We start from the raw sequence: 230,686 nt of genomic DNA on the forward strand, positions 1-230,686 counted from the left end.
AATCAGCTTTGCCAGTTACGTACTTTTCTAGAGCTTCTAGTACTACTTCCCTTTGACCTATAACGATACCTGTTGAATCAGTTAGTGTTATTATTGCTTGATATATCTCATCCCTAGAGCATCCTTTTACTTTCAAAACCCATGCAAATTCTAAAATAGCATAAGAAGAAATAAACAATGAGTTTTCCTGAGTAAATTTTAAAAGAAACTCTTGAGCTTCTTTTGCCTGCTCCTGATCATCCTGTAAGTAAGCTCTAACTAGTACATTGGTGTCAACTCCTATCATTTTCAGCTATCGCTTTACTAATTGCATCATCTATGTCTTCAATAGACATCGGTTTCTCTTGAGATTTACTTTTACCCATACCAAAAAAGCTGGTAATATTTTTCTTTACAGAAAAAATTTCTAAGCTATCATTGTTTTTTATATTAATTAGTAGTTCTGAGCCAGAATGTAACCCTAACTTTGTTCTTAATGTCTTAGGAATTACTAATTGACCTTTTGAAGATAAAATTGCCCTCGCACTCATAAATATAAACACTTAAATAAATAAAATGTATCTAAAGTAAGTTAACATAACTTACTTTAGATTGTCAATATATAAAAAATCTTAAAAAACTATAGAAATAATTTTTTGAATCATCCTGAAAGAAAAGTAAATTTTTCAATTTGGCTCACCGTAACCTTACTATGGTTTTGTCGCATCTATAAATCATACTACATCAAGATTGTTAAAACTAAGGTTTTGGACATTATGATGCCATTAACATAGCAAAATTCTCAAAAGTAGAAAGATTATCATTAGCTCCAATTATTTGTCTTTTTTGCATCATACGAATATTTTCTATACCGGTAATAGTCATTTCTGCAGAATGAAAACTCTTAAAACCAAGCATTGGCTTTGTACGTTTTTTGATAAACCTATGATCTTGTTCTACAAGATTATTCAGGTATTTGGTCTGAATAACCTTAATTTTATAATCTTTAGGAACTTCTGTATTCAAATCATTAAGAGCAGCCGTATTACTACCGCTTTTATCAATTACTACTTTCTCAGGAAAATTATTCTCTCTAAAGGCTTTACGAAAAAATGCAAGTGCTGCAGGCTTGTCTCTATGCTTACGTAGCAGAAAGTCTACAGTATTACCAAGACTATCTAGTGCTCTATATAAATAAACCCATTTACCGTTTAATTTAATATAACTCTCATCCATTCTCCAACTACTACCAACTGGCTTCTTTCTTTTTCTAACCACCTGATCTATCAATGGTACAAATTTTATAACCCATCTTTGTAATGTAGAGTGATCAATTTTTGCTCCCCTTATACTCATCATTTCTTCCAAATCTCGATAACTTAAACAGGAGTTTCGCACTTAGCAAAAAATATGTTAATCTAGCAAGAAAGAGTTTTAGTTAAGCATGGCAAGATCAAAATGTAGCAAAGACTTATATAAATCATTTTTACAAGCAAGTAGCGTAAGATATAGTGGTAAAGCATTATCTGAAGTAAGTCCAATAAACCTATCTCATGATAGTGCAAGTCGATGGTTAAATAGTAAGGATTTCCGCCCTAGCGGGATCTACAGAGAAGTGTCAAAATATATTGATAGGGAAGCTTCTTGTTTATTAGTGGGAGATGACACGTTATTGTCAAAGCAATACAGTAAGAAAATTGAGCTTGTACATTATCAATATTCTGGAGCTGTACATGATGTTATACCTGGTATAGGGATGGTCAACTTACTGCATTACAATGCTAAAACTGATCAATCTACCCCTGTAGATTATAGAATATATGATAAAGAAACTGATGGAAAAACAAAGAATGAGCATTTTTGTGATATGCTTACTTTAGCTAAGGAAAGAGGGATCAATCCTGATGCAGTAGTAATGGATGCGTGGTATAGCGGTTTGGAGAATTTGAAACATATACGTAATTTAGGTTGGACATGGGTTAGTAACCTAAGAAAAAATAGAAAAGTTAATCATAATGTTAGCTTAGAAAGTTTAGAGATTCCTGATGAGGGACTAAAAATTCACCTACGTGGATACGGTTGGGTTACGGTATTTAACCTCAGTTTGATGCAAGATGAAGGTTGAGATTGTTTAATTTTCCAAAAGCTACAGAAATTTTATTAGGTTTGAAAACATAGGCAAGTAGCCCAGCTAATACATTAGTTTGAAAATTCATAACAGATCTATGCCTTGTATGGTCTATATGAAAAAGGTTTTTCAATTGATCATTAATGGTTTCAATAATGTGCCTTTTATTTAAAAACTGCTTTTTAATAGGATCTATTATTCTTTCTTTCATATTACTTTTAATTTTTGTTATTAGTTCTAAACCTTGATTAGCAAGGGATTGAGTGAGTTTTTTACTGATATACCCACGATCACCAAAAAGCCAGCCTTGTAATTTATCTACTAAATTTTCCACCACTGCTCTATCATCGACATTTCCAGGAGTTAAAGAAAAACTCATAATCTCTCCGCAACTGTTAATGACAATATGTAGCTTACAGCCAAAGAACCACCCAGTGGAAGTCTTACCTCTTTTTGCTATGTCTTTGAATACTTTATGTCTATTAATTCTTAAATTATGGCAAGCAGGAAGTTTAGTAGAGTCGATATAATATTGACCAGTTTGTTTTCCTGTTAGGCTTTTTAGCAGTAACACCATGGGCATGAAGCTCATTGGCATTAACTGAACAAAACGACTATAGCTCACAAGTTTTGGAAATTCCTTTCTATAACTTTGGCATAGGCAGCATAAATAAAAATCTTTAAAGGTACGGTAGTGACTCAAGTGAAACATTACTATAATAGTAATAATCTCTGAGAGTCCTATACTGCAGCCCACTTTACGCTTACGGTTAGGATTTGGTAATATATATTTATTTCGCTCCGTATCAAAATGCTTGCAAAAATCATCAATTAAGCAGAAAATCTCCGTAAGAGGGATCATAATATATTCTCCAATTTTGTCATTATTATTAGAGAACGAAACTGGACTGATTTTTCAAGACAAATTTTTCACTAATTTTGTTTCCCATTTTACATAATTTTTAAGCTGCATTTTGTAAGTAATCAAGATACACGTTCATCGGTTTTTTATAACCAATACTTGAATGGAATCTTTGATTGTTATATTTATCCATGTATTTATCAATACCATCTTTAAGTTCTGCGATATTTTTAAAATCATTTATAAATATACAATTATATTTTAAAGTTCTAAAAAATCTTTCAATCACAATATTATCAATGCTTCTACCCTTACCGTTCATTGAGATTTGTATATTATTCTCTTTTAGAATTCCCGTATGCTCATGTCCAGTATATTGACTACCCTGATCACTATTGAATATTTGTGGTGCAGGGTATTTATTCAGTGCATCTTTTAATACATCGGTTACAAGTGATGCATCCATAGAATTAGATACTTTATAACTTAGTATTGCCTTACTATGCCAATCTATAATCGCCACAAGATACATAAATCCTCCGTTAGTTCTAATATAAGTAATGTCACCACTCCACACTTGATTAACATAAGGTACATGAATAGTTCTATTCGTTCCTGATTTGTGCCAGTACGGCTCAAGCAAATAGCTATAAATTTTATGTTGACCATCCTTCACAGAAGTAGATTGCTTTTTATGAGGATGAATAGCTTCTATACCCATTATTCCCATATATTTAAGCACCCTATCTCTGCCCACATTAAAGCCGTCTTCCAATAATTGTTTGTATATATAACGATAACCATACTCAGGGTTATCCGTATATATTTCATCTATTCTATTTAAAATATCAAGATTATATAAGCTCATTACTTTAGCTTTATAATATACTCCAGATCTGCTTATCTTTAATAGTTCACATTGCCTTGTCTTTGCTAACGTACTCAGCTTGGGGTCGACAAGACTTTTCTTATTTGATAAGTCCAAGCTGTTTAGCTTTCCCACCGCCCAGTCCCTCTCGACTGTAGCCTTACCTAATGCTTTTGCAAGTTCATCGTTTTGATTCTTAAGTTCACTAATCTGCCCTTTGTACTCACTAACAGCTTTTGCTGACTCAAATGCCAATGACGCATTATCTAAAAATTGTCGTTTCCAGTTTTGCATAGTTTTAGCCGTTACTTCATATTTGACCGATAACTGACCTATTGTTGATTCTTCTTTTAACATCTCTAATACTATTTTAGTTTTTGCTTCTGCACTAAAATTTTTAATTTGTTTTTTACCCATTTGTTTCTCTTTAATTTTATCAGGAGTTTCGCACTTAGCAAAAAATATGTTAATCTAGCAAGAAAGAGTTTTAGTTAAGCATGGCAAGATCAAAATGTAGCAAAGACTTATATAAATCATTTTTACAAGCAAGTAGCGTAAGATATAGTGGTAAAGCATTATCTGAAGTAAGTCCAATAAACCTATCTCATGATAGTGCAAGTCGATGGTTAAATAGTAAGGATTTCCGCCCTAGCGGGATCTACAGAGAAGTGTCAAAATATATTGATAGGGAAGCTTCTTGTTTATTAGTGGGAGATGACACGTTATTGTCAAAGCAATACAGTAAGAAAATTGAGCTTGTACATTATCAATATTCTGGAGCTGTACATGATGTTATACCTGGTATAGGGATGGTCAACTTACTGCATTACAATGCTAAAACTGATCAATCTACCCCTGTAGATTATAGAATATATGATAAAGAAACTGATGGAAAAACAAAGAATGAGCATTTTTGTGATATGCTTACTTTAGCTAAGGAAAGAGGGATCAATCCTGATGCAGTAGTAATGGATGCGTGGTATAGCGGTTTGGAGAATTTGAAACATATACGTAATTTAGGTTGGACATGGGTTAGTAACCTAAGAAAAAATAGAAAAGTTAATCATAATGTTAGCTTAGAAAGTTTAGAGATTCCTGATGAGGGACTAAAAATTCACCTACGTGGATACGGTTGGGTTACGGTATTTAAGTTTGTGGCAAAAAATGGTCGCATTGATTACATAACAACTAACTTAGAAAATCCAACACGTGAACAAATAGAGAAAATTGTTAAGGCACGGTGGTCTATAGAAGTTTATCATCGAGAATTAAAACAAACTTGTGGTATTGAACGCTGTCAGGCACGCACGGGTCGAGCTCAGAGAAATCATATTTGCCTTGCTGTATTTGCTTGGCTCGATATGAACAAAAGGAGGATAAATGAAAAAATTACTTTATATCAACAAACTTGGGAAGTTATAAAAACATCAATTCAGAACAACATTAGATGCCTTTTAGCTGATTCGCAATTTTGCTAACTGCGAAACTCCTGTTTATTTATTATTCTATACTTATTGAGAAACAAAAATACCTGCTTCTTTGTCTAATTTTTTCAGTCCATTATAAACTTTATAATCCCTCCCTTCTTAATTTTCAAATGTTCTTTCTTACGTCAAACTCAGGTTATTTAAGTTTGTGGCAAAAAATGGTCGCATTGATTACATAACAACTAACTTAGAAAATCCAACACGTGAACAAATAGAGAAAATTGTTAAGGCACGGTGGTCTATAGAAGTTTATCATCGAGAATTAAAACAAACTTGTGGTATTGAACGCTGTCAGGCACGCACGGGTCGAGCTCAGAGAAATCATATTTGCCTTGCCGTATTTGCTTGGCTCGATATGAACAAAAGGAGGATAAATGAAAAAATTACTTTATATCAACAAACTTGGGAAGTTATAAAAACATCAATTCAGAACAACATTAGATGCCTTTTAGCTGATTCGCAATTTTGCTAACTGCGAAACTCCTGTTAAAGAAAATCAGCATTTCATATAGACAAATAACATTATTATTTCTGGTGAAGAACAAAATCCTTTGAAATATGATAATAATCTTGCAGTAATACGAAACATCTTAACATCTTTTTTAGATCATTATATCAATCTTTTTTCTATTGTCCAACATATGCGACAGAACCTCTGTATCATTATTTATTAATAAATCTATCGCTTGATTCATTGCTTCATTTTGTTTTTGGTGCATTATAATTTCTCCTTTTGTTATATTATATTTTTATATAACCTTTGAAAAATTTACACACTTATTTGTACAGAGCCGATTTTTTTGATTCAGTAACTTATGCATTGTCAATAGCTTAAGGGATTATGCTGTACTAGCTAACCTTTCTTTGGAAGCTACTGTATAAATGGAAGTAGTATCAAGCGATTCATGCCCAAGCAGAGTGCTTAGTTCTACTAAACACTTTGAGTTTGACCTTAAGTAATTAATGGCAAAGGTATGTCTTAAAGTGTGGGGACTCAGGTTTTCTATACCAGCTTTATTAGCTAATTTACTAACTATCTTTTGCACAGCTCTGACAGTCATTTTCTTGTTTTGTTTGCTTAAAAATACGGCTCTTCTTTTATCTAATGCTTCATTAAACTTTTCATCTGATTTTTTTTCTCCAAGATAATTACGTAAAGCTTTTCTTGCATAATTATTTAAAGGTATTGTTCTTTCTTTCCCACCTTTAGCATTAACAATTCTTATTTCCCCTGATCTATCGTATAGCGTTAAATCTCTTATTTCCAGATTAACTATCTCACCGACTCTAATCCCTGTTTGCAGCAGCAATTGTATAATAGCATAATTACGCTTTTGTGTTCCATGCGAGAAGTGTGAAGTTACTGATAATAGTTTATGAATATCCTTCTTGGTTAGTGCCTGTGGTTGTATTCTTCTAATCCGTCTCAAAAATTTTATTTTTTCAGATGGATTTTTCTTAAGATGTTCCTGACTGCTCATGAATTGAAAGAAATTTCTTAAGCTTTGAATGTTTCTGTTAATGGAAGAGACTTTCCTACGCTGATTATGGACTAAATAATCTTTGTAGGCATTCAAGTGATAATAAGTTACTTGCTCTATATTCTCTGTGAAATCTATTTCTCTATACCATTTATAGAATCTTTTTATATCTGAAACATAGTTTCTTATGGTATTATCACTGATATCCTCCGAAATCATTTTTTCTTTGAAAGAATTCAAAAATGTATCAAACATGGTAGGTTTGTATTATACGAATAATAGGGTATAGGGTTAGTATATGGGTTTATTTCGTATAATACAAGTAATTTTTTTATTATAGTACATATAATATGACTTATACGTACTAATGATACGAATAATTGCAAAAAATATGCGAAAATAATTCACTTAAAAGTTGAGAATTGATAGTTAACCACTCTGCACTGCAAGTGCAGAGCTTAATATTACGGCATGAATGCCTCATGTATGTACTAACTTAAAAGTTAGAAACTATTTGTGTATGGCTCATTTAGAAAGTGTCACAACACAAAAAGAATATATCTGTGAAGTGTAAGATTTTGTTAAAAAATATCTTATCTTTTCTTTTCTTGATAAGATATTTAAAATTTATGTTGAAACGACGCACTGCAAGTGCGGGGTTTTTCTCCCAAAGTGGGACAATAAAATATCTGAAAACTAGAAAAAATTGCTTAATAATGTGTGACTAATTATGAACTCAAATCCGGCAAAATGCTATAAGTAAGCCGTTCACAGAATTTCAAAGTTCGTATAATACGCTATAGGTCTTTTTAGCAGCTATGTTGCTGATAGACCTATAGGGTTAAATAATGACATCGATCAAAAAACTATCTCTTCCAATTTAAAAAATGGCATCTTAACAATCATATTACCTCGTATTGAAACACAAGAAGCTGATGTTAAGGAAATACCTATTAATTAGCCTCATGATAAATCGAATTGTACTAGGCATTGTTCGGAAGGGTAGGAATTGTCTTACTGTAGACAGAATTATCCCATTTTCACAGAAACACATCTACCAAATGAATTCCACTGATTAATAATATTTGCGATAGTTACTACTTATAGCTTAGATTTATGAGTAGCTTTAGAATTGGTAAGAGAGAGGATAAAATCTTCATCAAGACCGGTGATAGTAGAAATAAAAGCAGGGTCTGAACCTTTGGCTAGCATTTTTTTTGCTACTGCAATATTTTGTTCAGCTTTACCTTCAGCTTTACCTATTTGGATACCTCTAGTTTCGCCTATTTGGATGCCCCTAGTTTCACCTATTTGGATGCCTTCAGCTTTAGCAGTTTCTATCAAGTAGGCTTCTGACGCTTTATTATCCATAATACGTTTAGTCTCTTGTTCATAAGTCAGCAATTCTTCTTCTGTCCAATTAAACTGGTTTAATTCTTCATATGCCCGCTCTATAACCTCGTCAGAACCTATTAGTTTACGTAAGTCTTCTTCACTTGTCTCATCTGCATGTTTGAAAAAATAACACCATTTCTCGATTATGTTAGTTAGTAAATTTATATCTGTGATTTTAAACTTTGGTAACTCTATAAAAGTAAAAGAAAAATCCTTTAAATCATGAGAATAGCTATCTTTATCCAAAATAATATGATCAGATTTATAGAACACCTTATCTTTAAAAATAATATTATCACTGATAGCAATAAATATTACCGACTTTAAATCTATATACCTAGCTCCCTCCTTCTTGCCTTTATTTAACTGCCTTGAATAGGCTTTAGCAGCATAATACTGTGCTCTCTTCTCAAAGCCTTCTTGTGGAGATACCTGCATTTCAATAATTAGCTGCACTCCATTTTCATCTTTACACAAAACATCAACTATACTCTGCTTCTTAGCAGCAATCTCTGGTTCTTGAATAGTAGGTAAAAATGTTACTTCTTTGATTTTATCACTGCCTTTAAGCTCCAATACATCATTAATAAAATGAATCAGAATGTCTTTATTCTTCTCCGAACCGAATATACGGCGAAAGGCAACATCATTCTTAGGGTCTAGAAATTTACTAATGGTCATAAATAGTAATGTATTGAACTCGTTAATTATTATAACATAAAGCTAGACAAACTACTAAATATTATGTTTAACACAAGCGTATCCTGTTTTAATAGTAATTCTGGTACAATCTTCTCTAAGAAAAACAGATGTACTATATTAGTATATACAAGTCTAATATTTCTTATTAATACTACTATATTACAAGGTTCTGTCGCATATGTTGGACAATAGAAAAAAGATTGATATAATGATCTAAAAAAGATGTTAAGATGTTTCGTATTACTGCAAGATTATTATCATATTTCAAAGGATTTTGTTCTTCACCAGAAATAATAATGTTATTTGTCTATATGAAATGCCGATTTTCTTTAAGTTATCGAGATTTGGAAGAAATGATGAGTATAAGGGGAGCAAAAATTGATCACTCTACATTACAAAGATGGGTTATAAAATTTGTACCATTGATAGATCAGGTGGTTAGAAAAAGAAAGAAGCCAGTTGGTAGTAGTTGGAGAATGGATGAGACTTATATTAAATTAAACGGTAAATGGGTTTATTTATATAACCTGAGTTTGACGTAAGAAAGAACATTTAAAAATTAAGAAGGGAGGGATTATAAAGTTCTCTAATAATAATGACAAAATTGGAGAATATATTATGATCCCTCTTACGGAGATTTTCTCCTTAATTGATGATTTTTGCAAGCATTTTGATACGGAGCGAAATAAATATATATTACCAAATCCTAACCGTAAGCGTAAAGTGGGCTGCAGTATAGGACTCTCAGAGATTATTACTATTATAGTAATGTTTCACTTGAGTCACTACCGTACCTTTAAAGATTTTTATTTATGCTGCCTATGCCAAAGTTATAGAAAGGAATTTGAGCCTTTCTAATTAAGTGTGTAAATTTTTCATAGGGCTTAAATTCTACCTTCAAATTTTATCAAAAAGTGAGCCATAGCTGCGTTCCAGTTTGGAATCGGCATAACCCATTTCTTGGTCATATAATCAATTGCCAAATATAAGGTCTTAAAAACAGCATTATCATTTGGAAAAACCCGTTTATTCTTAGTAACCTTACGTAATTGGCTATTGACAGATTCTACACTATTAGTTGTGTATATTACTTTCCTTATCGCCTCAGGGTATCCTAGAAAAACCATTAAATTTTCCCAATGAACATACCAAGATTTAGCAATTTGTGGATACTGTTTACTCCATTTAGCTTCAAAAGATTCTAAAGCAAGATGTGCTTCTTCCTCCGTGCTAGCAGTATATATAGGCTTTAAATCAGACGCTAATTCTTTTCGGTCTTTATATGATACATATTTTAAACTATTTCTAATCTGATGTACAATACATAATTGATGTTCGGTTTTCGGAAAAACTGCTTCTATTGCCTCAGACATACCGGTTAAATTATCACTGCAAGCAATAAGCATGTCTTGCATACCTCTGTTCTTCATCTCAGTAAAATTACCAAGCCAAAATTTCGCTCCTTCATTTTCACTGATCCACAATCCTAAAATATCCTTCCTTCCAGATAAATCAATACCTAATGCTACATATACAGACTTATTGATAATTCGTTTATCTTGACGTACTTTTACTACTAAACAGTCAAAAAATACTATAGCATATACTCGATCCAATGGTCGGCTTTGCCATATCTTGACATCCTCAATTACATCATCAGTAATTTGACTTATCAAACTTTCGCTAACGTCAGCTCCATACAATTCTTGCATTTGAATCTTAATATCAGATAAGCTCATTCCTTTAGCGTATAATGATATTATTTTATCATCAAATCCTTCAATACGTCTTTGACGCTTCGGAATTAATGCAGGTTCAAATGTACTACTTCTATCCCTTGGAACCTCAATCTCTACAACTCCATTATTTGTTACTAGATTCTTTACATTCCTACCATTACGAACATTATCACTATCAGTATGACAATATTTATCATATCCTAAATGATTATTCATCTCTGACTGCAATGCCTTCTCTACAAGCCGTTTGGTTAATTGTTTTAATAAACCATCCTCTTTAAGTAATGTTGATATATCTGTATCATTATTTATTGTCCCACTTTGGGAGAAAAACCCCGCACTTGCAGTGCGTCGTTTCAACATAAATTTTAAATATCTTATCAAGAAAAGATAAGAATGAATCATACAGATATTTTTTAACAAAATCTTACACTTCACAGATATATTCTTTTTGTGTTGTGACACTTTCTAAATGAGCCATATACAAATAGTTTCTAACTTTTAAGTTAGTACATACATTAGGCATTCATGCCGTAATATTAAGCTCTGCACTTGCAGTGCAGAGTGGTTAACTAATAAATCTATCGCTTGATTCATTGCTTCATTTTGTTTTTGGTGCATTATAATTTCTCCTTTTGTTATATTATATTTTTATATAACCTTTGAAAAATTTACACACTTATTTGTACAGAGCCAGGAATTTCCAAAACTTGTGAGCTATAGTCGTTTTGTTCAGTTAATGCCAATGAGCTTCATGCCCATGGTGTTACTGCTAAAAAGCCTAACAGGAAAACAAACTGGTCAATATTATATCGACTCTACTAAACTTCCTGCTTGCCATAATTTAAGAATTAATAGACATAAAGTATTCAAAGACATAGCAAAAAGAGGTAAGACTTCCACTGGGTGGTTCTTTGGCTGTAAGCTACATATTGTCATTAACAGTTGCGGAGAGATTATGAGTTTTTCTTTAACTCCTGGAAATGTCGATGATAGAGCAGTGGTGGAAAATTTAGTAGATAAATTACAAGGCTGGCTTTTTGGTGATCGTGGGTATATCAGTAAAAAACTCACTCAATCCCTTGCTAATCAAGGTTTAGAATTAATAACAAAAATTAAAAGTAATATGAAAAAAAGAATAATAGATCCTATTAAAAAGCAGTTTTTAAATAAAAGGCACATTATTGAAACCATTAATGATCAATTGAAAAACCTTTTTCATATAGACCATACAAGGCATAGATCTGTTATGAATTTTCAAACTAATGTATTAGCTGGGCTACTTGCCTATGTTTTCAAACCTAATAAAATTTCTGTAGCTTTTGGAAAATTAAACAATCTCAACCTTCATCTTGCATCAAACTGAGGTTACTTTAGCAAATTCTTTCCTTTCTAGTTTATGAAGCTTTAATTTGTTCTTTAAAAATTTTTGTACTTGAGTAGCATATTTCATATTTTTAATTAAAAATACCAAATTTGGTATTTTTTTCTTGACACCCTAAAAAGATTCTAGTTAACCACTCTGCACTGCAAGTGCAGAGCTGGCACCGTCAAGTTAAGTAAATTAGTTTTAAAAAGTGTTATGTTTTTAGATTTTAGGCATCAAGAAGTCTTTGAGTAGCTTCGTCCCAAATGGATTTAGCGGATGCAAATGCAATTCTTTGCTCAGGTGATGTTTTAGTATATCTTCCAACATTTACGGCAAATATATTTCTGACTTTCCCCATCAGTGATAATGTACATTGGGCTGAATTAGGATGCTTAAATTTAATCAATATCTTCTCTTTTCGCCGAGTTGGTTGATGAGCATTCTCAATACGATTATTTAGTCTTTTATGAGTGCGATGCTCAGTCTTAGTACACATCAGCTTAACTGGTTTAATGTAACTCCTGAGCTTATCAGTAACAATTACTCTTGGGGCTCATAATTACACAATAATCTTGATAAAAAGCGAATAGCTGATTTCTTGTTACGACGTTTCTGCAGTAATACTTCTAATTCATGCCCCTCAGAGTCAACAGCTCTCCATAATATAACCTCAGTTTGATGCAAGATGAAGGTTGAGATTGTTTAATTTCTATAACTTTGGCATAGGCAGCATAAATAAAAATCTTTAAAGGTACGGTAGTGACTCAAGTGAAACATTACTATAATAGTAAGTATACCTGCAGCAAAACTGCATAACTTTATCTAATGTTTTTGCTAGTATGAATTTTTTATACATTTGGGTTTCATACTATGCAAATACCATCAATTACTATTGAGCAAGTAGCTCAGCAATTTAAAGCCTGGCGTCAAACTAAAACTAATAAGTTTGATCCTATACCAAACCATCTAAAGGAATTAGTTTACCAATTACTCCATCATTATTCTTACCAAGAGATAGCTAAACATCTTAATATTAATAAAGCAACAATCAGTTCAATTAAAAAAGCCCATGAGCCTACCCTCAAAACTTCTCCTGTCTCAACTTCAAATCAAGCTCTACAACAAAATATTAATTTTCTCCCATTTCAACTATTAAATTCTATAGATACCGATCCTGTAGCTGCCCCCAAACAAAATCACTATACTTGTCACATTATTAAACCAAATGGTACCAAACTTATTATCCAAACACTAGAACCAAAAACCATAATTCAGACATTTTTATGCTGCAACTAACCCCGGCGTCAGTTATTTTTGTTGCCACTATTGCCATCGATTTTCGCAAGGGTATCGATGGCTTAATCGCTGTTTGTAGACAAAAACTTTCTTCTGACCCTCTTAATGGTTCCTTGTTTTTATTCTATCAGGAGTTTCGCAGTTAGCAAAATTGCGAATCAGCTAAAAGGCATCTAATGTTGTTCTGAATTGATGTTTTTATAACTTCCCAAGTTTGTTGATATAAAGTAATTTTTTCATTTATCCTCCTTTTGTTCATATCGAGCCAAGCAAATACAGCAAGGCAAATATGATTTCTCTGAGCTCGACCCGTGCGTGCCTGACAGCGTTCAATACCACAAGTTTGTTTTAATTCTCGATGATAAACTTCTATAGACCACCGTGCCTTAACAATTTTCTCTATTTGTTCACGTGTTGGATTTTCTAAGTTAGTTGTTATGTAATCAATGCGACCATTTTTTGCCACAAACTTAAATACCGTAACCCAACCGTATCCACGTAGGTGAATTTTTAGTCCCTCATCAGGAATCTCTAAACTTTCTAAGCTAACATTATGATTAACTTTTCTATTTTTTCTTAGGTTACTAACCCATGTCCAACCTAAATTACGTATATGTTTCAAATTCTCCAAACCGCTATACCACGCATCCATTACTACTGCATCAGGATTGATCCCTCTTTCCTTAGCTAAAGTAAGCATATCACAAAAATGCTCATTCTTTGTTTTTCCATCAGTTTCTTTATCATATATTCTATAATCTACAGGGGTAGATTGATCAGTTTTAGCATTGTAATGCAGTAAGTTGACCATCCCTATACCAGGTATAACATCATGTACAGCTCCAGAATATTGATAATGTACAAGCTCAATTTTCTTACTGTATTGCTTTGACAATAACGTGTCATCTCCCACTAATAAACAAGAAGCTTCCCTATCAATATATTTTGACACTTCTCTGTAGATCCCGCTAGGGCGGAAATCCTTACTATTTAACCATCGACTTGCACTATCATGAGATAGGTTTATTGGACTTACTTCAGATAATGCTTTACCACTATATCTTACGCTACTTGCTTGTAAAAATGATTTATATAAGTCTTTGCTACATTTTGATCTTGCCATGCTTAACTAAAACTCTTTCTTGCTAGATTAACATATTTTTTGCTAAGTGCGAAACTCCTGTCTATAATAAAAACAGAACTGCCATTAAAATTTTGTCCTTTGACGGTCAAGGCTTTTGGCTATGCTCTAAACGCCTATCCAAAGGTAAATTTACCGCAAAACTTTTCCCATCTGATAATTCATCTTATCAAATTTGTTATAGAACCTTACACATTCTTATTCATAATGGTGATCCTAGTTCTGCCAAATTCTCTAATGATTGGCTTACTGTCGTTTAAGCTGCTGTCTCGATTAATTCCGTATTATTCATATATCTTGCATAGGCAAAAGGCGTATAATTCGCAGGACGCTTCTTTGCTTTGCTACTCTGCTCTTGTAGCCAATTTAAATATTTAAAGGCATTGATCTCGTTCTCACTACAAGTCTTTACTATACTATACAGACCACTATGTATCTCAGCACTATTGATTGTTTTAAAGAATAATGAATTCTTCCTTTGTAAAATAATGGTACGCAGTGATCTCTCAGCCCAATTATTATCAAGATTGCTAACTGGGATTTTTAAAAATTGGGTCAAACCTTCTTTATTATTTATCCAATATTTCATAGCTTGTCCAAGCCTACTATTAGGCTCAACTTTCTTGTCGTTAAATAATTCGTCTATTTTGTTATATATGTTTTCTATATATTTACTGCTATGTTCCTGATGATACCCAAGTTTTTCTTCAGGACTCATCTCTTTACATTGATGTTCATTGTGGTAAATCCCTCGTGTTTGTTTGAGAAAATATCCGCATTCTTCAGGGTAATATAGTTCATTCTCTGTAAATTTTCTCTGACCATGTGACAAACAATTGATCATCACTATTATTGCCAGTAATTCTTGATCTGCTTCTGATAATACCGGGTTATTATTGTTACTTGCGTCAGTCATTAATTGGATAGAATCTGTTCTATTCTTACGATTCTTTAGTACGTTACCTATATTTTCTCCACCATGCCTATTACCGGTAAAATATAAAACTATCACCTCATTATTTGCAGTCTTAGCACATATTGTAGTAGTATAACAGCTGCGTCCTTTCTTATTTTGAGTACGTAATTTCTAAAATCCTAGCTCTAGTATCATCAAGGTTCAGTGAACTACATTCGGCAGCCATTTCCAATAATACCCCGTAAATTTCAGCTCCACCACCTTCTTGCCAAACGAAACTGGACTGATTTTTCAAGACAAATTTTTCACTAATTTTGTTTCCCATTTTACATAATTTTTAAGCTGCATTTTGTAAGTAATCAAGATACACGTTCATCGGTTTTTTATAACCAATACTTGAATGGAATCTTTGATTGTTATATTTATCCATGTATTTATCAATACCATCTTTAAGTTCTGCGATATTTTTAAAATCATTTATAAATATACAATTATATTTTAAAGTTCTAAAAAATCTTTCAATCACAATATTATCAATGCTTCTACCCTTACCGTTCATTGAGATTTGTATATTATTCTCTTTTAGAATTCCCGTATGCTCATGTCCAGTATATTGACTACCCTGATCACTATTGAATATTTGTGGTGCAGGGTATTTATTCAGTGCATCTTTTAATACATCGGTTACAAGTGATGCATCCATAGAATTAGATACTTTATAACTTAGTATTGCCTTACTATGCCAATCTATAATCGCCACAAGATACATAAATCCTCCGTTAGTTCTAATATAAGTAATGTCACCACTCCACACTTGATTAACATAAGGTACATGAATAGTTCTATTCGTTCCTGATTTGTGCCAGTACGGCTCAAGCAAATAGCTATAAATTTTATGTTGACCATCCTTCACAGAAGTAGATTGCTTTTTATGAGGATGAATAGCTTCTATACCCATTATTCCCATATATTTAAGCACCCTATCTCTGCCCACATTAAAGCCGTCTTCCAATAATTGTTTGTATATATAACGATAACCATACTCAGGGTTATCCGTATATATTTCATCTATTCTATTTAAAATATCAAGATTATATAAGCTCATTACTTTAGCTTTATAATATACTCCAGATCTGCTTATCTTTAATAGTTCACATTGCCTTGTCTTTGCTAACGTACTCAGCTTGGGGTCGACAAGACTTTTCTTATTTGATAAGTCCAAGCTGTTTAGCTTTCCCACCGCCCAGTCCCTCTCGACTGTAGCCTTACCTAATGCTTTTGCAAGTTCATCGTTTTGATTCTTAAGTTCACTAATCTGCCCTTTGTACTCACTAACAGCTTTTGCTGGCTCAAATGCCAATGACGCATTATCTAAAAATTGTCGTTTCCAGTTTTGCATAGTTTTAGCCGTTACTTCATATTTGACCGATAACTGACCTATTGTTGATTCTTCTTTTAACATCTCTAATACTATTTTAGTTTTTGCTTCTGCACTAAAATTTTTAATTTGTTTTTTACCCATTTGTTTCTCTTTAATTTTATTTATTATTCTATACTTATTGAGAAACAAAAATACCTGCTTCTTTGTCTAATTTTTTCAGTCCATTATAAACATCTAAATATTGTTGCCAGAGCGAGCTATATGCCACAGGAACACCACTTAAACTTTGCAGCCTAGATAAACGGTAGAAAGGAGTACCATAGGTCTTTTGTAACACTATTGCACTTCTGCTACTATTTGTCCATTTGTTGATATTTTTATTGTTCATAACTATATAATCACAAGCATTACAACGTAGCGTTTTCTTTACATATCTGTTGACTGTAATTGGAGCATTACCTGTAAATTGTAGCAATTTTCTAGCTTCACTATTATATAGTTTGCCATTACAACAGTGAGGACAGCTATCACCACTACAAAAATTCTCAGGAGTTAAATAGCTGGTATTCGCATCCTTATAATCATCAAACCCATATTTACCTTGCCAATTACTACGATCTATCTTTTTGGGCTTATCGCACTCTTCTTCATTACCACCATTCCCGTTATCAGATTCACTTGGCGGTTCTTTTAATGAATCTGAACTATCTTTTTTTTGTTATCTGCCTTAAAACCAATCAGCATTTCCTTAAGCTTATTTATACTGATATTTGATGATGCTAGCTTGTCTATTAGCTCATTACAAAATTTCACAAGTTCTACTATCGTTTGCTGTTCATCTCCCGTTAATGAACTTTCCTTGACATGTTGTATTAGTTCTTCTCGTTCTTCAGCACTTAAGGTCGCTACTTTTGGTTTTTTCATTTGATTAATTATCATTATTATTAATATTTCAAATGTTATAATATAACTGGTACTTTTTCAACTAGTTTTTATTGTCCCACTTTGGGAGAAAAACCCCGCACTTGCAGTGCGTCGTTTCAACATAAATTTTAAATATCTTATCAAGAAAAGATAAGAATGAATCATACAGATATTTTTTAACAAAATCTTACACTTCACAGATATATTCTTTTTGTGTTGTGACACTTTCTAAATGAGCCATACACAAATAGTTTCTAACTTTTAAGTTAGTACATACATGAGGCATTCATGCCGTAATATTAAGCTCTGCACTTGCAGTGCAGAGTGGTTAACTACAAAACTTACGCTATGTTATCTCAAGTATGACTAAAAACCTTGGCTGAAAGCCATTTTTTCATAGTAAAGAATTTTAATAATATCTCAGTACAAAGCCACTTATCATAAAACATAGCGTAAGTTTTGATTAATCGGTGATATTTGCATAGTAGAAACCCAAATTTATACAATAAATTCATACTAGCAAAAAAATTAGATAGTGTTACGCAGTTTTGCTGCAAGTATACAATAGTAATAATCTCTGAGAGTCCTATACTGCAGCCCACTTTACGCTTACGGTTAGGATTTGGTAATATATATTTATTTCGCTCCGTATCAAAATGCTTGCAAAAATCATCAATTAAGCAGAAAATCTCCGTAAGAGGGATCATAATATATTCTCCAATTTTGTCATTATTATTAGAGAACTTTATAATCCCTCCCTTCTTAATTTTTAAATGTTCTTTCTTACGTCAAACTCAGGTTATATATAAGTAGAATATTATATGAGATTATTTGGTTATGCTAGAGTATCCACTTCCGATCAATCATTAGAAATACAAAAGCAAGCTCTTAAGAAAGCAGGAGTGCAAGAATCAAGAATATTTTTTGACAAACTAACTGGTAGTAATCTTGATAGGGAGGGACTAAACTTATTAATGGTTAAAGTTGAGGAAGGTGATTCAGTGTTAATTACTAAACTGGATAGATTAGGTAAGGATACTGCAGATATGATCAGCCTGATTAATTACTTTGATAAAATCAAAGTAGGAGTACGTTTCTTAGATGATGGTATTAGCACCGAAGGAGCAACTGGTAAATGGTAGTAACCATTTTATCGGCGGTAGCAGAAGCAGAACGTCACCGGATTTTAGAGCATACCAATGAGGGGCTACTTGAAGCAAAAATTAAGGGCGTAAAATTTGAAGCTAAACGCAGGGTTGATAGAAAGCAATTATTACAATATCATGATCAAGGTATTCGCGGCACGGTTTTAGCTAAGAAAATGAGTATTAGTCGTGCTGCTGTCTATAAAATACTTAAAGAAGAGCGAACAAATGTTGGTTAAATGATAGATTAACAAGTAAGTAGCAAGATGACAAAAAAACTTAAGCATGACAAGCTGTTTAAGCGGATCATGAGCAATGAAATAGCTGCCAAAGAATTCTTAGAGTATTATTTACCAAGTGATTTTAAAGAAAAGGTAGATTTATCAAAGATCACTATAGAAAAGGAAAGTTATATTGAAGAAACGTTGCAAGAGAAATTTAGTGATATAGTGTACTCTGTGAAAACTAAAAGTGACGATAGTGCCTTCATCTACATTTTGTTAGACCATCAATCAACAGTTGATTATTGGATGGCACTGCGTTTATGGAGATATGCCCTACTACTGTGTGAACGACATAAGAAGAATAAAGATAAGCTACCATTAATCTACAGTATGATAATGTATAATGGCAGAGAAGTGTATAATGCTCCGATGAATTTATGGGATTTGTTTGTTGATCCTGTACGAGCTAAAGAATTAATGACCTCAAATTATCAGTTAGTAGATTTACAGAGGATGTCGGATGATGAGATAGTACAGAAGAAACATTTAGGGATGATGGAATATGTGATGAAGCACATTCATCAGCGTGATATGGTTGCATTATGGGAGAAGTTTTTAGAAACATTTAAGTTAGAGATTGTAATAGATAAGGACAAGGGGTATATTTACATAAAATCGTTTTTATGGTACACTGATGCAAAGCTTCCTGAGGAAAGGCAGGTAGAACTAGAACAAGTACTAGCCAAATATTTATCAGAAGAAGAGACAGGTAATATCATGAGAACTATCGCACAGAAATATATAGAAGAAGGTGAGTTTAAAGGTATCAAAATAGGTAAAGCTGAAGGGAAAGCTGAGCGAAATATTGAAGTAGCAAAAAACCTTAAGAAAGCTGGAATATCTACTGAAATAATCTCTCAGTCTACTGGACTCTCCAATGAGCAAATTGAATCTTTAAAATCTTAAATAAGTTCGGAAGTGTAATATAGTGAGTTGACATTGTTATAAAAGGCGATACTATAATGTCATTATTAGCAACTATGAGTAATAGGATGACAACAAGAAGATATAGAATAATATATGAATAGTATGATCAGAAGAAACCCACTAAAACAATTTCAAGAGTAGAAGTACTTAATGGCGAGCTTAACGAACCAAGTAATTGTCTAGATTTTTCCATAGGTTTGGATAATCAAATTGCTTTAGTTCAAGGAGTACAGGATATAGTTTTGCAGGAAAATATTCAATTAATCCATAAACTAACAAAAGTTACTTGCCCTAAGTGTAAAATTAAAATGCATAAGACTGGTGTAAATAAATCTACTTTTCACGATGTTTTCACTGATCATTACATTGTAATATAGAGATTTAAATGCCATAATTGCGGATATGAAACGCACTCTACCGTCCGCACGTTATTGCAGGGCGTAATTTCTGGTGATTTAAAAAAATACAAGCTACACTAGGTGCTACACATAGTTTTAGAGAAGGAGAAAAAGTATTTGAATTATTTTCTGGTAAAGAACGGCAAATTAATAATCATAATCGTATTAAACAAGTTACAGAATCAGTTGGCAATGCTATTGAAGATATCAATGCTGATGAGAAGGAAATGCTCATTACTGAAGATGTTGTTGAACTAATATTAAATGTAGATGGAGGACATATAAAGACAACAGAGGATCAACGTAGTATGGAGGCTATGGTCGCTGTAGTTTACAAACCAGAATCTATAAAATCAAATAGTCAAGATACTAGGAATTATATTATAAGTAAGAATTATGCAGCGTCAATTAAGGATGATCGTCAAAAACAAATTATAAGTTCCACTATTATTGCAGCATTGAAACAAGGTTTAAGCCCAAAAACACATATTACCGCATTATGTGATGGGGCGGCAAATTGCTGGAATATAGCAAAGGCACTGGAGCCTTTGTGTGCTAAAATAACTTATATTTTAGATTGGTTTCATTTGAGTATGAAATTTGAGAATATATCGTTACCATTTTAGCAAAAGATGATATGGAGCTGGCTATAGAATTGTTAACAGGGAAATTACCGTTTCCTAAAAAATAAGTTTTATAAATAAAACGTTTAGTAATATGCCAATATTATGCTAAGTTTAAAGCAGTTGTAGAAATTTTTACTCAAGTTAAAAAATGCTAGCAGATAATTTAGATAAAGATATTGCTGATCAAGTTGAAACAGAAGAAGAAAGAGAAAATTGACTGGATCGGGAAGAATCTGCTAGAAAACTTAAGGCAATGATTTTTGTGGTTATACCAATTTTGATAGGTTTTTTTAACTTTATACTTTTAATACTTTGTCTTGACTTCTATAGTAAATTAAATAAGATACCAACACCGTGAAATATGTTAAAGGAATAGGTTGTGATAAATGAATACTCTTGTAATTAAGACTCCGATAGAAGATAAGAATAGAGTTTATTATTCATATTCTCCTGATAATAATATTGTGATTACTGGGAGTGCTGGAGAGGAATATTTATCGGGGGTGGAAGCGGACAAATTATGTGAATTGTTTATAGTAAAAAGTCTAAAAATACTAGGTAATGAAAATCAGCCTAATATCTTAAGCAATACACTAGTAGGTATTTTAAATGACATTAATACAAGACCCATGATTTTTAATCAGATAGAAGAAATAAGTATTGTCTTAGATAATTTTGGTACTGCCTGTATGAATGTATTACAACTGATATTATGTAATAATAAAACGTTAAATAAATTTCATTTAAAGAAAATAACTCCTGCATCTCAATACAAATTCCATGATATAAAATCATTAAGTGAAATTTTAAAAATACCGTCATTAAAGGATATAAAAATTAATTATTTTTTAAGTGATGACGCATTAGATCTTTTTCCAGGTAATACATACCCTAATATTACTATACTTGATTTGCATGAAGCATTTAATAGTAATGCTTATCAGTATCTGCATACAAATTTTTTAAAGATTACAGACAGTATCGAAAAAATGCCAAATCTGTCTAAACTCATACTCGGACATGCAAATTGTGGGCAGGACTGTCAAGAGCATAGAGATAGCTTAGTAGAATTTTTAGCACAATATCCTCTTGTGCCAGGAGTGGATAAACTAACTGCACTACTCAGATATGCACCTAATAGTAATATCCTACTTTCAGATTTTGAAGGAACTGCTATTATAGCCTATGATAATGATGGTAGGTCACTTTCAAATTTTTCAGTAACTGGTAGTCAGTTAGAAGCAATGGAGCGATCTGTAGGGCTAAGAGAGGGGATACTTTGGGATAATAATGGTAGAGCTTCATCAGTATCAAGTTCAGATTCTACTGTTATATACTATAATAATGGTAGAGCTTCATTAGCAAGTTCAACTTTTTCAAGTAGTCAGTTAGAAGCAATGGAGCGATCTGTGGAGCTAAGAGAGGAGATACTTTGGGATAATAATGGTAGAAGTTCAGTAATATCACTAGATTCAAATATCTCAGGTAGTTTTATGGCAGCAATATTGAATGAAGAAGTAATAAATCCCAATCGTTATTCAGATATGTTAGGTGAACTCTATCCAGAAAACTTAGCGATGTAGAGTCTGTCAGATTCTTTTTTTGAGTCTGTCAGGAAGTTTGTGTAAGTTGTGAAGTCAGTTAAGACTCAATAACAACCAGCTGAAGCTGGTGGGTTGATATCTAGACTGGAAGTCGCTATTACTCTAAAGAGATATTACTAATGCCTGTGCTGTCTCTCTGATCCTAATTCTTATAAGTTACCCTGCAATACTTTTGTAGCGATATTTAGTGATCCAAACAACATGAAAGCGATGGTAAAATACAGTGTGGCTAGTCTTGTTATAATCTGTCATATATGATATTTTAATATACATAAGAGCAAGCTCTTATGTATATTAAAATATCATATATTCAAGTTATAGTGAATTGAAATATTAGAACAAGGACTGAAGTCTTTCCCAGCTGAAGCTGGGGGTTTTAACCAAAAAGGTGACTATAAAATTAATTAAAACAACTTACATGGGGCTAATATGAAAAATAAGAGCAAGGTATCAAATAGGGATTAGAGAACTACAAAACTTTAGTAAAAAATGGGACGAAAAATATCCAGTAATTTCTGACATGTGGCAACGTCTTTGGTCAGGTATAGCCCCGCTTTTTAGCTTTCCTGAAGGGATTAGAAAGGCAATATATACTACTAATACTATTGAATCAGCCAATCGGCAAATCAGGAAGATTATTAAAAATAAAGGGGTATTTCCAGATGATAAATCAATTCAGAAAATAATATTTTTGGCATTGACAAACGCTCAAAAGAAGTGGACAATGCCAATTAAAGATTGGTCAGTTGCCTTGAATCAATTTGCCATACTTTGTGGTACTGATGACCAAAAATGGGCAAATGTCGATCAAAGATGGACTAACTCTGACATCATACTTACACAATCTTTATGATAGACCCAATCGTAATGCACTATTGACGGTAGCTACTTTTTACACATTTTGTATCTTAATTAAAATTGTCAATTACCTACAATCCCTTATATCCATTGGTTTTACAACTAATATTTAAACTTAGTCACCTTTTAAAAATTCCCCTCTCTTTTTATAGCTAAAAGTATCCTTTTTTATTTTGTGTTTTCTACTATCATATTGGAAAGTCATTTATAACCTTATTGTACGTCTTTTGAGCATCAGTTATCGATAGCTTAGAATATATCTCTAAAGATTGCCTAGATTCATGACCAGAATAAGGTTGTATCAAAGCATCATCAATACCTTGCTTTTTCATCCAGGTAAATAGAAAATGTCTTAATTTATGAGGAGTTATAGTATGATTCATATTGGCTTGTTGAGTATAAGTCATTAGAATCTTCCGAATACCACGCTCAGAATAAGGTTTATTGTCCCACTTTGGGAGAAAAACCCCGCACTTGCAGTGCGTCGTTTCAACATAAATTTTAAATATCTTATCAAGAAAAGATAGGATATTTTTTAACAAAATCTTACACTTCACAGATATATTTTTTTGTGTTGTGACACTTTCTAAATGAGCCATACACAAATAGTTTCTAACTTTTAAGTTAGTACATACATGAGGCATTCATGCCGTAATATTAAGCTCTGCACTTGCAGTGCAGAGTGGTTAACTCCAATTTGACTCAAATAAGTATTCTACTTTCTTCTTGTTCTTTATACTTTTAATATAAAGAGCTAACACTTCTCTAAAACCTGTTGGAAAAGGTACTATCCTGTCTTTTTTACCTTTGCCATCATTAATGCGTATCTGACACTTATTAAGCTCGACATCATCTGCTTTAATTTTTACCAACTCACCTACTCTAACTCCAGTATATAGCATTGTTTTTATTGTCCCACTTTGGGAGAAAAACCCCGCACTTGCAGTGCGTCGTTTCAACATAAATTTTAAATATCTTATCAAGAAAAGATAAGATAAGATAAGATATTTTTTAACAAAATCTTACACTTCACAGATATATTCTTTTTGTGTTGTGACACTTTCTAAATGAGCCATACACAAATAGTTTCTAACTTTTAAGTTAGTACATACATGAGGCATTCATGCCGTAATATTAAGCTCTGCACTTGCAGTGCAGAGTGGTTAACTATTATCATGTGCTTTATATTTTGGGTATCCCACACTACATCGTAATATTTTTTTATCTCTTCATCTGAAATACTAGAGTGGCTACTTTTTATCAAATAAAACCTAGATAATACTTAGCAATCAATTGACAAACTAGGCTAAAATGCATAGTGTGTCAATCACCACAATAAAAACGTTACTTTTTGCTGTGAAAAATATTAAATTTAGAGCTAGCTTTTTGCTAAATAAAATAAGGATATCAATTTATGTAACGTTGAAGATTATTAGGGTTACAGAGAAATAAGGCTTTAAATTAGAGAAGGGCTATACAAAAAATACCTTCTTCTGAAAAGCCTATCGGTATTATGGATATAAGGTATGCATTTCGCTTTTCGCATGTTCTGTTACGGTGGGCCTAATAGGTATGGAGCAAATCTTGAGAGGCAAGAGCTAGCAGTAGGGTTAGTAGGAAAAAGTTATGAGGAGATGGAGCAAATCCTGACAAGTGTGAGAGATAAATATTATACATTTGCTCAGGTTGGAGAATTAGTAAAAGCTAAGCAAAGAGCTAAAACGCCGGAGCAAGCGTTCAAAGCCTTAGAAAATGAGCAGAAATATCTAGCTAGTTTACGCGTTAATTGTAAAGAGTATGAGCATGATTATAAGGAGTATGATTATAATGGTGGTAGTCTGTTAAAGTCTATAAAGCATGCTTATCGTAATGAAAAAACAATGTATTTGAACAGTTGCATAAATTAGGATCGTATATTGATAGAACTGCAATGCAGCCTAGACAGATAACTAATACAATTAAGCATTCTACACATAGTGCTAGTGCGTTACAAAGTTTAATGCATGAATATCATAATCATGTAATTGATAGGCTAAAGCAACATTTAAATGATATTCACTCAGGCAAAGAGATGATAATAGAGGTTTTGTCGCATCTATAAATCATACTACATCAAGATTGTTAAAACTAAGGTTTTGGACATTATGATGCCATTAACATAGCAAAATTCTCAAAAGTAGAAAGATTATCATTAGCTCCAATTATTTGTCTTTTTTGCATCATACGAATATTTTCTATACCGGTAATAGTCATTTCTGCAGAATGAAAACTCTTAAAACCAAGCATTGGCTTTGTACGTTTTTTGATAAACCTAGAGTCTGTCCTATAGTTTGTGTAAGTTGCAAAGAAAGCAGTAAGAGATTACTGTAAAAAAAGTAACTTAAGCAAGCAAGGAGGAATTATGGCTAAAAAATTAGATACAGATAAAGATACATTAGACATCAGTAATCAGCTAGTAGAAGAATTATTATCAAAAGCAGATCCATCGGAGTTATTTGGTCGAGATGGTTTATTTCAACAGCTAAAGAAGCAAATAGTTGAGAAAATATTAGCAAGTGAGTTGGATCATGAATTAGGATATTCAAAACATAGCAAGATGCCAAAAGTAGATAATAATCGTCGTAATGGTAGCTATGAGAAGACAGTAATTGATGGGGATGGTCGTAAGCTGACAGTAGAAGTACCAAGAGATCGGGAAGGAGAGTATAATCCTCAATTAATACAAAAGGGCTGAGGAGATTTAATGGATTTGATGAGAAAGTGATATCCCTTTATGGTCGCGGTATGACAGTCAGCGAGATCCGAGGGCATTTAGAAGAAATATATCAAACTGATGTATCTGGTGACTTGATATCCACCATAACAGATGGGGTGATAGAAGAAGTAACTAGGTGGCAAAATCGTTGTTTAGATAGGGTGTATCCAATATTATACTTGGACTGTATCTATGTAAAATCTAGAGACAATCACATAGTAATAAATAAAGCAGTATATTTAGCACTTGCTGTAAATATAGAAGGGAAAAAGGAGTTACTTGGCATTTGGATAGGCAAAAATGAAGGTGCTAAATTTTGGATGCAAGTAGTTACTGAGTTAAAGAATCGAGGAATTGAACAAATTTATGTTGCTTGTGTGGATGGTTTAAAGGGCTTTCCAGAAGCTATAAGCAGTGTATTCCCGAGTACTATAGTACAATTATGTATTGTACATATGGTTCGCAATTCAGTAAAGTATGTGTCATATAAAGATTTAAAAGAGGTCACATCAGATCTAAAACAAATTTATACAGCTAATAATGACGAAATGGCACGTTTAAAACTTCAGCAATTTGGTGTAAAATGGGATAAAAAATATCCGGTAATTTCTGATATTTGGCAACGTAATTGGTCTGGGATAATACCGTTTTTTGCCTTTCCTGAAGAGATCAGAAAGGTAATTTATACTACTAACACTATAGAATCTGTAAATCGTCAAATTAGAAAAATTATCAAAAATAAGGGGGTGTTTCCAGATGATAAGTCAATTCAAAAAATAATATTTTTATCCCTACAAAATGCAGCCAAAAAATGGACCATGCCTATTAAAGATTGGTCTTTAGCTTTAAATCAATTTGAAATACTTTGTGGAGATTTTAAATATGATTTATTGGAAAATAAAAAATGAACTTACACAAATTAAATGATTGACTCTAAACCTATGATCTTGTTCTACAAGATTATTCAGGTATTTGGTCTGAATAACCTTAATTTTATAATCTTTAGGAACTTCTGTATTCAAATCATTAAGAGCAGCCGTATTACTACCGCTTTTATCAATTACTACTTTCTCAGGAAAATTATTCTCTCTAAAGGCTTTACGAAAAAATGCAAGTGCTGCAGGCTTGTCTCTATGCTTACGTAGCAGAAAGTCTACAGTATTACCAAGACTATCTAGTGCTCTATATAAATAAACCCATTTACCGTTTAATTTAATATAAGTCTCATCCATTCTCCAACTACTACCAACTGGCTTCTTTCTTTTTCTAACCACCTGATCTATCAATGGTACAAATTTTATAACCCATCTTTGTAATGTAGAGTGATCAATTTTTGCTCCCCTTATACTCATCATTTCTTCCAAATCTCGATAACTTAAAGAAAATCGGCATTTCATATAGACAAATAACATTATTATTTCTGGTGAAGAACAAAATCCTTTGAAATATGATAATAATCTTGCAGTAATACGAAACATCTTAACATCTTTTTTAGATCATTATATCAATCTTTTTTCTATTGTCCAACATATGCGACAGAACCATAATCTTCTATATGCTGTTCAAGGGTTTTGTTTTTACTAACTATAACTGTTCTATTCGCTTCGTTAGCAAGATTCTCTCTTATTGCTTTGCCGCTCTGAGCATTTTTAACAAAGCGTGGGGATAACTTTAATATGTCACATGTGCCGTGTTCTTTTGCTCGTATAGATTCTATGGAGTTTAGAGATTGGTTTAGATTTTTGGCTCCGAGATTTGTCATACTATTTAAATCCTGAATACTAAAAGTAGAGCAGCTAAAAATATCTTTTTGTATAGCATTATTATAATATAATTTGCTATCGATTTTCACTGTGTTAGCAACTTACGTCAATTCGGGATAAGGATATTGTGAACATGTAGATTAAAATCAAATTTTGTTGAAGGTTTATTTTTCTTTAATGAGTAAGCAACAAGAGTAGATAATATATGGACAAAGGCATTTATTGGTGATCTATGTCTAGTATGTTCAAGGTTCATTTTATTTTTTAGATAATCAAAAACTGTTTCAATTAAGTTACGTTTTCGAAGTAAGATTTTTTCTTTCAAATCCATTAATTTATTTTCCATATTCTTCTTAATTCCATGAATCATTTTTAAGCCTCTTTCATATAAATTTAAGAACAAATTTTGCTTAATATAACCTTTATCAGCTGCTATAATTCCAGTTAATCTTTTTGTTAACTCCGGTACTGGAACCCTATCATCTACATTGCCTTTGGTCACTTTTAATGCCATAAACTCCCCTTTATTATTGATTATTACATGTAATTTAAAACCATAAAAATACCCCATAGAGGATTTACTATGTTTGGCTAATCCTTTAAAAACTTTATTGCTATAACGCCTTTTATTGTGACAAGCTTTAATCGTTGTAGAGTCAATAAAATAAATACCTGTTTCCTCACCAAACAACAAATGAATCAACATATTTAGCGGTATGAATAATCGTGCCATTAATTCAACAAATCTATTATAACTCAAGGCTTTGGGAAAATCATCCTTATGCATGCACTCTATATAACTTTTATAGAAAAATTTAAAATTCTTAGCATAGGATGTATGAAACATAATTATTATTGTTAACATTTCACTTAGACTCATGCTACAACAGCGATTTCTTTGCTTATTTGATGGTAATAACTTTCTCTGTTCATACTCCAAATAAATTTTACAAAAATCATCTATAAAACTATATAATTCTGTGATATCTTTTTTCATGCCTGTAGTTTGTTTTTTTGTTTAAAAATATAAATACTGCAGGCACTCCTTTTTGACAATCCTTTTATCTATTACTATTTCATCTATATCTTATCCCGAACTGACGTAACTTGTAAAATAAAAGGGAGATTTGTTATAACTCCTGCTGCATCAATGTGAAAAATCTCCATATTATCACCATTATAATGTATCTGAAGAGGTGTACAATGAGCGTGTCCTCTTTCTGGATCAGGCATTTGTATGATAAGATCGTAGTGAAAAGGCTGTTTAGAGTCAGATTTTTGTTTTATTAGGTCTTTAAGTTTGTCTAAGCTCTCGTGATCCTTAATTATTACAGGTTGGTAATTTATGCCATGTTCTGCCCGGGCATTGGATTTTGCTTAAAGTGTTAAAGCAATTTCTTCTGGATATATTTGAACTCCAGTCTTTAACAGTTCCGTTTGCTCTGTAGTTGCTTGTTTATTCTTGTTGATTCTCAAATCATCTATAATAGCAATTTTTTTCTAGTAATACTATCTTTTGATCTATATACTTTTTTAATCCCTCGTAGTAACTTAGCATATATAATTCCCCCATAGTGTTGTTAAACATAGAAAATAACGGGCAGTCCCATAAAATCTTAACAGTTAGCTCATTTCTCTCTTATAGCTATTATTTTTAATTAATCGTCTTATTTCATTTCTCATAAAATACATGATAACTAAAAATATACTAGAGGTAGTCATAATATAAAAAGCGGGAGCATAAAATAAGCCTGTTTCTTCAACAAGCCAACGCGAAATAATAATAGAAGTGCCCCCAAACATGGCAATACCTAAATTATAACTAAAAGATACCCCTGAAAATTTTTGTTCAGGAGAAAATAATACTATAATGACACTATAGGCCGTTCCAGCTATTGCCCCGCCAAGAATACTTAAGATAGTTAGAGCAAAAATTTGTTGCCACATGAACGGTAATGATATGGAGAATAGAGTAGGTAAGGTTAGTATTAAGATCGCGATACTTACTAAAATTAGTACTTTAAATTTTCCTATAATGTCAGTTAATCCACCAAATAATGGCATAGATATCATCATTATAAAATTGGTATATAATAGATAAATAAGGGAAGTTGTATTATCAAGATGCATGACATCCTGGTAATACACATTAAAGGTTTTTATTAAATATACGAGACTACTAGCAAATGCACCAGCACAAAATGTTAAAAACATTGGTTTCCAAGCTGTTTTGACTACGTTGATAAACGGGGCTTTTAAAGTTTTCTTCTGTTCGGTTAACATTTTAAAAATGGGGGTTTCTGATACACGAAGACGCAAATAAAAGCCAACCAACCCCAAGAAACCACCTAATAGAAATGCGAAACGCCAAGCAAAATTAAGATGATGAAAATATTTCTCAATAATAATTCCTACAATAGTAGCAATCAACGTACCAGCAATATTTGAGCCATGCACTAAACCAGCGATAAAACCTGGACGTAAATTTTGATGATGCTCTAGAATGAAAATAGCCGCTCCAGCTCCTTCGCCACTAATACACAGACCTTGTAAGAGACGCATTATGATCAATATTATTGGTGCACAAATTCCTATACTAGAATAAGAAGGGATTAACCCCATAGTGAATGTTGGTATAGTCATACCAAGCATAGAAATAATTAATGATATCCGCCTACCATATTTATCTGCAACATAGCCAAAAAATATACCGCCTATTGGTCTAGTAACAAACCCTACCGCGAATACACAAAGACTTAATATTATTTGTATAAATTCTGACTTTCCAGGAAAAAACGTGCGACCAATCGTTAGTGAAAATACTGAGTATACTGTGAAATCATAGTATTCTAGTATATTTCCTGAGATGGCTGATAAAAAAACGGACTTAGGTTTGCTCATCTATATCTTATCAATCAAATTTAATTAAATCGGATTATAGACTACTTAACCAACTTATAAAGTGTAAAATAATTTTATTTTCTGTAATCATTTCTTTTAAAAAAATCAACACAACCAATTATATCATATAATTAATTTATCAGATTATTTTAATTTTGCCAACTTTTAGTTACATAGTAACATAATTATTACTATATAATTAATTTTTATCTAATAATTAGCAATTTATATTATCTATTACTTGATTCTTTTGAGCGAGACATTCATTATGCTATAATGACCTGATATGATATTGTGTTATTAAACTTAATTCAGAATTATGGAGTTATTGTCATGACAACACCAAAGACAGTTCTCTCTCTCTCAGGAGGTGGAGTCAAAGGGATCGCTCAATTGGTTGTGCTTGCAGAAATTGAAAGAATTACAGGGAAATATATAGTCGAATTATTTGACGTTATTGTTGGTACTAGCGTCGGTGGATTACTTGCCGTTTTATTCGGCATTCCCAAACCAGGTTCAACAAAACCTCTTCTCTCAGCGCAAGAAGCTTTAAAACTATTCGAAGATAGTGTTGCTGATATTTTCCCACAACATTGGTATCATCAAGGAAAAATTGGTCAAATATTTAGTCATAAATATAGCCAGAAACCTCTTAAAGCACTGTTAGACAAATATCTTGGTGATATGAAATTTGATGATCTGCTGGGTCATGTTCTTGTAACAGCTTTTGAGTTAAACAAAGAAAGTTCTATTAAGATGTTTGATAGTCATAAACATAAGGTTAAGGCAAAAGATGTAGTCCGTGCTACTACGGCAGCTCCTAGCTATTTAAAAAGCGTGAAAATTGAGGATGAGGAAGGTGAGCATATTCTGATTGATGGAGGCATAGGTTATAATCGCCCAGCGGCAGAAGCTATAAAATATCTTAAAGAGGGATTAAATCGTGAACAACAAGGAGAAATGTTAGATAACATGACGCTTGTTGCCCTTAATTTTCAATCGCCTCTTGAAAAACAAGATGTACTACCACCTCACCTTGATGGTCTTATACCTCAGCTAGCTAATGGGCTAGTGAACAATATGATGAAAGCTTCTCAAGATGCTGCCACGAAGGAAGTTGAAAGAGACCTACCGGAAAAGCAATTTTTCAACTTATTACTTCCTGTGCCGAAAGGATCTACGAAATTAGATAATTCTAGTCCAAAGAATATGGCTAAATTAAAAGCAGCTAGTACAAAATATATAGAAGATAATAAAGAGTTTATTGAGAATCTATGTAAGGATTTGGTCAAGAATGCCAAAGCTATGGAAGAGAGTTTAAAAGCAACAAATATTGACGAATCTAATGTTTCTAGTGCGTTAGTAGCGAGTGATAATACTAATGAAGAGCAAGATAATAATGCTTCCAGTACTGTTAGTAATCGTGTAATATCGAAAGAATGTGATAAACAACAATTATTGATTAAAGATTTAAATGATAGTCAATATGAAACTTTACAAAAAAGCTTGAGTACTTTAACTCCTAGGGAATCTCAGCTTCTAGAAATGTTCTTACAAGTATTAGATAATGCACAAATTGAAGCTCTATCCGGTCGGATTAGCTCAATCATCAACGGTAATCATATGGATGAAATACCTGAGTTAACTAATTCTCAAAATATGCTTCTTAACTCTTTTAGTAAGATGTTTATACCTGATAATGATTATAATACTTGTGGTCAAGAAGCTTTAGCTCAAGAAGTACCGTGTGATGGAAGAGGCTCAGATTTTTCACACGCTCCTCCTGAAGTGTATTAATTGTAATTACCCCAGTTCAGGATAAGAATTAACTAATTCTTATCCCGAATTCGCGTCTGTTGAGTATATTCTTGATATTTACAGAAGATAGCATAAAATAACCAAGCAGTGAATTGCTTATGAGTTTGTTATGTTACATAGATATATTAAAAACAATGATGTTGTTTCTTTAGAAGAAAAACAACATCTATTTCATCTCGTTGATCCGAGTCCTTGGCCAATCCTGACTTCATTTGCCTTATTGCTTTTAGCTAGCGGTAGCATAATGTTTATGCATGCATATAGATTTGGTGAATATGTTTTTGGAGCTGGTATTCTTTCAGTGATTTTTTGTTTATATTCATGGTGGAGTGATGTAATTAAAGAGGGATTAATTGGAAAACATCATACGCAGCCAGTAAGAATCGGCTTAAGGATAGGTATGGCACTATTTATTTTGTCAGAAATAATGTTTTTTGCTGTATTTTTTGGGTCATTTTTTAAAGCAAACCTTTTCCCTGTAGGACTGCTAGATGGTGTATGGGTGGTAAAGCCTGGTGTATGGCCTCCTGCTGGTATTCAAACATTTGATCCTTTTGACATTCCTTTTATTAACACATTGATTCTTTTGTTGTCCGGTACAACAGTAACTTGGGCACATTATGCTCTTGAGGAAAATAACCAAAAGGATTGTATGACCGCTCTTAGCTTTACCATAATACTTGGGGTATTATTTAGTTTAATGCAAGCTTACGAATATCATCATGCAGCTTTTGGTTTTAAAGATGGAATCTATCCTTCTAATTTTTACTTAGCAACAGGTTTTCACGGAGTTCACGTAATAATTGGCACTATATTTCTAAGTGTTTGTTATTATAGAGTGCGGCGAGGTGACTTTGTGAAAGGTAATGGTCATTTGGGTTTTGAATTTGCAGCTTGGTACTGGCATTTTGTTGATGTAGTATGGTTGTTTTTGTTCACTTTTGTATATGTTCTTGGAAGATAGACTGTTAAAATATAGATATTTTTATATTATTTTCCGTACCTGATTTAATACATCTTCAGCATGTCCAACTACTTGTACTTTTGACCAAATGTAAGCTATCTTGCCTTTTTTATCTATTAAGAAAGTAGCTCTATTAACTCCCATATATTTTTTACCAAACATTGATTTTTCTACCCAAACTCACGTCAGTTCGGGATAAGATATAGATGAAATAGTAATAGATAAAAGGATTGTCAAAAAGGAGTGCCTGCAGTATTTATATTTTTAAACAAAAAAACAAACTACAGGCATGAGAAAAGATATCACAGAATTATATAGTTTTATAGATGATTTTTGTAAAATGTATTTGGAGTATGAACAGAGAAAGTTATTACCATCAAATAAGCAAAGAAATCGCTGTTGTAGCATGAGTCTAAGTGAAATGTTAACAATAATAATTATGTTTCATACATCCTATGCTAAGAATTTTAAATTTTTCTATAAAAGTTATATAGAGTGCATGCATAAGGATGATTTTCCCAAAGCCTTGAGTTATAATAGATTTGTTGAATTAATGGCACGATTATTCATACTGCTAAATATGTTGATTCATTTGTTGTTTGGTGAGGAAACAGGTATTTATTTTATTGACTCTACAACGATTAAAGCTTGTCACAATAAAAGGCGTTATAGCAATAAAGTTTTTAAAGGATTAGCCAAACATAGTAAATCCTCTATGGGGTATTTTTATGGTTTTAAATTACATGTAATAATCAATAATAAAGGGGAGTTTATGGCATTAAAAGTGACCAAAGGCAATGTAGATGATAGGGTTCCAGTACCGGAGTTAACAAAAAGATTAACTGGAATTATAGCAGCTGATAAAGGTTATATTAAGCAAAATTTGTTCTTAAATTTATATGAAAGAGGCTTAAAAATGATTCATGGAATTAAGAAGAATATGGAAAATAAATTAATGGATTTGAAAGAAAAAATCTTACTTCGAAAGCGTAACTTAATTGAAACAGTTTTTGATTATCTAAAAAATAAAATGAACCTTGAACATACTAGACATAGATCACCAATAAATGCCTTTGTCCATATATTATCTACTCTTGTTGCTTACTCATTAAAGAAAAATAAACCTTCAACAAAATTTGATTTTAATCTACATGTTCACAATATCCTTATCCCGAATTGACGTAAACTCCATATTTTTCACAAGTATCGGAATTAGAATCTGATGCAAGATCAAAGGGTTCTGTCGCATATGTTGGACAATAGAAAAAAGATTGATATAATGATCTAAAAAAGATGTTAAGATGTTTCGTATTACTGCAAGATTATTATCATATTTCAAAGGATTTTGTTCTTCACCAGAAATAATAATATTATTTGTCTATATGAAATGCCGATTTTCTTTAAGTTATCGAGATTTGGAAGAAATGATGAGTATAAGGGGAGCAAAAATTGATCACTCTACATTACAAAGATGGGTTATAAAATTTGTACCATTGATAGATCAGGTGGTTAGAAAAAGAAAGAAGCCAGTTGGTAGTAGTTGGAGAATGGATGAGACTTATATTAAATTAAACGGTAAATGGGTTTATTTATATAGAGCACTAGATAGTCTTGGTAATACTGTAGACTTTCTGCTACGTAAGCATAGAGACAAGCCTGCAGCACTTGCATTTTTTCGTAAAGCCTTTAGAGAGAATAATTTTCCTGAGAAAGTAGTAATTGATAAAAGCGGTAGGGTTTTGTCGCATCTATAAATCATACTACATCAAGATTGTTAAAACTAAGGTTTTGGACATTATGATGCCATTAACATAGCAAAATTCTCAAAAGTAGAAAGATTATCATTAGCTCCAATTATTTGTCTTTTTTGCATCATACGAATATTTTCTATACCGGTAATAGTCATTTCTGCAGAATGAAAACTCTTAAAACCAAGCATTGGCTTTGTACGTTTTTTGATAAACCTATGATCTTGTTCTACAAGATTATTCAGGTATTTGGTCTGAATAACCTTAATTTTATAATCTTTAGGAACTTCTGTATTCAAATCATTAAGAGCAGGCGTATTACTACCGCTTTTATCAATTACTACTTTCTCAGGAAAATTATTCTCTCTAAAGGCTTTACGAAAAAATGCAAGTGCTGCAGGCTTGTCTCTATGCTTACGTAGCAGAAAGTCTACAGTATTACCAAGACTATCTAGTGCTCTATATAAATAAACCCATTTACCGTTTAATTTAATATAAGTCTCATCCATTCTCCAACTACTACCAACTGGCTTCTTTCTTTTTCTAACCACCTGATCTATCAATGGTACAAATTTTATAACCCATCTTTGTAATGTAGAGTGATCAATTTTTGCTCCCCTTATACTCATCATTTCTTCCAAATCTCGATAACTTAAAGAAAATCGGCATTTCATATAGACAAATAACATTATTATTTCTGGTGAAGAACAAAATCCTTTGAAATATGATAATAATCTTGCAGTAATACGAAACATCTTAACATCTTTTTTAGATCATTATATCAATCTTTTTTCTATTGTCCAACATATGCGACAGAACCGGTCTAATGTCAGCCCTGCGTAGCTTACTATTACCCACATCTTTTTTTCGTTCGCTAGCAAATAGCTCACACTAGACTCATTGGTTATTTTGTAGTACAATATAAATGTTTTGGTATATTCGAATGATCCTACGAATTTCAAAGCAGAAAAATATAAATAATCTATGGTTTTAAAGTACTATGTCTCTGTTACCTATTGTGACTGCTCCAGATTCAAGATTAAAACAAAAATCTTTGCCAGTAAGGATAATCAATGATAATATAAGAAAGTTAATGGATGACATGGTTGAAACTATGTATCATGATCATGGTGTAGGGTTAGCTGCCATTCAGATTGGAATAGCTCAGCGTATATTGGTAGTTGATTTGCAGAATAATGATGATACAGAAAGACCCGCTGGGTTTTATCCATTATTTATCGCTGACCCGAAGATAATAGACAAATCTAAAGAATTAGTTGTGGCAATAGAAGGCTGTTTATCTCTACCGGAACAACGGGTCGAAGTAGCAAGGTCTGAGTCTATAACTATAAGATTCTTAGATTATCATAATAGCCAGCAAGAATTAAAAGCTGATGGTTGGCTTGCTAGGGTTATTCAGCATGAAATGGATCATTTAGATGGTAGACTACTAATTGATTATTTAAGTGATATAAAAAAGGACATAGCATTACGTAAATTAAAAAAACTGAAAAATAATATTTTGTGCAAGTAATTTTCATGGGTACGCCTGAATTTGCTGTACCTACTCTTAAGAGTTTAATTAACAGTAAAGATCACCAAGTGGTTGCTGTATTCACTCAATCTCCAAAATCTAAAGGAAGGGGGCTAAATGAGATAGCATCACCTATTCACAGCTTGGCATCAAAATATGATATTCCGACTTATACCCCTAAAACCTTGAAAACCGAAGAAATAACCAATTTAATTAATTCAATTAATGCGGATATAATAATAGTAGTTGCTTATGGATTCTTGATACCACAAGTTATCCTACAAGCCAAGAAATATGGATGTCTTAATATCCATCCCTCAAGTTTACCACGTCATAGGGGAGCTGCTCCATTGCAGCGTACTATTATAGAGGGAGACTCTGAAACTTCCGTATGCATAATGCAGATGGATGAGGGGTGGGATACTGGTGATATTATATTGCAGCATTCGTTTTCACTCTCTCCTAGAATAACTTTACCAGTTTTGCATGACCAATGTGCAGAAATAGGGGCTGATTTATTGGTTAAAACTTTAGATAATATTGATAACCTACCAAGGATTGTCCAAGATAAAGATGGAGTAATTTATGCTCATAAACTCAAGAAAGAAGAAGGGAAGATAAATTGGTATGAGACTGCTTACAAAATAGATTGTAGAATTCGAGGTATGAATCCATGGCCTGGAATATATTTTGAATATAGAGGTAAAGTTATAAAGATCCTAGAAGCGTATTATAATGATTTGGATGTTAAATTACAGCCTGGTACTGTGGTTAATAATAATATCTTAGAAATAGCTTGTGGTAAGGGTACTTTGATCATCAGAAAATTACAGCAAGAAGGAAGAAAAGCTTTAAACGTTGAAGAATTTATACGTGGGGTACAAATTCCCCTAGGTACTTTATTGGATTGATGTGGGAGAATTAGTATATACTAACTCCAGCCACTCATCTTCATCAATAATTTTAATTCCAAGCTCCTTAGCTTTTTTGAGTTTACTACCGGCATCGCTACCCGCCACCACTACAGCAGTAGCAGACGAAACACTACTACTTACTTTAGCTCCTAATTTCTCTGCCTGAGATTTTGCTTCTGCTCTTGAAAGAGTAAGTAAAGAACCGGTAAATACTACAACTTTACCAGTTAATGCGGTTTTGGTGGTTTGATCACTATAGTCTTGAATTTCTAAAATTTTACTTAACTGATGAATAATTTGTAGATTTTCTTTAATATCAAAGAAGTCTATAATATCCAGCAAAATTTTATCTCCTATTCCTTCTAGATCATTTAACCTTTGGTACATAGGCTGATCACCTTTTAATAAAGATTCCATAGCTTCTATAAAATTACCATAATTCTGAAATTCTCGAGCAAGTAATTTGGCATTTTGTTCGCCAATATGCCTAATTCCTAAGGAATAAATGAATTTATTTAGGGGGACGGTTTTGGATTTTTCAATGTTTGCGAATAAGTTTTTTACAGAAATTCGCCCCCATCCTACCATATTTTCAAGCTTGACTAAGCTTTTTTCATTATTATTTTGCAAATAAAAAATATCCTCTGGATTTTTTATTAAAGACTCTTTCAATAGAAATTCTATTTGATTCTTTCCTAAACCGTCTATATCTAAAGCATTTTTAGAAGTAAAATGACAAATTCGTTCGTAATTCTGAGCAGGACAATTTAACCCATTATCACAACGAATTATTATTGTCTCTTGATTATAATGTAAATTAGAATCACAAGACGGACAGAGTTTTGGCATATCAATTTTTTGTGATTCACTAGAGCGTCTAGTAAAATCTACCGCAGTAATTTGCGGTATGACGTCCCCTGCCCTCTGCAAAAACACATAATCATTAATCCTGATATCTTTTCTTATGATTTCCTGATAATTATGTAATGTAGCTCTTGATACCCTAACTCCCCCAATAGAAAGAGGTTCTAACTCAGCAACAGGCGTTAATACACCTGTCCTACCTACTTGTAGAGTAATATTAATTAGTTTCGTTTGACCAACTATTGCAGGAAATTTATGAGCAATAGCAAATCTTGGGCTTCTTGCGATAAAACCCATCCTTTGCTGCAAATCAAAATCATTTAGCTTATAGACAATACCATCAATTTCATAAGGCAGCTCTTCTCTAGACAAATTCAAATATTCATAGAAAGATTTCATATCATTTTCAGAATATGCTAATTTTCCTATATTATTAACGATAAACCCTAGCTCTTTTAACTTATCTAATAAAGCATCCTGAGAATCAGCTATTTTGTTACTACTACTTCCCACAGCATAAACAAAATACCTTAGAGGTCTACTTGCTGTAACGTTTGGGTCTAACTGCCTTAACGACCCAGCAGCCGCGTTACGCGGGTTTGCAAATTTATCTTTTTTTGATAATTCTTGTGCTTGATTTAATAATAGAAAATCTTGTTTATTGATATAAACCTCACCTCTTACTTCCAAAATTGCTGTATCCAAGACTATTGAATGAGGGAAATGCTTGATAGTCTTAATATTTTCAGTTATATCTTCTCCAATAAAACCATCACCTCTTGTCGCAGCAGCGGTGAGTATGCCATTCTTATAGGTAGCAGAAAAAGATAAACCATCTATTTTAGGTTCGCAAAAGATAGGTTGAAAACTATCAAGACGTAAGAAATTCTTTATTCTATTTATAAATTCTGATACATCCTCATTATCAAATGCATTACTAAGAGAAAACATTGGATTTATATGTTTTACTTTAGAAAATTTCTCTGCAGCTAGACTACCAATTTGTTTAGTTGGACTATTTGCCAGCACAAGATGAGGAAATTTTTTTGCAAGTTCAAGATTTAAATTAAATAATTGATCATATTCAGCATCAGAAATCAGAGGAGTATCTTCTTGGTGATATGCTTTATTATATTTTTCTATCTCACTTGCCAATTGTTTTAGTAAATCTTTTGCCTCTAATTCAGAAAGCTGTTCAATATCAGTTGGAATATTTTGCATATTAATCGTAAAAGTTTGAGGATCAGATTTAATTGTAACTAGGTATGAGGTACGGTAATGTTGTATTGAACTCAGGTAAATTATTATTATCGCATAAACCTTGGCAACATAACCTAATAAGACCTATTTAACGTAAACTCAAGTAAAGAAGCTAAATGATCTTTATAAATATTCTGTATAGGGATTTGCTCTAATAAATTACTAGCCTCATTCTTAATGTTTGCTAGATGGTCGATAATTTGTTGCTTAATACCATGTTGTATCATCAAACTTCGTATTATCTCAAATTCACTCTCAGATCTATTATCCGCCTTAATCATTTTCTGAACTGTTAATTGCCCGGTATCATCAAGCTTCTTATATAAAAAGATTAGGGGTAGAGTTATTTTTCCTTCTAAAAAATCATCACCTATATTCTTGCCAATATCATGACTATTTCCTAAATAATCAAATAAATCATCAATAATTTGGAAAATATTTCCTAAATATCTACCAAAATTTTGTAAACTTTCACAGATCTCGTTAGATTGACTAGAAATAATTGCTCCTACTTCACAAGATACTCCAAATAACTCTGCAGTTTTAGCCATAATTATTTCATTATATTCTGTTTCGTCAATAATTCTCCGCTGATTCAATTTCACAAGCTGAGAAACTTCACCTTCTGATATAATTGCTGAAGCTCTTGATAAAGATTTCATAGCTTTAACAGATTTGGTATCTACCATTAACTGAAATGATTGACTAAATAAAAAATCTCCAACTAGAATACTAGCCTTACTTCCCCAAACAACATTAGCAGTAGGTTTGGATCTTCTCATTGTACTTTCATCTACTACATCGTCATGAAGTAAAGTTGCTGCATGAATAAATTCTACAGCTCCAGCAAGTTTGATATTATCTTCACCGACATAACCAAACATTTTACTAGTTAGAATTGTTAGTAATGGCCGGATTCTCTTTCCACCAAATTCTAGTAAATATTTACCTATTACGCCAACTAGTTGTTCTTTGGCAGCTAAGTGGGTCAGAATAAGTTTATTTAAGCTAGACAGTTCTACTGCTAAATCTTTATGTATTATTTTTATAGTATCCAATTTACATCTCTAATGCTATTTTAACCTCAAGTATCGATATAAGAATTAATAATTCTTATATCGATACTTGCTTTGTTATAAGGAAAAATGCACTCTTGAAGCGGGTGCATTTTAACTTTTTTCATCATTCAATATGTGATTTTAATTATTAAAATCACATATTGAATGGAGTATTATATTTTAACAATCAGGTGGGCAGCCGCTTCAAACCTGATTGTTTCTATATATAATACTGAATTCGATGTAACTTGTTACATCGAATTCAGGTTATTTTATGACTTCCTGCCAAACATCACTATCAACCTCCAAAAAAGGCTGGATCATTAATTGTTTTAACAATGAATGATGCTCATTAAAATCAGGTACTAGTTCTTGTATCCTTTTTGTTACATTATCACCAATATGTATTTTTTTCGAGGCTTTTTTGTATAATGCTAGATAATATAATGGCAAAAATTTATTAAAGTCTACGGAACCTATTTTGCCTTTTTCTATATTACTTGAATCTAAATTATACTCAAAACTTATGTCACCTGAGTTAGAATCAGGATGATCTGATATGGTTCTTAAAAAATACCTCGTACCTTCTTTGTATACAATACGACTATCTTCTGAGAATGTTTTAAACCTACCCAAGTTAAAGAAATAATTGGTTATAAGATCCGTTGCCTTTAAATAATTATTGAAGACAATAAGTCCCTTAATATCAAATTTTCTAAATGCATCTAGCCTGCATTCGCTTGATAAGCGAAATCCGGTATTATTAGAAAACAAACTAAGATTATTTATTTGAGCTCTCATTATATCTTTTTTTCTAGCAAAAAAATTTATATCTAAATCAAAAATATATTGATGGTTCTCTAATTCAGTCAAGTTGAATTTATCTTTATTACTGTTAATATACTGTAATTCTTCTATTAAAGATGAACTATTAGGGAGTAGCGATATATATGACAATAAATACTGTATAGAATTCAATATATTATCGGAAAATCCTGACTTCAAATCAATTTTTGATTCAACCTTAAGATGACTATCATTGCTACCTTCTTCTACTTTACTTTGATACAATAAAGTAGTCAAGGATTCTTGGATACTACTTGAAAACTTGCTGAATATCATTTTTATTTCCAAATCTTTAGCAAATTCACTATATAAAGATTTATTAGTTTTTATATAAAACTTACCTTCAAAACTAAAAGGTATCGGCCAAGCAAATCTATATAATAAAAGACCAGCTGGTATTCTTCTGTTTATAATATTACTTTCTAAGATGTTTGTTGAATAAGTAACATTTAATTTTTGTGGCACATTATTTTTAAAATCTTCTAGATCAGTATAATATTTATTCCTTTCTAGTGAAAATGAAATAATTGTATGATCTTCATCATATAATTTCTGCCCGTCAACTAAATCAAAAATTTTTGTTTTCTCAGATGTTAATTCCAACTTTTTTATAAAATTTATAATTTCAAACGGATCTTTTTTTTGTATAAAAATCTTAAATAATTTAAAGCTTAAAGGCATTTTGGCTATAAAAGAATAATTACCACTTTCGAATTTTGTACCAAATCCCAACTCAATAGGTTTATAGCGACCTGTTGCGTCACCAAAATAACTAACAAAGCAAGCCTGTTTCAGTAAATCATAACCTATATAAATCGGGGAATTAAATTCAATTATACTATTCTCTCCCTCTTCATGCCAACCAATTACTTGCAAGGCAATTTTAAACGGAAAACCATAGCTAACAACTTTATTAAATTTAATGAAATATTTTTGTTCACTATCTATCGAATTAGCAGCGATATAGCGGTTACTATATTGCCCATTAATCTTACTAGCTACAGAAGTAACAATTACCAACCATGAAATAGTATAAATCAATAGGATTACAGCAATTATAACTGATATATATATTAACTTTTTTCGCATGCTAATTACATAATTTCACATATTCCCGGTTTAGTTGTACTATATTCCAAAACCACAAAATAACTATAATAATAAAAATTGTTAGTAAATAAACTACTATTGAATCACATGTGGCAGTAGGCACTATAATAAATATAAAAGACTGGATAAAAGCTCCTAAGGACTTACCAAATTTAATACCAATAACCTCAACAGCAGCTTTACCTTTTGTTCGAAGTTCTAATGATAAAGGAATATATGCCATTTCCTTTGTTGAATCAAATAACGAATATTTAGTTGATTTACTTAAAATATTTTGTACTCCTCCGATAATTACAGCCACATAAATTGGATTAAAGTCTTTTATACCAAAACTTATATATTCTGAAAAAATAACAAAGATAAAAAACATTAAACCAGTTATCAAAAGCATTAAGGGTGTTAATAATGCTGAAATTAACCAAGTAAATTTCCTAATCACATTACTACCAACTATCATAAAAGTAACGCTGGAAATTCCCATCCAAATATTAAACCTACCCATAAAATGTATATAATCTAACATATTGGGATTAAGCTCCCTTACCTTAGCTTTCCACGGACCTTCCACTATATTAATTAGTAGTGCATAACAAATTATCAATAAAGCAATGCGTCCAATATATTTTGAGTTAATAACCAACCTTATACTATCCATAAGTGATAAGGAAGTTTTTGCCTGTATTTGAACTATTTGGAAATCAGCCTTTAGCACCTCGTCATTCAAAATAAGATAATTAATTAACCTAAATAACAGCATGGAAATTATACCAACAAACACTATTATAGAAATAACAGGTTGTAGCATTAGTTCTGATTTATATTGCAAATCTTCATTTATTATAACTTGAGCATCGACTACCCCTCGTACATTTGAGAAAGCTACTAATACATTGCCAGCTAAAATCAGACCAACATTACCTACCATTCCTAAAATTGGATAGAAACGTTTCGCTTTACTGGTATCAAAAATATTATTAGCAAATTGCCAAAACATTAGATTAATAATTACTGCACTCCATAATTCTGAACAAATATACATGAGAGCATAACTCCATTTACCCATTATCTTGATAAACCATCGAAAATTAGGATACAATGATACTAAATGTTCTACCTGCTCAGCATTTGGATGATAAAACTCCTGATTAGGGTAAATGATATAAGCAAATATCAGGAAAAAAAGCAAAAAACTCGAAATTACTATATAAAAAATATATTCAAAACGTACGTGATTACTAAGTTTTACATATATTATAGTAAATAATATAGAGGAAGGAAGAACAAACCAAAGTTTTAGGAAACTAATGACTTCTGCTCCTATTGATGGTATGACCAATCCGTCTTTAACGGATCTAAGTGTTCCAAAATTAAAAAGAATACACAGCATCATTAATGCCATAGGCAAAAAAAGTTTCAATTCCTCTCTTTCTATAGGCCAAATGATTTCCTGAATTTTAGTAAAAATACTTTTGAATGGTAACATTATTTTATACAAAAAATTACCTAAAGACTAACACTATTTAACATAGATAATGTAATGAAGCCGAACTAAACCTTTTAAAGCTCTATGTTAATAAAGTCAATGAAAATAAGCATATTTTTCTATTAACAAAATATTTATGTGACAAAATTATAGGATAACGAGACATAACTTGCCTTGTAGGAAAATTTTTAATATGCTACAAAAGATAAAGTAAAATGATAATAATTATGTCCATTAGGTCAATATTAGCCCTATATTTATTGTTTCTTTTTCCATTATATTTATATGTTAATGTAGCATATGCTAATATAGACGTAGAAATTGCTGAATCACATAAATGCTCAAGGATGTTTCCTTACTTTGAAAAGGTACATAAAATTCCTCCTAATACCTTACACTCGATAGCTTTAAAAGAATCGGGCAAAAAACATACTGAATATAAAATTAAAGTGGTTTGGCCTTGGACTGTCAATGTTGAAGGTAAAGGCTATTATTTTAATACTAAAAAAGAGGCAATATCATTTGTAAAAAAACAAATTATTCAAGGCAAAGAAAATATTGATGTAGGATGTATGCAAATCAACTTAAAACATCATTTAAATGCATTTAACTCTTTAAATCAAGCTTTTGATCCTAAGAAAAACGTCGCCTATGCTGCTAAATTCCTAAAAGCTAAATATGATCAGTTAGGTAGTTGGCACAAAGCAATTGCTCATTACCATTCAGCCACCCATGAGTTTGGCTCTAAATATAAACAAGATGTTATCAAAATTGCTAACAATATGGACTTGTATAAAAACTCTATTAACATGTATAGTGGGTACAATTATTATAATAATACACCTCCTCTGCCAACAAACATGCTTTTGAGGAATAAACAGAGAGCTTCATTTGAAAGTAATATTAGGAAATATAAGAGTAATATTATGGTAGTATTACCAAGAGCTAGCTAGAGGTAACAATTATATTTGATCGTGAGAAGTTAAAATCTAATCGTGACAAAGTGGTGGATAATATCGCTGAGTGTTCGTTTTTTAAATATGCAGCATTCGATATTATTGAACGTCTAAATATTATTGATAAAGAATTTCCTGATATTTTAGATTTAGAATGTCGTACTGGTATACTAACTAAACTATTAGCGCAGAACTATAACTATGCTATAATTGTAGCGGCTAGTGCATCAAATGTTATGTTACAATCGTTTGACCATACTCCCAAATTACTAGTTGATGAAGAAAACTTACCATTTAAAGCAGCTAGTTTTGACCTAATAACTTTTTCCTTGGGTCTACACTGGATCAATGATGTACAAAATTTTCTGTTACAGATAAAACGTATTTTAAAACCAAATGGTCTATTTATTGGTAATTTTATCGGCGGTAACAGCCTAAAAGAACTACGAATGAAATTTATTGAAGCTGAAATAGCATTAAGTCGCCCTCACTTTCAACATGTTTCCCCTTTTATCCATTTTGATCACGTAACACCTTTACTAGGACAGGCAGGATTCACAGAAATTATCGTTGATTATGAAAATATTCAGCTGAGCTATAAAAGCCCTTTAGATTTCATTAGAGAATTAAAGAATATTGGAGAATCCGGAGCATTATTAAAAAACTCTCATAATATAATATCGAAGCAAATGCTTTCTATTTTAAGCAATGATACTAACACTTTTACCGAACAAATTAATATAATTAGCTTCATTGCCTCTCCGAGTAAGAATAGTATAAAAATAACTCATAATTTAAAATAGTAGGAAAAAATAAGCATTTATAGCTTGCTCTTACTTTCTCCTTACATTATTATAATAATCATAGCAAATATATACTGCTCGTAAATGAAGAGTTGGTAGACGAAGGTGAACTTCAAGAAGAGCTAGGAGTGTCAAAGTCGAGCAGCGGAGCGTACATTAGTACGTGAGCAGCGGAGATCTTTAGACACGACAACGCCAATTCTTGAAGTTCACCGAGTATACATAATATGGTATCTTATGAAATCACAGTGCTCAACAGTTACAAGTAAGGGACAAGTTACTATCCCATCATATATTAGAAACAAGCTACACTTATCTTCTGGCAGTAAATTAGAGTTCATTATACAAGATGGCTCTTTTATAGTAGTGCCAATTAATAAGCCAGTTAAAAATTTAAAAGGAATACTTCCCAAACCGAAAACACCATTAAGTATCGAAGATATGAATGAATCCATTAAGAGTCGATATGATCGGAATTGATACTAATGTTTTAATTCGTTATTTGATTCAAGATGACGAAGTACAGAGTAGCAAAGCTACAAAATTAATTGAGCAATATTCAGGTATTAGTGGTTCTATATTTATTAATAACATAGTAGTTTATGAAATAATTTGGGTTTTAGGACGAGGTTATAAATATTCAAAAAACCAAATAATAAATGTACTAAAAGAAATATTTGCTACTATAGAATTCCGGTTTGAGGATCACAAAACTTTATCGCTAACTGTTAGAGAATATGAGAACTGTAATACAGATTTTGCTGATATTTTAATAGGTAAACTAAATGGTTGTAGTACTAGTTTCACTTTTGACCATAAAGCATCAACTCTGCCAATATTTACTACAATAAAATAATCAAAAAATAATTGAATTAAATTCAAATTAGCTATTAGTGTTCGTATATTTATGGTTTATAATGCCATTAATTATTATATGTAAGGAAAAATATATGCAAGAATTTGATTTAATAGTAATTGGTGGTGGTCCTGCTGGTTATACAGGAGCAATAAGAGCAGCCCAGTTGGGTATGAAGGTTGCCTGTATAGAGAAAAGGGTGACGCTTGGTGGTACTTGCCTAAATGTTGGCTGTATTCCTTCCAAGGTATTGCTAAATTTCTCTGAGAAATATCATGAAGTATTGAACCATTGTGCCGATATTGGCATTATGACCTCAGCCAAACTTGATTTACAAAAAATGATGACTAAAAAAAGTCAGATAGTGTCAGACTTATGCAAAGGCATAGAAAGCTTGTTTGCAAAAAATAAAATCACTAAATTTACAGGAAGTGCCAAATTTATTTCAGCCAATCTTGTGGAAATTACTAACGGTACATCAATTGAGCAGATATCGGCTAAGAATATTTTAATTGCTACTGGCTCTGATATTATTGAAATGCCTAATATTGTTGTTGATGAGGAATATATAGTTTCATCAACGGGAGCTTTGAATCTTGCTAAAGTCCCAGAAACTATGGTAGTGATTGGTGGTGGTTATATCGGTTTAGAGCTTGGTTCGGTATGGAATAGGCTTGGTTCTAAAGTAACGGTTATTGAATATGCTGAAAGTATTGTGCCAGCTTTAGATAAAGAGATTATCAGTCAATTTACCAAAATCCTGCAAAAGCAATCTATTGAATTGCGATTAAATACTAAGGTGCTGTCTGCTGAGAAAAAAGCAGGAAAAGTTATTTTGAATATACAACAAACAGCCGATAACTCAGTGCAACAAATAACTACTGATATAGTGTTATTGGCTGTTGGTAGAAAAGCCCATACAACAGATTTAGGTTTAGATAAATTAGCTATTGAAACGGACAAACAAAATAGAATTACGGTAAATAGCCAGTTCCAAACAATAATTCCGAATATTTATGCTGTCGGTGATGTAATTGCCGGACCTATGCTCGCTCATAAAGCAGAAGAGGAAGCTGTTGCTGCCGCTGAAATTATGGCAGGCTTAGCAGGTCATGTTAATTATAATCTTATTCCAAGTGTTATCTACACTTATCCAGAAGTGGCAAGTGTTGGTTTAACAGAAGAACAATTGAAAGAAGCTAAGATTGATTACAAAGTTGGTAAATTTCCGTTTTTGGCAAATAGTCGAGCGAGAAGCACAGGCTTTACTGATGGGATGGTAAAAATATTAGCTGATAGCGTAACGGATAAAGTACTTGGAGCACATATAATAGGCTGTTCAGCTGGAACTATGATTGCAGAGCTTGTAGCATTTATGGAATTTGGGGCTTCTTCAGAAGATATAGCAAGAACTTGCCACGCCCACCCTACCTTGAGTGAAGGCATAAAGGAAGCGGCTCTAGCTGTAGATAAGAGGGCTATTAATTTTTAGGAAGCTGTTTAAATAGTAATTAGTTTTTTTACACAACAAAACCAAATAATTTTTTGATTTCAGTAAGAGTTTTAGCAGCAGTAATTCTAGCTTTATCCGCTCCTTCATGTAGTGTGCTTACTAGATCATCTTGGTTTTTCATTAACTCTGCATATTTGGTATTAATGGGAGTTAGAGTTGTGATGATAATATCAGCTAGATCATCCTTAAATTTAGCAAAACCGGTATTTTGGTATTGATTAACTATTGTGTCAACATTACTACCAGATAAACTGCAATAAATATTAATTAAATTGCTGATTTCCGGTCTATTCTGAGGATCATAACTAATCTCAGCTAAATGATCGGTTTTAGCTTTTTTAATTTTTTGATAAATTTGATCTCGACTATCATTTAAATTAATACGAGATAAATCAGATGGATCAGACTTACTCATTTTTTTACGACCATCTTTTAAGCTCATTATTCTTGATGAGCCTTGAATTAATGGTTCTGGTAATTTTAGGATGTCTTGATTGAATTTTCTGTTGATAATAGCCGCAATATCTCTAGTAAGTTCTAAATGTTGTTTTTGATCATCGCCAACGGGTACTATATCAGCATTATATAATAATATATCAGCTGCCATCAATACTGGGTAAGACAATAATCCTAAACCAGCACTCTCTTGGTCTTTTCCTGCTTTGTCTTTAAACTGAGTCATCCGTTTAAGCCAACCAAGCGGAGTAACGCAATTTAATATCCAAGCAAGTTCAGTATGCTCCTTCACCATACTTTGGGCAAATATAGTGGTTTTCTCCGGCAAAAGTCCTGTTGCTATATATGTAGCAACAGTTTGCAATATAGAAGAATTTAGCTCTATAGGTGAACGCTCTATAGTAATAGCATGCAAATCGGCCAAAAAGAATAAGCAGTTATACTCATCTTGGAGCTTAGACCAATTGACAATTGCCCCGAGATAGTTTCCTAAATGCAGAGTTCCAGTCACTTGACATCCGGATAGAGCTGTTTTTTTCATTTAATTTCCCCGAATAATTACTAATTATATCTATATGTAGACGCAATTTTATGCTATTGTACCCATTAATTATTAACAACTAAGATTAACCAACTATGTTTTGGCGTTTAAGAGTATTAACATTTTATGCATTACTTGCTATATTTACCATTACATTCTTCCTTATATGTTACATACCCGTAACATTTTTTAATGTCAACTATTATATACGTTACAGGATTGGAGTTATTTTCTCCTATGTATTTATTTGGCTGGCTAGAATCTTTTGTGGTTTAAAATACCAAGTTTCTGGTCTAGATAAATTGCCTTCATTTCCTTCTATAGTATTGTCTAATCACCAATCATGCTGGGAACAAATATTTGTACAATTAATTATACCTGAACATTCTTGGGTATTAAAAAAAGAGTTATTTAATATCCCATTATTCGGTTGGGGATTGGAAATGGTTAAGCCAATTGCCGTAGATCGTAATGCCAATATTTCAGTTGGTCAAATTTTAAGAGAAGGACAAGAAAAGATAAAAAGTGGTTTATGGTTGGTTATTTTCCCTGAATCTACTAGATTCAAACCAGAACAAAATGCCAAATTTAAACCCAGTGCAGCAAAATTAGCCTCACTAGCAAAAGTACCGATCGTGATGATGGCTCACAATGCAGGAGTATACTGGCCAAAGGGTTTTTGGATTAAGAAACCAGGGGTAATCCAAGTAAAGATTATTGATGTTATCCCGATAGAGGAAATAGAGCAATCTGATGTTCGAGAATTGACAAGTAAGATAGAACAGGTAATCAATACTGAAAAGCAAGTATTATTTGAACAAGCTGGTACATTCAAATGATTTAAAGAATTGGATTTGAAAATGAGGGGCGAGCAAGCAGAAGAATATACTTCCGAAGGAACAGGGATGACACCCACAACTGTTGAAAGTTAAAAAACCGTCATTGCGAGGAGACCGTAGGTCGACGAGAAGCAATCCATATGACAAGCTTCATAGATTGCCCCACGCTCAGGTACGTTCGCTCGCAATGACGCATAGGCGGAAATCTAAAAACACCTTAGACTTAAAGGTTTTTGAAATCCCAGCTTTCGCTGGGATGACATAATGGCGGTGACATCACCCCTAAGAACATTTTTTATTACAGCAATTCTGATTAAGCAACATGTTCAAGATCAACAACACCTGCTAAAGTTACATTAGGGTGAAGTTCATCTAAAACAAATTGACTTGCCTCACTCCACTCATTTGGAGGGGATTGTTCAGGAACATAACGTGTATTAAATTTCTCAAACCAACTGGCGGTTTTATCACCACATTTTCCATCAACTTCAATACCATAACCATGGTCTTTTAACTGTTCTTGAACATGAGAGACTTTTTTAGAGACTTCTGTATCTTTATCACCTTTTCGTATTAATATCTGTTCTGCTTGTTCTTTCGTAGTAGGTATAAATTTACCAAAGCCAGCATCTGCAAGTTGTTTCCAAGGGAAGAATTTTCCGGGTGCTACATGCCTTTCAGCAACTTCACCAAGCCCTACAAGATTCTCCTCAAGATTCAAGTTTGGGTATCTAACTTTAATATCTTTAAGTAATTCTATTACTTTACTTATTTGAGATTCTGTAAAAGCACTTTCTGCATCATTAATAAACATAATGCTTATGCCAAAATCATTAACTTTCTCTTGCCCTTTCCAACTACTCTTACCAGCAAAAAAGGTTTTTGACTCTAAGTCATTATGGTATTGGTATTGCTGCTCTTTTTTGTTGTTTGGTTCTTTATCTATTATGTAATGTACGCTTGTTCCATTATATTGCAAAGTGTCTATTGCAGAATTTAATGTATTACCAACGGAATAGGTTAGTACTACACAACTTGGCTCTACCCCCAGTTCTCTAGGTGCAAAAAATTTACTATCATTAGTAGTGCTAACACCCTTATTTTTACTCATTACAACCTCCATTAAATAATTTTAACCTAATTATATTTACGCTGAACAATAATATACAGCCAAATTGTTTAGCGTAACTCACTAGATTGTTATATCTAGATATAACAATCTAGTACTTAATATTTGTAGCATTGTATTTTTATTGAGTCAATACCTTAATCAGTTAAAATACTTACGCTCCTTAGTTACAACTTCATCTTCATTAGAGGAGGCTGTTTTATTATTTTGCCATTTCTTTGCATATTCGCGTTTATTACCATTATTATCACTGTTATCTTTATAAGACTCAGATTTTTGATTAGTTGTAACGTCCCGAGTAATTTCAGCATCGATATTTTTTATGGTTAATTTAGCTTTGCCTTTATTGTCGAAACCAATAAGTTTAACTTTTACTATATCCCCATGTTTTAAAACACTAGATACAGACTCAATACGTTCCTTCGAGATTTCACTAATATGGATGAATCCATCACGATTACTTAAATAATTGATAAATGCTCCAGAGTCTAATATTTTAACAACAGTTCCATTGAATATGCCGCCTATTTCAGGATCAAAAGCAATTGACTTAATTTTTTCGACAGCCATATCTAGCTTCTCTTTGCCTATAGCCGAAACAGTTACATTGCCATCGTCGCTTATGTCAATTTTAGCCGATGTCATATCACAAATTTCGCGTATTACTTTACCACCCGGTCCTATGACGTCTCTAATTTTATCTTTATCAATTTTAAAACTTTGAATACAAGGTGCATACTGGCTAATATGGTTATTGGTTTTATTAATAGTCTTATCCATTTCTTGTAAAATATGAACAAGACCAAGCTTTGCTTGAACTAAAACATGCTTCATTATTTCAAACGTTACTCCAGATATTTTTATATCCATTTGTAATGCGGTTATGCCGTGTGTGCCACCAGCTACTTTAAAATCCATATCTCCAAGATGATCTTCATCCCCCATAATATCTGATAATACTACAAACTTATCACCTTCTTTTATCAAACCCATAGCAATACCTGCTATAGGAGTTTTGATCGGTACTCCAGCATCCATAAGAGCCATGGAACTACCACAAACAGTAGCCATGGATGATGAGCCATTACAAGAGGTAATTTCTGACACTACTCTAATAGAATAAGGGAATTGTTCTTTAGTTGGCAGCATGCGGTTAATGGCTCTCCATGCTAGTTTGCCATGACCTATCTCTCTGCGACCAGGAGCTCTTACTGGGGTTGCTTCGCCTACTGAATAAGGAGGGAAAATATAGTTAAGCATAAAACGCTCTTTATATTCCCCGTCTAAACTATCAACAATTTGTTCATCTTGACCAGTACCTAGTGTTGTAACTACTAAACTTTGTGTTTCTCCTCTAGTAAACAAGCTTGAACCATGTGTTTTTGGCAACAAAGCCACTTCACAAGCTATGTTTCTTATATCTTCCGGTTTTCTACCATCGATACGAATATTACTCTTTAATACGTTTTGCCGTAATATTTCTGATTCTACTTCTTTAAGAGCGAACTCAATCTGAGCATTAGTAAGATTATTATTAGCAATATCTTCGGCAAAATGTCGCTTAATTATATCAGAAACATGCTTTACCGCTAAGACCCTTTCTTGTTTTGATTTGATAGAAAAAGCATGCTGAATATCTTCTGATGCGATGCTTCTAATTTGTTCCTTTAAGCTAGTAGGGAATAAATCGGTAAGCTGTAATTTAGGTTTCCCAGCAATATTTACTAAGTCATTAATCAATTCAATTACAGGCTGTAATGCCTTGTGACCAAACTCAATAGCTTCCAACATTTTTTCTTCGGACAATAGATCGGCTTCAGACTCAACCATCATAACTGACGTCTTAGTGCCTGCCACTACTAAGTCTAATTTACTATCCTTTAATTGGCTAAATGAAGGGTTTAATATGAATTGATCATTTATCAAACCAACTCTGCTAGCTGCTACTATATCTTGATAGGGTGCATTAGACAAAGCCAATGCAGCCGATGCTCCAATAATTGCTAATATATCCGTATTACATTCAGGATCGTATGAAAGAACAGTACATATTACTTGTGTTTCATTAAGAAATGCTGGGTGGAATAATGGTCTAATCGGTCTGTCGATCAAGCGTGAGAGTAATACTTCTTTTTCTGACCCTTTACCTTCTCTTTTAAAAAATCCTCCAGGTATTTTACCAGCAGCAAATGCCATTTCTTTGTAGTGTACAGTAAGAGGAAAGAATCCTATCCCTTCTTTTACTTCTTTGCTACTCACGGCAGTACATAATAAAACACTTCCTCCCATTTTTACCATAACTGCTCCATCAGCTTGACGAGCAATTTTACCAGTAGTTAATTCTAGTCGTTTTCCACCTAATTCTATCGTTTTTGTTATTTCTTCAAACATTCTTATTCCTTATTTAATGAACAAAAAACCCGGCTAAAATTTTGATTTTTTAACCGGGCTTTATTTTACTTTCTTATTCCTAGTTTATTAATCAACGACAAATATCTGCTTAGACTTTGCTTCTTGATATAATCCAACAATCGACGCCTACGACCAACTAACATCAATAATCCTCTTCTCGAAGAATAATCTTTGTGATTAGTTTTAAAATGCCCTGTTAAGTTATTGATTCTTTCAGTTAGAATTGCACATTGCACTTCACTAGAACCAGTATCGTTTTCTTTAGTAGCATATTCTGTAATTAATTGCTGCTTACGCTGTGCTGTAATCGACATCATTAATCTCCACGTTTATTTTTATTAGGTTAAATACTCGGAAAGAATTAAAGCAATTTTCACTCAAGCTACCAATTGCTAAGAGAGAGTCATGATACCGAATCCAAATTAATTCAATATTTTCAGGATAATCAAAATAGCATTTCTGACCATGAATGATTTTCTTAGCTTGGTCAGTAGTAGCATCAAGCACCAGGATGTCGTCCAGTACTGCTTCAATCTTTATAGCTTTTTCTGCAAGAAACTGTTTCATTTCTTGCTTTTGTATATCAAGTTCTGTTAATTTAATAGCATTGCATGCTGCAAATATTCCAACTTTAGTACGCTGTAATTCTACCACAAATCCTAAACTTTGCAAGGATAAAGTAATATCTTCTGCTAGAGTCCTTACATAAGTCCCTTTAGAGCATTCTACCCTATAGGTAGCTTGATTATTTTGATGGTCAAAATTAACACATTCTAGATTATATATTTCAATATTCCGAGGGGTTAATTCGACTGTCAAATTTTCTCGTGCTAATTTATAGGATCTAATACCGTTAACTTTTATAGCAGAAAAGGCAGGAGGACGTTGTTTTATTGTACCTATGAATTTTTTACATATATTATGGCAATCAATTGAAGTAGGAATATTATCAGTAACCTTTATTATTTTTCCTGAAGCATCTGCTGTATCAGTTTGCCTACCAAACTGCACCGTAAAAATGTAAGTTTTCTTTGCATCTACTAGAACTCGTACTAGTTTTGTTGCTTCACCAATTGCCAAAGGTAATACACCTTCAGCTTCAACATCCAAAGTCCCACAATGACCAACTTTAGCCCCTGCAAGGTTTTTTTTAACTATAGAAACAAGCCTTGCTGAACTGATGCCTTTAGGTTTATAGATATTAAGCCAGCAATTATTAAGGTAAAACGTCATTTGTTCGGTTATTTACGAATATTGTTAGCATAAGAGTAGTTTAAATCTTAGCATAATCCTATCCTATGAAAAAAACACTATTTTTCTTACAAAATACGCTTTAAACATTACAGATAATATTATACTCAAATTTCGGATTAAGAGGAGATAAAAAATTGAGAGAAAGGAGCTTTACTAGACAAATTGATATTTAAGAAATTATAATAATTGTATTATTGTAAAAAACCCGTTGCAAACGGTTTAACATTATGTTATATTACTCCTTCGTTACATACAAGGAGGTAAATAATATGGCGAAACAAAATACAATAGAAACTGAAACCACTAGTTTATTGGTGAATAGAGAGTTTTCTTAAGACACCCTTATCGAGAATATAGCAAAATTTTTAGCACACCAATTAAATGAGGAATTGGGCAAAAATTTTTTAACAGAAGACCAGCTAGAATATCCCCAAAGTATTCGGTCTAGTCGTATTAATACTACAAACTTGTTAAAACAAGAACAAGATTATATAAACTATAAAATAAAATTTATTCATTATTTTAATGTGGCAAAAGGTATATGTTATGGCTTATCATCTATGTGGCTCTTTGGTAAAGGAATATCTAAAGACATAAACAACGAAACATTAACTCATGATGATACAACTCAATAACAACCAGCTGAAGCTGGTGGGTTGATATCTAGACTGGAAGTCGCTATTACTCTAAAGAGATATTACTAATGCCTGTGCTATCTCTCTGATCCTAATTCTTATAAGTTACCCTGCAATACTTTTGTAGCGATATTTAGTCTCCCCGTCAAAAGTGCTAAAAATTAAGAAAAATTCAAAATTTAATACCTTAGCCAAAAATTCTTGTATAAAATTTGAGAGTTTAATTTTTTTGATTTAAATTTTTGGTACAAAAAGATGATTTTTAGAGAATTTTTGCATGATGATTTATTAACGATTTTGTAATTATTTGATTATTTTTTTACTGACTAATTTCTATATAGAAAAATTTGTTTTGAGTAAATGATTCGCAATACACCGTAAGTTCAATCCTACAGCGGAAATTAACGGATTAATGACATCTCCTATTACCCCTTTCAGGTAGTTTCTGCCAACTCTACCATAACTTTTAAGATGCCCTATTATCGGTTCTATGGCACTCCGTCTCTTGAGCATTGCCTTATCATCTGACGATAGTTTCTTCTTGCAATATGGGCTATACACTTTGCCCTTCTCCTTAAAATTATTCCCCTTGTAACCTGAGTCAACAAAGGTTCTTGCTACTTCAACTCCTGTTAATTCTTTTACAATCTCTACAGTCTCCGATAATGTATGCCCATCATATGGATTGCCATGAAAAGATTTTGTCCCTAATACAAAGTTACCCCGACCACTTACTGCTATCGAAACCTTATTACCAAACTCGTATGGCTTGTTTAATTTCCCTTTACCAATGCACTCTACCTCCGGTGCATGAAAACTATATAATATTTTATTCTCTTCTTTATAGTCACCTTTTTGGTTAAAACCCCCAGCTTCAGCTGGGAAAGACTTCAGTCCTTGTTCTAATATTTCAATTCACTATAACTTGAATATATGATATTTTAATATACATGAAGAGCTTGCTCTTATGTATATTAAAATATCATATATGACAGATTATAACAAGACTAGCCACACTGTATTTTACCATCGCTTTCATGTTGTTTGGATCACTAAATATCGCTACAAAAGTATTGCAAGGTAACTTATAAGAATTAGGATCAGAGAGATAGCACAGGCATTAGTAATATCTCTTTAGAGTAATAGCGACTTCCAGTCTAGATATCAACCCACCAGCTTCAGCTGGTTGTTATTGAGATTGTTCTTTTTCTGCTTTACTCAATATAGATTGTACTTGTATCTTTTTTATCTTATTCAGTATTTCTTGTTGTCTTGCCGATAAACTTAACTTTGCTTTAGCTATTTCTCGCTGACATATCCTAACTAAACGACCCAGTAATACTTTTACATGCCTCATTATTTTCTTACGCTTCTTGGCTTTACTATTATCCTTATATTTCCATAATTTTAATATATCTCTTTTATATTGCTTGGCATATGTTTCATTTAACTTGATGCCTAAGGCATGACATAGCTTTACTAGCTCTATTCTTGCCTTATCCATCAAGTACACATCATGGGGATACTTAATATTCTTAATTTGTACAGTAGTATCAACTATTATCGATGCTAAGTCTTTTTTTTTACTACACCTGCTTTGCATCCGATTCTTATCAGCTCCTTTAATATCTCATTGTAGCCATCTTCTCCTAATATAGTACGAAACCGACGGATACTAGCTTCTGATATTTCAGCATCTTTCTGCAAATATTCCCAACCACAAAAATACTGCCAATATACGTTCTCTCTTAACTCTTCCTCAGTCGCTGCATCTGACAGGTTATACATCGCTTGCAGCATAGTCACACCAAGTAACAGGCGGTGACATCTGCGATTCCTACCAAATTTCTTAATATCAACATTTGCTGACAACCATTCCTCTAAACTAGACCAATTTATTAATGATCTTAATTTATATAATTTATTATTGTGGTTTAATTCTTCGGTCAGTTTGTAACCAAAAAGTTGTCCTTGTCTTTGCAACTTTGTTATATTTTCTATCGGCATTAATCAGATAATCCTTAAGTTTTTTGCCAATATTATAGCTTTTTCTTATGGATTCTCTATATATTTTTATCTGCTAAGCATATTATATATTATTCTTCTAGACTTTTGACGGGGAGACTATTTAGTGATCCAAACAACATGAAAGCGATGGTAAAATACAGTGTGGCTAGTCTTGTTATAATCTGTCATATATGATATTTTAATATACATGAAGAGCTTGCTCTTATGTATATTAAAATATCATATATTCAAGTTATAGTGAATTGAAATATTAGAACAAGGACTGAAGTCTTTCCCAGCTGAAGCTGGGGGTTTTAACCAAAAAGGTGACTATAAAATATGGATTAATGATGATAAATATATTTATAATATAAACGAATTATTAAAAAAGCCATACTTAACACTAGATGATCAACAAAAATGGTTCTGTCGCATATGTTGGACAATAGAAAAAAGATTGATATAATGATCTAAAAAAGATGTTAAGATGTTTCGTATTACTGCAAGATTATTATCATATTTCAAAGGATTTTGTTCTTCACCAGAAATAATAATGTTATTTGTCTATATGAAATGCCGATTTTCTTTAAGTTATCGAGATTTGGAAGAAATGATGAGTATAAGGGGAGCAAAAATTGATCACTCTAAATTACAAAGATGGGTTATAAAATTTGTACCATTGATAGATCAGGTGGTTAGAAAAAGAAAGAAGCCAGTTGGTAGTAGTTGGAGAATGGATGAGACTTATATTAAATTAAACGCTAAATGGGTTTATTTATATAGAGCACTAGATAGTCTTGGTAATACTGTAGACTTTCTGCTACGTAAGCATAGAGACAAGCCTGCAGCACTTGCATTTTTTCGTAAAGCCTTTAGAGAGAATAATTTTCCTGAGAAAGTAGTAATTGATAAAAGCGGTAGTAATACGGCTGCTCTTAATGATTTGAATACAGAAGTTCCTAAAGATTATAAAATTAAGGTTATTCAGACCAAATACCTAAATAATCTTGTAGAACAAGATCATAGGTTTATCAAAAAACGTACAAAGCCAATGCTTGGTTTTAAGAGTTTTCATTCTGCAGAAATGACTATTACCGGTATAGAAAATATTCGTATGATGCAAAAAAGACAAATAATTGGAGCTAATGATAATCTTTCTACTTTTGAGAATTTTGCTATGTTAATGGCATCATAATGTCCAAAACCTTAGTTTTAACAATCTTGATGTAGTATGATTTATAGATGCGACAAAACCATAGCCAATTACGTAAGGTTACTAAGAATAAACGGGTTTTTCCAAATGATAATGCTGTTTTTAAGACCTTATATTTGGCAATTGATTATATGACCAAGAAATGGGTTATGCCGATTCCAAACTGGAACGCAGCTATGGCTCACTTTTTGATAAAATTTGAAGGTAGAATTTAAGCCCTATGAAAAATTTACACACTTAATTAGAAAGTCTGTCCGGCAAAACTCTATAAGTCTTATAGATAATAGGGTTTAATGGCAGAAAATAATAAAGAAATCCATAAGAAAATGTTAAAATATGCTAATAAACCTTATGGATTTCAGTCAATATGCCAATAGAAAATATTATCAAATCACAAAAACAAGGAAAACTTTTTGGTTATAAATTAAAAGAAGAATTAAACTCAAATAATAAGCTATATAAATTAAGAGAATTAATAAATTGGTCTGGTCTAGAAGAATGGTTATCAAAAAATGTTTCTATTAAGAGATTTGGTAGAAATAGAAAATGTCATAGAGTGATGCTTGGTGTAACGATGCTACAAGCAATGTATAATTTTTCAGATTCATTAGCAGAGGAAGAACTAAAAGAAAACATGTATTGGCAATATTTCTGTGGGTGGGAATATATAGAAACAGATATAGCGATGTCGGAAACTAGCATAAGAAGATTTCGTAATTTATTAGGTGAATCTGGATATAACGAGATATTAGCAGAGTTGATAAGAGTTGGAATAAGAACTAACACAATTAAAAAAAAAGATTTGGAATTGATAATTGCTGATACAACGGTACAAATTAAGAATATCAAGCACCCACATGATGTTTATTTAATGGATAAAGCTAGGCTTAGTATTGTGAAGCTTTGCCAAAGTTTGGGTATAAGTTTAAACGAAACCTACGCTAGAACCTATAAGCGAGATATAATAAAGCTCTGGAAGTATAAAGAGCATAGCAAAGGCAAGAAGCGTTGGAAAATAATGAAGCATTTAAAAACGTTACTTGGTCGTTTGGTTAGAATATGTGAGCGTGAGATAAAAAATCAGAAATTAAACTTATCTATCAGAGATCAAGAAGTATTGAAAAAAGTAAAACAAATACATAGCCAATCTGTTTTAAAAAGAGAAGAGAAAAAGCAATACAAAGAACAGAATAAAATATTGTATAGTTTTCATGCCCCTGAGGTAGAGTGTATAGTGAAGGGAAAACGAAACAAGCCATATGAGTTTGGCAATAAAGTTGCGGTAGTAGTCAGTGGTCGTAGAAATTTTGTACTGTCAGCAAAATCGTTTCATAATAATCCTTATGATGGTCATACATTGTAGCAGAGTTTTGAAGCGGTAGAAAATGTAACTGGAATAAAGATAAAAAAATCGTTTGTTGATCTTGGTTATACTGGCAGCAATGTTAAAGAGAAGAGTAAGGTATATACCCCAAAAACTCGGAAAAAGTTATTGAAAGAAGACAAGTGTATGATCAGGAGACGCAGTGCTATAGAACCAATAATAGGGCATTTGAAACAATATGGCAGGATGGGCAGAAACTTCTTGAAGGGTGTGATAGGAGATGTGATCAATCCAATAATCTCTGCTATAGGTTTGAATTTACGATGTATTGCCAATCATTTACACATCATGCCTAACTCTACATAAAAAAATTATCATTAAAAAACTTGCTAAACGATTAAAAAAAATCGTTAACAATAAGCTCATGTAAAAATTTTACTAAAACAGAAATTTTTCAATAAAATTGAAAACAATTTTTAATTTTAGTGCAAATATTAGATTTTTTTTTGTAAAAATTTTATTCAATCATAGATTATGGGGGGCTTTAAATATTTTTGGCGGACGGACTAGAAAGACTCAAAAAAAATGGATTGCTTCGTCGGCTTATGCCTCCTTGCAATGACGCTAGGCTGTTTTTCCTATAACTTTTAAATCGCCATGGGGATTATACGTAAGGTAAGTGATTAAGAAAGTTCAATTTATCAAATGTACTTCTTAATGTGGGAATGTAAGATCTAATATTATTATAAATTTTATCCGCTAGCTGCTCATCATAAGTGTGAGAGGTAATATTTCTATCTAGCAGCATTTTTAACCACTCTTGTTCATGATCAATCAGATGTCCTTTAAATGCTTCTCTTAAAACATCTTTAGGATATTGCACTTCTACTCCTTTGCTTTCAAGAATTACCCTTAATAATTTCCAAAATAGTTCTATTGTAAACTCAAATCTTTGAATGGTAGCATCTATATTACTTCGATCTTCTAGCACGGGCTTAAATACAATATCTTCTAAAGATATTAAAGCTCTACTTAGCTTTGAGAAACCTAACTCTATTTTAGGATCTTTCATACAATTTCACCCCTTCTCGTATTATAGATAATTTTAAGTCTGATGAATCCTCTAATTCGTCAAGCCTTATACAATCTATTTTTAAGAGTGTATCAGCATTATCAACAATTTCTTGTAATTTCAACCAATCCTTAGTAGTAGCATTATGACATACTATAGCTAAATCAATATCTGCTCTATCCTGATTATCGTTCCTTGCCCTAGAACCAAATAACCAAACTTCCTCAACCACAATCTGTGATATTAAATCATTATAAAATTTATAATCCTGAACTTTCATTTATTAATCCCATACTTCTTGTTTTTTTATTATCTAGATTAATGAAATTAATCCAAAATTGAGGTTTTTACCCCCACACAACTACTCAATGTTAAAAAATAAGGTACATGATCAGAGGGCATAAGCCAATTCCTAGCTTCTGATAAGGAGCTAACAGATAGCATCTTATCTTGTAAGTTAGAACTAGTCCAAATATGATCTAATCTACGTCCCCGATTAGATTTTTGCCAGTCTATATTTCTATAACTCCACCAAGTATAACATTTTTCATTATACGGTATGAAATAGCGGCTACTATCGATAAAACCTAAGGAAGCCTGTAATTCCGACAGAGTTGAACGCTCTATGTCTGTATGGCTGACAACATTACGCAATTGACGGCTAGACCATACATCATGCTCATGAGGGGCAATATTTAGGTCTCCCGTTATGATAATCTTACTATCTTTACTCCGATTATTGGTTAACCATTCTTGTATTAATTTTACGTATGCCAATTTATGTTTAAATTTTTCATTAACATTCACATCAGCTATATCACCACCAGCCGGTACATAAAAATTATGTATCTCAATACCTAAAACTTCTACTGCTACATGCCTTTTATCGCTATTATACAATTCAAGAATGAATTTATTGGTAAAAGGCAATTTTGATAAAATTGCTACTCCATTATAAGACTTCTCTCCTGAACAATATATATGCTGGTAGCCCATATCATTAATAGCTTGGTAAGGAAATAGTTCATTAATTGTTTTAATCTCCTGCAGAGATATAATATCAGGCTGATGTTCATCAATTAGCTTTTTGAGCAAACTCAGTCGCAAGCGTACAGAATTAATATTCCAGGTTACTATTTTCATTTATTAAATCTCTCCAATATTTCCACTACAACATGCTTTAGAATTCTAAGAATTTTTGCCTCTGGGCTAAGATTCTTAGCCGCCCATTTCTTGATCCATGGTTCTATAAGCTGCCATACGTTAATTTCCGGATCAAGCTGCTGCCCTACCCCTTCAACTACTACTATAGTTTTTTGTAATAATAGCAATTGTGGTTGTACCTCCATACCAAAATCTTCGGTGATTTTAAATAATTGTGCAAGTAACCTACCTATGGAAATATTTTTAACGGCATATCCTATAATCGGTTCGCTTACTGCTCTACACGCCTGAGCAAAAAGATCAATATCAGTATTCTGAGGAATATAACCAGCCCTAAGATGGACAAGTGCTACTAACTTATAGTTCCTATTTAAAAAACCAAATAGGCTTTCAGCAATTGCCATTCTGTCTTTATCAGATAACCTACCCATAATACCAAAATCTAGTAATACTATGCTACCATCCGACCTAACTAAAATATTGCCGGGGTGTAAATCTGCATGAAAGAAACCATCTCTATATACTTGGTTAAAAAATATTGTAGCAAATCTTTGGGCTATTTTAGTTAGATCTAAGCCCTGCTCTATAAGCTTATCTCGAGCATAAATTGATATTCCATCTACCCATTCTGTGGTTATTATATACTCATGAGTCAGTTGCCAGTAAACTTTAGGAATATATATATCAACATCATCTTGCAGATTATCAGATAGTTCTGAAGCTGCTGCTGCTTCTAAACGTAGGTCAAGCTCAAATTTCATAGTAGTATTAAATACATCTATTACCGCTACTGGTCGCAATCTTTTAAATTTTATAAATATTCTTGCTACTAGTTTAGCAAAAATATATAAAAGTTTAATATCTTTATTATATGTATGATGAATTCTCGGACGTAATATTTTTACTGCAACGAATTCACCAGACTTCAACTTAGCTCTGTGTACTTGAGAAATCGAAGCTGCTGCAATTGGTATATCCTCAAAGACGGAGAATAACTCATCGGCACTTTGACCAAAAGACTCATCAATAATCTTTCGCGCTATACTACTACTAAAAGGTGGCAACTTATCTTGAAGAGACTGCAAATAATTGGCAATCTTAACTCCTATAAGATCCGGTCTTGTGGAAAGAGTTTGACCAAATTTTATATAAACAGGACCTAATTTTTTAAAACAATCGGTTAACCTTATACCAAAATCATCTTTTGGTGTTTTAAATAAACCAATTGGATAAAATACTACGGTTATCATCCAGCCAAGCATTTTTAACCTAGATGGTAATCTTATTGTACCAGGATAAGTCAGTATTTGCTGCTTGCTTACTACTCTTAATATATATAAAAAATTCAATAATAAGCTAATCATATATACTGCTCGTAAATGAAGAGTTGGTAGACGATAGTATAACTTCAAGAAGAGCTAGGCAGTAGCAAAGTCGAGCTGCTAGGCGTACATAGTAACGGAGCAGCGGAGATCTTTGGTCGCGAGAACGCCAATTCTTGAAGTTCTACCTGAGTATACTCAAATGATTTGAAGTTTTAAGCTACTTACCTAAGAGTAAAACATCTGCTAAACTCCTTGGGATTAAGTACTTAAAAAAACGTCGTATTACAATTTACTGTGCTTTAGTATTTATAAACTTGACGGCAAATTGTAGTCCCCTATCATCAATAGAATGCATAAGATTTGGTATCTTGTAATTACTATGATCAATATTATATTTCTGTAAATATTCTATTATCTCGTCCATGCTACTTACATCCACCACATCATCTAATTCGCCATGTATTACGCAAACTGGCGTAGTTTTATTGATACATTCTAATGGGGCGATTAATTTACCAGAAAAGCCTACCACACAAGCAAAAGGCTCTTTTTGTACCAAATTTAAATATAGTCCCATCATAGTGCCTTGTGAAAAACCAATTATGATAGTATCTTTATTAGTTAAATTTAGTTCTGCTTGTTTTTTTTGAATTATCTTTGTAACTAAACCACTATTTTTAGCAACTAATTCCCCTATTACATGAGGAGTACGATCATTTAGACTAAACCATTGTCTACCATACGGTGCATTATCAAATTCTTCAACTCCATGCGGCGAAATAAAATGACAATCTAGCAATTCCTTAGATATAAAGGGAACTAAGCTTATTAAGTCATGCCCATCTGAACCAAGCCCATGTAACAACACAACAAGCTTTTTACATTGGCCATTCAAACTTTTTACTTCTGGGTAAGATAATATTTCATTTTTAATCATTTTTTTTAAGCTCTTAAAAAGTTTCCACAGGGGTAACACCCCGTTAACCTAGGCAATGCACACAAAATTAGTAAGATGTATACAACTTTTAGTCAAACGTCATTGCAAGAAGCCACTTTAGTGGCGACACTGCAATCCAAATTACTTATTATATTTTTTGTGGATTGCTTCGTTGCCACCAAAGTGCCTCCTCGCAATGACGTATTTTTTAATAATTCTAAAAAACTTGATTATCGAGTAGAACCGCTTCAAACCTGATTGTTTCTATATACAATACTGAATTCGATGTAACAAGTTACATCGAATTCAGGTTATAACATATAAATAAGCTAGCACTAATAGTTATTATCTTAAATATCTACTAATTCTTGATAGGACACTTCTAAAACCTCATAAGATTTTGAACCTTTAGGAGTGGTTACTTCTACTATATCTCCGACCCCTTTACCGATGAGAGCCTTAGCAATTGGCGATACTATGGATACCCTCTTTTTGGTTATATCTGCTTCATACTCTCCAACAATATGATATATAACTATTTCCTCTGTTTCATCATCGATCAACTTAACTAATGCCCCAAATTTTATGGTATCACCGGAGAGTTTTGAGGTATCAATAATTTTAGCTCTTGCTATTTTATCTTCAAGATCCACAATACGACCTTCAATAAAACTTTGTTTTTCCCGTGCTGCATGGTATTCTGCATTCTCAGATAAATCTCCAAAATCTCTAGCTGTTGCTATAGCTTCAATTACTTTTGGTCGTTCTATGTGTTTAAGATGTTTAATTTCTTTTTCTAAACTATCAAACCCTTTATGTGTAATAGGAAAATCTGCCATAATAATATGTCTTGTCTAAGTTAAGTTTTCTAGTATATTTGTTGTGTCAAACTTTGTCAAATAGGCCTTTTAGGTTATTATGCAAACTAAATTCTTTAATTTTGAAATACAACGTAAAACTTTCCACTTATACAGCTTGATTATACCACTTTTTTATTTATTTTCATCTAAATTAGTTGTTACTACACTATTATTTCTACTTATAATATGTGTATTATATATAGATATTACAAGGCATTATAATTTATATGTTAAGAAATTTACAGATAAATTTCTTGGAAAATTTATGAGACCTGAAGAACAGAGTGGTTTATTCAGACTAAGTGGTAGCAGTTTTATGGTAGTTGGATTTTTCTTAACTGCTCTTTTATTTTCAAAAGGTTTAGCGATTTCATCTTGGCTTATATTGATAATAGCTGATTGTCTTGCTGCACTAGTGGGCACAAAAATAGGTACGCCTCTAAAAAATGGCAAGTCATTGGAAGGTTCTATTGCCTTTCTAATTTCTGCAATTTTTATTAGCATATTAGTGTATTTTTTCATCGGCTATCACACTAGTTTTACTGTTATTATAATTAGTTCTATAGTTGCTACTATTAGTGAATTCTACTCAAAAGAGTTATCAATAAACGATAATTTATTAATACCTCTTAGCTACTGCTTCTCTACAATCATATTCACCTTTATTTTAAGTTTATGAGAATTCCATTAGAATTTTATGAACTTCTTAGAACTCGGATTAATTTATCAGATGTTGTTAGACAAAAAGTAGTCTTAACTAAGAAATCTGGAAATTACTTGGGACTATGTCCTTTCCATGTTGAAAAATCTCCATCATTCACTGTAAATGATGCCAAGAAGTTTTATTATTGCTTTGGCTGTGCTGTTCACGGGGATGTTATAAAGTTTGTTTCCAACTTTAGCGGTTTATCTTATAAGGAAGCAGCCATTAAACTTGCTAATGATTATGGCATTGAATTGCCTAAATTAACAGCAGCACAACAAAAACTCTATGAAGAATCGGATGAACTATTTGATATCTTAGAGATGGCTGAAAGATTTTTTACATCACAATTGTCACAAGAAGTATGTAGCTACTTACATGACCGCGGTATTAGTAAAGAAGCAATTAAGGAATTCTCCATTGGTTTTGCTCCTCCAGCTAAAGCATTACAGAAATTTTTTGAAAAAAAATCAATATCTTTGACAAAAATTCAAAAAGCAGGCTTAGTGGGCAAGCGAGATGATGGTACAATATATGAGATATTTTATAATCGGATAATCTTTCCGATTAAAAATGTTTATAATAAAGTAGTTGGTTTTGGAGGGCGAGTGCTTGGTGATGGGTTACCTAAATATTTAAATTCTCCGGAAACCATATTATTTCAAAAAAATGAAACATTATATGGGGAGAATAATGCAATTAGTGTTGCCTATAAAAAAAATCATTCAATCTTAGTTGAAGGGTACTTGGATGTTATTGCCTTGCACCAAGCTGGTTTTAAAGAGGCAATGGCAAGTCTTGGTACTTCGGTTACAGAGAATCACCTACAAAAATTATGGCGTGCCGGAGATGAAATAGTACTCTGTTTAGATGGTGATATAGCAGGAATAAAAGCCACCCATCGGGTAATTAATCTAGTACTACCTCGGATAAATGGCAATAAGAAAATTTCCTTTGTGATGTTACCTAGCGGAAGTGACCCTGATGATATTATAAATAAAAATGGAGCGGGAAGTTTCACACAAATTTTTGATAAAAGAATTAATCTATCTGAAATGATTTGGCGTTCCGAATATGAAGGTAAGACTTTTTCAACTCCAGAAGACAAAGCTATTTTGGAAAGAAATCTTGGAGATTATTGTAAACAAATAAAGGATAAACTACTTAGCAATAATTATTATCGATATTTTAAAGATCAAATATGGCAAAATTTAATTAAACGGCAAAATAAACTAACTATAACAAGTTCAAATATTACATCTACCACTCCTAACTATTCAGAAATCGAAATATTAGAACAAGCTGTTTGTATAATATTGGTTAAATTTCCTGAAATGACCAAAAAGCAAGAAATAAAGGATTTCTTGTTAACGTTAAATTTCCAAAATAAAATGCTTGAAGCTTTTCGTGATTGGTATTTTGCAGAAATTATTAGCAACGATATATTAGATCAGGAAAATATTATTGCTTTGGCAGAAAAAACTGGATTTTATGACACTTTTTCAGTATTGTCAAAATCCAATAATCTATTTCTAGATTTGTCATTTAATCAGGACGATATCGATTCTGACTTACTTTGGCAATGGTTGCATAAAAAACATCACCTAGTACTATTAAAACAAGAATATAGCTCAATTATTCAAAATGGCTCAGACGAAGAGCTAAAAAAAGCTATATTATATCGAGAAGAAATTTTGAAAATCTCCAAAGAGATTTATAATCTAAACGAATCTTTTACTAATTGACCCAAGGTTTATAAATTATGACAGAAGCAAAAGAGAAAATAGATGTAAAAAGTACTGCAGTTGATAACCTAGTTAAAACAGCTAAAGAAAAAGGCACTGCAGTCACTTATTATGATCTAAATAAAGTCATTCCAATGACTAATAATATATCAGTAAAAGATCTAGAAAAGGTAATATCAAAGTTTTCTGAGGCTGGAGTTGATATTATAGAAGGTGATGATGATGAGATCAAACTTGATATTAATGTAGATGATGAATTTAAACTGTCTAATAATGTTGATCGTGAGCCTGAAGACGAAAGTGAAGAAGAAAACTTAGGTACAACCGATGATCCAGTAAGGTTATATTTACGAGATATGGGAGGAGTTGGGCTTTTTTCTCGTGAGGCTGAAATAGAAGTAGCCCAAGATATTGAAGAAGGCAAAGAGATAATGGTTAAGTCACTTTGTGAAAATCCAATATCGATGAAATTCTTTATAAAATGGCATGAAGATTTAGTTAATGAAAAAATACTACTCCGAGATTTGATTGATCTAGAAGCTAATATGGTTAACGAGGATGATAGTAATTCTGAAGAGAATCAAAATAATTATATAGAATCAGATCATGAAGAACATGAAGAAGCTAGTAATTTATCAATAGCTACTATTGAGTTACAGTTATTACCTAGTGTTGTCAAGCGTATGGAAAGAGTTTCTAGACTTTCTGAAGAGTTGTTAATTGAAGCAAAAAAACATTACACACGTTATCCTCAACCTAAGGGATTGCATGATAACAAAAAATATGCCAAAAATCTACAATTACTAATTATTGAAATTTCTAGTATCCATTTTCACTCTAAAAGGACAGAAAAAATTCTTAATAGAATATATAGTCTAAATAGAGAATTAGTAACTAAAGAAGGGAACTTCCTTAAATTAGCTGAAAAATATGGCATAAGTCGTCAGAACTTCCTAAATGAATATATGGGAGCAGTAATTGATGAAAACTGGAAAAGGCAAATGCAAAAAAATAAGCAATCTAATTGGAAGAATTTCCTTGCTAAAGAATCTGATGCTATTGATCAAATGATTAGTGAATTAAAAACCATGGAAATGACTATTGGTTTGCCAATTATTGAATTTAAAAAGTTAGTGCATACAATACAAAAGGGTGAAAGACAAGTCCTTAGGGCAAAAAAAGCTATGATAGAGGCTAATTTGCGTCTAGTTATCTCAATTGCTAAAAAATATGCAAATCGTGGATTACAGTTTTTAGATTTAATTCAGGAAGGAAATATTGGGTTAATGAAGGCTGTTGATAAATTTGACTATCGTAGGGGATATAAATTTTCCACTTATGCTACTTGGTGGATTAGGCAAGCTATTACTAGAGCTATAGCTGATCAAGCTAGAACCATACGTATTCCCGTGCATATGATTGAAACGATCAATAAAATTATTCGTACCTCTAGGCAAATGCTTAACGAGCTAGGTTATGAACCGACTCCGGCAGAAATTGCTGCTCGCCTTTCTATGCCAGTTGATAAAGTACGAAAAGTAATGAAAATAGCTAAAGAACCAATTAGCTTAGAAAATCCAATAGGCGATGATGATGGTAGTTATCTTGGAGACTTTATTGAAGACAAAAATGCTATATTACCGCTTGACGCAGCAATTCAATCGAACTTACGAGAGGTCACAACTAGAGTTTTAGCAACTCTTACTCCTCGTGAAGAAAGAGTTTTAAGAATGAGATTTGGTATAGGAATGAGTACCGATCATACACTAGAAGAAGTTGGACAACAATTCAACGTTACTAGGGAACGTATTAGGCAAATAGAGTCCAAAGCACTACGCAAATTGAAGCATCCGACTAGATCTAAAAAACTTAGTAGTTTTCGGGGTGGTTCTAGAAAGCAAAACAATTCTTCAGAATCTGCTTTTGGAGGCTGATTTTCTATAGGTTTTATTTTATGTGAATGTTGCAAATCGAATAATATATTCTATGCAATTCTCTCGTACATGTAGTTGTTGTTGGTTGTGAAAGAAATACCGGTTAAAAAAATATGTAGTTAAATTAAAAGCTTGTTTTTTATCATTATTAGTAATTTGGCTATTAGTGGAGGTTAAGAATTGTGGTAAGATTAGAAGCCTGTCTTGATATGGTAATCCCTCTGATAAGCATACAGCTCTTCCAGATTTTGGCGAGACGTAAGATAGATTTTCCCTAGTACCTGTTACTGCACATTTATGCAAATCAAGACCATAACCTGATTCTTGAAGTATGGCTAATTCAAATTTAATATATTCCTCAAAAATAAAATTATTTGCTAGACTACTTAAATATTTTACAAAAATTGGAAAAAATTTATTGTGATTCAGGAGTTTCGCAGTTAGCAAAATTGCGAATCAGCTAAAAGGAGTCAATCATTTAATTTGTGTAAGTTCATTTTTTATTTTCCAATAAATCATATTTAAAATCTCCACAAAGTATTTCAAATTGATTTAAAGCTAAAGACCAATCTTTAATAGGCATGGTCCATTTTTTGGCTGCATTTTGTAGGGATAAAAATATTATTTTTTGAATTGACTTATCATCTGGAAACACCCCCTTATTTTTGATAATTTTTCTAATTTGACGATTTACAGATTCTATAGTGTTAGTAGTATAAATTACCTTTCTGATCTCTTCAGGAAAGGCAAAAAACGGTATTATCCCAGACCAATTACGTTGCCAAATATCAGAAATTACCGGATATTTTTTATCCCATTTTACACCAAATTGCTGAAGTTTTAAACGTGCCATTTCGTCATTATTAGCTGTATAAATTTGTTTTAGATCTGATGTGACCTCTTTTAAATCTTTATATGACACATACTTTACTGAATTGCGAACCATATGTACAATACATAATTGTACTATAGTACTCGGGAATACACTGCTTATAGCTTCTGGAAAGCCCTTTAAACCATCCACACAAGCAACATAAATTTGTTCAATTCCTCGATTCTTTAACTCAGTAACTACTTGCATCCAAAATTTAGCACCTTCATTTTTGCCTATCCAAATGCCAAGTAACTCCTTTTTCCCTTCTATATTTACAGCAAGTGCTAAATATACTGCTTTATTTATTACTATGTGATTGTCTCTAGATTTTACATAGATACAGTCCAAGTATAATATTGGATACACCCTATCTAAACAACGATTTTGCCACCTAGTTACTTCTTCTATCACCCCATCTGTTATGGTGGATATCAAGTCACCAGATACATCAGTTTGATATATTTCTTCTAAATGCCCTCGGATCTCGCTGACTGTCATACCGCGACCATAAAGGGATATCACTTTCTCATCAAATCCATTAAATCTCCTCAGCCCTTTTGGTATTAATTGAGGATTATACTCTCCTTCCCGATCTCTTGGTACTTCTACTGTCAGCTTACGACCATCCCCATCAATTACTGTCTTCTCATAGCTACCATTACGACGATTATTATCTACTTTTGGCATCTTGCTATGTTTTGAATATCCTAATTCATGATCCAACTCACTTGCTAATATTTTCTCAACTATTTGCTTCTTTAGCTGTTGAAATAAACCATCTCGACCAAATAACTCCGATGGATCTGCTTTTGATAATAATTCTTCTACTAGCTGATTACTGATGTCTAATGTATCTTTATCTGTATCTAATTTTTTAGCCATAATTCCTCCTTGCTTGCTTAAGTTACTTTTTTTACAGTAATCTCTTACTGCTTTCTTTGCAACTTACACAAACTATAGGACAGACTCGCTAAAAGGCATCTAATGTTGTTCTGAATTGATGTTTTTATAACTTCCCAAGTTTGTTGATATAAAGTAATTTTTTCATTTATCCTCCTTTTGTTCATATCGAGCCAAGCAAATACAGCAAGGCAAATATGATTTCTCTGAGCTCGACCCGTGCGTGCCTGACAGCGTTCAATACCACAAGTTTGTTTTAATTCTCGATGATAAACTTCTATAGACCACCGTGCCTTAACAATTTTCTCTATTTGTTCACGTGTTGGATTTTCTAAGTTAGTTGTTATGTAATCAATGCGACCATTTTTTGCCACAAACTTAAATACCGTAACCCAACCGTATCCACGTAGGTGAATTTTTAGTCCCTCATCAGGAATCTCTAAACTTTCTAAGCTAACATTATGATTAACTTTTCTATTTTTTCTTAGGTTACTAACCCATGTCCAACCTAAATTACGTATATGTTTCAAATTCTCCAAACCGCTATACCACGCATCCATTACTACTGCATCAGGATTGATCCCTCTTTCCTTAGCTAAAGTAAGCATATCACAAAAATGCTCATTCTTTGTTTTTCCATCAGTTTCTTTATCATATATTCTATAATCTACAGGGGTAGATTGATCAGTTTTAGCATTGTAATGCAGTAAGTTGACCATCCCTATACCAGGTATAACATCATGTACAGCTCCAGAATATTGATAATGTACAAGCTCAATTTTCTTACTGTATTGCTTTGACAATAACGTGTCATCTCCCACTAATAAACAAGAAGCTTCCCTATCAATATATTTTGACACTTCTCTGTAGATCCCGCTAGGGCGGAAATCCTTACTATTTAACCATCGACTTGCACTATCATGAGATAGGTTTATTGGACTTACTTCAGATAATGCTTTACCACTATATCTTACGCTACTTGCTTGTAAAAATGATTTATATAAGTCTTTGCTACATTTTGATCTTGCCATGCTTAACTAAAACTCTTTCTTGCTAGATTAACATATTTTTTGCTAAGTGCGAAACTCCTGTGATTTTCTCTTTCATGAAATGCCATCTTAATAAGGCTAATAATTGAATTAAAAGCGTAAAGCTTAATTTTATTAGTTATTAAAAGACCAGCGTAAGATTTTATAGTCACCTTTTTGGTTAAAACCCCCAGCTTCAGCTGGGAAAGACTTCAGTCCTTGTTCTAATATTTCAATTCACTATAACTTGAATATATGATATTTTAATATACATAAGAGCAAGCTCTTCATGTATATTAAAATATCATATATGACAGATTATAACAAGACTAGCCACACTGTATTTTACCATCGCTTTCATGTTGTTTGGATCACTAAATATCGCTACAAAGTATTGCAGGGTAACTTATAAGAATTAGGATCAGAGAGATAGCACAGGCATTAGTAATATCTCTTTAGAGTAATAGCGACTTCCAGTCTAGATATCAACCCACCAGCTTCAGCTGGTTGTTATTGAGTAATTCGCATTTAGCCATTCCTAGATGCTCGTGTAATCTAGCTTGCCAAAAAAAATCAACAATATTACCTTGTTGATTTACAGAACCAAATTTTTTAGATGTTTCTCGTATTACACCAAAATATAAGCCATGATTCTCAGTAAAAACTGTAATAATAGCCGTATTTTCTTTTAGTGGTTTTTTGGCAATTATTATACCTATATCTTTAAAATTCATATTTAAACTTGTTTCAATCTCATATGGCTATATGAGTGCGGATCATTTTCCCAAAGCTCACGTACTTTCACAAAAAGGAAAAGATGAATTTTACAATCAAAAGCTAGCTGCATCTCTATTCTTGCCTTAGATCCTATTTCTTTAATTTTACAACCATTGTTTCCTAAAATAATAGTCTTATAAGAATTCTTTGAAACCACTATGACCTGATGAATTTTAATAGACTTATCATTATTCTCCTGCCACATTTCAGTTTGAACAGTTAAATTATAAGGTAATTCTTGGTGGAGATTCAAGAATAATTGTTCCCTAGTTATCTCAGCTGCTAAAAACCGCATAGGTAGGTTAGTAACATCATCTTCTTCGTATAGCCAAGGCGACAACTCTGCTTGGCTTTGTATGTAATTTAGTAGGTTATTGATATTTTCTCCGTTTAAAACGGATATTTTAAATATATTAGCATCTATGAACTGAGAGCTTATAATATTTTCTATTTCTCCTGTATATTGAGAAGAAATATCTATCTTATTCAACAGAAATATTAAATTTATTTTAAGAGTTTGCAACTTTTTAAGTATTTGTAACGTAAATTGATCAATAGGTTTCGTACTATCTATTATCAATAAAACTAAATCTACGCCATGTAAGCTTGACCATGCACATCGTACCATTGCTTTTTCCAGCTGTTTCTTTGGCTCGAATATACCTGGCGTATCTAATATTATCAGCTGCGTATCTTTTATGGTAACTATTCCGGTTATAATAGAGCGGGTTGTCTGAACTTTATTCGTTACTATCGATATTTTCTGCCCAATAAGCTTGTTTAATAATGATGATTTACCAGCATTTGGTTTGCCGATTATACATAGAGAAATTGTCTTTTGAGATATTTTCACGGATTAAACTTTACAACTTTACAACTTTACAAATTGTTGAGGTAGTTCATTAATTTACGGGCAGCAACTTTTTCTGCTTCTTTAACTGAATGACCAGTACCAGTTTGTTGGTAGGCTTCCATTTTTACTAATACAGTGAAGATAGATGCGTGTGGTGATCCTTCTCTTTTTATCACTTCATACACGGGTCTTTCAATTCCCTTTCTTTGTGCTAATTCCTGAAGAGTAGTTTTAGGGTCATAATCAGCTAAATCAGTAATAGATATAAACTCATACCACAAATTATATACTATTTTCTGGGTCGTATCAATGTTACTATCAAGATAAATGGCAGCAATTAATGCTTCCATAGTATTCTCAATATTATTAGGATTTTGTCTTCCCCCTAATACTTCCTCGCCATGGGTCATAATAATATAGTCTGACAAATTGATTTTTGCAGCTACTTTGCAAAGTGATTCTTTACAGACTAGATATGCTCTAATTTTTGCTAATTTCCCCTCATCATAAGTAGAGAAATTTTTAAATAAAATTTCAGTAATGATAAAATTAATTATTGCATCACCAAGTAATTCTAAACGTTCATAGTTTTTTTGAATTCCATGCTTTAGTACATGTTGCTTAAGAGAAGGATGACTTAACGCTTCAAGTAAAATATCTTTATTATTAAAATTATATCCTATATCTTGTTCAAGCTTTTCCGGAGCAGAAAGAGCTGATTCTTTACTTGTTATCATTTTGTATTTTATCTGTATAAAGGGACGTAAATATTCTGTTAAATCTAATAGATGCCAGCCAAGTACCAACACGGAGTATTTGATTAATTATCCCAATATCACTTTGCCATAATTCTTCTTTTGTAGAAAAAATAATAAATTGTCCTTTGGCAATAAAATTTTTAAACGGTACAAATCCTAGATCTATCCTACTATCATTCGATTCATCTCTGTTATCTCCAAGAAAGAAATACTTACCTTCAGGTACATAAAAGATTTCCGTATTACCATATTTATTTACTAATGAATGATTATTTTGTTTTAATTTATAAGAAAAATAACTTACACCATTAGGTAACATTTCCTTATATTTTATATAATTTTTTCCTTCTTCACTTGTATATGTACCAATTTCAGTGCGTTCTATGGCTTTATCATTTATATACACTACATCATTGATTAATTGTACTTTATCTCCAGGTAGCCCTATTAATCTTTTTATAAATCGAATATCCATATTATTTGGTGGGCGAAAAACTATTATATCTCCTCTTTGTGGCTGTGACGCCCATATTCTCCCATTAAAAATATTGGGACTAAAAGGAAAAGAGTAATTACTATATCCATAAGAATATTTTGTTGAAAAAATATAATCATTCTCTAGCACTGTTGCTTTCATTGAACCTGTTGGCACAAAAAAAAGTTCCATGACAAAAAATCTTATCATCAGTGCCAAAAATATTGTAAAGATAAAAGAAGTATATTCTTTAATTTGTGTTTTTTTGTTGGTAACCACAGTTGTTGTTTGCATAATTATTATTTAATAACGAACTAAATTCAGCCTACAATACCTTATTACTATGTTTAAATCCAGCAATTTTTGAATCGCCCCTAGTTCATGTATGGATCTACCCTATAATGCAAGAAAAAAAATAACGTCAATAGCAAAAAAGCAAATGCAGCCATGTATCCGGCTTATAGCAAAGTGAATTTTATTAATATTTTCAATAATACAGATAAAATTTACTCTACAACCCTGATGGAATTCGCTGGCTTACAAACTATACTTATCAACTAGTCGCCTTCAAAGAGCCATTGGATAAATCAGTTTTTTTGTAAGCTAAGGTTGTCTTATTTACCATCATTATCATTTTCTTTCGCATATTCTAGGTTGGAATCTCTTAATATTCTGTTTACCTCTACAATGACCTCTTTTGAAACTCGCTTGTGCTGAGGGATTTGAAGGAGACGCGGAACGCAGAACCCCAGCGTACTCTAATGTACGTGAGGATTCGAGTACCGCATCGACGTACAAATCAGCAGCAAAAGTAGAGTTTCGAAAGAAGTCTAATGTTATTTCATTACATCAGTTGATTAGTTAACCTGAGTTCGATATAAGTGTAGAAGGATTATATAAAGATATACGGGTTGCAGTGTAGTGGGAAGTGAATTAAAGTTACTAATTTTAACTGACAATTAAAGAGGTAACTATGTTGGCTTCCCTAGAGGAAATATTCTATTCAATTGATGATTTTTGTAAGTATTTTGATAAAAATAATCAAAATTATTTTTTAGCAAATTCAGGCAAGAAAAGAAATAAGCCCTGTAGCATGAGTTTAAGGCAAGAGCATAATAAAAAAGTATTAGGGGAATTGCACAGTTGCCAATATAATTAGATTTACGCTAATAATTTATACAAGGATCAATGACTATTTTTTTGACAATCATTATTGTTCTAATGATAGGATGTGCCGCACTGCTTTCAGCTACTGAAACGGCCATCACCGCGTCTTCTCCGGGGAAAATACAAAAGTTTAAGGGAAAAGCTATTAAACGTAACACTGTATTACAAGTTCTCAAGAATAAAGAAAAAGTAATTGGCACATTATTGATTGGTAATACTCTGCTTAATACTGTTTGCACTACCATTGCTACAAGTATATTTATCGATTGGCTAGGTGATAGTGGCACTGTCGTAGCTTCAGCAGTGATGGCTTTCGTGATAATTGTTTTCGGCGAGATAATACCTAAAGCTATTGCTGTAGCAAAAGCAGAACAGTTAGCATTATTCACTTCTCCAGCAATTATATTTTTCCTAAAGCTTTTGAAACCAATTAATTCTATTTTTGAAGTTATAGTTAAGCTGTTCTGTTTTATTTTCCGTATTAATCTACAACAAAATATCTCGGGAGCAGAAGAAGTCAGAGGAGTTATTGAACATTATCATCAAGAAGGTAATGTTTATAAATCTGACCGTGACATGTTAGGGGGTATATTAGATATTAGAAAAATGACAGTATCTGAAATTATGATACATAGAAGTAACATAGTAGCCATTAATGTAGATTTGCCTAAAGAGGAGATAGTGAGGCGAGCATTATTATCTAGCCCCCATACAAGAATACCATTATGGAAGGACACTCAGGACAACATAATTGGCGTACTTCACATGAGAGATCTACTCCGGGCTCTTTATGAAAAAAATAACGATGCAAAAAAAATTAATATCAAAGAATTAGTAAATCAGCCTTGGTTTATACCTGATAATGCTTTGGTAACTCATCAACTTCATGCTTTTAGAGAAAGAAAGAGCCATTTTGCCTGTGTTGTTGACGAATATGGTGATCTACAAGGTATTATTACTCTAGAAGATATTCTAGAAGAGATTGTTGGTCCTATTATCGATGAGCATGATTATCCTATTAACACAATTGTAAAAAAATCTGATGAGGAGTTTATTATTGATGGATCTGTAACCATAAGAGATGTAAATAGAGAATTAAATTGGAGTCTACCTGATGATGACGCAAATACCATAGCTGGCTTAATTATCCATAAACTTGAGCGTATTCCCAATCAAGGAGAATCTATCAAGATATTTAATTTAAGTATCACTATTAACAAAAAAATAGGTAACAGACTTGATAGCATAAAAGTCATTATTCTGCCAAATAAAGAATCTGAAAGTGATAAGTAGTCTTGGCAATTATTTACAAATATCTGCAATTTTATTCAGCATACTAACAGTTGTTAGTTCTTTATATTTATATCGTTCTGCTACTTTTTTTTTCTACCTTAGTTTCCTGTCAACATTATTATCTTTCTTGCTATTAGTATATGGATTTATCATATCAGATTTTTCTATACAGAATGTTTTTTTTAATTCTAGTACATTAAAGCCTCTAGGATTTAAGATTGCTGCTAGTTGGGCAAGTCATGAAGGGTCTATCCTATTATGGCTATGTTTATTACAAACTATAGCTGTTATTTATATTGCACTATTCAATAGCCGTCCAATTCAATTCTATCACATAATTGTACTAGCACTAATACAAATCTTGTTCGGTAGTTTCATTTATTTTACCTCTAACCCATTTGATAGCCTATCCTTCCGTCCCGCCCAGGGACTCGGCTTAAACCCCATGCTGCAAGATATTGCCCTAATAATACATCCCCCTATATTATATTTAGGCTATGTCTGTTACGTCGTACCTTTCACATCTGCTTGCGTAATCTTGCTTACGTCTAGTTTAGACTTTGTTAATCTCAGAGCAATTAAAATATTTACCAATTTAGGAATGCTATTTTCAACCTTAGGAATAGCACTAGGATCATGGTGGGCTTATAGAGAGCTTGGCTGGGGTGGTTTTTGGTTTTTTGATCCAGTAGAAAATATTTCCCTGCTACCATGGCTGTCGGCTATCGTTCTACATCACTCCATCTTGGTAACGATAAAATCTGGGCAAATGAAAAATTGGACGATAACCTTATCAATCATCACTTTTTTATTGGTAGTATTTAGTACGTTTTTGGTACGCTCAGGGCTAATCACCTCAATTCATTCTTTTGCCTCATCACCTGAGCGAGCAATCTACATGTTGGTAATATTTGCTATTATTGCTATATCAAGCTTAGTGTTACTGTTAGTAAAAGGACAAAATATCACTCAACCTGATTCTACAGGATTAGACAAGCATAAATTTAAGTACAAACTTATTATTTGGGGTAGTATATTTTTCTTAACAGCCCTAGTAATATTACTATGTGCCACCATTTACCCAGTAGTTTATTCTTTATTATACCAAGAATCTATTACCATTAGTGAAATATTCTTTATTAATAATTTTATAATCTTCCTTATTCCAACAGTTCTACTAGTTGGCATTGCTTATAATACCAGAAAAAAACAGCTACTAATTTTAGCTAGTTCTTTTGCAATAACTGTTATTAGCTCATACCAAATTCAGTATGGTTTTATTTCAGCATGTGCCGTGACATTTTCTCTTTTTCTAATAATACAAAATTGTTATTATATATTAGCAAAAAGCAATTTTTTTAGAACCAAACTAAAAGCTAATATTGCTATGATCTTAGGGCATTTAGGCTTTGGCTTACTTGTTTTAACTATTACTCTTAATTCATTATTACAAAGTGAAGTAGATTTTATAGGAAAAGTTGGAGACAAGGTAACAGCCGGTGGGTTTGAAGTTACCTTAAAAGATATGAGAGTATCCTCAGCCCAAAATTATTATCGGCAAATTGCTGAATTTTGGATTGAGGATCAACAAAATAATATCACCATCTTAAAGCCTGAGAATAGATTATATATAATAGAAAAACAACTATCCCAAGAAAGTAATATATATTCTTATTTAACTTATGATCTTTACGCAGTATTAAGTAAAATTGACGATGATGTAATTCATGCAAAAATATATTACAAACCGATGATGAGTCTTATTTGGCTATCTATTATGCTTACAGCTGGAGGATTGTTAATCGGATTATTGAAAAAATGACAGTTTTTTCTTAATTACTAATATTACCAACACTCATTGATAGGCTAGCTGAAACGAATTTCTCTAAATCCCCGTCAAGTACACCCTTAGTGTCAGAAGTTTCATGATTGGTACGTAAATCCTTAACCATCTGATAAGGTTGCAATACATAAGATCTTATTTGATGTCCCCAGCCATTTTCAGTTTTGGATGCATTCTGTTCATTAATATCATCAGTACGTTTCTTTAACTCTACTTCATAAAGCCTTGCTTTAAGCATTTTCATAGCCTGGGCTTTGTTCTTATGCTGTGACCTATCATTTTGACATTGTGTTACGATATTAGTAGGTAAGTGGGTAATCCTTACTGCAGAATCAGTAGTATTTACGTGTTGTCCCCCAGCGCCAGAAGAGCGGTAAGTATCTATTCTAAGATCTTTTTCGTCTATTACAATTGCAATACTATCATCAATCTCTGGGTATACCCAACTACTAGCAAAACTAGTCATCCTTTTGCCCGCAGCATTAAAAGGTGATATCCTAACTAATCTATGCACACCAGATTCTGTTCTAAACCAACCATATGCTTGGTAGCCATTAATTTTAATAGTACATGATTTGATTCCTGCTTCTTCACCGTTAATAAGATGAATAATCTCGCTTTTAAATCCCTGTCTTTCAGCGAAGCGTAAATACATACGCATCATAATTGATGCCCAGTCGTGGCTCTCTGTCCCCCCAGCTCCAGCATTGATTTCTAGAAAACAATTATTACTGTCAAAATCTCCAGAAAATAAGCATTCAGTCTCAAATTTTCCGGCAATAATAGATAGTTTCCCTAAATCTTCTTGAACTTGCTGCAAAACTTGTTGATCATTTTCAGTAAATGCCAAATCCTCAAGTTCTAAACATTCCGTAAAATTAGACTGAAGTTGTTTAAACGAGTTAAGCTTAGTTTCTAGAAGCCTTTTTTCTCTCAGAATATTTTGGGCCTTCTCCTGATTATTCCACAAAGCTGGATCTTCTGATATATTTTCTAGCTCTACAAGCCTTTTGGTTGCATTATCAAAATCAAAGTGACCTCCTGAGCAGTTCTAAAGACTGTTCAATGTTTTTTACATAATGTTCAATTTCAGCACGCACTATTAAATTTCCTACTATAAAATGGAATTTTATTATATAAAGATAAAACTTCTTTCTAATTTTAACATTATATCGCATATACAATGAATAATCAAAAGTTTATCAGAAATTTTTCAATCATCGCTCATATTGATCATGGTAAGTCTACTTTAGCAGATAGGTTAATTGAATATTGTGGAGGATTGGCAGCTCGGGAAATGAGTCATCAGGTACTTGACTCAATGGACATAGAAAAAGAACGTGGTATCACTATCAAAGCACAGACTGTTAGATTAACTTACAAAGCAAGAAATGGTAATACCTACTATCTAAACCTAATGGATACTCCTGGTCATGTGGATTTCTCTTATGAGGTGAGTAGATCGTTAGCTGCTTGTGAAGGTTCTTTGTTAGTAGTGGATAGTAGCCAAGGTGTTGAGGCACAAACTCTAGCAAATGTTTATCAAGCGATCGATAATAATCATGAAATTATTCCAGTCCTAAATAAAATTGATCTACCAGCTGCTGATCCTGATAAAGTTAAGCAACAGATAGAGGACGTAATTGGCATAGATGCAAGCGATGCATTATTGATTTCTGCAAAAAGTGGTATAGGAATAGAGGAGGTACTGGAAGCAATTGTTAATAGGCTGCCATGTCCAAAAACTAATCAAACAGATATTCTAAAGGCATTATTGGTTGATAGCTGGTACGATTCTTACCTAGGGGTAGTAATTTTAGTTAGAGTTATCGATGGAGTTTTACGCAAGAATATGCGTATTAAAATGATGGCTACCAATTCTACTTATAATGTTGACAATGTTGGGTATTTTATTCCTAGAAAACATATATCAGATATTTTATACCCAGGAGAAATAGGCTTCTTTACTGCTTCAATAAAACAAGTTGCTGATTGTAAAGTTGGGGACACAATAACTGACGAGAAAAGACCTTGTCAGGAATCTCTGCCTGGTTTTAAGCCGCATTTACCGGTAGTGTTTTGTGGTTTATATCCTTCAGATGCTTCGCAATTTGAGCATTTAAAAGATTCTTTAGCTAAATTAAAACTTAACGATGCTAGCTTTGAATTTGAAGCAGAGAGTTCAACAGCCTTAGGTTTTGGCTTTCGTTGTGGGTTTTTAGGGTTACTACATCTTGAAATAGTACAAGAAAGATTGGAACGCGAATTTGACCTTGATATGATCACCACCGCTCCTAGTGTGATTTATAAGATTAATATGCGTGATGGAAATCAATTAGAAATACATAATCCAGCTGATTTGCCACCTGTGCAAAATATCGACTCAATGTTAGAGCCTTGGGTTAAGGCAACAATATTAGTACCAGATGAGTTTTTAGGTAATGTGTTATCTTTATGTACCGATAAAAGAGGGGTGCAGATTGAATTAACTTATGTAGCCGGTAGAGCTATGGTAATTTACCGATTACCGTTAAATGAGATAGTATTTGATTTTTATGATAAGTTAAAAAGTTACACAAAAGGTTATGCTAGCTTTGATTGGGAAATAGATGTTTATCAGGAAAGTGATTTGGTAAAATTATCTATTTTGGTTAATAGTGAGCCAGTTGATGCTTTATCTACTATAGTCCATCGTTCAAGATCAGAATATCGGGGGCGGGAGTTGTGTAAACGTCTTAGCGATTTAATTCCAAGGCAATTATTTCAGATCGCTATTCAAGCTGCTATTGGTAGTAGAATAATTGCTAGAGAAACTGTCAAAGCAATGCGTAAAGATGTCTTATCTAAATGCTACGGCGGTGATATAACTCGTAAGCGTAAATTACTGGAAAAACAAAAAGCTGGCAAAAAACGTATGCGTAATATTGGTAATGTTGAGATACCTCAATCTGCTTTTATAGCTGCTCTTAAAATAGGAGATGAGTGATATCACGCGACTTATCTTCGAGATGGATAGGATCAAAATTGTGCCATAAAATGAGGTTAGTATGCGGTGTATGGGATAGAAAATTAAATTTTTTTACTGACTACATTTTATCATTTTGCAGATTTTGTCATTTGGGGCATTGTTAGATCAAATAAATTGAATAAATGTTGCTGAAGAGACATTAATTTTGATAATCTTGCTACTTTACAACATTTGATAGTGTAATATAAAAATTTTCTCAACTCTCTTAATGCTTCATAACACATTTTTAAGATATAAGGTCTAATATAAATCTCAGGGTTTGTGGCTTATTGCTTCAAGCCACGCAAACCAGCAATAAAGCCTAATAAATTAAAAGCACAAAAATTGCTCCTTACACGTCAATTCGGGATAAGGATATTGTGAACATGTAGATTAAAATCAAATTTTGTTGAAGGTTTATTTTTCTTTAATGAGTAAGCAACAAGAGTAGATAATATATGGACAAAGGCATTTATTGGTGATCTATGTCTAGTATGTTCAAGGTTCATTTTATTTTTTAGATAATCAAAAACTGTTTCAATTAAGTTACGTTTTCGAAGTAAGATTTTTTCTTTCAAATCCATTAATTTATTTTCCATATTCTTCTTAATTCCATGAATCATTTTTAAGCCTCTTTCATATAAATTTAAGAACAAATTTTGCTTAATATAACCTTTATCAGCTGCTATAATTCCAGTTAATCTTTTTGTTAACTCCGGTACTGGAACCCTATCATCTACATTGCCTTTGGTCACTTTTAATGCCATAAACTCCCCTTTATTATTGATTATTACATGTAATTTAAAACCATAAAAATACCCCATAGAGGATTTACTATGTTTGGCTAATCCTTTAAAAACTTTATTGCTATAACGCCTTTTATTGTGACAAGCTTTAATCGTTGTAGAGTCAATAAAATAAATACCTGTTTCCTCACCAAACAACAAATGAATCAACATATTTAGCGGTATGAATAATCGTGCCATTAATTCAACAAATCTATTATAACTCAAGGCTTTGGGAAAATCATCCTTATGCATGCACTCTATATAACTTTTATAGAAAAATTTAAAATTCTTAGCATAGGATGTATGAAACATAATTATTATTGTTAACATTTCACTTAGACTCATGCTACAACAGCGATTTCTTTGCTTATTTGATGGTAATAACTTTCTCTGTTCATACTCCAAATAAATTTTACAAAAATCATCTATAAAACTATATAATTCTGTGATATCTTTTTTCATGCCTGTAGTTTGTTTTTTTGTTTAAAAATATAAATACTGCAGGCACTCCTTTTTGACAATCCTTTTATCTATTACTATTTCATCTATATCTTATCCCGAACTGACGTCTTACGTTAAACTGAGGTTACTATACCAGTTTCTAATTATACCAAATATGTTTTTAAACAAATGATAGATGGTGGTAAAAGTTTGCAGGAAATCTTTGATTTAATTAGAGAAGAATTGCAACAAGAAGTTAGTAATGAAGCATTGTTGCATGAAGTAAAGGCTATATTCGCTCCATTTTTTATTACAGGAATTATGTTGCTTCATAACAAATCAGTGAAACTTTTTTAAAATATTAGTCAGAACGCCCTCGCAAAGCGAGGGGCTTGACGGTTATGAGCAGCCCAAAGGGCTGCCATTGTTAATTAAAATTCTCCTGATTCGTCAGAGCCTAAACTATCAAGTTGCTCTTGATTCTTAATGTAGTGTTTGATCTGATTCTCTTCAAATCCTACAGTTGAGACCGCATAACCTCTAGCCCACAACTTTTCTCCATTAAAATTACGTTTTCGTCCACCAAACTGCCTAGCAACGGCTATAGCACTTTTCCCCTTGATATAGCCTATTACTTCAGCTACAGAATATTTAGGAGGAATCTTGATGAGCATATGCACATGATCTTGTACCATATGCCCCTCTATGATCTTGCTCCCACGTTGAAAAGCTAACTCATGGAATACGTTCCCAAGATATTTTCTAACCTTCCCGTACAATTCTTTTTTACGACACTTTGGAGTTAACCACTCTGCACTTGCAGTGCAGAGTGGTTAACTTTATACTAAATCTAAAGGCCAAGCCTTGATGGTCTCACTAGTCAAACTAGTGGCTTACCTATCATTGAGTTATTAGTTAGTTGTTAATATCATTATAGGTATGATACTAACAAGGAGTCTATTATTTTCTACATAAATTTCATATATTTGGTATAATAGCTAAGTTGCTTTGTAGCAACCTAAACTCAAACAACTAAAGATATTCTCGTGTTAAAAAAAATCAATTTTGCTAAAATGCATGGTTTAGGTAATGATTTTGTGATTATCAATCAGCGTGATTTACCTAAAAATTGCGATTTACAACAACTATCGCTAAATATCTCCAATCGTCATACTGGTATTGGTTGTGATCAGTTTATTATTTATGATAAAAAACCAAATTACTATGAGATGATTATATATAATCAAGATGGATCAAGTGGCAAATTATGTGGTAATGCTTCAAGGTGTCTTACCAAGCTGATATATCTTGATTTAGGTATAAAGGAAATCACTTTGAGGGTATATGGAAAAGAATTATCTTGCAAGATACTGAATGAGAACGAGATTGAAGTAGATAGTGGGATAGTTAGTTTCGAGGAAGATTGGATGCCTTCATCCGAAAAAATTTGGCCGGTTGTAGAACGTTATATGATCGACATCAAGGAAGTTATCTGTGCCGATATTGGTAATCCACATTTTGTTATTTTTAGTGATCTCGCTATTGAAGATAAAGAAATAATAGGAGAAAAATTACAGGGAAAAGAATTATTTGCTGATGGTGTTAACGTTAATTTTGCTTCAATCAAGGATAATAAAATTTATTTATCGGTTTGGGAAAGAGGTACAGGCTTAACTCTTGCTTGTGGTAGTGGAGCATGTGCTAGTTTTGCTTCTGGGGTCAAGCTAGGATTTATTAGCTCTCCTTGTCAAGTAGTATTTCAATTGGGTAGTCTACAAATGTCAAAACAAGGTGAGAATATAATGATGGTTGGTGCTGCTGCTTTAGTTTCGCGCGGGGAGTTTTTTTATGACTAAATTACAAGAAGTTGTAACCCAAGAAGTTATAACTTTTGGTTGCAGGTTAAATATTTATGAAAGTGAAGTGATCAGAACTAACCTAGCTCTTTCTGGTTTAGAAAATGTCATAGTATTTAATACTTGTGCTGTCACTAAGGAAGCTGAGAAACAATCACGTCAAGCAATTCGTAAAGCTAAGAAAAATAATCCTGATGTAAAAATTATTGTTACTGGTTGTGCTGCTCAGAATAACCCAGCTATTTTTGCTAATATGGTTGAGGTTGATAAAGTACTTGGTAATGAAGAAAAATTGATTGCTAGCAATTATCAATTTACCGAAGAAAAAGTGGCAGTAAATGATATAATGTCTGTTACTGAAACTGCTAATCATTTGGTGGCTAGTTTCGATGGCAAATCTCGTGCTTTTATTCAGGTGCAAAATGGTTGTAATCATCGTTGTACGTTCTGTATGATACCTTATGGTAGAGGTAATAGTAGGTCAGTACCGATGGGTGCTATAGTACAGCAGTTAAGGACATTAGTAGCCAATGGTTATAATGAAGTAGTATTTACTGGAGTTGACGTTACGGCGTATGGATCAGATTTGCCAGGAACTCCAACTTTTGCTCAGATGATTAGAAGGATTATCGGGCTGGTTCCAGAACTAAAGAGGCTTAGATTATCGTCCATTGATGTAGCCGAGATCGATGATGATTTGTTCGATCTGATGGCTTATGCTCCGCAAATTATGCCACATTTCCATATTAGTCTACAAGCTGGTGATGACATGATTCTTAAGCGTATGAAACGTCGCCATAATCGTCAAAATATTATTGATTTTTGTCATAAATTGCGTAATTTAAGGCCAAATGTATCATTCGGTGCAGACATTATAGCTGGTTTTCCGACGGAAACTGATGTAATGTTTGACAATACCAAAAGACTTATCTCTGAGGCGGATTTACAGTATTTACACGTTTTTCCATATTCTGAACGTGATGAAACTCCGGCTGCAAGAATGCCGCAAATAGCAAAATCGATTAGAAAAGCAAGAGCAGAAATTTTAAGAACTGCCGGAGAACAACAATTACAAAAATTTTTCCAAAGGAATATAGGGCAGGAAGTAGAGCTACTTGTAGAACAAAATAACATGGCTCATACAGAAAATTTTATTCCGGTAAAGCTTGAAGGTAATTTTGACGTAGGACAAATTGTTAGGGCTCGGTTAGTTGCTATAGAGGGTAATCACATGATTTCAGAAATATTATGAAAAAATTTAAAAATATTGCTATCTATGGTGGTGGTAGTTGGGGAACTGCACTAGCTTGCCAGGTGGCAAGATGTTATGAGGATGTCTCGATATTGGTGCGTGAGAATAATATTATTGAGGAAATATTAAATAATCGAACTAATAGCAAATATCTTGGTTCTGATATTATCCTTCCTAGTAATATAACTCCTTGTAGTAATTTATCAGACATCTTAGATAAAGAAGTAATAATTACTGCAGTACCATCTTTTGTTTTCCAGGAAACTTTGAAGATATTAAAAGATGCTGGGATATCTGACAACGTGGTGTTATTAGTTGCAACTAAGGGATTTGGTAGAGACCCTACGGAGTTATTATCTGATAAAGTAAAAGCCATATTGCCAGCTAATCCTTTAGCCTTTATAGCTGGACCTAACCTAGCTAAAGAAGTTGCTCAAGATTTATTGTCCCACTTTGGGAGAAAAACCCCGCACTTGCAGTGCGTCGTTTTAACATATAATATGTAGAAATGCAGTATTATAAGAAAACAAGTCATACAATATACGACTGTACCTATCATATAGTTTGGGTAACGAAGTATAGATATAAAGTATTAATAGGAGATATTGGGAGACGCACCAAAGATCTAGTACAGGAGATATGTAAAGATAATGGAGTTGAAATAATAAGAGGCAAGGTTGCCGCTAATCACGTGCATATATATGTATCAATACCTCCATATCAAAGTGTCAGCAAGCTGGTACAATATTTGAAAGGTAAGAGTTCTAGAAAGATTCAGCAAGAATTTCCGGAATTAAAAAAGAGATATTGGGGTAAGCATTTATGGGCTACAGGATATTTTGTAAGAACTACAGGTAATGTCACAGATCAGATGATCAAAGCCTACATAGAAAAGCATGAAGGTAAAGATGATGCTGTGGGAGACTTTCAAGTTGAAAATTAGCTGAGGCTAAAGGCATTTATGCCGTAATATTAAGCTCTGCACTTGCAGTGCAGAGTGGTTAACTAACTTCAGTTACCATTGCCTCTTTAGATGTTGATCTTGCCAAACGACTAGCAATTAGTTTAGCATCGCAACAATTTAAGGTTACCATAACTGACTATGTGGTAGTGATGCAAGTGGCATCGGCTGTTAAGAATATTATAGCGATAAAGAGTGGTTGGTATGATGCAAAAGGTTATGGACAGAATGCTAAAGCTGGTCTGATAACGGGGGGGCTTCAAGAAATAAAAATTTTATCTGAGGCAATTGATGGAGAGTTTGGGGATGCTTCTATTTTATATGCTCCAGGCGTATTAGGGGATTTGGTGCTAACTTGTTACTCTAAAGAATCACGAAATACTAGATTTGGTTATGAATTAGGGAAGCACTTAGATGTTAATAAATTTTTAAATGAAAATTTATACTTAGTGGAGGGTCGAGAATCTGCTAAACTGGTATTGGATCTCATAAGAAAATATGATCTAACATTACCGATTATTTCATCAGTAATTAAAGAACTGAAATTAGTATGAAGTTTTTTGGCAATTTATCACAAATGTTATCAGCAATATTTGGTAAAATAATATTATTAGAATTCTGTTTGTTATTATTAATTTTTCCGTTAGAAAATTTTAGAATTAATGGAGAATCTATTATTTTCCCAGCTTTTGAAGTTAGTTTACTCTACTATTTTTCCACATTTTATCATATTGGTTTTTGGCTAATATTTTTAGCAGGAATAATTTTTGACCAGTTATATTCCATGCCAATTGGTACAAATTCTTTGGTTCTGATAATTGCTCACATAATTTTAGAATTCACAGGAAAATTTTTTGTACTTAGAAGTTATTTAACAAATTTTATCGTCTTTTGTTTCTATTATTTCTTTATATTACATTTTAGATATTTGCTGATTTTAAGCAAAGGCTTATCTTCGGAGGGGTATTTTATGATATTAATGCAGTATCTAACTACTATATTCTCATATAATTTGCTACGAATTCCACTTGATAAAGCATTAGAATATTTTAGAAAACATGCTAAATAGTAAAATATTATATAGCCAGTTAATATCAAGAAGGGCTTTTCTCATAGGTTCAGGAAAACTGACATTGCTTTCGTTATTGGCTGGAAGAATGTTTTTTATGGAGTTGCTTGAAAATGATAAATATCGTACTTTATCTGATAAAAATCGTATAAGTTTTATTCTAATTCCACCTTTTAGAGGACAAATTTATGATATCAACGGTAACATTATGGCTACAAACCAAACTTGTTTTAGGTTGTTACTTGACATACATAATGGCAATGATTACAAAAACGAATTAGCTCTAGTTGCCAATATCCTAGAATTATCCGAAGAAGAACAAAATTACATTAAGCAAAAAATAAAAAAAGCCAATAAACATATTCCTTTGGTTATACTAGATAATCTTAGCTGGCAACAAATGTCACTTATTGAAGAACAAAAGTTAAATTTAAGTTCTATTTTTGTAGATGCTAGTTATTCAAGATTTTACCATTTTTCAGAAGCGACTTGTCATGTGATAGGGTACACTGGACAGATTAATGAGCAAGAAAAACAAGATTTACAAATTAACAATTTAGGGGATTTTAATATTGGAAAATTTGGTGTAGAAAAATATTATGAAGACAAGTTACGTGGAAAATTTGGTTATAAGCAGATAGAAGTAAATGCTTTGGGCAAACAAGTAAGAGAAATCACCAATATTCAAAGCCAGCAAGGTGAGGACTTACATCTAAATATTGATGTGGAACTACAACAAAGAGTGCAGCCATACTTAAATAAACAAGGTTGCTCTGCAATAGTTATCGATACCAATAATGGTAATGTGCTAGTGCTGGCTATGTCACCAGTATTTGAGGCTAATAATTTTATAAAATTATCCCAAGATTACTGGCAAAGTTTAGTCAATGATCCCTATAAGCCGTTGATTAATAAGACCATACAAAGTACTTACCCACCTGGATCTATTTTTAAAATTATTACAATTTTAGCTGGATTAGAGAATGGCATTAAACCGACTAAAACTGTTAATTGTACTGGTGCTTCAGTATTAGGTAATAATAGTGCTAGATGTTGGAATCGTCATGGTCATGGCATCGTTGATATGTATAATGCTATCAAATATTCTTGTAATTCTTATATGTATGAAATAGCTCGCTTGATAGGTCATAAAAGAATATTAGATATGGCAAGAAATTTTGGTTTTGGTACAAAAACTGGCATTGATTTAACCGGAGAAGCATCAGGTTTTGTTCCTTCAGAAGAGTGGAAAATGAAAAAATTTAACTCTAAATGGACGATTGGTGATACTCTTAATTTATCGATAGGGCAAGGGTTCTTATCAGCTACTCCAATCCAGCTAGCTAGATTTGTAACAGCAATTGCCAGTAATGGGAAATTGTATAATCCTAAAATTGCTAAAGATATATCAGTAAAAGATGGGTCAGTATTCGATCAGATTAATATAAATCAACAATATCTAGATATTTTAAAAGAAGGCATGTATAGAGCAGTTAATACGCAAGGTGGGACTGCCTATTATAGTAGAATTTTGACAGAAGGGTATCAATTAGCTGGTAAAACAGGTACGGCACAAGTACAATCAAAGGCTAATATCAATGATGATTTAAATAGAGAGTCAATTGCTTGGGAAAGGCGTAACCACGCTATATTCGCTGGGTTTGCTCCTTACCTACAACCTCGTTACTCTGTTTTAGTGTTTGTAGATCATGGTGGAGGTGGAGGCAGGGCAGCAGCCCCTATAGCTAGTAAGATTATGGCTATGGTACTTGATAAATATAATTGAATATTTTTTACTATTCGTACTTAGTGCTAGCGATTTTATAGTATATATTAGCATTTATATAAAAACTTAGAAACTTGCAATATGACAGACCCAATTTTTAAACAATTTGTAATTATTTTACCTGAGATAATGCTGACCTTACTAGCTTTGTTTACTCAGACATATGCAGTGTTATTTAGTACAAAAACTAAAACCATTAGCAATACTCAGATATTACTATCGGCAATATTACTTATTGTCGCTTTTCAACAGTTGCAGTATCTTGCTTTACAAGGTTCAGGTAATGGTATAATAGCTTTTCGTAATTCTTTTGTCGTTAATCATTTTACTGTTGGTTTTAAATTCTTTGTTTTATTATTTTCAATAATGACTATGATGATTTATCAGGCATATTGTAAAATCACTAAGGAGGAGTTTAAAACAGAATTTATAACCTTAGTGCTACTTTCTACTGTTGGTGTTTTTATTACTATATCAGCCCGTAATTTTTTACTTTTATTTGTTGCTATGGAGTTACAGGCACTGGTAGCCTATGTATTAGCTGGCTTTAATCTGAATAATATTAAAGCATCAGAAGGAGCGTTAAAATATTTTATTCTTGGGTCTTTGATTAGCTGCCTAACGTTATTTGGCATTTCCTTTATTTATGGATTTGGCGGTAGTTTAGATTATAGTAATATTTTTCAGAAATTGAATCATTCACCGCAGCCAAATATTGGTTTAATAGTGGGTTTAGTGCTTTTTTTAAGTGCTATCTTATTTAAATTATCAGCTGCTCCTTTGCATAGTTGGACGTTAGATGTATATGAAGGGTCTCCCATTCCTTCAATTACCTATTTCTCTGCTGCCACAAAAATTGGTAATGTGGTGGTATTATTAAATATAATGACTATGGTAATTGGAGATTATAAGCAAATTTCAGTTGATCTAATAAAAATCACTGCGATTTTGTCCATGCTTATTGGGGCAGCTGGTGCTATTAGACAAACCTCCCTCAAAAGGCTAATGGGTTACAGCACTATTCTAAATATAGGCTATGTTTTAATGGCTATTTCTTTTCATACTCCTTACGGTGATAGAGTAGCATTACTATATATGGTTATTTATGCTGCTTCTGTCACTGGCTTTTTTGCTTGCCTAATTACTCTGCTAGGTAAAAAATCAGATTCAGCAACTTTTGATGATATTAAAGGTCTTGCTTCTACCCGTAAAGCGTTAGCTGCTGGGATTGCGATTATCATGTTCTCTATGATAGGCATTCCACCACTGGCAGGATTTCTTGCGAAATACAGCGTTTTCTATCAGGCTATTATAGAGAAACAATTTACTCTAGCATTTATAGCTATTGGCACAAGTGTTGTAGCGGCTTATTATTACCTGAAAATAGTTAGGTCTATGTATTTTTTTGAGGTGGATAAAAGTTTGAAACTAGTTTTAGTACCAACACCTAAGAGCTTAAAATTTATATGCTATTTGATTATTGGAGTTTTATTGCTTCTGTGTGTTTTTATCTAACCACTTTTTGATACTATGGATGGTTTATAGCTATGTCATGGCAGAAAAAATATAATCTACTAATTTTTGATGAAATAGATAGCACCAGCTGTGAAGCTGTTAGAATGGCTAAGACTTGTCCTGATGGTAGTTATGTAATATTGGCAAAAAATCAGACAAAATCGCGTGGAAGAAATAGTAAAATTTGGCATTCTAGTTTAGGGAATTTGCATGTTAGTATATTATTAAATCATAAGATTAATCTTAGCTATATTCCGCAATTATCTTTTGTTATGGCTATTGTTGTTTATAAAACTATCAATTCTTTGTCCGTTAGATCAGAAAATTCTATTAAATTAAAATGGCCCAATGATGTTTTGATAAATGACAAGAAAGTATCAGGTATATTGCTTGAGTCTATTAGTATAAATGATAATAATTATCTCATTATAGGTGTTGGCATCAACGTTAAGGGAAGCCCTTTAAATATTGATCAATTGGCAACCAATTTATCCGATGAGAATATAGAAGTAAAAGATCTAGAATATTTATTAGAGCTTCTCATGATTAACTTTGAAAAATATTTTAGTAGATGGAAACAAGAAGGGTTTAGTAAAATAAGACAATATTGGCTTAAAAGAGCTTATAAGTTAGGTAAGATGGTTACTGTAAATGATGGAAACACAAAAATTTCAGGAATTTTTAAAGACATAGATGAGAACGGGAGTATAAGGATTCAGCTTGCCTCAGGGCAGGATTATTGCGTTAATTATGCTACGGAAATAATTTATTAATCCCTAATTCGCGTTGATAGACGAAGATTAAAATTATGAAGTGCTAGGAGTCGAAGGGTCGAGGAGCGGAGCGTACATTTAGTACGTAAGCACCGAATATCCCTGAAGACGACAACGCAATTCTTGATTTTAATCGAGTATATTAACTGATATTTTTTTGATAAAACTCTATAGCCTTGTTTAAATCCTCTATTGTATCAACAGAGATAGGAATATTGTTAACATAACATACCCCTATGGACATGTTATTTTGTAATGCTCTTAGTTGTTCAAGTTTTTCGCTTAATTCTAAAGTTGAAACAGGTAAGTTTATGAATTTAGTTAATGCTTCTTTGCGAAACCCATACATTCCTACATGATATAGAAATTCTTCTGCACCGTGTGGAATGAGATTACGAGAGAAATACAAAGCCTTATCATTATGGTCAGTAATAACTTTGACATTACTATGACCATTTACGGCGTCTATACCGACTTTTACTACTGGGGTCATAATATCATGGCTACTAGATTTTAGGTTTTCAATAACTTTGATAATTGATTCCGGCTCAATAAAAGGCATATCACCCTGTACATTCAGGATATAATTAATATGGTGATTGTTAGGGATTAGCTGAAACGCTTGGTATACACGTTCGGTACCAGTTTGACATTCTTGGCTTGTCATAATGAATTGTCCATCACAATCAGTAACTTTTTTAGCTATAATTTCTGAATCAGTTGCCACATAAATATTTTTTAGTTTGGTTGAATATACTTGCCTAATAACATGCTCAATTATGGATATTCCTCCTATAAGTTGCAGAGGTTTCTTGAGAAGTCTTACGGAATCAAGTCTTGAAGGGATAATAATTGCAACATCAGAATGCATAAGCTACCATATTAAAGATATTTATCAAAATAATTGTTGACATGATAGGCTTTTTAAACGATAAAGTAAAGCTTATTAGACAGGTTCTTGAGAGACAATTTGTCTTTAAGTACTATTGTTTAGGGCTCGTAGCTCAGCAGGTAGAGCACTTGACTTTTAATCAGGTTGTCCCGGGTTCGAATCCCGGCGAGCCCACCACTTTAGGGTACTTAAAACCATAAACATATTTGCGTATGTTGGGTTTATAATCCTAAGTGAAGCCAGCTAAAAAAGTATATCTGATGCATGACACTGCTAACACTTGAAATGCTAAGGGTATTAATGGGTTTGTAGCTCAGCTGGTTAGAGCACACGCCTGATAAGCGTGAGGTCGGAAGTTCAAGTCTTCTCAAACCCACCATTCGTAAGTATTCTTTATGAATCTTGAGAATATAATTCCACAATTAAGCCGTAATAAGTTAGCTATTTACTGGCTTGGAAATGGTATATTTTCGCTTGCTCTTGCTGGGGTGTATTCAATAATATTGGTAATGCTCCGCACTCCAATGTTAGTTAACTTATTTTCAAATACAGAAATTTTTCGATCAGCTTTGGTTATTCATGTTAATTTATCAATCCTAGTTTGGTTGATGTCAGTTACAGCATGTGTTTGGAGCTATAATCTAGAGGCAACGACTCCCAGCATAACATGTGTAATAATAGCATTTATTTCTACTGCACTAATAGCTTTATCACCATTTTGTGGTCAAAATTTTCCTGTAATGAACAATTACATACCAATGCTGGAGAATATAATATTTATTCTCGGAATTAGTTTGTTTGGTGTATCTGTATTGTTATTTGCCTTATATACATTATGGAACTGTTGCAAAATATCTTACTTTAACTCCCTCATTAATTTTACTATTCTTTCTACCGTAATAATGTGGGTGTTAGTATGGGTATGTTTTATTTGGTCTTATTGCCAGTTACAAGAAATTATTAAACTTGTACCAGTCGATATAGAATTTTACTATGAATTGCTTTTTTGGAGTGGCGGGCATTTATTACAGTTTATTTACACGCAAATTTTGATATTAGTAATGATAGTGTTATTCCATGTTTGGATAGGTAAGGAATTAAGATTAAAAAAGCTGTACCTTGCACTATTATATTTAAATTTTGTTATAAGTGTTGCAGCTATTAGTGGACATTTATTATATGATATTATAGATGCTGAATTCAAAGAATACTATACTAAACAAATGAAATATGGTGGTGGGATAGCAGCAACTTTGTCTTTGATAATAATGTTTTATGAGGTGAAGTGGTATCATTCCCGCATAGGAGGGAATGACATTAACCCTAGTAAGGACATCAGGGAGGTTCAAATGCGTTTGGTGAAGACAACCATAATTTGTTCCAATATATTATTTCTGTTTGGAGGATTTATTGGTATATTAATTATAGGTATGAATGTTACTATTCCTGCCCACTACCATGGTTCAATTGTTGGGATTAGTGTAGCTTGTATGGGTTTCTGCTTTTTTCTATGTGACGATAAACAGCAGAAGAACTCATATTTTACAACAGCAATTATAACGATAACTACAGGGCAGATGTTACATATTATAGCTCTTCTTTTTGCTGGTGGGTACGGGGTGATGCGAAAAACACCAGGGGTAGAAATGACTATTGGCAGTAAATTATTAATGGGTGTAATGGGTGGTGGTGGGCTGATTGCTATTGTTGGTGGCTTGATGTTTGTTATTATTTGTGGTAGAAGAATCTTGTTTAAGTAATTGGAATAAAAATAATGGACTTGAAAAAACCTACTACAGAAGAAGCCAAAGAGGCAGTTAAAACTTTATTACGATTTATTGGTGAAGATCCAAATAGGGAAGGGCTACTAAAAACTCCTGATAGAGTAATAAAAACTTACCAAGAAGTGTTTTCTGGGTATGATAGAGATGTGGAAGAAATATTAACGACTAAATTTTACGATACTTGTAATTTTCAGGATTTCATAGTGTTAAAAGACATACATTTTAATTCATTTTGTGAACATCATATGTTACCGATAACTGGTACGGTAAATATAGCTTATATACCTGATAATTGTATAATAGGTATCAGCAAGCTCGCTAGGATAGTTGATGTTTTTGCTAGGAGACTACAGATTCAAGAAAAGATGACTGTACAAATTGCTGAAACATTACAGAAATATATTAAGCCCCTAGGTGTTGCGGTTAAGATTTCTGCATTACATAGCTGTATGACTCTTAGAGGAGTTATGCAAAATGATAGTATTATGAATACTATGCATTATACAGGTATATATATAGAGCAGCAGAAATATCGCCACGAATTCCTAAATATTATTTCCAAAAAATAATCCAAGGTAAACTTTATGTTACTATCAAAATATTTTTTACCTGTGCTGAAGGAAGAACCAGTGGAGGCACAAGTGGTTTCTCATCGGTTGATGCTTAGAAGCGGTATGATAAGACAGCAATCTGCTGGGATTTATAGCTGGTTGCCGATAGGCTTAAAAGCCCTTAAAAATGTTGAAAATATCGTTCGACTTAATATGAACAAGGTAGGGGCTATTGAAATATTAATGCCTTGTATTCAACCAGCATCTTTATGGGTGGAATCTGGAAGATTTGAGAATTATGGCAAAGAAATGCTAAAATTCCAAGATCGCCATGATAATACGTTATTGTTTGGACCTACTAATGAAGACATGGTGACTGATATTTTTAGAAATAATATTCAGTCCTATAAGGATTTGCCAAAAAACTTATATCATATTCAATGGAAATTTAGGGATGAAATTAGACCTCGCTTTGGGGTTATGCGTGGTAGAGAATTCTTAATGAAAGATGCATATACTTTTGATATAGATCAAATAAGTGCTGTAAAAACCTATAATCAGATGTATCTAGCCTATATGCAAACATTTCGTGATATGGGTTTAACTGTAATTCCAGTACTTGCTGATAATGGTCCAATTGGTGGCAATTTAAGCCACGAGTTCCATATTCTTGCTGATAATGGTGAGAGTACAATTTTTTATGATAAAAAATTCCTATCTTTAACAGATCAGGAAAGTTTAGATATTGAAAAATTACAAACCTTATATGCAGCAGCAGAAGAAAAACATGATCCTGATAAATGCCTGTTATCAGAACATGACCTTGCCAGTAGTAAGGGTATTGAAGTTGGGCATATTTTTTATATTGGCATAAAATATGCCGAAGCCATGAATGCTTTAGTAAATAGTAATAAGGGTAATCTTGTGCCAGTGGAAATGAGTTCTTACGGTATTGGTATTTCAAGACTTTTAGCTGCCATAATCGAATCAAGTCATGATGATAAAGGGATTATATGGCCTACAAATATTGCTCCTTTTATGGTATCAATATTAAATTTGAACATACTTGATAGCAAATGCAATGAACTATCACAAAATCTATATGATAAACTTGTGGCAAGTAAAATAGAAGTATTATACGATGATACCAATGAAAGAGCCGGTAGCAAATTTGCCACGCATGATCTTATAGGATCACCATACCAAATAATCATTGGTCCTAAAAAAGCTGAAAATAATGTGGTCGAACTAAAAGATCGTAGGACTGGAAAAATGGAAGAATTAGATGTGGGTGCTGTTATTGATAGAATATTTAGGTAAAAATATCATATACTGCTCGTAAATGAAGAGTTGGTAGACGATAGTATAACTTCAAGAAGAGCTAGGCAGTAGCAAAGTCGAGCTGCTAGGCGTACATTAGTACGTGAGCAGCGGAGATATTTAGACACGACAACGCCAATTCTTGAAGTTCTACCTGAGTATACATGAGGTTCATAATGAAAAAGAGTATTAGTGGACAATAAAAATTTGTTATATTTTATATTATAGATATTAAAGGTAGCGGGTCTAATGTCACACATATTAGTAAAGCGTTGGTTGGTGGTATGCTGCTGCATGGTAATATTTATGATTTTTTTAGGAGGTCTCACTAGGCTTACTGATGCTGGTTTATCAATTGTTGAATGGAAACCGGTTTCAGGTATCGTTCCCCCGCTGGGTAATGCTGACTGGCAGGATGAATTTGCTAAATATCAACAATCTGTCGAATATAAGCAAAAAAATACTAATATGACTCTTTCAGAGTTTAAATTTATTTTTTGGCTTGAATTTATTCACCGTTTTGCTGGCAGAGTAACAGGTTTGTTGTATCTAGTACCATTACTATATTTTTTTGTACGTGGACGGATTGATACAAGGTTACTGCCTGTATATTTGGCGATATCGTTATTATTTGCAGTCCAAGGATTTATGGGCTGGTATATGGTGAAAAGTGGTCTAATTTTGCAACCATATGTCAGTCATTTCCGTTTAGCTTGTCATTTGGTTATTGCAGTTATTATCTATAATTTACTGTTCTATCAGCTGATGAAAAATAGTTTTGATATTTTACTAGTTGAACGGTCAATAAGTTTAAATTTAGCAAAATTCTTTTGTATATTCACTATTATTATAGTTTATATACAGATTTTTTTAGGTGGTCTAGTTGCAGGTCTTGATGCAGGGCTTGTATATAATAGCTTTCCGTTAATGGGGAATAGTTTTATACCTCAAGAAATAGCTTTTAAACTATTGAGTAGAGATAGTTTAAGTGATGCTGTTTTTGTTCAGTTTATCCATAGAATTGGAGCGTATATTGTTTGTACTAGTGTTGGTTTGTTAGTGTTGAGTCTAATAAAAACCAAGCATCCTAAATTAAACAAAGTTGCTTATTATATTGTTGGTGTGCTGATATTACAAATGTTAGCTGGCATAATTACTATTTTATATTCAGTACCTATATTAATGGCCTTAGTGCATCAGATTTTTGCTATTATACTATTATCATGTATATTATGGGGGTATTTTTTGTTAAAGAGTAGCTAGTGGCAATATTAAATGTAGATATAGAACTACCTTGTAGGTTGGATCGTTACTTGAAGAAATTATATCCTAGCTTTACCCAAGGGATGGTTGAGCGTGCCTTAAGGTTTAAACAGATAATGGTTAATTCTTGTAAGGTAGCGGCAAATTTGCGAATAAAGGCTGGGGATCAAATTTTTATAGAGGATAGTTTAAATTTAGAACCTAAAAAAGTTTCTGATAAGATTTTTTCTAGTTCTGCAGTTATACTAGCCGGTAAGTTAATGAAGGATTACCTAGTTTATCAGGATGAGTGGCTTATAGGAATTAATAAGCCAGTAGGTCTTGCAACCCAAGGTGGTAGTAAAATAAGCCTATCTATAGATGATGCACTACAATATTTAAATAGCCAAGGGGCAGATTTAAAACTAGTACATAGGTTAGATAAAGATACTTCAGGTATATTACTAATCGCTAAAAATTATGCGAGTAGTATAAAATTAGTGAAAGCCTTTAAGGAAAAGAATATTCAGAAAACCTATATTGCAGTAGTTTTAGGTAACCTTCCGCAACATGAAGGAGAAATTAGTGGTATGATAGGGAAGAATAGGGGAGGGGCGTATGAGACTGTACAAAATGATGAAGAACATGGCAAATTAGCCATAACTTGCTATAAATTGCTGAAAAACTTAAATAATGGTTTGACTCTAGTTGAGTTCACTCCTCTTACTGGCAGAATGCATCAACTCCGATTTCATGCGAAAATGCTGGGTTGTCCCATAATAGGTGACACAAAATATGGTACTCAAGAAGCCATGGCTTTATCCAAGGAAATGTTATTACATGCCAAAAGAATAATCTTACCGGAGAAAATATTTGCTAAAGAAATAATAATTAATATAGATTTACCGGGATATTTTTACCCACATCTCTTTATTTCCGCTTGAGCTGCGGCAATCCTGGCTATAGGAATGCGGTATGGTGAACAGGATATATAATGCAAACCAATTTTATGAAAAAACTCTATAGAATCAGGATTGCCCGCATGTTCTCCGCATACGCCAAGTTTTAATGTAGGATTGTTTTTTAACCCACGTTTTATAGCAATTTCTATTAACTCCCCTACCCCTTCCTCATCTAATTTACTAAAAGGATCAAATGCAAAGATTTTTTTCTCCAAATAATCCGGGAAAAATGATGCTACATCATCTCGAGAAATTCCATAAGTTGTTTGCGTTAAATCATTGGTACCAAAGCTAAAGTAATCTACCTGCTTGGCAATTTCTCCAGCTTTTAAAGCAGCTCTTGGTAGTTCGATCATAGTACCAAGAGTAAAATCAAACTTACATTGGTTAGTATTCTCCATGTCAATGATCACATCTTGTATATGTATCTTTAAAGCTTTTAGCTCATTAACGTCACTGATTAAAGGAATCATTAACTCTAGAACAATATTTATATTCTCTTCAATCTGCAATTCTCTGATAGCAGTAAGAATTGCCATTATTTGCATTTGATAAATTTCAGGATAAGAAATACCAAGGCGACATCCTCTATGTCCAAGCATAGGATTCACTTCATATAGTGCGTGCAAACGTTGTTCCACAACAGCTAAAGGTAGATTCATAACATCTGCTAAGTTTCTTTTATCAATCTCTGTTGTTGGCAAAAATTCATGTAAAGGAGGGTCAAGCAGTCTTATATTTACGGCTTTACTATGCATAATTCGAAATAATGCCTTAAAATCTCGAATTTGCAAGGGCAATAATTTATTTATTGCATGTTTTCTCCGTTCTATATCAGGAGCAATTATCATTTCTCGTACTAATGGAATTTTATCAGGGTCAAAAAACATATGTTCTGTTCTACATAGTCCAATTCCACACGCCCCAAATTTCATGGAAACACCAGCGTCTAAAATAGTTTCAGCATTGGCTCTAACTTTTAAAGTAGCAAATTCATCTGCCCAATCTAAAATTGTTTGAAATTCCTTAGTAAAACTAGGTTGAATAAGTGGTACTTCCCCTAAAAAAATTTTTCCTGTTCCACCATCTATAGTTATTAAGTCACCATAATTAATGATAGTTTCCCCTATTTTAAAGAGCTGTTTTTTTTCATCTATTACCACATCACTTGCCCCGCAAACACATGGTTTTCCTAATCCTCTAGCGACTACAGCCGCATGTGATGTCATTCCGCCTCTAGCTGTAAGAATACCGGCTGAAACATACATACCATTTATATCTTCAGGACTAGTATCATGGCGTACCAAAATTACTTTATGGTGATGCGACATTTTCTCGGCATCATATGGAGAAAAAACTACTATACCAGTGGCAGCCCCAGGAGATGCTGGCAGTCCTTTAGCAATGGGGCTTAGAGTATTGCTATAATCAATAGCCGTGTGCAAAAGCTGAGTTAGAGATTCCGGATCTAGACACATTATTGCTTGTTGTTTAGTAATCAGTCCTTCTTGTACCATATCCGTGGCAATTTTAATACTGGCTAAAGCTGTTCTTTTAGCAGTACGTGTTTGCAAGACATAGAACTTACCGTTTTCCACGGTGAATTCTATATCTTGTATATCCAAGTAATGTAGTTCTAACTTCTTACAAATTTTTTGTAATTGATCAAATATTTGTGGCATAACTGTTTGCATTGAGCAATCAGGAATATGATCGTTTGACATAATAGGGCTTGGGGTTCTTGTCCCTGACACTACATCTTCACCTTGGGCGTTTACTAGATATTCACCAAAAAGCTTATTTTCACCAGTTGCAGGGCAACGTGAAAATACTACTCCTGTTGCAGAATTATTGTTTTGATTACCAAAAACCATTGACTGTACATTAATCGCTGTACCCCAATCATTGGGTATATTATGTAGCTTTCTATAAGTTATTGCTCTATCACTTGTCCAAGATTTTAATACGGCTTTTATTGATTCTTCTAGTTGTGTATATGGATCAAAAAACGATTCACCACAATGATTAAAGATTATCTTTTTAAACTCTTCAACTATTATTCTTAGGAAACCCCCAGTAATTTCGTTCTCTTGATAAATATTACATTTGCTCTTATGCATTTCAAATGCATTCTTAAATAATCCGTTTGAAACGGATAATACTGTTGATCCGTACATTTCTAAGAATCTTCGGTAGCTGTCAAGAGCAAAAATTTCATTTCCAGTACTGGATAGCACATCGCAAACTTGATCATTATACCCAAGATTAAGTATAGTATCCATCATGCCGGGCATAGAAGCTCTTGAGCCTGAACGGACGGATAGTAGTAGTGGATTTTTATGATCCCCAAAAATCTTACCAGTAGTATTTTCTAAATTTTTAACAGCTACCGCTAAGTCCTTATTAAAATTTTCAGGCAAATTGTAATTATTTTTATAAAAATAATTACAAAGTTCTGTAGTAATAGTAAAACCATCGGGAATAGGTAAATTTAAGTTAGACATCTCAGCAAGACCAGCTCCTTTACTACCAAGTATGTCTTTCATTTGGGCATTGCCTTCCCCGCCGTTAGTACCAAAATAATAGATCCATTTGTTCATAAATACCGAAACAATTTTTAAGATAATTATTATATAATATGGCTAGATAAGCTGCAATGTTTAAATGCCCTGTACTAGAATATATCTCATAACTCAAGTCTCCCAAGTTTCTTCCCTCACTCTCTTGATTTCTAGTTGATCAAATTTTGTGCCGCTTAATAAGGATTCATTAAAATAAATTTTCTTTCTCTTAACTTCTTATTTTCTCTTAATCCGAAATTTGGATTTTCAGATTATATCAGGAGTATCACCAATAACGTTGCTTAATACTTTTTCTTCTTCATAGCCTTTTAAATCTAAAGCATGAATAATCCCTTGAGCTTGCTCAGGTTTTAAGAATTTTAGATTTAATGCTGTATCAATATTTATATCAAGAAAAGTATTCATATACTCATTAGCATCATTAATAATAGAGTTTATACTCTCATCATTGTTATTCTGCATTTCTGTTTTTAATTTTAATAAAACATTTTTTACGTTTTCATTCAGTGCAGGATCATTTATTAATTTCTCAATATTACTAGTGCTAATGTTGTGCTTTAAGAACTGGTTGACAAAATAATCATTGTTGCATTTTTCACAAATTATTTTGGATAACTGTTCGGAACTAAAATGAAATTGTTGTTTATCTTTATAATATCCCCAATCTTCCTCATTAGGATTTAAGCTAAATATTTCTATGTTTAGATTTGCTGTAGTAAATACACATAATTGCTTCCAAAAGTTATCTACAAATGAATCAAAGCTTTGATAAGATATTTCACCTGAATTTGGATCAAAAAAATGCAATATTTTATTTGCATCTAAATATAAAGCAGTTGCATGTTGATCACTAAAAGTGTTAAGAGAAATTAGTTTTTGAGGTTGTATTAACTCTTCAATCTTTTGTCTAAAAGCTTCTTTTGTAAGCTTTTTATAACTATGTGAAAATATTTTTTTATGTCATTTATTTTCTTTTGTCCCCCCTCCCCTGTAGTATAATACTCAAGTAAAGCCATATTTTGTAAATGTGGTTCTTTACTATGGAGAGAAGATGCCTTAGTCTTTATTGTACTTATATCTTCCAGTTGATTAAAATCCCATGAATAGTTGTTGTTTTCTCTCTTTTCGACAGTATGATGACTAGCAAGTAAATTTTGAATAAATACATCAATATTTAATTTTTGTGGTTTTGTCGCATCTATAAATCATACTACATCAAGATTGTTAAAACTAAGGTTTTGGACATTATGATGCCATTAACATAGCAAAATTCTCAAAAGTAGAAAGATTATCATTAGCTCCAATTATTTGTCTTTTTTGCATCATACGAATATTTTCTATACCGGTAATAGTCATTTCTGCAGAATGAAAACTCTTAAAACCAAGCATTGGCTTTGTACGTTTTTTGATAAACCTATGATCTTGTTCTACAAGATTATTTAGGTATTTGGTCTGAATAACCTTAATTTTATAATCTTTAGGAACTTCTGTATTCAAATCATTAAGAGCAGCCGTATTACTACCGCTTTTATCAATTACTACTTTCTCAGGAAAATTATTCTCTCTAAAGGCTTTACAAAAAAATGCAAGTGCTGCAGGCTTGTCTCTATGCTTACGTAGCAGAAAGTCTACAGTATTACCAAGACTATCTAGTGCTCTATATAAATAAACCCATTTACCGTTTAATTTAATATAAGTCTCATCCATTCTCCAACTACTACCAACTGGCTTCTTTCTTTTTCTAACCACCTGATCTATCAATGGTACAAATTTTATAACCCATCTTTGTAATGTAGAGTGATCAATTTTTGCTCCCCTTATACTCATCATTTCTTCCAAATCTCGATAACTTAAAGAAAATCGGCATTTCATATAGACAAATAACATTATTATTTCTGGTGAAGAACAAAATCCTTTGAAATATGATAATAATCTTGCAGTAATACGAAACATCTTAACATCTTTTTTAGATCATTATATCAATCTTTTTTCTATTGTCCAACATATGCGACAGAACCCAATAAATAACCTAGTGAATTTATTATCAAAAATTACAATAGAAATTTGATACCTAGTGTAAGCAATTGTATATAAAACTAAATACCAAAATAATATGCCTACTATCATTTTTCTAAAAAAAATTACTTTTGGGTTAGAAAAAAAGCTCATAAAACTTACCAAAAATATAAAACAAAATTTGCATTACGTGCTTGTTCGATAGCTTTTTGCTGCTGTTTCTGCAAATCCTGCGAGAAACCATACAAAAAATTCAGTAACTTCTCGTCCTGTTTTTTAAATAGATCGCTTTGGTAAAATATTTCCAGCGAGCTAGATATTTTTCATCTTCTTTACTTCGTTTATCACTAGCTAGCCATGAATTATTGCCATGGCTGCTGCCTTCATGGTTAATAATATTTGCTTCTTCGCTCATATTTTACTCATTGATAATTTCATACATAAATTTTTAAGAAATTCTATTTTCCCAATACAGCAATTCAATACTCTTCCTATTTAATTTTCGTCAAGTACAGTAGTTGTGTCTTCAGCCAAATTCTTACGTAGCAATTCTATTTCTTCTATGGATAGTTTTGTTAATTTACTTATAGTTTCTATAGGATAGCCTTCTTTTAGCATTTCTTTTGCTATTTCTATAGCTTTTTTTTCTTCACCTTCAGCTTTACCGTTATTAAAATTTTCTGCTAGAGCAAGTTCTTCTGCATCTTCCTGCAATTTGGTTCTAACATATAAGTCGTATTCTGCTGGGGTAAGCTTATACCGTTCAATCATATGGTAAGCATCTAATACCTTACTGCTCTTAATATCTTTAGGTGGTTCTGTCTCTTGTGTTGCACATTTGAATAGATGTAACCATTCATCAGCAACACTCATTAATTTCGTTTTTTTAAATTTTCCAAGCTCTATAAATACATAAGAGAGGTCAAATAAATATTGTTTATTAGTAGTAGTCTCAATATTTTTATGAATACTTATATAAGGCACTCTTTTATCAAATATTCTAGTTTTTATCAATGAAATCACCATTACTGGCAATAAATCCAAGTGAGTTAAACCTTCCGTAAGTTGTTGAACATATGAATGCGCAGAATAATATTGTACTCTTTTTAAATAATCGGTTTCATTTTTTTTCTGCATTTCGATAATGTACCAGTTTCCTGATTCATCTTTAACTTTTAAATCAAATACACTTCTCCTACCCTTATGAATCCCTGCTAATTCTTCTACTGGAATAAATTCAATTTCCTTAATTCTGTACATTTCAGATAAATCAAGAACACTATTAAGAAATTCTTTTAAATTCTCTTTATCACGGAAGATTTTCTTAAACAAACTATCATTTGTTGGGTCTAAATATTTTTCCATATCAACTACTCCTTTTTCCTTCAATATTATCAACTCCATCATCTCTTGACGCTTGCGAGCATATGTACAAAAACAAAGCTCGCATGCCTTCATTGAAAGCGGTGTAGTTGCTTTCTTGCCGCATGAAGTTGCTGCGATACACACTACTCATGTGGGCTAAATCTCCTAATACTATTCTACCATCTTCTCCACTAAAAATCTTCAAATAAATTGATTTTAATTGCTCTTTTGTGAGTATTGTGGGGTGGAGATTGGGTTACTGAAGAATTCATCACAAGAGCTAGCAATGTTTTCCGAGGATTATAACTTTTGAAAATGATTTATATCTAACATACACCCTATCATTATACAATATACGTCAGTTCGGGATAAGATATAGATGAAATAGTAATAGATAAAAGGATTGTCAAAAAGGAGTGCCTGCAGTATTTATATTTTTAAACAAAAAAACAAACTACAGGCATGAAAAAAGATATCACAGAATTATATAGTTTTATAGATGATTTTTGTAAAATTTATTTGGAGTATGAACAGAGAAAGTTATTACCATCAAATAAGCAAAGAAATCGCTGTTGTAGCATGAGTCTAAGTGAAATGTTAACAATAATAATTATGTTTCATACATCCTATGCTAAGAATTTTAAATTTTTCTATAAAAGTTATATAGAGTGCATGCATAAGGATGATTTTCCCAAAGCCTTGAGTTATAATAGATTTGTTGAATTAATGGCACGATTATTCATACCGCTAAATATGTTGATTCATTTGTTGTTTGGTGAGGAAACAGGTATTTATTGTCCCACTTTGGGAGAAAAACCCCGCACTTGCAGTGCGTCGTTTCAACATAAATTTTAAATATCTTATCAAGAAAAGATAAGATATTTTTTTAACAAAATCTTACACTTCACAGATATATTCTTTTTGTGTTGTGACACTTTTTAAATGAACCATACACAAATAGTTTCTAACTTTTAAGTTAGTACATACATGAGGCATTCATGCCGTAATATTAAGCTCTGCACTTGCAGTGCAGAGTGGTTAACTTTATTGACTCTACAACGATTAAAGCTTGTCACAATAAAAGGCGTTATAGCAATAAAGTTTTTAAAGGATTAGCCAAACATAGTAAATCCTCTATGGGGTATTTTTATGGTTTTAAATTACATGTAATAATCAATAATAAAGGGGAGTTTATGGCATTAAAAGTGACCAAAGGCAATGTAGATGATAGGGTTCCAGTACCGGAGTTAACAAAAAGATTAACTGGAATTATAGCAGCTGATAAAGGTTATATTAAGCAAAATTTGTTCTTAAATTTATATGAAAGAGGCTTAAAAATGATTCATGGAATTAAGAAGAATATGGAAAATAAATTAATGGATTTGAAAGAAAAAATCTTACTTCGAAAGCGTAACTTAATTGAAACAGTTTTTGATTATCTAAAAAATAAAATGAACCTTGAACATACTAGACATAGATCACCAATAAATGCCTTTGTCCATATATTATCTACTCTTGTTGCTTACTCATTAAAGAAAAATAAACCTTCAACAAAATTTGATTTTAATCTACATGTTCACAATATCCTTATCCCGAATTGACGTTATACATAAAATTTTACCTCGTTTATGAATTAAATTTGCTTCTTCGCTCATATTTTACTCATTGATAATTTCATACATAAATTTTTTAGAAATTCTATTTTCCCAATACAGCAATTCAATACCCTTCCTAACCCGAGTTGCCAATTAATTTATAAGAACAGAGCTAGGTTTTATAAACGTTTGAGGTTAATTTGTAACATTAAAACACTCAATAAAAACTATATTTTTTAGAAATATGTTTGTATGGAAAATGTTTTAGTATCAAATCTCACATGGAATCAGCTTTAAATATAGCTTTTGCCAGTATAATTAATTGGCAACTCGGGTTATGTTAGTAAATAACTAACGATTATAGACTTTTTCAACAGCTCGACATGTTTTACGGATATTTTTTTACCAACAAAGTTACCATACTTGTTTAAATCATCATTTAAAGATGTCACTATGTGTTCCCGTATGCTTAAATACCACAATTGTCGAAATCTCGAAGGTATAGCGGGTTTTCATAAGTAAAAAAGTAGATATAATCAAGTATAAAGAAAAGGAAGACAACGAAAATAACAATTAGCGGTAAAAAAACTGTTATTGACTTTAGGGTAGTATAGTTTAAAATTAAAAATGAAGTAACTGCAAAGTGACTTTGGGGTGTAGAAACCTGTAATCCAACAGTGGTGAATAGCAGCCATTAAATGATGTATCCTCGACTTTCATGGTCGGGGAGATGTTGGCTATGTTCAGGGCTTAAGGTTTTTTCTTTAAGCCTAAAGGTTAACATAGCTGTCTGTTGGCAGTTTTTCTAACTCCCCGATCGCCAAAGTAATCTCTCAAGGTTCTTTGGTGGTTAAAACTTGATAACTTTAAGTTTAATCATAAAGGAGATACTGCTATGACATACACAACAACTTTAGTTTCTGAAGCAATCATCTTTTTTGATTCGGCTTATGACTATCCTATGATATTAGTGGCATCTTAGCATCAGACCAATTCTAGTTTAGAGTTGAAAATATTAAGGTATTTGTAAAGATGAAAGATATTAATAACTGGCAATCAAAATTGGTTTTGTCGCATCTATAAATCATACTACATCAAGATTGTTAAAACTAAGGTTTTGGACATTATGATGCCATTAACATAGCAAAATTCTCAAAAGTAGAAAGATTATCATTAGCTCCAATTATTTGTCTTTTTTGCATCATACGAATATTTTCTATACCGGTAATAGTCATTTCTGCAGAATGAAAACTCTTAAAACCAAGCATTGGCTTTGTACGTTTTTTGATAAACCTATGATCTTGTTCTACAAGATTATTCAGGTATTTGGTCTGAATAACCTTAATTTTATAATCTTTAGGAACTTCTGTATTCAAATCATTAAGAGCAGCCGTATTACTACCGCTTTTATCAATTACTACTTTCTCAGGAAAATTATTCTCTCTAAAGGCTTTACGAAAAAATGCAAGTGCTGCAGGCTTGTCTCTATGCTTACGTAGCAGAAAGTCTACAGTATTACCAAGACTATCTAGTGCTCTATATAAATAAACCCATTTACCGTTTAATTTAATATAAGTCTCATCCATTCTCCAACTACTACCAACTGGCTTCTTTCTTTTTCTAACCACCTGATCTATCAATGGTACAAATTTTATAACCCATCTATTGTAATGTAGAGTGATCAATTTTTGCTCCCCTTATACTCATCATTTCTTCCAAATCTCGATAACTTAAAGAAAATCGGCATTTCATATAGACAAATAACATTATTATTTCTGGTGAAGAACAAAATCCTTTGAAATATGATAATAATCTTGCAGTAATACGAAACATCTTAACATCTTTTTTAGATCATTATATCAATCTTTTTTATATTGTCCAACATATGCGACAGAACCTACTTTGAGTTGTCCCAATAATTAATATCTTCTTCCATAAAAACCATAAATATTTTTTATATTCAATTTATAGATTAAACTAAAATATAAATTATTACCAAGGATTTTTTATCTATTTTTAAAAAAGATGAATGTTTTTGCATTTTGTTGTTGTATAAATAGACAATTACTCCCTTTATGTTCACTTATCCCCCTCCTCTAATTCCTTATGATATAATTTATAATATTCGGCTTTATTATCTATAAGCTGCGAATGAGTTCCTTGTTCAAATATCATACCAGATTTCATAACAACTATGTGATCAACGTCCTTAATACTCGATAAACGATGGGTTATAATTAAGGTAGTCTTACCTTTGCGAAGATTTACTAAAGAATTTAAAATTAATCGCTCAGAATTTTGATCTAACGAACTTGTTGCCTCATCCCAAACTAAAATTGCTGCCGGCTTCAAAAATGCTCTGGCTATCGCTAAACGTTGACGCTGCCCACCTGAAAGTGTTGTACCTTGATTGCCAATCATCGTATCATAGCCAAATGGAAGGTGCGAAATAAATTCATCAGCATCAGCATATTTTGCCGCGGTAATAATTTCACTTTGAGTAGCATTTGGATTACCATAAGCAATATTTTCTGCAACGCTAGTGTCAAATAATGTAGTATCTTGCGTTACTAAAGAGATTTGCCGTCTTAAAGAGTCAATTTTTATGTCTTTAATATCGTAATCATCAATTACAATTTGTCCACTAGTTGGATTATAAAATCTTACTAATAAATTAGATAATGAAGTTTTGCCGCTACCAGAACGCCCAACAAAAGCTGTAGTTTTTCCTGGCATTATTTTTAGACTAACGAGCTTTAAAGCTACTTTATCATTAAATTTTAGCTCGACATTGTGAAAAATTATTTGCGGATTAACTAATTGAACATTTTGAGCATTTACACTATCTTTAATAATAGGCTCAGTATCTAGAACATTAAAAACTCTTTTTGTTGCAGCAATACCCTCTTGTAAATTTACATTTAAAGAAACCAAGCTTTTAAAAGGTCTATAAGCTGCAAGAAAGGCAGTAATAAAAGCAAAAAATGCTCCTGGTGTAGTTTCTCCTTTTATGACTAACAATCCACCGTACCAAATAAGCCCTCCAACTGTAATACCACTTAACACTTCCATGATTGGTGAGACCAATGCATCCAATTTTGCAGTTTTCTTTAAAAAATGTAAAATATTACTAGAGAACAATAAAGCTCGATTGCTTTCAATTTTCTCTCCTAAGAAAGACTTAACAATTTTAATTGACTGAAAAGTTTCATCTAACCTAGAAGTATAATTAGCTAATTCCTCTTGAGCTTGTCCTGATATTCTACGAATTTTTCTCCCTAATTTCTGTATTGGATAAATTGCTAGGGGAAATGCTAGAAATACTATACAAGATAACCTAGGTTCTAACTTAAACATCACTATGATAAGGCCTACTACTGTCAAAAAATATTTCGCACATCCTACTAGTAAATTTGACACAGCACCACGCATCATGGCAATATCGTTAGTAAAGCGTGATATTAAACGCCCTGATGATTGAGATTGAATAAAGAGAGTATCGGCAAATAATAGATGTTCATACATTTTAATTTGTAAATCAGTTAGAATTCTCTGACCGATAAATTTAACTAAATAACTTGAATAATATTCAGCTATCCCTTTAATAGTAAATGTGATCACTACCATTAACGGCAAAAATAATAACATTTGACGATTGCCGATTAAAAATATTTGATCAATAGTTGGTCGCACTAAATCAACGATACAAGCAGTACACACAGCCGTAATTACCATACAAAATACTGCCATGCCGATCTGTTTTAGATAAGGTCTTACATGTTCAGCTATTAACCTTCTTAAAGTATTATAGGCACTATAGTCATAATTTATTAGATTATGTTTTTTTTGCAAAATTCTCTCCTTAGATATAGTGGTTTGTTATAACGTTTGTACTATACAGAAAAATTACTGTACTGAACAATATTAGTAATAATAGCATAAAAAATCCTAGCACTAAGAATATTGAATTAAAATATTGCCACAACAACATACAAAAAAATGGTGTTGTCGATGAAAGTATCATACCGCCAAGTGAATGGGATAGACTACACATTCTTGCCCTAATATTAGTTATAAACATAGATTGAACAATAATTTGTAATGGCACTACGTAAAATGGGGCAAGTCCGATAAGCATTACTGGAAAGTAAATTACCGAGATTTTTTTATATAGTAAAAATTGTACAATAATTATCACTAACAAACTTAATGATAATGCGATGATGATTTGTTTTTTAGGGTAAAATCTATCAGCTAAAAAACCAGACAATACTGACATAATAGCGTAAATGCTTATTAAAGCTATATTGATAATTTGTGATTGATTGCTATCCATAATTAATGCACTTTTTACAGCAAATACTCCCCAAAAATAAATTAGAAAATGGTAAATACCTCCTATGCAACCACTTATTAATATTGCTATAATAAATTTTTTAAATGAATCTTTGATAATCTTTGTTAAATAAAAAAAGTTATAATCTGGAGATTTATGATCCTTTTTAGAATTTAAGAACTCCTCACTTTCATGAAAATAGTGCCTCAGGAATATGATAAATAAGCCAAAAACCCCACCAATAATAAAATTTGCCCGCCATAAATAAGCTGCTGAGTCAAATTCTGTAGAAAAATGATAAATTGTTGCAGCAAGCAATGCCCCAACCTGACTACAAAATGACACGATACCACTAGCACAATTCTTGCTAGTCTTACCTACTTTTTCTACAACGTAAATTTTTATAGCATCACTTTCTCCTGCTAAGCTCATTAAAAATGTCATACGACAAAATATTAAGATTATTGTAGCCACTATGCCAATTCTATCAAAATTAGGAGTTAATCCTATAAGAATTGTCGAGATAGTAGCTAAAAATACCGAGATTCTAACTGATACAATTCTACCATATTTATCACTGATAAAACCAAAAATGATCGAGCCTATGGGACGAGCTATTACAGCTATGCTGAATATAGCAAAAAATAATAATATCTGCCTATCATTTGATCCTAGAGGTAAAAAATTCTTGGATAGAACTGTTGCTGATAAACCAAAAAGAGCATAATCATAATAACGAACAATTGTTGTAAAAAAAGCAATTAGGAATGCCGGTCTTGTCATACATCTATATCTATTATGTTTTTCATGGTATACTCCTCACTGCCCATATAGTAGCTAAAGTAATCATTGCAATGTAAATTCCTATAGATATAGAAGAACCAGTAAAATGCCAGAGAGCTATACATATTGAGGGAGTAAATCTTCCAAATATTGAAGTACCTATAGCATCACCAATACTAACCAGCATATATTTATCTGAACCATGGAATAGACTATTAAGCCAATAATTTAGTGGGCATAAGAAAGTTACCCCTAACGTAATAATCCATAAACGAACAAAATTAATATACCATAAGGAAGCGTCAGACATATATAACCACAATGGTACTATGCTAACAAATAAAATGTTAGTACTGATGATCATTACATTTGCAGGACGATATTTCTTAACCAAAGACCCTATTATTGGAATCATTGCTGCATCCATAATTAATAAGATTGTATTAAACGTCATCATCCTCTCCAAAGATATAGAGGTAATAAGAGGTATAAAACTATTCATCACGACAAAAGGTATCACATATGTCATATAGGAAAAGCCACTAACTATAGACACACGCAGAATATTGCACTTATTATTCAATATCACATTTGATATATAGCTAACAAAGTCATTGCAAGCAATAGTAAGCCCATGAAGCAATCCATTCCTCATTTTTCTAGATTTTTTCATTGCTACTAAAGTAGCTTCTTGCAATGACGTTTGTGAATTTGACATAATGTTAGTCAAGTTAGCTATATAGGATTCTTGTTCTATTGCTCTTTGAGATATATTGGAATAACGTCTAAGATAAACCCCTACAATCCCTGTACTCCCTCCTAATATACAACATAAACGCCAATATTCATGATGATTAGAACTAATCAGAATTGTACTAACAAAAGAGGCAATAATAAGTCCAAACATTGTTGATAACTCGTATAGATAGGATGCTTTCACTCCTTGAGTTTGCGTCTTATTTTCTACAATATACAATTTGGCAATACAATGTTCTCCTTCACCAAAAATTGCTAACATCATTCGAATAATGAGCAGCATCAATGGTGAGAACCAGCCAATCATTTGATAAGTTGGTATAACTCCTATTAACATAGTAGTAACAGCAACGCCTATTAATGAATAGGATAGAGCCAAAGCTGCTCCTCGTTTTTTTACAATTATACTAAAAATTATTGCTCCAATTGGTCTAGTAATTATTGAAGTTGCTAGTACGCTATAAGTTAAGATCAAAGCAACTATAGGATCGTCTTTGGGGAAAAAGATTATTGATAAAATTGGGGCAAGAAAACTATAAATAGCCGTATCAAAATGATCTAGACTATTACCTATTAAAATTGATAAATCTTTCTTTTTCATGAGAAATCCTCAATTTCTTGTTAACAAATTATCTACTAGCTTTACATGGGCTACTATATACTGCTATGATTTCAAGAATTGGTATACTCAAATGATTTAAGTATATACGTGGTAAACATACACATAAAAACTAATTAGGCTATATTTAAATTGCAAAAATTATTTGACTATTTAAAAATTACCTCTCAGCTGAACTCTCAAAGTTTGTGTTTTGACTCTAGATTAGCTAAAGCTGGTGACATATTCTTCGCCATTAAAGGAGCAAGTTCGGATGGTAATAAGTTTATTGATGATGTAATAAACAAAGGAGTAAAATTCATTATTACCGATGATGCTGAAAGTTTAAAGAGCCCTAACATTATCGCTAATGGTGTACATATAACGCTTGTGAGTGATGCACGGTTGGCACTAAGCCAAGCTGCTAATATTCTCTACCCTTTATTACCACAATATATGGTAGCTGCTACTGGTACTAACGGTAAAACCTCGGTAGTATCCTATTGTAGGCAACTATACACATTACTAGGAGTACCCAGCTGTTCTATCGGAACCATTGGCGTAGAATGTTCGGGTGGTTTGGATTTAACAAGCATCCAAGAAATTTTAGACGAATCCCCGGCTCTTACTACTCCTGATCCTGTAACTTTCAGGCATATTCTACATAAGCTAGCTGAGAATGGCACAAAATATCTAGCTTTTGAGGCTTCTAGCCATGGTCTAGAACAACAAAGATTATGTGGTATAAAAGTAGATGCTGCCTGCTTTACTAGTTTTAGTCAAGATCATCTTGACTATCATAAGAATATGGATAGCTATCTTTTAGCCAAGCTAAAATTATTTACAAATAATTTATCGCAGACAGGAGTTGCTGTACTAAACTCGGAAATAGAACAATTAGATTATATCAAAAGTTATTTACAGGAACGTAATATAAAATTCTTAACCGTTGGTATGAATGGTGATCTGAAAATTATCGACAGGACAATTTGTACTTATAACGGGCAGAAATATAATTTTACTACCGATATAGTTGGTAGTTTTCAAGCAACCAACTTGCTGATTGCCGTTATGATGGTGCATTTGACTGGCTTTCCTTTTGAACAAGTCATATCGAAATTACCGCAAATTAAAGCAGTTAAAGGGCGTTTAGAGAGAATAGCTAATAGCAATATTTTTATAGACTATGCTCACACTCCAGATGCCTTAGAAAAAAGCTTGCTAGAACTAAAAAAAATAAAATCAAATAAGGGGTTATTGAAAGTAATTTTTGGCTGTGGGGGTAATAGAGATAGTGGTAAAAGAGCATTAATGGGGCAAGTTGCTGCACAAATTGCCAATGAGGTTATTATCACTGACGATAATCCGAGGAATGAAGACCCAAAATCAATACGGCAGCAAATTATACAAGGTATTATAGCTATCACTAATAGTTTTATAGAAATAAAAAATAGAAAAATTGCAATTATTGAAACAATAAATAATCTACAAGAAGATGATATTTTGCTGATTGCCGGCAAAGGTCACGAAAATTATCAGATAATCGGTAATGAGAAACTACCATTTAGTGATTTCGATATAGCCAAGGAAGCTCTACAAAGCAGAAAAAGTTTGAATTAAAAAATATCAACTAATAATAAAATTATATGCAAATTTTTAGAATATTCTTAGTCTCCTTCTATATAATTCTACCATCCTTATTAACTATACATTCTGTATATGCCACTCCATTTAACCATCCAGAAACATGGAAAAAAGTTGATATCTCAAAATTACTTAAAACATCTACAATAGCTTCTGTCGCATATGTTGGACAATAGAAAAAAGATTGATATAATGATCTAAAAAAGATGTTAAGATGTTTCGTATTACTGCAAGATTATTATCATATTTCAAAGGATTTTGTTCTTCACCAGAAATAATAATGTTATTTGTCTATATGAAATGCCGATTTTCTTTAAGTTATCGAGATTTGGAAGAAATGATGAGTATAAGGGGAGCAAAAATTGATCACTCTACATTACAAAGATGGGTTATAAAATTTGTACCATTGATAGATCAGGTGGTTAGAAAAAGAAAGAAGCCAGTTGGTAGTAGTTGGAGAATGGATGAGACTTATATTAAATTAAACGGTAAATGGGTTTATTGTCCCACTTTGGGAGAAAAACCCCGCACTTGCAGTGCGTCGTTTCAACATAAATTTTAAATATCTTATCAAGAAAAGATAAGATAAGATAAGATATTTTTTAACAAAATCTTACACTTCACAGATATATTCTTTTTGTGTTGTGACACTTTCTAAATGAGCCATACACAAATAGTTTCTAACTTTTAAGTTAGTACATACATGAGGCATTCATGCCGTAATATTAAGCTCTGCACTTGCAGTGCAGAGTGGTTAACTTATATAGAGCACTAGATAGTCTTGGTAATACTGTAGACTTTCTGCTACGTAAGCATAGAGACAAGCCTGCAGCACTTGCATTTTTTCGTAAAGCCTTTAGAGAGAATAATTTTCCTGAGAAAGTAGTAATTGATAAAAGCGGTAGTAATACGGCTGCTCTTAATGATTTGAATACAGAAGTTCCTAAAGATTATAAAATTAAGGTTATTCAGACCAAATACCTGAATAATCTTGTAGAACAAGATCATAGGTTTATCAAAAAACGTACAATGCCAATGCTTGGTTTTAAGAGTTTTCATTCTGCAGAAATGACTATTACCGGTATAGAAAATATTCGTATGATGCAAAAAAGACAAATAATTGGAGCTAATGATAATCTTTCTACTTTTGAGAATTTTGCTATGTTAATGGCATCATAATGTCCAAAACCTTAGTTTTAACAATCTTGATGTAGTATGATTTATAGATGCGACAAAACCATTAATACAACATGGCTTTTTGAAGAAAGTGAAAAATAAAAAGAAAGGCGATTCTTTGATTTTAACTTGTCCTGATAAAAAATTATCTAAAGAAGTTGAGAGTCAAAATATGAAATTTATTATTAAGTAGACTGATCGACTACAAATTTATCTGCATATGCAGTAGTTGAGATTTAACTTACATTTGATAAAATAAATAAATGTTAAATGGAGGTTCAAATGAATTTGAATCAAAAAATAATAAAACCAAAACTAGGATTATTAGAATTTGTGATTTATCAAATAAAAAATTTACCTATAAACTAGATTATTTAATATTTAGTAGTTTGTGAGTTTTATGGTATAATGAGTAACATGTAAAACTATAACACCTCTTCAATAAATTACTATTTATGGCTATTACTAAGTTTCTCGATCCTAAAAATGATGTTGCCTTTCGCCGTATATTTGGCTCGGAGAAGAATAAAGATATTCTTATTCATTTCATTAATGATGTGCTAGAGCTTAAAGGTAGCGATAGAATCAAAGAAGTAACATTTTTACCTACTATTCAAGAACCAGAGATTGCTTCAAAGAAGCAAAGCATAGTAGATGTGTTATGTAAAGATGAAAATGGAGTGCAGCTAATTATTGAGATGCAGGTATCTCCGCAAGAAGGATTTGAGAAGCGAGCACAATATTATGCAGCAAAAGCCTATTCACGGCAGTTAAATAAAGGTAAGAAAGAAGGAGCTAGATATATAGATTTAAAGGCTGTAATATTTATTGCTATTAGCGATAATATTATATTTAAAGACAAAGTATTCTATAAGTCTGATCATATTATTTTGGATAAAGATAGCTATGCCCATGATTTAAAGGATTTTTCTTTTACTTTTATAGAGCTACCGAAGTTTAAAATCACAGATATAAATTTACTGACCAACATAATAGAGAAGTGGTGTTATTTTTTTAAGCACGCAGACGAAACAAGTGAATCGGACTTACGTAAGATCATAGGATCAGATCAAGTAATAGAGAGAGCTTATGAAGAATTAAACCAGTTTAACTGGACGGAAGAAGAATTGTTAACTTACGAGCAAGAAACTAAACGTATCATGGATAATAAAGCAGCAGAAGATTACCTAATAGAAACTGCTAAAGCTGAAGGTATCGAAATAGGTGAAACTAGAGGTATCCAAATAGGTAAAGCTGAATTGGTAAAGATACTGTTACAGAATGGCAATTCTGTGGAGTCAATTGCTAAGATGACAGGTATGTCTATTAAGGAAATCAAGGAATTATTAAATATACAGATACAATAAGAAAGGGAAGCATCAGCAATTCCAAATATGAGCTAGTCTCCCCGTCAAAAGTGCTAAAAATTAAGAAAAATTCAAAATTTAATACCTTAGCCAAAAATTCTTGTATAAAATTTGAGAGTTTAATTTTTTTGATTTAAATTTTTGGTACAAAAAGATGATTTTTAGAGAATTTTTGCATGATGATTTATTAACGATTTTGTAATTATTTGATTATTTTTTTACTGACTAATTTCTATGTAGAAAAATTTGTTTTGAGTAAATGATTCGCAATACACCGTAAGTTGGTTTTGTCGCATCTATAAATCATACTACATCAAGATTGTTAAAACTAAGGTTTTGGACATTATGATGCCATTAACATAGCAAAATTCTCAAAAGTAGAAAGATTATCATTAGCTCCAATTATTTGTCTTTTTTGCATCATACGAATATTTTCTATACCGGTAATAGTCATTTCTGCAGAATGAAAACTCTTAAAACCAAGCATTGGCTTTGTACGTTTTTTGATAAACCTATGATCTTGTTCTACAAGATTATTCAGGTATTTGGTCTGAATAACCTTAATTTTATAATCTTTAGGAACTTCTGTATTCAAATCATTAAGAGCAGCCGTATTACTACCGCTTTTATCAATTACTACTTTCTCAGGAAAATTATTCTCTCTAAAGGCTTTACGAAAAAATGCAAGTGCTGCAGGCTTGTCTCTATGCTTACGTAGCAGAAAGTCTACAGTATTACCAAGACTATCTAGTGCTCTATATAAATAAACCCATTTACCGTTTAATTTAATATAAGTCTCATCCATTCTCCAACTACTACCAACTGGCTTCTTTCTTTTTCTAACCACCTGATCTATCAATGGTACAAATTTTATAACCCATCTTTGTAATGTAGAGTGATCAATTTTTGCTCCCCTTATACTCATCATTTCTTCCAAATCTCGATAACTTAAAGAAAATCGGCATTTCATATAGACAAATAACATTATTATTTCTGGTGAAGAACAAAATCCTTTGAAATATGATAATAATCTTGCAGTAATACGAAACATCTTAACATCTTTTTTAGATCATTATATCAATCTTTTTTCTATTGTCCAACATATGCGACAGAACCTGCATAAGCTAAGCAATGATCTTCTCCCCTTTGACAAATATCATCTAATTTAGCTGATCTCAAACCCTTACCAGGTGAAAATAGTGATATTGATTCTAAAATGTTAGTTTTTCCACTACCATTCCCCCCTATTAGTATAACAGGATTATTACCAGCACTAATATCTAAATTCTGAAAATTACGATAATTTAGTAATTTTAATTTTTGTAGATAAATATTATGCATAACTTATTTGAAATAGTGAGAAAAAAACCTAATCAATTAAAATCAAAAGCTCTTTTGAATCTAAACATATACTGCTATACTCAAATGATTTGAAGAATTGGATTTGAAAATGAATGGTGAGCATGCTAGGTGTACATATAGTATAATTACGCATGCGAATCCATGATATTTTCAAAAAACAATTCTTCAAAGATTAAGAGTATATAATTTCAAGAGTGGGTAGACGATAATAACTTCAAGAAGAGCTAGCTGTGCGTTGTGATATTTAGGGTACGATGACCTTAATTCTTGAAGTTCTATACCCTTCGCCTTTCAAGTGTTGGCGTTGTGGTACGATAGGACTTCGCGTAGGAATTGACTACGCCTAGCCAACTCTTGAAATTCATCGGGTATACCTGAGTATATACTCAAATCTAATTCAAACAACTAAAATATATCCATGACTTTATCCATGTCTTTAGAAGAATTTCGCCATAAATATAATTATGATCAATCAACCAAGATGATGCAACAATATTTAGACATCAAATTTGCCAATCTTGATTGTCTTCTATTGTTTAGAATGGGTGATTTTTATGAAATGTTTTTTGATGATGCAGTTCTTGCCAGCCAAGTTTTAGGTATTGCTCTTACCAAAAGAGGGTCTAATGGAGACTCTGAGATTGCTATGTGCGGAGTACCCCATCATGCTCTTGAGACATATTTAAATAAATTAATTGAAGAAAATTACAAAGTTGCTATTTGTGAACAACTAGAAACACCGGAAGAGGCAAAGAAACGCGGTGGCTATAAAGCTGTAGTAAATAGGGATGTAACGCGTATCATCACTCCAGGTACTGTTACTGAGGAATCTTTAATTGATGTTTGTGAACCTAATTATTTGGCAAGTTTAGTTTTACTAAAAAACGGAGCATCAATTTGTTACGTTGACATCTCTACTTCAGAAATTTCAGTTATAGAGATTCCGCAGAATGAGATTATTAACGAACTATCACGTCTTAAGCCTAAAGAGATTTTACTTAGCGAAAATTTGCAAGGAGGACAATTAGCTAATAGTATTCAGCACCAATTACATTTTCGTGTCTCGTATCAAGTTGATAGTTTTTTTGCTCCTAAAAAATGCCATAAAATTATTTTAGATTTTTACAAAATCAATGATCTAAAAGCCATAGGGGAAATATCTGAATGTCAAACAAGTAGTATTGGTAGTATCTTAGAATATTTATCACTAACGCAAAAGCAAAATATACCTTCGCTACCTTTGCCTCGGTTGGTCAATTACCATAATTTTATGATTATTGATTCGGCGACTCGGCGGAATTTGGAAATTACTAATAATTTATTAGGAAAAACCAAGGGTAGTTTACTGGCCACTATTGATCACACAGTTACTAAGGCTGGTAGTCGTTTACTATATCACTTTTTATCTACACCACTAATAGATATTGATGAAATAAATTATCGACAAAATATCACAGAATTTTTTTATTCAAATATTGAACTAGTAGGGAATATTAAAAAGTTACTCAAGAAAACTGGGGATTTAGAACGTTGCTTGGCTAGAATTACCATGAATCGTGGCTGCGGGCGGGATCTGCTAAATATTAAATATACGTTAAATGCTGCACTGGAAATAAAAGGAGAGTTTATTTCCCATTATGGGCTAAATTTGCTAGATTATATAGAGAAGTTAATTAAACCTCTATCTGGAGATGAACAGTTATATTCATTAATAGATCAAGCAATTAGAGAGGATGCACCTAATACTATCAATGAAGGTGGGATAATAAATCATCATTATCATCCTAAAATACAAGAATTATATGACTTAATTAACAATGGCAAAGCCCATGTAGAAAAATTAAAGAATGTATATCGTCTTGATACTGGCATCGACACCCTAAAAATATCTCATAATAATGTACTTGGGTTATTTATTGTCCCACTTTGGGAGAAAAACCCCGCACTTGCAGTGCGTCGTTTCAACATAAATTTTAAATATCTTATCAAGAAAAGATAAGAATGAATCATACAGATATTTTTTAACAAAATCTTACACTTCACAGATATATTCTTTTTGTGTTGTGACACTTTCTAAATGAGCCATATACAAATAGTTTCTAACTTTTAAGTTAGTACATACATTAGGCATTCATGCCGTAATATTAAGCTCTGCACTTGCAGTGCAGAGTGGTTAACTGAAGTTACCCTAAGACATAGTGATAAAATGTACGCATCAAAATTTATTCACCGACAAACAACTTCTAATGCTAGTCGCTATACTACTATTGAATTACAAAAGTTAGAAAGCGATATGGTCAACGCTAGGAGTTTAGCGGTTAGTCTTGAACTAGAATTATATAATAAAATATGCCAGCAAGTTATTGATAAAGCTATATTTTTACGATTACTTAGCTGTTCCTTGAGTCAGCTTGATGTATTTTGTAATTTTGCTTATATTGCTGATGAATATAATTATGTCAAGCCTAGATTAAGCAATGATTTGAGTTTTGAGATTATTGAAGGGCGGCATCCAGTCGTTGAGCAAAGTTTATCAAATGATAAAAAAAGCTTTATTCACAATAACTGTACTTTATCGGAAGCTAATAGAATTTGGTTAATTACTGGACCTAATATGTCAGGTAAAAGTACTTTTTTACGGCAAAATGCCCTAATAGCCATATTAGCTCAAATTGGCAGTTTTGTGCCGGCTAAAAGTGCCAAAATAGGTATTGTAGACAAGATATTTAGTAGGATAGGTGCAGGGGATGATTTACAAGCAGGTCAATCAACTTTTATGGTAGAAATGCTTGAAACATCAGCTATTTTAGCACAATCTACTAAAAATTCTTTAGTGATATTAGATGAGGTTGGTCGCGGAACTTCTACCTATGATGGTGTATCAATTGCTTTCGCGGTGTTGGAATATATTCATGATAATCTCAAATGTCGATGTTTATTTGCCACGCATTATCATGAATTAACCAGCATGAGTAATTTTTTGCCAGCCTTGCAAAATTATACAGTGGCTATTGAGGAATTAGGGAAAGAAATATTATTTTTGCATAATATTATAGCAGGGATGGCTGATAAATCTTATGGAATTCATGTAGCCTACTTAGCGGGCCTACCAAAATCTGTTATAATTAGGGCGAATGACATTTTAACAAAATTAGAAAAAACCGCTACCAGCAAAAATAAAAATATCTTAAATACCGAATCAAACAATTTAAGTTTATTTGACTTACCAGTAGAGAGTAAAAAAGAAATAAAATTTAATAAGTTAGAAGAAGAAATTAATAAAATCGATCCCGAACAACTCTCCCCTAAACAAGCCTTAGAGTTGGTATATAAATTAAAGAAACTAATTTTTTAAAATAGGGTTGTCTTACATGATAGTACCACTAGAACCCAAACGTTCAGTAAATGGAAAAATTTGGCAACAGCGATCAGTAAACGAGGATGATGTTTCAGAACTTTGTCGTTCTGTAGGAATCAGTGATTTTCTAGCACGGGTTCTATCTCCTCGCTTAGAGAATTTGGTACAAGCTACTGATTTTCTATCACCTAAGCTTAAGAACTTATTACCATATCCTTTTCATTTACTTGATATGCAAAAGGCAGTAGATAGAACCATAGAAGCTATTGTAAATAAACAAAAAATCTGCATATTTGCTGATTATGACGTTGATGGAGCTACTTCTTCATCACTACTTAAGAATATATTTAGAGATTTGGGGCAAGAAGCTGATATTTATGTTCCAAACCGAATTGCTGAAGGGTATGGACCGACCCCAGCTGCTATGCAGAAAATTAAGGATAATGCTACTGAGCTACTTATTACTGTTGATTGTGGAGCAATGGCACATGAGGCTCTAAAATATGCAGCGCAAGTAAAGCTTGATGTAATAGTTATCGATCATCACATTAGTAGTGATATATTGCCTGACGCTGTTGCTGTTGTTAACCCGAATCGTATCGATGAGACCAGTAGATATAAGTACCTAGCAGCTGTAGGAGTATCATTTTTATTTGCTACCGCCTTATTATCCGAGTTAAAAAAACAAAATTTCTTTACCGATATAGCTTCGTGTTCGATACAAAATAGTGTATATTCAAAATGCCATACTCTACCAAATTTAATGCAATATTTAGACTTAGTCGCACTTGGAACAGTATGCGATGTAATGAAGCTTATTCACTTAAATCGTGCTTTTGTTGCTCAAGGATTAAAAATCCTTGGTCAAAGAAAAAATTTAGGTATGAAGACTTTATGTGATGTTGTTGGTTTAAATGAAAAACCAAACTGTTATCATTTGGGATTTGTGTTGGGACCTAGGATCAATGCCGGTGGAAGAGTTGGTAAATCATCCTTGGGTGCTAGTCTTTTATCTACCGAATGTGCAATAGAAGCAAATTTACTTGCACAGGAGTTGGAGAAACATAATAATGAGCGAAAAGTAATAGAGCTGATAATGATAGAGGAAGCTACTCAAATAGCTTTAACCCAAGAAAATGATAGTTCATTATTTATAGTTGGTAAAGGGTGGCATCCGGGTGTTATCGGCATTGTCGCTGGCAGATTAAAAGAAAAATTTAATAAACCAGTTGCAGTTATAGCTTTAAATGATGGAATAGGTAAGGCTTCTTGCCGTTCTGTCAAAAATGTTGATTTTGGTAGTAAAATTATCAATGCCAAGGCTAAAGATTTAATCATAGCTGGCGGGGGACATGCAATGGCAGCTGGATTTACAGTATTAGAAGAGAAATTACAAGAGTTACAAGAATTCTTAAATCACGCCTTTAAGATTGATATTAGTAATCAAAATGATATTGCCTATGAAGAATATGATGCGGAACTTACTACAAGTAGTGTAAATTTACCGCTAATGGATGAGCTAAGTAAACTCGAACCATTTGGTCAAGGAAATCATGAGCCAATATTTAAATTCTCTAATCTTTTTGTATTAAAAGCTGACATAGTCGGTGGTAAACATATAAGATGTTTGCTTGCTCCTTCTAAGGAAGCTTTTGGTTCTAAACCGCTGCATGCTATTGCGTTTAATAGTGTATCTAGTCCTATAGAAAATATTTTACTTAATATTAAGTCATATAATATTTCTGTAATTGGTTCATTAAAAATGAACAGTTGGAAAGAGTCTAATACTATTCAATTACAAATAAAGGACTTGATAATATGATATTTGTTAGCTATAGAAAATTAAGAGGATGGATATACTCTTCTGCTTTAAAAAAATGTCATCCCTGCTTCGGTGTGGGATATCATAGTACATTTTTTATATAACCACTATTAAAATGGCTGCTGATCGTCATTGCCAGGAGTCGCGAGAAAGCGGCGAAGCGGCAATCTTTATGCAGTATTACACCTCACTTCACTAGATCGCCACGGCATCTAACGCACAACTGTTGAAAGTTTACAAATACCTATACCATTTCTATCCCATACACCGCATACTAACCTCGTTTTATGGCACAATTTTGATCCTATCCATCTCGAAGATAAGTCGCGTTAGCCGCTTTAAGAATACATTTTTCCTTATATTAAAACCGCTTCCTCTTCTAACTTTCAACAGTTGATGACATCGGAGCTATTAAACCGATGTCTTACATCAATAGTTGAGGTTAACTATACTGAAAAACTTAAAGTATTTGCAAAAATATCATAAGTTACAAAAAAGTTACTATTTATTAGAGTTATTAATATAATTTTCGTGATGTTATTTGATATTACTTGATTACTAGCTATAAACCTGTCTTAATCTACTGCAAGACGTCTTGTATCGCTAAATTATGAAAGAGGAAGTTTTGGAAAAAAATTAAGTAAGGAGTATAAGTGGAACAAGATATGTATAATTCCTTACTTAATTTTGACAATAAGATTACCTTACAAGAATGAAGTTATGCAAGAGCCTATTTCTACATACTAAAATGTAATACTGGAGTACCAGTATTACAAACGCTGTCATTCCTACCGTAACTCGGATGACAGCTCTGTATGTAGTATTACACAACTAAAGTTTAGCAGCAGGTTTAGATAATATAAAATCTAACTGCTACTAATTAAATAATGAAAACAATAACTATACCAGGAGGATATTATGTCTAAAATAGCTCAGATATTTCAGAAGAGATCTAGTCCAAATAAGAGTGCTAGTCCAAATAAGAGTGCTAGTCCAGATAATAGTGCTAGTCTAGATAGGAGTACTGTTAACGATACTGGTACTGGTACTGATCCTGTTTTAGCACTCAAATTTAAATATTTCCAAGACGCACTTGGAGCTTTAAATCAACAATATGGTGATATACAAAAGATCAGTACGGCTCTCGATAAACGCAGTTATGCCGAGGCTCAGATTAAATATAAAAATTTATGTGGTGAGATCGAAGCCCCTACGTTTCCTCTAGAACAGGAACAAAAAGACTCACTATTGTTTGGAATATACTACGGTTTAGCTATTAGTGATTTCCGAGCAGGTAAGTTTCAAGAACATAAAAAACATTTATTGCATGCGTATAAAAATTATGGTCTTGGTAGAGATGAATCTATAATAGGACTAGAAAGATGGGTAGAGATATATATAAATCTTGATCAAGATGTACAAACAAAAGTACCAAGCATTTCTGAAGAATACGATACTTTATTAAAAGAGGTCAAAGAAGACGTTCAGTCACTAATTAAGGATAAAAAATATGCAGAAGCTCGTGCAAAAATAGAGTATTTGAATCAAAATAGCCATAATTTCCATATATTTGATCTATACTTTGATACAATAAAAAAAGATACAAAGGAAGCTTTGAAGTATTTTGAAGATAAATCAAAGAATAATCTTACACAACGTCAAGATATTCATAATATCCTTAAAAAATGGCAAATTTACCTTAGTAAGCAAGTTGATGATCAAGAAGTTGCTGCCAAAGCTGCTACCTATGCTTCAAAGTACAACCCAAATCCAACAGTTGCTACGGCATCTGTAAAGAAAGCTGGAAAAGACGTTGAAAAACTTCAAGAGCAACTTGACAAAGCTAACCTTAAGTTAAAGACAGTTGTAACTGTTGATGAACAGGAGAAACAGATAAAGGAATTTACAGCTAAATACGAAGCTGAATTAGAGAAACTTAGAACTGAACACAAAGCTGAATTAGAGGCACTCAAACCTAAAGATTCACCTACAAAAGATACTAAAGTGGGTGAAAAGACTCCTACAGCTCCCGTAGTTAAGCCTCTTGAAGAGAATGTTTTAAAGGAGTTAACTGAGTTAGCTAACTTGATTACGTCAGTTAATCATTATGAGGAACTGTATAAGATTGATAAAGATAAGGCTAAAAGTCTTTTGAGTAAAGCTGTTAAAGAGAATCCTGATGTATATAAAACTATAGATGATCCTAAAATTTTGGTGCTTCTTGCTGACGTTCTTTTGTCTTCAAATGAGATAAAGGAAGGAAGAATAGTTTGTCAACAAGCTCTTGAACTTAATCCAAATATATGGGAAGCTACTGTGGAAGAGGTAGTTTTGCTAAATTTAGCTGGAGTTCTTTTACCTTCAGATCAACAAAAGGCTAAACAAATTTATAGTAAAGTTATGAATTTTCGTTTTATTTGTAAAAATGAACAAAATAAGTGTGTAGTTGATACTAATAGGAAGATGGAAATAGCTAAGATTGTTGCTCAAGATGGATATGGAGATGAAGAGAGGGATTGCTTAGCTGAGTTCTGTTTATCTTCCAATAAAATACATCAGCAAGCACTAGCTCTAGATTGTTATCCACATACAGATGTTGCTAAAAGAGAAGCTATAGCTGGGCAATTAAAACAGTTAGGTAAACAAGCACCGAATCCAGGTGCTGGTGAGTATAAAGCCTATGCGTTATATACAAAGGCTTTTTCTGTTCTAAAAGACGATCAAATATTACGTCAGGATATGAAAAAAGCACACAACTTTAGTTACTTATATACCGATCCTACACACTTTCCTGATCCCCCTACTGACGAATCTACTGCATACATCCTCGGTGAGTGTGTTTATAACAATTATTAAGCCTTCTCATAAATAGTGAATAAAGTCCCATAATTTATTCCTCCTACTTTAAAGCCATTAACAGCTTTTGAGGTAGGAGGGATAGTTGCTTAGGGTAATTTTAAAATTGGGGAGTCTGTCCTATAGTTTGTGTAAGTTGCAAAGAAAGCAGTAAGAGATTACTGTAAAAAAAGTAACTTAAGCAAGCAAGGAGGAATTATGGCTAAAAAATTAGATACAGATAAAGATACATTAGACATCAGTAATCAGCTAGTAGAAGAATTATTATCAAAAGCAGATCCATCGGAGTTATTTGGTCGAGATGGTTTATTTCAACAGCTAAAGAAGCAAATAGTTGAGAAAATATTAGCAAGTGAGTTGGATCATGAATTAGGATATTCAAAACATAGCAAGATGCCAAAAGTAGATAATAATCGTCGTAATGGTAGCTATGAGAAGACAGTAATTGATGGGGATGGTCGTAAGCTGACAGTAGAAGTACCAAGAGATCGGGAAGGAGAGTATAATCCTCAATTAATACCAAAAGGGCTGAGGAGATTTAATGGATTTGATGAGAAAGTGATATCCCTTTATGGTCGCGGTATGACAGTCAGCGAGATCCGAGGGCATTTAGAAGAAATATATCAAACTGATGTATCTGGTGACTTGATATCCACCATAACAGATGGGGTGATAGAAGAAGTAACTAGGTGGCAAAATCGTTGTTTAGATAGGGTGTATCCAATATTATACTTGGACTGTATCTATGTAAAATCTAGAGACAATCACATAGTAATAAATAAAGCAGTATATTTAGCACTTGCTGTAAATATAGAAGGGAAAAAGGAGTTACTTGGCATTTGGATAGGCAAAAATGAAGGTGCTAAATTTTGGATGCAAGTAGTTACTGAGTTAAAGAATCGAGGAATTGAACAAATTTATGTTGCTTGTGTGGATGGTTTAAAGGGCTTTCCAGAAGCTATAAGCAGTGTATTCCCGAGTACTATAGTACAATTATGTATTGTACATATGGTTCGCAATTCAGTAAAGTATGTGTCATATAAAGATTTAAAAGAGGTCACATCAGATCTAAAACAAATTTATACAGCTAATAATGACGAAATGGCACGTTTAAAACTTCAGCAATTTGGTGTAAAATGGGATAAAAAATATCCGGTAATTTCTGATATTTGGCAACGTAATTGGTCTGGGATAATACCGTTTTTTGCCTTTCCTGAAGAGATCAGAAAGGTAATTTATACTACTAACACTATAGAATCTGTAAATCGTCAAATTAGAAAAATTATCAAAAATAAGGGGGTGTTTCCAGATGATAAGTCAATTCAAAAAATAATATTTTTATCCCTACAAAATGCAGCCAAAAAATGGACCATGCCTATTAAAGATTGGTCTTTAGCTTTAAATCAATTTGAAATACTTTGTGGAGATTTTAAATATGATTTATTGGAAAATAAAAAATGAACTTACACAAATTAAATGATTGACTCAAATTGGGCTGTTTAAACAGCCCGGCTTTTAAATTAGATATCTTTCGAAACTCTACTTCTGCTGGTAATTTGTGCGTCGATCCGGTACTCGAATCCTCACGTACATTTAGTACGCTGCGGTTCTGCGTTCCGTGTCTCCTACAAATTCCCTATCATAAGCGAGTTTCGAAAGATATCTATTGTTCTGTTGCTATCCACAAGCGGCTAGTTTCGAGAGAAGTCCAATATTAAAAAAATACTAAAAAGATAAAATATCGAGTAGGCAAATAGTTTTTTAGCTTGTTTATGATCTTTATCACTAAACAGAGAGGCAGCATAGTATAAAAAAATTAGCCCCAGTATAAATGCAGTTACTAAATATACAAGATTACTTATTCCTAAAAAAAAGGGCGTAAATGTAGTAATAAACATAATGATACTATAGGAAAGAATTTGCTTTTTAGTATAATATTCTCCCTTTACCACTGGCATCATCGGAACACCACAATTTTTGTAATCTTCTGAGCGAAAGATTGCTAATGCCCACGAATGTGGCGGTGTCCAAGTTAGAATAATCATAAATAAAGAAAAGGAGCCAAGGGAAATCTCATTAGTTACTGTTGCCCAGCCAATCATAGGAGGCAATGCACCTGCAACCCCTCCAATAACTATATTTTGCATTGTCGAACGTTTTAATCACATAGTATAAATGAAGACATAATACAATATGGTTATTAGTAACAATAAAGCAGATAGTAGATTAACACAAAGTCCCATCAAAAAAACTGAAAAGAACCCCACAACCACGCTAAAAGCTAAAGCGTCCTGTGGTTCTATAACCCCAATAACTAGAGGTCTATTTTGTGTACGTTTCATTATCGCATCAATATCCCTATCATACCACATGTTAATAGCTGCACTACTACCAGCTCCAAGTGTAATACAAAGCATAGCGATGCAAGCTATAAATGGATGGATGGGGTATGGAGCAAGCCATAGACCGGAAAAGCTGGTAAATACAACAAGTGCCATAACTCTTGGCTTCATGAGTAGGATATAGTCCATAACTGAACTATTATTAGACCTTTTTTTAATAGTATTCATGCCTATCTTGGCAAAAGAATTATTAATATAATTAGAGGAATTATTCATATATTTTGAGCCTTTCTAATTAAGTGTGTAAATTTTTCATAGGGCTTAAATTCTACCTTCAAATTTTATCAAAAAGTGAGCCATAGCTGCGTTCCAGTTTGGAATCGGCATAACCCATTTCTTGGTCATATAATCAATTGCCAAATACAAGGTCTTAAAAACGGCATTATCATTTGGAAAAACCCGTTTATTCTTAGTAACCTTACGTAATTGGCTATTGACAGATTCTACACTATTAGTTGTGTATATTACTTTCCTTATCGCCTCAGGGTATCCTAGAAAAACCATTAAAGTTTCCCAATGAACATACCAAGATTTAGCAATTTGTGGATACTGTTTACTCCATTTAGCTTCAAAAGATTCTAAAGCAAGATATGCTTCTTCCTCTGTGCTAGCAGTATATATAGGCTTTAAATCAGCCGCTAATTCTTTTCGGTCTTTATATGATACATATTTTAAACTATTTCTAATCTGATGTACAATACATAATTGATGTTCGGTTTTCGGAAAAACTGCTTCTATTGCCTCAGACATACCGGTTAAATTATCACTGCAAGCAATAAGCATGTCTTGCATACCTCTGTTCTTCATCTCAGTAAAATTACCAAGCCAAAATTTCGCTCCTTCATTTTCACTGATCCACAATCCTAAAATATCCTTCCTTCCAGATAAATCAATACCTAATGCTACATATACAGACTTATTGATAATTCGTTTATCTTGACGTACTTTTACTACTAAACAGTCAAAAAATACTATAGCATATACTCGATCCAATGGTCGGCTTTGCCATATCTTGACATCCTCAATTACATCATCAGTAATTTGACTTATCAAACTTTCGCTAACGTCAGCTCCATACAATTCTTGCATTTGAATCTTAATATCAGATAAGCTCATTCCTTTAGCGTATAATGATATTATTTTATCATCAAATCCTTCAATACGTCTTTGACGCTTCGGAATTAATGCAGGTTCAAATGTACTACTTCTATCCCTTGGAACCTCAATCTCTACAACTCCATTATTTGTTACTAGATTCTTTACATTCCTACCATTACGAACATTATCACTATCAGTATGACAATATTTATCATATCCTAAATGATTATTCATCTCTGACTGCAATGCCTTCTCTACAAGCCGTTTGGTTAATTGTTTTAATAAACCATCCTCTTTAAGTAATGTTAATATATCTGTATCATTATTTATTAATAAATCTATCGCTTGATTCATTGCTTCATTTTGTTTTTGGTGCATTATAATTTCTCCTTTTGTTATATTATATTTTTATATAACCTTTGAAAAATTTACACACTTATTTGTACAGAGCCTATATTGGATCTAGACACATTATTGCTTGTTGTTTAGTAATCAGTCCTTCTTGTACCATATCCGTGGCAATTTTAATACTGGCTAAAGCTGTTCTTTTAGCAGTACGTGTTTGCAAGACATAGAACTTACCGTTTTCCACGGTGAATTCTATATCTTGTATATCCAAGTAATGTAGTTCTAACTTCTTACAAATTTTTTGTAATTGATCAAATATTTGTGGCATAACTGTTTGCATTGAGCAATCAGGAATATGATCGTTTGACATAATAGGGCTTGGGGTTCTTGTCCCTGACACTACATCTTCACCTTGGGCGTTTACTAGATATTCACCAAAAAGCTTATTTTCACCAGTTGCAGGGCAAGGTGAAAATACTACTCCTGTTGCAGAATTATTGTTTTGATTACCAAAAACCATTGACTGTACATTAATCGCTGTACCCCAATCATTGGGTATATTATGTAGCTTTCTATAAGTTATTGCTCTATCACTTGTCCAAGATTTTAATACGGCTTTTATTGATTCTTCTAGTTGTGTATATGGATCAAAAAACGATTCACCACAATGATTAAAGATTATCTTTTTAAACTCTTCAACTATTATTCTTAGGAAACCCCCAGTAATTTCGTTCTCTTGATAAATATTACATTTGCTCTTATGCATTTCAAATGCATTCTTAAATAATCCGTTTGAAACGGATAATACTGTTGATCCGTACATTTCTAAGAATCTTCGGTAGCTGTCAAGAGCAAAAATTTCATTTCCAGTACTGGATAGCACATCGCAAACTTGATCATTATACCCAAGATTAAGTATAGTATCCATCATGCCGGGCATAGAAGCTCTTGAGCCTGAACGGACGGATAGTAGTAGTGGATTTTTATGATCCCCAAAAATCTTACCAGTAGTATTTTCTAAATTTTTAACAGCTACCGCTAAGTCCTTATTAAAATTTTCAGGCAAATTGTAATTATTTTTATAAAAATAATTACAAAGTTCTGTAGTAATAGTAAAAGGTTTTGTCGCATCTATAAATCATACTACATCAAGATTGTTAAAACTAAGGTTTTGGACATTATGATGCCATTAACATAGCAAAATTCTCAAAAGTAGAAAGATTATCATTAGCTCCAATTATTTGTCTTTTTTGCATCATACGAATATTTTCTATACCGGTAATAGTCATTTCTGCAGAATGAAAACTCTTAAAACCAAGCATTGGCTTTGTACGTTTTTTGATAAACCTATGATCTTGTTCTACAAGATTATTCAGGTATTTGGTCTGAATAACCTTAATTTTATAATCTTTAGGAACTTCTGTATTCAAATCATTAAGAGCAGCCGTATTACTACCGCTTTTATCAATTACTACTTTCTCAGGAAAATTATTCTCTCTAAAGGCTTTACGAAAAAATGCAAGTGCTGCAGGCTTGTCTCTATGCTTACGTAGCAGAAAGTCTACAGTATTACCAAGACTATCTAGTGCTCTATATAAATAAACCCATTTACCGTTTAATTTAATATAAGTCTCATCCATTCTCCAACTACTACCAACTGGCTTCTTTCTTTTTCTAACCACCTGATCTATCAATGGTACAAATTTTATAACCCATCTTTGTAATGTAGAGTGATCAATTTTTGCTCCCCTTATACTCATCATTTCTTCCAAATCTCGATAACTTAAAGAAAATCGGCATTTCATATAGACAAATAACATTATTATTTCTGGTGAAGAACAAAATCCTTTGAAATATGATAATAATCTTGCAGTAATACGAAACATCTTAACATCTTTTTTAGATCATTATATCAATCTTTTTTCTATTGTCCAACATATGCGACAGAACCCCGTTAAATTCCGTAAAACGTCTATTAGATTCACGCTTTAAATTCGTTGAAATTTCAACTAAGCCAAGTTTACTGTGTAATAATGCATAAGCTAAGCAATGATCTTCTCCCCTTTGACAAATATCATCTAATTTAGCTGATCTCAAACCCTTACCAGGTGAAAATAGTGATATTGATTCTAAAATGTTAGTTTTTCCACTACCATTCCCCCCTATTAGTATAACAGGATTATTACCAGCACTAATATCTAAATTCTGAAAATTACGATAATTTAGTAATTTTAATTTTTGTAGATAAATATTATGCATAACTTATTTGAAATAGTGAGAAAAAAACCTAATCAATTAAAATCAAAAGCTCTTTTGAATCTAAACATATACTGCTATACTCAAATGATTTGAAGAATTGGATTTGAAAATGAATGGTGAGCATGCTAGGTGTACATATAGTATAATTACGCATGCGAATCCATGATATTTTCAAAAAACAATTCTTCAAAGATTAAGAGTATATAATTTCAAGAGTGGGTAGACGATAATAACTTCAAGAAGAGCTAGCTGTGCGTTGTGATATTTAGGGTACGATGACCTTAATTCTTGAAGTTCTATACCCTTCGCCTTTCAAGTGTTGGCGTTGTGGTACGATAGGACTTCGCGTAGGAATTGACTACGCCTAGCCAACTCTTGAAATTCATCGGGTATACCTGAGTATATACTCAAATCTAATTCAAACAACTAAAATATATCCATGACTTTATCCATGTCTTTAGAAGAATTTCGCCATAAATATAATTATGATCAATCAACCAAGATGATGCAACAATATTTAGACATCAAATTTGCCAATCTTGATTGTCTTCTATTGTTTAGAATGGGTGATTTTTATGAAATGTTTTTTGATGATGCAGTTCTTGCCAGCCAAGTTTTAGGTATTGCTCTTACCAAAAGAGGGTCTAATGGAGACTCTGAGATTGCTATGTGCGGAGTACCCCATCATGCTCTTGAGACATATTTAAATAAATTAATTGAAGAAAATTACAAAGTTGCTATTTGTGAACAACTAGAAACACCGGAAGAGGCAAAGAAACGCGGTGGCTATAAAGCTGTAGTAAATAGGGATGTAACGCGTATCATCACTCCAGGTACTGTTACTGAGGAATCTTTAATTGATGTTTGTGAACCTAATTATTTGGCAAGTTTAGTTTTACTAAAAAACGGAGCATCAATTTGTTACGTTGACATCTCTACTTCAGAAATTTCAGTTATAGAGATTCCGCAGAATGAGATTATTAACGAACTATCACGTCTTAAGCCTAAAGAGATTTTACTTAGCGAAAATTTGCAAGGAGGACAATTAGCTAATAGTATTCAGCACCAATTACATTTTCGTGTCTCGTATCAAGTTGATAGTTTTTTTGCTCCTAAAAAATGCCATAAAATTATTTTAGATTTTTACAAAATCAATGATCTAAAAGCCATAGGGGAAATATCTGAATGTCAAACAAGTAGTATTGGTAGTATCTTAGAATATTTATCACTAACGCAAAAGCAAAATATACCTTCGCTACCTTTGCCTCGGTTGGTCAATTACCATAATTTTATGATTATTGATTCGGCGACTCGGCGGAATTTGGAAATTACTAATAATTTATTAGGAAAAACCAAGGGTAGTTTACTGGCCACTATTGATCACACAGTTACTAAGGCTGGTAGTCGTTTACTATATCACTTTTTATCTACACCACTAATAGATATTGATGAAATAAATTATCGACAAAATATCACAGAATTTTTTTATTCAAATATTGAACTAGTAGGGAATATTAAAAAGTTACTCAAGAAAACTGGGGATTTAGAACGTTGCTTGGCTAGAATTACCATGAATCGTGGCTGCGGGCGGGATCTGCTAAATATTAAATATACGTTAAATGCTGCACTGGAAATAAAAGGAGAGTTTATTTCCCATTATGGGCTAAATTTGCTAGATTATATAGAGAAGTTAATTAAACCTCTATCTGGAGATGAACAGTTATATTCATTAATAGATCAAGCAATTAGAGAGGATGCACCTAATACTATCAATGAAGGTGGGATAATAAATCATCATTATCATCCTAAAATACAAGAATTATATGACTTAATTAACAATGGCAAAGCCCATGTAGAAAAATTAAAGAATGTATATCGTCTTGATACTGGCATCGACACCCTAAAAATATCTCATAATAATGTACTTGGGTTATTTATTGAAGTTACCCTAAGACATAGTGATAAAATGTACGCATCAAAATTTATTCACCGACAAACAACTTCTAATGCTAGTCGCTATACTACTATTGAATTACAAAAGTTAGAAAGCGATATGGTCAACGCTAGGAGTTTAGCGGTTAGTCTTGAACTAGAATTATATAATAAAATATGCCAGCAAGTTATTGATAAAGCTATATTTTTACGATTACTTAGCTGTTCCTTGAGTCAGCTTGATGTATTTTGTAATTTTGCTTATATTGCTGATGAATATAATTATGTCAAGCCTAGATTAAGCAATGATTTGAGTTTTGAGATTATTGAAGGGCGGCATCCAGTCGTTGAGCAAAGTTTATCAAATGATAAAAAAAGCTTTATTCACAATAACTGTACTTTATCGGAAGCTAATAGAATTTGGTTAATTACTGGACCTAATATGTCAGGTAAAAGTACTTTTTTACGGCAAAATGCCCTAATAGCCATATTAGCTCAAATTGGCAGTTTTGTGCCGGCTAAAAGTGCCAAAATAGGTATTGTAGACAAGATATTTAGTAGGATAGGTGCAGGGGATGATTTACAAGCAGGTCAATCAACTTTTATGGTAGAAATGCTTGAAACATCAGCTATTTTAGCACAATCTACTAAAAATTCTTTAGTGATATTAGATGAGGTTGGTCGCGGAACTTCTACCTATGATGGTGTATCAATTGCTTTCGCGGTGTTGGAATATATTCATGATAATCTCAAATGTCGATGTTTATTTGCCACGCATTATCATGAATTAACCAGCATGAGTAATTTTTTGCCAGCCTTGCAAAATTATACAGTGGCTATTGAGGAATTAGGGAAAGAAATATTATTTTTGCATAATATTATAGCAGGGATGGCTGATAAATCTTATGGAATTCATGTAGCCTACTTAGCGGGCCTACCAAAATCTGTTATAATTAGGGCGAATGACATTTTAACAAAATTAGAAAAAACCGCTACCAGCAAAAATAAAAATATCTTAAATACCGAATCAAACAATTTAAGTTTATTTGACTTACCAGTAGAGAGTAAAAAAGAAATAAAATTTAATAAGTTAGAAGAAGAAATTAATAAAATCGATCCCGAACAACTCTCCCCTAAACAAGCCTTAGAGTTGGTATATAAATTAAAGAAACTAATTTTTTAAAATAGGGTTGTCTTACATGATAGTACCACTAGAACCCAAACGTTCAGTAAATGGAAAAATTTGGCAACAGCGATCAGTAAACGAGGATGATGTTTCAGAACTTTGTCGTTCTGTAGGAATCAGTGATTTTCTAGCACGGGTTCTATCTCCTCGCTTAGAGAATTTGGTACAAGCTACTGATTTTCTATCACCTAAGCTTAAGAACTTATTACCATATCCTTTTCATTTACTTGATATGCAAAAGGCAGTAGATAGAACCATAGAAGCTATTGTAAATAAACAAAAAATCTGCATATTTGCTGATTATGACGTTGATGGAGCTACTTCTTCATCACTACTTAAGAATATATTTAGAGATTTGGGGCAAGAAGCTGATATTTATGTTCCAAACCGAATTGCTGAAGGGTATGGACTGACCCCAGCTGCTATGCAGAAAATTAAGGATAATGCTACTGAGCTACTTATTACTGTTGATTGTGGAGCAATGGCACATGAGGCTCTAAAATATGCAGAGCAAGTAAAGCTTGATGTAATAGTTATCGATCATCACATTAGTAGTGATATATTGCCTGACGCTGTTGCTGTTGTTAACCCGAATCGTATCGATGAGACCAGTAGATATAAGTACCTAGCAGCTGTAGGAGTATCATTTTTATTTGCTACCGCCTTATTATCCGAGTTAAAAAAACAAAATTTCTTTACCGATATAGCTTCGTGTTCGATACAAAATAGTGTATATTCAAAATGCCATACTCTACCAAATTTAATGCAATATTTAGACTTAGTCGCACTTGGAACAGTATGCGATGTAATGAAGCTTACTCACTTAAATCGTGCTTTTGTTGCTCAAGGATTAAAAATCCTTGGTCAAAGAAAAAATTTAGGTATGAAGACTTTATGTGATGTTGTTGGTTTAAATGAAAAACCAAACTGTTATCATTTGGGATTTGTGTTGGGACCTAGGATCAATGCCGGTGGAAGAGTTGGTAAATCATCCTTGGGTGCTAGTCTTTTATCTACCGAATGTGCAATAGAAGCAAATTTACTTGCACAGGAGTTGGAGAAACATAATAATGAGCGAAAAGTAATAGAGCTGATAATGATAGAGGAAGCTACTCAAATAGCTTTAACCCAAGAAAATGATAGTTCATTATTTATAGTTGGTAAAGGGTGGCATCCGGGTGTTATCGGCATTGTCGCTGGCAGATTAAAAGAAAAATTTAATAAACCAGTTGCAGTTATAGCTTTAAATGATGGAATAGGTAAGGCTTCTTGCCGTTCTGTCAAAAATGTTGATTTTGGTAGTAAAATTATCAATGCCAAGGCTAAAGATTTAATCATAGCTGGCGGGGGACATGCAATGGCAGCTGGATTTACAGTATTAGAAGAGAAATTACAAGAGTTACAAGAATTCTTAAATCACGCCTTTAAGATTGATATTAGTAATCAAAATGATATTGCCTATGAAGAATATGATGCGGAACTTACTACAAGTAGTGTAAATTTACCGCTAATGGATGAGCTAAGTAAACTCGAACCATTTGGTCAAGGAAATCATGAGCCAATATTTAAATTCTCTAATCTTTTTGTATTAAAAGCTGACATAGTCGGTGGTAAACATATAAGATGTTTGCTTGCTCCTTCTAAGGAAGCTTTTGGTTCTAAACCGCTGCATGCTATTGCGTTTAATAGTGTATCTAGTCCTATAGAAAATATTTTACTTAATATTAAGTCATATAATATTTCTGTAATTGGTTCATTAAAAATGAACAGTTGGAAAGAGTCTAATACTATTCAATTACAAATAAAGGACTTGATAATATGATATTTGTTAGCTATAGAAAATTAAGAGGATGGATATACTCTTCTGCTTTAAAAAAATGTCATCCCTGCTTCGGTGCGGGATATCATAGTACATTTTTTATATAACCACTATTAAAATGGCTGCTGATCGTCATTGCCAGGAGTCGCGAGAAAGCGGCGAAGCGGCAATCTTTATGCAGTATTACACCTCACTTCACTAGATCGCCACGGCATCTAACGCACAACTGTTGAAAGTTTACAAATACCTATACCATTTCTATCCCATACACCGCATACTAACCTCGTTTTATGGTACAATTTTGATCCTATCCATCTCGAAGATAAGTCGCGTTAGCCGCTTTAAGAATAACCTCAGTTTGATGTAAGAGGAAGGTTGAGATTGTTTAATTTTCCAAAAGCTACAGAAATTTTATTAGGCTTAAAAACATAGGCAAGCAGTCCAGCTAATACGTTAGTTTGAAAATTCATAACAGATCTGTGCCTTGTATGGTCTATATGACAAAGGTTTTTTAGTTGATCGTTAATGGTTTCAATAATATACCTTTTATTTAAAAACCGCTTTTTAATAGGATCTATTATTTTTTCTTTCATATTACTTTTAATTTTTGTTATTAGTTCTAAACCTTGATTAGCAAGGGATTGAGTGAGTTTTTTACTGATATACCCACGATCACCAAAAAGCCAGCCTTGTAATTTATCTACTAAATTTTCCACCACTGCTCTATCATCAACATTTCCTGGAGTTAAAGAAAAACTCATAATCTCTCCGCAACTGTTAATGACAATATGTAGCTTACAACCAAAGAACCACCCAGTGGAAGTCTTACCTCTTTTTGCTATGTCTTTGAATACTTTATGTCTATTAATTCTTAAATTATGGCAAGCAGGAAGTTTAGTAGAGTCGATATAATATTGACCAGTTTGTTTTCCTGATAGGCTTTTTAGCAGTAACACCATGGGCATGAAGCTCATTGGCATTAACTGAATAAAACGACTATAGCTCACAAGTTTTGGAAATTCCTTTCTATAACTTTGACATAGGCAGCATAAATAAAAATCTTTAAAGGTACGGTAGTGACTCAAGTGAAACATTACTATAATAGTAATAATCTCTGAGAGTCCTATACTGCAAACTACTTTACGCTTACGGTTAGGATTTGGTAATATATATTTATTTTGCTCCGTATCAAAATGCTTGCAAAAATCATCAATTAAGCAGAAAATCTCCGTAAGAGGGATCATAATATAGAAACTGGACTGATTTTTCAAGACAAATTTTTCACTAATTTTGTTTCCCATTTTACATAATTTTTAAGCTGCATTTTGTAAGTAATCAAGATACACGTTCATCGGTTTTTTATAACCAATACTTGAATGGAATCTTTGATTGTTATATTTATCCATGTATTTATCAATACCATCTTTAAGTTCTGCGATATTTTTAAAATCATTTATAAATATACAATTATATTTTAAAGTTCTAAAAAATCTTTCAATCACAATATTATCAATGCTTCTACCCTTACCGTTCATTGAGATTTGTATATTATTCTCTTTTAGAATTCCCGTATGCTCATGTCCAGTATATTGACTACCCTGATCACTATTGAATATTTGTGGTGCAGGGTATTTATTCAGTGCATCTTTTAATACATCGGTTACAAGTGATGCATCCATAGAATTAGATACTTTATAACTTAGTATTGCCTTACTATGCCAATCTATAATCGCCACAAGATACATAAATCCTCCGTTAGTTCTAATATAAGTAATGTCACCACTCCACACTTGATTAACATAAGGTACATGAATAGTTCTATTCGTTCCTGATTTGTGCCAGTACGGCTCAAGCAAATAGCTATAAATTTTATGTTGACCATCCTTCACAGAAGTAGATTGCTTTTTATGAGGATGAATAGCTTCTATACCCATTATTCCCATATATTTAAGCACCCTATCTCTGCCCACATTAAAGCCGTCTTCCAATAATTGTTTGTATATATAACGATAACCATACTCAGGGTTATCCGTATATATTTCATCTATTCTATTTAAAATATCAAGATTATATAAGCTCATTACTTTAGCTTTATAATATACTCCAGATCTGCTTATCTTTAATAGTTCACATTGCCTTGTCTTTGCTAACGTACTCAGCTTGGGGTCGACAAGACTTTTCTTATTTGATAAGTCCAAGCTGTTTAGCTTTCCCACCGCCCAGTCCCTCTCGACTGTAGCCTTACCTAATGCTTTTGCAAGTTCATCGTTTTGATTCTTAAGTTCACTAATCTGCCCTTTGTACTCACTAACAGCTTTTGCTGGCTCAAATGCCAATGACGCATTATCTAAAAATTGTCGTTTCCAGTTTTGCATAGTTTTAGCCGTTACTTCATATTTGACCGATAACTGACCTATTGTTGATTCTTCTTTTAACATCTCTAATACTATTTTAGTTTTTGCTTCTGCACTAAAATTTTTAATTTGTTTTTTACCCATTTGTTTCTCTTTAATTTTATTTATTATTCTATACTTATTGAGAAACAAAAATACCTGCTTCTTTGTCTAATTTTTTCAGTCCATTATAATATTCTCCAATTTTGTTGTTATTATTCGAGAACTTTATAATCCCTCCCTTCTTACTTTTCAAATATTCTTTCTCCTAACACACTAGTTTAAAAGAAGGTTTTATTTTTACCATAGCTCACCACCAACAGTTTGTTTATGTTATTACATAATGCTTAGCATTTTGTTTGGTGCTTACGTCAAACTCAGGTTAAGAATACATTTTTCCTTATATTAAAACCGCTTCCTCTTCTAACTTTCAACAGTTGATGACATCGGAGCTATTAAACCGATGTCTTACATCAATAGTTGAGGTTAACTATACTGAAAAACTTAAAGTATTTGCAAAAATATCATAAGTTACAAAAAAGTTACTATTTATTAGAGTTATTAATATAATTTTCGTGATGTTATTTGATATTACTTGATTACTAGCTATAAACCTGTCTTAATCTACTGCAAGACGTCTTGTATCGCTAAATTATGAAAGAGGAAGTTTTGGAAAAAAATTAAGTAAGGAGTATAAGTGGAACAAGATATGTATAATTCCTTACTTAATTTTGACAATAAGATTACCTTACAAGAATGAAGTTATGCAAGAGCCTATTTCTACATACTAAAATGTAATACTGGAGTACCAGTATTACAAACGCTGTCATTCCTACCGTAACTCGGATGACAGCTCTGTATGTAGTATTACACAACTAAAGTTTAGCAGCAGGTTTAGATAATATAAAATCTAACTGCTACTAATTAAATAATGAAAACAATAACTATACCAGGAGGATATTATGTCTAAAATAGCTCAGATATTTCAGAAGAGATCTAGTCCAAATAAGAGTGCTAGTCCAGATAATAGTGCTAGTCTAGATAGGAGTACTGTTAACGATACTGGTACTGGTACTGATCCTGTTTTAGCACTCAAATTTAAATATTTCCAAGACGCACTTGGAGCTTTAAATCAACAATATGGTGATATACAAAAGATCAGTACGGCTCTCGATAAACGCAGTTATGCCGAGGCTCAGATTAAATATAAAAATTTATGTGGTGAGATCGAAGCCCCTACGTTTCCTCTAGAACAGGAACAAAAAGACTCACTATTGTTTGGAATATACTACGGTTTAGCTATTAGTGATTTCCGAGCAGGTAAGTTTCAAGAACATAAAAAACATTTATTGCATGCGTATAAAAATTATGGTCTTGGTAGAGATGAATCTATAATAGGACTAGAAAGATGGGTAGAGATATATATAAATCTTGATCAAGATGTACAAACAAAAGTACCAAGCATTTCTGAAGAATACGATACTTTATTAAAAGAGGTCAAAGAAGACGTTCAGTCACTAATTAAGGATAAAAAATATGCAGAAGCTCGTGCAAAAATAGAGTATTTGAATCAAAATAGCCATAATTTCCATATATTTGATCTATACTTTGATACAATAAAAAAAGATACAAAGGAAGCTTTGAAGTATTTTGAAGATAAATCAAAGAATAATCTTACACAACGTCAAGATATTCATAATATCCTTAAAAAATGGCAAATTTACCTTAGTAAGCAAGTTGATGATCAAGAAGTTGCTGCCAAAGCTGCTACCTATGCTTCAAAGTACAACCCAAATCCAACAGTTGCTACGGCATCTGTAAAGAAAGCTGGAAAAGACGTTGAAAAACTTCAAGAGCAACTTGACAAAGCTAACCTTAAGTTAAAGACAGTTGTAACTGTTGATGAACAGGAGAAACAGATAAAGGAATTTACAGCTAAATACGAAGCTGAATTAGAGAAACTTAGAACTGAACACAAAGCTGAATTAGAGGCACTCAAACCTAAAGATTCACCTACAAAAGATACTAAAGTGGGTGAAAAGACTCCTACAGCTCCCGTAGTTAAGCCTCTTGAAGAGAATGTTTTAAAGGAGTTAACTGAGTTAGCTAACTTGATTACGTCAGTTAATCATTATGAGGAACAGTATAAGATTGATAAAGATAAGGCTAAAAGTCTTTTGAGTAAAGCTGTTAAAGAGAATCCTGATGTATATAAAACTATAGATGATCCTAAAATTTTGGTGCTTCTTGCTGACGTTCTTTTGTCTTCAAATGAGATAAAGGAAGGAAGAATAGTTTGTCAACAAGCTCTTGAACTTAATCCAAATATATGGGAAGCTACTGTGGAAGAGGTAGTTTTGCTAAATTTAGCTGGAGTTCTTTTACCTTCAGATCAACAAAAGGCTAAACAAATTTATAGTAAAGTTATGAATTTTCGTTTTATTTGTAAAAATGAACAAAATAAGTGTGTAGTTGATACTAATAGGAAGATGGAAATAGCTAAGATTGTTGCTCAAGATGGATATGGAGATGAAGAGAGGGATTGCTTAGCTGAGTTCTGTTTATCTTCCAATAAAATACATCAGCAAGCACTAGCTCTAGATTGTTATCCACATACAGATGTTGCTAAAAGAGAAGCTATAGCTGGGCAATTAAAACAGTTAGGTAAACAAGCACCGAATCCAGGTGCTGGTGAGTATAAAGCCTATGCGTTATATACAAAGGCTTTTTCTGTTCTAAAAGACGATCAAATATTACGTCAGGATATGAAAAAAGCACACAACTTTAGTTACTTATATACCGATCCTACACACTTTCCTGATCCCCCTACTGACGAATCTACTGCATACATCCTCGGTGAGTGTGTTTATAACAATTATTAAGCCTTCTCATAAATAGTGAATAAAGTCCCATAATTTATTCCTCCTACTTTAAAGCCATTAACAGCTTTTGAGGTAGGAGGGATAGTTGCTTAGGGTAATTTTAAAATTGGGGAGTCTGTCCTATAGTTTGTGTAAGTTGCAAAGAAAGCAGTAAGAGATTACTGTAAAAAAAGTAACTTAAGCATGCAAGGAGGAATTATGGCTAAAAAATTAGATACAGATAAAGATACATTAGACATCAGTAATCAGCTAGTAGAAGAATTATTATCAAAAGCAGATCCATCGGAGTTATTTGGTCGAGATGGTTTATTTCAACAGCTAAAGAAGTAAATAGTTGAGAAAATATTAGCAAGTGAGTTGGATCATGAATTAGGATATTCAAAACATAGCAAGATGCCAAAAGTAGATAATAATCGTCGTAATGGTAGCTATGAGAAGACAGTAATTGATGGGGATGGTCGTAAGCTGACAGTAGAAGTACCAAGAGATCGGGAAGGAGAGTATAATCCTCAATTAATACCAAAAGGGCTGAGGAGATTTAATGGATTTGATGAGAAAGTGATATCCCTTTATGGTCGCGGTATGACAGTCAGCGAGATCCGAGGGCATTTAGAAGAAATATATCAAACTGATATATCTGGTGACTTGATATCCACCATAACAGATGGGGTGATAGAAGAAGTAACTAGGTGGCAAAATCGTTGTTTAGATAGGGTGTATCCAATATTATACTTGGACTGTATCTATGTAAAATCTAGAGACAATCACATAGTAAAAAATAAAGCAGTATATTTAGCACTTGCTGTAAATATAGAAGGGAAAAAGGAGTTACTTGGCATTTGGATAGGCAAAAATGAAGGTGCTAAATTTTGGATGCAAGTAGTTACTGAGTTAAAGAATCGAGGAATTGAACAAATTTATGTTGCTTGTGTGGATGGTTTAAAGGGCTTTCCAGAAGCTATAAGCAGTGTATTCCCGAGTACTATAGTACAATTATGTATTGTACATATGGTTCGCAATTCAGTAAAGTATGTGTCATATAAAGATTTAAAAGAGGTCACATCAGATCTAAAACAAATTTATACAGCTAATAATGACGAAATGGCACGTTTAAAACTTCAGCAATTTGGTGTAAAATGGGATAAAAAATATCCGGTAATTTCTGATATTTGGCAACGTAATTGGTCTGGGATAATACCGTTTTTTGCCTTTCCTGAAGAGATCAGAAAGGTAATTTATACTACTAACACTATAGAATCTGTAAATCGTCAAATTAGAAAAATTATCAAAAATAAGGGGGTGTTTCCAGATGATAAGTCAATTCAAAAAATAATATTTTTATCCCTACAAAATGCAGCCAAAAAATGGACCATGCCTATTAAAGATTGGTCTTTAGCTTTAAATCAATTTGAAATACTTTGTGGAGATTTTAAATATGATTTATTGGAAAATAAAAAATGAACTTACACAAATTAAATGATTGACTCAAATTGGGCTGTTTAAACAGCCCGGCTTTTAAATTAGATATCTTTCGAAACTCTACTTCTGCTGGTAATTTGTGCGTCGATCCGGTACTCGAATCCTCACGTACATTTAGTACGCTGCGGTTCTGCGTTCCGTGTCTCCTACAAATTCCCTATCATAAGCGAGTTTCGAAAGATATCTATTGTTCTGTTGCTATCCACAAGCGGCTAGTTTCGAGAGAAGTCCAATATTAAAAAAATACTAAAAAGATAAAATATCGAGTAGGCAAATAGTTTTTTAGCTTGTTTATGATCTTTATCACTAAACAGAGAGGCAGCATAGTATAAAAAAATTAGCCCCAGTATAAATGCAGTTACTAAATATACAAGATTACTTATTCCTAAAAAAAAGGGCGTAAATGTAGTAATAAACATAATGATACTATAGGAAAGAATTTGCTTTTTAGTATAATATTCTCCCTTTACCACTGGCATCATCGGAACACCACAATTTTTGTAATCTTCTGAGCGAAAGATTGCTAATGCCCACGAATGTGGCGGTGTCCAAGTTAGAATAATCATAAATAAAGAAAAGGAGCCAAGGGAAATCTCATTAGTTACTGTTGCCCAGCCAATCATAGGAGGCAATGCACCTGCAACCCCTCCAATAACTATATTTTGCATTGTCGAACGTTTTAACCACATAGTATAAATGAAGACATAATACAATATGGTTATTAGTAACAATAAAGCAGATAGTAGATTAACACAAAGTCCCATCAAAAAAACTGAAAAGAACCCCACAACCACGCTAAAAGCTAAAGCGTCCTGTGGTTCTATAACCCCAATAACTAGAGGTCTATTTTGTGTACGTTTCATTATCGCATCAATATCCCTATCATACCACATGTTAATAGCTGCACTACTACCAGCTCCAAGTGTAATACAAAGCATAGCGATGCAAGCTATAAATGGATGGATGGGGTATGGAGCAAGCCATAGACCGGAAAAGCTGGTAAATACAACAAGTGCCATAACTCTTGGCTTCATGAGTAGGATATAGTCCATAACTGAACTATTATTAGACCTTTTTTTAATAGTATTCATGCCTATCTTGGCAAAAGAATTATTAATATAATTAGAGGAATTATTCATATATTTTGAGCCTTTCTAATTAAGTGTGTAAATTTTTCATAGGGCTTAAATTCTACCTTCAAATTTTATCAAAAAGTGAGCCATAGCTGCGTTCCAGTTTGGAATCGGCATAACCCATTTCTTGGTCATATAATCAATTGCCAAATACAAGGTCTTAAAAACGGCATTATCATTTGGAAAAACCCGTTTATTCTTAGTAACCTTACGTAATTGGCTATTGACAGATTCTACACTATTAGTTGTGTATATTACTTTCCTTATCGCCTCAGGGTATCCTAGAAAAACCATTAAAGTTTCCCAATGAACATACCAAGATTTAGCAATTTGTGGATACTGTTTACTCCATTTAGCTTCAAAAGATTCTAAAGCAAGATATGCTTCTTCCTCTGTGCTAGCAGTATATATAGGCTTTAAATCAGCCGCTAATTCTTTTCGGTCTTTATATGATACCAATTGCAATAATTAACACGGTGTATTTATCCAGTCTCTATACATAATTGATTTTACTAAATCTACATTATGAGCAAGTTGATTCCAAGCGTAACAAGCCATAGTGACGATATCTTCATATACACCATAACATTGGTTAGACAAGTAATGATTCTTGATCCATTCCCAAACTTGTTCCATTGCATTAAGTTCCGGTGCATAGGGCGGAAGCGGTATCAAAGTGATATTGCTTGGCACAGTTAGTTTTTTGGCTGTGTGCCAACCTGCATTATCCGTTAGTAAAGCTATATGTCGGTTGCCTTGAATACTGCGAGAAAGGTCTTCTAAGAATTTATTCATTGCCTGTGTGTTTGCATATGGTAAAATTAATGCAAAAGCTTCTCCTGTATCATGGCAAGCAGCTCCATAAATATATGTTGAAATGAATTGCTGTTGCCGAACTTTACGGGGTCTAGTGCCACGCTTAGCCCATATACGAGTTAAGCTACCTTGTTGCCCAACTCGAGTTTCATCCTGAGACCATATATCAACTTTACATCTATCGATATTTTTTGGTAATAATTCTGTTAACATATCTGGAAAGTTTTTTTATATGTATTTTGAGTCTCTTGATTTGACTTTGGATGCATTGAACGAGAAGTAATCCAGCTAAAACCAAGGCGGTGCATAGTATTGTAGACTGTTTTTAACGCACATTTAGCACCATATTCCTCAAGTAACATGATATGTAGTTCCTTTCCAGTTATATACCCACCAGTTTTACTTTCACTGAGCGTATTGATTTTATCAAAAAGAGCAGACTCTTGTATAGTGTTAATCTTCCTAGGGGCACCGCTTCTTTGTGATTCAAATAATCCTTCAAAACCATGATTCCTAAATCTTCTGAGCCATGATTGCACAGTTTTCCAGTGTGACTTCACTATTGCAGATATGGCTTTAAAAGATTTGCCTAATTGAAGGTGATACATCGCCAATAAACGTATACGATTTCGACCATGCGACTCATGTTTCATCATTTTTATAAAATCATGACCTTCAAAACCTTGCGGTAATATTAACCTAGCTATTTGATTACCTTTTATCAGTTAAAAACCCATTTTATAACACTGCGTTAATTATTGCAATTGGTATGATACATATTTTAAACTATTTCTAATCTGATGTACAATACATAATTGATGTTCGGTTTTCGGAAAAACTGCTTCTATTGCCTCAGACATACCGGTTAAATTATCACTGCAAGCAATAAGCATGTCTTGCATACCTCTGTTCTTCATCTCAGTAAAATTACCAAGCCAAAATTTCGCTCCTTCATTTTCACTGATCCACAATCCTAAAATATCCTTCCTTCCAGATAAATCAATACCTAATGCTACATATACAGACTTATTGATAATTCGTTTATCTTGACGTACTTTTACTACTAAACAGTCAAAAAATACTATAGCATATACTCGATCCAATGGTCGGCTTTGCCATATCTTGACATCCTCAATTACATCATCAGTAATTTGACTTATCAAACTTTCGCTAACGTCAGCTCCATACAATTCTTGCATTTGAATCTTAATATCAGATAAGCTCATTCCTTTAGCGTATAATGATATTATTTTATCATCAAATCCTTCAATACGTCTTTGACGCTTCGGAATTAATGCAGGTTCAAATGTACTACTTCTATCCCTTGGAACCTCAATCTCTAGAACTCCATTATTTGTTACTAGATTCTTTACATTCCTACCATTACGAACATTATCACTATCAGTATGACAATATTTATCATATCCTAAATGATTATTCATCTCTGACTGCAATGCCTTCTCTACAAGCCGTTTGGTTAATTGTTTTAATAAACCATCCTCTTTAAGTAATGTTGATATATCTGTATCATTATTTATTAATAAATCTATCGCTTGATTCATTGCTTCATTTTGTTTTTGGTGCATTATAATTTCTCCTTTTGTTATATTATATTTTTATATAACCTTTGAAAAATTTACACACTTATTTGTACAGAGCCTATATTTTCATCTTAAGAAAATTTATTGTCCCACTTTGGGAGAAAAACCCCGCACTTGCAGTGCGTCGTTTCAACATAAATTTTAAATATCTTATCAAGAAAAGATAAGATAAGATATTTTTTAACAAAATCTTACACTTCACAGATATATTCTTTTTGTGTTGTGACACTTTCTAAATGAGCCATACACAAATAGTTTCTAACTTTTAAGTTAGTACATACATGAGGCATTCATGCCGTAATATTAAGCTCTGCACTTGCAGTGCAGAGTGGTTAACTATTTCTAGGGAATCCACTAGGAGGGATTTTACCAACCGAACCTCGTCGTCCAAGAAATGGTAAAAGATCTTTCTCTACCCTAATCTTTTCTCCTACTTTCCAGCTTAGTCCTAAACTACTATCAAATATCTTGACATCCATAAGTTTAGCATTTTTGAACTTTTGTAGAATTACCCCTTGTCCTCGTTTCATTATTGGTATTTCGTCTAGTTTAAATACTAGTAATTTCCGGTTCTCACCTATACAAGCTATACAATCACCTTCTACAGGCACACAAGCAATACAGGAATGATTTGCAGGAATTTGCATAATTTGCTTACCGAGTTTAGTTTGTGCTACTACCTCATCTGAATCAATGATAAAGCCTTTGCCAATACTACTTGCCAATAAAAGTTTTTGGGTAGTCTTATAGACCAACATGCTTATTATTTCTTCATTACCTATATCTATCATCAATTTTATAGATTCTCCATTGCCTTTGCCTTTAAATATATTATCGGCTAGGATAGTGAAAAAACGCCCCGCTGCACTTAATATAAGAATTTTGTCAGTAGTATAGCCTTCTAGAATAAAATTTTCTGCGTCTCCTTCCTTATATTTAACAGTTGATAAATCGTTATTATGACCTTTTAAAGAGCGAATCCACCCCATTTTGGAACAAATTATGGTGATAGGTTCTTTGGTTATAAAAGCTGAAATATCAACAATCTGAGCAACAATATTAGCTTCTTCAAAACTAGTTCGGCGTAACCCCAATTTAGTGCTAAAACCAAACTTTGTTTGCACCATTTTAACTTCTTTCTTAACTATCTTTTTTAATTCACTCGGATATTGTAGAATTTTCTGTAAATTCGCATGTTCTTTTTCGAGTAGATTATGCTCGTTAATAATTTCTTGTTCTTCCAATTTTCTTAAAGATCGCAATCTTGTATTAAGAATTGCTTCAACTTGCACATCAGTTAAAGCAAACTTAGCGATCATTACTTGTTTAGGTTCATCTTCTTCACGAATAATTTTAATTATTTCATCCAAATTTAAGTAAGCTATTCTTAGACCTTTGAGAACTTCCAACCTATGTTCAATTTTGCCAATAAGAAATTTAGATCTGCGAGTAATAATATTTTGTCGGTGTAATAAAAATTCCTGCAATATTTCCAATATATTAGCTACTTTAGGAATATTATTTGAACCTATAACATTCATATTAAGTTGAATTCTATTTTCTAGAACTGTTAATTTGAACAATGACTCCATAATAACATTAGGATCACAATTACGATCTCTAGGTTCAATAATTAACCTTATATCTTCCGTCGATTCATCCCTGATATTACCTATTAAAGGAATTTTTTTGTCTTTTAACAGTACAGCTATTTGTTCGATAAGTTTAGATTTTTGTACTTGATAAGGTATTTCAGTAATTACTATCTGATATAGACCATAACTTAAATCTTCCTTTGCCCATCTTGCTCTTACTCTAAAGCTACCACGCCCTACGCTATAGGCTAGGCGGATTGAATCTATTCTATCAATAATTATTCCACCGGTTGGAAAGTCAGGACCTTTGACAAATTGCAAAATATCATTGACCTTTGATTCAGGATGGTCAATTAAATATATTAGTGCATCACATAATTCATGTAAATTATGTGGTGGTATACTGGTTGCCATTCCAACTGCTATACCTTCTGAACCATTAGCCAGTAAATTAGGAAACATAGCAGGCATAATGACTGGTTCGGTATCGGAATCATCATAGGTAGCACGAAAATCTACAGTATCTTGATCTATATCTGACATTAATAAGGTACAAATTTCTGTCATTCGTGATTCCGTATAACGCATAGCTGCTGCATTATCTCCATCAATAGAACCAAAATTTCCTTGTCCATCAATTAGTGGATATCTAAGAGAAAAATTTTGTGCAAGACGTACTAATGTATCATACAGTGCAACGTCACTATGTGGGTGATATTTACCCATTACATCACCGACAACTCTTGCACATTTCTTATGGGCAGAGGTCGGTTCTAACTTTAGTTGGAGCATGCCATACAATAATCTGCGATGCACTGGTTTTAACCCATCACGAACGTCTGGCAAGGATCTTGACATAATTGTTGATAAGGCATAAGAGAGGTAACGCTCTGATAATGCATTACCAAAGTCTATATTTTCTATTTTAGCATCATCTATCATACAAAACTTTTTCTTATATTTATTGTCCCACTTTGGGAGAAAAACCCCGCACTTGCAGTGCGTCGTTTCAACATAAATTTTAAATATCTTATCAAGAAAAGATAAGAATGAATCATACAGATATTTTTTAACAAAATCTTACACTTCACAGATATATTCTTTTTGTGTTGTGACACTTTCTAAATGAGCCATATACAAATAGTTTCTAACTTTTAAGTTAGTACATACATTAGGCATTCATGCCGTAATATTAAGCTCTGCACTTGCAGTGCAGAGTGGTTAACTCCGTGTTCAGTATAATATCCTAAATATATGCTAGCACTAATAGCGAAATGATATTAAATAATAAAAATTATACTTTTCTTTCATCAATATTTGATACCAATTGCAATAATTAACACGGTGTATTTATCCAGTCTCTATACATAATTGATTTTACTAAATCTACATTATGAGCAAGTTGATTCCAAGCGTAACAAGCCATAGTGACGATATCTTCATATACACCATAACATTGGTTAGACAAGTAATGATTCTTGATCCATTCCCAAACTTGTTCCATTGCATTAAGTTCCGGTGCATAGGGCGGAAGCGGTATCAAAGTGATATTGCTTGGCACAGTTAGTTTTTTGGCTGTGTGCCAACCTGCATTATCCGTTAGTAAAGCTATATGTCGGTTGCCTTGAATACTGCGAGAAAGGTCTTCTAAGAATTTATTCATTGCCTGTGTTGCATATGGTAAAATTAATGCAAAAGCTTCTCCTGTATCATGGCAAGCAGCTCCATAAATATATGTTGAAATGAATTGCTGTTGCCGAACTTTACGCGGTCTAGTGCCACGCTTAGCCCATATACGAGTTAAGCTACCTTGTTGCCCAACTCGAGTTTCATCCTGAGACCATATATCAACTTTACATCTATCGATATTTTTTGGTAATAATTCTGTTAACATATCTGGAAAGTTTTTTTATATGTATTTTGAGTCTCTTGATTTGACTTTGGATGCATTGAACGAGAAGTAATCCAGCTAAAACCAAGGCGGTGCATAGTATTGTAGACTGTTTTTAACGCACATTTAGCACCATATTCCTCAACTAACATGATATGTAGTTCCTTTCCAGTTATATACCCACCAGTTTTACTTTCACTGAGCGTATTGATTTTATCAAAAAGAGCAGACTCTTGTATAGTGTTAATCTTCCTAGGGGCACCGCTTCTTTGTGATTCAAATAATCCTTCAAAACCATGATTCCTAAATCTTCTGAGCCATGATTGCACAGTTTTCCAGTGTGACTTCACTATTGCAGATATGGCTTTAAAAGATTTGCCTAATTGAAGCTGATACATCGCCAATAAACGTATACGATTTCGACCATGCGGCTCATGTTTCATCATTTTTATAAAATCATGACCTTCAAAACCTTGCGGTAATATTAACCTAGCTATTTGATTAACTTTTATCAGTTAAAAACCCATTTTATAACACTGCGTTAATTATTGCAATTGGTATGAGGTTACTATAGGAATTATACCTTACTCTTGTACAAGGCACAATACTTTAAACCTCAGTTTTGGATTAAAATTAATCCGAAATTGAGGTTTATAAGTATCTTGGCTTTTTAAAATTATCTGATTCAGCATAGTCTGAGAGGATTCATATTTGGGTATATTGCTATGAAGTTGTTGAGTCAATTTTTCTTGATGTCACTATTATCGTTGTTACTAATTGGCTGCGGCAGTAACAGATGCAAAAATGTTCCACTCAGCTTGTTGTCTAAACAAAAGATATCCACATCTCAAACCGATATAAAATACAGGCAATTATATATTATGGGTGACAGTTTATCTGACACCGGAGCTTTTATTGGAAGTCTTAACAATGTATTGAGCGTTATGCAACAAGACTTCCATGTATTGAAGTGGGTTAAGGAAATATATTTTTCTCCACCATTCTATAAAGGAGTATCCTTTAGTGATGGTCCAGTAGCTGTTGAATATGTGGCTGCGGGGTTAGGTTTACCAATAACAGCTGGTTGGAGTTTTAACATAACGCCAGAATTTAAACAATGGATTGTACAACAAAAATCTAAAGAATTATCAATACCAGTTGAACAGATTTTGCAAAAAGAACGTTTAAGAGGTACGGTGACTTATAGTCTACATGATAAAGTTGGTACCAATTATGCTGTTTCAAATGCTAGGGCATCTGTTGGTAATGACTTACCATATACCCTATTATTTAATCAGTTTCAGTTAAAGAATCAATTTAATACCCTTATTAGACATCATCCAGATATTGGAGAAGACGACTTGTTTATAATCATGATTGGTGGAAATGATTTTATGGCAGCCGTTTTTTCTAAAGATGCTGTTGGGATAATTAATGAGAGTATTACTGAAATATCTAATGTCCTTGAGCTTCTAGCGAAAAGAAATATCAAACATATAGTCGTGGGTAATGGAGTCTGTCCTATAGTTTGTGTAAGTTGCAAAGAAAGCAGTAAGAGATTACTGTAAAAAAAGTAACTTAAGCAAGCAAGGAGGAATTATGGCTAAAAAATTAGATACAGATAAAGATACATTAGACATCAGTAATCAGCTAGTAGAAGAATTATTATCAAAAGCAGATCCATCGGAGTTATTTGGTCGAGATGGTTTATTTCAACAGCTAAAGAAGCAAATAGTTGAGAAAATATTAGCAAGTGAGTTGGATCATGAATTAGGATATTCAAAACATAGCAAGATGCCAAAAGTAGATAATAATCGTCGTAATGGTAGCTATGAGAAGACAGTAATTTATAATGGACTGAAAAAATTAGACAAAGAAGCAGGTATTTTTGTTTCTCAATAAGTATAGAATAATAAATAAAATTAAAGAGAAACAAATGGGTAAAAAACAAATTAAAAATTTTAGTGCAGAAGCAAAAACTAAAATAGTATTAGAGATGTTAAAAGAAGAATCAACAATAGGTCAGTTATCGGTCAAATATGAAGTAACGGCTAAAACTATGCAAAACTGGAAACGACAATTTTTAGATAATGCGTCATTGGCATTTGAGCCAGCAAAAGCTGTTAGTGAGTACAAAGGGCAGATTAGTGAACTTAAGAATCAAAACGATGAACTTGCAAAAGCATTAGGTAAGGCTACAGTCGAGAGGGACTGGGCGGTGGGAAAGCTAAACAGCTTGGACTTATCAAATAAGAAAAGTCTTGTCGACCCCAAGCTGAGTACGTTAGCAAAGACAAGGCAATGTGAACTATTAAAGATAAGCAGATCTGGAGTATATTATAAAGCTAAAGTAATGAGCTTATATAATCTTGATATTTTAAATAGAATAGATGAAATATATACGGATAACCCTGAGTATGGTTATCGTTATATATACAAACAATTATTGGAAGACGGCTTTAATGTGGGCAGAGATAGGGTGCTTAAATATATGGGAATAATGGGTATAGAAGCTATTCATCCTCATAAAAAGCAATCTACTTCTGTGAAGGATGGTCAACATAAAATTTATAGCTATTTGCTTGAGCCGTACTGGCACAAATCAGGAACGAATAGAACTATTCATGTACCTTATGTTAATCAAGTGTGGAGTGGTGACATTACTTATATTAGAACTAACGGAGGATTTATGTATCTTGTGGCGATTATAGATTGGCATAGTAAGGCAATACTAAGTTATAAAGTATCTAATTCTATGGATGCATCACTTGTAACCGATGTATTAAAAGATGCACTGAATAAATACCCTGCACCACAAATATTCAATAGTGATCAGGGTAGTCAATATACTGGACATGAGCATACGGGAATTCTAAAAGAGAATAATATACAAATCTCAATGAACGGTAAGGGTAGAAGCATTGATAATATTGTGATTGAAAGATTTTTTAGAACTTTAAAATATAATTGTATATTTATAAATGATTTTAAAAATATCGCAGAACTTAAAGATGGTATTGATAAATACATGGATAAATATAACAATCAAAGATTCCATTCAAGTATTGGTTATAAAAAACCGATGAACGTGTATCTTGATTACTTACAAAATGCAGCTTAAAAATTATGTAAAATGGGAAACAAAATTAGTGAAAAATTTGTCTTGAAAAATCAGTCCAGTTTCCTTGATGGGGATGGTCGTAAGCTGACAGTAGAAGTACCAAGAGATCGGGAAGGAGAGTATAATCCTCAATTAATACCAAAAGGGCTGAGGAGATTTAATGGATTTGATGAGAAAGTGATATCCCTTTATGGTCGCGGTATGACAGTCAGCGAGATCCGAGGGCATTTAGAAGAAATATATCAAACTGATGTATCTGGTGACTTGATATCCACCATAACAGATGGGGTGATAGAAGAAGTAACTAGGTGGCAAAATCGTTGTTTAGATAGGGTGTATCCAATATTATACTTGGACTGTATCTATGTAAAATCTAGAGACAATCACATAGTAATAAATAAAGCAGTATATTTAGCACTTGCTGTAAATATAGAAGGGAAAAAGGAGTTACTTGGCATTTGGATAGGCAAAAATGAAGGTGCTAAATTTTGGATGCAAGTAGTTACTGAGTTAAAGAATCGAGGAATTGAACAAATTTATGTTGCTTGTGTGGATGGTTTAAAGGGCTTTCCAGAAGCTATAAGCAGTGTATTCCCGAGTACTATAGTACAATTATGTATTGTACATATGGTTCGCAATTCAGTAAAGTATGTGTCATATAAAGATTTAAAAGAGGTCACATCAGATCTAAAACAAATTTATACAGCTAATAATGACGAAATGGCACGTTTAAAACTTCAGCAATTTGGTGTAAAATGGGATAAAAAATATCCGGTAATTTCTGATATTTGGCAACGTAATTGGTCTGGGATAATACCGTTTTTTGCCTTTCCTGAAGAGATCAGAAAGGTAATTTATACTACTAACACTATAGAATCTGTAAATCGTCAAATTAGAAAAATTATCAAAAATAAGGGGGTGTTTCCAGATGATAAGTCAATTCAAAAAATAATATTTTTATCCCTACAAAATGCAGCCAAAAAATGGACCATGCCTATTAAAGATTGGTCTTTAGCTTTAAATCAATTTGAAATACTTTGTGGAGATTTTAAATATGATTTATTGGAAAATAAAAAATGAACTTACACAAATTAAATGATTGACTCGGGTAATGTGCCAGATATAGGATTGATCCTGGCTTTTATCAATACCAATAAACAATTAGTGGCTACACAATTAACGCAGGATTTTAATCAAAAATTAAATGATAAAATAGAGAACTTTAGAAAAATGTATCCAGAAATTGATATAAAACTATTTGATATAAATAATACGTTAAAGAATGTGATCATTGATAGTCACCTTTTTGGTTAAAACCCCCAGCTTCAGCTGGGAAAGACTTTAGTCCTTGTTCTAATATTTCAATTCACTATAACTTGAACATATGATATTTTAACAAGACTAGCCACACTGTATTTTACCATCGCTTTAATGTTGTTTGAATCACTAAATATCGCTATAAAATACTGCAGGGTAACCTAAGAGTTAGGATCAGAGAGATAATGCACAGGCGTTAGTAATATCTCTTTAGAGTAATAGCGACTTCCAGTCTAGATATCAACCCACCAGCTTCAGCTGGTTGTTATTGAGTACAAGAAAAAAGGGAAGAATATCTCCAAGGCTTGTGTTTCGGATATAGCTGATCATCAAAATCTTATGATATTACTAGAGTTAATATTAACAGGAGAGTTGAGAGCTACATATAATCCCCCATGTATTAAGTATGAGATTTGCAACTATCTGTTCTTTGATTATTTTCACCCATCTGCATTGGTTCATAAGACAGCAGGTGATACCTTATATAATCTTATAGTTAATCCAGAAAAGTTTAGATAGAGCTTCCGTAATGGCATTTCTTAACTTATCAAATTTTTTAATAATTTTTCTTGAATAGCAGGGGATTATATTGGGTAAATCGGAAAAAGTATCTACTCAGGTAGAACTTCAAGAAGAGCTAGGCAGTAGCAAAGTCGAGCAGCGTAGCGTACATGAGTAACTAGGAAGCTTCAATTTTTGGTCGTGGGAACGCCAATTCTTAAAGTTCTAGCTGAGTATATACAAGGCACAATAGAGTCAATCATTTAATTTGTGTAAGTTCATTTTTTATTTTCCAATAAATCATATTTAAAATCTCCACAAAGTATTTCAAATTGATTTAAAGCTAAAGACCAATCTTTAATAGGCATGGTCCATTTTTTGGCTGCATTTTGTAGGGATAAAAATATTATTTTTTGAATTGACTTATCATCTGGAAACACCCCCTTATTTTTGATAATTTTTCTAATTTGACGATTTACAGATTCTATAGTGTTAGTAGTATAAATTACCTTTCTGATCTCTTCAGGAAAGGCAAAAAACGGTATTATCCCAGACCAATTACGTTGCCAAATATCAGAAATTACCGGATATTTTTTATCCCATTTTACACCAAATTGCTGAAGTTTTAAACGTGCCATTTCGTCATTATTAGCTGTATAAATTTGTTTTAGATCTGATGTGACCTCTTTTAAATCTTTATATGACACATACTTTACTGAATTGCGAACCATATGTACAATACATAATTGTACTATAGTACTCGGGAATACACTGCTTATAGCTTCTGGAAAGCCCTTTAAACCATCCACACAAGCAACATAAATTTGTTCAATTCCTCGATTCTTTAACTCAGTAACTACTTGCATCCAAAATTTAGCACCTTCATTTTTGCCTATCCAAATGCCAAGTAACTCCTTTTTCCCTTCTATATTTACAGCAAGTGCTAAATATACTGCTTTATTTATTACTATGTGATTGTCTCTAGATTTTACATAGATACAGTCCAAGTATAATATTGGATACACCCTATCTAAACAACGATTTTGCCACCTAGTTACTTCTTCTATCACCCCATCTGTTATGGTGGATATCAAGTCACCAGATACATCAGTTTGATATATTTCTTCTAAATGCCCTCGGATCTCGCTGACTGTCATACCGCGACCATAAAGGGATATCACTTTCTCATCAAATCCATTAAATCTCCTCAGCCCTTTTGGTATTAATTGAGGATTATACTCTCCTTCCCGATCTCTTGGTACTTCTACTGTCAGCTTACGACCATCCCCATCAATTACTGTCTTCTCATAGCTACCATTACGACGATTATTATCTACTTTTGGCATCTTGCTATGTTTTGAATATCCTAATTCATGATCCAACTCACTTGCTAATATTTTCTCAACTATTTGCTTCTTTAGCTGTTGAAATAAACCATCTCGACCAAATAACTCCGATGGATCTGCTTTTGATAATAATTCTTCTACTAGCTGATTACTGATGTCTAATGTATCTTTATCTGTATCTAATTTTTTAGCCATAATTCCTCCTTGCTTGCTTAAGTTACTTTTTTTACAGTAATCTCTTACTGCTTTCTTTGCAACTTACACAAACTATAGGACAGACTCGCACAATACTTTAAACAATAGTCCCATTTTATTAGGAGCAATTAGCCTGTCAACTTGTTTTGCTATTATATTTGCCTCTATAGTAGGTAATTTACTTTGTAAGAATTGACTTCGTAATAATATACCATTATTAATCAAAAAGTCACGCTGTGTTATTGAGCCATGAACATTTACTCCTATATTTCTGCCTGCTGTTTTTAAGGCATAAAAGTCAACATGCGCTGATAAATCAGCTTCCCCTAAAGTTTCAAGTAGTGGGCAATATTTATGATTTTTTATCGCTTGTAAAGTAGGATTATATTGGTTACATGTCCTTTTTATTGGATATATATCATAACCATAATCGATAACCAGGCTCGCCCCACCAAATTTCATGATATGCTTGCTGATAAATTTTATGATTTCTAATGATTTGGGTGATTCTTCTATTACTGCTCCATCATGTGCATTTAAGTGTTCTTGCAGCAGATAACGTTGCAATTCCTTACTAACTTCTATTTTATCGAATTTAATTTTACCATCAGCTGGGTCAATAATAAGTGTTGATTCATACCAAAGTTCTTTAGCTTTAATATATTGCTTGATTGGCATAGCGTCAAAAAATTCGTTAGCTATTATAATAGAAAGAATTTCAGAGATATATTGCACTGCTGTATGGTGTTTGATAGGTAAACCCGCCATCTTTAGGTTTGTTTGTTGTTTCTTGATGAAATGGGGATTAATATCAATTAATTCTATGGAGAGAGATTGGTAAAATTCTGGAACTAATTTAGCAACATTGAGCAAATCCCGCATTAATACTCCTTGCCCAGGACCTAGCTCAACTAAATTAGTTTTTTGAGGGCAACCCATTTTATACCATTGGTCAATAGCCCATAAAGCTATCATTTCACCAAAAAGCTGAGAGATTTCTGGAGCTGTGGTAAAATCTCCTAGATAACCTAACTTGTCTTGTTTTTGGTAGTAAGAAGAAGAATTTACTGACATTACTTGAAGCATCATTTCATCAAGCTTAATACTACCATTCTGTTCAATAAGTTTTCTTATTTTGGAGTCGATTGGCATCTAATTCGTATTATTAAATAGATTCCTACTATTAGCATAGGTAATGATAAAATTTGCCCCATAGTTAAATTATTAAAAATAAAGCCTATGTGGAAATCTGGTTCACGAAATATTTCTATAATAATTCGAAATACTGAATATACTATTAAAAATATAGCTAAATTCAAACCATGGATCTTTATAGTTTTGTATTTAAAAGTGGCATAAGCTAGAATTAAACATAATATAACTCCCTCGAAAAATGCTTCATAAAGTTGGCTAGGGTGTCTTATTTGTAGATCACTATTTGGAAAAATCATTCCCCAAGGCATTGTAGTCACTCTACCGTATAATTCTCCATTAATGAAGTTGGTTATTCTACCTAAAAATACACCGATAGAACCAACTGTAGCTAATATATCACATAGCAATAAGAAGTTAATTTTGTACTTATGGCAGAAAAAATAACTAGATATGATTAAGCCAATCATCCCACCATGAAATGACATACCACCTTCATAAGTCTTGAAAATAAGAATAGGATTAGAAAGATATTTAATCGGATCATATAGTAACACATAGCCCAATCTTCCACCTATTATGATACCAAGAATAGCCCAAATAACAAAATTTTCTAAGTTTGCGGCAGTAATACCAATTTTAAATCTTTTTATAATTTTATAAGCATAAAACCACCCAAATATTACGCCAAAAACGTAAGCCATAGAGTACCAATAAACGCTAAATGGTCCAATAGAGAAAATAACAGGATTGATATTTGGAAAGGTCATGCGGTCATTATATACGCACGCTTTATCGATTGCAAGCAATCGGAGAAAAATATTAACTACCAACTTAAATAGATATTATATTTAGTCAAATATAATCTTTTTTATAAAATATTCATTATAATGCTTAGTGTACATTATAATTATTGTATACTATAAGAATTAGGTAGAAAAATAATTATTCTTATACCAAATTAATGTTATCTATCTTTAACAAAAAGGTTGGCTTATATGACAGTACAATATTTATTGGATCTTTATCGTAAATATGATAAAGAGATTTTAATGTTAATAACTATGATAGCTTCGATCATTCCATTGATTATTTTTATTAAAACAATAATCTTTTCAATGATCAAAAAATATATTGATCAATGGCATCATGATTATGAAATAATATTTAAAAAATATTCTATATACACCTATTTATTGTCCCACTTTGGGAGAAAAACCCCGCACTTGCAGTGCGTCGTTTCAACATAAATTTTAAATATCTTATCAAGAAAAGATAAGAATGAATCATACAGATATTTTTTAACAAAATCTTACACTTCACAGATATATTCTTTTTGTGTTGTGACACTTTCTAAATGAGCCATACACAAATAGTTTCTAACTTTTAAGTTAGTACATACATGAGGCATTCATGCCGTAATATTAAGCTCTGCACTTGCAGTGCAGAGTGGTTAACTATTTCTATTGCTAGCATTATAATTATTTCCAGTACAGGAGTTTCGCAGTTAGCAAAATTGCGAATCAGCTAAAAGGCATCTAATGTTGTTCTGAATTGATGTTTTTATAACTTCCCAAGTTTGTTGATATAAAGTAATTTTTTCATTTATCCTCCTTTTGTTCATATCGAGCCAAGCAAATACAGCAAGGCAAATATGATTTCTCTGAGCTCGACCCGTGCGTGCCTGACAGCGTTCAATACCACAAGTTTGTTTTAATTCTCGATGATAAACTTCTATAGACCACCGTGCCTTAACAATTTTCTCTATTTGTTCACGTGTTGGATTTTCTAAGTTAGTTGTTATGTAATCAATGCGACCATTTTTTGCCACAAACTTAAATACCGTAACCCAACCGTATCCACGTAGGTGAATTTTTAGTCCCTCATCAGGAATCTCTAAACTTTCTAAGCTAACATTATGATTAACTTTTCTATTTTTTCTTAGGTTACTAACCCATGTCCAACCTAAATTACGTATATGTTTCAAATTCTCCAAACCGCTATACCACGCATCCATTACTACTGCATCAGGATTGATCCCTCTTTCCTTAGCTAAAGTAAGCATATCACAAAAATGCTCATTCTTTGTTTTTCCATGAGTCAATCATTTAATTTGTGTAAGTTCATTTTTTATTTTCCAATAAATCATATTTAAAATCTCCACAAAGTATTTCAAATTGATTTAAAGCTAAAGACCAATCTTTAATAGGCATGGTCCATTTTTTGGCTGCATTTTGTAGGGATAAAAATATTATTTTTTGAATTGACTTATCATCTGGAAACACCCCCTTATTTTTGATAATTTTTCTAATTTGACGATTTACAGATTCTATAGTGTTAGTAGTATAAATTACCTTTCTGATCTCTTCAGGAAAGGCAAAAAACGGTATTATCCCAGACCAATTACGTTGCCAAATATCAGAAATTACCGGATATTTTTTATCCCATTTTACACCAAATTGCTGAAGTTTTAAACGTGCCATTTCGTCATTATTAGCTGTATAAATTTGTTTTAGATCTGATGTGACCTCTTTTAAATCTTTATATGACACATACTTTACTGAATTGCGAACCATATGTACAATACATAATTGTACTATAGTACTCGGGAATACACTGCTTATAGCTTCTGGAAAGCCCTTTAAACCATCCACACAAGCAACATAAATTTGTTCAATTCCTCGATTCTTTAACTCAGTAACTACTTGCATCCAAAATTTAGCACCTTCATTTTTGCCTATCCAAATGCCAAGTAACTCCTTTTTCCCTTCTATATTTACAGCAAGTGCTAAATATACTGCTTTATTTATTACTATGTGATTGTCTCTAGATTTTACATAGATACAGTCCAAGTATAATATTGGATACACCCTATCTAAACAACGATTTTGCCACCTAGTTACTTCTTCTATCACCCCATCTGTTATGGTGGATATCAAGTCACCAGATACATCAGTTTGATATATTTCTTCTAAATGCCCTCGGATCTCGCTGACTGTCATACCGCGACCATAAAGGGATATCACTTTCTCATCAAATCCATTAAATCTCCTCAGCCCTTTTGGTATTAATTGAGGATTATACTCTCCTTCCCGATCTCTTGGTACTTCTACTGTCAGCTTACGACCATCCCCATCAATTACTGTCTTCTCATAGCTACCATTACGACGATTATTATCTACTTTTGGCATCTTGCTATGTTTTGAATATCCTAATTCATGATCCAACTCACTTGCTAATATTTTCTCAACTATTTGCTTCTTTAGCTGTTGAAATAAACCATCTCGACCAAATAACTCCGATGGATCTGCTTTTGATAATAATTCTTCTACTAGCTGATTACTGATGTCTAATGTATCTTTATCTGTATCTAATTTTTTAGCCATAATTCCTCCTTGCTTGCTTAAGTTACTTTTTTTACAGTAATCTCTTACTGCTTTCTTTGCAACTTACACAAACTATAGGACAGACTCTTTTCCATCAGTTTCTTTATCATATATTCTATAATCTACAGGGGTAGATTGATCAGTTTTAGCATTGTAATGCAGTAAGTTGACCATCCCTATACCAGGTATAACATCATGTACAGCTCCAGAATATTGATAATGTACAAGCTCAATTTTCTTACTGTATTGCTTTGACAATAACGTGTCATCTCCCACTAATAAACAAGAAGCTTCCCTATCAATATATTTTGACACTTCTCTGTAGATCCCGCTAGGGCGGAAATCCTTACTATTTAACCATCGACTTGCACTATCATGAGATAGGTTTATTGGACTTACTTCAGATAATGCTTTACCACTATATCTTACGCTACTTGCTTGTAAAAATGATTTATATAAGTCTTTGCTACATTTTGATCTTGCCATGCTTAACTAAAACTCTTTCTTGCTAGATTAACATATTTTTTGCTAAGTGCGAAACTCCTGCAGTATTCTAAACGTTTCCCTTAGTGCATTTTTTACTAGCTTAGGAGCAGCAGCAGCGTTGTTAACCTTTCTGTTTAAGGATACTGTTGTGGCTTTGATATCAAGCTTACAGCTAATTTCGCAGGATATAATACGAATTGGCGATTTTGTTAGTATTAGCCAGTATAATGTTGAAGGTACTGTAGAGAAAATTACTATTACATCCGTTAAAATTAGGAATAGTGATCAAACTATTTCGACAATACCCACTTCTAGTCTTTTAACAACTAATGTAGTGAACTCACGTGGTATAACTGACTCAATGGCAAAAAAAATTCAGGGACCAATCTGTATTGACATAAATACTATTGCATTGGTCTCAACTGTATCTTTTATACAAGAATTAAAAAAATCACCATATTTAACAAAAGAAGCAATGGATAAAGTGAGTTTGGAACAGCTAGGTGACTATGTAACAAATATCAAAATATTTAGACTGTATGTAAAAGAATATTTGAGAAATCATCCGATGATATGTCAACAAGATTTTACATTTCTAGTACGTCAGCTGCCTGCAACTCCTAATGGTTTACCAATAGAGTTATATGTCTTTACTCATGAAATAAGGAAGGGTATATATGAAGATATTCAATCAGATATTTTTGATCATTTGTTTGCAGTGCTACCTGAATTCAAATTAAAAATATTTCAAAATAGTAATTAACTAAAATGATATAATAATGACTTCAGAAATCAAATCTAATTTAGTTTCTGCCTACCAAATTCTTGCAATTTTGGGCTTAGACGATCATACATATACTCATCTATCGGCAAGGCCTAAAGGAGCTGATTTTTACTATATTTATCCTTTTGGCTTAAGGTTTGAGGAAGTAACTAGCGATAATTTACTGCAAGTTAATTTGGATGGAACAGTTTTAGAGGGTAGCGAATATAGTTACAATGAAACCGGTTACGTCACTCACGGTAATATCTATAAAGCAAGAGAGGATATTTCATCTATCTTTCATTTGCATACTCCTGCAACTGTTGCTGTATCATCTATGCGAGTAGGATTAATGCCAATAAGTCAGTGGGCACTGCATTTTTATGAAAGACTATCTTATCATGAATATAACTCTCTTATACTTACCAGGAGTTTCGCAGTTAGCAAAATTGCGAATCAGCTAAAAGGCATCTAATGTTGTTCTGAATTGATGTTTTTATAACTTCCCAAGTTTGTTGATATAAAGTAATTTTTTCATTTATCCTCCTTTTGTTCATATCGAGCCAAGCAAATACAGCAAGGCAAATATGATTTCTCTGAGCTCGACCCGTGCGTGCCTGACAGCGTTCAATACCACAAGTTTGTTTTAATTCTCGATGATAAACTTCTATAGACCACCGTGCCTTAACAATTTTCTCTATTTGTTCACGTGTTGGATTTTCTAAGTTAGTTGTTATGTAATCAATGCGACCATTTTTTGCCACAAACTTAAATACCGTAACCCAACCGTATCCACGTAGGTGAATTTTTAGTCCCTCATCAGGAATCTCTAAACTTTCTAAGCTAACATTATGATTAACTTTTCTATTTTTTCTTAGGTTACTAACCCATGTCCAACCTAAATTACGTATATGTTTCAAATTCTCCAAACCGCTATACCACGCATCCATTACTACTGCATCAGGATTGATCCCTCTTTCCTTAGCTAAAGTAAGCATATCACAAAAATGCTCATTCTTTGTTTTTCCATCAGTTTCTTTATCATATATTCTATAATCTACAGGGGTAGATTGATCAGTTTTAGCATTGTAATGCAGTAAGTTGACCATCCCTATACCAGGTATAACATCATGTACAGCTCCAGAATATTGATAATGTACAAGCTCAATTTTCTTACTGTATTGCTTTGACAATAACGTGTCATCTCCCACTAATAAACAAGAAGCTTCCCTATCAATATATTTTGACACTTCTCTGTAGATCCCGCTAGGGCGGAAATCCTTACTATTTAACCATCGACTTGCACTATCATGAGATAGGTTTATTGGACTTACTTCAGATAATGCTTTACCACTATATCTTACGCTACTTGCTTGTAAAAATGATTTATATAAGTCTTTGCTACATTTTGATCTTGCCATGCTTAACTAAAACTCTTTCTTGCTAGATTAACATATTTTTTGCTAAGTGCGAAACTCCTGCTTACGTCTAATCACAGTAATAAAATGCTTGATGATCTCGGGCAAAATTATGTTATGTTTCTACGTAATCACGGAATATTACTATGTGGTAGGACAATACATGAAGCTATGTTTTATACTTATCATTTAGAGCAAGCATGTAAAACCCAATGTTTAGCATGTTCCACAAATCAAGAGTTAATCATACCATCTCAAGAAACTTGTAGAAAATCGGTGCAAGATTTATTATCATTTGAAGAAGATTTAGGTCAACGTGACTGGATAGCTTGGCTTAACTTACTCAAGACGGTTTATGGTGAGCAATGAAGAAATTTTTAGTAATAGTAATTTTGCAGTGTATAGCAATGGAAGCACTATCAAGCATTGAGAGAATAAAGTTGCACTCTTTCGATGACTTAACTAAGAAAATTAGAGGTAAAGATACACTAGTTGTATTTGATATTGATGGGGTTATTCTTGCCGCTAGAGACTCTTATTTAAGCCATGATAATCGGGAAATGCGTCATAAATTTCTTGATGACATTGAAAAATCACATGGTTTAGTTCAGAAAAAGAATATATATGGACTCATTATTGCTCAGATGTAGTATAAGTTAATTGAACCAGTATTAGTAAAGCATTTTTGGTTTTTAAAATTTAATGGTGCTGATATTATTGCTTTAACATCAATGGGACCAAATAATCCATATTTCGATCAGGAGCAAGATCGTGTTGATGTGTTGAAAGATAAAGGATTAATCTTTGATGGAAGGTATCAAGGTTTAATAAAAATTGATGAACAAAACCGACCTCAACCAAAAGTCATTGAAGGAGTTATTTTTGCTAGAGGTTATGAAAAAGGATTAGTGCTTAAAGCATATCTCGATCAACAACGAGCTAATTATAGCAAGATAGTGATGATAGACGATATGTCTCAAAATTTGGATTCTGTTGAAAGATATCTTAAAAATCAGGTTGATAGTATAGTTCTAATAGAATATAGCTAGTCTCCCCGTCAAAAGTCTAGAAGGATAATATATAATATGCTTAGCAGATAAAAATATATAGAGAATCCATAAGAAAAAGCTATAATATTGGCAAAAAACTTAAGGATTATCTGATTAATGCCGATAGAAAATATAACAAAGTTGCAAAGACAAGGACAACTTTTTGGTTACAAACTGATCGAAGAATTAAACCACAATAATAAATTATATAAATTAAGATCATTAATAAATTGGTCTAGTTTAGAGGAATGGTTGTCAGCAAATGTTGATATTAAGAAATTTGGTAGGAATCGCAGATGTCACCGCCTGTTACTTGGGGTGACTATGCTGCAAGCGATGTATAACCTGTCAGATGCAGCGACTGAGGAAGAGTTAAGAGAGAACGTATATTGGCAGTATTTTTGTGGTTGGGAATATTTGCAGAAAGATGCTGAAATATCAGAAGCTAGTATCCGTCGGTTTCGTACTATATTAGGAGAAGATGGCTACAATGAGATATTAAAGGAGCTGATAAGAATCGGATGCAAAGCAGGTGTAGTAAAAAAAAAGACTTAGCATCGATAATAGTTGATACTACTGTACAAATTAAGAATATTAAGTATCCCCATGATGTGTACTTGATGGATAAGGCAAGAATAGAGCTAGTAAAGCTATGTCATGCCTTAGGCATCAAGTTAAATGAAACATATGCCAAGCAATATAAAAGAGATGAAACTGGACTGATTTTTCAAGACAAATTTTTCACTAATTTTGTTTCCCATTTTACATAATTTTTAAGCTGCATTTTGTAAGTAATCAAGATACACGTTCATCGGTTTTTTATAACCAATACTTGAATGGAATCTTTGATTGTTATATTTATCCATGTATTTATCAATACCATCTTTAAGTTCTGCGATATTTTTAAAATCATTTATAAATATACAATTATATTTTAAAGTTCTAAAAAATCTTTCAATCACAATATTATCAATGCTTCTACCCTTACCGTTCATTGAGATTTGTATATTATTCTCTTTTAGAATTCCCGTATGCTCATGTCCAGTATATTGACTACCCTGATCACTATTGAATATTTGTGGTGCAGGGTATTTATTCAGTGCATCTTTTAATACATCGGTTACAAGTGATGCATCCATAGAATTAGATACTTTATAACTTAGTATTGCCTTACTATGCCAATCTATAATCGCCACAAGATACATAAATCCTCCGTTAGTTCTAATATAAGTAATGTCACCACTCCACACTTGATTAACATAAGGTACATGAATAGTTCTATTCGTTCCTGATTTGTGCCAGTACGGCTCAAGCAAATAGCTATAAATTTTATGTTGACCATCCTTCACAGAAGTAGATTGCTTTTTATGAGGATGAATAGCTTCTATACCCATTATTCCCATATATTTAAGCACCCTATCTCTGCCCACATTAAAGCCGTCTTCCAATAATTGTTTGTATATATAACGATAACCATACTCAGGGTTATCCGTATATATTTCATCTATTCTATTTAAAATATCAAGATTATATAAGCTCATTACTTTAGCTTTATAATATACTCCAGATCTGCTTATCTTTAATAGTTCACATTGCCTTGTCTTTGCTAACGTACTCAGCTTGGGGTCGACAAGACTTTTCTTATTTGATAAGTCCAAGCTGTTTAGCTTTCCCACCGCCCAGTCCCTCTCGACTGTAGCCTTACCTAATGCTTTTGCAAGTTCATCGTTTTGATTCTTAAGTTCACTAATCTGCCCTTTGTACTCACTAACAGCTTTTGCTGGCTCAAATGCCAATGACGCATTATCTAAAAATTGTCGTTTCCAGTTTTGCATAGTTTTAGCCGTTACTTCATATTTGACCGATAACTGACCTATTGTTGATTCTTCTTTTAACATCTCTAATACTATTTTAGTTTTTGCTTCTGCACTAAAATTTTTAATTTGTTTTTTACCCATTTGTTTCTCTTTAATTTTATTTATTATTCTATACTTATTGAGAAACAAAAATACCTGCTTCTTTGTCTAATTTTTTCAGTCCATTATAAGATATATTAAAATTATGGAAATATAAGGATAATAGTAAAGCCAAGAAGCGTAAGAAAATAATGAGGCATTTAAAAGTATTACTGGGTCGTTTAGTTAGGATATGTCAGCGAGAAATAGCTAAAGCAAAGTTAAGTTTATCGGCAAGACAACAAGAAATACTGAATAAGATAAAAAAGATACAAGTACAATCTATATTGAGTAAAGCAGAAAAAGAACAATATAAAGAAGAGAATAAAATATTATATAGTTTTCATGCACCGGAGGTAGAGTGCATTGGTAAAGGGAAATTAAACAAGCCATACGAGTTTGGTAATAAGGTTTCGATAGCAGTAAGTGGTCGGGGTAACTTTGTATTAGGGACAAAATCTTTTCATGGCAATCCATATGATGGGCATACATTATCGGAGACTGTAGAGATTGTAAAAGAATTAACAGGAGTTGAAGTAGCAAGAACCTTTGTTGACTGAGGTTACAAGGGGAATAATTTTAAGGAGAAGGGCAAAGTGTATAGCCCATATTGCAAGAAGAAACTATCGTCAGATGATAAGGCAATGCTCAAGAGACGGAGTGCCATAGAACCGATAATAGGGCATCTTAACAGTTATGGTAGAGTTGGCAGAAACTACCTGAAAGGGGTAATAGGAGATGTCATTAATCCGTTAATTTCCGCTGTAGGATTGAACTTACGGTGTATTGCGAATCATTTACTCAAAACAAATTTTTCTACATAGAAATTAGTCAGTAAAAAAATAATCAAATAATTACAAAATCGTTAATAAATCATCATGCAAAAATTCTCTAAAAATCATCTTTTTGTACCAAAAATTTAAATCAAAAAAATTAAACTCTCAAATTTTATACAAGAATTTTTGGCTAAGGTATTAAATTTTGAATTTTTCTTAATTTTTAGCACTTTTGACGGGGAGACTAGCTACGATAAGTTAGAAGAGCAAAAATCTATAAAAGCTCTCTCCGCTTTGCAGCAAGATTTGGTTAAAACTCAATCTATTTGGTTAAGCGATAAACAAGCCTCTGTTTTGTTACAAATAATAACTGAACAACCCTCAGCTCTAAGCTGAGGGGTTATAAAGTAGAGTCAATTTGAAATTGACCTACTTCAATTGGTTCTCCTTCTTGTTCTTCTATATATTTCTGAATTATTTCATCTGTTATGTTACCTGAACTAACTGCCATATATCCTCTAGCCCATAAGTGACGTCCCCAAAACTGCTTTTTTAAATGGGGAAATTCTTCAAACATGATTCTTGCACTACCACCTTTTAAATACTGTACCAACTTACTTAACGCTATTTGCGGTTTATAGGATACAAACATATGAATATGATCTGCTAGCACTTTTCCTGATATTAGGTAAACCTCATGATCCATCAATATTTGCCTTAACACATCCCTTACTCTCTCAGCTACTTTGCCAGTTAATATTCTTTTACGATATTTTGGTATCCACACTAAATGCACTTTTAAATCGTGTTTACTATGGCTATTAGTCCTATAACTCCTCATCTTATTTCACTAATTCGTCGTTAATACGACTTCATTATATCTTCCCTTCGCCTAAAGGCGAGGGTTTTTTATAATCCCCGTTGGGGGACAATAAATCGTTTGGCATAGAAAAAACTGCCTCTAAGCTATGCTTCTCTAGCAATCTTTTTTTAACTTCAATTACTTTACTAGCGTCAGAAACAACCGTGGACATTTGACAAATAGCAATACAAATGCCACCTTTAGTCAAACATTCTAAAGTATTCTCTATGAACTCTAATTGTTCATCAGCGTTTCCATCTTGGTAAGGTGGATTTAAAAAGCCCTTTGTTGGCTTTTGCTCTTTTATTATTTCTTTGTTCTTCTCATCAAAACAACTGCCATATAAAATATGACTTTTACCATCTCCTCTCATCATCATGTTAGAGCAAGCATGAGAAAACATATCAGCTCTTTTCTCGATGCCAATTAATTGGCTTGATTTTATCTTTTTATGTTTATCTGTATTATTTCCTGCTTTTTTAAGCATGTAATTCATTGCAGCTACTAAAAAACCAGCTGTTCCACAACAAGGATCAAAAACAATATCATCAGTGCTTAATTCTGCGATATCACAAAAGAAATCTGTAATATGGCAGGGGGTTAATACAAGACCAGTTTTTTTGTCACTTCCAGCATATCTTATAAATTACGTCAGTTCGGGATAAGATATAGATGAAATAGTAATAGATAAAAGGATTGTCAAAAAGGAGTGCCTGCAGTATTTATAGTCACCTTTTTGGTTAAAACCCCCAGCTTCAGCTGGGAAAGACTTCAGTCCTTGTTCTAATATTTCAATTCACTATAACTTGAATATATGATATTTTAATATACATGAAGAGCTTGCTCTTATGTATATTAAAATATCATATATGACAGATTATAACAAGACTAGCCACACTGTATTTTACCATCGCTTTCATGTTGTTTGGATCACTAAATATCGCTACAAAAGTATTGCAGGGTAACTTATAAGAATTAGGATCAGAGAGATAGCACAGGCATTAGTAATATCTCTTTAGAGTAATAGCGACTTCCAGTCTAGATATCAACCTACCAGCTTCAGCTGGTTGTTATTGAGATTTTTAAACAAAAAAACAAACTACAGGCATGAAAAAAGATATCACAGAATTATATAGTTTTATAGATGATTTTTGTAAAATTTATTTGGAGTATGAACAGAGAAAGTTATTACCATCAAATAAGCAAAGAAATCGCTGTTGTAGCATGAGTCTAAGTGAAATGTTAACAATAATAATTATGTTTCATACATCCTATGCTAAGAATTTTAAATTTTTCTATAAAAGTTATATAGAGTGCATGCATAAGGATGATTTTCCCAAAGCCTTGAGTTATAATAGATTTGTTGAATTAATGGCACGATTATTCATACCGCTAAATATGTTGATTCATTTGTTGTTTGGTGAGGAAACAGGTATTTATTTTATTGACTCTACAACGATTAAAGCTTGTCACAATAAAAGGCGTTATAGCAATAAAGTTTTTAAAGGATTAGCCAAACATAGTAAATCCTCTATGGGGTATTTTTATGGTTTTAAATTACATGTAATAATCAATAATAAAGGGGAGTTTATGGCATTAAAAGTGACCAAAGGCAATGTAGATGATAGGGTTCCAGTACCGGAGTTAACAAAAAGATTAACTGGAATTATAGCAGCTGATAAAGGTTATATTAAGCAAAATTTGTTCTTAAATTTATATGAAAGAGGCTTAAAAATGATTCATGGAATTAAGAAGAATATGGAAAATAAATTAATGGATTTGAAAGAAAAAATCTTACTTCGAAAGCGTAACTTAATTGAAACAGTTTTTGATTATCTAAAAAATAAAATGAACCTTGAACATACTAGACATAGATCACCAATAAATGCCTTTGTCCATATATTATCTAGTCCGTCCGCCAAAAATATTTAAAGCCCCCCATAATCTATGATTGAATAAAATTTTTACAAAAAAAATTCTAATATTTGCACTAAAATTAAAAATTGTTTTCAATTTTATTGAAAAATTTCTGTTTTAGTAAAATTTTTACATGAGCTTATTGTTAACGATTTTTTTTAATCGTTTAGCAAGTTTTTTAATGATAATTTTTTTATGTAGAGTTAGGCATGATGTGTAAATGATTGGCAATACATCGTAAATTCAAACCTATAGCAGAGATTATTGGATTGATCACATCTCCTATCACACCCTTCAAGAAGTTTCTGCCCATCCTGCCATATTGTTTCAAATGCCCTATTATTGGTTCTATAGCACTGCGTCTCCTGATCATACACTTGTCTTCTTTCAATAACTTTTTCCGAGTTGTTGGGGTATATACCTTACTCTTCTCTTTAACATTGCTGCCAGTATAACCAAGATCAACAAACGATTTTTTTATCTTTATTCCAGTTACATTTTCTACCGCTTCAAAACTCTGCTGCAATGTATGACCATCATAAGGATTATTATGAAACGATTTTGCTGACAGTACAAAATTTCTACGACCACTGACTACTACCGCAACTTTATTGCCAAACTCATATGGCTTGTTTCGTTTTCCCTTCCCTATACACTCTACCTCAGGGGCATGAAAACTATACAATATTTTATTCTGTTCTTTGTATTGCTTTTTCTCTTCTCTTTTTAAAACAGATTGGCTATGTATTTGTTTTACTTTTTTCAATACTTCTTGATCTCTGATAGATAAGTTTAATTTCTGATTTTTTATCTCACGCTCACATATTCTAACCAAACGACCAAGTAACGTTTTTAAATGCTTCATTATTTTCCAACGCTTCTTGGCTTTGCTATGCTCTTTATACTTCCAGAGCTTTATTATATCTCGCTTATAGGTTCTAGCGTAGGTTTCGTTTAAACTTATACCCAAACTTTGGCAAAGCTTCACAATACTAAGCCTAGCTTTATCCATTAAATAAACATCATGTGGGTGCTTGATATTCTTAATTTGTACCGTTGTATCAGCAATTATCAATTCCAAATCTTTTTTTTTAATTGTGTTAGTTCTTATTCCAACTCTTATCAACTCTGCTAATATCTCGTTATATCCAGATTCACCTAATAAATTACGAAATCTTCTTATGCTAGTTTCCGACATCGCTATATCTGTTTCTATATATTCCCACCCACAGAAATATTGCCAATACATGTTTTCTTTTAGTTCTTCCTCTGCTAATGAATCTGAAAAATTATACATTGCTTGTAGCATCGTTACACCAAGCATCACTCTATGACATTTTCTATTTCTACCAAATCTCTTAATAGAAACATTTTTTGATAACCATTCTTCTAGACCAGACCAATTTATTAATTCTCTTAATTTATATAGCTTATTATTTGAGTTTAATTCTTCTTTTAATTTATAACCAAAAAGTTTTCCTTGTTTTTGTGATTTGATAATATTTTCTATTGGCATATTGACTGAAATCCATAAGGTTTATTAGCATATTTTAACATTTTCTTATGGATTTCTTTATTATTTTCTGCCATTAAACCCTATTATCTATAAGACTTATAGAGTTTTGCCGGACAGACTATCTACTCTTGTTGCTTACTCATTAAAGAAAAATAAACCTTCAACAAAATTTGATTTTAATCTACATGTTCACAATATCCTTATCCCGAATTCACGTAAATTGGGTATAAAATTTTCCTAAAATATCAAATTGACTTTCATCAATATGGGGTAAAATATCTTGATTGATAGATAAAATAAAATCCCTCAAAAGAGTGTTTTTCTTGTCTTTTTATTGTAAATTATATCAGAACTAAAATCATTATTGTTTCTAAATTTTGAGTATTCTAAAATTATAATTTGTCTTTTCTCAGAATCTAAATCATTTTGCTTTAAAACACTTTCACAAGCAGATAATAGGGCTGCAGTTAGCTCTTTGTTGGATGTGTAATATTTGTAGCTATTCAAAAAGGGAGCATGTTGCAATGCAATTAAAATTGCACTTATTAACGTACATCTTTCGACTTCTGGTATAGAATAATTATGCAAGAATGAATTATATTCTATTGCTTTTTTAATAAGTTCTTCTTCCGCAAATGGCTTAGATTGCTGTTTGATAATATTTCCAATTTCTATGGATTTTAGAAGAATCTTGTCGGGCATACCTTTATAGGTATAATGTTGTTTTAGCTACAAAAAAGTTGAGATTTTTTTCTCTATTTCATTTTGTCCACTAACTGCAATAGCAATTATATTAAAAGCATCTTTTAAATAAGAAGCATATAATAAAACACCATCTACAGCATAATCTTTATATAAGTTTCTATTTTTACTTTCATGTTGTGATATGCTTGCCTTGCATTCTATGACAATTAAATTATCCGGATTATTTTTAAAAGATATAATAAATTCAGGACGTCCTACACCATTACCACTTTTTGAAGAATTTTTTAGTAATTTATCTATTTTGGGATTTATTGATGATTGCTCTTCTATTATAAGGTTATCATCATTATAATAACCTTTCTCTCGTAATAGATTCCTAACAATATTTTCAGTTATACGTTCATTTAACATAAAAGCCAATAAATTAGACTTCTTTCGAAACTCACTTATGTGCAAGGGTTTGAAGGAGACACTTCACCTTGAACCGTAGCGTACTTGAATGTACCTGAGGAGTAGAGTGTCGGTATCATGTACAAATCACCAACAGAAATAGAGTTTCGAAAAAAGTTATTGAACCACAACACCCTATAGATTCGTTATAGCTAACTCGAATAGATTCCTGTTCTAGAACATATAATGGATTAACTATAAAACTCATCCTTCCCGCATGACAATATATCACAAAAATCAACTACACTAATAGATATATGCAAATTATTTGAAAAATTTTTTATAAAATCATCGACAAATCAATAATCAACTCTTCAAATTGCTGATTATTAGAATATTCTAGAGTTACCTTGTCCTTTATTTGGTTTTTGAACCAAGTAATTTGCCTTTTTGCGTATTGCCTAGTCTTAATTTGTGCTAGATTTATGGCATTTTGCAAAGTAATTTCATTATTTAAATAGCATAATATTTCCCGTAGACCAATGGTTTTTATTGCAGAAGAATATATATCAGGAAAATCTTTTTTAATTTGAGCTACTTCTTCAATTGCTCCTTCATTAAATAATTTTTCTAACCTAGTATTACATGTTTGATAAAGAAATTCCCTCTTTGGATGTAGAAAAATTACCTTAAAATCAAATGCTGGAAGAATAGATTTATTTTGTAAGCTTTGGAAAGCAAATATAGATTGCCCGGTTTCCATAAATACTTCATAGGCTCTTATAACCCTTTGAGTGTCGTGTTCATTTAACTTCTGAACAGCCAAGTTATCTAGCTCTTTTAGTTTATAAAAAAACCGAGTCGAACCAATCTTAGAGTGTAGCTCTCTAACATATTGTCTAATTTCAGGAGATATTGTTGGTATTTCATTATAACCAAAAAGTAATGAATTAATATATAACCCAGTACCACCAACAATTATTGGTAACTTGCCTCTACTACGAATGTCTGTAATTTTCTCAAGAGCATGATTTACATATTGTATTACTGAAAATTCTTGTTCTATAGATAAAAAATTATAAAGATGATAAGGAATCTCATTACGGTATATTTGTGATGGCGAGGCAGTAATAATGGGAATCTGCCTATATATCTGCATAGAATCACAGTTAACTATCTCAGCTTTATATATTTTAGCTAAATAATGTGCCAAATAAGACTTGCCACTAGCAGTAGGTCCACATATAACTAACATCGAGTAAATAATTTCTTTTGTGTAAGTTAGCTTGATCTATATATATATTACGTTGATCAACTCAAGCTTTTATCAAAGCATTATATTGCAAATCTGTATTCTATCTTTCATTTTCAGACGAAACTCTTACATATTCGACCAATATTCGTAAAACATAATATTTTTTATTCATACATTATACCAAAACAGCAAAGTTTGCCGTATAGTTTTTTTGCCCTTTTTGTATATTTTTTGTTCTCTAACTCAGATGTCTGATAAACACATGTTATATATACTGCTTGTAAATGAAGAGTTGGTAAACGAAGAGCTTGGCAATATTACTTTTAGGCAGTTAACATCTTTAGTAGGTTTTGCTCCTTTTGCTAGAGAAAGCGGTAGTTATAAAGGTAGAAGAAGTATTTTTGCAGGTAGAGGTAATCTTCGAAGAGTTCTTTATATGGCTGCAGTAGCTGCCTTACGATGTAATAAGCGTTTACGTAATTTTTATGACCACTTAATTGCTAAACATAAACCAGCAAAAGTTGCTCTTGTTGCTGTTATGCGTAAATTACTAGCTTTTATGCACTCTATTGTCAAAAATAATTCTTCTTGCAATGAAAATTTATGGTAAGTTATTATTTTCTTATTGACTTCCATTACGGATGCTGAGGTTATAATAGCATAATACCTCGAAATATTAAAGCCAATTCGGGATAATACTTCTATTATGGGAAACGTGCTTTTCTTTAAGTTCATAGTAATCTAGTTTTGCAGTATTTTCATTAACAGATTGAGTTCCTCACGAAATTCTGTATCAATTTCACATAATTCTTCTACTTTTTTGATAGCATGCATTATTGTAGTATGATCTTTCTTACCAAATTTCTTGCCGATATCAGTAAGGCTTTTTGGGGTTAATGTTTTACTTAAATACATAGCTACTTGCCTTGGTCTAGCTATTGAGCGAATACGTCTAGGAGAAGACATATCAGAAAATTTAATATTATAACGATCAGCTACTTTTTTTTGAATATCTTCAATCGTTATAATTCTTTCATTGGAACGTAGTAAGTCACGTAAAATATTTTGGGTATTTTCTAAAGTTATCTCCCTACCAACTAAAGTTGAATGAGCAATAACTTTATTAAGAGCCCCCTCTAATTCTCTGACATTTGACGTTATTTTTGATGCTAAGAATTCTACAACATTTTTAGGTATGTGAATATTCATCTGTTCAAGCTTAGATTCTAATATCCCCAATCTTAGTTCATAAGTAGTGCTGTGAACATCTGCAACCAAGCCCCAACCAAGCCTAGACTTAATCCGCTCTTCAATATTATCTAAATCTGACGGTGAACGGTCACATGATATAACCATTTGACGATTATTATCAATCAAAGCATTGAAAGTATGAAAAAACTCTTCTTGAGTACTATCTTTACCAGATATAAATTGAATATCATCGATCATTAGCACGTCAACTGAACGAAATTCTTCTTTAAATGACATAACATCTTTATTACGAAGTGCTTTGATGAATTGATACATAAACTTTTCTGCCGACATGTAAATTACTTTGCGAGTCGGGTTATTATGTCTTATATACCAAGCAATAGCATGCATTAAGTGTGTCTTACCAAGACCAACACCCCCATACAAAAATAAGGGGTTAGATTCAGCTACGGCACTTTCTGATTCAGCAACTGCTCTAGAGGCTGCATATGCTAACTCATTTGGTCCACCAACTACAAAATTTTCAAAAGTAAATCGTAAGTCTAATGCTGAAAAAATGCCTTCGGAATTGAGATCCATTCCTTCTTTTATTGATGGAATTTTTGCTAAATATTCAGGTATATTTGGATTTTGTTCTAGTAATTCTTTAGTAACTATCTCAATTGATTTAATATCTTTGTCATAAGACTGCCAAGATTGCAATATATCACGTGCATATTTTGATTTTATCCAATCTCGGATAAAATTTGTTGGTGTAGAAAGTATAACAGTAGTAGTAGAAGCTTCTAGAAAGTTAATCTTACTGAACCAACTTTTATACAAAGACTCACCGTAATATTTATTAAGATCAGAACACACATGCTGCCAAATATCTCTATAATGAGCTACTTCCTTTTCTACAGTCAATTGATTTTGGTTAGTATTCACAGAACTTGCCATGGTAAATTATTTTGTTTCCAACCAGCTCCATTACCTCCTCCTTCAAAACCATCAACGATGTTGTAGCATTTTGTATAACCTAAACCACCAGCACACAAGGCCGCTTCATGAGATCGAGCACCTGAACGACAAAGGAATAATACATTATTTTTATTACTGACTTTCGACATGAACTGATTGTTAAATTCACAATTTAATGACATATCAGGTAATAAACGCCAGCTCAGAAACAGTACTTGATCTTTATCAAGCTTTGGAATACCTATTTTCTGCCATTCTTCAGTAGTTCTAATATCAACAACAATGGTACACTCATCCATTTCTAGCAACTTATAAGCTTCTAAGGAAGATATATTTTTGATACTTATAGGCATCTGCATTTTTTTGAATATATTAAAATTTATTGAATAAGAACAAGATTTAGACTAATTGAGTATATACTACTTAATATACAGTTTACATTTTATATTTGGTAATTGTCAAACTATCTGAATCATATTATGATATTTTTTTATAAGATTATCAATATGGACTATTTAAAAAAAGCATTCCTAGCTAAAAAATTACTATACCAAAGCAAAAATCGGGGTTGCAAAGAAACCGGGTTAATATTAGGTAAATTTGCTGAACAATTTCTTGCTAATATGGATATAGATAGTTTAACAGATTTTGCTTTAATACTTAATCAAAATGATATAGATATTTATGATTGGATTACCAATAAAACAACTCCTCCTGTTCACTTAAATTCAAAAGTGATGTTACAAATACTTAATTTTGATATTAACCGCCTATAAGCTTAATAAACAATGATACAACAACCTCTACCACTCAGTGCAAAAAGTTTTTTTGCTAATGAGTATTTCTCAAATAAACCAACTAAGAATATTTTACTTATTTTTGCCAGTGAAGATGATGCAATCAATAGCCATAAACAATTATTATTTATGGCACAAAATATTAAGGCTAGCAATATATTATATTTTCCTAGTTTTGATACTATACCATATGATCGCATTTCACCGCAGTCTAACATTTTAGCAGAAAGAGCTAATGCACTAAGTTATTTAGCAACTAATAATGAAAAAAAATTGCTAGTTACTAATGCTGTGAATTTACTGAGCAAATTACCGCCTTCAGAATTCCTAGTTAAGTCTTTTCTGAAATTACATAATAAAATGAAGTTCTCAGCAAATAAGCTAGCGGAATTCCTAGTACATAATGGTTTTACTAGGAGTAGTAGTAGCATTGATAGTGGTGAATTTTCAGTAAGAGGAGAGATAGTAGATATAATTTTGCCAGGGTATAAGGGCTATCGTATTAATTTTAGTTGGGATCACATAGAGTCAATAAGAGAATTTGATATTGATAGTCAAATTTCTACTAATAGCTGTATGGAGTTAATAATTAATTCTGCCAGTGAGGTAATATTAAACCCGGAAACCATAAAGAATTTTAGAGATAATTACCTAAAAGCTTTTGGTGTTAATTACGTGAATAGCCCTTTATATGAATCAGTAATTGAAGGAAAAAAATTTCAAGGATATGAACATTTATCTCCTTTATTCTATAATTCTTTCAGTAGCTTAATTAATTATTTAGATGACCCTATTATTATTTATGATAATTTGTCGTTACAATCAATTATTGAACAGGAGAATAATTATACAGATCTTTACAGGTCGCGGATTGAGTCTAACAAAATAAAATTAAACACATTCTATCCTGCATTGCCTCCTGAGCAGATTTACTTTACCAGTCAAGAAATACAAACTTTACTAGAACAGGATAAGAATATTTTAATTAGTCCTGAAGATTCATCTTATGCATATTCATTAGAAAAAATTATTGCAACTAGTTTTATTGAGGATAAGACAGTTTTTGATAAGCTATTTGAGATTATAGAGAACAATAATACTAAAATACCAATTATTTTTTGTCAGTCTAAAAGTAATTTGGAGAGACTGAAGAGCTTGATAAATAGCTACTCACGAGAATATATAGAGATAGACAATCTACAACAGGCAAAAATTGGTGTGATAAATCTTGCATATGTCCAACTTAGTCAAGGATTTTATAGTGATAAATATTTGTTTATTGCAGCTCACGATATTTTAGGAAAAAGTGCGGTAAACGTTCGCCAGCAAGGTGCTAAACGTAAGCTTAAAAACATTCTAATGGAATTAGATAATTTAGGCGAAGGGGAGTTAGTTGTTCATAAGGATCATGGTATTGGTCAATTTCTTAATGTTGAAACACTAGATGTTAAAGGCAAGGCTCATGATTTCCTAAAAATTTTATATGAAAATAATGATAAATTATATATTCCTGTTGAGAATATAGAGCTAATTAAGAAATATGGTAGCAGTGAAGCACAGCTAGCCAAGTTAGGTAGCAGTAGCTGGCAAAGAAGTAAGGCTAAGCTCAAGAATCGTATTACAGAAATTGCCGAGCAATTATTAGCAATAGCAGCTAATAGGAAATTAACTATAACTAATCCAATAGAGTTTGATCATGAAGAATATGATAAATTCTGTCAGAGATTTAAATATACCGAAACTGAAGATCAATTAAATGCCATAAATGATATTAGAAAAGATTTTGACTCAGGTATTTTAATGGATAGATTAATTTGTGGTGATGTTGGTTTTGGAAAAACTGAAGTGGCAATAAGGGCAACTTTTATGGTAGCTAAATCAAACTGTGACGTCTCCCCTCAAGTAGCCATTGTCGTACCAACTACTATTCTAGGTAAGCAGCATTATTTAAGATTTCGTAAAAGATTTAAGGATTTAGGGCTGAATATAGTACAATTATCTAGCCTAGTTACCAATAGTGAGGCTAAAATTGTTAAAGAACAAATCAAAGAGGGTACAGCTAATATAATAATTGGTACACATGCCTTGCTGAGTAAGAATATAGAATTTAGTAACCTCAGATTATTAATAATTGATGAAGAACAACATTTTGGTGTTGCTCAAAAGGAACATTTAAAGAAACTAAGAACTACAATGCATGTTCTATCTCTTTCGGCAACACCAATTCCTCGTACAATGCAGATGTCTATGGTAGGGCTGAAAGAGCTTAGTATCATTGCCACACCACCGATTGATAGGCTAGAAGTTCGGACAACAGTTATGCCGTTTGATCCGGTGATTATTAGAGATGCTTTACTTAGAGAACGTTTCCGTGGTGGTAGAAGTTTCTATGTAGTGCCTAGAATTAAGGACATCCCGGATATAGAGAAATACTTACAGGAGGTTGTACCTGAACTAAAGTACAAAGTTGCTCATGGTCAAATGCCAGCTGCCAAAGTAGATGAGATTATGAGTGAATTTTGTGATGGTAAGTTTGACATACTCGTTTCTACCACAATAATTGAGTCAGGTATAGATATTGCCGAAGCTAATACAATGATTATTCATAAATCTGATATGCTTGGTTTGAGTCAGTTATATCAGCTCAGAGGTAGGATAGGACGAAGTAAAGTCAGAGGTTATGCCTATTTAACCTTAGCTAATTATAAAAAAATGACCGCACATTCAATAAAACGTCTAGAAATAATGCAGAGTAGCTGTACTCTTGGTTCTGGTTTTACCATTGCCAGCCATGATATGGATTTACGTGGTTTTGGCAATTTAGTAGGAGAAGAGCAGTCTGGGCAGATTAAAGAAGTAGGAGTGGAGCTTTATCAGGAGATGTTAGATGAACAAATAGCAATTCTTAAGGATGAAGTTATTGAGCAGCCAAAAGCTTTTGTGCCAATAATTAATTTGGGATTACCTGTTTTCATTTCTGACAATTATATTGCAGATTCTGCTCTTAAACTAAGTTTGTACAGGAGAGTTGGAAATTTAATTGATGATGTAGATATTGAAAATTTTAAGGACGAAATGGTTGATCGTTTCGGTCCTATCCCATCAGAATTTAATAATCTACTTAATATAGTAAAAATAAAGCATAAATGCAGTAAGCTTAATATTGAAAATTTAGACTCTAGTGATCGAGGATTTGTTTTGAAATTTTATAAAGAATCAGATATAGCTGATAAGATTAGAAATTTTGTTATAAAGTATCCTCAGCAAACCAAAATAAAACCGGATACTAAGTTAGTATTTACCAAAACATTGGTAGGAAAAGATATTATAGAGGAAGCGAATAGTCTATTGGAGCAATTATTGGTTGCATAATATCATATAGGGCGAAAAGGAATTAAAATTAGGAAAGTGAGTAAAATTAAAAAGCAATATATATGTACAAATTGTGGTAATAGTACATCAAAATGGGCGGGACAATGTTTTGATTGTGGCTTATGGGGAGCGATTGAGGAAGAGGTAATTAGTCAAGTACAAGTTAGGTTAGGCAATAAACAACAAATACAAAAGCTTGATGGTGTTGTTGTGGAATCATTACGTACTCCTACGCCTATAAATGAATTAAATAGAGTGTTGGGTGGCGGGTTGGTTTCCTCTTCGGCAATTTTAATTGGTGGTGATCCTGGAATTGGTAAATCAACTTTATTGTCCCACTTTGGGAGAAAAACCCCGCACTTGCAGTGCGTCGTTTCAACATAAATTTTAAATATCTTATCAAGAAAAGATAGGATATTTTTTAACAAAATCTTACACTTCACAGATATATTTTTTTGTGTTGTGACACTTTCTAAATGAGCCATACACAAATAGTTTCTAACTTTTAAGTTAGTACATACATGAGGCATTCATGCCGTAATATTAAGCTCTGCACTTGCAGTGCAGAGTGGTTAACTGTCCCACTTTGGGAGAAAAACCCCGCACTTGCAGTGCGTCGTTTCAACATAAATTTTAAATATCTTATCAAGAAAAGATAAGATATTTTTTAACAAAATCTTACACTTCACAGATATATTCTTTTTGTGTTGTGACACTTTCTAAATGAGCCATACACAAATAGTTTCTAACTTTTAAGTTAGTACATACATGAGGCATTCATGCCGTAATATTAAGCTCTGCACTTGCAGTGCAGAGTGGTTAACTACAAAACTTACGCTATGTTATCTCAAGTATGACTAAAAACCTTGGCTGAAAGCCATTTTTTCATAGTAAAGAATTTTAATAATATCTCAGTACAAAGCCACTTATCATAAAACATAGCGTAAGTTTTGATTAATCGGTGATATTTGCATAGTAGAAACCCAAATTTATACAATAAATTCATACTAGCAAAAAAATTAGATAGTGTTACGCAGTTTTGCTGCAAGTATACAATAGTTCCGATTATCTGTTTCTTGAAATGTCTTAATTGTTTTTTGAATTGTAGCACTTATGAAACACTTATTTTAACGTCAGTTCGGGATAAGATATAGATGAAATAGTAATAGATAAAAGGATTGTCAAAAAGGAGTGCCTGCAGTATTTATATTTTTAAACAAAAAAACAAACTACAGGCATGAAAAAAGATATCACAGAATTATATAGTTTTATAGATGATTTTTGTAAAATTTATTTGGAGTATGAACAGAGAAAGTTATTACCATCAAATAAGCAAAGAAATCGCTGTTGTAGCATGAGTCTAAGTGAAATGTTAACAATAATAATTATGTTTCATACATCCTATGCTAAGAATTTTAAATTTTTCTATAAAAGTTATATAGAGTGCATGCATAAGGATGATTTTCCCAAAGCCTTGAGTTATAATAGATTTGTTGAATTAATGGCACGATTATTCATACCGCTAAATATGTTGATTCATTTGTTGTTTGGTGAGGAAACAGGTATTTATTTTATTGACTCTACAACGATTAAAGCTTGTCACAATAAAAGGCGTTATAGCAATAAAGTTTTTAAAGGATTAGCCAAACATAGTAAATCCTCTATGGGGTATTTTTATGGTTTTAAATTACATGTAATAATCAATAATAAAGGGGAGTTTATGGCATTAAAAGTGACCAAAGGCAATGTAGATGATAGGGTTCCAGTACCGGAATTAACAAAAAGATTAACTGGAATTATAGCAGCTGATAAAGGTTATATTAAGCAAAATTTGTTCTTAAATTTATATGAAAGAGGCTTAAAAATGATTCATGGAATTAAGAAGAATATGGAAAATAAATTAATGGATTTGAAAGAAAAAATCTTACTTCGAAAGCGTAACTTAATTGAAACAGTTTTTGATTATCTAAAAAGTTAACCACTCTGCACTGCAAGTGCAGAGCTTAATATTACGGCATGAATGCCTAATGTATGTACTAACTTAAAAGTTAGAAACTATTTGTGTATGGCTCATTTAGAAAGTGTCACAACACAAAAAGAATATATCTGTGAAGTGTAAGATTTTGTTAAAAAATATCTGTATGATTCATTCTTATCTTTTCTTGATAAGATATTTAAAATTTATGTTGAAACGACGCACTGCAAGTGCGGGGTTTTTCTCCCAAAGTGGGACAATAAAATGAACCTTGAACATACTAGACATAGATCACCAATAAATTCCCTTGTCCATATATTATCTACTCTTGTTGCTTACTCATTAAAGAAAAATAAACCTTCAACAAAATTTGATTTTAATCTACATGTTCACAATATCCTTATCCCGAATTGACGTATTTTAAGATGAGTTTTATAAATTAAGGATTCCATCTTTGACAAAGTAGCGTAAAAGTGTTACGCTACTTTTAACCACAAAAAAGCATAGAACCCCAATTTTGGATAAGAATTAGTTAATTCTTATCCAAAATTGGCTTTAATATAAGGAAAAATGCATTCTTAAAGCGGTTAACGCGAATACATTTTAAACCTTTCTAAAGCTAAAAACATGATTTTAAAAGATTAAAATCATGTTTTTAGCAAAATGGATTGCCACGCTCACATACGTTCGCTCGCTAATAGACATATACGTCTATAAAACGTCTATTAGCGAGGAGACCGTAGGTCGAGGAAGCAATATATAATTTCACCGAATTTAGGATACTCAAATGATCCTACGAATTGGATTTGAAAATGAATGGTGAGAAGGCGTAGCATACATATATTATAGTTACACATGCGAATCCATGATATTTTCAAAAAACAATTCTTCAAAACAGAAGAGTATATAAGAATTGACAAATTCTTATCCCAAATTCGCGTATAGAAAAATACCAAGTTTATTATAATAGGAGCAATTTAATTACTAATACTTCAAAAATACTTATTATTGATAATCAGAAAGCATTAAATGAATTCTGTCGACAGTTATTGGATTGTAAGACTATAAGTGTTGATACTGAGTTCTTGCGTAAAAATACCTATTTTGCTCAGCTTAGCATAATTCAAATTATGGCCAGTAGTTATAAAGTGATAATTGACACTTTGAGCAATTTGGATCTTTCTCCTATTAACGAAATATTTCTGAACGATAAAATTCTTAAAATAGTTCACGCCCCTAGAGAGGATTTTGAGATATTTTATCGTTTATTTAAGAAACTGCCAAAAAATGTTTTTGACATACAAATTGCAGCTGGTATTTGTGATTTTGGTAAATATTTGAGTTATTCGGATATATGTAGCAAAATTTGCTTAGTTCACATTGATAAAACTTACCAACGGTCTGATTGGTTAAAGCGTCCAATTAATGCTAATATGTTAAATTATGCTATTAAAGATGTTGAATATTTAGAGCCGATTTACAAGGTATTGCAACAAATAATTCAAGATAATAACTTACAAAACGAATATGACAAGCAAATAAAATCTTTGCTTAATATTGAAAATTATATTATTAATGTACAAAAAGCTTGGCAAAAAGTTAGATTCAATAATCATTCAGAGTCTTTTATTCATAAAATGAAAATTATGGCAGCTTATCGGGAGGAACAAGCCAGTACAATAGATTTACCAAGGAGACATTTTATTTCTGATGAGGAATTAGTACAGATTTGTCAATATTTACCTACCAGTAATAAAGATTTTGAAAATCTTAAATTAAACAGTCGCTATCTTAGTAAACAAAAATATAGAACTCAATTAGCAGATCTGTGTCTTGCTATACAAGAATTAGGTGAATAAAGGTACTTTATTTATGTTAATTGTGGAATAAATTTGCTATTTTCTAAAAGGTTAAGTAAAACAGCATCTGATATCTTTTGGCTTTTAGAGCATGGCAATTTTTACTATAGTTTTTTTTAAAACCATTTCTGTATTACTGAGTGTAGTAATTGGTTTTTTAGCAGGAAGATATTCTAAAGTTGAGAGAGATAGTATAGCTTCTTTGTTATTCTATTTTATATCTCCTATTGTTTTTTTTGCTATTCCCGCCAGTACTACTTTGACTTTATCAGCATTAAGCGTTACTGTAGTTGTTTTTTTCATTGCCACTTCGTTATCAATATTTTCCTACTATTTTTTTGGGCGATATTGGCTTGATCATACACGAAACATTATAGCATTATCTGCAGGTACCGCTAATGGTGGTTATTTTATGCTGCCAATAGCCGCTACTCTCTTTGATGATTATGTTTTAAGCATCTATATGATGGCAGTTATAGGAATAAATATTTTCGAATCATCAGTAGGCTTTTATATTTGTGCTAGGAGCTTTGCTAATAGTAGTGAAAGTATCTTGAAGGTTGTAAAGTTACCAATTTTAAACGGTTTTTTACTTGGTTGTTTATTTAGTTTTGCTGGTTTTACTTTACCTGATTTCCTAGATGATTTTATATATAACATGCGGGGGGCATTTTCTATACTTGGTATGGTTATGGTTGGTTTAGCTCTTTCAGCTTTGCAAAAGTTTGAAATAGACATAAAGTTTACTTTAGCTACTTTCATGGCAAAATTTTTATTCTATCCACTAGGGGTTAACATATTTATTCTTTTGGATAAGTTTGTTTTAGGATGGTATGATGAGAATTATTACAATGCTTTAAGGCTTCTTTCAACTGCTCCTATGGCAGCAAACGTAATTGTCATAGCCAGTTTACAAAAATTCTATCCAGAAAAAGTTGCTACCACAGTATTTCTTTCCCTGCTTTTTGGTGTAGTATATATACCAGTTATGGTAACTATATTTTTAAGTGATTTGAATTAATTATTATAGCTAACCTGATTAACGCGAAATTATAGATTGCTTCGTCACTAATAGCGTCTGTGAATTTGGTGTAATACCAATTGCAATAATTAACGCAGTGTTATAAAATGGGTTTTTAACTGATAAAAGGTAATCAAATAGCTAGGTTAATATTACCGCAAGGTTTTGAAGGTCATGATTTTATAAAAATGATGAAACATGAGCCGCATGGTCGAAATCGTATACGTTTATTGGCGATGTATCAGCTTCAATTAGGCAAATCTTTTAAAGCCATATCTGCAATAGTGAAGTCACACTGGAAAACTGTGCAATCATGGCTCAGAAGATTTAGGAATCATGGTTTTGAAGGATTATTTGAATCACAAAGAAGCGGTGCCCCTAGGAAGATTAACACTATACAAGAGTCTGCTCTTTTTGATAAAATCAATACGCTCAGTGAAAGTAAAACTGGTGGGTATATAACTGGAAAGGAACTACATATCATGTTACTTGAGGAATATGGTGCTAAATGTGCGTTAAAAACAGTCTACAATACTATGCACCGCCTTGGTTTTAGCTGGATTACTTCTCGTTCAATGCATCCAAAGTCAAATCAAGAGACTCAAAATACATATAAAAAAACTTTCCAGATATGTTAACAGAATTATTACCAAAAAATATCGATAGATGTAAAGTTGATATATGGTCTCAGGATGAAACTCGAGTTGGGCAACAAGGTAGCTTAACTCGTATATGGGCTAAGCGTGGCACTAGACCCCGTAAAGTTCGGCAACAGCAATTCATTTCAACATATATTTATGGAGCTGCTTGCCATGATACAGGAGAAGCTTTTGCATTAATTTTACCATATGCAAACACACAGGCAATGAATAAATTCTTAGAAGACCTTTCTCGCAGTATTCAAGGCAACCGACATATAGCTTTACTAACGGATAATGCAGGTTGGCACACAGCCAAAAAACTAACTGTGCCAAGCAATATCACTTTGATACCGCTTCCGCCCTATGCACCGGAACTTAATGCAATGGAACAAGTTTGGGAATGGATCAAGAATCATTACTTGTCTAACCAATGTTATGGTGTATATGAAGATATCGTCACTATGGCTTGTTACGCTTGGAATGAACTTGCTCATAATGTAGATTTAGTAAAATCAATTATGTATAGAGACTGGATAAATACACCGTGTTAATTATTGCAATTGGTATAATGCTAGTCAGGTTAGCTATAGCACTAATGATATAAAAAAATGATACAAAAATTTATCCAAGTTGGACCTTATATTAATTGGTTAGGCTCACAATATATTCCAGCTCATAAAATAGCTTATCTTGAGTTTGGTGACCCTAATAATGAAAATGTAATAATTTGTACCCATGGTTTAACTAGGAATGCTCATGATTTTGATAAAATCGCTATGGTATTAAGTGATAATTTTCGAGTAATTGCTATAGATTATCCAGGACGTGGGGATAGTGATGTTTTTAAAACGAAAAAGCATTATAATTATCAAGTATATGTAAAAGATACGGTGCTTTTTTTAAAAAAATTAGGTATTAACAACTGTATTTGGCTTGGTACTTCCATGGGTGGAATAATTGGTTATGTGCTAGCTAGTAAATATAAGGAACTTATCAAAGCAATGATTATAAATGATGTAGGACCTTTTATTCCAGCATCTCCTCTAGTTAAAATTGGTCAATATGCAGGTCAAACTCCCTCATTTGTTGATTTAGTTAGTGCCAAGCAACATTTAAAGCTAATATATAGCCAATTCGGTATTAGTAGTGAGGAAGATTGGGATCATCTTACCAAATATAGTTTTATAAAAATCCAAGATGGAAAATATAAAATGAATTATGATCCTGCCATAGTACAAGGTATGAATGCTAATGCAAGTAAGCCAAAAAATGTTGATATATGGACTATATGGAATAAGATTGTTTGTAAATTGTTGGTTATCCACGGGGCTAAATCAGAAATTTTGCAACAATCTACTATTGAGAAGATGAAAGAAACCAAAGATTTTGATTTGTTCGTTGTTGATTATGCTGGTCATGTACCTTCATTAATGACCGATGATCAGATTAGTTATATAAAATCTTGGGTAAATGCTTTGAAAATATAAAAATTTAGGTTGTTATGAATCGTTCTACTAAAGTACTTATTATAGGTTCAGGTCCTGCTGGACTGAGTGCAGCAATCTATACAGCTAGGGCAGCACTAAAACCAATATTATTGCATGGTATGCAGCCAGGTGGACAGCTAACTATTACTACAGATGTTGAAAATTATCCAGGTTTTGCAGAGCCTATTCAAGGTCCATGGTTAATGGAACAAATGACGCAACAGGCAAAAAATGTTGGTGCAGAAATTATCTATGATTATGTAGAAAAGGTTGATTTTTCAAAAAAACCCTTAGTGGTAACCACCTCGTCTAGTATAATTAGGGCGGACAGCGTTATAATATGTACCGGTGCAGAAGCAAGGTGGCTGAATATTCCTTCCGAAGCACAATTCAAAGGATATGGTGTTTCAGCTTGTGCTACTTGTGATGGTTTTTTTTTCAAGAATCAGGATGTATTAGTTATTGGTGGGGGGAATAGTGCTGTTGAAGAGGCATTATATTTAACTAATCATGCACGTCAGGTGACTATTGTTCATCGTCGGGATAGTTTTAGAGCCGAGAAGATTTTACAAGAAAGATTATTTAGAAATCCCAAAATATCGGTCATTTGGAATCATAGACTGATTGAGGTCATTGGTACTGATAATCCTAAATCGGTTAATTCAGCCAAGCTTGAAAACACTCAAACAGGTGAGCTTAGTTCAATTAATTGTACTGGTATATTCGTAGCAATTGGTCATATGCCGAATACTGGTTTGTTCAAAGGACAACTAGATATAGATAGTGATAATTATATTATTACTAAACCAAATTCAACGGAAACCAGTGTTAAAGGTGTTTTCGCTGCTGGAGATGTACAAGATAAAATTTTTAGACAAGCAGTTACCGCTGCTGGTACAGGATGTATGGCAGCTTTAGAAGTAGAAAAGTTTTTAAATCATTAAATTAAAATTATGTCTCGTAGTAAAAAAGAGAGTGATAAAATAGATAAGTCAAGTGGATCAAGTGAGACAAGTATAGTTTTGCCTGTTGCTCGAACTTTGCCAGCAAATGTTCAGGCCGAGCAAATGTTAATAGGAGCAATTTTAGTCAACCATGATTACTTAAATACTGTCTCAGAATTCCTAAGACCAGATCATTTTTTTGAGCCGATACATCAAAAGATTTATAATGCTATTGAAGTTATTACCGAAAAAGGCTTAATTGCTACTCCGGTAACGCTTAGAAGCATGTTAGAACGAGACGAATTATTTCAGCAATTAGGTGGCAGTGACTACCTAAATAAGCTAGCTACTCTGTCAATGATGGTAATTAATCCCCTTGATTATGGAAAAATAATCTATGATTTGGCAGTAAGGCGTAATTTAATTCAGATAGGGGAGGAGGTAGTTAATAATGCTTATGACTCCTCTTTAGAATATGATGCAAGTCAACAAATAGAGCATGCAGAGGGTAAGCTTTATAAGCTTGCTAGTGAAGGAATTAATGACAAGAGTTTTGTTAAAATTGCTGTGTCTCTCTCGGAGTCCCTTGCCAATATTGACAGAGCTATGAAGAATTCTAATCATGTAATAGGTATTTCTACAGGATTAATTGATTTAGATAGGGAATTATCAGGTTTTCATAACTCAGATTTAGTTGTCATTGCTGCACGTCCATCAATGGGGAAAACAGCTTTTGCCATAAATCTTGCGATAAATGCTTGTAATTCTATGAAGTTAAAAAATAAGGAACAAGAAAAAGATAAGTCAGTAGGTTTTTTCTCTCTTGAAATGTCATCTGAGCAGCTTGCTACTCGTATTCTTTCCATGCATACTAACATTGACTCTTCAGCCTTACGGTCTGGTCATGTGACAGAAGAAAATTATAATCGATTACGTAGAGAAATTATAGCTCTTGACCTACCATTTTTTATTGATGATACGCCAGCTTTATCCATTGCGGCTATTCGCACTAGGGCAAGAAAAATGAAGCGTAAACATAACCTTGGTATATTATTTGTAGATTATCTGCAGTTAATTAGAGGGATAAATAAATCTGATAATAGAGTAAATGAAATTTCGGAAATTACTCAAGGATTAAAAGCTATAGCAAAAGAATTAAATATTCCAGTAATTGCTTTATCACAATTATCTAGAGCTGTAGAACTTAGAGAAGATAAGAGACCAATGTTATCTGACTTACGAGAATCTGGGGCTATTGAACAAGATGCGGATATAGTGATGTTTATTTATCGAGAAGAATATTATCTAACTCGTAAAGAGCCTTCTTCGAGTGATGCAAAATATGCAGAAAAACACGCAGAATGGTTGAGTAATTTAAATCAAGTATATAATATTGCCGATATTATAATAGCAAAACATCGTAATGGTCGTGTTGGTAGCGTAAAACTTCACTATGATGGTCAGTATTCAAAATTTAGTAATTTACAGAAAAATTATCAAAATGTTTAATAAGTAAGTTGTTTTAAACAAAATTCACGCTGTTAGTTCATTTTTGTTCCATCTCTGTAATTTAATATATATTTTAAATTATCTCTTGACTCTCACGTTACGTGATCACTTATCTTTGAATTGTATTATTTGAGGGTAAAATTATGGCTTATACGGTAAAAGAATTGGCGAAGATATCAGGGGTGAGTGTACGTACACTTCATTGGTATGATGAGATCGGGTTTACTCAAACCATCCTCGAAAGGTGCTAATAACTATCGTTACTATGAAGAGCAGCAGTTACTGCGTTTGCAGCAAACTATGTTTTTTAAAGAGCTAGGATTTACCTTGAATGATATCCAAAAATTACTATCGCAAAATGACTTTGACAATATCAAAACATTAAATACGCATAGGAAAATTTTGGAAGATGAAATCGTTCGTAAAAATAATCTTATCGCTACGATCGATAAAACAATTCAACATTTAAGAGGTAAACAGCTTATGAAAGACGAAGAACTATATTGCGGTTTTGATAGTAACCGCCAAAAAGAATATGAGAAGTATCTTGTAAAATATCATGGTTTAGCTGAGGAGAATTTGCTTATGGAAAGCAAAAAGTGTACAGCTAAATGGGATAAGGATGAATGGGATAAAGTAAAAAATGAGGGGGATGAAATTCATAAAACATTGGCTAAAGCTATTGAGCAAGGATTGAAACCTGATTGTGAAGAAGTGCAAGCCATAATTCATCGTCATTATCAAGTGATGCAGCTGTTTTACAATGTATCTAAAGAAGTTTACATATGCCTAACTAATTTGCATGCTCAGCATCCTGATTTCAAGAAATTTTTTGATGTGTACCATCCCAAAATGATTGAATTTATTGGGGAAGCAATGAGGTTCTATGCAAGTTAACCACTCTGCACTGCAAGTGCAGAGCTTAATATTACGGCATGAATGCCTCATGTATGTACTAACTTAAAAGTTAGAAACTATTTGTGTATGGCTCATTTAGAAAGTGTCACAACACAAAAAGAATATATCTGTGAAGTGTAAGATTTTGTTAAAAAATATCTTATCTTATCTTTTCTTGATAAGATATTTAAAATTTATGTTGAAACGACGCACTGCAAGTGCGGGGTTTTTCTCCCAAAGTGGGACAATAAAAACCTGTAATACCTACTCTAACACCCCCGCCAATTTTTGGCGGGGGTGTTAGTACCAAATCACTATCTATTTAATAATATACGTCAATTCGGGATAAGGATATTGTGAACATGTAGATTAAAATTACATTTATTGATTAATGAGTATGGGGAAATTCAACGTTTAAAACTAACAGCTGGTAACACTTATTACAACCCCAATTCTAGATAAGAATTAGTTAATTCTTATCCTGAATTGGCTTTAATATAAGGAAAAATGCATTCTTAAAGCGGCTAACGCGAACGCATTTTAAACCTTTCTAAAGCTAAAAACATGATTTTAATCTTTTAAAATCATGTTTTTAGCAAAATATTAATTTAACGATCAGGTGCAGAGCCGTCTCAAATCTGATTGTTTCGATAATTTCACTCAATTTGGATAAGAATTGACAAATTCTTATCCCGAATTCGCATTATAGGGATAATAATATGTTCAAGAAACCTTTAATATTTGGTATTGCTGGTACTAGTTTGACTGTGCAAGAAAAGGAATTATTATCAAAAAATTCAATATATGGCTTTATTCTCTTTAAAAGAAATATTGTGGATCGAGAACAGTTACTAAAGTTAGTACAAGATTTAAGAGGCTTATATGACTATAATATATTGATTTTTGTCGATCAGGAGGGAGGCAGGGTTGCAAGGTTGAAGCCACCTATCATAGATATAGAATATCCCCCTGCTGGTGATTTCGGTAGAATATATGATCAAGAAGGTGCAGAGAATGCATATTTAAAAGTTTTTGCAAATTATTCAAGTCTGATGAAGAGTTTAAAAGAATATAGAATAGACTCGCCATGTTGTCCAGTTGCTGATTTGCGTTACCCTTATACTGATAATGCTATTGGAGATCGTAGCTTTGGAGATTCTCTAGTAAAAGTAGTTGGCTTATGTGCAAAAACAATAGAGGCGATAGAAGAGCAGGGAGGCATTGCCATTATTAAGCATATACCAGGGCATGGTCGAGCTACGTGTGATAGTCATTATAAGTTGCCGCGTGTTACCAGTTCGCTTGCTGAATTAAATAATACAGATTTTGAAGTGTTTAGACAACTATCTAAAAATGCTAAGGCAGGATGGGCTATGACAGCTCACATTGTATTTGAGGCTTTAGATCCCAAACTACCAGTAACTTTATCGCCCACTGCTATAAAGTTCATTAGAAATGACATTGGTTTTAAAGGTATGTTAGTTTCAGATGATATTTGTATGCTTGCTCTGCATGGTGAAATTGGAGCTAAATACTCAATAGTTAAAAAACCTCTGACGATTTTTGAAAAGCAGGATTCTACGACTACTATAAATAATCAAGATTTAGAAAAACTTATTGAATACAGAATTATTAAAGACAAATCCGACCAAACCGGACTAAAAAAATATTTAGTAGAAGAATTCCCAAAACTGAAGGCAGAATTTGTTACAAGTATAGTTGAAGTTGCTAGACAAACTATTGTAGCTGGTTGTGACTTAGTATTACATTGTAGTGGTGATATACAAGAAATGACTGCTGTTTGCAGGGCAGTTTAAAAGTCCCAACTAATGATAGAAAAGTTTGTTTTTTAGTCTGTCCGGCAAAACTCTATAAGTCTTATAGATAATAGGGTTTAATGGCAGAAAATAATAAAGAAATCCATAAGAAAATGTTAAAATATGCTAATAAACCTTATGGATTTCAGTCAATATGCCAATAGAAAATATTATCAAATCACAAAAACAAGGAAAACTTTTTGGTTATAAATTAAAAGAAGAATTAAACTCAAATAATAAGCTATATAAATTAAGAGAATTAATAAATTGGTCTGGTCTAGAAGAATGGTTATCAAAAAATGTTTCTATTAAGAGATTTGGTAGAAATAGAAAATGTCATAGAGTGATGCTTGGTGTAACGATGCTACAAGCAATGTATAATTTTTCAGATTCATTAGCAGAGGAAGAACTAAAAGAAAACATGTATTGGCAATATTTCTGTGGGTGGGAATATATAGAAACAGATATAGCGATGTCGGAAACTAGCATAAGAAGATTTCGTAATTTATTAGGTGAATCTGGATATAACGAGATATTAGCAGAGTTGATAAGAGTTGGAATAAGAACTAACACAATTAAAAAAAAAGATTTGGAATTGATAATTGCTGATACAACGGTACAAATTAAGAATATCAAGCACCCACATGATGTTTATTTAATGGATAAAGCTAGGCTTAGTATTGTGAAGCTTTGCCAAAGTTTGGGTATAAATTTAAACGAAACCTACGCTAGAACCTATAAGCGAGATATAATAAAGCTCTGGAAGTATAAAGAGCATAGCAAAGCCAAGAAGCGTTGGAAAATAATGAAGCATTTAAAAACGTTACTTGGTCGTTTGGTTAGAATATGTGAGCGTGAGATAAAAAATCAGAAATTAAACTTATCTATCAGAGATCAAGAAGTATTGAAAAAAGTAAAACAAATACATAGCCAATCTGTTTTAAAAAGAGAAGAGAAAAAGCAATACAAAGAACAGAATAAAATATTGTATAGTTTTCATGCCCCTGAGGTAGAGTGTATAGGGAAGGGAAAACGAAACAAGCCATATGAGTTTGGCAATAAAGTTGCGGTAGTAGTCAGTGGTCGTAGAAATTTTGTACTGTCAGCAAAATCGTTTCATAATAATCCTTATGATGGTCATACATTGCAGCAGAGTTTTGAAGCGGTAGAAAATGTAACTGGAATAAAGATAAAAAAATCGTTTGTTGATCTTGGTTATACTGGCAGCAATGTTAAAGAGAAGAGTAAGGTATATACCCCAAAAACTCGGAAAAAGTTATTGAAAGAAGACAAGTGTATGATCAGGAGACGCAGTGCTATAGAACCAATAATAGGGCATTTGAAACAATATGGCAGGATGGGCAGAAACTTCTTGAAGGGTGTGATAGGAGATGTGATCAATCCAATAATCTCTGCTATAGGTTTGAATTTACGATGTATTGCCAATCATTTACACATCATGCCTAACTCTACATAAAAAAATTATCATTAAAAAACTTGCTAAACGATTAAAAAAAATCGTTAACAATAAGCTCATGTAAAAATTTTACTAAAACAGAAATTTTTCAATAAAATTGAAAACAATTTTTAATTTTAGTGCAAATATTAGAATTTTTTTTGTAAAAATTTTATTGTCCCACTTTGGGAGAAAAACCCCGCACTTGCAGTGCGTCGTTTCAACATAAATTTTAAATATCTTATCAAGAAAAGATAAGAATGAATCATACAGATATTTTTTAACAAAATCTTACACTTCACAGATATATTCTTTTTGTGTTGTGACACTTTCTAAATGAGCCATACACAAATAGTTTCTAACTTTTAAGTTAGTACATACATGAGGCATTTATGCCGTAATATTAAGCTCTGCACTTGCAGTGCAGAGTGGTTAACTCAATCATAGATTATGGGGGGCTTTAAATATTTTTGGCGGACAGACTTTTTAAAATAGACTTCTTTCGAAACTCTACTTCTGCTGGTGATTTGGACAATGATGCGGTACTCGAATCCGTAACGGAATTAGAGTACGCTGCGGTTCGAGGTGAAGCGTCTCCTTCAAATCCCTCAGCACAAGCGAGTTTCGAAAGAGGTCTAATGCATAAATGTCATTGCGAGAAGCCGCAAAGCGGCGACGTGGCAATCTTGTGAAGGAGACCTTACTTCGTCCGTCCGCCAAAAATATTTAAAGCCCCCCATAATCTATGATTGAATAAAATTTTTACAAAAAAAATTCTAATATTTGCACTAAAATTAAAAATTGTTTTCAATTTTATTGAAAAATTTCTGTTTTAGTAAAATTTTTACATGAGCTTATTGTTAACGATTTTTTTTAATCGTTTAGCAAGTTTTTTAATGATAATTTTTTTATGTAGAGTTAGGCATGATGTGTAAATGATTGGCAATACATCGTAAATTCAAACCTATAGCAGAGATTATTGGATTGATCACATCTCCTATCACACCCTTCAAGAAGTTTCTGCCCATCCTGCCATATTGTTTCAAATGCCCTATTATTGGTTCTATAGCACTGCGTCTCCTGATCATACACTTGTCTTCTTTCAATAACTTTTTCCGAGTTTTTGGGGTATATACCTTACTCTTCTCTTTAACATTGCTGCCAGTATAACCAAGATCAACAAACGATTTTTTTATCTTTATTCCAGTTACATTTTCTACCGCTTCAAAACTCTGCTGCAATGTATGACCATCATAAGGATTATTATGAAACGATTTTGCTGACAGTACAAAATTTCTACGACCACTGACTACTACCGCAACTTTATTGCCAAACTCATATGGCTTGTTTCGTTTTCCCTTCCCTATACACTCTACCTCAGGGGCATGAAAACTATACAATATTTTATTCTGTTCTTTGTATTGCTTTTTCTCTTCTCTTTTTAAAACAGATTGGCTATGTATTTGTTTTACTTTTTTCAATACTTCTTGATCTCTGATAGATAAGTTTAATTTCTGATTTTTTATCTCACGCTCACATATTCTAACCAAACGACCAAGTAACGTTTTTAAATGCTTCATTATTTTCCAACGCTTCTTGGCTTTGCTATGCTCTTTATACTTCCAGAGCTTTATTATATCTCGCTTATAGGTTCTAGCGTAGGTTTCGTTTAAATTTATACCCAAACTTTGGCAAAGCTTCACAATACTAAGCCTAGCTTTATCCATTAAATAAACATCATGTGGGTGCTTGATATTCTTAATTTGTACCGTTGTATCAGCAATTATCAATTCCAAATCTTTTTTTTTAATTGTGTTAGTTCTTATTCCAACTCTTATCAACTCTGCTAATATCTCGTTATATCCAGATTCACCTAATAAATTACGAAATCTTCTTATGCTAGTTTCCGACATCGCTATATCTGTTTCTATATATTCCCACCCACAGAAATATTGCCAATACATGTTTTCTTTTAGTTCTTCCTCTGCTAATGAATCTGAAAAATTATACATTGCTTGTAGCATCGTTACACCAAGCATCACTCTATGACATTTTCTATTTCTACCAAATCTCTTAATAGAAACATTTTTTGATAACCATTCTTCTAGACCAGACCAATTTATTAATTCTCTTAATTTATATAGCTTATTATTTGAGTTTAATTCTTCTTTTAATTTATAACCAAAAAGTTTTCCTTGTTTTTGTGATTTGATAATATTTTCTATTGGCATATTGACTGAAATCCATAAGGTTTATTAGCATATTTTAACATTTTCTTATGGATTTCTTTATTGTCCCACTTTGGGAGAAAAACCCCGCACTTGCAGTGCGTCGTTTCAACATAAATTTTAAATATCTTATCAAGAAAAGATAAGAATGAATCATACAGATATTTTTTAACAAAATCTTACACTTCACAGATATATTCTTTTTGTGTTGTGACACTTTCTAAATGAGCCATACACAAATAGTTTCTAACTTTTAAGTTAGTACATACATGAGGCATTCATGCCGTAATATTAAGCTCTGCACTTGCAGTGCAGAGTGGTTAACTATTTTCTGCCATTAAACCCTATTATCTATAAGACTTATAGAGTTTTGCCGGACAGACTACTTCATGAAGATTGCCACAGCACCTAACGGTGCTTCGCAATGACGATTTTTTAACTTTCAAGAGTTGTTTTTACAACTCTTGAAAAGAGCAAATAGTAGGATACTTTATTTTATAACAGTTACAGCTCTACGGTTCTGTGCCCAAGCTGCTTCGTCACAACCCATAACAGCTGGTTTCTCTTTACCGTAAGAGATAGTATCAAGTCTGTTATTATCAATTCCTAGACCAATCAAGTAGTTTCGTACAGCTTCTGCTCTTCTTTCACCAAGTGCTAAGTTATACTCTCTTGTGCCTCTTTGATCACAATGTCCTTCAATAGTAGCTTTAGTACAACAATGTTTTTTTAACCAAACAGCTTGTTTATTTAGCTGTTCTTTTGATTTACTTGAAATATCTGATTTATTGAAAGCAAAAAATATCCTATCACCAATATTTCTTTCGAAATCAGCAGCTAAAGAACTTTCCTCGACACTAGGAGCCACCTCCGCTTCTGTCGGTTTCTTTTTAGCACCACACCCAGAAAGCACAAATAGTGCTAAAAAAGCTATTGCAGTTTTTTGTATTAGCATAACAAACTCCTTAATTTAAATAAAGCTATTGATTATATTTGCTTAACAGAAAAAATTGTTAAACATCCTACCTGTGTATTATATATTATCATACTGTTACTTAAAAGCCTAAAATAGTTTTAGCATTAAACTCTTGGATAAATGTGGTAAAAATATCGTATATAGCCGACGTTTAATAATTCAAAACTTAGATAACAACTCCCTTATCATATCTTGTAACTTTCCTACTTTACTTACATCCGTGCCACCAGCCTGGGCTATATTCGCCTGACCACCACCGCCGCTACCGCCAAGGAATACAGACACTTCTTTAGCTAAGTTACCTGCATGTACCTTATTGCTAATTTCTTTACTAACCGCAATAGTAATAGATAATTTACCCTGCAAATCAGGCATACCTATATATACAATCACTAGATTATCTGACTTATCAACTATTCGCTGGGCAGATAAGCGTAATACTTTAGTATCCAAATTATGTACTAGTTTATAGATAAATTGTATACTCTTCTGCTTTGAAGAATTGGCTCCGCAAAACTTCGGGGCATTCGCGTGCTCACGTACTTCATGTACGCTCCGCTCGCTCACCCCTTGTTTTACGTTCCAATTCTCCAAATCATTTGAGTATATATCGGAGATACTGACTGATTCTTTGGCAATTTGCTCAATATTCAAATCAAGCATAGAGACCTGAGTAGCTACTAACTTATCTTCTAATTGTTTTTTACTGGCAATCAGGTTATTTACTTTATCAGTAATTTCATTCTTACCTATTTTTAAGGTTGAAGACAAGTCATCAATTATAGTATCGTTTTGTCTAATTAATTTTAAGGCAAATTCACCACAAACAGCTTCTATCCTTCGAACGCCAGCTGCAACGCTACTTTCGCTAATAATTTTAAATATTCCAATATCACCAGTTCTACTAACATGCGTGCCACCACATAACTCAAGCGAGTTGCCCATTGCCACCACTCTTACTTCAGAATCGTATTTCTCACCAAATAAAGCCATAGCACCTGCCTTAATAGCTTCATCTGTTGACATTAATGTTGTGGTAACCTTAAAATTATCAGTGATAATTTGATTTACCTTATCTTCTATCAATATAACTTCTTGTTTTGTTAGTAGTGTCATATGGCTAATATCAAAACGCAGACGATCATGTGCTACGAGCGATCCTTTTTGTGTTACATGTTTGCCCAGCACTTCATGTAATACTGTATGTAATATATGAGTTGCAGAATGATGAATTCTTAAATTTTTACGGTACTTGACATCAATAGCAAAATCAGCACTATCTCCTGTTTGGATAGCTCCTTCCTGTAAAACACATATATGAGCAATTATTGAACCAAGATATTTTAAAGTATCTATTACTCTAATTTTGCTGCCTGTTGATTTGATAAAGCCTATATCTCCCATCTGTCCACCAGATTCTCCATAAAAAGGAGTTTGATTACTAATTAGAATAAATTGCTCTTCGCTAGTTTCTATATTGTTGACTAACTTATTATCTTTAATTAGAGCTAATATCTTACCTTCTGCCTTATCCAAAGAGTAACCCAAAAATTCAGTACTACCAAATTCGCCTTTAATATCAAACCATATTTGGTCAATTTGTGACTCATTTGAACCTAACCAAGCTTTTCTTGCCCTTTCTTTTTGCTCTTGCATCTTATTATTAAAGCTATCAAGATCAACTGATATCTGTTTACCTTTTAATATGTCTTCAGTTAAATCGAGAGGAAAACCATATGTATCATATAATTTAAAGGCTATCTCTCCTGAAAGTTCTGAATTTTTACTAAGGTGCTGTGTTTCATCATCAAGCAGTTTCAGACCTCGTTCAAGAGTTGCTTTAAATCTTAATTCTTCCTGTTCCAAGATACTACGGGTAAAAGCCTCAGCCCTCTTCAGTTTAGGATAAGTTGCACCCATAAGATCTACTAATTTTGCTAGCAATCGGTGCATTAAAGGTTCACTGCTACCAAGTATATGTGCATGCCTCATACTTCGACGCATAATACGCCTAAGTACATATCCTCTGCCTTCATTTGACGGCATGACACCATCACTAATTAGAAAGGCACAAGCTCGTAAATGATCAGCAATAACCCGGTAAGAAAATTTTGCTTCCCCTTCTACTTTAACTTTTACTATACTTTCCGTATAAGCAATTATTTCCTTAAATAAATCTATGTCATAATTATCATATACATTTTGCAATACAGCACTAATACGTTCTAGTCCCATGCCGGTATCAACGGATTGTTTAGGTAAGGCAATCCTAATATTGCTATCCAATTGTTCAAATTGCATAAAGACCATATTCCAAATCTCAATATAGCGATCGCCATCTTGATCTTTTGTACCAGGTAAGCCACCTGGTATCTTCTCTCCATGATCATAGAAAATTTCTGAACATGGTCCACAAGGTCCGGTATCTCCCATTGACCAAAAATTATCATTGGTTGCTATTTTAATAATTCGGTCATCACTTAAATTAGCAATCTTTTTCCAATAGCTTGCTGCTTCTTCATCAGTATGATAAACAGTTACATATAATTTTTCTTTGGCGATAGCAAATTCCTTGGTTAAGAGATTCCACGCGTAATATATTGCTTGTTCTTTAAAATAATCACCAAAAGAAAAATTACCTAACATTTCAAAAAACGTATGATGTCGTGCAGTATAACCAACATTTTCAAGATCATTATGCTTACCACCAGCCCGTAGTGATTTCTGACTAGTAGTGGCTCTTTGATAGTTTCTAGTTTCCTGACCGGTAAAAACATTTTTAAATTGTACCATCCCGGAATTAACAAACATTAAACTAGGATCATTATGAGGAATTAGGGAACTAGCTGGAACGTGTATATGATTATTTGCAACAAAATAACTTATAAATTTACTTCTAATTTCTTCAGTGGTAAGTTTAGTCATTAGTAATGATCCTTAAAAATTAGACATACTGTAATTGAGTATTAAGCCTTTCTATGGCTTCCAATAAACTTTCTTCTGAGCCAGTTATAGATATTCTTATATGATTCTCTCCGGCTTTACCAAAGGCTGTCCCAGGGACAACCGCAACACGAGTTTTATCTAAAGTTAACCACTCTGCACTGCAAGTGCAGAGCTTAATATTACGGCATGAATGCCTCATGTATGTACTAACTTAAAAGTTAGAAACTATTTGTGTATGGTTCATTTAAAAAGTGTCACAACACAAAAAGAATATATCTGTGAAGTGTAAGATTTTGTTAAAAAAATATCTTATCTTTTCTTGATAAGATATTTAAAATTTATGTTGAAACGACGCACTGCAAGTACGGGGTTTTTCTCCCAAAGTGGGACAATAAAATTAGCAACAGATTCACTTACAGAATTATTCTGATAGCTATTAGGGATTTTTTTGTATAAGGTACTAATGTTAGGAAATAGATACATACCTGAATTTGGAGCTTTATCAAGCTCAAAACCATCAATTTCTTGCAGTGAAGAGAAAAAGCGAGTTAGTTTTTTCTCTAACAGTGATACATTACTTTTGGTTGTATTTATGACCTCTTGATCATTCATTACCTCAGCTAGTGCTGTTTGTATCAATGTGTTGACAGCCAAACAATTATAAGTATGAGCACTTTAGTGCTTGTGCAGTAAACTGCTCTGATGCAACTAGCCATCCTACTCTCCAACCAGTAATGCCTAGTCTTTTTGAAAAACTGTTTACAATAATTTAATTATGCATGTTATCACAAAATTTAATTATTGGTATATGAGATTGTCCTGTAAAGATAAAATCATCAAAAACTTCATCTTGCATAAGATAAATATCTTTTTCTACTATAATTTGGTACAATTTTTTTAATGTTTCTAAAGTATAAATTGTACCCGTTGGATTACACGGAGTATTAATGATGATTAATTTGGTTTTAGGAGTTATGCACTTTAAAATATCGTCAACATCTAATTCAAATCTATTAAGATGTGAAGTAACACTTCTTACAGGTAAACGTCCTAATGAAATAACAATAGGTTCATAAAGCATATAACATGGATCAGGAATTATTACCTCATCTCCTATGTTAGTTGCAGTAAAGATTGTTAACCAAATAGCTTCAGCACAACCGTTAGTAACAAGTATTTGGTTATTTGGTTGCAGCCTAATGTTGTATTTTATCTTGTATCTTTCTGCAATAGCGGTACGTAAAGGGTAAAATCCTCTTGAATCTGCATATTTATTAAGGGTACTATCATTGCTTTCTATTGTAGCCTTTAAACTATTCAAAAGTTTTTCAGGAAGGTTGAAATTTGGATTGCCTACTGTCATATTGATATAACTCTCCTTGCCCCCAATTTTATCTGATATGTCTTTAGAAGGATGGGGGTGAATTATATTCAACAATTTATTCATACTAAACTCTCTTTATTAAATTCACCTCTTCAATTGATTATACTGACTCTACATACTTGCAAATCAAGAGTTATTAAAACTTAGCAATCTCAAATTTGGGGTATAATTTAGGCTCTTAATATTGTAAAATTCTTGAAGATAGCAGTATTATAGAGAATTTGGGGTGTGGTGTCTACTGCAATAACAACTTTTTTAGTATATAACTGCCATGGTAGTTTAAACATTATGAAGAGAAAAAAAGATGTCATTACCGCGTAAGCGGGAATGACATTGATTCTATTCCATTACTGTAACTAACCTTTCCGTGCTAGCTATAGTTTAATGCGTATCAGGATGTTCTCCTACTGTGTTAACTTCATCAATATGATTATTTGTATGTGTAGTGTTGTCGACTCCTCTCTTTAGAGTGAATTCATTTGCTGCTTCTTTGAGCTTTAACAATATGTCATGTTATGGATTTGTTATATTACTTAGAGACTTCACTGTGTGTTGTGTTTCACTAGTTGATCTAAGAAGTTCATCGCCAGATGCATAATCAGAATCATTCTCTAGTAATGGAGCATCAAATGTAGACAATAAGTTATTCAATTCATTTACAACTGTAGGTATAGTTGTATACTTATTGTCTAAATTCAGTTCGTCTATTATACGATAAGATACGTCGCTCATATTAAGTACTTGTTTAATAGATACATTTGGATCATTAATGGCATGAATCAAATCTAGACATTTTTTTACTTGTTCTAATTCTTGTTTTTTTGTAGCTAATTTTGTGCATAATTCGTTTAGTTTGAGTTTTTGAGACTTTGGGTCTATATGTGGTATTTCTTTTTCATCTTTAGCATAACTCTTTTCTAACTTTGGGAATTGTGTAGTCAATATCTTTTCAGCGTCTATACTAGTTTTACCAGTAAGTTTCTCTTGTATTGCACTAGGTAAACCTATTATTTTGTATATAGCTTTAATGTTTTTTGCTTGCACAGCTGTAAGTATCACCAAAGCATTCTCTACATCCTGTTTTGTAAACCAATAATTTTGTTGTTTAGACATAATAATATAATCCTCAATTAGTTCAACATATTACTAATAATTGATTTTGTAATACTACAAAATATACTATTCTTACCTAATATAGCTGTATCTATATTTTGTATGCTCATTTTTCAATTATTAAGATCATTAGAATTTTATTAGGTTATCGTCCTTTATAATTCGTTATAATAACCTAACTCAAGGAGAGTATATTTATTATTTAAGAATGTTCAACAGAATATTACAAAAATAAAAATTTATTTTAAAATAATAGTAATTTAAGGTTTTGCACCTAATATCATTCACATAGCTATTATCCGTTTGAAACGGATAATATTATAATTATTCAATAGGATTTAGTATTTTTTTATAGATAAATCATAAAAAAATACTAAATCCGCTTAGTGGAAAGATAATTGCTGTTATAATAGTCTATGTTTAAATATTTAAGTCTAAGTATTAGTTACATGATTAACATATCCAAACTACCTAAACTACAAGTTTTACTAAAAAAACTACATAAATTAGTTGTATATTTTTTATATAAAAGAAATATTATTATTTTAATAGGCGATAAAGGTACATTTCTTTGTGCTTTAATACACGATAAAGTTGTGGATACTTTATTTGTTCCTGCTGAAAACCAAGATAATTTAGACTCCTATAAAGAATTTTTTGGTAAATTCAAAAACTATTACGTTTTCTTCTTATTAAACGGTTCTGCATGTGAAGTACGCCATGATATAGTACCTGTACTACATTCAATAGTAAAAAGCAATCCTGTAGAAAAGTTTATAGAGGAGTATTTTTCTATAGATGATATAGTTGCTTACAATGTCTATAACATCAATACCAAATATAGTGAGGTGTGGAATACCTTGCTGGTATCTACTCCTTATACCCTACCTTTAAGTAAGCTACTTGAGAATCTTTTGGCAAGTAAGAGGCAAAAGTTTGGTGGGATTTATTTTTTAGCTTTGGAATGGAAACCAATTATAGATAAAATTGTAAAAAATGTTGAAAATAATAAGTATAGTGAATATTTACAAATTTTTGTATGTATTTTAAGTACAAACGGTATTAAACTTGTTGTTAAACATCAAGGTAATATAATCTCAATTCAAACATTTGATTATCCAGCTGATAAGTCAGACTTATATATTCAAGGTATAATTGAACAAGAAGTGGAAGATTGTTTGATATCTTGTAAAAGTTATATTGATAGTTTAACCCTTAAAGTTTGTATAATTCTTATAGTAGACCAAAGTCTAAAGTTATTATTAGAACAATCCAATTTTGGTGAACATCCAGTAATATGTAAGTCTAGCAGTGCATTAGGTGATAATAGCAAATTTTCAGATGCAATGGTTGTCAAGTTATTTAATGAACAAAAAAGCTTTCTAGCCTCTAACAAATATTTAGAATCCATAGCTAAACTCAATATTATCAGTTCTTTAATTTTCAAACCATTTATCACTATAATAATAGTATTGATATTTGCTGCATGTGCTATCAAAATTAAAACCGTAGCAAATTATAGAAAATTGGATCTTTTAAATTCACACTATTTTAGTGCTGAACAAGATTATTATAATGTTAAGCAAGCCTATCCATATATTCAAAATACCACTAATTTAGCTGATTTATACGTATTTGAAGCATTATTGCAAATCCCCGTACCAACGCCATTTAACTCGTTAGAAAAGTTTTTAACAACTTTACCACCTAATCTGCACCTAGAGGAGATTAAATGGCAAAGGTCGGATCTAGATAATACGTTATTATCATCTAATCAGTATATAAAAATCGAGATATTATTAAAATTTATCGTTAGTGATATGCTAGTTGAAGATGCTACTCAGCTCTTAAAACAAGAAATTGCAAATTTTAGTAAAATATTTAGCAATATGGATATTAATTTTACGATATTTACTGATCAAATATTAGAGTTACCTAATAGAGTAGTAATACCTGCTGAGGTTATTATTACTAGGAAAAAAGGATAAGAGATGCTTAAAAATTTTATTGTTCATCTAAAAAATGTTATATTCTTTAAGTTTATTATGTGTTGTCTGTGTATTTCTACTATTTTATGGTTGCTGCAAAGTATTAATAAAGATTATATGGAATCAATTGCCAAGAATCAAAATATAGAAGAATCTCTAGCTCAAGAAACGTTAAAGTTGTATTCTATAATAAATTCCAAACATAAAATACTAGAAACTTATGCAAGATATTCAAAACTATTATCTATTTCTGCTAGACAAAATTGTTTAGAACGAGCAAGGTTAATAACAACAATTAATAGTTTCTCAAAAAAATACAACTTAAATGAGCCTATTACTATATCAATTAAACAAGAATTCTTTAGTGGTATTAACCCAATGGTAGGAACAAAGCAGGATACTATAAGGATAAAGAATTATGATGTTTACATAAGATTTGCCACTAAAGATTTTGCAACTTTCTTGACAATTATAAGAGAAATCTACTCTTGTATGCCGGAGAATACTATTGTACTATCTATAGACATAAAGAAAGAAGATGTATTAGAACCTAAGGTTGTTTATAAACTATCAACAGAAAGAACACCTGATATGATATTTACAAAACTTAACATGCGTATAAGAGAAATAACGGCAAATAAGTAATTGTAATCTCAAGTAGTTATCGTATATTGTTTATAACAAAATTATTAATAAATCTTAGAGAAGTATATGAATATTGTTGTAAAAAAGTTAGTAAGAGTTATCATTATTTTAAATATTATTTTTATTGCAGAAGTGACGATGGCTAGTAATTCCTCATCAAAAGAAACAAAAGATTATATCGCTACTAGTCAATATTACCATAATTTGATATCCAGTAACGATATGGCAGAGCTTAATATGTTTTTAAGTTTATTACCCAAAGGAGGGGAGCTTCATCATCATTTTAGTGGAGCTATATATGCCGAAAATTATTTAGATATTATTAATAAGGCTGGTTTTTGTATAGATAAAAATAGCTATCACGTGCAAAAAAATAAACCAAATAAAACATGCCTTAATATTACTGCTCTCCAAGATAACTATGATCTATATACCGCTCTTTTAAGTCGCTGGTCATATGGTAGATTCTTTTACGATCCTAACTATACTCAAGAAGATGGATTAAAACATTTCTTTAATGTTTTTGGATATCTAGCCCCAATAGAAGCGGTAGATGTTAAAAGTAGTTTGACTTTGTTAAAGGCAAGAGCTAAATCAGAAAATATCGATATATTGAAACTATATTATTCCCATCTCCAACTAGTGATAATCCTGCTCTTGATAAGATTAACCAACTAACAAGTAATACAGATGATACTACTACCAATAGCGTTTTAAGCCAGGCTGTTGATGTTTTAGATAAAGATAGCATTATACAAAATGAAATCGCTCAAAATTTACGTGAAATCGTATCTAATTCCAAAGATATTGATGATGATGATTTTAGTATGCGATTTCAACCATATGTAGTACGTTTCAACAACCCATCGCTGATATTTTCTGGATTATATTCAGCGTTTTTAATGGTCAAAAATAATAGCAAATTTGTTGGAGTTAACATTGTTGGTAATGAGGCTCATCCTATTGCTTTAAGTGATTATAAGTTGCATATGAAAATGTTTCGTTTCTTAAAACAAAGATTTCCTAACGTAAAATTGTCGCTGCACGCGGGAGAGATTACTTTAGGTCAAGTTACTCCTGAAGAATTGAGTTATCATATTAATGATGCGGTTAATGTGGCAGAGGCAAACCGTATAGGACATGGTGTCGATATTATGTACGAATCTAACCCCTACCAATTAATAAGTACATTATTAAACAAAAATATACTTGTAGAAATTAATTTGACTAGTAATGAAGCGTTAGGAGTACAAGGTGATGATCATCCAGTGAGACTTTATATGCGGTATGGAGTACCAATTGCAATTTCTACTGATGATCCAGGGGTGTCACGTAATAATTTAACAGATGAATATTTAAAATTTGTCACTCGCTATAAACCATCTTATGATAAGCTAAAAGAAATAGTGTCTAATAGTATTAAATATTCTTTCTTAACAGAAGACGAAAAAACTAAGCAAATTGACTTACTAAATAAAAAATTTATTTCTTTTGAGGATAAGATAGCCTCATTTATAAAAAAACACTCTCATGTTAAAAAATAAAGAGCCAAAGACTAATGAACATCTTTAGCAGTATAAACATTTCTATATGTAAAAAAAGAATAAGTGAAGAGTTATTTAATAATATAACAAAACATGCGTGTTTAACACTTGCTAATATAATAGTTATTGATTACGAAATTAGACTTAAATCAACACCTGAGATTGATGTCCATATAAGTAATTGTATTGGTAAATTAAGAGTTTTCCTCGGTCAGAAGGTTATTACGGATGATAGTTTTTCAACAGTTTTAATGTTATTTTCGGTAGCAATCTCTCCTGATGAATATCAAGATGGAGATAATATTCTAAACAAATCAGAAGATATAATAATTGATACACTAATAAGTACAAATTTTGCTAAGGCAAATTCTGAAGAGAGAAAAGTAATAAAACAAGTGTTAAAAGATTTACTGGCAGCAAGGAATAGTTATGAATTAACAAATTTTATACAGCTTGAACCAAAGATATTTTGTACAACGGTAATGCATGCGGTAAAAAAATATCAAAACCCAAAGGAAGTCAGCACTAATGCTAGATTAGAAATTAATAGAATAGTAAATGTTGCAGTAAAACATAATAAGAAAATTGAAATATTTAAACAAGCAACTAGTAAAATTATAACTGCTATTTCTGTTCTAGCAGTTGGGGCTATCAGTGTTGCAACAGCTGGTGCCACATTTGCTTTTATGGTAGTACCAGCTTCTATTCTAGCAATAGAATATGCTCCCAAAATCGGCGAAAAAATTGGCGGGGTAATTCTGAGTCGGGATAAATCCATGAATGTGCAAGAAGGAAGAATTACCGCTCTAAAAACTAATTTATGGAAAAATAATAAGGATTTCTTGTCTCAACAGCAGGCAGTAGAGCGTAATGTATCCATGCAAGAATTAGATAGTCAAATAAAATCGGTAGTCAATCTAAAATCTAACAAATTAAATATAATAAAAGATCAGGTATCGGTTAACTTACCTAGTAAAAAGTCTTTACAAAATAACAAAAATAGCAAATCTTCAGGACAAATTAAACAAAGGTAACAATATGCTAGTAACTTGGATTCTCCTTATATTTGCAGGATTATTTGAGGTAGGTTTCTCTATATCGCTGAAGTTGTCAGAGGGTTTTACCAAAGTAAAACCCATTATAGCTTTTATTATTTTTTCTATATTGAGTTTTGTTTGTCTAAGTAAAACTCTAGATAAACTTCCTCTTGGTACTGCTTATCTTATATGGACTGGTATCGGAGCTGTAGGAACAGTAATAGTAGGGATGGTATGTTTTAACGAGCCATACTCTGCCATGCGAGTTTTCTTTATTACGACTATGGTAATTTCTATGATAGGGCTTAAGTTGTCTTAAACTTATGATCAGGCTTATTTATCCTAAATTTTGGCGCACCAAGAACATTATAGCATATTTATTATTACCACTAAGTTGGTTATATCTTTTTGCTAGTTATTTAAGAAAAATAATTGCACGCCCTATAATATTTCCTTGTAAAGTAATTTGTGTCGGTAATATAAGCATTGGAGGTACTGGTAAAACTCAAATAGTGATCTTCCTTGCGAAAATGTTGAAGGCTATTAATATTGATTTTATAATTATTACTAAAGGTTATGGCAGTAAACTGCAAACGGCATTGTTAGTTGAACCACATCATACAGCACTAGATGTCGGAGATGAAGCAGTAATGCTATTAAAATATGGTCAAGTCATAGCTAGCAAAAAAATTCAATATATACTGCCTTTTATACAGAGAATTAAGCCAAAGGTGATTATAGTAGATGATGCAATGCAGAATCCTAATTTTTATAAGGATATTGTTATTCTGTCAGTTGATGCTGACAGGTTATTTGGTAACGAATTGTTAATTCCAGCCGGTCCTTTGCGTGAGTATCCTAAACAAGCTATTGAAAAAACGGATATAGTCATTCTTGTCGGTTCGACTAATAGACTTCTTGCAGAATTCGCTGCTGTTGAGGAATTTATAGGAGACACGGAACGGAAAACCGCAGCGTACTCTAGTGTGCGTGAGGATTTGAGTACCGGATCGACGTATAAATTACCAACAGAAGTAGAATTATGCAAGAAGTCTAATGTTGCTCCTTTTCTCTTACATAAGGAGCTTCCCTTTTTTCAAGCCCAAATAGTTCCAACTATAGACATAGATAAAACAAAGAGATATTTTGCCTTTAGTGGTATAGGTAATCCTGAACGGTTTTTTTCTACATTAGAAAATTATGGATTGCAGTTAGTAGGTAATAAAATTTTTCCGGACCATCATCAATATCGTGAAGAAGATTTAGACTATTTAAAAGAACAATCAGAAAAATCTAATTCTCTTCTAATAACAACTAGAAAAGATTACGTAAAAATATGTGATACTGACTTGTCAGTAATATGTTGTGATGTACATTTATTACTAAATAATCAAAAATTATTAGCAGATTTAATATATGAAAAAATTCTTTAAAAATATTAAGTATTTGCTTGAGTATTTTTTCGTTTTAATAGTACTAAAGATATTAGGAACATTTGGTATCGACAAATCTGTACAAATTTGTCGGTATATAGTAAGGAAAATAGGTCCTCTATTGCCAGTCAATAAAATTGCAAAAGAAAATATTCAAAATATTTTTGGCAAGAATCAGACAAATGGTCTAAGCATGGAGACTCAAGCAATCATTGATCAAGTATGGGATAATTTCGGCAGTTTTATAGGAGAATTCCCATATGTTAATAATATGTCAGAGGAAGAATTATCTAGAAGGGTAGAAATAATCGGGCTTGATAATATAATAGAATTTCAGAAATCACAGCAACCTTTCGTATTATTTACAGGGCATTTTGCTAATTGGGATTTTGCACTTAAAATTATAAATAAATTTTATCCTAAATTTGCTATTATCTATCGTAAATTAAATAATCCTTATATTGATAAGCTGATTAATGATAGGCGTAAAACTAGTGATATAAAGCTAATTCCAAAAGGAGAAAAGGGTGCAAGATATCTCATATCTGCAATCAAATCAGGATATGCAATTGGCATGCTTGTAGATCAAAAAATGAATAATGGCATTGAAGTACCATTTTTAGACCAACCGGCCATGACTGCTCACGCAATTGCTAAAATTGCCTTACAATTCGGCTACCCGATTATACCATTACAAGTGGTTCGCACTAATAGTAATAACAGTTATTTTAAAGCTATTATCCATCCACCAATACAATTACAAAAAACTAATAATAGTAAAACAGATTGTTATAATATAATGTTTACCATTAACCAAATTTTAGGTAATTGGGTTAAAGAAAATCCAGCCCAATGGTTTTGGTTTCATAATAGATGGAAGAAGAATAACTATGCCTCAAATGACAAAATCTGCAAATAATAACATGTAGCCGAAAATGTAAATTTAATAAGTACTGGCTAAAAGTTTTTTTGCAAAAAAAGTATGGCTAAAAACCATATAGTAATCAAACATATCCAAAGCCCACCTCTAATGTCATATGTACGCTTGATTAGGATTTTTAGAGCATCTTCAGTTTTTTTAGCTTCTCTTATACACTCTGATCTCATGGCAACTATGTAACCTGATATAGTCATAATCTTGCTATATAGTTGTTTTAGATCTTTATCATTAAAATCATTTTGCATAAAACCCTCTTATACCAATTGCAATAATTAACACGGTGTATTTATCCAGTCTCTATACATAATTGATTTTACTAAATCTACATTATGAGCAAGTTGATTCCAAGCGTAACAAGCCATAGTGACGATATCTTCATATACACCATAACATTGGTTAGACAAGTAATGATTCTTGATCCATTCCCAAACTTGTTCCATTGCATTAAGTTCCGGTGCATAGGGCGGAAGCGGTATCAAAGTGATATTGCTTGGCACAGTTAGTTTTTTGGCTGTGTGCCAACCTGCATTATCCGTTAGTAAAGCTATATGTCGGTTGCCTTGAATACTGCGAGAAAGGTCTTCTAAGAATTTATTGTCCCACTTTGGGAGAAAAACCCCGCACTTGCAGTGCGTCGTTTCAACATAAATTTTAAATATCTTATCAAGAAAAGATAAGATAAGATATTTTTTAACAAAATCTTACACTTCACAGATATATTCTTTTTGTGTTGTGACACTTTCTAAATGAGCCATACACAAATAGTTTCTAACTTTTAAGTTAGTACATACATGAGGCATTCATGCCGTAATATTAAGCTCTGCACTTGCAGTGCAGAGTGGTTAACTCATTGCCTGTGTGTTTGCATATGGTAAAATTAATGCAAAAGCTTCTCCTGTATCATGGCAAGCAGCTCCATAAATATATGTTGAAATGAATTGCTGTTGCCGAACTTTACGGGGTCTAGTGCCACGCTTAGCCCATATACGAGTTAAGCTACCTTGTTGCCCAACTCGAGTTTCATCCTGAGACCATATATCAACTTTACATCTATCGATATTTTTTGGTAATAATTCTGTTAACATATCTGGAAAGTTTTTTTATATGTATTTTGAGTCTCTTGATTTGACTTTGGATGCATTGAACGAGAAGTAATCCAGCTAAAACCAAGGCGGTGCATAGTATTGTAGACTGTTTTTAACGCACATTTAGCACCATATTCCTCAAGTAACATGATATGTAACTCCTTTCCAGTTATATACCCACCAGTTTTACTTTCACTGAGCGTATTGATTTTATCAAAAAGAGCAGACTCTTGTATAGTGTGAATCTTCCTAGGGGCACCGCTTCTTTGTGATTCAAATAATCCTTCAAAACCATGATTCCTAAATCTTCTGAGCCATGATTGCACAGTTTTCCAGTGTGACTTCACTATTGCAGATATGGCTTTAAAAGATTTGCCTAATTGAAGGTGATACATCGCCAATAAACGTATACGATTTCGACCATGCGGCTCATGTTTCATCATTTTTATAAAATCATGACCTTCAAAACCTTGCGGTAATATTAACCTAGCTATTTGATTACCTTTTATCAGTTAAAAACCCATTTTATAACACTGCGTTAATTATTGCAATTGGTATTACTATGATTGTAGGTAAAATATTCCTATTCATTATTAGATAGGGTAGTTGAGGTTGCATTTTTAAAAAGAAAGTTGCTAAATAAGCAAGAATAAATTTGATTACTGGGCAAATATTGTATATATTCATAAGGCATTTCCTTTTATGATTGAGGTTTTGTGCTTAACTAACAATTTAGTATTATTTCGTTTTTATTCAACTTACCTGTATTTGTAGTAGTTGAATTTATGTACTGAATAGTTTGAGTTTTTAAAGTTTATCTTACTAAATAATTCCTTGGTTCATTTAGTAAGATAAACAACTTTACTGTGACAATTTTTTGTTGTCAAGAAAAAACCGTTTTTCACGGATCAATTTTATAAAAAAATATTTACAATGGGCTGGTTTGAAAATCTAAAAGAATTCCTTCGGAATAAAATGGAAGAAAAACAACTGAAGGCTAGTGATCTTGCTGGACTTGCGGGCATTCCTATAACTACTATGAGAGGGATGTTGAGTAATCGACGTCCTGAAATAAAAAACATAATCAAACTTGCAAATCATTTGGAGTGCACTATGGATGAAATGTGCGGCAGAGACAAATTTGTCTCTGCCGAAAAGCAACAATATGCTCAACTATCTCTAGAAGCATTAAGTGGTAATTTGAAGAGTTTTATCACCGACAAGATGAATAAAAACCAAATGACTCAATACGAATTAGGACTGGAAGTTAGTGGTAGTCCAGACGGCTTTCGAGCTTTTTTAAGAGAAGATGATAATAAACAAAAAATGCTAAGTACTGGAGCAGTTATAGCTCTTGCTGATCATTTGGACTGCTCTATTGATGAAATGCTAGGTAGAACTTCGCAGCGCGAAAAAGAGCAACAAGTTCTAAAAGCCGCTCAACTGATTGGGAAATCTATGGGTGATATATCACCTAAAGCTCTGACTACAGATAATGTTGCTCCCAGCCATGTGAGTTCTTTAATTAAGAAATCGCCTAATAGGAGTAGAGGGTAATAAATCTCTTTCGATGATAATTTAATGCAAGAACGTATTAGCAATATTAGGGGTCTTTTCGCTAAGTATAAAATAGATGCCTATATAATACCGTCTAATGATCAATATCTTAGCGAGTATGTTCATGAAAGTGCTAAACGACTGCAATATATAACCAACTTTAGCGGATCCAATGGTATTGCGGTGATCTGCAAAGATAAGGCGGTATTTTTTACAGATGGTCGTTATCTAGAACAAAGTAAGCGTGAACTAGATCCAAAAATTTTTGAGATTTTTGATATTAAAGATTTACCCTATTTTCCTTGGGATGATTATTTAGGTAATGATGGTATATTAGGATATGATGCGAAACTTTTCACTAATGTTAAGTTAAAAATATTTTCTAAAATAAAACCTCGTTTACATAAAGTATCTAATAATTTAGTAGATCAAATTTGGCGTAATAGACCGGCTGAGCCATCATCAAAAATATATATTTATGATGATAAGTTTGCTGGTCAATCGTATAGTGATAAAATTACCATGTGTCGTAATCTACTCACTAAATATTCTGCAGATACCATGATTGTTACTGCAGCAGATTCAATATGCTGGTTATTAAATCTTAGAGCAAGTGACATTCCATATTCACCATTGATGCTTGGTATAGTCCTAATCACTAAGGACCAACTATATTTATTTACTAATCCAAATAGGGTGGACCAAGATATTATACTTGCTCGTCCTCATGTAACTATCTTACCTTCTGCACAATTTGCTGATATATTGAGTCAAGCTAATAAAGTCCTAATTGACGAAAACTTCACTTCCAATTATATCATAGATTTGCTAAGCACTAAGATAATAGAAAAAATAAATGATCCTTGTCAATTAGCTAAAGCCCATAAAAACGATATTGAAATTAACCATGCAATTAATTCCCATATTAAGGATGCGGTGGCACTATGTGAATTCTTTGCATATTTATTCGAACTACCAAATTTGCAAGATCAAACTGAATATGATTTAGGAGCAATATTAACAGAGTTTAGATTTAAGCAAGATCAATATGTTATGGATAGCTTCCCGACTATATGTGGCTTTAAGGAAAATAGTGCTATAATTCATTACCGAGCAACAAGCACAGGGGCAAAGAAAATCTTAGGTAAAGGCATATTATTAATTGATTCTGGTGGGCAATATAAAGGTTGTACTACTGATGTAACTAGGACTTTTGCTATAGGTGGGTATCCTAGCAAAGAACAAAAATTACGTTATACTCAAGTTCTTAAGGGGCATATTGCTTTGTCGATGATTAAGTTTCCAGTTAATCTTATTACTGGAGGTAATTTAGATGTGCTAGCTAGGCAGTTTTTATGGAGAGATGGACAAGATTACCCACATGGTACAGGTCATGGTGTTGGTAGCTTCTTAAGTGTTCATGAAGGACCACAAAATATTAGTTTACGCAGTAACATTATTTTAGAACCTAGTATGATTGTATCCAACGAGCCAGGTTATTATAAAACAAACGAATTTGGTATTAGAATAGAAAATCTGATGTATGTCAAAAATGCTTCACAGGATGAAAATTATCTAGAGTTTGATACTCTCACCCTTGTTCCTTATGCAAAAGATTTAATAGATCGCAGAATGCTAAACGCAGATGAGGTAAATTATATAGAACAATACTATCAAAAAATTAAACAACAAGTTTATCCTCTACTTTCAGTTAGAGGACAGAAATGGTTAAGTAATCAATTACTTTTCTAGTCGCTCCGCCAAAACTCTACAAGCCTTATAGACAAAGGGGTTTTAAGGCAAAAAGTAATAGTAAAATCCATAAGAAAATGAAGGGTTTTATATCAAAAGCTTATGGAAATACAAAAAAATGGTAACGAGCAAATTGAGTATGTTTTGGGAAATAGGGTGTTTTTGATACAAAAACTTGAAATTAGCTCTCGAAATCATAATAATTTAGTCTAAAATCATACAATTTTTGGAAATTAGTGCCACAAGTAGTATTTTTTTGAGTTTTGGCGGACGGACTTTCTAGCTTGTTGATTTCTTCAATACTCAAACCGGTAATCTTGGCTATATACTCAGACGTCATATTTTCTTTAAGTAAAATTTTAGCTATAGCTTTTTTCTTTTCGCCTCTAGCCTCACCTCTAGCTTCACCTCTAGTTTCAGCAGCTTTTTCAGCTTGTTCGATTTTGAACTGCTCTACTGCTAGATTATCTAGTTGGGTTTTGGTTATATGATCATAGGTATTTAACTCTTCTTCCGTCCAAGAGCCTTGATCTATTGCTTGGAAAGCTCTTTTAATGATAATATCGTGACCAATTAAATGCTCCATTTCTACTAAAGTACTATGATGGGCATGTTTAAAGAAATACATCCATTTTTCTTCAATATTCTCTAACTGATCAATGGTTTTATGGAATTTTTTTAGTTCAGCAAAGATGAAGTAAAAATCCTTAAGATCATGCTCATAACTTTTGGAATCTAACAATCTATGGGTTGATTTCCAATCTTTCTTGTCAGGAAACATGATAAAATCAGCAATAGCCAAAAATATCACTCCTTTAAGCTTAGCATATACTGCTAATTTTTTATGATTTTCATCTTCTTTAAGTATTTGCTGTGAATAGGCTTTAGCCGCATAAAATTGAGCTCTTTTCTCAAATCCCTTATGTTCGCCAACCTGCATTTCAACAATTACTTGCGTGCCATTTTGGTCTTTACACAAAACATCTACTATAGATTGCCGATATGCTGCAATAGCAGGGTCTTGTATGGTTTTAAGAAAACTAACCTCAATAATTTGATCTTTTCCCTGATATCCCAAAATATCATTAAGGAAGTGAATTAATATATCTTTATTTTTCTCTGTACCAAAGATTTGCTTAAAGCAAAAATCATTTTTTGGATCAAGAAAACGGGAAATAGCCATAATAAATAACTTAAATATATATGATACTCATTGGTAGTATAGCAAAAAAATTCTCAAGCACTAAGTAATATACGATAATTTTTTTAAGCTATCGATAAATAATGCTTGTATACTCGGTGCACTTCAAGAATTGGCGTCGTCATGTCTAAAGATATCCGCTGCTCCGTTACTCATGTACGCTACGCTGCTCGACTTTGCTACTGTCTAGCTCTTCTTGAAGTTATACTATCGTCTAACAACTCTTCATTTACGAGCAGTATACCAAGAAGCTACTTAAAAGACATATTTTTACAACTTATACATTAGCTAGTCAATTAAAAAATATACCTAAAATTGAAATAATTATAACATTTTTTCAATTTTCAAAAAACTTGGTTAAGAAACTCATTAGGTTCTATGGAGGTTGTTATTTAATTTTGTAGATTTAGTTGACTTTTTATTATTGAATACACCATACTAAATCTCAATTGGTCCAGTAGTTAAACCATTAACAAACTGTTGCAAGTAAGGATTATCACTATTTTTTATTTCATCTTTTTTACCAAACCATAAAATCTTCCCTTTATAAATCATAGCAACCTCTTTAGCTATCATATAAGCACTATTCATATCATGAGTTATGGTGATGGTAGTAGCCTTTAGCTCTTCTTGAACTTTAATGATTAATTCATTGATGACATTAGCCATTATAGGATCAAGACCGGTAGTTGGTTCATCAAGGAAAAGAATCAACGGATCGCCACAAATAGCCCTAGCTAAAGATACTCGCTTTTGCATACCTCCGGAAAGCTCAGATGGATAAAGACCCAGTATTTTTTTAGACAAACCTACAGAATTAAGTTTAGATGCAGCTAACTCTTCTTTATTTTTTGGAGATAATTTATACAGTTTTTCAGTAAAGAATGTAATATTATCTTGAATAGTTAAAGAATCAAAAAGAGCTCCCCCCTGAAATAGAAACCCCATGGTTTCCATCATTTTAAATCTATCTTTACTTGAAATATTTACAGTTTCCACTTCATCAATAACTATACTACCCTCATCAGGCTGAATTAAACCAACTATAGTCTTTATTAACACTGATTTACCAGTTCCTGATCCCCCAAGAATTACTATTGAACTATTCCGTTTTATATCTAAGTCTATACCATCAAGTACCTTATGATCGCCGAAAGATTTATATAATGAACGTATTTTTATTTTTGATTCATCCATAATCTATTCTCAAGTCTTATACTTTAAAAAACAACTCTGTTATCAAGTAATTACTGATTAGAATAAGAACTGAAGAATTTACTACCGCGGAAGTTGTACTCGTCCCAACTCCTTTTGCTCCTGTACCTGAATAATAACCACTATAACAACTTACTATTGAGATAATAAAACCAAACACTGCTGCTTTTACCAAACCAGAAATGACATCTATTGGTTCTAAAAACTTTAAGCTATTCGTTATATAATTAAAACTATTAAAATCAAGCTTATAAACACTTACCAAATAACCACCCATTACTCCTAATATATCACCTATTAATACTAAACATGGTAATGTAATAACTGCGGCTAGTACTCTTGGAAAAACTAAATATTTTATGGGATCAGTTGACAAAGTATAAAGTGCATCTATTTGTTCAGTCACCCTCATAGTAGCTATTTCAGCAGCAATTGATGCACCAACCCTACCAGCAACCATAAGACCAGCAAGAACTGGTCCAAGCTCTCTAGTTATTGAAAGGACTACCACCGTAGCTATTGAAGTTTCAGCCGAGAAACGAGAAAAACCTGTATAACTTTGTAATGCCAGCACAGCACCGGAAAAAAAGGTAGTCATAGCTACAACTGGTAGGGAATAAAAACCTATAGACAATAACTGCTTTAACACTAAGTTGTAGTATAAAGGTTTTTTAAAAATACTAGTGACTCCCGCAACAGTAAATAGAGAAAAAGCCCCTATAGTTCTTGCAAAACCAATAGTATGTTTACCTAATAAATTAACGGTATCAAGAATCATTTTTGTATACTCTCTTATATCTGCTGCCTAGTAGAGTAAGAATTTCATAACCAATGGTATTTATTATATTCGCTATTTTATTTAAAGTACAATAATTCCCTATAATTTCAGCTTGTTGCCCTAGAAAAATTTTATTTGGTGGGAGTTCAGTAACATCAACAGTAATTGAATCCATTGATACCCTGCCAACTACAGGAGCTGAATGGGAATCAATAACTACTACCCCACAATTACTAAAAGCTCGGGGATAGCCATCAGCATAACCAAGGGGCAAGGTAGCAATTAGCCTATTACTATTTGTTTTAAAGGTCATATTGTAACCAATGTAACTTTCTGGTGGTAATTCTTGCAATTGTATTATTGGAGCAGTCAGTCTTATCGGATTATGCATTGGATTTTTAAATGTATTACCCAAAGGATTAATACCATACAATGCAGCACCAGGGCGTATTAAGTCAAAATGATATTCTTTCCCTAGAAATATACTACTAGAGTTAGCTAGACTAGCTTTGACTTTTGGGAAATATTTTAAATAATGCTTAAACTTTTTTAATTGTTGTAAATTATAAGGATCATCAACTATTTCAGATGCAGATAAATGACTTATAATATACTGCAATTCAAGACCAACTAATAGGTCAGGTTTGTCTATTATATGTTGCATTTCTGTGTCAATCATTCCTAAGCGATTCATACCAGTATCAACATGGATTGTACAAGGTAATACTTCTTTTTTAAGAGAGGCAAACTCTTGCCAAATTTCAACTTGTTTTAAACTATTAAGCACAGGAATTAAATTACTATTTCTAAATTCCTCAACATCATTGCTAAATACACCATTAAACACAAAAATATTAGATTTTTGCCCCAATACTTTACGTAATGATATTCCTTCATCAACTGAGGTTACAAAAAAACTCTGACAATTCTCCATCTGTAAGGCTGGTGCGATAGCATCAGCACCAAGTCCATAGCTGTTAGCCTTTACCACGGAGGCAATCTCTGAAGTTTTACAAATTTTAGAAATAATACGATAATTAGCACGAATTTTTGCTAAGTCTATTTCAAGTGTACATCTATCAGTATGCATAAAGTCTTAAATTCTCATGATTTTGTAGATTTTTGTAATGCTGCTATAATAATTGGAGTAACTGATATTACATGGAACTTAGATGGTAAATCAGTAGTTTCTATTGTATCAGTTATATATACGTTCATTATATCAGAATTCTGAATATTTTCTTTGGACATGCTAGAAAGCACTGGGTGAGTTATAAAAGCATTGACAGATAAAGCTCCTACTTCCATTAATAGCTTAGCTCCCTTGCACAGGGTTTCGCCACTATCAACAATATCATCAATTAATACACAATGCTTGCCGGAAACGTTACCTATTATTTCTGACATTTGGCATTTATCAGTAGACCTCTTGGTCTCTCTACTTTTATTAATAACAGCTATATTCATGTTAAAAAGCCTATTCACATCACGTACACGTACAAAACCACCAACATCTGGAGATACAATAATAGAATTATTATAAGTTTCAATAATCGGAGCAAATAAACTTATTGGATCAAGATTTTGTATTGGAATTTTAAAAAAACCCTCTAATTGCTGTGAATGCAAATCGACAGTTATTACATGATTAACACCTGCAACTTCCAACATACTCGCTACAAGACGGCTCGATAGTGGAGTAAAACTACAAGATCTACGATCTTGGCGGCTGTAACCAAAATACGGTATAACCGCAGTTACTTGTGAAGCTCCTGCTCTTTTTACCGTATCAACTAATAATAAAAGTTCCATCAAGTGGTTATTGGCTGGTCTAGAATTAGATTGTACTATAACAACATCACACTTATGCATATCTTCAAGGATTTGTACCCTTGTTTCAGTATCATCGAAAGCTGTAATATAAGTTTCCACATATTCACAATTTAGTTCCTCAGCTAAATATCTAGCTAATTTTTTATGACTAAGACCTGCAAGAATTTTCATGCTAATTATAATAATTGGTTTAAGTTTTTGTAGTATATAATAATTATAATTTGCACTAAGTGTTTTATGAAAAATATTTTTATTCAATAGCAGAAAAAATTATTAACTCTTCATTTACGAGTAGTATATCAATCTTCGTAGGTTTTATGACCTCTTTCCCAATTCATCTATTAACTTATCAAAACCACTATTACTGAGAATATTCATGAACTCTGACTGTTGAGAATTGATAAGACTAACACCTTCTGTAATAACATCTGAGACTTTTAAATTAGTTTTATCGCTTGTACCCTTTACTTGACGTACTAAGTAATTTACTTTAGCAGTTCCTATTAACATTTCTACCATAAACTCTCCTTCATCAAGAACACGCACTTGTTGAACTTTAGGTTCTTGACCATGGTAATTCTTTACTAAATCAGCATAGGCCTTGCTTACATAATTACTGTAAATTTCTGTGAATTGTTTAATTTGTTCAGGAGTTAGAGTTCTTCTATAAACACCAAGGGTGAATTTAGCCATCCAATTCATATCTAAGTTAGCTAAAATTAGCTTTTTAGTTTTAGCTATTTTGGCATCTTGATCTAAACTCTCATCATTACATACATCTAGCCCGGCTCTTATTAGTTGATTAACATAATTATCAACCGCCATTTTGTCATCAGTAGCAGAATAGGCTGACAAAGATAGACAACTTAAAATTAAGCAAACAATAATTTTTTTCATAAGTAACTACTTTTAATTAGGTTTAGGGCATTTAAATTGATTAGGATAGACAATTACCGATTCACGATTTTGATGCGTAGCTGATCTTACAGCTATGTAAGGGTCAGTAGAACTACATCCTATATAGTCAGTAAATGGTAATAATCCTAACCTAGTATGTATAACTTGTACACTAGAAACTATGATTTCAAAATCTCTATGTACCGGGTACATTATAGGATTTAAGTAACTATTTGTAAATATAGCATCTGTACTATCTCTTGCATTAGTACTACCAAAAAATGGTATGACTAAATATGGTCCAGGACCAACTCCATAGTGGGCAAAAGTGCTGCCCAAAGTTTGTTTGGTAACTCTCAATCCAATTTTATCTGCTACATCAAATAACCCACCTATACCAAACGTAGCATTGATTAAAAATCTCCACAGACTCTTCATAGTTTGATCATAATTCATTTGTAAGCCATAATTGACAACAGTCAAAGGCATACTAATATTATCTAGAAAACTATTCACTCTAACCCTAGTATAATTATTAGTAATTCGTTTATAGCCTATACTAATAGGGCGTAAGAATAGATAGTCTAAAACAGAATTAAAGGCAAAAATTTTACGATTTAGTTTCTCATAAGGGTCATAGACTTGAGCACATCCCTTACCTGCATTATAAACATACCTAAAATCTTCATCATCTTGAGTATTTTGAGTACTCGCTATTGCAATTATACTAGAAAAATTAATTAACAACAGTAATATAAATTGCTTCATGGCTTCATTAATGGTTTTTCTTACAAATCACCATATAGTATTTATCATTTTTTTCTAGAGCTAATTCTTCACTATTTAATATGGTAAACTTAGTTTGACCTAAAGCTTTCTTAATATCTGCTATAGTAAAAATAAATTCTTTTCTCTTTAATGAAAGGTTTGTGACATTATCTATTGGTAAACAAAATGCAAAATATCCTAATGCATTAACTATAGAATAAATAGAATTAAAGTAATCTAATAGGTTCTTAGTAAAAGAAAGAGAGTTAAAACTCATTACTACATCATATTTATTAGAGTCGTGTTTAATAAAATCCGATATTGAAATTTCTAATAACTGATCATAAATATTGCCATATACGGTAACAAGCTTATTCATAATTTCTGAATTTTCAACACCGGTAAAAGTAAAGCCATCAGGAAAACGCTTTGTCACTTCATAACCCACTAAGCCTATATTACTACCTAGCTCCAAAATATGGTAATTATCAGGTAAGTCTGTTATGTTATTCATAGTTGTACTTATAAAACTGTAAGGTAGGTATAGTTTATTATTGGTGCGAAATTTATTGCCATAATATTCAGCGGTAAGATTTTTATATTGATGCCAAATTTGCGGTGGAATCTCTGACAAATTATTATAATTTTGTAGAAAAGATGCTAACTTTATTTGATCAGCTTCAAAAGCTCTTTGTAGATGATACAAAGCTTTTTCATAGTTATTTTTTAAGAAATATGTCCAACCAAGCCAATAATTAGCTTGATGGTCGTTAGGAGAAAGAATTTTATCAACCAATTTAAGCCTTAGTATAGCGTCATTTAAGTTATTTTTATACAAATGTTCTATACCAAGATTAAAATTAGTTGCTTTTAAGTGTGTTACCTTATATTTTACATCGACAAAATAATTGATAGATGTAAAGATTTTCTCCCTATACCAAGATGGGAAATTCTTACTACAATTATAGTATAATTTTATTTTGTCTTTTATTGAGCCGTAACTGTTACGAATAATTTTGCTGCCGAACATAAATTGCTATAAATTTGATTTTTTAAACATATATTCATCATATGATAACATATATATCAAATGACACTAATACTTAATAGTAATAAATTATATTGTACTAAATTCTGCTTTCAAGAATTGTTTTTTTTAACAATTATAGTATAATACACCCCCATTTTGGATAAGAATTAACAAATTCTTATCCAAAATTCGCGTAATACGAAAATAATTATAAGGTTTTATAGAATCATGCCACTTATTGCTAAACGCTTAGATCTAATAAAACCATCTCCAACTTTAGCTTTAGTAAAAAAAACATTTGAACTAAAAAAGCTAGGTAGAGATATAATCTCTCTTGGGGCTGGTGAACCTGACTTTGACACACCCAATAATATCAAAGAGGCTGCAATTAAAGCACTGCGAGATGGTTTCACAAAATATACTAATGTTGATGGCATTTTGGAGCTAAAACAAGCAGTACAGACTAAATTCAAGTATGAAAATAATTTAGATTATGATCTAGATGAAATAATCGTGTCAAGCGGTGGTAAACAAGTAATCTATAATTTATTTATGGCTTCCCTTAACCAAGGCGACGAAGTAATTATTCCCAGTCCTTACTGGGTCTCATATCCAGATATGGTAATGTTAGCTGAAGGGATTCCAGTATTTGTTAATTGTGGCATTGACAACAATTTTAAACTTACTATTGAAGCTCTAGAACAAGTAATTACCCAAAAAACTAAATGGTTAATTATTAATTCACCAAGTAATCCAACAGGGGCTGCATACTCTTACCAAGAGTTAGCAGATATTGCTGAGTTACTACGCAAATATCCCAATGTAAATGTTATGTCAGATGATATTTACGAGCATATTATTTTTGATGATTTTAAATTTTATACTTTTGCCCAAGTAGCACCGGATTTAAAAGATCGAATATTTACTGTTAATGGTGTATCAAAAGCTTATTCTATGACAGGATGGCGTATAGGATATGGGGCTGGTCCTAAATCATTAATTAAGGCAATGACTATTATTCAGTCACAAAGTACTTCTAACCCCTGCTCTATAAGCCAAATGGCAGCTATTGAAGCTTTAACTGGCACTCAAGATTTTATTAAACCTAATGCAAAAAACTTTCAAAAAAAACGTGACCTAACCTTATCAATTCTAAGTGATATCAAAGGTGTTAGTTGTGATAAACCAGCAGGAGCATTTTATCTATTTCCTAAATGTAATGAATTATTTGGTTTGAAAACTCCCACTAGTAAAATTATCAAAAATAGTAACGATTTTGGAAAATATCTGCTTGAAGAATGTAACGTTGCGGTTATTCCTGGTATTGCATTTGGTCTAGAAGGTTATTTTAGAATTTCATACGCAACTTCGATAGAAAATTTGGAGCAAGCATGCTCGCGTATAAAGAATGCTTGTAATCAATTAACGTGATAAAAAAAATCCTTAAAAAAAACAATTTTGTACTTAGTGTAGTTACTAAGTTATTGTATACTTATTTGAGAGTGGTTTATTTTACCTGTCGCTGGCAATTTGTTTTTTCAGATAATTACAATAAGCAAGAATTTTTGGCACAAAAAGGGGTGATTTTTGCTTTTTGGCATAATAGGCTGGCTTTCGGTCCAGGAATATTTGCTGGTCATAAAGATATTTATGCACTTATTTCTCCTCATTCGGATGGTAAAATAATTGGTAATATTGTCAATAAGTTTGGCTTTGGGGTAATAAATGGTTCGACTAATAAAAATTCCGTAGCAGCTTTAAAAACAATTGTCAAAAAGTTACATAACGGTAGTAATATAGTGATCACACCAGATGGACCACGTGGACCTATTTATAAAATAAATAGTAATATTAACAAAGTTGCTCAAAAATATAATATAAAATTGATACCAGTTTCTTGTAGTGCTTCTAGATATTTTTTACTCAAAAGTTGGGATAAACTGATTATGCCTCTACCTTTTGGTAAAATAACAGCTTTTATAGGTTTACCGCTGGCTTTTGTAGGAAATGAAAACCAAGACAATATTAATTTAGCACAAGCATTAACAGGGTTGAAGTAAATCTATCTATGATCTATTTATACCATATCTTAAGTTTTCTACTTCTTCCAGTGTATTTTTTTTTATTAGTATTAAGAGTTATTGTTGGTAAAGAAGAGATAAAAAATATTGCTGAACGTTTTGCTATTGGGCATACACATACTAAACGAAACGAAACTTTAGTTTGGATACATGCCGCCAGTGTAGGAGAATCTATGATAGCTCTTACCTTAGTTGAAAATATCAATAATCTTTGGCTAAAAAGAACAATGCCAAGAACCGCCTTAAAATTTTTGGTTACTTCAGGGACTAAATCTTCTGGAAAAATATTACAACAAAAACTACCGCAAAATGCCATTCATCAATTCATTCCTATAGACAATATTATTTTTGTTAAAAAGTTTTTTAGAAATTGGCAACCGAGTTTAGGAATCTTTATTGAATCAGAATTATGGCCATGCCTAATTAGTGAAGGAAAGAAACATTGTAAACTATTATTATTGAATGCACGTATTTCTGATAAATCATTTGAATCATGGAAAAAAATAAGTTCATTTTTTAGGTTAGTTACCGCTAGCTTTAGTGAGATTATTGTGCAAAGTAACCGTGATTTCCAAAAATTTACGCAACTTGGTGTAACAAATATAGTTAATTTAGGTAACATTAAATTTGCCAACAAAAAATTACCTGTAAATGAACAAGAATTAACAATTTTAACACAATATATGAGTGGTAAAAGAGTTATTGTATTTACTAGCACCCATCTAGAAGATGAATCAGTATTACTTAATGTTATAAAACCAATAAAGCAACGATATCCAAATTGCTATTTTATTCTAATTCCACGCCATCCTGAACGTAAAAATGATATAGGAAAAGCATGTACTCAATTAAATTTAACCTATAGCATTAAGTCTGAACAAAACATACCTATTCTGACTGATGATCTTTACATCGTTGATAAATTTGGCGAACTTGGATTGTTTTTTAGCATAGCGTATATCTCATTTGTTGGCGGTTCATTTAAACAAGGTGGACATAACGTACTTGAACCAGCATATTTTGCTAATTATATTATATTTGGGCCAGATATGAGTAATTCTGCTAATATTGCTAATGAAATGCTTACTAATAAAGCTGCTACTCAAATTCGAGATGAAAACGATTTGCTGAATAAAATTGAGTATCTTCTATCTGAGACTGGTACTCAGAAAGCTAAAGTTTATCAGGCTAATGCTTTGGAATTTGTCAATAAAAACCAACAAATTTTAGGTAATTATTTAAATATTATAGAAAAACACTTAGTGGGAAATTAGTGTTATGTTATACTCAGAACATGTGGTATTAGTTGATGAACAAGATAATATCCTTGGAATAGAGGATAAGTTAAAAGCTCATAATTCTAATACTCCATTGCATAGGGGATTTTCTGTATTTCTTTTCAATAGCAAAAAAGAATTTTTGATACAAAAAAGAAGTTTACTCAAAAAAACTTGGGGTGGGTTTTGGTCAAATAGTTTTTGTGGACATCCACAAATTAACGAAACTTATGAACAAGCGGTTTATAGGCATGCAAAATTTGAATTAGGTTTAGTAAATCTGCAGAAAGTATATTTTATTGCTAATTATCGTTATAAATTTGCTATCAATGATATTGTAGAAAATGAAATATGCCCGATATATTTAGCTTTATCAGATGATATTATTAAAATAAATGAACAAGAAGTAGCAGAAGTAAAATTATTTAAATGGCAAGATTTTAAGTTATACATAGAGGAATACTCCGAAAATTTTTCCCCTTGGTGTAAGGAAGAGCTTAAAATATTAGAAAATAACGAAATATTCAAAAAATTTATGGATTCATCTTTATAACTATAGTATAAAACTGGACTATGGCTAACCCGACTAATATTTAGCCAAATTCACAAACGTCATTGCGAGTAGCTACTTTAGTAGCGACGAAGCAATCCATAAAAGTGATTAGCAATGGATTGCTTTGTCGGCTTATGCCTCCTCGCAGTGACACCAGTTTACTATGCCTGAATGCTAAGCGGGTTAGCTATAATGAGTATACTCACCGCAAAAGAATATACAGGGTATTTAGGGGTCATAGCTCAGTTGGTAGAGCGTTTGAATGGCATTCAAAAGGTCGGGGGTTCGATTCCCCCTGGCTCCACCAAATACCTCCAACCTTTCAAAGGTTTTTATAATTTTTTATCTATAGAACAAGAATTTTCAGTAATACAATAGACCTCCTTTGAAACTCTACTTCTGCTGGTGATTTGGACAATGATGCGGTACTCGAATCCGTAACGGAATTAGAGTACGCTGCGGTTCGAGGTGAAGCGTCTCCTTCACACCCTTGCGCACAAGCGAGTTTCGAAAGAGGTCTATTTTTATCGGTTGCTCTTGCTCTCCAATTGCTTCTGTCCTAATTCACGTCAGTTCGGGATAAGATATAGATGAAATAGTAATAGATAAAAGGATTGTCAAAAAGGAGTGCCTGCAGTATTTATATTTTGAAACAAAAAAACAAACTACAGGCATGAAAAAAGATATCACAGAATTATATAGTTTTATAGATGATTTTTGTAAAATTTATTTGGAGTATGAACAGAGAAAGTTATTACCATCAAATAAGCAAAGAAATCGCTGTTGTAGTATGAGTCTAAGTGAAATGTTAACAATAATAATTATGTTTCATACATCCTATGCTAAGAATTTTAAATTTTTCTATAAAAGTTATATAGAGTGCATGCATAAGGATGATTTTCCCAAAGCCTTGAGTTATAATAGATTTGTTGAATTAATGGCACGATTATTCATACCGCTAAATATGTTGATTCATTTGTTGTTTGGTGAGGAAACAGGTATTTATTTTATTGACTCTACAACGATTAAAGCTTGTCACAATAAAAGGCGTTATAGCAATAAAGTTTTTAAAGGATTAGCCAAACATAGTAAATCCTCTATGGGGTATTTTTATGGTTTTAAATTACATGTAATAATCAATAATAAAGGGGAGTTTATGGCATTAAAAGTGACTAAAGGCAATGTAGATGATAGGGTTCCAGTACCGGAGTTAACAAAAAGATTAACTGGAATTATAGCAGCTGATAAAGGTTATATTAAGCAAAATTTGTTCTTAAATTTATATGAAAGAGGCTTAAAAATGATTCATGGAATTAAGAAGAATATGGAAAATAAATTAATGGATTTGAAAGAAAAAATCTTACTTCGAAAGCGTAACTTAATTGAAACAGTTTTTGATTATCTAAAAAATAAAATGAACCTTGAACATACTAGACATAGATCACCAATAAATTCCTTTGTCCATATATTATCTAGTCTGTCCGGCAAAACTCTATAAGTCTTATAGATAATAGGGTTTAATGGCAGAAAATAGTTAACCACTCT

221 protein-coding genes, 3 tRNA genes and 26 pseudogenes (1 of these 250 only partly in view) are annotated in these 230,686 nt (G+C 32.4%); 125 read left to right on the forward strand and 125 right to left on the reverse strand.

What is annotated here, in order from left to right; all coding sequences use genetic code 11:
• From AAHN00_RS11515 to AAHN00_RS11525, 3 genes and pseudogenes are all read right to left on the reverse strand, one after another.
• Positions 1-286, reverse strand: partial view of a type II toxin-antitoxin system VapC family toxin gene (locus AAHN00_RS11515; RefSeq protein ID WP_342271335.1) — the 5' portion only. It extends 122 nt beyond the left edge of the window; only the first 286 of its 408 coding nucleotides appear in the window; it begins with the start codon at positions 284-286; its stop codon lies beyond the left edge, outside the window.
• Complete coding sequence (locus AAHN00_RS11520; protein WP_410521388.1) at positions 273-530, reverse strand: AbrB/MazE/SpoVT family DNA-binding domain-containing protein; 258 nt, start codon at positions 528-530, stop codon at positions 273-275. Before AAHN00_RS11520 ends, AAHN00_RS11515 begins: the two co-directional genes overlap by 14 nt.
• Positions 531-753: 223 nt before the next feature.
• A pseudogene (locus AAHN00_RS11525) lies at positions 754-1,362 on the reverse strand (IS6 family transposase); the annotation flags it as partial.
• Between the two features lie 61 nt (positions 1,363-1,423).
• Between AAHN00_RS11525 and AAHN00_RS11530 the strand changes: the two are divergent.
• A complete protein-coding gene (locus AAHN00_RS11530) occupies positions 1,424-2,104 on the forward strand; it encodes a transposase (protein ID WP_342271336.1) in 681 nt (226 codons plus the stop codon).
• On the opposite strand, the gene AAHN00_RS11535 is transcribed toward AAHN00_RS11530, so the two are convergent.
• Both AAHN00_RS11535 and AAHN00_RS11540 read right to left on the reverse strand, forming a co-directional pair.
• The gene (locus AAHN00_RS11535; RefSeq protein ID WP_342270939.1) at positions 2,079-2,969 is read right to left on the reverse strand and encodes an IS982 family transposase; all 891 of its coding nucleotides are present in this window, start codon (positions 2,967-2,969) and stop codon (positions 2,079-2,081) included. The two genes, AAHN00_RS11530 and AAHN00_RS11535, sit on opposite strands and share 26 nt — an antisense overlap.
• Before the next feature lie 100 nt (positions 2,970-3,069).
• Positions 3,070-4,254 (reverse strand): IS3 family transposase, encoded by a 1,185-nt coding sequence (locus AAHN00_RS11540; protein WP_342271337.1) that lies wholly within the window; start codon positions 4,252-4,254, stop codon positions 3,070-3,072.
• 80 nt (positions 4,255-4,334) lie between these two features.
• Here AAHN00_RS11540 and AAHN00_RS11545 point away from each other — a divergent pair, with 80 nt between their 5' ends.
• Together AAHN00_RS11545 and AAHN00_RS11550 are read left to right on the forward strand one after the other, a co-directional pair.
• A complete protein-coding gene (locus AAHN00_RS11545; RefSeq protein ID WP_342271025.1) occupies positions 4,335-5,315 on the forward strand; it encodes a transposase in 981 nt (326 codons plus the stop codon).
• Positions 5,316-5,460: 145 nt separating this feature from the next.
• Positions 5,461-5,796, forward strand: a pseudogene (locus AAHN00_RS11550) (transposase); the annotation flags it as partial.
• Positions 5,797-5,823: 27 nt separating this feature from the next.
• On the opposite strand, the pseudogene AAHN00_RS11555 reads toward AAHN00_RS11550, so the two are convergent.
• Positions 5,824-5,913, reverse strand: a pseudogene (locus AAHN00_RS11555) (IS6 family transposase); the annotation flags it as partial.
• Positions 5,914-6,163: 250 nt separating this feature from the next.
• Positions 6,164-7,045: a tyrosine-type recombinase/integrase gene (locus AAHN00_RS11560; protein ID WP_342271338.1), complete on the reverse strand. Its 882-nt coding sequence runs from the start codon at positions 7,043-7,045 to the stop codon at positions 6,164-6,166.
• A 296-nt stretch (positions 7,046-7,341) separates the two neighbouring features.
• Between AAHN00_RS11560 and AAHN00_RS11565 the strand changes: the two genes are divergently transcribed.
• Both AAHN00_RS11565 and AAHN00_RS11570 read left to right on the forward strand, forming a co-directional pair.
• Positions 7,342-7,533, forward strand: a complete 192-nt coding sequence (locus AAHN00_RS11565; protein ID WP_342271339.1) for a hypothetical protein — start codon at positions 7,342-7,344, stop codon at positions 7,531-7,533.
• Between the two features lie 107 nt (positions 7,534-7,640).
• A pseudogene (locus AAHN00_RS11570) lies at positions 7,641-7,766 on the forward strand (Hsp20 family protein); the annotation flags it as partial.
• Positions 7,767-7,906: 140 nt separating this feature from the next.
• Here AAHN00_RS11570 and AAHN00_RS11575 read toward each other — a convergent pair.
• The gene (locus tag AAHN00_RS11575; RefSeq protein ID WP_342271340.1) at positions 7,907-8,881 is read right to left on the reverse strand and encodes an Rpn family recombination-promoting nuclease/putative transposase; all 975 of its coding nucleotides are present in this window, start codon (positions 8,879-8,881) and stop codon (positions 7,907-7,909) included.
• A 251-nt stretch (positions 8,882-9,132) separates the two neighbouring features.
• On the opposite strand from AAHN00_RS11575, the pseudogene AAHN00_RS11580 reads away from it, so the two are divergent.
• Positions 9,133-9,426: pseudogene (locus AAHN00_RS11580) on the forward strand (IS6 family transposase); the annotation flags it as partial.
• A 94-nt stretch (positions 9,427-9,520) separates the two neighbouring features.
• Complete coding sequence (locus AAHN00_RS11585) at positions 9,521-9,760, forward strand: hypothetical protein (protein ID WP_342271341.1); 240 nt, start codon at positions 9,521-9,523, stop codon at positions 9,758-9,760.
• Between the two features lie 26 nt (positions 9,761-9,786).
• Here AAHN00_RS11585 and AAHN00_RS11590 read toward each other — a convergent pair whose 3' ends face one another.
• Complete coding sequence (locus tag AAHN00_RS11590; protein ID WP_342272664.1) at positions 9,787-11,004, reverse strand: IS256 family transposase; 1,218 nt, start codon at positions 11,002-11,004, stop codon at positions 9,787-9,789.
• A gap of 292 nt (positions 11,005-11,296) precedes the next feature.
• Here AAHN00_RS11590 and AAHN00_RS11595 point away from each other — a divergent pair, with 292 nt between their 5' ends.
• Positions 11,297-12,007 carry an IS982 family transposase gene (locus AAHN00_RS11595; protein ID WP_342272665.1) on the forward strand — a complete coding sequence of 237 codons (711 nt, stop codon included), beginning with the start codon at positions 11,297-11,299 and terminating at the stop codon, positions 12,005-12,007.
• A gap of 229 nt (positions 12,008-12,236) precedes the next feature.
• On the opposite strand, the pseudogene AAHN00_RS11600 reads toward AAHN00_RS11595, so the two are convergent.
• Positions 12,237-12,694, reverse strand: a pseudogene (locus AAHN00_RS11600) (IS6 family transposase).
• A 186-nt stretch (positions 12,695-12,880) separates the two neighbouring features.
• On the opposite strand from AAHN00_RS11600, the gene AAHN00_RS11605 reads away from it, so the two are divergent.
• The gene (locus tag AAHN00_RS11605) at positions 12,881-13,306 is read left to right on the forward strand and encodes a hypothetical protein (protein ID WP_342271013.1); all 426 of its coding nucleotides are present in this window, start codon (positions 12,881-12,883) and stop codon (positions 13,304-13,306) included.
• Positions 13,294-13,452, forward strand: a complete 159-nt coding sequence (tnpB, locus tag AAHN00_RS11610; protein ID WP_342271342.1) for an IS66 family insertion sequence element accessory protein TnpB — start codon at positions 13,294-13,296, stop codon at positions 13,450-13,452. Before AAHN00_RS11605 ends, tnpB (AAHN00_RS11610) begins: the two co-directional genes overlap by 13 nt.
• Here tnpB (AAHN00_RS11610) and AAHN00_RS11615 read toward each other — a convergent pair.
• Positions 13,449-14,429 (reverse strand): transposase, encoded by a 981-nt coding sequence (locus AAHN00_RS11615; RefSeq protein ID WP_342271025.1) that lies wholly within the window; start codon positions 14,427-14,429, stop codon positions 13,449-13,451. The two genes, tnpB (AAHN00_RS11610) and AAHN00_RS11615, sit on opposite strands and share 4 nt — an antisense overlap.
• A 32-nt stretch (positions 14,430-14,461) precedes the next feature.
• Between AAHN00_RS11615 and tnpB (AAHN00_RS11620) the strand changes: the two genes are divergently transcribed.
• Positions 14,462-14,707, forward strand: coding sequence for an IS66 family insertion sequence element accessory protein TnpB (gene tnpB, locus AAHN00_RS11620; protein ID WP_342272666.1), 246 nt, complete (start codon positions 14,462-14,464; stop codon positions 14,705-14,707).
• On the opposite strand, the gene AAHN00_RS11625 is transcribed toward tnpB (AAHN00_RS11620), so the two are convergent.
• The 7 genes from AAHN00_RS11625 to AAHN00_RS11655 form a co-directional block, all read right to left on the reverse strand.
• Positions 14,704-15,486 (reverse strand): IS66 family transposase, encoded by a 783-nt coding sequence (locus AAHN00_RS11625; protein ID WP_342272557.1) that lies wholly within the window; start codon positions 15,484-15,486, stop codon positions 14,704-14,706. The genes tnpB (AAHN00_RS11620) and AAHN00_RS11625 overlap by 4 nt on opposite strands.
• A 28-nt stretch (positions 15,487-15,514) precedes the next feature.
• Positions 15,515-15,688, reverse strand: coding sequence for a hypothetical protein (locus AAHN00_RS11630; RefSeq protein WP_342271343.1), 174 nt, complete (start codon positions 15,686-15,688; stop codon positions 15,515-15,517).
• 12 nt (positions 15,689-15,700) lie between these two features.
• Positions 15,701-16,885 carry an IS3 family transposase gene (locus AAHN00_RS11635; protein ID WP_342270912.1) on the reverse strand — a complete coding sequence of 395 codons (1,185 nt, stop codon included), beginning with the start codon at positions 16,883-16,885 and terminating at the stop codon, positions 15,701-15,703.
• 34 nt (positions 16,886-16,919) lie between these two features.
• Entirely contained in the window at positions 16,920-17,219 is a 300-nt protein-coding gene (locus AAHN00_RS11640) for a hypothetical protein (protein WP_342271344.1), read from the reverse strand.
• 215 nt (positions 17,220-17,434) lie between these two features.
• The gene (locus tag AAHN00_RS11645) at positions 17,435-17,668 is read right to left on the reverse strand and encodes a hypothetical protein (RefSeq protein WP_250310741.1); all 234 of its coding nucleotides are present in this window, start codon (positions 17,666-17,668) and stop codon (positions 17,435-17,437) included.
• 57 nt (positions 17,669-17,725) lie between these two features.
• Positions 17,726-17,893 (reverse strand): hypothetical protein, encoded by a 168-nt coding sequence (locus AAHN00_RS11650; RefSeq protein WP_342271345.1) that lies wholly within the window; start codon positions 17,891-17,893, stop codon positions 17,726-17,728.
• Positions 17,894-18,024: 131 nt separating this feature from the next.
• Complete coding sequence (locus AAHN00_RS11655; RefSeq protein WP_342271346.1) at positions 18,025-18,375, reverse strand: hypothetical protein; 351 nt, start codon at positions 18,373-18,375, stop codon at positions 18,025-18,027.
• 114 nt (positions 18,376-18,489) lie between these two features.
• On the opposite strand from AAHN00_RS11655, the pseudogene AAHN00_RS11660 reads away from it, so the two are divergent.
• From AAHN00_RS11660 to AAHN00_RS11680, 5 genes and pseudogenes are all read left to right on the forward strand, one after another.
• Positions 18,490-19,052, forward strand: a pseudogene (locus tag AAHN00_RS11660) (recombinase family protein).
• A gap of 27 nt (positions 19,053-19,079) precedes the next feature.
• Positions 19,080-20,003: an Rpn family recombination-promoting nuclease/putative transposase gene (locus AAHN00_RS11665; RefSeq protein ID WP_342271347.1), complete on the forward strand. Its 924-nt coding sequence runs from the start codon at positions 19,080-19,082 to the stop codon at positions 20,001-20,003.
• A gap of 646 nt (positions 20,004-20,649) precedes the next feature.
• The gene (locus tag AAHN00_RS11670; protein WP_342271348.1) at positions 20,650-21,048 is read left to right on the forward strand and encodes a hypothetical protein; all 399 of its coding nucleotides are present in this window, start codon (positions 20,650-20,652) and stop codon (positions 21,046-21,048) included.
• Positions 21,049-21,434: 386 nt separating this feature from the next.
• Complete coding sequence (locus AAHN00_RS11675) at positions 21,435-22,631, forward strand: hypothetical protein (protein WP_342271349.1); 1,197 nt, start codon at positions 21,435-21,437, stop codon at positions 22,629-22,631.
• A gap of 481 nt (positions 22,632-23,112) precedes the next feature.
• Complete coding sequence (locus tag AAHN00_RS11680) at positions 23,113-23,505, forward strand: transposase (RefSeq protein WP_342272667.1); 393 nt, start codon at positions 23,113-23,115, stop codon at positions 23,503-23,505.
• A gap of 193 nt (positions 23,506-23,698) precedes the next feature.
• Here the strand turns inward: AAHN00_RS11680 and AAHN00_RS11685 are convergent, their stop codons facing one another.
• From AAHN00_RS11685 to AAHN00_RS11695, 3 genes are all read right to left on the reverse strand, one after another.
• Positions 23,699-24,109, reverse strand: a complete 411-nt coding sequence (locus AAHN00_RS11685) for a site-specific integrase (RefSeq protein ID WP_342271350.1) — start codon at positions 24,107-24,109, stop codon at positions 23,699-23,701.
• A gap of 87 nt (positions 24,110-24,196) precedes the next feature.
• A complete protein-coding gene (locus tag AAHN00_RS11690; RefSeq protein WP_342271351.1) occupies positions 24,197-24,493 on the reverse strand; it encodes a tyrosine-type recombinase/integrase in 297 nt (98 codons plus the stop codon).
• 113 nt (positions 24,494-24,606) lie between these two features.
• Complete coding sequence (locus AAHN00_RS11695) at positions 24,607-24,774, reverse strand: hypothetical protein (protein WP_342271352.1); 168 nt, start codon at positions 24,772-24,774, stop codon at positions 24,607-24,609.
• 262 nt (positions 24,775-25,036) lie between these two features.
• Here AAHN00_RS11695 and AAHN00_RS11700 point away from each other — a divergent pair, with 262 nt between their 5' ends.
• The gene (locus tag AAHN00_RS11700; RefSeq protein ID WP_342271353.1) at positions 25,037-25,417 is read left to right on the forward strand and encodes a hypothetical protein; all 381 of its coding nucleotides are present in this window, start codon (positions 25,037-25,039) and stop codon (positions 25,415-25,417) included.
• A 235-nt stretch (positions 25,418-25,652) separates the two neighbouring features.
• On the opposite strand, the pseudogene AAHN00_RS11705 reads toward AAHN00_RS11700, so the two are convergent.
• Positions 25,653-25,829: pseudogene (locus AAHN00_RS11705) on the reverse strand (IS6 family transposase); the annotation flags it as partial.
• 82 nt (positions 25,830-25,911) lie between these two features.
• On the opposite strand from AAHN00_RS11705, the pseudogene AAHN00_RS11710 reads away from it, so the two are divergent.
• Positions 25,912-27,173: pseudogene (locus tag AAHN00_RS11710) on the forward strand (IS256 family transposase).
• Between the two features lie 27 nt (positions 27,174-27,200).
• Here AAHN00_RS11710 and AAHN00_RS11715 read toward each other — a convergent pair.
• The 4 genes and pseudogenes from AAHN00_RS11715 to AAHN00_RS11730 all read right to left on the reverse strand — a co-directional run.
• Positions 27,201-27,743, reverse strand: a pseudogene (locus AAHN00_RS11715) (IS6 family transposase); the annotation flags it as partial.
• Positions 27,744-27,781: 38 nt separating this feature from the next.
• A complete protein-coding gene (locus AAHN00_RS11720) occupies positions 27,782-28,117 on the reverse strand; it encodes a hypothetical protein (RefSeq protein ID WP_342271354.1) in 336 nt (111 codons plus the stop codon).
• A 17-nt stretch (positions 28,118-28,134) separates the two neighbouring features.
• Positions 28,135-29,025: an IS982 family transposase gene (locus AAHN00_RS11725; protein ID WP_250310582.1), complete on the reverse strand. Its 891-nt coding sequence runs from the start codon at positions 29,023-29,025 to the stop codon at positions 28,135-28,137.
• Between the two features lie 626 nt (positions 29,026-29,651).
• On the reverse strand, positions 29,652-30,929 hold the full coding sequence (locus tag AAHN00_RS11730) for an MFS transporter (protein WP_342271355.1): 1,278 nt from the start codon (positions 30,927-30,929) through the stop codon (positions 29,652-29,654).
• Between the two features lie 333 nt (positions 30,930-31,262).
• Here AAHN00_RS11730 and AAHN00_RS11735 point away from each other — a divergent pair, with 333 nt between their 5' ends.
• Together AAHN00_RS11735 and AAHN00_RS11740 are read left to right on the forward strand one after the other, a co-directional pair.
• Positions 31,263-32,726 (forward strand): patatin-like phospholipase family protein, encoded by a 1,464-nt coding sequence (locus AAHN00_RS11735; RefSeq protein WP_342271356.1) that lies wholly within the window; start codon positions 31,263-31,265, stop codon positions 32,724-32,726.
• Between the two features lie 130 nt (positions 32,727-32,856).
• The gene (locus AAHN00_RS11740; RefSeq protein ID WP_342271357.1) at positions 32,857-33,711 is read left to right on the forward strand and encodes a cytochrome c oxidase subunit 3; all 855 of its coding nucleotides are present in this window, start codon (positions 32,857-32,859) and stop codon (positions 33,709-33,711) included.
• 21 nt (positions 33,712-33,732) lie between these two features.
• Here the strand turns inward: AAHN00_RS11740 and AAHN00_RS11745 are convergent, their stop codons facing one another.
• The gene (locus tag AAHN00_RS11745; protein WP_342271358.1) at positions 33,733-33,873 is read right to left on the reverse strand and encodes a hypothetical protein; all 141 of its coding nucleotides are present in this window, start codon (positions 33,871-33,873) and stop codon (positions 33,733-33,735) included.
• Positions 33,874-34,000: 127 nt separating this feature from the next.
• Between AAHN00_RS11745 and AAHN00_RS11750 the strand changes: the two genes are divergently transcribed.
• Positions 34,001-34,891 carry an IS982 family transposase gene (locus tag AAHN00_RS11750; protein ID WP_342271359.1) on the forward strand — a complete coding sequence of 297 codons (891 nt, stop codon included), beginning with the start codon at positions 34,001-34,003 and terminating at the stop codon, positions 34,889-34,891.
• 121 nt (positions 34,892-35,012) lie between these two features.
• Positions 35,013-35,444: pseudogene (locus AAHN00_RS11755) on the forward strand (IS6 family transposase); the annotation flags it as partial.
• A gap of 62 nt (positions 35,445-35,506) precedes the next feature.
• Here the strand turns inward: AAHN00_RS11755 and AAHN00_RS11760 are convergent.
• Entirely contained in the window at positions 35,507-36,214 is a 708-nt protein-coding gene (locus AAHN00_RS11760; protein ID WP_342271360.1) for an IS6 family transposase, read from the reverse strand.
• A gap of 245 nt (positions 36,215-36,459) precedes the next feature.
• Here AAHN00_RS11760 and def point away from each other — a divergent pair, with 245 nt between their 5' ends.
• On the forward strand, positions 36,460-36,993 hold the full coding sequence (def, locus tag AAHN00_RS11765; protein ID WP_342271361.1) for a peptide deformylase: 534 nt from the start codon (positions 36,460-36,462) through the stop codon (positions 36,991-36,993).
• Positions 36,984-37,904: a methionyl-tRNA formyltransferase gene (gene fmt, locus AAHN00_RS11770; RefSeq protein WP_342271362.1), complete on the forward strand. Its 921-nt coding sequence runs from the start codon at positions 36,984-36,986 to the stop codon at positions 37,902-37,904. Before def ends, fmt begins: the two co-directional genes overlap by 10 nt.
• Here the strand turns inward: fmt and ligA are convergent.
• The 4 genes from ligA to AAHN00_RS11790 form a co-directional block, all read right to left on the reverse strand.
• Positions 37,893-39,992 (reverse strand): NAD-dependent DNA ligase LigA, encoded by a 2,100-nt coding sequence (ligA, locus tag AAHN00_RS11775; RefSeq protein WP_342271363.1) that lies wholly within the window; start codon positions 39,990-39,992, stop codon positions 37,893-37,895. The genes fmt and ligA overlap by 12 nt on opposite strands.
• Positions 39,993-40,105: 113 nt before the next feature.
• Positions 40,106-41,089 carry a polyprenyl synthetase family protein gene (locus tag AAHN00_RS11780; protein WP_341747973.1) on the reverse strand — a complete coding sequence of 328 codons (984 nt, stop codon included), beginning with the start codon at positions 41,087-41,089 and terminating at the stop codon, positions 40,106-40,108.
• A gap of 267 nt (positions 41,090-41,356) precedes the next feature.
• Entirely contained in the window at positions 41,357-42,976 is a 1,620-nt protein-coding gene (locus tag AAHN00_RS11785) for a hypothetical protein (RefSeq protein ID WP_342271364.1), read from the reverse strand.
• A gap of 49 nt (positions 42,977-43,025) precedes the next feature.
• Positions 43,026-44,528, reverse strand: coding sequence for an Npt1/Npt2 family nucleotide transporter (locus tag AAHN00_RS11790; protein ID WP_341755140.1), 1,503 nt, complete (start codon positions 44,526-44,528; stop codon positions 43,026-43,028).
• A gap of 227 nt (positions 44,529-44,755) precedes the next feature.
• On the opposite strand from AAHN00_RS11790, the gene AAHN00_RS11795 reads away from it, so the two are divergent.
• The 5 genes from AAHN00_RS11795 (at position 44,756) to lpdA (ending at position 48,635) form a co-directional block, all read left to right on the forward strand.
• Positions 44,756-45,481 (forward strand): lytic transglycosylase domain-containing protein, encoded by a 726-nt coding sequence (locus tag AAHN00_RS11795; RefSeq protein ID WP_342260002.1) that lies wholly within the window; start codon positions 44,756-44,758, stop codon positions 45,479-45,481.
• A 62-nt stretch (positions 45,482-45,543) separates the two neighbouring features.
• Entirely contained in the window at positions 45,544-46,287 is a 744-nt protein-coding gene (locus tag AAHN00_RS11800) for a methyltransferase domain-containing protein (RefSeq protein ID WP_342272668.1), read from the forward strand.
• Positions 46,288-46,524: 237 nt separating this feature from the next.
• On the forward strand, positions 46,525-46,767 hold the full coding sequence (locus AAHN00_RS11805; RefSeq protein WP_342271365.1) for an AbrB/MazE/SpoVT family DNA-binding domain-containing protein: 243 nt from the start codon (positions 46,525-46,527) through the stop codon (positions 46,765-46,767).
• The gene (locus AAHN00_RS11810; protein WP_342271366.1) at positions 46,754-47,143 is read left to right on the forward strand and encodes a type II toxin-antitoxin system VapC family toxin; all 390 of its coding nucleotides are present in this window, start codon (positions 46,754-46,756) and stop codon (positions 47,141-47,143) included. Before AAHN00_RS11805 ends, AAHN00_RS11810 begins: the two co-directional genes overlap by 14 nt.
• 94 nt (positions 47,144-47,237) lie before the next feature.
• Positions 47,238-48,635, forward strand: coding sequence for a dihydrolipoyl dehydrogenase (gene lpdA, locus AAHN00_RS11815; protein ID WP_342271367.1), 1,398 nt, complete (start codon positions 47,238-47,240; stop codon positions 48,633-48,635).
• Positions 48,636-48,663: 28 nt separating this feature from the next.
• Here lpdA and trpS read toward each other — a convergent pair whose 3' ends face one another.
• Positions 48,664-49,653, reverse strand: coding sequence for a tryptophan--tRNA ligase (trpS, locus tag AAHN00_RS11820; RefSeq protein ID WP_342271368.1), 990 nt, complete (start codon positions 49,651-49,653; stop codon positions 48,664-48,666).
• 95 nt (positions 49,654-49,748) lie between these two features.
• On the opposite strand from trpS, the gene AAHN00_RS11825 reads away from it, so the two are divergent.
• On the forward strand, positions 49,749-50,492 hold the full coding sequence (locus AAHN00_RS11825) for a lysophospholipid acyltransferase family protein (protein WP_342271369.1): 744 nt from the start codon (positions 49,749-49,751) through the stop codon (positions 50,490-50,492).
• A 313-nt stretch (positions 50,493-50,805) separates the two neighbouring features.
• Here the strand turns inward: AAHN00_RS11825 and AAHN00_RS11830 are convergent, their stop codons facing one another.
• From AAHN00_RS11830 to AAHN00_RS11860, 7 genes are all read right to left on the reverse strand, one after another.
• Complete coding sequence (locus AAHN00_RS11830) at positions 50,806-51,603, reverse strand: N-acetylmuramoyl-L-alanine amidase (protein WP_342271370.1); 798 nt, start codon at positions 51,601-51,603, stop codon at positions 50,806-50,808.
• 159 nt (positions 51,604-51,762) lie between these two features.
• Positions 51,763-54,012, reverse strand: coding sequence for a polyribonucleotide nucleotidyltransferase (pnp, locus tag AAHN00_RS11835; RefSeq protein ID WP_342271371.1), 2,250 nt, complete (start codon positions 54,010-54,012; stop codon positions 51,763-51,765).
• Between the two features lie 65 nt (positions 54,013-54,077).
• A complete protein-coding gene (gene rpsO, locus AAHN00_RS11840) occupies positions 54,078-54,347 on the reverse strand; it encodes a 30S ribosomal protein S15 (RefSeq protein WP_341747982.1) in 270 nt (89 codons plus the stop codon).
• Complete coding sequence (gene truB / locus AAHN00_RS11845) at positions 54,325-55,266, reverse strand: tRNA pseudouridine(55) synthase TruB (RefSeq protein WP_342271372.1); 942 nt, start codon at positions 55,264-55,266, stop codon at positions 54,325-54,327. The genes rpsO and truB overlap by 23 nt, the downstream gene beginning before the upstream one ends.
• Positions 55,267-56,255: 989 nt before the next feature.
• Complete coding sequence (locus tag AAHN00_RS11850) at positions 56,256-56,837, reverse strand: transposase (RefSeq protein WP_410521452.1); 582 nt, start codon at positions 56,835-56,837, stop codon at positions 56,256-56,258.
• Between the two features lie 274 nt (positions 56,838-57,111).
• Positions 57,112-57,525: a hypothetical protein gene (locus AAHN00_RS11855; protein WP_342271373.1), complete on the reverse strand. Its 414-nt coding sequence runs from the start codon at positions 57,523-57,525 to the stop codon at positions 57,112-57,114.
• On the reverse strand, positions 57,492-57,929 hold the full coding sequence (locus AAHN00_RS11860; protein WP_342270975.1) for a transposase: 438 nt from the start codon (positions 57,927-57,929) through the stop codon (positions 57,492-57,494). Before AAHN00_RS11860 ends, AAHN00_RS11855 begins: the two co-directional genes overlap by 34 nt.
• Before the next feature lie 487 nt (positions 57,930-58,416).
• Between AAHN00_RS11860 and AAHN00_RS11865 the strand changes: the two genes are divergently transcribed.
• The 4 genes from AAHN00_RS11865 to AAHN00_RS11880 all read left to right on the forward strand — a co-directional run bounded on the left by AAHN00_RS11865 (position 58,417) and on the right by AAHN00_RS11880 (position 60,832).
• Positions 58,417-59,124, forward strand: a complete 708-nt coding sequence (locus tag AAHN00_RS11865; protein ID WP_342271374.1) for an IS6 family transposase — start codon at positions 58,417-58,419, stop codon at positions 59,122-59,124.
• A gap of 47 nt (positions 59,125-59,171) precedes the next feature.
• Positions 59,172-59,357 (forward strand): hypothetical protein, encoded by a 186-nt coding sequence (locus tag AAHN00_RS11870; protein WP_342271375.1) that lies wholly within the window; start codon positions 59,172-59,174, stop codon positions 59,355-59,357.
• Positions 59,358-59,509: 152 nt separating this feature from the next.
• A complete protein-coding gene (locus tag AAHN00_RS11875; RefSeq protein ID WP_342271376.1) occupies positions 59,510-60,505 on the forward strand; it encodes an IS5 family transposase in 996 nt (331 codons plus the stop codon).
• A gap of 129 nt (positions 60,506-60,634) precedes the next feature.
• On the forward strand, positions 60,635-60,832 hold the full coding sequence (locus tag AAHN00_RS11880; RefSeq protein ID WP_342271377.1) for a hypothetical protein: 198 nt from the start codon (positions 60,635-60,637) through the stop codon (positions 60,830-60,832).
• A 298-nt stretch (positions 60,833-61,130) separates the two neighbouring features.
• Here the strand turns inward: AAHN00_RS11880 and AAHN00_RS11885 are convergent, their stop codons facing one another.
• From AAHN00_RS11885 to greA, 6 genes are all read right to left on the reverse strand, one after another.
• On the reverse strand, positions 61,131-61,538 hold the full coding sequence (locus AAHN00_RS11885) for an HI0074 family nucleotidyltransferase substrate-binding subunit (RefSeq protein WP_342271378.1): 408 nt from the start codon (positions 61,536-61,538) through the stop codon (positions 61,131-61,133).
• Complete coding sequence (locus AAHN00_RS11890; RefSeq protein ID WP_341747307.1) at positions 61,525-61,818, reverse strand: nucleotidyltransferase domain-containing protein; 294 nt, start codon at positions 61,816-61,818, stop codon at positions 61,525-61,527. The genes AAHN00_RS11885 and AAHN00_RS11890 overlap by 14 nt, the downstream gene beginning before the upstream one ends.
• A 47-nt stretch (positions 61,819-61,865) precedes the next feature.
• Complete coding sequence (gene xth, locus AAHN00_RS11895) at positions 61,866-62,681, reverse strand: exodeoxyribonuclease III (RefSeq protein ID WP_342271379.1); 816 nt, start codon at positions 62,679-62,681, stop codon at positions 61,866-61,868.
• On the reverse strand, positions 62,678-64,066 hold the full coding sequence (gene ubiB, locus AAHN00_RS11900; protein ID WP_342271380.1) for a 2-polyprenylphenol 6-hydroxylase: 1,389 nt from the start codon (positions 64,064-64,066) through the stop codon (positions 62,678-62,680). Before ubiB ends, xth begins: the two co-directional genes overlap by 4 nt.
• Before the next feature lie 250 nt (positions 64,067-64,316).
• Positions 64,317-64,964, reverse strand: coding sequence for a dienelactone hydrolase family protein (locus AAHN00_RS11905; RefSeq protein ID WP_341752166.1), 648 nt, complete (start codon positions 64,962-64,964; stop codon positions 64,317-64,319).
• A gap of 350 nt (positions 64,965-65,314) precedes the next feature.
• Positions 65,315-65,806 carry a transcription elongation factor GreA gene (gene greA, locus AAHN00_RS11910; RefSeq protein WP_341752303.1) on the reverse strand — a complete coding sequence of 164 codons (492 nt, stop codon included), beginning with the start codon at positions 65,804-65,806 and terminating at the stop codon, positions 65,315-65,317.
• Between the two features lie 76 nt (positions 65,807-65,882).
• On the opposite strand from greA, the gene AAHN00_RS11915 reads away from it, so the two are divergent.
• The 3 genes from AAHN00_RS11915 to rpoD are packed head-to-tail and all read left to right on the forward strand — an operon-like array spanning position 65,883 to position 70,206.
• On the forward strand, positions 65,883-66,503 hold the full coding sequence (locus AAHN00_RS11915; protein ID WP_342271381.1) for a diacylglycerol/polyprenol kinase family protein: 621 nt from the start codon (positions 65,883-65,885) through the stop codon (positions 66,501-66,503).
• A complete protein-coding gene (dnaG, locus tag AAHN00_RS11920) occupies positions 66,500-68,272 on the forward strand; it encodes a DNA primase (RefSeq protein WP_342271382.1) in 1,773 nt (590 codons plus the stop codon). Before AAHN00_RS11915 ends, dnaG begins: the two co-directional genes overlap by 4 nt.
• Positions 68,273-68,289: 17 nt before the next feature.
• The gene (gene rpoD / locus AAHN00_RS11925; protein ID WP_342271383.1) at positions 68,290-70,206 is read left to right on the forward strand and encodes an RNA polymerase sigma factor RpoD; all 1,917 of its coding nucleotides are present in this window, start codon (positions 68,290-68,292) and stop codon (positions 70,204-70,206) included.
• 18 nt (positions 70,207-70,224) lie between these two features.
• Here rpoD and recO (AAHN00_RS11930) read toward each other — a convergent pair whose 3' ends face one another.
• From recO (AAHN00_RS11930) to lepB, 7 genes and pseudogenes are all read right to left on the reverse strand, one after another.
• Entirely contained in the window at positions 70,225-70,653 is a 429-nt protein-coding gene (gene recO, locus AAHN00_RS11930; protein ID WP_342271384.1) for a DNA repair protein RecO, read from the reverse strand.
• A gap of 46 nt (positions 70,654-70,699) precedes the next feature.
• Positions 70,700-71,962, reverse strand: a complete 1,263-nt coding sequence (locus AAHN00_RS11935) for an IS256 family transposase (RefSeq protein WP_342270914.1) — start codon at positions 71,960-71,962, stop codon at positions 70,700-70,702.
• A gap of 44 nt (positions 71,963-72,006) precedes the next feature.
• Entirely contained in the window at positions 72,007-73,011 is a 1,005-nt protein-coding gene (locus tag AAHN00_RS11940; protein ID WP_342271385.1) for a transposase, read from the reverse strand.
• A gap of 506 nt (positions 73,012-73,517) precedes the next feature.
• Positions 73,518-73,742 (reverse strand): annotated as a pseudogene (gene recO / locus AAHN00_RS11950) (DNA repair protein RecO); the annotation flags it as partial.
• A 2-nt stretch (positions 73,743-73,744) separates the two neighbouring features.
• Complete coding sequence (gene era, locus AAHN00_RS11955) at positions 73,745-74,638, reverse strand: GTPase Era (protein WP_342271386.1); 894 nt, start codon at positions 74,636-74,638, stop codon at positions 73,745-73,747.
• A 26-nt stretch (positions 74,639-74,664) separates the two neighbouring features.
• The gene (rnc, locus tag AAHN00_RS11960) at positions 74,665-75,375 is read right to left on the reverse strand and encodes a ribonuclease III (RefSeq protein WP_341755121.1); all 711 of its coding nucleotides are present in this window, start codon (positions 75,373-75,375) and stop codon (positions 74,665-74,667) included.
• Positions 75,362-76,165 carry a signal peptidase I gene (lepB, locus tag AAHN00_RS11965; RefSeq protein ID WP_342271387.1) on the reverse strand — a complete coding sequence of 268 codons (804 nt, stop codon included), beginning with the start codon at positions 76,163-76,165 and terminating at the stop codon, positions 75,362-75,364. Before lepB ends, rnc begins: the two co-directional genes overlap by 14 nt.
• A 682-nt stretch (positions 76,166-76,847) precedes the next feature.
• Here lepB and AAHN00_RS11975 point away from each other — a divergent pair.
• The 3 genes from AAHN00_RS11975 to AAHN00_RS11985 are packed head-to-tail and all read left to right on the forward strand — an operon-like array spanning position 76,848 to position 80,153.
• Positions 76,848-77,030 carry a hypothetical protein gene (locus tag AAHN00_RS11975; protein WP_342271389.1) on the forward strand — a complete coding sequence of 61 codons (183 nt, stop codon included), beginning with the start codon at positions 76,848-76,850 and terminating at the stop codon, positions 77,028-77,030.
• A 29-nt stretch (positions 77,031-77,059) separates the two neighbouring features.
• Entirely contained in the window at positions 77,060-78,331 is a 1,272-nt protein-coding gene (locus AAHN00_RS11980; protein WP_342271390.1) for an HlyC/CorC family transporter, read from the forward strand.
• On the forward strand, positions 78,324-80,153 hold the full coding sequence (locus AAHN00_RS11985) for a heme lyase CcmF/NrfE family subunit (protein ID WP_410521453.1): 1,830 nt from the start codon (positions 78,324-78,326) through the stop codon (positions 80,151-80,153). Before AAHN00_RS11980 ends, AAHN00_RS11985 begins: the two co-directional genes overlap by 8 nt.
• 10 nt (positions 80,154-80,163) lie before the next feature.
• On the opposite strand, the gene prfB is transcribed toward AAHN00_RS11985, so the two are convergent.
• Positions 80,164-81,274, reverse strand: a protein-coding gene (gene prfB / locus AAHN00_RS11990) for a peptide chain release factor 2 (protein WP_410521454.1) whose coding sequence is annotated in 2 segments (ribosomal slippage) — positions 80,164-81,210 and positions 81,212-81,274 — 1,110 coding nt in all. Because the reading frame shifts where the segments join, the coding sequence is not laid out codon by codon here.
• 83 nt (positions 81,275-81,357) lie between these two features.
• Between prfB and lepA the strand changes: the two genes are divergently transcribed.
• Positions 81,358-83,160, forward strand: a complete 1,803-nt coding sequence (gene lepA, locus AAHN00_RS11995; RefSeq protein ID WP_342271392.1) for a translation elongation factor 4 — start codon at positions 81,358-81,360, stop codon at positions 83,158-83,160.
• 380 nt (positions 83,161-83,540) lie between these two features.
• Here lepA and AAHN00_RS12000 read toward each other — a convergent pair whose 3' ends face one another.
• Complete coding sequence (locus tag AAHN00_RS12000) at positions 83,541-84,431, reverse strand: IS982 family transposase (RefSeq protein ID WP_250310582.1); 891 nt, start codon at positions 84,429-84,431, stop codon at positions 83,541-83,543.
• Between the two features lie 168 nt (positions 84,432-84,599).
• Here AAHN00_RS12000 and AAHN00_RS12005 point away from each other — a divergent pair, with 168 nt between their 5' ends.
• Entirely contained in the window at positions 84,600-84,767 is a 168-nt protein-coding gene (locus tag AAHN00_RS12005) for a hypothetical protein (protein WP_341752178.1), read from the forward strand.
• 74 nt (positions 84,768-84,841) lie between these two features.
• Here AAHN00_RS12005 and tnpA (AAHN00_RS12010) read toward each other — a convergent pair.
• A pseudogene (gene tnpA / locus AAHN00_RS12010) lies at positions 84,842-85,210 on the reverse strand (IS200/IS605 family transposase); the annotation flags it as partial.
• A gap of 246 nt (positions 85,211-85,456) precedes the next feature.
• On the opposite strand from tnpA (AAHN00_RS12010), the gene dapF reads away from it, so the two are divergent.
• The 9 genes from dapF (at position 85,457) to AAHN00_RS12055 (ending at position 93,622) form a co-directional block, all read left to right on the forward strand.
• Positions 85,457-86,266, forward strand: a complete 810-nt coding sequence (gene dapF, locus AAHN00_RS12015) for a diaminopimelate epimerase (protein WP_342271393.1) — start codon at positions 85,457-85,459, stop codon at positions 86,264-86,266.
• On the forward strand, positions 86,259-87,518 hold the full coding sequence (gene mtaB / locus AAHN00_RS12020; RefSeq protein WP_342271394.1) for a tRNA (N(6)-L-threonylcarbamoyladenosine(37)-C(2))-methylthiotransferase MtaB: 1,260 nt from the start codon (positions 86,259-86,261) through the stop codon (positions 87,516-87,518). Before dapF ends, mtaB begins: the two co-directional genes overlap by 8 nt.
• Positions 87,515-88,024 carry an NAD(P)-binding domain-containing protein gene (locus tag AAHN00_RS12025; RefSeq protein ID WP_342271395.1) on the forward strand — a complete coding sequence of 170 codons (510 nt, stop codon included), beginning with the start codon at positions 87,515-87,517 and terminating at the stop codon, positions 88,022-88,024. Before mtaB ends, AAHN00_RS12025 begins: the two co-directional genes overlap by 4 nt.
• Positions 88,025-88,026: 2 nt before the next feature.
• The gene (tnpA, locus tag AAHN00_RS12030; RefSeq protein WP_342271325.1) at positions 88,027-88,461 is read left to right on the forward strand and encodes an IS200/IS605 family transposase; all 435 of its coding nucleotides are present in this window, start codon (positions 88,027-88,029) and stop codon (positions 88,459-88,461) included.
• Between the two features lie 170 nt (positions 88,462-88,631).
• Positions 88,632-89,033: an NAD(P)H-dependent glycerol-3-phosphate dehydrogenase gene (locus tag AAHN00_RS12035; protein WP_410521455.1), complete on the forward strand. Its 402-nt coding sequence runs from the start codon at positions 88,632-88,634 to the stop codon at positions 89,031-89,033.
• On the forward strand, positions 89,030-89,548 hold the full coding sequence (locus tag AAHN00_RS12040; protein WP_342271397.1) for a hypothetical protein: 519 nt from the start codon (positions 89,030-89,032) through the stop codon (positions 89,546-89,548). The genes AAHN00_RS12035 and AAHN00_RS12040 overlap by 4 nt, the downstream gene beginning before the upstream one ends.
• Positions 89,538-91,334 carry a penicillin-binding protein 2 gene (mrdA, locus tag AAHN00_RS12045; RefSeq protein ID WP_342271398.1) on the forward strand — a complete coding sequence of 599 codons (1,797 nt, stop codon included), beginning with the start codon at positions 89,538-89,540 and terminating at the stop codon, positions 91,332-91,334. The genes AAHN00_RS12040 and mrdA overlap by 11 nt, the downstream gene beginning before the upstream one ends.
• An 81-nt stretch (positions 91,335-91,415) precedes the next feature.
• Positions 91,416-92,849: an NADH-quinone oxidoreductase subunit NuoN gene (nuoN, locus tag AAHN00_RS12050; RefSeq protein WP_342271399.1), complete on the forward strand. Its 1,434-nt coding sequence runs from the start codon at positions 91,416-91,418 to the stop codon at positions 92,847-92,849.
• A 32-nt stretch (positions 92,850-92,881) separates the two neighbouring features.
• The gene (locus AAHN00_RS12055; RefSeq protein ID WP_342271400.1) at positions 92,882-93,622 is read left to right on the forward strand and encodes a biotin--[acetyl-CoA-carboxylase] ligase; all 741 of its coding nucleotides are present in this window, start codon (positions 92,882-92,884) and stop codon (positions 93,620-93,622) included.
• 142 nt (positions 93,623-93,764) lie between these two features.
• Here the strand turns inward: AAHN00_RS12055 and AAHN00_RS12060 are convergent, their stop codons facing one another.
• Positions 93,765-94,493 carry a 3-deoxy-manno-octulosonate cytidylyltransferase gene (locus AAHN00_RS12060; protein WP_342271401.1) on the reverse strand — a complete coding sequence of 243 codons (729 nt, stop codon included), beginning with the start codon at positions 94,491-94,493 and terminating at the stop codon, positions 93,765-93,767.
• A 122-nt stretch (positions 94,494-94,615) separates the two neighbouring features.
• Between AAHN00_RS12060 and AAHN00_RS12065 the strand changes: the two genes are divergently transcribed.
• The 7 genes from AAHN00_RS12065 to AAHN00_RS12095 all read left to right on the forward strand — a co-directional run bounded on the left by AAHN00_RS12065 (position 94,616) and on the right by AAHN00_RS12095 (position 100,355).
• A tRNA-Lys gene (locus AAHN00_RS12065) sits at positions 94,616-94,691 on the forward strand.
• 125 nt (positions 94,692-94,816) lie between these two features.
• Positions 94,817-94,893: transfer RNA gene (locus tag AAHN00_RS12070), tRNA-Ile, on the forward strand.
• 16 nt (positions 94,894-94,909) lie between these two features.
• On the forward strand, positions 94,910-96,274 hold the full coding sequence (locus tag AAHN00_RS12075; RefSeq protein WP_342271402.1) for a hypothetical protein: 1,365 nt from the start codon (positions 94,910-94,912) through the stop codon (positions 96,272-96,274).
• Between the two features lie 20 nt (positions 96,275-96,294).
• Positions 96,295-96,867, forward strand: a complete 573-nt coding sequence (folE, locus tag AAHN00_RS12080) for a GTP cyclohydrolase I FolE (RefSeq protein ID WP_341756012.1) — start codon at positions 96,295-96,297, stop codon at positions 96,865-96,867.
• A 15-nt stretch (positions 96,868-96,882) separates the two neighbouring features.
• The gene (gene proS / locus AAHN00_RS12085; RefSeq protein WP_342271403.1) at positions 96,883-98,169 is read left to right on the forward strand and encodes a proline--tRNA ligase; all 1,287 of its coding nucleotides are present in this window, start codon (positions 96,883-96,885) and stop codon (positions 98,167-98,169) included.
• A gap of 249 nt (positions 98,170-98,418) precedes the next feature.
• Entirely contained in the window at positions 98,419-99,432 is a 1,014-nt protein-coding gene (locus AAHN00_RS12090) for a COX15/CtaA family protein (protein WP_342271404.1), read from the forward strand.
• Positions 99,433-99,437: 5 nt separating this feature from the next.
• The gene (locus AAHN00_RS12095) at positions 99,438-100,355 is read left to right on the forward strand and encodes an RluA family pseudouridine synthase (protein ID WP_410521456.1); all 918 of its coding nucleotides are present in this window, start codon (positions 99,438-99,440) and stop codon (positions 100,353-100,355) included.
• On the opposite strand, the gene ppdK is transcribed toward AAHN00_RS12095, so the two are convergent.
• From ppdK to AAHN00_RS12120, 5 genes are all read right to left on the reverse strand, one after another.
• Entirely contained in the window at positions 100,328-102,973 is a 2,646-nt protein-coding gene (ppdK, locus tag AAHN00_RS12100) for a pyruvate, phosphate dikinase (RefSeq protein WP_342271406.1), read from the reverse strand. The two genes, AAHN00_RS12095 and ppdK, sit on opposite strands and share 28 nt — an antisense overlap.
• A 228-nt stretch (positions 102,974-103,201) precedes the next feature.
• The gene (locus AAHN00_RS12105) at positions 103,202-103,906 is read right to left on the reverse strand and encodes a YopT-type cysteine protease domain-containing protein (protein ID WP_342272670.1); all 705 of its coding nucleotides are present in this window, start codon (positions 103,904-103,906) and stop codon (positions 103,202-103,204) included.
• 294 nt (positions 103,907-104,200) lie between these two features.
• A complete protein-coding gene (locus AAHN00_RS12110; protein WP_342271407.1) occupies positions 104,201-104,908 on the reverse strand; it encodes an IS6 family transposase in 708 nt (235 codons plus the stop codon).
• A gap of 316 nt (positions 104,909-105,224) precedes the next feature.
• Complete coding sequence (locus tag AAHN00_RS12115) at positions 105,225-105,386, reverse strand: hypothetical protein (RefSeq protein ID WP_342271408.1); 162 nt, start codon at positions 105,384-105,386, stop codon at positions 105,225-105,227.
• 80 nt (positions 105,387-105,466) lie between these two features.
• Positions 105,467-106,336: an Rpn family recombination-promoting nuclease/putative transposase gene (locus tag AAHN00_RS12120; RefSeq protein ID WP_342271409.1), complete on the reverse strand. Its 870-nt coding sequence runs from the start codon at positions 106,334-106,336 to the stop codon at positions 105,467-105,469.
• A gap of 462 nt (positions 106,337-106,798) precedes the next feature.
• Between AAHN00_RS12120 and AAHN00_RS12125 the strand changes: the two genes are divergently transcribed.
• Both AAHN00_RS12125 and AAHN00_RS12130 read left to right on the forward strand, forming a co-directional pair.
• Entirely contained in the window at positions 106,799-107,191 is a 393-nt protein-coding gene (locus tag AAHN00_RS12125; protein WP_342271410.1) for a transposase, read from the forward strand.
• Positions 107,192-107,370: 179 nt separating this feature from the next.
• Entirely contained in the window at positions 107,371-107,937 is a 567-nt protein-coding gene (locus tag AAHN00_RS12130) for an IS982 family transposase (protein WP_410521390.1), read from the forward strand.
• Positions 107,938-109,055: 1,118 nt separating this feature from the next.
• Here the strand turns inward: AAHN00_RS12130 and AAHN00_RS12135 are convergent.
• From AAHN00_RS12135 to AAHN00_RS12150, 4 genes are all read right to left on the reverse strand, one after another.
• Positions 109,056-109,764, reverse strand: a protein-coding gene (locus AAHN00_RS12135) for an IS6 family transposase (RefSeq protein WP_410521391.1) whose coding sequence is annotated in 2 segments (ribosomal slippage) — positions 109,056-109,598 and positions 109,600-109,764 — 708 coding nt in all. Because the reading frame shifts where the segments join, the coding sequence is not laid out codon by codon here.
• A 246-nt stretch (positions 109,765-110,010) separates the two neighbouring features.
• Complete coding sequence (locus AAHN00_RS12140) at positions 110,011-111,783, reverse strand: ABC transporter ATP-binding protein (RefSeq protein ID WP_342271411.1); 1,773 nt, start codon at positions 111,781-111,783, stop codon at positions 110,011-110,013.
• A 10-nt stretch (positions 111,784-111,793) separates the two neighbouring features.
• The gene (locus AAHN00_RS12145; protein WP_342271412.1) at positions 111,794-113,050 is read right to left on the reverse strand and encodes an MFS transporter; all 1,257 of its coding nucleotides are present in this window, start codon (positions 113,048-113,050) and stop codon (positions 111,794-111,796) included.
• Between the two features lie 22 nt (positions 113,051-113,072).
• On the reverse strand, positions 113,073-114,407 hold the full coding sequence (locus AAHN00_RS12150; protein ID WP_342271413.1) for an MFS transporter: 1,335 nt from the start codon (positions 114,405-114,407) through the stop codon (positions 113,073-113,075).
• Positions 114,408-114,584: 177 nt separating this feature from the next.
• Between AAHN00_RS12150 and AAHN00_RS12155 the strand changes: the two genes are divergently transcribed.
• The 4 genes and pseudogenes from AAHN00_RS12155 (at position 114,585) to AAHN00_RS12170 (ending at position 118,591) form a co-directional block, all read left to right on the forward strand.
• Entirely contained in the window at positions 114,585-116,024 is a 1,440-nt protein-coding gene (locus tag AAHN00_RS12155) for a UDP-N-acetylmuramoyl-L-alanyl-D-glutamate--2,6-diaminopimelate ligase (protein WP_342272671.1), read from the forward strand.
• Positions 116,025-116,262: 238 nt separating this feature from the next.
• Positions 116,263-116,550: pseudogene (locus AAHN00_RS12160) on the forward strand (IS6 family transposase); the annotation flags it as partial.
• Positions 116,551-116,801: 251 nt separating this feature from the next.
• Positions 116,802-117,227, forward strand: a pseudogene (locus AAHN00_RS12165) (IS6 family transposase); the annotation flags it as partial.
• A 452-nt stretch (positions 117,228-117,679) separates the two neighbouring features.
• Positions 117,680-118,591 (forward strand): Rpn family recombination-promoting nuclease/putative transposase, encoded by a 912-nt coding sequence (locus AAHN00_RS12170; protein ID WP_342271414.1) that lies wholly within the window; start codon positions 117,680-117,682, stop codon positions 118,589-118,591.
• A 343-nt stretch (positions 118,592-118,934) separates the two neighbouring features.
• Here AAHN00_RS12170 and AAHN00_RS12175 read toward each other — a convergent pair whose 3' ends face one another.
• Complete coding sequence (locus AAHN00_RS12175; protein WP_342270905.1) at positions 118,935-119,642, reverse strand: IS6 family transposase; 708 nt, start codon at positions 119,640-119,642, stop codon at positions 118,935-118,937.
• A gap of 77 nt (positions 119,643-119,719) precedes the next feature.
• Positions 119,720-119,932 (reverse strand): annotated as a pseudogene (locus AAHN00_RS12180) (AAA family ATPase); the annotation flags it as partial.
• Positions 119,933-120,383: 451 nt separating this feature from the next.
• On the opposite strand from AAHN00_RS12180, the pseudogene AAHN00_RS12185 reads away from it, so the two are divergent.
• The 5 genes and pseudogenes from AAHN00_RS12185 to AAHN00_RS12210 form a co-directional block, all read left to right on the forward strand.
• Positions 120,384-121,950 (forward strand): annotated as a pseudogene (locus tag AAHN00_RS12185) (DNA mismatch repair protein MutS); the annotation flags it as partial.
• Between the two features lie 125 nt (positions 121,951-122,075).
• The gene (gene mutS, locus AAHN00_RS12195) at positions 122,076-123,308 is read left to right on the forward strand and encodes a DNA mismatch repair protein MutS (RefSeq protein WP_342272672.1); all 1,233 of its coding nucleotides are present in this window, start codon (positions 122,076-122,078) and stop codon (positions 123,306-123,308) included.
• 16 nt (positions 123,309-123,324) lie between these two features.
• Positions 123,325-125,133, forward strand: coding sequence for a single-stranded-DNA-specific exonuclease RecJ (recJ, locus tag AAHN00_RS12200; RefSeq protein ID WP_342271416.1), 1,809 nt, complete (start codon positions 123,325-123,327; stop codon positions 125,131-125,133).
• A gap of 918 nt (positions 125,134-126,051) precedes the next feature.
• On the forward strand, positions 126,052-127,989 hold the full coding sequence (locus AAHN00_RS12205; protein ID WP_342271417.1) for a hypothetical protein: 1,938 nt from the start codon (positions 126,052-126,054) through the stop codon (positions 127,987-127,989).
• Between the two features lie 198 nt (positions 127,990-128,187).
• A complete protein-coding gene (locus AAHN00_RS12210) occupies positions 128,188-129,450 on the forward strand; it encodes an IS256 family transposase (RefSeq protein ID WP_342270914.1) in 1,263 nt (420 codons plus the stop codon).
• A 230-nt stretch (positions 129,451-129,680) separates the two neighbouring features.
• On the opposite strand, the pseudogene cyoE (AAHN00_RS12220) reads toward AAHN00_RS12210, so the two are convergent.
• The 5 genes and pseudogenes from cyoE (AAHN00_RS12220) to AAHN00_RS12240 all read right to left on the reverse strand — a co-directional run.
• Positions 129,681-130,559, reverse strand: a pseudogene (gene cyoE, locus AAHN00_RS12220) (heme o synthase).
• Between the two features lie 93 nt (positions 130,560-130,652).
• Positions 130,653-131,867: an IS256 family transposase gene (locus tag AAHN00_RS12225; RefSeq protein WP_342271418.1), complete on the reverse strand. Its 1,215-nt coding sequence runs from the start codon at positions 131,865-131,867 to the stop codon at positions 130,653-130,655.
• Between the two features lie 79 nt (positions 131,868-131,946).
• Positions 131,947-132,954 (reverse strand): annotated as a pseudogene (locus tag AAHN00_RS12230) (PEP/pyruvate-binding domain-containing protein); the annotation flags it as partial.
• A 61-nt stretch (positions 132,955-133,015) separates the two neighbouring features.
• Complete coding sequence (locus AAHN00_RS12235; RefSeq protein ID WP_342270905.1) at positions 133,016-133,723, reverse strand: IS6 family transposase; 708 nt, start codon at positions 133,721-133,723, stop codon at positions 133,016-133,018.
• Between the two features lie 67 nt (positions 133,724-133,790).
• Positions 133,791-134,096, reverse strand: a pseudogene (locus tag AAHN00_RS12240) (AAA family ATPase); the annotation flags it as partial.
• Between the two features lie 439 nt (positions 134,097-134,535).
• Between AAHN00_RS12240 and mutS (AAHN00_RS12245) the strand changes: the two are divergent.
• Together mutS (AAHN00_RS12245) and recJ (AAHN00_RS12250) are read left to right on the forward strand one after the other, a co-directional pair.
• On the forward strand, positions 134,536-137,211 hold the full coding sequence (mutS, locus tag AAHN00_RS12245) for a DNA mismatch repair protein MutS (RefSeq protein ID WP_342271419.1): 2,676 nt from the start codon (positions 134,536-134,538) through the stop codon (positions 137,209-137,211).
• A 16-nt stretch (positions 137,212-137,227) separates the two neighbouring features.
• Positions 137,228-139,036: a single-stranded-DNA-specific exonuclease RecJ gene (recJ, locus tag AAHN00_RS12250; protein WP_342271420.1), complete on the forward strand. Its 1,809-nt coding sequence runs from the start codon at positions 137,228-137,230 to the stop codon at positions 139,034-139,036.
• A 350-nt stretch (positions 139,037-139,386) separates the two neighbouring features.
• Here the strand turns inward: recJ (AAHN00_RS12250) and AAHN00_RS12255 are convergent, their stop codons facing one another.
• Positions 139,387-140,277 (reverse strand): IS982 family transposase, encoded by an 891-nt coding sequence (locus AAHN00_RS12255; RefSeq protein ID WP_342270981.1) that lies wholly within the window; start codon positions 140,275-140,277, stop codon positions 139,387-139,389.
• A gap of 69 nt (positions 140,278-140,346) precedes the next feature.
• On the reverse strand, positions 140,347-141,531 hold the full coding sequence (locus AAHN00_RS12260) for an IS3 family transposase (protein ID WP_342270912.1): 1,185 nt from the start codon (positions 141,529-141,531) through the stop codon (positions 140,347-140,349).
• An 857-nt stretch (positions 141,532-142,388) separates the two neighbouring features.
• On the opposite strand from AAHN00_RS12260, the gene AAHN00_RS12265 reads away from it, so the two are divergent.
• Both AAHN00_RS12265 and AAHN00_RS12270 read left to right on the forward strand, forming a co-directional pair.
• On the forward strand, positions 142,389-144,308 hold the full coding sequence (locus tag AAHN00_RS12265; protein ID WP_342271421.1) for a hypothetical protein: 1,920 nt from the start codon (positions 142,389-142,391) through the stop codon (positions 144,306-144,308).
• A 198-nt stretch (positions 144,309-144,506) separates the two neighbouring features.
• Positions 144,507-145,769, forward strand: a pseudogene (locus AAHN00_RS12270) (IS256 family transposase).
• Positions 145,770-145,999: 230 nt separating this feature from the next.
• On the opposite strand, the gene cyoE (AAHN00_RS12280) reads toward AAHN00_RS12270, so the two are convergent.
• The 10 genes from cyoE (AAHN00_RS12280) to AAHN00_RS12325 all read right to left on the reverse strand — a co-directional run bounded on the left by cyoE (AAHN00_RS12280) (position 146,000) and on the right by AAHN00_RS12325 (position 153,269).
• Positions 146,000-146,878 carry a heme o synthase gene (cyoE, locus tag AAHN00_RS12280; RefSeq protein ID WP_342272673.1) on the reverse strand — a complete coding sequence of 293 codons (879 nt, stop codon included), beginning with the start codon at positions 146,876-146,878 and terminating at the stop codon, positions 146,000-146,002.
• Between the two features lie 93 nt (positions 146,879-146,971).
• Positions 146,972-147,385: a transposase gene (locus tag AAHN00_RS12285; RefSeq protein ID WP_342271422.1), complete on the reverse strand. Its 414-nt coding sequence runs from the start codon at positions 147,383-147,385 to the stop codon at positions 146,972-146,974.
• Positions 147,386-147,388: 3 nt separating this feature from the next.
• Positions 147,389-147,949: an IS630 family transposase gene (locus AAHN00_RS12290; RefSeq protein ID WP_342270961.1), complete on the reverse strand. Its 561-nt coding sequence runs from the start codon at positions 147,947-147,949 to the stop codon at positions 147,389-147,391.
• Positions 147,943-148,392: a helix-turn-helix domain-containing protein gene (locus AAHN00_RS12295; protein ID WP_342271423.1), complete on the reverse strand. Its 450-nt coding sequence runs from the start codon at positions 148,390-148,392 to the stop codon at positions 147,943-147,945. Before AAHN00_RS12295 ends, AAHN00_RS12290 begins: the two co-directional genes overlap by 7 nt.
• A gap of 99 nt (positions 148,393-148,491) precedes the next feature.
• Positions 148,492-149,322: an IS256 family transposase gene (locus AAHN00_RS12300; protein WP_342271424.1), complete on the reverse strand. Its 831-nt coding sequence runs from the start codon at positions 149,320-149,322 to the stop codon at positions 148,492-148,494.
• Positions 149,323-149,395: 73 nt separating this feature from the next.
• Entirely contained in the window at positions 149,396-149,566 is a 171-nt protein-coding gene (locus tag AAHN00_RS12305; protein ID WP_342271425.1) for a hypothetical protein, read from the reverse strand.
• Between the two features lie 103 nt (positions 149,567-149,669).
• On the reverse strand, positions 149,670-151,871 hold the full coding sequence (gene parC, locus AAHN00_RS12310; RefSeq protein ID WP_342272674.1) for a DNA topoisomerase IV subunit A: 2,202 nt from the start codon (positions 151,869-151,871) through the stop codon (positions 149,670-149,672).
• The gene (locus AAHN00_RS12315) at positions 151,871-152,050 is read right to left on the reverse strand and encodes a hypothetical protein (RefSeq protein WP_342271426.1); all 180 of its coding nucleotides are present in this window, start codon (positions 152,048-152,050) and stop codon (positions 151,871-151,873) included. Before AAHN00_RS12315 ends, parC begins: the two co-directional genes overlap by 1 nt.
• 218 nt (positions 152,051-152,268) lie before the next feature.
• Positions 152,269-152,826, reverse strand: coding sequence for an IS630 family transposase (locus AAHN00_RS12320; protein WP_342271427.1), 558 nt, complete (start codon positions 152,824-152,826; stop codon positions 152,269-152,271).
• The gene (locus tag AAHN00_RS12325; protein ID WP_342271428.1) at positions 152,820-153,269 is read right to left on the reverse strand and encodes a helix-turn-helix domain-containing protein; all 450 of its coding nucleotides are present in this window, start codon (positions 153,267-153,269) and stop codon (positions 152,820-152,822) included. The genes AAHN00_RS12320 and AAHN00_RS12325 overlap by 7 nt, the downstream gene beginning before the upstream one ends.
• Before the next feature lie 435 nt (positions 153,270-153,704).
• Here AAHN00_RS12325 and AAHN00_RS12330 point away from each other — a divergent pair, with 435 nt between their 5' ends.
• Genes AAHN00_RS12330 through AAHN00_RS12350 form a run of 5 tightly spaced genes read left to right on the forward strand, consistent with a single transcriptional unit; the run spans position 153,705 to position 157,258 of the window.
• Positions 153,705-154,391 (forward strand): SGNH/GDSL hydrolase family protein, encoded by a 687-nt coding sequence (locus tag AAHN00_RS12330; RefSeq protein WP_342271429.1) that lies wholly within the window; start codon positions 153,705-153,707, stop codon positions 154,389-154,391.
• A gap of 31 nt (positions 154,392-154,422) precedes the next feature.
• Positions 154,423-154,725, forward strand: coding sequence for a transposase (locus tag AAHN00_RS12335; protein ID WP_342271430.1), 303 nt, complete (start codon positions 154,423-154,425; stop codon positions 154,723-154,725).
• A 34-nt stretch (positions 154,726-154,759) separates the two neighbouring features.
• Positions 154,760-155,944 carry an IS3 family transposase gene (locus tag AAHN00_RS12340; protein ID WP_342270912.1) on the forward strand — a complete coding sequence of 395 codons (1,185 nt, stop codon included), beginning with the start codon at positions 154,760-154,762 and terminating at the stop codon, positions 155,942-155,944.
• A 12-nt stretch (positions 155,945-155,956) separates the two neighbouring features.
• A complete protein-coding gene (locus tag AAHN00_RS12345; RefSeq protein ID WP_342271431.1) occupies positions 155,957-157,024 on the forward strand; it encodes an IS256 family transposase in 1,068 nt (355 codons plus the stop codon).
• A 33-nt stretch (positions 157,025-157,057) separates the two neighbouring features.
• A complete protein-coding gene (locus tag AAHN00_RS12350; RefSeq protein ID WP_342271432.1) occupies positions 157,058-157,258 on the forward strand; it encodes a hypothetical protein in 201 nt (66 codons plus the stop codon).
• Between the two features lie 782 nt (positions 157,259-158,040).
• Here AAHN00_RS12350 and AAHN00_RS12355 read toward each other — a convergent pair.
• The 7 genes from AAHN00_RS12355 to AAHN00_RS12385 form a co-directional block, all read right to left on the reverse strand.
• Entirely contained in the window at positions 158,041-159,303 is a 1,263-nt protein-coding gene (locus tag AAHN00_RS12355) for an IS256 family transposase (RefSeq protein ID WP_342270914.1), read from the reverse strand.
• A gap of 72 nt (positions 159,304-159,375) precedes the next feature.
• Positions 159,376-160,455, reverse strand: a complete 1,080-nt coding sequence (locus AAHN00_RS12360; RefSeq protein ID WP_342271433.1) for a class I SAM-dependent methyltransferase — start codon at positions 160,453-160,455, stop codon at positions 159,376-159,378.
• Positions 160,434-161,225 (reverse strand): prolipoprotein diacylglyceryl transferase, encoded by a 792-nt coding sequence (gene lgt, locus AAHN00_RS12365; protein WP_342271434.1) that lies wholly within the window; start codon positions 161,223-161,225, stop codon positions 160,434-160,436. Before lgt ends, AAHN00_RS12360 begins: the two co-directional genes overlap by 22 nt.
• Positions 161,226-161,634: 409 nt before the next feature.
• Entirely contained in the window at positions 161,635-161,805 is a 171-nt protein-coding gene (locus AAHN00_RS12370; RefSeq protein ID WP_342271435.1) for a hypothetical protein, read from the reverse strand.
• A 157-nt stretch (positions 161,806-161,962) separates the two neighbouring features.
• The gene (locus AAHN00_RS12375; RefSeq protein ID WP_342271436.1) at positions 161,963-162,559 is read right to left on the reverse strand and encodes a transposase; all 597 of its coding nucleotides are present in this window, start codon (positions 162,557-162,559) and stop codon (positions 161,963-161,965) included.
• A 19-nt stretch (positions 162,560-162,578) separates the two neighbouring features.
• Complete coding sequence (locus AAHN00_RS12380) at positions 162,579-163,841, reverse strand: IS256 family transposase (protein ID WP_342270914.1); 1,263 nt, start codon at positions 163,839-163,841, stop codon at positions 162,579-162,581.
• A gap of 72 nt (positions 163,842-163,913) precedes the next feature.
• Positions 163,914-164,327: a hypothetical protein gene (locus AAHN00_RS12385; RefSeq protein ID WP_342271437.1), complete on the reverse strand. Its 414-nt coding sequence runs from the start codon at positions 164,325-164,327 to the stop codon at positions 163,914-163,916.
• 148 nt (positions 164,328-164,475) lie between these two features.
• Between AAHN00_RS12385 and AAHN00_RS12390 the strand changes: the two genes are divergently transcribed.
• Both AAHN00_RS12390 and AAHN00_RS12395 read left to right on the forward strand, forming a co-directional pair.
• On the forward strand, positions 164,476-165,090 hold the full coding sequence (locus AAHN00_RS12390; RefSeq protein WP_342271438.1) for a mechanosensitive ion channel family protein: 615 nt from the start codon (positions 164,476-164,478) through the stop codon (positions 165,088-165,090).
• A gap of 16 nt (positions 165,091-165,106) precedes the next feature.
• A pseudogene (locus AAHN00_RS12395) lies at positions 165,107-165,556 on the forward strand (class II aldolase/adducin family protein); the annotation flags it as partial.
• On the opposite strand, the gene AAHN00_RS12400 reads toward AAHN00_RS12395, so the two are convergent.
• Entirely contained in the window at positions 165,531-166,511 is a 981-nt protein-coding gene (locus tag AAHN00_RS12400; protein WP_342271025.1) for a transposase, read from the reverse strand. The pseudogene AAHN00_RS12395 and the gene AAHN00_RS12400 sit on opposite strands and share 26 nt — an antisense overlap.
• 81 nt (positions 166,512-166,592) lie before the next feature.
• Here AAHN00_RS12400 and AAHN00_RS12405 point away from each other — a divergent pair.
• From AAHN00_RS12405 to AAHN00_RS12425, 5 genes and pseudogenes are all read left to right on the forward strand, one after another.
• Positions 166,593-166,877: pseudogene (locus AAHN00_RS12405) on the forward strand (class II aldolase/adducin family protein); the annotation flags it as partial.
• A complete protein-coding gene (locus AAHN00_RS12410) occupies positions 166,874-167,158 on the forward strand; it encodes a hypothetical protein (protein ID WP_342271439.1) in 285 nt (94 codons plus the stop codon). The pseudogene AAHN00_RS12405 and the gene AAHN00_RS12410, both read left to right, overlap by 4 nt.
• Before the next feature lie 9 nt (positions 167,159-167,167).
• Positions 167,168-167,557, forward strand: a complete 390-nt coding sequence (locus AAHN00_RS12415; RefSeq protein ID WP_342272675.1) for a DUF2608 domain-containing protein — start codon at positions 167,168-167,170, stop codon at positions 167,555-167,557.
• 117 nt (positions 167,558-167,674) lie between these two features.
• Positions 167,675-168,112, forward strand: a complete 438-nt coding sequence (locus AAHN00_RS12420) for a transposase (protein WP_342271440.1) — start codon at positions 167,675-167,677, stop codon at positions 168,110-168,112.
• Positions 168,079-168,327, forward strand: a complete 249-nt coding sequence (locus tag AAHN00_RS12425; RefSeq protein ID WP_342271441.1) for a hypothetical protein — start codon at positions 168,079-168,081, stop codon at positions 168,325-168,327. The genes AAHN00_RS12420 and AAHN00_RS12425 overlap by 34 nt, the downstream gene beginning before the upstream one ends.
• 3 nt (positions 168,328-168,330) lie before the next feature.
• On the opposite strand, the gene AAHN00_RS12430 is transcribed toward AAHN00_RS12425, so the two are convergent.
• Positions 168,331-169,515: an IS3 family transposase gene (locus AAHN00_RS12430; RefSeq protein ID WP_342270912.1), complete on the reverse strand. Its 1,185-nt coding sequence runs from the start codon at positions 169,513-169,515 to the stop codon at positions 168,331-168,333.
• Positions 169,516-169,664: 149 nt separating this feature from the next.
• On the opposite strand from AAHN00_RS12430, the gene AAHN00_RS12435 reads away from it, so the two are divergent.
• The 3 genes from AAHN00_RS12435 to AAHN00_RS12445 all read left to right on the forward strand — a co-directional run bounded on the left by AAHN00_RS12435 (position 169,665) and on the right by AAHN00_RS12445 (position 170,684).
• A complete protein-coding gene (locus tag AAHN00_RS12435; RefSeq protein ID WP_342271442.1) occupies positions 169,665-170,072 on the forward strand; it encodes a hypothetical protein in 408 nt (135 codons plus the stop codon).
• A gap of 36 nt (positions 170,073-170,108) precedes the next feature.
• Positions 170,109-170,336 carry a hypothetical protein gene (locus AAHN00_RS12440; protein ID WP_342271443.1) on the forward strand — a complete coding sequence of 76 codons (228 nt, stop codon included), beginning with the start codon at positions 170,109-170,111 and terminating at the stop codon, positions 170,334-170,336.
• Positions 170,337-170,474: 138 nt separating this feature from the next.
• A complete protein-coding gene (locus tag AAHN00_RS12445; RefSeq protein WP_342271444.1) occupies positions 170,475-170,684 on the forward strand; it encodes a hypothetical protein in 210 nt (69 codons plus the stop codon).
• 4 nt (positions 170,685-170,688) lie between these two features.
• On the opposite strand, the gene tnpA (AAHN00_RS12450) is transcribed toward AAHN00_RS12445, so the two are convergent.
• A complete protein-coding gene (tnpA, locus tag AAHN00_RS12450) occupies positions 170,689-171,129 on the reverse strand; it encodes an IS200/IS605 family transposase (protein WP_342271445.1) in 441 nt (146 codons plus the stop codon).
• Positions 171,130-171,163: 34 nt separating this feature from the next.
• Complete coding sequence (locus tag AAHN00_RS12455; protein WP_342272676.1) at positions 171,164-171,793, reverse strand: class I SAM-dependent DNA methyltransferase; 630 nt, start codon at positions 171,791-171,793, stop codon at positions 171,164-171,166.
• Positions 171,794-172,257: 464 nt separating this feature from the next.
• Between AAHN00_RS12455 and AAHN00_RS12460 the strand changes: the two genes are divergently transcribed.
• Positions 172,258-173,082, forward strand: coding sequence for an IS982 family transposase (locus AAHN00_RS12460; protein ID WP_342271446.1), 825 nt, complete (start codon positions 172,258-172,260; stop codon positions 173,080-173,082).
• A 178-nt stretch (positions 173,083-173,260) separates the two neighbouring features.
• Here AAHN00_RS12460 and AAHN00_RS12465 read toward each other — a convergent pair whose 3' ends face one another.
• On the reverse strand, positions 173,261-174,583 hold the full coding sequence (locus tag AAHN00_RS12465) for an IS5 family transposase (RefSeq protein ID WP_342271447.1): 1,323 nt from the start codon (positions 174,581-174,583) through the stop codon (positions 173,261-173,263).
• A 106-nt stretch (positions 174,584-174,689) separates the two neighbouring features.
• Here AAHN00_RS12465 and AAHN00_RS12470 point away from each other — a divergent pair, with 106 nt between their 5' ends.
• Positions 174,690-174,824: a hypothetical protein gene (locus tag AAHN00_RS12470; protein ID WP_342271448.1), complete on the forward strand. Its 135-nt coding sequence runs from the start codon at positions 174,690-174,692 to the stop codon at positions 174,822-174,824.
• 65 nt (positions 174,825-174,889) lie between these two features.
• On the opposite strand, the gene AAHN00_RS12475 is transcribed toward AAHN00_RS12470, so the two are convergent.
• The 3 genes from AAHN00_RS12475 to miaA all read right to left on the reverse strand — a co-directional run bounded on the left by AAHN00_RS12475 (position 174,890) and on the right by miaA (position 176,933).
• Complete coding sequence (locus AAHN00_RS12475; protein ID WP_342271449.1) at positions 174,890-175,285, reverse strand: hypothetical protein; 396 nt, start codon at positions 175,283-175,285, stop codon at positions 174,890-174,892.
• A gap of 27 nt (positions 175,286-175,312) precedes the next feature.
• Positions 175,313-175,699, reverse strand: coding sequence for a hypothetical protein (locus AAHN00_RS12480; protein ID WP_342271450.1), 387 nt, complete (start codon positions 175,697-175,699; stop codon positions 175,313-175,315).
• A 319-nt stretch (positions 175,700-176,018) separates the two neighbouring features.
• Positions 176,019-176,933, reverse strand: a complete 915-nt coding sequence (gene miaA / locus AAHN00_RS12485; protein WP_342271451.1) for a tRNA (adenosine(37)-N6)-dimethylallyltransferase MiaA — start codon at positions 176,931-176,933, stop codon at positions 176,019-176,021.
• Positions 176,934-177,225: 292 nt separating this feature from the next.
• Between miaA and AAHN00_RS12490 the strand changes: the two genes are divergently transcribed.
• Positions 177,226-177,543 carry a transposase gene (locus AAHN00_RS12490; protein WP_342271452.1) on the forward strand — a complete coding sequence of 106 codons (318 nt, stop codon included), beginning with the start codon at positions 177,226-177,228 and terminating at the stop codon, positions 177,541-177,543.
• 131 nt (positions 177,544-177,674) lie between these two features.
• Here AAHN00_RS12490 and dnaA read toward each other — a convergent pair whose 3' ends face one another.
• Positions 177,675-179,084 carry a chromosomal replication initiator protein DnaA gene (dnaA, locus tag AAHN00_RS12495; protein WP_410521392.1) on the reverse strand — a complete coding sequence of 470 codons (1,410 nt, stop codon included), beginning with the start codon at positions 179,082-179,084 and terminating at the stop codon, positions 177,675-177,677.
• Positions 179,069-179,464 carry a rhodanese-like domain-containing protein gene (locus tag AAHN00_RS12500; protein WP_342271453.1) on the reverse strand — a complete coding sequence of 132 codons (396 nt, stop codon included), beginning with the start codon at positions 179,462-179,464 and terminating at the stop codon, positions 179,069-179,071. Before AAHN00_RS12500 ends, dnaA begins: the two co-directional genes overlap by 16 nt.
• Before the next feature lie 147 nt (positions 179,465-179,611).
• Here AAHN00_RS12500 and AAHN00_RS12505 point away from each other — a divergent pair, with 147 nt between their 5' ends.
• The 3 genes and pseudogenes from AAHN00_RS12505 to AAHN00_RS12515 all read left to right on the forward strand — a co-directional run.
• Positions 179,612-179,881: a succinate dehydrogenase assembly factor 2 gene (locus AAHN00_RS12505; protein ID WP_342259491.1), complete on the forward strand. Its 270-nt coding sequence runs from the start codon at positions 179,612-179,614 to the stop codon at positions 179,879-179,881.
• A gap of 12 nt (positions 179,882-179,893) precedes the next feature.
• Complete coding sequence (gene mfd / locus AAHN00_RS12510; RefSeq protein ID WP_342271454.1) at positions 179,894-183,274, forward strand: transcription-repair coupling factor; 3,381 nt, start codon at positions 179,894-179,896, stop codon at positions 183,272-183,274.
• Positions 183,275-183,310: 36 nt separating this feature from the next.
• Positions 183,311-183,607: pseudogene (locus AAHN00_RS12515) on the forward strand (DNA repair protein RadA); the annotation flags it as partial.
• Positions 183,608-183,779: 172 nt separating this feature from the next.
• On the opposite strand, the gene AAHN00_RS12520 reads toward AAHN00_RS12515, so the two are convergent.
• Complete coding sequence (locus tag AAHN00_RS12520; protein WP_342271455.1) at positions 183,780-183,923, reverse strand: hypothetical protein; 144 nt, start codon at positions 183,921-183,923, stop codon at positions 183,780-183,782.
• A gap of 588 nt (positions 183,924-184,511) precedes the next feature.
• Between AAHN00_RS12520 and AAHN00_RS12525 the strand changes: the two genes are divergently transcribed.
• The 15 genes from AAHN00_RS12525 to AAHN00_RS12590 all read left to right on the forward strand — a co-directional run bounded on the left by AAHN00_RS12525 (position 184,512) and on the right by AAHN00_RS12590 (position 196,901).
• Complete coding sequence (locus AAHN00_RS12525) at positions 184,512-185,252, forward strand: IS982 family transposase (protein WP_342271456.1); 741 nt, start codon at positions 184,512-184,514, stop codon at positions 185,250-185,252.
• 103 nt (positions 185,253-185,355) lie between these two features.
• Positions 185,356-185,517 (forward strand): hypothetical protein, encoded by a 162-nt coding sequence (locus AAHN00_RS12530; protein ID WP_342271320.1) that lies wholly within the window; start codon positions 185,356-185,358, stop codon positions 185,515-185,517.
• Positions 185,514-185,663, forward strand: a complete 150-nt coding sequence (locus AAHN00_RS12535; RefSeq protein ID WP_342271457.1) for a hypothetical protein — start codon at positions 185,514-185,516, stop codon at positions 185,661-185,663. The genes AAHN00_RS12530 and AAHN00_RS12535 overlap by 4 nt, the downstream gene beginning before the upstream one ends.
• A gap of 584 nt (positions 185,664-186,247) precedes the next feature.
• A complete protein-coding gene (locus tag AAHN00_RS12540) occupies positions 186,248-187,108 on the forward strand; it encodes a ribonuclease D (protein ID WP_341752301.1) in 861 nt (286 codons plus the stop codon).
• A 91-nt stretch (positions 187,109-187,199) separates the two neighbouring features.
• Positions 187,200-188,129: an AEC family transporter gene (locus AAHN00_RS12545; protein ID WP_341747269.1), complete on the forward strand. Its 930-nt coding sequence runs from the start codon at positions 187,200-187,202 to the stop codon at positions 188,127-188,129.
• A 188-nt stretch (positions 188,130-188,317) separates the two neighbouring features.
• Positions 188,318-188,767, forward strand: a complete 450-nt coding sequence (locus AAHN00_RS12550; RefSeq protein ID WP_342271458.1) for a helix-turn-helix domain-containing protein — start codon at positions 188,318-188,320, stop codon at positions 188,765-188,767.
• Positions 188,761-189,321, forward strand: coding sequence for an IS630 family transposase (locus AAHN00_RS12555; RefSeq protein WP_342271459.1), 561 nt, complete (start codon positions 188,761-188,763; stop codon positions 189,319-189,321). Before AAHN00_RS12550 ends, AAHN00_RS12555 begins: the two co-directional genes overlap by 7 nt.
• Before the next feature lie 57 nt (positions 189,322-189,378).
• Positions 189,379-190,257, forward strand: a complete 879-nt coding sequence (locus tag AAHN00_RS12560; protein ID WP_342271460.1) for an alpha/beta hydrolase — start codon at positions 189,379-189,381, stop codon at positions 190,255-190,257.
• A gap of 14 nt (positions 190,258-190,271) precedes the next feature.
• On the forward strand, positions 190,272-191,201 hold the full coding sequence (gene trxB, locus AAHN00_RS12565) for a thioredoxin-disulfide reductase (protein ID WP_342271461.1): 930 nt from the start codon (positions 190,272-190,274) through the stop codon (positions 191,199-191,201).
• A gap of 9 nt (positions 191,202-191,210) precedes the next feature.
• Positions 191,211-192,710 carry a replicative DNA helicase gene (locus tag AAHN00_RS12570; protein ID WP_342271462.1) on the forward strand — a complete coding sequence of 500 codons (1,500 nt, stop codon included), beginning with the start codon at positions 191,211-191,213 and terminating at the stop codon, positions 192,708-192,710.
• A 143-nt stretch (positions 192,711-192,853) separates the two neighbouring features.
• Positions 192,854-192,961, forward strand: a complete 108-nt coding sequence (locus AAHN00_RS15175) for a MerR family DNA-binding transcriptional regulator (RefSeq protein WP_410521393.1) — start codon at positions 192,854-192,856, stop codon at positions 192,959-192,961.
• Positions 192,921-193,607 carry a MerR family transcriptional regulator gene (locus AAHN00_RS12575; protein ID WP_342272678.1) on the forward strand — a complete coding sequence of 229 codons (687 nt, stop codon included), beginning with the start codon at positions 192,921-192,923 and terminating at the stop codon, positions 193,605-193,607. Before AAHN00_RS15175 ends, AAHN00_RS12575 begins: the two co-directional genes overlap by 41 nt.
• A 103-nt stretch (positions 193,608-193,710) precedes the next feature.
• Positions 193,711-193,911 (forward strand): hypothetical protein, encoded by a 201-nt coding sequence (locus AAHN00_RS12580; RefSeq protein WP_342271463.1) that lies wholly within the window; start codon positions 193,711-193,713, stop codon positions 193,909-193,911.
• A gap of 415 nt (positions 193,912-194,326) precedes the next feature.
• Complete coding sequence (locus AAHN00_RS12585; protein WP_342271464.1) at positions 194,327-195,424, forward strand: glycoside hydrolase family 3 N-terminal domain-containing protein; 1,098 nt, start codon at positions 194,327-194,329, stop codon at positions 195,422-195,424.
• 154 nt (positions 195,425-195,578) lie between these two features.
• A complete protein-coding gene (locus AAHN00_RS12590) occupies positions 195,579-196,901 on the forward strand; it encodes an IS5 family transposase (RefSeq protein WP_342271465.1) in 1,323 nt (440 codons plus the stop codon).
• Positions 196,902-197,029: 128 nt separating this feature from the next.
• Here AAHN00_RS12590 and AAHN00_RS12595 read toward each other — a convergent pair whose 3' ends face one another.
• The 9 genes and pseudogenes from AAHN00_RS12595 to AAHN00_RS12640 form a co-directional block, all read right to left on the reverse strand.
• Positions 197,030-197,209, reverse strand: a complete 180-nt coding sequence (locus AAHN00_RS12595; protein ID WP_342271466.1) for a hypothetical protein — start codon at positions 197,207-197,209, stop codon at positions 197,030-197,032.
• 579 nt (positions 197,210-197,788) lie between these two features.
• Positions 197,789-199,111: an IS5 family transposase gene (locus tag AAHN00_RS12605; RefSeq protein ID WP_342271465.1), complete on the reverse strand. Its 1,323-nt coding sequence runs from the start codon at positions 199,109-199,111 to the stop codon at positions 197,789-197,791.
• A gap of 34 nt (positions 199,112-199,145) precedes the next feature.
• Positions 199,146-199,325: a hypothetical protein gene (locus AAHN00_RS12610; RefSeq protein WP_342271011.1), complete on the reverse strand. Its 180-nt coding sequence runs from the start codon at positions 199,323-199,325 to the stop codon at positions 199,146-199,148.
• A 273-nt stretch (positions 199,326-199,598) separates the two neighbouring features.
• A complete protein-coding gene (gene pal / locus AAHN00_RS12615; protein ID WP_342271467.1) occupies positions 199,599-200,063 on the reverse strand; it encodes a peptidoglycan-associated lipoprotein Pal in 465 nt (154 codons plus the stop codon).
• Positions 200,064-200,243: 180 nt separating this feature from the next.
• Positions 200,244-200,651 (reverse strand): DHHA1 domain-containing protein, encoded by a 408-nt coding sequence (locus tag AAHN00_RS12620; protein ID WP_341756008.1) that lies wholly within the window; start codon positions 200,649-200,651, stop codon positions 200,244-200,246.
• A 45-nt stretch (positions 200,652-200,696) separates the two neighbouring features.
• Positions 200,697-203,009, reverse strand: a pseudogene (gene alaS, locus AAHN00_RS12625) (alanine--tRNA ligase); the annotation flags it as partial.
• A gap of 19 nt (positions 203,010-203,028) precedes the next feature.
• Complete coding sequence (locus AAHN00_RS12630) at positions 203,029-203,229, reverse strand: hypothetical protein (RefSeq protein ID WP_342271468.1); 201 nt, start codon at positions 203,227-203,229, stop codon at positions 203,029-203,031.
• A 459-nt stretch (positions 203,230-203,688) separates the two neighbouring features.
• Positions 203,689-204,477: pseudogene (locus AAHN00_RS12635) on the reverse strand (pyridoxal phosphate-dependent aminotransferase).
• A gap of 450 nt (positions 204,478-204,927) precedes the next feature.
• Positions 204,928-205,527 (reverse strand): hypothetical protein, encoded by a 600-nt coding sequence (locus AAHN00_RS12640; RefSeq protein WP_342271469.1) that lies wholly within the window; start codon positions 205,525-205,527, stop codon positions 204,928-204,930.
• Between the two features lie 416 nt (positions 205,528-205,943).
• Between AAHN00_RS12640 and AAHN00_RS12645 the strand changes: the two genes are divergently transcribed.
• The 8 genes from AAHN00_RS12645 (at position 205,944) to AAHN00_RS12680 (ending at position 213,093) form a co-directional block, all read left to right on the forward strand.
• Positions 205,944-207,515, forward strand: a complete 1,572-nt coding sequence (locus AAHN00_RS12645; RefSeq protein WP_342271470.1) for a hypothetical protein — start codon at positions 205,944-205,946, stop codon at positions 207,513-207,515.
• Positions 207,516-207,518: 3 nt separating this feature from the next.
• The gene (locus tag AAHN00_RS12650) at positions 207,519-208,160 is read left to right on the forward strand and encodes a hypothetical protein (RefSeq protein WP_342271471.1); all 642 of its coding nucleotides are present in this window, start codon (positions 207,519-207,521) and stop codon (positions 208,158-208,160) included.
• 66 nt (positions 208,161-208,226) lie between these two features.
• Entirely contained in the window at positions 208,227-208,838 is a 612-nt protein-coding gene (locus tag AAHN00_RS12655) for a hypothetical protein (RefSeq protein WP_342271472.1), read from the forward strand.
• A gap of 224 nt (positions 208,839-209,062) precedes the next feature.
• Positions 209,063-209,704 (forward strand): hypothetical protein, encoded by a 642-nt coding sequence (locus AAHN00_RS12660; RefSeq protein WP_342271473.1) that lies wholly within the window; start codon positions 209,063-209,065, stop codon positions 209,702-209,704.
• Between the two features lie 14 nt (positions 209,705-209,718).
• On the forward strand, positions 209,719-210,738 hold the full coding sequence (locus tag AAHN00_RS12665) for an RP853 family protein (protein ID WP_342271474.1): 1,020 nt from the start codon (positions 209,719-209,721) through the stop codon (positions 210,736-210,738).
• Positions 210,739-210,742: 4 nt separating this feature from the next.
• On the forward strand, positions 210,743-211,060 hold the full coding sequence (locus AAHN00_RS12670) for a multidrug efflux SMR transporter (RefSeq protein ID WP_341755091.1): 318 nt from the start codon (positions 210,743-210,745) through the stop codon (positions 211,058-211,060).
• A 4-nt stretch (positions 211,061-211,064) separates the two neighbouring features.
• On the forward strand, positions 211,065-212,174 hold the full coding sequence (lpxK, locus tag AAHN00_RS12675; protein WP_342271475.1) for a tetraacyldisaccharide 4'-kinase: 1,110 nt from the start codon (positions 211,065-211,067) through the stop codon (positions 212,172-212,174).
• Positions 212,158-213,093 (forward strand): lipid A biosynthesis lauroyl acyltransferase, encoded by a 936-nt coding sequence (locus AAHN00_RS12680; protein WP_342271476.1) that lies wholly within the window; start codon positions 212,158-212,160, stop codon positions 213,091-213,093. The genes lpxK and AAHN00_RS12680 overlap by 17 nt, the downstream gene beginning before the upstream one ends.
• A gap of 38 nt (positions 213,094-213,131) precedes the next feature.
• Here the strand turns inward: AAHN00_RS12680 and AAHN00_RS12685 are convergent, their stop codons facing one another.
• The 5 genes from AAHN00_RS12685 to AAHN00_RS12705 all read right to left on the reverse strand — a co-directional run bounded on the left by AAHN00_RS12685 (position 213,132) and on the right by AAHN00_RS12705 (position 214,642).
• Positions 213,132-213,359, reverse strand: a complete 228-nt coding sequence (locus AAHN00_RS12685) for a hypothetical protein (protein WP_341747284.1) — start codon at positions 213,357-213,359, stop codon at positions 213,132-213,134.
• Positions 213,360-213,386: 27 nt separating this feature from the next.
• Entirely contained in the window at positions 213,387-213,764 is a 378-nt protein-coding gene (locus tag AAHN00_RS12690) for a transposase (RefSeq protein WP_342272680.1), read from the reverse strand.
• Entirely contained in the window at positions 213,698-213,853 is a 156-nt protein-coding gene (locus AAHN00_RS12695; protein WP_342271477.1) for a hypothetical protein, read from the reverse strand. Before AAHN00_RS12695 ends, AAHN00_RS12690 begins: the two co-directional genes overlap by 67 nt.
• Before the next feature lie 103 nt (positions 213,854-213,956).
• A complete protein-coding gene (locus AAHN00_RS12700) occupies positions 213,957-214,199 on the reverse strand; it encodes a transposase (RefSeq protein WP_342271051.1) in 243 nt (80 codons plus the stop codon).
• Entirely contained in the window at positions 214,193-214,642 is a 450-nt protein-coding gene (locus tag AAHN00_RS12705; protein WP_342271478.1) for a helix-turn-helix domain-containing protein, read from the reverse strand. The genes AAHN00_RS12700 and AAHN00_RS12705 overlap by 7 nt, the downstream gene beginning before the upstream one ends.
• Before the next feature lie 532 nt (positions 214,643-215,174).
• Here AAHN00_RS12705 and AAHN00_RS12710 point away from each other — a divergent pair.
• Positions 215,175-215,756, forward strand: coding sequence for a helix-turn-helix transcriptional regulator (locus AAHN00_RS12710; RefSeq protein WP_342271479.1), 582 nt, complete (start codon positions 215,175-215,177; stop codon positions 215,754-215,756).
• A 24-nt stretch (positions 215,757-215,780) separates the two neighbouring features.
• The gene (locus AAHN00_RS12715; RefSeq protein WP_342271480.1) at positions 215,781-217,508 is read left to right on the forward strand and encodes an aminopeptidase P family protein; all 1,728 of its coding nucleotides are present in this window, start codon (positions 215,781-215,783) and stop codon (positions 217,506-217,508) included.
• Between the two features lie 181 nt (positions 217,509-217,689).
• Here the strand turns inward: AAHN00_RS12715 and AAHN00_RS12720 are convergent, their stop codons facing one another.
• The 8 genes from AAHN00_RS12720 to AAHN00_RS12755 all read right to left on the reverse strand — a co-directional run bounded on the left by AAHN00_RS12720 (position 217,690) and on the right by AAHN00_RS12755 (position 225,230).
• Positions 217,690-218,691 (reverse strand): Rpn family recombination-promoting nuclease/putative transposase, encoded by a 1,002-nt coding sequence (locus AAHN00_RS12720; RefSeq protein ID WP_342271481.1) that lies wholly within the window; start codon positions 218,689-218,691, stop codon positions 217,690-217,692.
• 456 nt (positions 218,692-219,147) lie between these two features.
• Positions 219,148-219,906 carry an ABC transporter ATP-binding protein gene (locus tag AAHN00_RS12725; protein WP_342271482.1) on the reverse strand — a complete coding sequence of 253 codons (759 nt, stop codon included), beginning with the start codon at positions 219,904-219,906 and terminating at the stop codon, positions 219,148-219,150.
• Positions 219,907-219,922: 16 nt separating this feature from the next.
• Complete coding sequence (locus tag AAHN00_RS12730; protein ID WP_342271483.1) at positions 219,923-220,702, reverse strand: ABC transporter permease; 780 nt, start codon at positions 220,700-220,702, stop codon at positions 219,923-219,925.
• Positions 220,692-221,792, reverse strand: coding sequence for an alanine racemase (locus tag AAHN00_RS12735; RefSeq protein WP_342271484.1), 1,101 nt, complete (start codon positions 221,790-221,792; stop codon positions 220,692-220,694). Before AAHN00_RS12735 ends, AAHN00_RS12730 begins: the two co-directional genes overlap by 11 nt.
• A gap of 14 nt (positions 221,793-221,806) precedes the next feature.
• Positions 221,807-222,793, reverse strand: coding sequence for a ribose-phosphate diphosphokinase (locus AAHN00_RS12740; protein WP_342271485.1), 987 nt, complete (start codon positions 222,791-222,793; stop codon positions 221,807-221,809).
• A 57-nt stretch (positions 222,794-222,850) separates the two neighbouring features.
• On the reverse strand, positions 222,851-223,432 hold the full coding sequence (locus AAHN00_RS12745; RefSeq protein ID WP_342271486.1) for a phospholipid-binding protein MlaC: 582 nt from the start codon (positions 223,430-223,432) through the stop codon (positions 222,851-222,853).
• Positions 223,433-223,444: 12 nt separating this feature from the next.
• Complete coding sequence (locus tag AAHN00_RS12750) at positions 223,445-224,200, reverse strand: VacJ family lipoprotein (RefSeq protein ID WP_342271487.1); 756 nt, start codon at positions 224,198-224,200, stop codon at positions 223,445-223,447.
• Positions 224,201-224,207: 7 nt separating this feature from the next.
• Positions 224,208-225,230 (reverse strand): SAM-dependent methyltransferase, encoded by a 1,023-nt coding sequence (locus AAHN00_RS12755; RefSeq protein WP_342271488.1) that lies wholly within the window; start codon positions 225,228-225,230, stop codon positions 224,208-224,210.
• Positions 225,231-225,458: 228 nt separating this feature from the next.
• Here AAHN00_RS12755 and AAHN00_RS12760 point away from each other — a divergent pair, with 228 nt between their 5' ends.
• The 6 genes from AAHN00_RS12760 (at position 225,459) to AAHN00_RS12785 (ending at position 230,639) form a co-directional block, all read left to right on the forward strand.
• Positions 225,459-226,661, forward strand: a complete 1,203-nt coding sequence (locus AAHN00_RS12760) for a pyridoxal phosphate-dependent aminotransferase (protein WP_342271489.1) — start codon at positions 225,459-225,461, stop codon at positions 226,659-226,661.
• Positions 226,652-227,290, forward strand: coding sequence for a lysophospholipid acyltransferase family protein (locus AAHN00_RS12765; protein WP_342272681.1), 639 nt, complete (start codon positions 226,652-226,654; stop codon positions 227,288-227,290). Before AAHN00_RS12760 ends, AAHN00_RS12765 begins: the two co-directional genes overlap by 10 nt.
• 8 nt (positions 227,291-227,298) lie before the next feature.
• Positions 227,299-228,585: a lipid IV(A) 3-deoxy-D-manno-octulosonic acid transferase gene (gene waaA / locus AAHN00_RS12770; protein ID WP_342271490.1), complete on the forward strand. Its 1,287-nt coding sequence runs from the start codon at positions 227,299-227,301 to the stop codon at positions 228,583-228,585.
• Positions 228,586-228,589: 4 nt separating this feature from the next.
• A complete protein-coding gene (gene idi, locus AAHN00_RS12775) occupies positions 228,590-229,141 on the forward strand; it encodes an isopentenyl-diphosphate Delta-isomerase (protein ID WP_342271491.1) in 552 nt (183 codons plus the stop codon).
• Between the two features lie 231 nt (positions 229,142-229,372).
• Positions 229,373-229,448 (forward strand) — tRNA-Ala (locus AAHN00_RS12780).
• Positions 229,449-229,814: 366 nt separating this feature from the next.
• Positions 229,815-230,639 carry an IS982 family transposase gene (locus AAHN00_RS12785; RefSeq protein ID WP_342271492.1) on the forward strand — a complete coding sequence of 275 codons (825 nt, stop codon included), beginning with the start codon at positions 229,815-229,817 and terminating at the stop codon, positions 230,637-230,639.
• The last annotated feature ends 47 nt before the right edge of the window (positions 230,640-230,686 follow it).

It is taken from the genome of Candidatus Tisiphia endosymbiont of Parasteatoda lunata (genome assembly GCF_964030955.1).
In the GTDB taxonomy this organism is placed as follows: domain Bacteria; phylum Pseudomonadota; class Alphaproteobacteria; order Rickettsiales; family Rickettsiaceae; genus Tisiphia.

Coding starts and splice junctions, on each gene's coding strand:
- AAHN00_RS12545 (WP_341747269.1), top strand. CDS start 187,200: ATGGCAATTTTTACTATAGTTTTTTTTAAAACCATTTCTGTATTACTG.
- AAHN00_RS11615 (WP_342271025.1), bottom strand. CDS start 14,429: ATGGCAAGATCAAAATGTAGCAAAGACTTATATAAATCATTTTTACAA.
- AAHN00_RS12425 (WP_342271441.1), top strand. CDS start 168,079: ATGCAAAGCAGGTGTAGTAAAAAAAAAGACTTAGCATCGATAATAGTT.
- AAHN00_RS12345 (WP_342271431.1), top strand. CDS start 155,957: ATGGGAAACAAAATTAGTGAAAAATTTGTCTTGAAAAATCAGTCCAGT.
- AAHN00_RS12585 (WP_342271464.1), top strand. CDS start 194,327: ATGTTCAAGAAACCTTTAATATTTGGTATTGCTGGTACTAGTTTGACT.
- AAHN00_RS12705 (WP_342271478.1), bottom strand. CDS start 214,642: ATGATGAAACATGAGCCGCATGGTCGAAATCGTATACGTTTATTGGCG.
- AAHN00_RS11870 (WP_342271375.1), top strand. CDS start 59,172: ATGCGACAAAACCATAGCCAATTACGTAAGGTTACTAAGAATAAACGG.
- AAHN00_RS12500 (WP_342271453.1), bottom strand. CDS start 179,464: ATGCAGATGCCTATAAGTATCAAAAATATATCTTCCTTAGAAGCTTAT.
- mfd (WP_342271454.1), top strand. CDS start 179,894: ATGATACAACAACCTCTACCACTCAGTGCAAAAAGTTTTTTTGCTAAT.
- AAHN00_RS12480 (WP_342271450.1), bottom strand. CDS start 175,699: ATGTTAAATGAACGTATAACTGAAAATATTGTTAGGAATCTATTACGA.
- AAHN00_RS12025 (WP_342271395.1), top strand. CDS start 87,515: ATGAAAAAATTTAAAAATATTGCTATCTATGGTGGTGGTAGTTGGGGA.
- AAHN00_RS12685 (WP_341747284.1), bottom strand. CDS start 213,359: ATGCAAAATGATTTTAATGATAAAGATCTAAAACAACTATATAGCAAG.
- AAHN00_RS12295 (WP_342271423.1), bottom strand. CDS start 148,392: ATGATGAAACATGAGTCGCATGGTCGAAATCGTATACGTTTATTGGCG.
- dnaG (WP_342271382.1), top strand. CDS start 66,500: ATGAGAATTCCATTAGAATTTTATGAACTTCTTAGAACTCGGATTAAT.
- nuoN (WP_342271399.1), top strand. CDS start 91,416: ATGACAGACCCAATTTTTAAACAATTTGTAATTATTTTACCTGAGATA.
- AAHN00_RS11935 (WP_342270914.1), bottom strand. CDS start 71,962: ATGGCTAAAAAATTAGATACAGATAAAGATACATTAGACATCAGTAAT.
- lepB (WP_342271387.1), bottom strand. CDS start 76,165: ATGCAAACAACAACTGTGGTTACCAACAAAAAAACACAAATTAAAGAA.
- AAHN00_RS11825 (WP_342271369.1), top strand. CDS start 49,749: ATGTTTTGGCGTTTAAGAGTATTAACATTTTATGCATTACTTGCTATA.
- xth (WP_342271379.1), bottom strand. CDS start 62,681: ATGAAAATAGTAACCTGGAATATTAATTCTGTACGCTTGCGACTGAGT.
- AAHN00_RS12120 (WP_342271409.1), bottom strand. CDS start 106,336: ATGGAAAAATATTTAGACCCAACAAATGATAGTTTGTTTAAGAAAATC.
- AAHN00_RS12435 (WP_342271442.1), top strand. CDS start 169,665: ATGAGGCATTTAAAAGTATTACTGGGTCGTTTAGTTAGGATATGTCAG.
- AAHN00_RS11535 (WP_342270939.1), bottom strand. CDS start 2,969: ATGATCCCTCTTACGGAGATTTTCTGCTTAATTGATGATTTTTGCAAG.
- def (WP_342271361.1), top strand. CDS start 36,460: ATGTCTCTGTTACCTATTGTGACTGCTCCAGATTCAAGATTAAAACAA.
- AAHN00_RS11540 (WP_342271337.1), bottom strand. CDS start 4,254: ATGGGTAAAAAACAAATTAAAAATTTTAGTGCAGAAGCAAAAACTAAA.
- AAHN00_RS12265 (WP_342271421.1), top strand. CDS start 142,389: ATGTCTAAAATAGCTCAGATATTTCAGAAGAGATCTAGTCCAAATAAG.
- AAHN00_RS12550 (WP_342271458.1), top strand. CDS start 188,318: ATGATGAAACATGAGCCGCATGGTCGAAATCGTATACGTTTATTGGCG.
- AAHN00_RS12785 (WP_342271492.1), top strand. CDS start 229,815: ATGAAAAAAGATATCACAGAATTATATAGTTTTATAGATGATTTTTGT.
- AAHN00_RS12430 (WP_342270912.1), bottom strand. CDS start 169,515: ATGGGTAAAAAACAAATTAAAAATTTTAGTGCAGAAGCAAAAACTAAA.
- AAHN00_RS11980 (WP_342271390.1), top strand. CDS start 77,060: ATGACTATTTTTTTGACAATCATTATTGTTCTAATGATAGGATGTGCC.
- AAHN00_RS12750 (WP_342271487.1), bottom strand. CDS start 224,200: ATGAAGCAATTTATATTACTGTTGTTAATTAATTTTTCTAGTATAATT.
- AAHN00_RS12360 (WP_342271433.1), bottom strand. CDS start 160,455: ATGCCAATCGACTCCAAAATAAGAAAACTTATTGAACAGAATGGTAGT.
- AAHN00_RS12475 (WP_342271449.1), bottom strand. CDS start 175,285: ATGCCCGACAAGATTCTTCTAAAATCCATAGAAATTGGAAATATTATC.
- rpsO (WP_341747982.1), bottom strand. CDS start 54,347: ATGTCGATTACAGCACAGCGTAAGCAGCAATTAATTACAGAATATGCT.
- AAHN00_RS12575 (WP_342272678.1), top strand. CDS start 192,921: ATGAGATCGGGTTTACTCAAACCATCCTCGAAAGGTGCTAATAACTAT.
- AAHN00_RS12260 (WP_342270912.1), bottom strand. CDS start 141,531: ATGGGTAAAAAACAAATTAAAAATTTTAGTGCAGAAGCAAAAACTAAA.
- AAHN00_RS11915 (WP_342271381.1), top strand. CDS start 65,883: ATGCAAACTAAATTCTTTAATTTTGAAATACAACGTAAAACTTTCCAC.
- AAHN00_RS11670 (WP_342271348.1), top strand. CDS start 20,650: ATGCTCATTACTGAAGATGTTGTTGAACTAATATTAAATGTAGATGGA.
- AAHN00_RS12660 (WP_342271473.1), top strand. CDS start 209,063: ATGGTCAAAAATAATAGCAAATTTGTTGGAGTTAACATTGTTGGTAAT.
- AAHN00_RS12630 (WP_342271468.1), bottom strand. CDS start 203,229: ATGAGGCATTCATGCCGTAATATTAAGCTCTGCACTTGCAGTGCAGAG.
- AAHN00_RS12715 (WP_342271480.1), top strand. CDS start 215,781: ATGCAAGAACGTATTAGCAATATTAGGGGTCTTTTCGCTAAGTATAAA.
- AAHN00_RS12090 (WP_342271404.1), top strand. CDS start 98,419: ATGTCACACATATTAGTAAAGCGTTGGTTGGTGGTATGCTGCTGCATG.
- rnc (WP_341755121.1), bottom strand. CDS start 75,375: ATGATAACAAGTAAAGAATCAGCTCTTTCTGCTCCGGAAAAGCTTGAA.
- AAHN00_RS12225 (WP_342271418.1), bottom strand. CDS start 131,867: ATGCACCAAAAACAAAATGAAGCAATGAATCAAGCGATAGATTTATTA.
- AAHN00_RS11725 (WP_250310582.1), bottom strand. CDS start 29,025: ATGAAAAAAGATATCACAGAATTATATAGTTTTATAGATGATTTTTGT.
- AAHN00_RS12115 (WP_342271408.1), bottom strand. CDS start 105,386: ATGAGCGAAGAAGCAAATATTATTAACCATGAAGGCAGCAGCCATGGC.
- AAHN00_RS11795 (WP_342260002.1), top strand. CDS start 44,756: ATGTCCATTAGGTCAATATTAGCCCTATATTTATTGTTTCTTTTTCCA.
- AAHN00_RS12680 (WP_342271476.1), top strand. CDS start 212,158: ATGAAAAAATTCTTTAAAAATATTAAGTATTTGCTTGAGTATTTTTTC.
- AAHN00_RS11805 (WP_342271365.1), top strand. CDS start 46,525: ATGAAATCACAGTGCTCAACAGTTACAAGTAAGGGACAAGTTACTATC.
- AAHN00_RS11655 (WP_342271346.1), bottom strand. CDS start 18,375: ATGATCCCTCTTACGGAGATTTTCTGCTTAATTGATGATTTTTGCAAG.
- AAHN00_RS12555 (WP_342271459.1), top strand. CDS start 188,761: ATGTTAACAGAATTATTACCAAAAAATATCGATAGATGTAAAGTTGAT.
- AAHN00_RS12535 (WP_342271457.1), top strand. CDS start 185,514: ATGAACCTTGAACATACTAGACATAGATCACCAATAAATTCCCTTGTC.
- tnpA (WP_342271445.1), bottom strand. CDS start 171,129: ATGAGGAGTTATAGGACTAATAGCCATAGTAAACACGATTTAAAAGTG.
- AAHN00_RS11675 (WP_342271349.1), top strand. CDS start 21,435: ATGAATACTCTTGTAATTAAGACTCCGATAGAAGATAAGAATAGAGTT.
- AAHN00_RS12075 (WP_342271402.1), top strand. CDS start 94,910: ATGAATCTTGAGAATATAATTCCACAATTAAGCCGTAATAAGTTAGCT.
- mutS (WP_342271419.1), top strand. CDS start 134,536: ATGACTTTATCCATGTCTTTAGAAGAATTTCGCCATAAATATAATTAT.
- AAHN00_RS12300 (WP_342271424.1), bottom strand. CDS start 149,322: ATGCACCAAAAACAAAATGAAGCAATGAATCAAGCGATAGATTTATTA.
- AAHN00_RS12255 (WP_342270981.1), bottom strand. CDS start 140,277: ATGATCCCTCTTACGGAGATTTTCTGCTTAATTGATGATTTTTGCAAG.
- AAHN00_RS12340 (WP_342270912.1), top strand. CDS start 154,760: ATGGGTAAAAAACAAATTAAAAATTTTAGTGCAGAAGCAAAAACTAAA.
- AAHN00_RS12335 (WP_342271430.1), top strand. CDS start 154,423: ATGGCTAAAAAATTAGATACAGATAAAGATACATTAGACATCAGTAAT.
- AAHN00_RS12170 (WP_342271414.1), top strand. CDS start 117,680: ATGGCTATTACTAAGTTTCTCGATCCTAAAAATGATGTTGCCTTTCGC.
- AAHN00_RS15175 (WP_410521393.1), top strand. CDS start 192,854: ATGGCTTATACGGTAAAAGAATTGGCGAAGATATCAGGGGTGAGTGTA.
- ppdK (WP_342271406.1), bottom strand. CDS start 102,973: ATGAACAAATGGATCTATTATTTTGGTACTAACGGCGGGGAAGGCAAT.
- AAHN00_RS12175 (WP_342270905.1), bottom strand. CDS start 119,642: ATGTTTCGTATTACTGCAAGATTATTATCATATTTCAAAGGATTTTGT.
- truB (WP_342271372.1), bottom strand. CDS start 55,266: ATGACGTTTTACCTTAATAATTGCTGGCTTAATATCTATAAACCTAAA.
- AAHN00_RS11575 (WP_342271340.1), bottom strand. CDS start 8,881: ATGACCATTAGTAAATTTCTAGACCCTAAGAATGATGTTGCCTTTCGC.
- AAHN00_RS12505 (WP_342259491.1), top strand. CDS start 179,612: ATGGACTATTTAAAAAAAGCATTCCTAGCTAAAAAATTACTATACCAA.
- tnpB (WP_342271342.1), top strand. CDS start 13,294: ATGCTGCAACTAACCCCGGCGTCAGTTATTTTTGTTGCCACTATTGCC.
- AAHN00_RS12005 (WP_341752178.1), top strand. CDS start 84,600: ATGATAGATGGTGGTAAAAGTTTGCAGGAAATCTTTGATTTAATTAGA.
- AAHN00_RS12605 (WP_342271465.1), bottom strand. CDS start 199,111: ATGCCAATAGAAAATATTATCAAATCACAAAAACAAGGAAAACTTTTT.
- AAHN00_RS11730 (WP_342271355.1), bottom strand. CDS start 30,929: ATGAGCAAACCTAAGTCCGTTTTTTTATCAGCCATCTCAGGAAATATA.
- trxB (WP_342271461.1), top strand. CDS start 190,272: ATGAATCGTTCTACTAAAGTACTTATTATAGGTTCAGGTCCTGCTGGA.
- AAHN00_RS12400 (WP_342271025.1), bottom strand. CDS start 166,511: ATGGCAAGATCAAAATGTAGCAAAGACTTATATAAATCATTTTTACAA.
- AAHN00_RS11585 (WP_342271341.1), top strand. CDS start 9,521: ATGATCCCTCTTACGGAGATTTTCTCCTTAATTGATGATTTTTGCAAG.
- AAHN00_RS11760 (WP_342271360.1), bottom strand. CDS start 36,214: ATGTTTCGTATTACTGCAAGATTATTATCATATTTCAAAGGATTTTGT.
- rpoD (WP_342271383.1), top strand. CDS start 68,290: ATGACAGAAGCAAAAGAGAAAATAGATGTAAAAAGTACTGCAGTTGAT.
- AAHN00_RS11630 (WP_342271343.1), bottom strand. CDS start 15,688: ATGGGAAACAAAATTAGTGAAAAATTTGTCTTGAAAAATCAGTCCAGT.
- AAHN00_RS12710 (WP_342271479.1), top strand. CDS start 215,175: ATGGAAGAAAAACAACTGAAGGCTAGTGATCTTGCTGGACTTGCGGGC.
- mrdA (WP_342271398.1), top strand. CDS start 89,538: ATGCTAAATAGTAAAATATTATATAGCCAGTTAATATCAAGAAGGGCT.
- AAHN00_RS12560 (WP_342271460.1), top strand. CDS start 189,379: ATGATACAAAAATTTATCCAAGTTGGACCTTATATTAATTGGTTAGGC.
- AAHN00_RS11735 (WP_342271356.1), top strand. CDS start 31,263: ATGACAACACCAAAGACAGTTCTCTCTCTCTCAGGAGGTGGAGTCAAA.
- AAHN00_RS12330 (WP_342271429.1), top strand. CDS start 153,705: ATGGGTGACAGTTTATCTGACACCGGAGCTTTTATTGGAAGTCTTAAC.
- AAHN00_RS12735 (WP_342271484.1), bottom strand. CDS start 221,792: ATGCATACTGATAGATGTACACTTGAAATAGACTTAGCAAAAATTCGT.
- lpdA (WP_342271367.1), top strand. CDS start 47,238: ATGCAAGAATTTGATTTAATAGTAATTGGTGGTGGTCCTGCTGGTTAT.
- mtaB (WP_342271394.1), top strand. CDS start 86,259: ATGACTAAATTACAAGAAGTTGTAACCCAAGAAGTTATAACTTTTGGT.
- AAHN00_RS12570 (WP_342271462.1), top strand. CDS start 191,211: ATGTCTCGTAGTAAAAAAGAGAGTGATAAAATAGATAAGTCAAGTGGA.
- dnaA (WP_410521392.1), bottom strand. CDS start 179,084: ATGGCAAGTTCTGTGAATACTAACCAAAATCAATTGACTGTAGAAAAG.
- AAHN00_RS12290 (WP_342270961.1), bottom strand. CDS start 147,949: ATGTTAACAGAATTATTACCAAAAAATATCGATAGATGTAAAGTTGAT.
- AAHN00_RS12700 (WP_342271051.1), bottom strand. CDS start 214,199: ATGTTAACAGAATTATTACCAAAAAATATCGATAGATGTAAAGTTGAT.
- lpxK (WP_342271475.1), top strand. CDS start 211,065: ATGATCAGGCTTATTTATCCTAAATTTTGGCGCACCAAGAACATTATA.
- proS (WP_342271403.1), top strand. CDS start 96,883: ATGTTACTATCAAAATATTTTTTACCTGTGCTGAAGGAAGAACCAGTG.
- AAHN00_RS11700 (WP_342271353.1), top strand. CDS start 25,037: ATGCATTTCGCTTTTCGCATGTTCTGTTACGGTGGGCCTAATAGGTAT.
- recJ (WP_342271416.1), top strand. CDS start 123,325: ATGATAGTACCACTAGAACCCAAACGTTCAGTAAATGGAAAAATTTGG.
- AAHN00_RS12725 (WP_342271482.1), bottom strand. CDS start 219,906: ATGGATGAATCAAAAATAAAAATACGTTCATTATATAAATCTTTCGGC.
- recJ (WP_342271420.1), top strand. CDS start 137,228: ATGATAGTACCACTAGAACCCAAACGTTCAGTAAATGGAAAAATTTGG.
- AAHN00_RS12000 (WP_250310582.1), bottom strand. CDS start 84,431: ATGAAAAAAGATATCACAGAATTATATAGTTTTATAGATGATTTTTGT.
- AAHN00_RS12110 (WP_342271407.1), bottom strand. CDS start 104,908: ATGTTTCGTATTACTGCAAGATTATTATCATATTTCAAAGGATTTTGT.
- AAHN00_RS12755 (WP_342271488.1), bottom strand. CDS start 225,230: ATGTTCGGCAGCAAAATTATTCGTAACAGTTACGGCTCAATAAAAGAC.
- tnpA (WP_342271325.1), top strand. CDS start 88,027: ATGCAGTATTATAAGAAAACAAGTCATACAATATACGACTGTACCTAT.
- AAHN00_RS11635 (WP_342270912.1), bottom strand. CDS start 16,885: ATGGGTAAAAAACAAATTAAAAATTTTAGTGCAGAAGCAAAAACTAAA.
- AAHN00_RS11530 (WP_342271336.1), top strand. CDS start 1,424: ATGGCAAGATCAAAATGTAGCAAAGACTTATATAAATCATTTTTACAA.
- waaA (WP_342271490.1), top strand. CDS start 227,299: ATGATCTATTTATACCATATCTTAAGTTTTCTACTTCTTCCAGTGTAT.
- AAHN00_RS11890 (WP_341747307.1), bottom strand. CDS start 61,818: ATGAAAGTTCAGGATTATAAATTTTATAATGATTTAATATCACAGATT.
- AAHN00_RS11875 (WP_342271376.1), top strand. CDS start 59,510: ATGCCAATAGAAAATATTATCAAATCACAAAAACAAGGAAAACTTTTT.
- AAHN00_RS11830 (WP_342271370.1), bottom strand. CDS start 51,603: ATGAGTAAAAATAAGGGTGTTAGCACTACTAATGATAGTAAATTTTTT.
- AAHN00_RS12210 (WP_342270914.1), top strand. CDS start 128,188: ATGGCTAAAAAATTAGATACAGATAAAGATACATTAGACATCAGTAAT.
- cyoE (WP_342272673.1), bottom strand. CDS start 146,878: ATGAATACTATTAAAAAAAGGTCTAATAATAGTTCAGTTATGGACTAT.
- trpS (WP_342271368.1), bottom strand. CDS start 49,653: ATGAAAAAAACAGCTCTATCCGGATGTCAAGTGACTGGAACTCTGCAT.
- idi (WP_342271491.1), top strand. CDS start 228,590: ATGTTATACTCAGAACATGTGGTATTAGTTGATGAACAAGATAATATC.
- AAHN00_RS11605 (WP_342271013.1), top strand. CDS start 12,881: ATGCAAATACCATCAATTACTATTGAGCAAGTAGCTCAGCAATTTAAA.
- AAHN00_RS11885 (WP_342271378.1), bottom strand. CDS start 61,538: ATGAAAGATCCTAAAATAGAGTTAGGTTTCTCAAAGCTAAGTAGAGCT.
- AAHN00_RS11685 (WP_342271350.1), bottom strand. CDS start 24,109: ATGGCTCATTTAGAAAGTGTCACAACACAAAAAAATATATCTGTGAAG.
- AAHN00_RS11740 (WP_342271357.1), top strand. CDS start 32,857: ATGTTACATAGATATATTAAAAACAATGATGTTGTTTCTTTAGAAGAA.
- AAHN00_RS12720 (WP_342271481.1), bottom strand. CDS start 218,691: ATGGCTATTTCCCGTTTTCTTGATCCAAAAAATGATTTTTGCTTTAAG.
- AAHN00_RS12040 (WP_342271397.1), top strand. CDS start 89,030: ATGAAGTTTTTTGGCAATTTATCACAAATGTTATCAGCAATATTTGGT.
- AAHN00_RS11520 (WP_410521388.1), bottom strand. CDS start 530: ATGAGTGCGAGGGCAATTTTATCTTCAAAAGGTCAATTAGTAATTCCT.
- AAHN00_RS12385 (WP_342271437.1), bottom strand. CDS start 164,327: ATGGCAAGATCAAAATGTAGCAAAGACTTATATAAATCATTTTTACAA.
- AAHN00_RS11745 (WP_342271358.1), bottom strand. CDS start 33,873: ATGTTTGGTAAAAAATATATGGGAGTTAATAGAGCTACTTTCTTAATA.
- AAHN00_RS12125 (WP_342271410.1), top strand. CDS start 106,799: ATGAAAAAAGATATCACAGAATTATATAGTTTTATAGATGATTTTTGT.
- AAHN00_RS12145 (WP_342271412.1), bottom strand. CDS start 113,050: ATGACAAGACCGGCATTCCTAATTGCTTTTTTTACAACAATTGTTCGT.
- AAHN00_RS12745 (WP_342271486.1), bottom strand. CDS start 223,432: ATGAAAAAAATTATTGTTTGCTTAATTTTAAGTTGTCTATCTTTGTCA.
- AAHN00_RS12655 (WP_342271472.1), top strand. CDS start 208,227: ATGAATATTGTTGTAAAAAAGTTAGTAAGAGTTATCATTATTTTAAAT.
- AAHN00_RS12060 (WP_342271401.1), bottom strand. CDS start 94,493: ATGCATTCTGATGTTGCAATTATTATCCCTTCAAGACTTGATTCCGTA.
- AAHN00_RS11645 (WP_250310741.1), bottom strand. CDS start 17,668: ATGAAAAAACCAAAAGTAGCGACCTTAAGTGCTGAAGAACGAGAAGAA.
- AAHN00_RS12420 (WP_342271440.1), top strand. CDS start 167,675: ATGCCGATAGAAAATATAACAAAGTTGCAAAGACAAGGACAACTTTTT.
- AAHN00_RS11855 (WP_342271373.1), bottom strand. CDS start 57,525: ATGCAAAGCAGGTGTAGTAAAAAAAAAGACTTAGCATCGATAATAGTT.
- AAHN00_RS12665 (WP_342271474.1), top strand. CDS start 209,719: ATGAACATCTTTAGCAGTATAAACATTTCTATATGTAAAAAAAGAATA.
- ubiB (WP_342271380.1), bottom strand. CDS start 64,066: ATGATTAGCTTATTATTGAATTTTTTATATATATTAAGAGTAGTAAGC.
- AAHN00_RS11865 (WP_342271374.1), top strand. CDS start 58,417: ATGTTTCGTATTACTGCAAGATTATTATCATATTTCAAAGGATTTTGT.
- AAHN00_RS12150 (WP_342271413.1), bottom strand. CDS start 114,407: ATGAAAAAGAAAGATTTATCAATTTTAATAGGTAATAGTCTAGATCAT.
- lgt (WP_342271434.1), bottom strand. CDS start 161,225: ATGACCTTTCCAAATATCAATCCTGTTATTTTCTCTATTGGACCATTT.
- AAHN00_RS12645 (WP_342271470.1), top strand. CDS start 205,944: ATGTTTAAATATTTAAGTCTAAGTATTAGTTACATGATTAACATATCC.
- pal (WP_342271467.1), bottom strand. CDS start 200,063: ATGCTAATACAAAAAACTGCAATAGCTTTTTTAGCACTATTTGTGCTT.
- AAHN00_RS12760 (WP_342271489.1), top strand. CDS start 225,459: ATGCCACTTATTGCTAAACGCTTAGATCTAATAAAACCATCTCCAACT.
- AAHN00_RS12650 (WP_342271471.1), top strand. CDS start 207,519: ATGCTTAAAAATTTTATTGTTCATCTAAAAAATGTTATATTCTTTAAG.
- AAHN00_RS11905 (WP_341752166.1), bottom strand. CDS start 64,964: ATGATTAAAAATGAAATATTATCTTACCCAGAAGTAAAAAGTTTGAAT.
- AAHN00_RS11590 (WP_342272664.1), bottom strand. CDS start 11,004: ATGTTGAAACGACGCACTGCAAGTGCGGGGTTTTTCTCCCAAAGTGGG.
- AAHN00_RS12325 (WP_342271428.1), bottom strand. CDS start 153,269: ATGATGAAACATGAGCCGCATGGTCGAAATCGTATACGTTTATTGGCG.
- AAHN00_RS12205 (WP_342271417.1), top strand. CDS start 126,052: ATGTCTAAAATAGCTCAGATATTTCAGAAGAGATCTAGTCCAAATAAG.
- AAHN00_RS12640 (WP_342271469.1), bottom strand. CDS start 205,527: ATGTCTAAACAACAAAATTATTGGTTTACAAAACAGGATGTAGAGAAT.
- AAHN00_RS11750 (WP_342271359.1), top strand. CDS start 34,001: ATGAGAAAAGATATCACAGAATTATATAGTTTTATAGATGATTTTTGT.
- AAHN00_RS11665 (WP_342271347.1), top strand. CDS start 19,080: ATGACAAAAAAACTTAAGCATGACAAGCTGTTTAAGCGGATCATGAGC.
- AAHN00_RS12320 (WP_342271427.1), bottom strand. CDS start 152,826: ATGTTAACAGAATTATTACCAAAAAATATCGATAGATGTAAAGTTGAT.
- miaA (WP_342271451.1), bottom strand. CDS start 176,933: ATGTTAGTTATATGTGGACCTACTGCTAGTGGCAAGTCTTATTTGGCA.
- AAHN00_RS11545 (WP_342271025.1), top strand. CDS start 4,335: ATGGCAAGATCAAAATGTAGCAAAGACTTATATAAATCATTTTTACAA.
- AAHN00_RS12410 (WP_342271439.1), top strand. CDS start 166,874: ATGAAGAAATTTTTAGTAATAGTAATTTTGCAGTGTATAGCAATGGAA.
- ligA (WP_342271363.1), bottom strand. CDS start 39,992: ATGCAAAATATTCCAACTGATATTGAACAGCTTTCTGAATTAGAGGCA.
- AAHN00_RS11940 (WP_342271385.1), bottom strand. CDS start 73,011: ATGGCAAGATCAAAATGTAGCAAAGACTTATATAAATCATTTTTACAA.
- AAHN00_RS12055 (WP_342271400.1), top strand. CDS start 92,882: ATGTCATGGCAGAAAAAATATAATCTACTAATTTTTGATGAAATAGAT.
- AAHN00_RS12235 (WP_342270905.1), bottom strand. CDS start 133,723: ATGTTTCGTATTACTGCAAGATTATTATCATATTTCAAAGGATTTTGT.
- AAHN00_RS12465 (WP_342271447.1), bottom strand. CDS start 174,583: ATGCCAATAGAAAATATTATCAAATCACAAAAACAAGGAAAACTTTTT.
- pnp (WP_342271371.1), bottom strand. CDS start 54,012: ATGTTTGAAGAAATAACAAAAACGATAGAATTAGGTGGAAAACGACTA.
- AAHN00_RS11810 (WP_342271366.1), top strand. CDS start 46,754: ATGATCGGAATTGATACTAATGTTTTAATTCGTTATTTGATTCAAGAT.
- AAHN00_RS12730 (WP_342271483.1), bottom strand. CDS start 220,702: ATGATTCTTGATACCGTTAATTTATTAGGTAAACATACTATTGGTTTT.
- AAHN00_RS11860 (WP_342270975.1), bottom strand. CDS start 57,929: ATGCCGATAGAAAATATAACAAAGTTGCAAAGACAAGGACAACTTTTT.
- AAHN00_RS12460 (WP_342271446.1), top strand. CDS start 172,258: ATGAAAAAAGATATCACAGAATTATATAGTTTTATAGATGATTTTTGT.
- AAHN00_RS12590 (WP_342271465.1), top strand. CDS start 195,579: ATGCCAATAGAAAATATTATCAAATCACAAAAACAAGGAAAACTTTTT.
- lepA (WP_342271392.1), top strand. CDS start 81,358: ATGAATAATCAAAAGTTTATCAGAAATTTTTCAATCATCGCTCATATT.
- AAHN00_RS12355 (WP_342270914.1), bottom strand. CDS start 159,303: ATGGCTAAAAAATTAGATACAGATAAAGATACATTAGACATCAGTAAT.
- AAHN00_RS12380 (WP_342270914.1), bottom strand. CDS start 163,841: ATGGCTAAAAAATTAGATACAGATAAAGATACATTAGACATCAGTAAT.
- AAHN00_RS12525 (WP_342271456.1), top strand. CDS start 184,512: ATGAAAAAAGATATCACAGAATTATATAGTTTTATAGATGATTTTTGT.
- AAHN00_RS12670 (WP_341755091.1), top strand. CDS start 210,743: ATGCTAGTAACTTGGATTCTCCTTATATTTGCAGGATTATTTGAGGTA.
- AAHN00_RS12035 (WP_410521455.1), top strand. CDS start 88,632: ATGCAAGTGGCATCGGCTGTTAAGAATATTATAGCGATAAAGAGTGGT.
- AAHN00_RS11790 (WP_341755140.1), bottom strand. CDS start 44,528: ATGTTACCATTCAAAAGTATTTTTACTAAAATTCAGGAAATCATTTGG.